Source organism: Bradyrhizobium sp. SZCCHNS2022 (assembly GCF_032377575.1).
GTDB classification, from domain to species: domain Bacteria; phylum Pseudomonadota; class Alphaproteobacteria; order Rhizobiales; family Xanthobacteraceae; genus Bradyrhizobium; species Bradyrhizobium aeschynomenes.
Map to the genome: position 1 here is coordinate 7,300,798 of NZ_JAUHHZ010000001.1, position 227,717 is coordinate 7,528,514.

Here is a 227,717-nt window from a genome sequence, read left to right on the forward strand (position 1 = left end):
ACGCTCGCCAACATCTATCTCGGCAAGATCACCAAGTGGGATGACGCCGCGATCAAGAAGCTGAACCCCAGCGTCAAGCTGCCGTCCGACGCGATCGCCGTGGTCCGCCGCTCCGACGGTTCGGGCACGACCTTCAACTTCACCTATTATCTCTCCGAGGCGAGCGCCGACTGGAAGAGCAAGATCGGCTTCAACACCGCGGTCGAGTGGCCGGTCGGTGTCGGCGCCAAGGGCAACGAAGGCGTGTCCGGCAATATCAGCCAGACCAAGAACGCGATCGGCTATGTCGAATACGCCTACGCCAAGCAGAACAAGCTGACCTACACCGGCATGATCAACAAGGCCGGCAAGACCGTGCAGCCGACCGTCGAGGCGTTCCAGGCCGCCGCGGCGAATGCCGACTGGGCCAAGGCTCCCGGCTACTATGTGATCCTCGCCAACCAGCCGGGCGACAAGTCCTGGCCGATGACGGCGGCGACCTTCATCCTGATGCACAAGGAGCCGACCGACAAGGCGGCCTCCGCCGAGGCGATCAAGTTCTTCAAGTGGTCGTTCGAGAAGGGCGGCAAGATGGCCGAGGATCTCGACTACATCCCGATGCCCGACAGCGTCGTAAAGCTGATCGAGAAGACCTGGTCGGCCGACATCAAGAGCTGATCTGAAAGCGCACTGCCCTCTCCCGGAAACGGGAGAGGGTTCGTCCAAGGTGATGATGGTGTCGAAGAAGCAGGGGGCGGACTTGGCTGAGATGGCCGTTGAGAGCGAGGTTGGCGATATCGCCGCTGCCGCAGGGCCCTATGACCGCGCCCGTGCGCTGAGCGCGTTCAAGCTCGGCGATGTCACCTTCTACTGGATCACCCGCCTGTCGGCGATCTCGGTGCTGCTGATCCTCGGCGGCATCATCATCTCCCTCGTCATCGGCGCCTGGCCGGCGATGAAGGAGTATGGCTTCCAGTTCCTGTTCACCAAGCGTTGGGCGCCTTCGGCCGATCCCCCGGTGCTCGGCGCGCTCGGCCCGATCTACGGCACGCTGGTGACCTCGTTCATCGCGATGCTGATCGCCATTCCCGTGGGCCTCGGTATCGCGATCTTCCTCACCGAGCTGTGCCCGCAATGGCTGCGCCGCCCGATCGGCCTGGCCATCGAGCTGCTCGCCGGCATTCCCTCGATCATCTACGGCATGTGGGGCTTCTTCGTGCTGGGCCCGTTCCTGGCCACCACGTTCCAGCCGTTCATGATCAGCCTCTGCGCCAACATCCCGGTGCTGCAGGACATCTTCGCAGGTCCGCCGTCCTATCTCAGCCTGTTCAACGCCTCGCTGATCCTGGCGATCATGGTGCTGCCTTTCATCACCTCGATCTCGGTCGACGTCTTCAAGACGGTTCCGCCGGTGCTGAAAGAAGCGGCCTACGGCGTCGGCTGCACCACGTGGGAAGTCGTCCGCAGCGTCGTCATCCCCTACACCCGCGTCGGCGTCATCGGCGGCGTGATGCTGGCGCTGGGCCGCGCGCTCGGCGAGACCATGGCGGTGACCTTCATCATCGGCAACTCGTTCCGGATCTCGTCGTCGATCTTCGCGCCGGGCACCACGATCTCGGCCGCGATCGCCTCCGAATTCCAGGAGAGCGACGGTCTGCACCAGTCGAGCCTGATCCTGCTCGGCCTGCTCCTGTTCGTCCTCACCTTCTTCGTGCTGGCGAGCGCCCGGCTGATGCTGGCGCGACTCGAAGCCAAGGCAGGAAAGTAAGCCATGTCGAGCGTCGACGCGTCCACCTTCGACACGCCGGTCAATCCGGTGAATCCGATCTACGCCCGCCGCCGCCGCCGCGACCTCATGGTCCGCGGCCTGTGCATCGCCGCCGCGGCGTTCGGCGTCACCTGGCTGGCGCTGATCCTGTTCACGCTGTTCTATAACGGCCTCGCCGGCCTCAGCCTGCAGGTCTTCACCGCCGACACGCCGCCGCCGGGCGCCAGCGAAGGCGGCCTGCGCAATGCCATCGTCGGCTCGATCATGATGACCGTGATCGGCGTCGGCATCGGTGCGCCGCTCGGCCTGTTCGCCGGCACCTACCTCGCCGAATACGGCCGCAATGACCGCCTGACCTCGGTGATCCGCTTCATCAACGACATCCTGCTGTCGGCACCGTCGATCATCATCGGCCTGTTCATCTACGGCGCGGTCGTGGTGCCGATGGGCGGCTTCTCGGCGATCGCCGGCGCGCTGGCGCTGGCCGTCATCGTGATCCCGGTCGTGCTCCGCACCACCGAGGACATGCTGCTGCTGGTACCCAACCCGCTGCGCGAGGCGGCCTCCGCGCTCGGCCTGCCGCGCTCGCTGGTGATCCGCCGCATCGCCTACCGCGCGGCGCGCTCCGGCCTCATCACCGGCGTGCTGCTGGCGACCGCCCGCGTCGCCGGCGAGACCGCGCCGCTGTTGTTTACCGCGCTGTCGAACCAGTTCTGGAGCCTCAACCTCTCCAAGACGATGGCGAACCTGCCCGTCACCATCAACAATTTCGTCCAGAGCCCGTATGCCTATTGGAAGCAGCTGGCCTGGAGCGGAGCCCTTCTCATCACTCTGGCCGTGCTCGCCCTGAACGTCGGTGCACGCATTCTCGGCGCCGAGAGGAAAACGAAATGACCGAACTGTCCGTCTCCGTCAGTCAGCCCAATCACGCGCTCCACGGCCAGCCGCTCCCCGAGGCGCCGGCCAAGGTGACCGCGCGCAACCTGAACTTCTATTACGGCGATCACCACGCGCTGAAGAACATCAACCTGACGCTGGGCACCAACCGGGTCACGGCGTTCATCGGCCCGTCCGGCTGCGGCAAGTCCACCCTGCTGCGCATCTTCAACCGGATGTACGACCTCTATCCGGGCCAGCGTGCCACCGGCCAGCTGATGCTGGACAACACCAACATCCTCGATCCCAAGCTCGATCTCAATCTGCTGCGCGCGCGGGTCGGCATGGTGTTCCAGAAGCCGACGCCGTTCCCGATGACGATCTACGAGAACATCGCCTTCGGCATCCGGCTCTATGAGAAGATCTCGAAGTCCGAGATGGACGACCGCGTCGAGAAGGCGCTGCGCGGCGGCGCGCTGTGGAACGAGGTCAAGGACAAGCTCAACGCCTCCGGCCTGTCGCTGTCCGGCGGCCAGCAGCAGCGCCTGTGCATCGCCCGCACCGTCGCCGTCCGGCCCGAGGTGATCCTGTTCGACGAGCCGTGCTCGGCGCTCGACCCGATCTCGACCGCCAAGGTCGAGGAGCTGATCCAGGAGCTCGCGGAGAACTATACGATCGCGATCGTGACCCATAACATGCAGCAGGCGGCGCGCGTCTCCGACAAGACCGCCTTCATGTATCTCGGCGAGCTGATCGAGTTCGACGAGACCAGCAAGATCTTCACCTCGCCGAGCGATCGGCGGACCCAGGACTACATCACCGGCCGGTTCGGCTGACGCCGACAGCATTCTTCAGGAGATCAACATGGCCAGTGAACATACCGCCAAGGCGTTCGACAGCGATCTGCAGGATCTCACCCGGCTGGTGTCGGAGATGGGCGGCCTCGCCGAGCGGCTGATCGTCGATTCCGTCGATGCGCTGGTGCGGCGCGACGTGGCGCTCGGCCAGAAGGTGGTCGCCGCCGACGCCGAGGTCGACAAGCTGCAGCGCATCATCGAGGAGCGCGCGGTGCTGACGATCGCCCGCCGTCAGCCGATGGCCGTCGATCTGCGCGAGATCGTCGGCGCCATGCGCGTCGCCACCGATCTGGAGCGGATCGGTGACCTCGCCAAGAACATCGGCAAGCGCGTCGCCGCGCTGGAGAGCGACTTCCATCCGCTCAAGCTGATCCGCGGCCTGGAGCACATGACCGACCTGGTGCAGTCGCAGGTCAAGACGGTGCTGGATGCCTATGCCGCGCATGATTTGCCGGCGGCGATGACGGTCTGGAAGGGCGACGAGGAGGTCGATGCGATCTGCACCTCGCTGTTCCGCGAGCTCCTCACTTATATGATGGAGGACCCGCGCAACATCTCGTTCTGCATCCACCTGATGTTCTGCGCCAAGAACATCGAGCGGATCGGCGACCACGCCACCAACATCGCTGAGACGGTTTTCTATATGATCGAGGGCCAGCAGATCATGGACAAGCGCCCGAAGGGCGACATGACCAGCTTCGCGACCACGATCCCCGGCAACTGAGAAAGACGATTTCGACATGGGCGCGCGAATTCTGGTGGTTGAGGACGAGGAGGCGCTGACGACGCTGCTGCGCTACAACCTCGAGGCCGAAGGCTACGAGGTCGAGACCGTGGCGCGCGGCGACGAGGCCGACACGCGGCTCAAGGAGCGCGTGCCCGATCTCGTCGTGCTCGACTGGATGCTGCCGGGCCTGTCCGGCATCGAGCTGTGCCGGCGGCTGCGGGCGCGGTCCGAGACCAAGCAGCTGCCGATCATCATGCTCACCGCGCGCGGCGAGGAGAGCGAGCGTGTGCGCGGGCTTGCGACCGGCGCCGACGACTACATCGTCAAGCCGTTCTCGGTGCCGGAGCTGCTCGCGCGCGTGAAGGGCCTGCTGCGGCGTGCGAGCCCGGAGCGGCTCGCGACCGTGCTGTCCTATGGCGACATCGAGCTCGACCGCGAGAAGCGCCGCGTCGCGCGCTCGGGCCGGCCGATCGACCTCGGCCCGACCGAATACCGTCTGCTCGAATTCTTCCTCGAGCATCCCGGCCGCGTGTTCAGCCGCGAGCAGTTGCTCGACAGCGTCTGGGGCCGCGACATCTATATCGACGAGCGCACCGTCGACGTGCACATCGGCCGTCTGCGCAAGCTGCTCAATCCGGGTCGCGAGCAGGATCCGATCCGCACCGTGCGCGGCGCGGGCTATGCGCTGGACGATCGGTTCGCCAAGAGCGAGCAGGCATAAGGAGCGGCAGGTGTGAGGGACGTGCAGGTGTGAGAGGCGAGCAGGCCGGATTAAGGACACCGCGGTCCGCTTTCCGCCACGCCGCCGCCGTCTTGATCGAGTGTGCTGAAGGGCCCGTGTTTTGGTTCCAGCGGACGCCCTTGCTCAAGACGATCATCACAAGTCTTGCCGTGCTGCTCGGCAGCCTGGCCGGTGCACCGGCCGCCGAGCTCGAAGACGCCGTCGCCGCCGCCGGAAACGGCCAGCATGACGTTGCGCTGCGCCGCCTGCTGCCGCTCGCCGCCAAGGGCGATGCGCGGGCGCAGTTCGACATCGGCTTCATGCACGCCTTCGGTTGGGGCCAGCCGCGCAATGCGGCCGAGGCGCTGGCCTGGTATCGCAAGGGGGCGGACCAGGGCCTCGCCGTCGCCCAGCACTATCTCGGCATCGCCTACGTCAACGGCGAGGGTGTCGCGAGCAACTACGGCGAAGCCGGCCGCTGGTTCAGCCGCGCTGCAGCCCAAGGCTTCGCCCAGTCGCAATACATGCTCGGTCTGATGATGCTCGACGGCCGCGGCGTGAGCCAGGACCTCGTGCAGGGCTATGCCTGGCTGGTGATGGCCGGCCGCAACGGCGTGCGCTCGGCCGGCCGCGACGTGCAGCGGGTCAAGCTGACCGAGGCGCAGCGCGTCCAGGCGCAGGCGATGATCGCGAGCTGGAAGCCGAGATTCGAATCGGCGGATGCCGGGGTGGCCAACCCGCGTCCCGAGCAGTTGCTCGGACTCGACCGGCACATCGGCGAGGTCGTGGACCCGACCTCCTGGCCGGCCTCGTCGATCGGCGTCGTCACCGTGGCGCAGTATTCGACCGGCGGCTGGTGTACCGGCACCTTGATCGCGCCGCGCGTCGTGCTCACCGCCGCGCATTGCGTGTTCAACGGGCTCGCGCAGGTCAATCCCGGCAACGTCCGCTTCCTGGCTGGCATGAACAGGGGCACACCGGCCGCCTCATCGATCGCCGAACGGCTGATCGTCGCGCCCGAGTTCGTTCCGACTCAGCACGACCGATGGTCGCTCGACCGCTCCCCGGCCGATTGGGCGCTGATCATCCTGAAGGACGCCCTGCCGTCGAAGCCGGTGGCGGTGAGGGCGCTGAGCCGTGAGGAGCTGGTCGCCGCAACCAGGGCCGGCACCATCTCCGAGATCGGCTATGGCCAGGAGCGGCGCTATTCGCCGACCGGCCAGCGCAATTGCAGCGCGGGGATGACCAAGGACGCCAAGCTGCTGACCGTGCATTGCCTGGCCAATTTCGGCTATTCGGGCTCGCCAATCATGGCCGAGATCGGCGGTGAGCCGGCCGTGGTCGGCATCTTCTCGGCGTTCCACGAGGAGACCCGGCTGATGTTCGCCGCGCCGGCAAGCCAGTTCGAGACGACCGTGCGGCGCGAGATCGCCGCGCAGAGCGCCTCGGCGCGGTGAGGGGAGAACGGCGGAGGCGGCAGCCACTGGTCAAGGTTTGTGCGTGACCGGATAGCGGGTTGCCAAGGGAGGGGGGCTGGTCTGGGAAGCACTGTCCCGCACGGCTGGATTCGAGATGATTCTCGCCGGTGGACACTGCTCTTGCCGAATGGCGCGGGTCTTGCTCTCCTGGTGAGTATGACAATTTTTCCGATTGATCATCCTCCCCCCGCCCGCCGGATCCCAGCCTGGTTCACGGGGGCGGGTGGCTCGACCGTCGCGCTGCTCGCCGGCCTCGTGCTGGCCAACGCGCTTGCCTGGGCGTGGGCCTTCGCCCTCTACGCCGACCGGCCCGCGATCGTCGGCACGGCGCTGCTGGCCTGGCTGCTCGGCCTCAGGCACGCGGTCGACGCGGACCACATTGCCGCCATCGACAACGTCGTGCGGAAGCTGGTTGAGGATGGCGACAAGCCGCGCGCTGCAGGACTCTACTTCGCCCTCGGCCATTCGAGCGTCGTGGTGATCGCGACCATCGTGGTGAGCCTCGTTGCCGGCGCTGACCTGTTGAGCGAGCAGAGTACGATCCGGGCAATCGGCGGAACGATCGGAACGTCGGTCTCGGCAGGCTTTCTGCTGCTGATCGCGGTCGTCAATCTGGTGCTGTTCGTGAAGCTCTGGCGCCGCGCGGCCCAGCCGAACGCCGGCGGCGCCGGGGGTGGCATCCTGATTCGCCTGTTGCGACCCGTGCTTCGCATCGTCTCCCGCGCCTGGCACATGTACCCGCTCGGCTTCCTGTTCGGGCTTGGCTTCGACACTGCCAGCGAAATCGGCCTGTTGAGCCTGTCGGCGACCGAGGCGGCGCGCGGCGCGAGCCTCGCTCATGTGCTGGTGTTCCCGGTGTTGTTCGCGGCGGCGATGGCCACCGTCGATACCGCCGACAGCATGCTGATGACGGGCGCCTATCGCTGGGCGCTGACCGATCCGGCCCGCAAGCGGCGCTATAATCTGGTGATCACGGGCGCGTCCGTTGCAATCGCGCTGGTGATCGGCGGCGTGGAGACCGTCACGCTGCTGGCGCCGCGGCTCGGGCTGGGGGCGATCGAGGTCGGCGACAGTCTTGGCGATCTCGGGATCGCTGCCATCGGTCTGTTCGGACTGATCTGGGCGGGATCCGCGTTGATCAGCCGCCACCGGCGCGGTTCCGGGGGCGCCCCGGGCGACGCGCTTGCCACCGTTCGCGTCGCAGCGCTAAATCCGACGGTGATGCCAAGCGGAGCGCACGGCGCAAGATAGGGCAGACCTCACGATGGCCGGCTCGGAGGCAATGACAAGGATGCTGTGGCTGCAGGGCGCAAGCTGCGGCGGCTGCACGATGTCGATCCTGGAGAGCGGCGCGTCAGGCTGGTTCGACGAGTTGCGTCAGTCCGGTATCGATCTGATCTGGCATCCTTCCGTCAGCGAGCAGACCGGCGACGAAGTCGTCGGAATGCTGGAGGCCATCCGGGACGGCCGTGAGCGGCTCGATCTGCTGGTCCTCGAGGGCTCGGTTGCACGCGGGCCTGATCTGACGGGCCGCTTCAACATGCTCGCCGGTACCAGCCGCTCGATCTATCACTGGCTGCTCGATCTGGCGCCGCTGGCCGACTACGTCGTCGCCGTCGGCAGCTGTGCGGCCTATGGCGGCATTCCCGCCGCCGGCATCAATCCGACGGACGCGGTCGGACTGCAGTTCGAGAGCAGCGACATCGGCGGCGCGCTGGGCGCCGGCTTCCGTTCCAGGCGCGGGCTGCCCGTCATCAACGTTGCCGGATGTGCGCCGCATCCGGGCTGGATCATGGAGAGCTTGCTGGCGCTCACCTCGGGCGATCTCACGGCAGATGGCCTCGACGCAGTCGGTCGGCCGACCTTCATCGCCAATCACCTCGCCCATCACGGCTGCTCGCGCAACGAGTTCTACGAGTTCAAGGCGAGCGCGGAAGTGATGTCGGAGCGCGGCTGCTTGATGGAGCATCTCGGCTGCCGTGCGACGCAGGCGGTCGGGGACTGCAATCAGCGCTCCTGGAACGGCGGCGGCTCCTGCACCAAGGGCGGCTATGCCTGCATCGCCTGCACGTCGCCCGGATTCGAGAGCGCGCAGAACTATCTGCAGACGGCCAAGCTCGCCGGCATCCCGGTCGGCCTTCCGACCGACATGCCGAAGGCCTGGTTCGTCGCGCTGGCGGCGCTGTCGAAATCGGCGACGCCACGCCGCGTGCGCGTCAACGCGACCGCCGATCATGTCGTGGTGCCGCCGAGCCGGCCCAGTGACAAGCGCAGATCATGACGCGGATCACGGTCGGCCCGTTCAACCGCGTCGAGGGTGACCTCGAGGTCAGGCTCGACATCGAGAGCGGCTGCGTCGCGCGCGCGGAGGTGACGGCGCCGCTCTACCGCGGCTTCGAGCAGATCCTCGAAGGACGTCCGCCCCTCGACGCGCTGGTGATCGCGCCGCGCATCTGCGGCATCTGCTCGGTCTCGCAGTCGATCGCCGCAGCCAACGCGCTGGGTCAGGCGATGGGCGTTGTGCCGGCGCCCAATGGCACCCTCGCGACCAACATCGCGCATGCGGCTGAGAACGCCGCCGATCATCTCACCCACTTCTACATCTTCTTCATGCCGGACTTCGCCCGCGGCGCCTATGCCGGGCACGCCTGGCACGACGCGGCGGCCGAGCGTTTCACCGCAACCAAGGGAGGCGCTGCGCGCGAGGCGTTGCCTGCGCGGGCGCGGCTGCTGGAGATCATGGGCGTAATCGCCGGAAAATGGCCGCACAGCCTCGCGTTCCAGCCCGGCGGCACGACGCGGGCGATCGAGCTCGGCGAGCGCGTCCGGCTCAACGCCATCGCCGCGTCGTTCCGCGCCTTTCTCGAACGCGTGGTGTTTGCCGATACGCTCGAGAACGTGCTGGCCTTGTCGACACCGGACGAGCTCGATCAGTGGCGGGACGGCCGCAGCGGTGACTTCGCGCAGTTCCTGCGCATCGCGGACGCGCTCGATCTCGCCAAGCTCGGCCGCGGTCCGGGGCTGCTGATGAGCTTCGGCGCCTATCACGACGCCGATCGCGCTCTTTTCCGGGCCGGCCTGCGCACGCGCGACGGCCAGATCGAAACCTTGCCGGCGGACCGGATCACGGAAGACGTGTCGCACGCCTGGATGCGCGAGACTTCGCTCGATCCGGCCGAGAGTCGCACGCTGCCGGACGCCGACAAGGCGGACGCCTACAGCTGGTGCAAGGCGCCGCGCCTGGCCGGCCAGCCGGTTGAAGTCGGTGCCCTCGCGCGACAGGCGGTCGATGGTCGGAAGCTGATCGCCGCGCTGCTCGCGGTGGACGGCAGCAACGTCCGCAACCGCGTGATCGCCCGGCTGATCGAGACGGCGCAGCTCGCGCTCTCGATCGAACGCTGGATCAAGGCGCTGCGCCTCAACGAGCCGTTCTGCGTGACCGGTGGCGAGGTGGTCGACGGCAGCTTCGTCGGGCTCGTGGAGGCCGCGCGCGGCAGCCTCGGCCATTGGCTTGCGGTGCGCTCCGGCCATATCGCGCGCTATCAGATCATCGCGCCGACGAGCTGGAACTTCTCGCCCCGCGATGCCGATGGTGTGGCCGGTCCGCTCGAACAGGCGCTGGTCGGAACGGAGGTCGGCGATGCCGGCGCGCGTGCCGTCAGCATCCAGCATGTCGTCAGATCGTTCGATCCCTGCATGGTGTGCACCGCGCATTGATCGTTGCCGACAGGCGGAAACAAGCTTGTCGGTGCAAAGCGCGTGATTTCCGATCGTTACGCAAGATCCGGCTCCGAACGGATCGTTGCGCCGCCAGGCCGAACCCAAGCGTCTGGAATCATTATGATTCAAATCCAGCAATGATGCTGGCCCGCATCTTGCTGTCCCCTTCCGCCAGATCGCGATCAGATGATCGCCAACGCGACAGCAGGGGGAGGACTCATGGGCGCGACGACCGAAACGTTTTACAGCGTCATCCGGCGGCAGGGCATCACGCGGCGCAGCTTCCACAAGTTCTGCAGTCTCACCGCGACAAGCCTCGGGCTCGGTCCGGTCGCGGCGAGCCGCATCGCCAATGCGCTGGAAACCAAGCCGCGCACGCCCGTGATCTGGATGCATGGGCTGGAATGCACATGCTGCTCGGAGAGCTTCATCCGCTCGGCGCATCCGCTGGTGAAGGATGCCGTGCTGTCGATGATCTCGCTCGACTATGACGACACGATCATGGCGGCCGCCGGCCATCAGGCCGAAGAGATCCTCGAAGAGACCCGCGCCAAGTACAAGGGGCAGTACATTCTCGCGGTCGAGGGCAATCCGCCGCTCAACGAAGGCGGCATGTTCTGCATCGACGGCGGCAAGCCGTTCGTCGAGAAGCTGAAGGTGATGGCCGAGGATGCGATGGCGATCATCGCCTGGGGCGCCTGCGCGTCCTGGGGCTGCGTACAGGCGGCGAAGCCGAATCCGACGCAGGCGACGCCGATCGACAAGGTCATCACCAACAAGCCGATCATCAAGGTGCCGGGCTGCCCGCCGATCGCGGAAGTCATGACCGGCGTCGTCACCTTCATCACCACCTTCGGCAAGCTGCCAGAACTCGACCGCCAGGGGCGGCCGAAGATGTTCTACTCGCAGCGCATCCACGACAAGTGCTATCGCCGGCCGCATTTCGATGCCGGCCAGTTCGTCGAGGAATGGGACGACGAGGCCGCGCGCAAGGGCTACTGCCTCTACAAGATGGGCTGCAAGGGCCCGACCACCTACAACGCCTGCTCGACGGTGCGCTGGAACGGCGGCGTGTCGTTCCCGATCCAGTCCGGCCACGGCTGCATCGGCTGCTCCGAGGACGGCTTCTGGGACAAGGGCTCGTTCTACGATCGCCTCACCAACATCAAGCAGTTCGGCATCGAGCGCAACGCCGACCAGGTCGGCATGGTGGCCGCAGGCACGGTGGGAGCTGCGGTCGCGGCGCATGCCGCCGTGACGGCGGTGAAGCGGCTCGCCGGCAAGCGAGACGACGCCAAGGACAGCGCAAAGCAAGATCATTAATTCAGTTCAGGGCAGGCAACGATGGGCATCCAGACTCCCAACGGCTTCAATCTCGACAATTCCGGCAAGCGCGTCGTCGTCGATCCGCTCACGCGCATCGAAGGCCATCTGCGCGTCGAGGTGAACGTCGACTCCAACAACGTGATCCGCAACGCGGTCTCGACCGGCACGATGTGGCGCGGCATCGAGACTATCCTGCGCAACCGCGATCCGCGCGACGCCTGGGCGTTCACCGAGCGGATCTGTGGCGTCTGCACCGGTACGCATGCGCTGACCTCGGTCCGCGCGGTCGAGAATGCGCTGGGGATCATGATCCCCGACAATGCCAACTCGATCCGCAACATCATGCAGCTGTGCCTGCAGGTGCACGACCATCTCGTGCATTTCTATCACCTGCATGCGCTCGACTGGGTCGACGTGATCTCGGCGCTGAAGGCCGACCCGAAGGCGACCTCGGCGCTCGCCCAGTCGATCTCCGACTGGCCGCTGTCCTCGCCCGGCTATTTCAAGGACTTGCAGATCCGGCTCACCAAGTTCGTCGAGTCCGGTCAGCTCGGCCCGTTCAAGAACGCCTATTGGGGCCACGCCGCCTACAAGCTGCCGCCGGAAGCCAATCTGATGGCGGTCGCGCACTATCTGGAGGCGCTCGACTTCCAGAAGGAGATCGTCAAGGTCCACACCATCTACGGCGGTAAGAACCCGCATCCGAACTGGCTGGTCGGAGGCGTTCCCTGCGCGATCAATGTCGACGGCACCGGCGCCGTCGGCGCCATCAACATGGAGCGCCTCAATCTCGTCTCGTCGATCATCGACCGCTGCATCGAGTTCACGCAGAAGGTCTACCTGCCCGACGTGGCGGCGATCGGCTCGTTCTACAAGGACTGGCTGTATGGCGGCGGACTGTCGGGCAAGAGCGTGATGTCCTATGGCGACATCCCCGAGAACGCCAACGACTATTCGGCCAAGAACCTCAAGCTGCCGCGCGGCGTGATCCTCAACGGCAATCTCAACGAGGTCATGCCGATCGACCACGGCGATCCCGAGCAGATCCAGGAGTTCGTCACGCACTCCTGGTACAAGTACCCCGATGAGACCAAGGGGCTGCATCCCTGGGACGGCATCACCGAGCCGAACTATCAGCTCGGTCCGAATGCCAAGGGCACCAAGACCGATATCAAGGAGCTCGACGAGGGCGGCAAGTATTCCTGGATCAAGGCGCCGCGCTGGCGCGGCAACGCGGTCGAGGTCGGGCCGCTGGCGCGCTACATCATCGGCTATGCGCAGAACAAGCCGGAATTCAAGGAGCCGACCGACAAGCTCCTCAAGACGCTGAATCTGCCGGTGACGGCGCTGTTCTCGACGCTCGGCCGCACCGCGGCGCGCGCGCTGGAATGCGAATGGGCGGCGAACCAGATGCGCTACTTCCAGGACAAGCTGGTGGCGCGCATCAAGGCCGGCGATTCCTCGACCGCCAATGTGGAGAAGTGGAAGCCGGAGAGCTGGCCCAAGGAGGCCAAGGGCTACGGTTTCACCGAGGCACCGCGCGGCGCGCTGGCGCACTGGATCAAGATCAAGGACACCAAGATCGACAACTACCAGTGCGTGGTGCCGACCACCTGGAACGGCTCTCCGCGCGATCCCAAGGGCAATATCGGCGCCTTCGAAGCGTCGCTGATGGATACGCCGATGGCGGATCCGGAGAAGCCGCTGGAGATCCTGCGGACGATCCATTCGTTCGATCCGTGCCTGGCCTGCTCGACTCACGTGATGAGCCCGGACGGCCAGGAAATGGCGACGGTCAAGGTCAGGTAGGGGAGAGGTGCGATGATGGATGCCGTTGCACGTCCAGCCGAGGCCGAGCCGAATCTGGCTGCGATCGCGGCCGATGCGGCCGGAGAGCACGCGATCGGCCGGCCCACCGTCTATGTGTACGAAGCCCCCGTGCGCATCTGCCACTGGGTGAATGCGTTCGCCATCATCGTGCTGATGGTGACCGGCTATCTGATCGGCACGCCGCTGCCGAGCGTGGAGGGCGAGGCGTCGGCGAGCTTCGTGATGGGGTACATCCGGTTCGCGCATTTCGCGGCCGGACAGGTGCTGGCGGTGTTCTTCCTCGCCCGCATCTTCTGGGCCTTCGTCGGCAATCATCACTCGCGGCAGATCTTCTACATTCCGGTGCATCGCAAGCAGTTCTGGAAGGAGGTGCTGCACGAGATCCGCTGGTATGCCTTCCTGGAGCGCGAGCCGAAGATGTATGTCGGCCACAATCCATTGGCGCAGACGGCGATGTTCACCGGCTTCACGCTGTTCGTCGCCTTCATGATCGTCACCGGCTTCGCGCTCTATTCGGAAGGCACCGGGATCGACAGCTGGCAGCACAAGCTGTTCGGTTGGGTGTTCGCGATCTGGCCGAACAGCCAGGACGTCCACACTTGGCACCACCTCGGGATGTGGGCGCTGGTGATGTTCGTGACGGTGCACGTCTATGCCGCGATCCGCGAGGACATCATGTCCCGCCAGAGCATCATCTCGTCGATGATCTCGGGCGAGCGGCAGTTCCGCGAGTAGTGGAGAAACACGAGATGGGCGACGACGCCAAGCGCGACCGCATCCTGGTGCTGGGGATCGGCAACATCCTGTGGGCGGACGAAGGCTTCGGCGTGCGGGTGGTGGAGGAATTCCACCGCCGCTACGCCGTGCCCGACAACGTCACGATCCTCGATGGCGGCACGCAGGGCCTTTATCTCGTCAACTATGTCGAGGAGGCCGACGGCCTGATCGTGTTCGACGCCATCGACTACGGCCTTGCGCCGGGCGAACTCAAGCTCGTCCGCGACGAGGAGGTGCCGCGTTTCACCGGCGCCAAGAAGATGAGCCTGCACCAGACCGGCTTCCAGGAGGTCCTGAGCGCGGCCGACCTGCTCGGCCGCTATCCGCGCCGTCTGGCGTTGATCGGCTGCCAGCCGCTCGACCTCGAGGACTGGGGCGGACCGCTCACCGCGCCGGTGCGCGCGCAGATCGCGCCCGCGATCGAGCTCGCTTGTACCGTCCTGGCCGAATGGGGCGCGCCTGCGGTGTTGCGGCCCGAGCCGCTGGCCGGCGACGCGCGACTGCTCGCCAACGATATCGACCACCAAAGCTATGAGATGCGGGCGGACCCGGCGGAGTGACCGGACGCCGCAGGGGAGCTTGCCATGTGCCTGGGCCTGCCGATGACGATCGTGGAAACCGATGGCGTCTCGGCGCTGTGCAGCTTCGACGGTGAGGAGCGGCGCGTCTCGGTGCTGCTGCTGTCGAACCCGCCCGTCGGGGCGAAGGTGCTGGTCTATCTCGACAACGCGGTTCGCCTGCTCGGCGACGAGGAGGCGCGGCTGATCGGCGAGGCGCTACGCGGCCTGCAGGCGGCCATGAAGGGTGAGAACTGCGACGACTTCTTTGCCGACCTGATCGGACGGGAGCCGCAGTTGCCGGAGCATCTACGGTAGCGCGATTGGCGCGCGTCGGACATCCGACAATCAGCTTTCCAGAAGAAATTAAGTTTCCGGCGCGTGGCTGGAAAGTAACTTTGCAATTTCCTTCTCACGTCTTAACATCGAGAATAAGCCCAATTAATTCAATGCGATGGCTTGCGTTCGGCCGTGGCGGCGTCTGGCACGTTGATTGCTAACCAGTCAGGTCACGCAACGATAACTGGCCAGGGAGACGTCGATGGAGATGCTGCAGCGCGATCCTGCACGCAGGCGAAGCGGGTTGCCGGAGGTCGATGCCGTCACGGTCGATGGTTTCCTCGACGACGCCCATCGTGCCGGGGCGGTTGGGGTGCTGCTCTCGGCCGGTGATCCCGCGCGATTTCCCGAAGCGCTCGACGTGGCCATCGTGCTGCCGGAGCTGGTCACGGCGTTTCAGGGTCGCCTGCGTGGCGCGGTCATCGCGCGCGATGCGGAGACGGAACTCGGAACGCGGTTCGGCGTGCGCGTGCAGCCGAGCCTGATCCTGTGTCGTGGGGCCGATACGCTCGGCGTGATCGCAAAGATCCAGGACTGGTCGGTCTATGTCGATCGCATCTCTCACCTCATCGATCGTCCCGCCGGGACGGCGGCGACCGTCGCCGTCAGCATCGTCCCAGCCCATCAGCCGTCGAGGAGTTGACCAATGAAGCCCGGATTCTGGATTGCTCCCGAAGGCGCCGAGCAGCCCGTCAGCGTGTTTCCGATCGGCGAGGAGGCGCTCGACAGTCAATACAAGGGACTGACGGCGTCGGGCGCGCTCGCCAAGCTTGCGACGCTGGACTCGGAGGCGCTGGCGCGGAGCTGTCCACGCGCCGTCGAGCTGCTGGCGACGATTGCGTCGGCGGTCGCAGCGCAGGTCGCCGATGCACCGACACGGCTGTTCCGGCTCGAAGGTCTCAACGATCTCGAGCGCCGGCTGATCGACGACGTGCTGGGCGAAGGCGAGGTGTCCGGCGTGGTGGCGCTGCCCGACGGTCAGCTCGCGCAGATCCAGGAGTCGGTGCTGGCGGGCGTCTGGCGGGTGCGGCTGGAGGCGGATGAGAGTCACGATTACATCGAGATCGGGGCCGTCCCCGAGATCGTCACGCGCGCGGCCGCCGATCTCACCGCTTCCGACGTCGTGATCGGGCCTGCGCCCGAGGGGACGATGAACGCGCTTCCGGTGCTCGCCGAGATTCGCGAGCGTGCGCTCTCCTGGCGGCCCGGGCAGCGCTCGCAGACCATCAACTTCACTTTGCTGCCGATGAGCCCGGCCGACATGGGCTTCCTGCAGGAGACGCTCGGAAACGGCCCGATCCAGCTGATGTCGCGCGGCTACGGCACCTGCCGTGTGCTGGCGACCGGCGTGCGCCATGTCTGGTCGGTGCAGTTCTTCAACGCGATGGACACGATCATTCTCGACACGCTCGAGGTCGGCGGCGTGCCGGTGGTCGCGCTCGCCGCGCCCGAGGATTTCGAGGATTCCGCCGAGCGTCTCAAGCAGATCATCGAGGCCTATTTCACATGAGCGGCTTCGAGAATTTCGGCGTTCGCAGCGATCTCGCCGACGACGTGCTGCTGGAGTGCGGCATCTGCTGGACGCGCTACGATCCGGCCGAGGGCGATGGCGTTGCGCAGATTCCGCCGGGCACGCCGTTCGCGGCGCTGCCGGACGACTGGCACTGCCCGAATTGCGACGCGCCGAAGGGCAAGTTCATGGCGGTCGAGTCATGAGCGCCGGTGCGGCCGGGCAGGGACCATGCGAGCTCACGCCGGCGGCGTGGGGCGAGCGACTCGTCGGCCTCTATCGTGAGATCGGCGCGCGCTCCATGCGCGAGCTGCCGATCTATCATGATGCGCTCGACGTCGAGGCCGTGGGCTTCACCAGCGTGCATGGACTGACGGTCGGCATCGTCGTCACGCCCTGGTTCATGAACGTGATCGTTCCGGTTTCAGAAGGCTCGGTCGGGGCATCCGTCACGCTGGAGCTGCCGGCCGGGCGCTTCGCGTTCACGATCGGCGAGGTGGCCGGCGTCGGCCGGATTGCAAGCTGCTCGCTGTTCTCGCCGATGTTCGAGTTCGAGGACATGGCCGCGGCCCGTGCCGCGGCGAAGGCCGCCATGGCGGCGCTGATGACGGCGCAGGATGATGGGCCGGATGCAGAGCGGGCCGTGACGACGTCGCGCGCGATCGATCGCCGCGCATTGCTGCGTGGCGCGCTCTCGGAGAGGCGTGCATGACGCTGAGCTTCCGCAACCGGATCGATGTGGTGCTGTCGGTCGCCGATCAACGGATCACGGGCGTCAACATCCAGCCGCGCACGCGGCCGCCATTGGGGCGGCTGTTCGCCGGCAAGCCAGCCGAGGCGTTGCTGGCAGCGCTGCCCCGTCTGTTCTCGCTATGCGCCACGGCGCATCAGGTCGCGCTGCTCTCGGCGATCGAAGCGGCGCGAGGCCAGCCGGTCGCGCCGCTGACGCGCCATCGCCGTATCAGGGCGGTGGTGGCCGAGCGCCTCGCCGAGTTGCTGCGCGGCCTGCTGCTCGGACCGCTGGCGCGCGATCGCGGCGCGCTGCAGCAGGCGCACGGGCTGCTGCAGGCCGTCACCTCGCTCCAAGGCGATGCCAAGCCAGGTGCAAGCGGGTCGTCTCGCGGCGACGTCTTGTCACAGATCAAGATGGGACTGGCGCAGCTCGGCGTAAGCTTGGCATCGGAGATCGTCGCTCCTGGAACTCCACTCGCAAAGCTGATGACGGCAGCCCGCATGGCCGCCGAGGACGGAGGATGGAGGCACATGCCGGCAGTGCACGGCGTCCTGTCGGCCGCCGACGATCGCGCCGTCGTCGCCGGGCTGATGGATCAGGGCTCCGCATTCGCGGAGACCCCCGAGCTCGATGGCCGCGTCCCCGAAACCGGCGTCTGGGCGCGGCGAGCGCCTGCGGCCCCGCTGCAGGCGGGCCCGGTCGAACGGCTCCTGGCCAGGATCGCTGAGATGGCCGCGCTCGCCCGCTGGATCGAGACAGGTGAAGCTGAGGACGACTCTGACGAGGGCCTCGTCATCGCTTACGCGCTGGGTCATCGCTGCGGCGCCGCTGCGGTCGAATGCACCCGCGGCCGTCTGCATCACGTGATCGAGCTGGATGCGCAAGGCGCGATCGCCCGGTTCGAGTATCTGGCGCCGACCGAATGGAATTTTCATCCGCGCGGCCCGGTCGCGAGCAGTCTGACCGGCGCCGTACTGCGCGGCGCCGCCGATCGCGACGCGGTCGATGCGATGATCGGTGCGTTCGATCCCTGTGTCGGCTATCACCTCACGACGCGGGAGACGGCGCATGCATGAGATGGCGCTGTGCGAGGGCATCGTCGAGATCGTCGAGGCGGAGGCGCGCAAGGGTGCGTTCTCCAAGGTGAAGACCGTGTGGCTGGAGATCGGCGCGCTCAGCCATGTCGCGCCGGAGGCGCTGCGCTTCTGTTTCGAGGCAGTCACCGCCAACACGATCGCGAAAGGCGCGGCGCTCGAGATCATCGAGCAGAAGGGCTCGGCCTGGTGCCTTGCCTGCTCGCGAAGCGTCGAGATCAGCCGGCGCTACGACGCCTGTCCTGAATGCGGCAGCCATCAGCTGCAAGTGACGGGCGGCGAGGATATGCGGGTCAAGGAGCTGGAGGTCGAGTGATGTGTACGGTGTGCGGTTGCAGTGACGGCAAATCGGCGATCGAAGCGGGTGATCATCATCACGATCACAGCGATCATCACCATCATCATGCTCATGATCATGATCACAGCCACGATCATGGCGGGCATCATCACGGTCATCACCATCACCATCACGACCACGATCATGGTCACCATCATCACCATGATGATCATGCGCATGACCATCCTCACATGCATGGCGCAGCCGATCACATCGACTGCGCGGCCAATCCGGCCGGGCAGGAGATTGCCGGCCTGTCCAGCGGCCGCATCATCCAGATCGAGCGCGACATTCTCGGCAAGAACGACCGGCTTGCGGCAGAGAACCGCGCGCGCTTCGCCGCGCAGGACGTGCTGGCGTTCAACCTCGTCTCCAGCCCCGGCGCGGGCAAGACCTCGCTGCTCGTTCGTGCCGTCACCGATCTCAAGCAGAGCCGCCCGGTCGCGGTGATCGAGGGCGACCAGCAGACCTCGAACGATGCCGAGCGCATCCGCGCGACAGGCGTGCCGGCGATTCAGATCAACACCGGCAAGGGCTGCCATCTCGATGCGGCGATGGTCGGCGAGGCCTATGGCCGGCTGCCGCCGCTGCGTGGCGGGCTGTTGTTCATCGAGAATGTCGGCAATCTCGTGTGCCCGGCCGCGTTCGATCTCGGCGAGGCCTGCAAGATCGTGGTGTTCTCGACCACGGAAGGTGAGGACAAGCCGCTCAAATATCCGGACATGTTCGCAGCATCAGCGCTGATGTTGATCAACAAGATCGATCTCGCGCCGGTGCTCGACTTCGACCTGGCGCAGACCATCGAATATGCCCGTCGCGTCAATCCCAGAATCGAGGTGCTGACGATCTCCGCCAAGACGGGTGAAGGCTTCTCCGCCTTCTATGCCTGGATCAGGAAGCAGGCCGATCGGATGCGGGCGAGCGCGCTGGGCGCGGTGCAGGGATGAGCGTCTCAGGCCGGACATCGGCGGCGGAACCTGGGCGCCTCCGGCTCCGCGTGCGCGGCGCCGTGCAGGGCGTGGGCTTTCGTCCCTATGTCCATGGCCTGGCCACGCGCCACCGGCTCGGCGGCTTCGTCGCCAACGATGCGGACGGCGTCGTCATCGAGGTCGAGGGCGACGGGGTCGCCGAGTTCGTCGAGGCTCTGCCGCGGCAGACACCGCCGCTGGCGCGCATCGACGACATCGCCGTCGAGCAGGTCGCGGCGCTGTCCAGCCGGGATTTCTGCATCGGCGCGAGCATCGGTGGCCGAGTGACGACGCGGATCGTGCCAGATGCCGCGACGTGCGAAGCTTGTCTTGGCGAACTGTTCGATCCCGGCAGCCGCTTCCATCTCTATCCTTTCGTCAACTGCACCCATTGCGGCCCGCGCTTCACCATCGCCGAGCGTCTGCCTTACGACCGCGCGACGACCGCGATGAAGCGTTTTCCACTGTGCGAGGCGTGCCGGGAGGACTACGAGAATCCCCTCGGTCGTCGCTTCCATGCCGAGGCGATCTCGTGCCCGTGCTGCGGGCCTCGCCTCAGCCACGGGATCGGCGAGATCGCTGCCGCGCTCGCTGCGGGCAGGATCGTCGCCATCAAGGGACTCGGCGGCTATCAGCTGCTCTGTGACGCGCGGGATGAGCAGGCGGTGCAGCGGCTGCGCGCGCGCAAGCAGCGCGACGGCAAGCCGTTTGCGGTGATGCTGGCCTCGGTCGATGCCGCAAGCGAGGTGGCCGAGATTGACCTCACTGAGCGGGCGCTGCTGGAGCAGGTCGCGCGCCCGATCGTGCTGTTGAAATCGCGCCATCGTCTGGCGCCGTCGGTCGCGCCTGGGCTCGCCAGGATCGGCGTGATGCTGCCGGTCGCACCGCTGCATCATTTGATCTTCCATGCGCTCCGCGCGCATGTCTGCGAGAGCGCTTGGACGCTGGTCTGCACCAGCGCCAATCCGAGCGGCGAGCCGCTGCTGACCGACAATGACGAGGCTCTGGCTGATCTGCGCGACATTGCGGACCTGATCGTCACGCATGATCGTGACATCGTCATCCGCGCCGACGATTCCGTCGTGGCGATCGTGGCCGGTGCTCCCAGCTTCATCCGGCGCGCCCGTGGCTATGTGCCCGAGCCGATCCGGCTGCCGCGCGCAGTGCCACCGATGCTCGCGGTCGGCGCTCACCTGAAGGCGACGGTGACCGTAACCCGCGGCGACGAGGCGTTTGTGTCGCAGCATCTCGGGGATCTCGATACGACGCAAGCGATCCGCTTCTTCGAGGAAACCGTGCAGCATCTCACCTCCATCCTGGACGTTGCGCCCATCGCCATCGCCCACGACATGCATCCGGACATGGCCTCGACCCGCTTCGCCCATGGCCGTGGTCTGCCCATGCTGTCTGTGCAGCATCACCATGCGCATGCCGCGTCCGTTATGGCCGAGCACGGGCTCACGGGACCCGCGCTCGCGCTGGTGCTCGATGGCTATGGCTATGGCAGCGATGGCGGCGCCTGGGGAGGCGAGTTGCTGTCGTGCGACGGCGCCGGATTCCGACGCCTCGGCCATCTCGCCCCGTTGAAGATGCCGGGCGGCGATCGTGCGGCGCGGGAGCCATGGCGGATGGCCGCGGCCGTGTTGCATGACCTCGACCGCGGAGCCGAGATCGCCATGCGTTTCGATGACCAGCCGCAGGCGCGCCACATGCCCATGCTGCTCGATCGCGCCGACGGGCCAGTCACGACCAGCGCCGGCCGGCTGTTCGATGCGGTCGCGGGACTGCTCGGTGTCAGCGCGGTCCAGAGCTACGAAGGCGAGGCTGCGATGAGGCTGGAGGCGCTGGTGCGCGAGGCGACGACGCTGGACCACGGCTGGACCATCGCCGATGGCGTGCTGTCGCTGCGGCCGCTGCTTGCGCATCTGATCTCAGATAGGCTCGACGTCGCCGAAGCCGCCGGGCTGTTTCACGGCACGTTGGCCGCGGCCTGTGTCGATTGGATCACGATGGCATCGCGCGCGACCGGCATCGGCACGCTGGTGCTGAGCGGAGGCTGCTTTCTCAACGCGCATCTGTCGGCGCAGATCGTCCGCGGCTGTCGCGCGGCCGGGGTCGATGCGCGGCTGCCGCGGCGGCTGCCGCCGAATGACGGCGGCCTGAGCCTGGGGCAGGCTTGGGCAGCCGGCCTGCAACTGCTCCGCAATGAAAATCTGTCTGGGGAGATCGTCTGATGTGCCTGGCCATTCCTGCCGAGGTGATCAAGCTGCTGCCTGACGACATGGCGATCGTGTCGATCGATGGCGTCAGCAAGGAGGTCTCGGTCGCGCTGATCGAGGAGATCGCGATCGGCGACTACGTCATTCTTCATGTCGGCCACGCGCTGACCAAGATCGATCCGGAGGAGGCACGCGAGACACTCGACCTGCTCCGGCAGATGGGCGCGGCGGTTGCGGAGGTGGCACCATGAAATACGCGGACGAATATCGCGACAAGGAGCTTGCCATTGGCCTCGCACGCGCCATCCACGCCAAGGCCGACCCGGCGCGCGCCTACCGCTTCATGGAGTTCTGTGGCGGTCACACCCATGCGATCGCGCGCTACGGCCTGGAAGACATGCTGCCAGCCAATGTGCGCATGATCCATGGTCCCGGCTGTCCGGTCTGCGTGCTGCCGGCGGGACGCATCGATATGGCGATCGCGCTCGCAGAGCGTCCCGAGGTCACCCTCTGTGTCTATGGCGACCTGATGCGCGTGCCCGGCTCGCGCGGCGCTTCACTGCTCAAGGCAAAGGCGCGCGGCGCCGACATTCGCATGGTCTACTCGACCCTGGATGCCATTGCGCTCGCCGAGCAGAACCCGAGCCGCCAGATCGTGTTCTTCGCCATCGGCTTCGAGACAACGACGCCGCCGACCGCGGTGATGATCCGGGCCGCCGAGAAGAAGAAGCTCACGAATTTCAGCGTGTTCTGCAACCACGTGCTGACGCCGCCGGCGATGCGCGCGATCCTCGACAGCGATACGCCGATCGAGATCGATGGGTTCGTGGGTCCGGCCCACGTCTCCACCGTGATCGGCACCGAGCCCTATGCGCCGTTCGCGCGCGACGATGCCAAGCCGGTGGTGATCGCGGGCTTCGAGCCGCTCGACATGATGCAGGCGATCCTGATGCTGATCGAGCAGGTCAATGACGGCCGCCACGAGGTCGAGAACCAGTATCGCCGCGCCGTCACCGGCAGCGGCAATCAGCGGGCGATCAGGGAAGTGGCCGAGATCTTCGAGCTGCGCGACGCCTTCGAGTGGCGCGGCCTCGGCAGCATCCCGTCGAGCGCCTTGAAGCTGCGGCCGGCCTTTGCGCATCTCGATGCAGAGCTGCGCTTCGCGATGGCCGAGCTAGTCGTCGCCGACAATCCAGCCTGCGAATGTCCCGCCATCCTGCGCGGACTGAAGAAGCCGGTCGACTGCAAGCTGTTCGGCACGGCGTGCACGCCGGAGACGCCGATCGGCTCCTGCATGGTGTCGTCGGAAGGCGCCTGCGCGGCGCATTGGACCTATGGCCGCTTCCGCGACCATCAGCGGAGGCTCGCCTCATGAGCATGCATCAGCGCCGGCTCGACCTGCGAAGCGGCTGTGTCGACCTCTCGCATGGCGCCGGCGGCCGCGCCATGGCGCAGCTGATTGCCGGCCTGTTCCACGAGGCGTTCGGCAACGAGTGGCTGGCGCGCGGCAACGACCAGTCCGCGTTCGACGTGGCAGCCGGCCGCATGGTGATGACCACGGACGGCTACGTCGTCTCGCCGTTGTTCTTCCCCGGCGGCAACATCGGCTCGCTGGCGGTGCATGGCACCGTCAACGACATCGCGATGGCCGGCGCGCGGCCGCTCTATCTCTCGGCAAGCTTCATCATCGAGGAAGGGTTTGCCTTCGCCGACCTGAAACGGATCGCGGATGCGATGGGCGAGGCGGCGCGTGAGGCGGGCATCGCCATCATCACCGGCGACACCAAGGTGGTCGAGCGCGGCAAGGCCGACGGCGTCTTCATCTCGACGGCCGGCGTCGGCGTGCTGCCGGAAGGGCTCGATCTGTCGGCGGACAAAGCGCGGCCCGGCGATCGCGTGCTGCTGTCGGGCAGCCTCGGCGACCATGGCGTCGCGATCATGTCGAAGCGGCAGAACCTGACCTTCGACACCGAGATCGTCTCCGACTCGGCCTCGCTCCATGATCTCGTCGCCGACATGGTGGCTGCCGGGGGCCAGGGCATCAGGCTGATGCGCGATCCGACGCGGGGCGGCCTTGCCGCGACGATGAACGAGATCGCTCAGCAGTCCAATCTCGGCTTCCGCCTGCAGGAGGAGGCCATCCCGGTAAAGCCGGCCGTGGCGGCCGCCTGCGAGTTGCTCGGCCTCGATCCGCTGCACGTCGCCAACGAGGGCAAGCTGGTTGCCGTGGTCGCCCCTGAGGTCGCCGATGCCGTGCTAGCTGCGATGAAGGGGCATCCGCTCGGACGTGATGCGGCCGACATCGGCGAAGCCGTTGCGGACGATCACCGCTTCGTCCAGATGGCAACGAGCTTCGGCGGCGGCCGCATCGTCGACTGGCTGTCGGGCGAGCAGCTGCCGCGGATCTGCTGAGACGCGTGATGGGCATTCAGGGAACGATACTGGTCGTAGATGACGAGATCCGGTCGCAGGAAGCGCTGCGGCGTGTCCTCAATCAGGATTTCGAGGTGCTGTGCGCGGGCAATACCGCGGACGCCGAGAAGCTGCTCGAAGGCGAGATCGTGCATGCGGTGATCTGCGACCAGCGGATGCCGCAGGAATCCGGCGTCAGCTTCTTGAAGCGCGTGCGCGAGCTATGGCCCGATCCTGTCAGGATGATCATCTCCGGCTATTCGGACTCCGAGGACATCATCGCCGGGCTCAACGAGGCCGGCATCTATCAGTACATCACGAAGCCCTGGCAGCCGGAGCGCCTGATCGACATCGTGCGCGAGGCCGTGCAGCTGTATCGGCTGCAGAAGGAAACCGAAACTGCGGGCGTCGACGTCAAGGCTACGCCCGAGCACATCAAGAAGGTCGTCTCGGTCAAGCGCGGCGCAGCTAAGAAGCTGTATGATTTCGACCGGATCGTGCACTCGGCGGCGAGCCCGATGCGCAATGTGATCGAGCTCGGCCGGCGCGCCGCCGACTACGACATCTCGGTGCTGATCACCGGCGAGTCGGGAACCGGCAAGGAGCTCCTCGCACGCGCGATTCACTACGGCTCCGCGCGCGCCAGCAAGGCGTTCGTCGTCGAGAACTGCGGTGCATTGCCGGACGAGCTGCTTGAAAGCGAGCTGTTCGGCTGCAAGAAGGGCGCCTTCACCGGCGCCTATCAGGATCGCATCGGCCTGTTCGAGGTGGCCGACGGCGGCACCATCTTTCTGGACGAGATCGGCGAGACGTCGCCGGCGTTTCAGGTCAAGCTCCTGCGTGTGCTGCAGGAGGGCGAGATCCGGCCGCTCGGCGCGCAGCGGGTGCGCAAGGTCGACGTCCGTGTGGTCGCGGCGACCAACCGCGATCTCGAAGCCGAGGTCGAGGCCGGCCGGTTCCGCCGCGACCTCTATTACCGGCTCGCTGCATTCCCGGTGCACATGCCGTCGCTGCGCGAGCGTCCGATGGACATTCCGCTGATCGCCGAGGGCGTGCTGGCTGCGGTGAAATCCTCGTTCAACCGGCCACATCTGCGCTTCGCGCCGCCGGCGCTGGAGGAGTTCTCCCGCTATCATTGGCCGGGCAATGTCCGCGAGCTGCAGAACGAGATCCAGCGCATGGCGGTGCTGGCCGATGCCGACGAGCTGCGCTGTCCGCCTTTTGCCGGCCGGCGCAACGGCCGCCGTGCCGCGCCCGCGTTGGCCAATGGCAAGCTCAACGGTTCGGGCAGCCTGAAGGACAGGGTCGAGGATCTGGAAAAGACCATCATCGTCCATTGTCTGGAGAAATATGATGGTAACATCAGTCGCGTCGCCAGCGAGCTCGGTCTGTCGAGGGTCGGCCTGCGCAACAAATTGTCGAGATACGATCTGAAGAAAAATGGCAAAGGCCACGCATTCTCCTGAGTCCGGCGCCGATACGCTGCTGAAGCTGATAGCCCGCAGCGGATCGCTCGAATTCGACAGCGAGCGCGAAGGCGTCTGGATCGAAGTCATCCGCAAGATGGATGAGGTCTATTCCGACCTGCTGCGCTACGAGGTCGATCTCGAGCACAAGAATGCCGAGCTCGAGGAAGCGCAGGCCTTCGTCACCAACGTCATCGAATCGGTTTCGGACATTCTTGTCGTCTGCGACGCCAGGGGCACGGTGCAGCAGGCCAACTCGGCGTTTCAGCGGACCTCGGGCCGCCTGTTGGCCGACATCGTCGGCCGCAACATGGCCGACATGATCGATTCCGAACATCGCGGCAAGCTCGCATTGCTGCTGACGCCCCGCAGCGGTGCCGAGGTGGTCGACGGAGAACTACGGTTCGCGTCGGCCGCCGGCAGCTCCGACCTGTTTGCGATCAACAGCTCGCCGCGGCTCGATCACCGAGGCCGCTTCATCGGCGTGGTGCTGACCGGCCGTCCGATCGGCGAGCTCCGCCGCGCCTATGAGGCCCTGCACAAGGCGCATCAGGAGCTGCAGCGCGCGCAACGGCAGCTGGTCGAGCAGGAGAAGATGGCGAGCCTCGGCCGGCTCGTCGCCGGGGTCGCCCACGAGCTGAACAATCCGATCAGCTTCGTCTACGGCAACATCCACACCCTGATGCGCTACCGGACCGCGCTGGTCGGCTATCTCGACGCGATCCACGAGCAGCCGGTCGCCGATGACGTCGCCGCGCTCCGCAACGATCTGCGGATCGATGCCATCCTCGAGGATTTCGGGCCGCTGATCGAGGGCACGCTGGAAGGCGCGGTGCGGATCAGCGAGATCGTCAAGAACCTGCGCCGGCTGTCCTTCTCCAAGCTCGGCGAGGTCGAGCGCGTCAACATCGAGCGGCTGATCAACACGGCCGTGCTGTGGGCCGGACGCACCAAGCAGCATCGGGTGGACATCCAGATCGAGGTCGAGCCGGATCTGTGGATCTCCGGCAATGAAGGCCAGTTGCATCAGGTGATCGTCAACCTGGTGGAGAACGCGATCGACGCGATGCGATCGACCGAGCTGCCGCGGCTCGTGGTCTCGGCGGCGCGCCAGGGCGGCGAGGTTCTCTTTCGGATCGCCGACAATGGTCCGGGCATCGACAAGGATCATCTGAGCCACATCTTCGAGCCGTTCTTCACGACCAAGCGTGTGGGCGAGGGCACAGGGCTCGGGCTGTGGATCAGCTACGGTATCGTTCGCGAGCATGGCGGCGAGCTGTCCGCGACCACCGAGCCGCAGGGCGGCGCCACGTTCTCTTTCGCGCTGCCGGCCGCTTGACCGTCTGCGCCTCGATCAGATCTCCTGATCCAGCTCGGCAGCGACCTGACCATAGTTGAGCAGCGCTACGAGCGTGGTGCCGCCGACGACGTTGCCGAGCAGGGTGGGAACGAAAAAGGCCCCGACATAGCCGCTCAATGAGGCCTGCCCCTCGAGAACGAGGAAGGCGCATTCGACCGATCCGGCGATGATGTGCGCGAACTGGCCGAGCGCCACCAGATAGGTCATCACCATCACGATCTGGGCGCGCGCCCCGCGCACGGCCGGCAGCAGCCACGCCATCAGCGCGATCAGCCAGCCTGCGAAGACGGCGCGCATGAAGGTGGTCGAGAACGGGCCTTCGACCGTGTGGCGGCTCAGCTCGGTGAACGCCTGGATGATCCGCGACTCGAACACATCGGTATACGCCAGCGCCGCCGCCGCCGCCCAGGTCCCTGCGATGTTGGCGATCAGCACGAGGCTCCAGAGCCGCGCCACCCGTCCCAGCGTCTTGAGGTCGCGATGGTGCAGCAGCGGCAGGATCGGCGTCAGCGTGTTCTCGGTGAACAATTGCTGGCGGCCGAGCACCACCACGAGAAAGCCTGCGGTGTAGCCAAGTGGAGCGAGCAGCCGCCGCGCCGCCTCGTCGGAGAGGAAGGCAAGGAATTCGCCCTGCACGATCAGCGAGAGACTCATCGACAGGCCGGCGGCGAGGCCAGACAGCAGAATGGCCCACCAGCGCCGTTCGAGCTCGCTCTCGCCCTCGGCGCGGATCGTCTCGTGGATCAGTGCGGCGTTGGGCCGGCTCTGCGCCTGAATCTCCCGCCTCTGCTGCTCCGAGACGCCCTCGATGTCGGCCGCCGGGCTGAAGGTCGGAGCGGTTGCCTTGCTGCGCACGTCGCGGGATCCGTCGGCTGGCGTGGCGGCTGCCAACGCTGACATGGAGATGCTGAGATCTCCCGTCGGCCTGAACGTGCGAGGAGGCGGCAAGGTTCCTGATGGTTGGCGCGACGGATGTGTCGCCGGCGCGGAGGCCGAGGTCAGGACACGGTGGCGACCGGCACCCGCTCGCGTTGCTTGGACAGCCGCGCCAGCAGCACCGTGGCGGTGCGCGTGATGTGCTGCCGGGCCAGGTCCTCGGCCTTCTGCGCGTCGCCCGCGATCACCGCGTTCAGGATTTCCTCGTGCTGATCCCAGATCCGGCGCGGGGTCTCGTCGCGCATCAGCACCTCGCCCATCAGCCGGCGCAGATGCAGCCAGTGCGGCTGGGTGGTGTCCTGGATCACGGAGTTGCCGGAGATCTCGTAGAGGAATTCGTGAAACTTCACGTCGGCCTCGATCAGCTTCTCGACCGAATGCTCGCGCTCCGCGCGCCGGCCTTCCTCGATCAGCTTCGGGCCTTCCTCGGCGGCACGCTCGGCGCCGCGGCTGGCCGCGAGTGCACAGGCGAGGCCTTCGGCGACAGCGCGGATTTCATAGAGGTTGCGGATGAAGTCGGTGTCGATCGGCGCGACCTCCAAACCCCGGCCCGGCGCGTCGCGTACAAATCCCTGATTGCGCAGCAGCAGCAGCGCCTGCTGCACCGGCTGCCGCGATACGCCGAGGTCGCGCGCCAGATCGTCCTGGATCAGGCGCGCGGATTCCGGCAGATCGCCGCCGACGATGTCGGACAGAATGCGCTGGTAGACGCGTTCGGTGAGGCTTGGCTGGGTCGTCAGCGGCGGCACGCGGCCTCCTGCACCTGATCCGGTGTTACGTCTGAGGATCGATACGAGGCGGGCGGGCGGCACATTGGAGCCGGGCCCGCGAACACCGTGCGATCCGTGACGGTCATAGCGAGAACTTCCGCGCCGAGAGCGTGCGCCGCTGCTTCGGCCGGCTCTCCTGCTGGATTTCGAGATGGCGGATGAACACGCGGGCGGCGCGCGAGATGTGCTCGCGACTCAGCCGTTCGGCGTCCGTGCTGCGGCCCGCGATGATCGCGGCGAGAATATCCTCGTGCTCGTCCCAGACCGTCTGGGACATGCCTTCCTCCTTCTGCAGCACGTCGGACATCACGCGCTTGAGGCATGGCCAATGCGGCGCCATGGTCTCGCCGATCAGCGTATTGCCGGACAACTCGCCGAGAAATTGGTGGAAGGCGATGTCGGTCTCGATCTTGCGGCTGACGAGACCGCTTCTGACCGCCTCATGGCCGGCGGCGATGTAGGCCGGGCCTTCAATCGCAGCGCGGTCGCTCGCGCGCTCGGCAGCGAGCCGCGCCGCAAGCCCTTCGAGCACGGCCCGCATCTCGTACAGATCCCGGACGAAGCCCGGATCGAGCGGCGCCACGATCAGGCCGCGGCCCGGTGCGCTCTGCACCAGCCCGCAGCCGCGCAACAGGATCAGGGCCTGCTGCACCGGCTGGCGCGACACGCCGTAGGCCTGCGCCAGATCGTCCTGGATCAGGCGGGAGCCGGAGGTGAGCACGCCGCTGACGATCTCGTCAGTGATCGCTTCGACGACCTGATCGACCAGGGAAGGGGCGGGGGGCACGATTCGCATGAGCCATCACATTGTGTCGGACATTAGCACGTCAAGCCGGAAATTCATTTGCGAGGAATTCGAATTCAGAGTACGAATTCAAAAATAAGGAGCCAAGCTAAAACGGCTTTCATATGATCGGGGAGGGCGTCCGTGTCGGATCAACCGGCTCGTTCGAAGCGCGACCAGAGCTGCTCGGCGTCCTCGGAGGGCAGCGTGCGCGCCGGCTCGAGGCCGGCATCAGCGTATGGATGGGTGGCGGCGCTCGGTGCCGCGTTCGTCGCGACGGCGCCTGCAGCTGCTGCGGCCGGAGAAGGTCTGACTCTCTCCGAAGCCTGGGTGCCTGCGACACCCGAGGTCGGTCGCGACATTCCGCTGCTGCTGACGATCAAGAATGAAACCACGGCGCCCGAAGCCTTGATGCGCGTGCGCTGCCCGATCGCGAATTTTTCCGAACGTCACACCGTCGATCGCGGCGAAGGCGCGCCGGCGATGCGCGCTATTCCCAACATTCCGATTCCCGTGGGCAGCACGCTGGTGCTGCTGCCGAGCGCCTATCACGTGATGCTGCTGCAGACGCGCGAGCCGCTGGAGCCCGGCAAGCGCTTCACCTGCACGATCGTGTTCCAGAAAGCGGGATCCATCGAAACGGAGGTCGAGGTCCGCAAGTCGCCCTGAAGCTTGTCTGAAGCTTGTTCTTCGCCTGCTGCCTCTCCGCTGCGCGCCGGCGGGGTGTCGTCCAACAAAATGCAAAAATCATCTTGGGAGAAGGAAATGATGAGGAAACACGTCAGGTCCACGTTACGGGCGATGCTGCTCGCCAGCGCAGCTTTCGCCTGCTTCCACCTCGCCTCTCCGGCGCAAGCCGCCGACGAGATGACGCCGGAGCGGCTGCTCAATGCCGACAAGGAAGCCGGCAACTGGCTGCATCATCACAAGAACTATTCGGGCACGCGGTTCTCGACGTTGAAGGAGATCAACAAGGACAACGTCAAGAATCTGAAGGTCGCCTGGACGATGCATCTCGGTGGCGTCGAGGGCGGCGGCATCTGGAGCCATGGCGGTCTCGAAGGCACGCCGATCGTCGAGAACGGCATGATCTATGTCACCGACGGTTGGGGCTCGGTCTACAAGATCGATGCGCGCGGCGGCAAAGGCCAGCTGGTGTGGAAGATGGATCCGAAGACGGATCACGACTGGGCCGGCGCCATCGCCTGCTGCGGTGTCGACAATCGCGGTGTCGCGCTGTGGGGCAATCTCGTCGTCTCGCACACGCTCGACGGCCGCCTGATCGCGACCAACAAGGAGACCGGACAGGTCGCGTGGCAGCGCCAGGTCGCCGATCCCGACAAGGGCGAGGTGATCACGGGCGCGCCGCTGATCGTGAAGAACATGGCAATTTCGGGCGTCGCAGGTGCCGAATACGGCATCCGCGGCTGGATCGCCGCGACCGATCTCGGCACGCAGAAGGAAGTCTGGCGTACCCATACCATTCCGGCGAAGGGCGAGCCCGGCAGCGAGACCTGGAAGGACAGCAACGATGCGGCTGCGGCCGGCGGCGGCTCGACCTGGGTGACCGGCACCTACGATCCGGCGACCGACACCATCATCTGGGGCGTCGGCAACCCCGGTCCGGACTGGGACAACGCCTATCGTCCGGGCGACAACCTCTACACCGACAGCTCGCTGGCGCTCGACGCCAATACCGGTAAGATCAAGTGGCACTACCAGCACACGCCGAACGATCCCTACGATTATGACAGTGTCGCCGAGAACGTGCTGGTCGACGTGCCCGCGCCGAACGGGCAGACCTTGAAGCTCGCGCTCGAGGCGGACCGCAACGGTTTTGCCTATGCGATCGACCGCACCAACGGCAAGTTCATCTGGGGCCTGCCGTTCGTCAAGAAGGTGACCTGGACCAAGGGGCTCGATCCGGAGACCGGCAAGCCGATCGAGTACGATCCCAAGAACCCGGTGCAGCGCTACAACGCAGCGGTGACGCCGCATCGCGAGAACAAGGTCGCGGACATCTGCCCCGGCAACATGGGCGGCAAGAACTGGCCGCCGACGTCCTACAATCCGGACCTCAAGCTCTGGTACATCCCGGTAATCGAGAGCTGCAACCGGATCACGGTCGAGGAAGCCACCAAGGACAAGCTGAAGCCGCGCGAGTTCTGGACCGGCGGCGGACCGAGCCAGCCGTTCAAGATCACGGGCAGCGTGACCGCGATCGACGTCACCACCGGCAAGATCGCCGGCAAGATGGAGACGCCGTTCCCGAACCTCGGCGGCATGCTGTCGACGCCTGACCTCGTGTTCACCGGCCAGCCCTCGGGCGAGGTGATGGCGCTCGATGCCAAGACCTTGCAGAAGCTGTGGGAGTTCAACACCGGCGGCGGCGTCAACGCGCCTCCGGTAACGTTCACCGTCGACGGCAAGCAGTATGTCGCGATCCTGGTCGGTCTCGGCGGCGCCTGGGACAAGTGGTTCATCGAAGCCACGCCCGAGCTGAAGAAGATCCAGCCCGGCTCGATGCTCTACGTCTTCGCGCTGTGACGTCGATTGCGGAGCGGAGGCCTTGCCTCCGCTCCGCCCCTTATTCCCTGTTCGACAAGAAGATCAGATGAAACTCAGTGCGATCACGTCCGGCGTGGCGTTGGCCTTCGTTCTCCTCTCAGGATCGCTCGCCTCGGCGCAATCAGCCGCACCTGCCGACCCGACCGACGCGGGCAAAGCGGTGTTCAAGCGCGCGAACTGCGTCGGCTGCCACAAATGGCACGGCAACGGCGGCGGCGGCTATGGCGGCGACGCGCTGTCGCTGCGCAAGACCGAGCTCGACCGCCAGCACATCATCGAGACCGTCACCTGCGGCCGGCCGGGAACGGGCATGCCGTATTTCGCGCGCGGCTCCTACGACACGGCGAAGTGCTACGATATGAGCCGTCAGGACGTCGGCGAGCGCATGCCGCCCGAGGGGGGCGTGTTCCTGCGCCCCAATGACATCGAGGCGGTTGCGGACTACGTGCTCGCGCACATCAAGGGGCGCGGCGAGCCCAGTTACGACGAATGCACGGCCTTCTTCGGCAATACATCGCGCGTCTGCGACATCTACAAGGCCAACGCCACCAGGCCTGCAAGCGAGCCACCGAAATGAAACGCTCAGTCTTCGCTGCGATTTTCGCGACGTTCCTGTCCGCTGTGGTGCATGCGGCCTCTGCGCAGGCGGTGCCGAGCTACGATCTGCGGGACATCACCGTTGGCATGCCGATCGGCGACCTGCCGAATGAAGGATATGTCAATCTGACCTGCGCCAAGGATCCGGACCGCAAGCTCAGCGCATGGTCGGCCTGGCGCGACTGTCCGGCCGACGAGCGGTCACGTCACGCGGTGCGCTTCGACTTCGATCCGGAGACCAGCCAGGACGGCACCAAGGTCGCGGGGCATCCGGTGCTGCTGACCGTCCTGGTCGACGACAAGGGGACCGTGACCGGCCTGACCATTGAAACCGATCCGAAGGCGCGACTCTATATCCGCAAGAAGGCCTTCCTGCTCGGCAATCAGGTGAAGTCGCGCTACGGCGCCGAAGGCTGGGACTGCAAGGAGCTGCAGCCGACTGCGGGCGAGCAGCCCGTGGGCGGCGTGTTCCTGCGCGAGGTCTGCAACAAGACGGTGCCCGGCCGGACGCTGACGGTGGAGCGCGAGCTGTTCCGCAAGCCGGATCAGGACATCAAGAGTTTCGTCGACCAGACACTGGTCCGGATCACGAAGCAGACGAACTAAGTCGACGCGTTCGAGCAGCGCCTGTTGGCCGCGGCTAAGAGTGTCACGGCTGACGTTGTCGCGTCTGGAGATTTGCCGAAGGAGGAGGGGGGGATGAGGGATCTCCTGAACTTTGGGCAGATGCTATCGGCGCACGCCCGCATGTCGCCGGAGCGAACCGGCGCCCGCGACCTCGAGCGGTCGATGAGCTTTTCGCTCTGGAACGAGCGCGCATGCCGGCTCGCCAATGCGCTGCTTGGCCTCGGCCTCGCCAAGGGCGACCGCGTCGCGATCCTCGCCTACAATTGCGTCGAGTGGTGCGAGATCTACGCGGCGACCGCCAAGGCCGGCCTCGTCGCGCTGCCGATCAATTTCCGTCTCACCGCGCCGGAGGTGCAGTTCATCGTTCAGAATGCGGAGGCTTCCGCCGTCATCGCGCAGGACGAACTCGTGGGCCTCGTCGAGGAGGTCCGCGGAGATCTCGGCATCGCCGACGATCGCTTCATCCACTTCGGCAGCAAGCCGCGCCCGGCCGGCTATCGGGGCTATGAGGACATCATCGCGGCCGCGTCATCGCGCGAGCCCGACCAGCAGGTCGCGCTGTCCGATCCCTGGACCCTGATGTACACCTCCGGCACGACCGGCAAGCCGAAGGGCGTGCTGCGCAGCCATCGCAGTGCCGTTCTGCTGTCGATGGTCACCGAGATCGAACTGAAGCTCAGCCGCAACGACGGCGCGCTGCTGGTGATGCCGATGTGCCATGCCAATTCGCTGAACTTCTTCTGCGCCTTCGGCTATATCGGCGGCGTCAATTCGATCTATTCGCGCAAGAGCTTCGATCCCGAGCACGCGGTGTCGACGCTCGCCGGCGGCGGCTCGACCTTCACGTCGCTGGTCCCCACGCACTACATCATGATGCTCGATCTGCCGCGCGTTGTCCGCGCGCAGCACGATTTCAGCGCGGTCACCAAGCTGATGATCTCCTCGGCACCGGCGCGCCCCGAAACGAAGCGCGAGGTCATGGAGATGTTCCCGAAATCGGGCCTCTACGAGCTCTATGGCGCCACCGAGACCGGCTGGGTCACCATGCTGCATCCGCATGAGCAGTTCACCAAGCTCGGCTCGGTGGGGCGCGAATGCGTCGGCGCCGCGCCGATCCGCATCCTCGACGAGGCCGGCACCGAGGTGCCGGACGGCGAGGCGGGCGAGCTCTATTCGTCCAACGCGCACACCTTCGACTGCTACTGGCGGCTGCCTGAGAAGACCGCTGAGGCGTTCCGCGGCGCCTATTGCTCGGTCGGTGACATGGCGCGCCGCGACGCCGACGGCTACATCCACCTCGCCGACCGCAAGAGCAACATGATCATCTCCGGCGGCGAGAACATCTATCCCTCCGAGGTCGAGGCGCTCGTCGGCGCGCATCCGAGTGTGAAGGACATCGCCGTGATCGGCCTGCCGGACGAGAAATGGGGCGAGCGTGTTCATGCCGTGATCGTGCCGCGCGACGGCATGACGGTGAAGGAGGGCGATCTGGCCGACTGGGCGAAGGAGCGCCTTGCCGGCTTCAAGCGGCCGCGCAGCTACGCCTTCATCACCGACAGCGAAATGCCGCGCAACGCCACCGGCAAGATCCTGCATCGCGAGCTGAAGAAGAGATTCTCGTAAGGTGAGTGGTGGCAATGCGCTGCGGTCTGGTAGATAGCTGCGATGCAGGCCGTTCTCAATTCCGCTCTTCCCATTTTCGCGCTGATCCTCACCGGATTTCTGTGCGGACGGTTCGGTGTGTTCGATCGCACCGCGACCGACAATCTCAACCGCTTCGCCGTCTATCTGGCGTTGCCGGCGCTGATCTTCACGGCGATGTCCAAGATCGGCGTCGAGCAGGTCAGCCAGTTCGGCTTCATCGGCGCGTTCTGCGGCGGCATCGCCGCGACGTTCGCGACCGGCTTCGTCATCAGCCGGCTGCGCGGCCGCCGCGTCGCGAATGCGAGCATCGAGGGGCTCGATGCCGGCTACAGCAATGTCGGCTTCATGGGCATCCCGATGTGCCTTTTGGTGTTCGGGCCCGACAGCGCGCCGGCCTCGATCATCGCGACGCTCTTCACGGCCTGTGTGCTGTTCCTGTTCGCGATCGTCGTCGTCGAGATGGACCTGCAGAAGGGCGCGACGCTCGGCGCCACCATCACCAAGGTCGCGCGCTCGCTGCTGACCAGCCCGTTGTTCATCGCGCCGGTTGCAGGACTCGGCGTCGGCCTCAGCGGCTTCGCGCTGCCGGCGCCGTTCATGAGCTTCACGACCCTGCTCGGCGGCGCGGCCTCGCCGGCCGCTTTGGTCTGCATCGGCCTGTTCCTGGCGCAGGAGCGCGTCGTCACGCACGATGCGACCTCGATCGCAATCCTCGTCTCGCTGAAGCTCGTGATGCAGCCCGCGGTCACTGCGCTGCTCGCTTTCCACGTCTTCGCAATGCCGCCGCTGTGGTCGCATTCAGCCGTCATTCTGAGCGCGCTGCCGATCGGCTCGGGGCCGTTCACGATCGCCAAGCTCTACGGTCTGGAGGCCGGCGTTACCTCGGGCTCGATCCTGGTCTCGCACATCTTCGCCGTTCTCACGGTCTCGCTGCTCGTGGCCTGGCTCGCGCCTGGCTGATCGCAATCTCATCCGGAGTAGTCCGATGAAAGTCTCCCCCGACAGTGCGGCCGACCTGATCGCCCGCCTGCTGAAGCGCCGTGGCGTCAACCGCGTGTTCGCGCTGTGCGGCGGCCACATCATGCCGATCTGGATGCGGCTCGACGCCGAGGGGATCCGCATCATCGACGTGCGCGACGAGCGCGCGGCCGTGCACATGGCGCAGGCGCATGCGGAGCTGACCGGCGAGCTCGGCGTCGCGCTGGTCACGGCGGGACCCGGCATGACCAACGCGATCACCGGCATCGCCAACGCCCACGTCTCGCGCGCGCCGGTGCTGGTGATGTCAGGCGGCAATCCTCGGCCGCAGGAGAATCGCGGAGGCCTGCAGGACATGGATCACACCCAGCTGGTGCGCTCGATCACGCGCTATGCCCGCACGGTGCGGGAGCCGTCGCTGGTGCTGCAGGAGCTCGACGAGGCGATCGCGCGCGCGTTCGGCGATGGCGGCGAGCCGGGGCCGGTGTTCATCGATTTCCCGGTGGATACGTTGCGCGGGATCGTGCCGAAGGCGCTGCAGCTCGAAGAGCATCTTGCGCCGAAGCCGCGCGCCGCGACGCGTCCTGATCCCGTCGAGATCAAGAAGGCCGTCGAATTGCTGTGGTCGGCGCGGCGCGTGCTCGTCATCTCCGGTCGCGGCGCGCGCGGCGCAGGTCCTGAGCTGCTCGGCCTGCTCGATCGTCTCGGCGCCGTCTATCTCGACACCGGCGAGAGCAGGGGGCTCGTACCCGACGATCACCCGTCGGTGGTCGGCGCGATGCGCGGCGCCGTGATGGGCGATGCCGATGTGATCATGACCGTCGGCCGCAAGCTCGACTTCCAGCTTGCCTATGGCTCGCCGGCCGTGTTCAAGGACGCCAAATTCGTGCGCATCAGCGACACCGCGAGCGAGCTGCGCGACAATCGCCGCGGCGCGGCCGAGATCCTGGCGTCACCGGCGGAGACGCTCCGCGCGATCGTGGCGCTCGCGGGCAATCGCGAATCGGCCGTCGATCGGCAATGGGCCGCTAAGTTGCGCGCTGCGCATCAGGAACGGGCCGCCAAGCTGAAGCAGAGCATGGCGACGGCGGCGCCCGGCTCGGACGGACGCTTGCATCCGAACCGGGTCTTGTCAGCGGTGCAGGAGGCGATCGGCCACGACGCCGTGGTCATCACCGACGGCGGTGATTTCCTCTCCTTCGCCCGTGTGGGCTTGAGCGCGCCGCTGATGCTCGATCCCGGCCCGTTCGGCTGCATCGGCATCGGCTTGCCCTATGGTATCGCCGCAAGTCTCGCTTATCCCGACAAACCGGTGGTCGTCGCGACCGGCGACGGCGCGTTCGGCTTCAACGCGATCGAGGTCGACACCGCCGTGCGCCACAAGGCGCCGTTGCTGATCGTCGTCGCCAACAACGGCGCCTGGCAGATCGAGGTGCACGACCAGATGGTGACGCATGGCAAGGTGGTCGGCACCAGGCTGCAATTCGCCGATCACGCCGCCATGGCGCGCGCGTTCGGCATGCATGCCGAGCGGGTCGAGACGGAGGAGCAGTTGGGGCCTGCGATCGAGCGCGCGCTGGCGAATCGTCCGGCGCTGCTCGACATGGTGGTGACGCCGGAGGCGGTGTCGTCGGATGCCAAGACGGGACTGGCGTGGGTGCCGGACCTGCAGCCGCTCGCGGCGTGGGACGAGGCGGAGCGGAAATGGCGGGAGAGTTGATCTGCACTTGATGTGCAACGCCGACTTCTAATCTCACCCCTCATGGTGAGGAGCGCCGAAGGCGCGTCTCGAACCATGAGGCCCGAGCTGTGGCCTCGCCCTTCGAGACGCCCGCCTCCGGCGGGCTCCTCAGGGTGAGGGGAGAGGCCGTTCCAAGCGGGCGACCGCGCAACTTGGAAAGAAGCTTTTGATCGTCTCGATCAGAACGCCGTGGCCGACAGCGCATCTCGAACCAAGAAGACCCGCTTCAGCTACATGAGTCGCCCCGCTTATTTCTGCTCCAACTGCCTCGGCGCACTCAGCCACAGCGCGAGCAGGGTGCACACCGCGCCCGACAGCAGGTAGCCGCCGGCCGACAGCAGGCCGAAATACGACGCCAGCAGCAGCGCCGCGAGTGGCGCAAAGCCTGCGCCGAACAGCCACGCCAAGTCGGCGGTCAGTGCTGACGCCGTGTAGCGATAGGTGCGGGCGAAGTTGGCGGCGATCGCGCCGGAGGACTGGCCGAACGACAGGCCGAGCAGGATGAAGCCGAGCACCATGTAGACGGTCTCGCCGACCGGACCGGCGTCGAGCAGCTGCGGCGCGAAGCCGGAGAACACGGCGATCGCGATGGCCGAGCCGATCAAGAGCGACTTGCGGCCGATGCGGTCGGCGAGCATGCCGGAGGCGATGATCGCGACCACGCCGAACACCGCGCCGACGGCTTCGATGACCAGGAAGCGCGCCGGCGTCTCCTTGGTGAACAGGAACACCCAGGACAGCGGAAACACCGTCACCATGTGGAACAGCGCAAAGCTTGCCAGCGGCGCGAAGGCACCGATCACGATGTTGCGGCCCTCGTGGCGGATGGTGTTGGCGACGCTGGCCGGCTGCAGTTCACGGGAGTGGAACAGCTCGTCATATTCGGGGGTCACCACCATGCGCAGCCGCGCGAACAGTGCGACGACGTTGATGGCGAAGGCGACGAAGAACGGATAGCGCCAGCCCCAGTCGAAGAAGTCCGCCGCCGAGAGATGGCCGACGAAGAAGGCGAACAGCGTGCTCGCGACGATCAGGCCGAGCGGCGCGCCGAGCTGCGGGATCATCGCATACCAGCCGCGCTGATGCTCCGGCGCGTTCATCGCGAGCAGCGAAGCGAGGCCGTCCCAGGCGCCGCCCCAGGCGAGGCCCTGGCCGATTCGCGCCAGCGCCAGCAGCCAGATCGCGCCGGCGCCGACGGTGTAGTAGCTCGGCAGGAAGGCGATCGCGACGGTCGAGGTGCCCAACAGGAACAGTGCGATGATCAGCTTGGCACTCTTGCCGTAGCGGCGGTCGATCGCCATGAAGATCACGCTGCCGAACGGGCGCGCGATGAAGGCGAGCGCGAACAGCGCGAAGGAATACAGCGTCTGCGTCAGCTCGTCGGCGAACGGGAAGACGAGCCGCGGAAACACGATCACGGACGCGATGGCGTAGACGAAGAAGTCGAAGAACTCCGACGTGCGGCCGATGATGACCCCGATCGCGATCTCGCCCGGGTTCGCCTCATGCCTGCGGGAGAGATCGGTCTCGCCGTCCATGGCCGCTGCCTGTGTCATCGCTGCTCGCAGTCCTCTCGCACTCTATCTAAGCCCGTAGATGTCTGGCCGGGCGGCGGTCCGGTATTGGACAAATTGTCCAATGTTGGGCGTGACGCGCTGTCGCTACGTGAGGCCTCGTTCAGAGATCCGCGCTTCGACGAGGTTAATCGTGCGTTACTGGAAGATATTGGCTCTGCTACCGCTGGGGCTTGCGCTCAGCGGCTGCAATCTGGTGGTGCTTTCGCCATCCGGTGATGTCGCCGCCCAGCAGCGCGATCTCGTGATCATCGCCACAGTTCTGATGCTGCTGATCGTGGTGCCGGTGATGGTGGCCACCGCCATGATCGCCTGGCGCTACCGCCAGTCCAACCAGTCCGCGACCTACACGCCGGACTGGGACCACTCGACCCAGCTCGAGCTGCTGATCTGGGCCGCGCCGCTGCTGATCATTATCTGCCTGGGCGCCGTGACCTGGATGGGCACGCATCTGCTCGATCCCTACCGTACGCTGGGCCGCATCTCGGCGGATCGCGCGGTGACGCCGCAGGACAAGCCGCTCGAGGTCAACGTCGTCGCGCTCGATTGGAAGTGGCTGTTCATCTATCCCGAATACGGCGTCGCCAGCCTCAACGAGCTCGCCGCGCCCGTGAACCGGCCGCTCGATTTCCGGATCACCTCGTCCTCGGTGATGAACTCGTTCTATATTCCGGCACTCGCCGGCCAGATCTATGCGATGCCGGGTATGCAGAGCCGCCTGCACGCCGTCATCAACAAGCCCGGTGTCTATCGCGGCTTCTCGGCGAACTACAGTGGCGCCGGCTTCTCCGGCATGCGCTTCGCTTTCCATGGCCTGTCGGATGCGGAGTTCGCGGGCTGGGTCGAGAAGGCCAAGGCCAGCGGCAATTCGCTGGGCAAGCCCGAATATCTGACCCTGGAGCGTCCGAGCGCCAACGAGCCGGTGCGGTACTATGCCTCCGTCGACAACGACCTGTTCCGCGCCATCCTCAACATGTGCGTCGAGACCGGCAAGATGTGCATGAGCGAGATGATGGCGATCGACGCCCGAGGCGGCATGGGCATGGCTGGTATCAGCAACACGCTGCCGCTCGCCTACGACAAGTTCGCCGGCCGCGGCGCCATATTCGGCGCCGAGCCGAGCTTCGTCGCCGGCGGCGTCTGCCTGCCGGGCGACCAGGTCACGCGCATGGCCGAGGACTCCTCGCCGACCGTCCTGGCGCCGCTCGACTGGACGCCGCTGCAGGGCCGCGGGCTGGAACGGCCCGGCCTGATGCGGCCGTCGAAGGCGTCGTTCATCCTGGGGCCGGCCCCCAAGAGCAATTCGTGAAGTCGGATTCGTGAGCGTCCATCATGTTTGATACAGCAGATATCACCAAGCTCATCTTCGGCCGGCTGACCCTGGAGTCGCTGCCGCTGCACGAGCCGATCATCATCGGCACCTTCGCGATGGTTGCGCTCGGAGGCGTCGCGCTGCTCGGCGCACTGACGTATTTCCGGCTCTGGGGCTATCTCTGGAAGGAATGGTTCACCACCGTCGACCACAAGCGCATCGGCATCATGTACATGGTGCTCGGCATCGTCATGCTGCTGCGCGGCTTTGCCGACGCCCTGATGATGCGCCTGCAGCAGGCGATCGCCTTCAACGGCTCCGAGGGCTACCTCAACTCGCACCACTATGATCAGGTGTTCACGGCCCACGGCGTGATCATGATCTTCTTCGTGGCGATGCCGCTGGTCACCGGCCTGATGAACTATGTCGTGCCGCTGCAGATCGGCGCCCGCGACGTGTCGTTTCCGTTCCTCAACAATTTCAGCTTCTGGATGACCACGGCCGGCGCCGTTCTGGTGATGTGCTCGCTGTTCGTCGGCGAGTTCGCGCGCACCGGCTGGCTCGCCTATCCGCCGCTGTCGAACCTGTCCTACAGTCCGGACGTCGGCGTCGACTATTATATCTGGGCGCTGCAGGTGGCCGGCGTCGGCACGCTGTTATCCGGCGTCAACCTGATCTGCACCATCGTCAAGATGCGGGCGCCCGGCATGACCATGATGAAGATGCCGGTGTTCACCTGGACCTCGCTGTGCACCAACGTGCTGATCGTCGCCTCCTTCCCGGTGCTGACGGCGGTGCTGGCGCTGCTGTCGCTCGACCGCTACGTCGGCACCAACTTCTTCACCAACGATTTCGGCGGCGATCCGATGATGTATGTCAACCTCATCTGGATCTGGGGCCATCCGGAGGTCTACATCCTCATCCTGCCGGCGTTCGGCATCTTCTCCGAGGTCACCTCGACCTTCTCGGGCAAGCGGCTGTTCGGCTACACCTCGATGGTCTACGCCACCGTCGTCATCACCATTCTGTCCTACCTGGTCTGGCTGCACCACTTCTTCACGATGGGCTCCGGCGCCAGCGTGAACTCGTTCTTCGGCATCACCACGATGATCATCTCGATCCCGACGGGCGCGAAGATGTTCAACTGGCTGTTCACGATGTATCGCGGCCGCATCCGCTTCGAGCTGCCGATGATGTGGACGGTGGCCTTCATGCTGACCTTCGTGATCGGCGGCATGACCGGCGTGCTGCTCGCGGTGCCGCCGGCCGACTTCGTGCTGCACAACAGCCTGTTCCTGGTCGCGCATTTCCACAACGTGATCATCGGCGGCGTGCTGTTCGGCCTGTTCGCCGGCATCGCCTACTGGTTCCCGAAGGCGTTCGGCTTCAAGCTCGATCCGTTCTGGGGCAAGATGTCGTTCTGGTTCTGGACCGTGGGCTTCTACTTCGCCTTCATGCCGCTCTACGTGCTCGGCCTGATGGGCGTGACGCGCCGCCTGCGCACCTTCGATGATCCGAGCCTGCAGATCTGGTTCATCATCGCCGGCATCGGCGCGTTCATGATCCTGTTGGGCATCGCCAGCTTCCTGATTCAGATCGCCGTCAGCGTCCTGCGCCGCGAGCAGCTCGTCGACACCACCGGCGATCCCTGGGATGCGCGCACCCTGGAGTGGGCGACGTCGTCGCCGCCGCCGGCCTACAATTTCGCCTTCACGCCCGTCATCCACGACAACGACGCGTGGTGGGACATGAAGCGCCGCGGCTACGTCCGTCCGCTCACAGGCTTCAAGGCGATCCATATGCCGAGCAACACCGGCACCGGCGTGATTCTGGCGGGCCTCAGCACCACCATGGCGTTCGGCCTGATCTGGTACATGTGGTGGATGGCGGCCGGCAGCTTCGTCGCGCTGCTGGCGGTCGCGATCGGCCACACCTTCAACTATCACCGCAGCTTCCACATTCCGGCCCAAGAGGTCGTGAGCGTCGAACGTGCCCGCACCGAGCTGCTCGCGGCAGGAGCCAAGTCATGACGATCGCAACAGGCACCATGAAGGCCGGCGAGCCGGTCTTCTACGTCGTCGACGAGCACGACCACCCGGAAGGCAGCAGCACGCAGCTCGGCTTCTGGATCTATCTGATGAGCGACTGCCTCATCTTCGCGATCCTGTTCGCCGTCTATGGCGTGCTCGGCGCCAAATATGCCGCCGGCCCGGCGCCGAAGGACCTGTTCGACCTGTCGCTGGTCGCAATCAACACCTCGTTCCTGCTGCTGTCGTCGCTGACCTACGGCTTCGCGATGCTGTCGATGCAGCAGAACCGCGTCGGCGCGATGCAGGGATGGCTGGTGATCACCGGTCTCTTCGGCCTCGCCTTCCTCGGCATCGAGCTGACCGAGTTCGCGCACATGATCCATGAGGGCGCGACGCCGCAGCGCAGCGCCTTCCTGTCGTCGTTCTTCACCCTGGTTGGAACGCACGGTCTGCACGTCACGTTCGGTCTGGTCTGGCTGCTCACCCTGATGGTGCAGGTCAAGCGCTTCGGCCTGATCGAGGCCAACCGGCGCCGGCTGGTCTGCCTCAGCATGTTCTGGCACTTCCTGGACGTGATCTGGATCGGTGTCTTCACCTTCGTCTATCTGATGGGAATGCTGCGATGAGCTCTGATGCCCACGCTCACGGTTCGGCCGACGACCATGCCGGCACGCGCTCCGGCCAGCTGATCGGTTTCGGCCTGTCCGTCGTCCTGACGGCGATCCCGTTCCTGCTCGTCATGACCGGCTCGTTCGACAGGCAGGTGACGGCGCTGATCATCATGGCGTTCGCGGCCGTACAGGTCGTGGTCCACATGATCTTCTTCCTGCACATGAACACCAAGGCCGAGGGCGGCTGGACGATGATGGCGCTGATCTTCACCATCATCATGGTGGTGATCGCGCTGTCGGGCTCGCTCTGGGTCATGCATCATCTGACCACCAACATGATGCCGGTGCACGAGATGGGCCAGACGCCGTGATGTCGAGCCCTGCCAATCGGGCAGGGGGACGAGAGACGCCGGGCGCGTGGCGGCCGGCGACGCTGGCGATCGGCGCCGCGTGGGTCGCCTGCGTCGCGATCCTGCTGGCGCTCGGTGTCTGGCAGGTCGAGCGCCGCGCCTGGAAGCTCGATCTGATCGACCGGGTCGAGCGCCGCGTGCATGCCGTGCCGGTGCCGGCGCCTTCTCCCGCACAGTGGCCAGCGATCAATCGTAGCGACGACGAATACAAGCGGGTGACGCTCAGCGGCCGCTTCCTCAACGACCAGGAGACGCTGGTCCAGGCGATCACGGTCGAGGGGCCCGGCTACTGGGTGGTGACGCCGCTGCAGACGGCCGACGGCCTCGTGCTGGTGAACCGCGGTTTCGTCCCCTCGGATCGCCGCGATCGCGCCAGCCGCGGCGCCGGGAACCCGGATGGTGCGGTCAGCGTGACCGGATTGCTGCGGATCTCGGAGCCCGGCGGCGGCTTCCTGCGCGACAATGATCCTCGGGCCAATCGCTGGTATTCACGTGACGTCGCGGCGATCGCGGCCGCGCGCGGCCTGCAGGACGTCGCTCCCTATTTCGTCGATGCCGACGCGACGCCCAATCCCGGTGGCTTCCCGATCGGTGGCCTGACCGTGATCGCGTTTCCGAACAACCATCTGGTTTACGCGCTGACGTGGTTTACATTGGCCCTGATGCTGGCCGGCGCCGGCGTGCAGCGGCTCCGCCGCGCGCGCGGCGAAGCCGGCGCGGCGGCAGCGCAGGATGCGGAATGGGATCATCGGCAGCAGGGCATGCGTGGACACGAGGCATCGCCATTGTGAGCGGACCGGTCCCGTCGACGCTTGCGCCAATCGCGGACGCCGCGCCATGAGGAACGAGGCGCCGAATCTGCCGATCGGAGCTGTCGCCGCGATCGGGATGCCCGAAATCCACGCTCCGCTGCCGACCAAGGACGCGACCAACCGCAAGAACATGGTCCTGCTGATCCAGCTGCGCTGGATCGCCGTGGTCGGCCAGATCGTCACCATCGCGTTCGTCACCTATTGGTTCGGCATCACGCTGCCACTGCTGCCCATGGCGGCGATCATCTGCGCGCTCGTGGTGCTGAACGTCGCCAGCCACATCTGGCTGCGGACGCGCGACGATGTCGCCAATCGCCATCTGCTGATCGCCTTGATGCTCGACGTCGTGGCGCTGACGTCCGAGCTCTATCTCACCGGCGGCGCGTCCAATCCATTCACCTGTCTCTATCTGCTCCAGGTGACGCTGGGCGCCGTGCTGCTCGATGCGCGCTCGTCCTGGTCGCTGGTGGCGCTCACCGTGCTCAGCTTCGTCTGGCTCACCATCGAGTACCGCCCGCTCGATCTCCCGCAGCATCACGTCAGCGACGCCTTCACACTGCACATCACCGGCATGTTCGTCGGCTTCGTGCTCGACGCCGTGCTGCTCGTCGTCTTCGTCACTCGCATCAACCGGAATCTGCGCGAGCGCGACGCCAAGCTCGCCGATCTGCGCCAGCATGCCGCCGAGCAGGATCACATCATTCGCATGGGCCTCCTGGCCTCGGGCGCCGCGCATGAGCTGGGCACGCCGCTCGCCTCGATCTCGGTGATCCTGAACGACTGGCGGCGCATGACCGCGATCTCGGCCGATCCGGCATTGGCGGAGGACTTCACCGAAATGGAAGCCGCGGTGCAGCGCTGCAAATCGATCGTCACCGACATCCTGGTGTCGGCCGGGCAGGCGCGCGGCGAAGGCTCGGCGCCGACGACGTTGAAGGCGTTCCTGACCACGCTGGTGGCGGAATGGAGCGCGGCGCGTTCGGCGCGCAACCTGATGGTCCGCAACGAGTTCGGCGCGGACCCCGCCATCGTCTCCGACGTCGCGCTGAAGCAGGCCATCGTCAACGTGCTCGACAACGCATTCGAAGTGTCGCGCGAATGGGTGGAACTCGTCGTCGAGCGCGATGGCGATCAGCTGCTGCTCAGCGTCAGCGATCGCGGACCCGGATTCGATCCGGCCATGCTCGGACAACTCGGGCGTCCCTACCAGTCGAGCAAGGGCCGCCCGGGCCGCGGCCTCGGGCTGTTCCTGGTGGTCAACGTGATCCGCAAGCTGGGCGGTAGCGTTTCTGCCTGGAACCACCGGGGACGCGGGGCAACCGTGCGGCTGTCGCTGCCGCTGTCGATGCTTGCGATTGGAGAGCCCAGTGGAGATTGAACGCTCTCTCCTCATCGTCGAGGACGACGACGGCTTTGCACGCACCCTGAAACGCTCCTTCGAGCGCCGCGGCTATGAGGCGGTGATCGCGGCCTCGCTCGAGCAGGTCGACGACATCCTGAAAGAGAAGACGTTCACCTATGCCGTCGTCGACCTCAAGCTCGGCGGCGCCTCCGGCCTCGTCTGTGTCGAGAAGCTGCATGCGCATGATCCGGAGATGCTGATCGTGGTGCTCACGGGCTTCGCCAGCATCGCCACGGCCGTCGAGGCCATCAAGCTCGGCGCCTGCCACTATCTCGCCAAGCCATCGAACACCGACGACATCGAGGAAGCCTTCCGCAAGGCCCAGGGCAACGCCCAGGTGGCGCTCGCGGAGCGCGCCACGTCGATCAAGACGCTCGAGTGGGAGCGCATCCATCAGACCCTGATCGATACCGACTTCAACATCTCCGAAGCCGCACGACGCCTCGGCATGCATCGCAGGACCCTGGCCCGCAAGCTGGAGAAGCGGCCGGTGAAGTAGGCCTCAATTCGGATCGCAGCTTCGATGCAATCCGACATTTGCCCGCAAGCAGGCAGCGCGACCTCTGCGGAAAGGGGAGCTGGCGAAGATCAACCCAGTCCCCACGCAGCCCATGGTGACAGATCGCGAAGCTCATCCTCGGATCCCCTGTTCCTCGGAAACGGAACCTTCGCGCCGTGTCGTGATTGCTGTGGTGTCACAGGGAGATCATCTTCAATGGCACGAACAGCACGCAAATACGCGAAGGGTGCGTCCAAGGACGTCGAGCGCGCGATGAAGAAGCGCAAGGCCGGAACGTTGAAGAGCGGTGGCTCGGGCCGCAAGGTCAAGAGCCGCAAGCAGGCGATCGCGATCGGCCTGTCGGAAGCGCGCCGCGAAGGCAAGAAGGTGCCGGCCAGGAAGAGCGCGAAGTCCTCGGCGAAGAAATCTGCCAAGAAATCTGCCAAGAAATCCTCGAAGAGTGCGAGCAAGACGAGCACGAAGAAGACCACCAAGAAAACGACAAAGAAGAAGTCGTCGAAGAAGAACTGATAGCGCTGATCAGCGCAACGCGCGCCGTGACGCGCAGTCGTCGCCCGATCCTCCGCTGTCGTCCCGGCGAACGCCGGGACCCAGAACCCCAGGGAGATGTGATGGGGCGGGATGTCCGACCAGTCTCGTCTCACCATACCCGCCGCGGAGTATGGATCCCGGCGTTCGTCGGGATGACGGCGGTGGGCGTGGGGGCTTGAGCTAGACGAGCCGTCTGTAGCCGGATGAGCGCAGCGACATCCAGGTTACGACTTCATCCGGCCTTGCGTTGCCGCGCCGCCGAGCGATGCGCCTTCTTTGCCGGACGGCGATGCGACGGCGCCCGCCGCGATGGTGAACGCGACGCCTTCTTGCCGCCCTTGCCCAGGCTCTGCTTCAGTGCGTCCATCAGGCTGACCACATTGCCGGACTTCTCCTCCGGCTCTGGCAGCTTGATCGGCTTGCCCGAGGCCTTGCGCTTGACCAGCGCCTTCAGCGCCGTCTCGTATTGATCCTTGAACTCCGAGGGATCGAAATGCGCGGCCTTGGTCTGCAGGATGTGGCCGGCGAGCTCGACCATGTCCTTTGTGATCTTCGGCGGCTTGATGTCGTCGAAGAACTCAGCTTCGTCGCGCAGCTCGTAAGGGAAGCGCAGCGTGGTGCCGAGCATGCCCTTGCCCATCGGCTCGATGGCGATGACGTGCTCGCGATGCGTCAGCACGATGCGCGCCAGCGCGACCCGGTCCTGGTCCTTCATGGCGTCGCGGATCACCGCGAAGGCGTCGACCGCTGCCTTGCCGTCGGGGGCGATGTAATAGGGATGATTGAGGTAGCGCTGGTCGATCTCCTCACGCGGCACGAAGCTGTCGATATCGATCGTATGGTTGCTCTCGATCTGGACCGCCTCCAGCTCCTCCGGCTCGATCTCGACATACTGCCCCTTGGACAGCTCGTAGCCGCGGCCCTTCTGCTCGCTCTCGACGATGTCGCCGGTCTCGGCATCGATCATCTGCTGCTTGAGCCGATTGCCGGTCTCGCGGTTGATCAGGTGGAAGCGCGTCTTCTCCACCGAAGTGGATGCCGGATAGAGCACGACAGGGCAGCTGACGAGCGAGAGTTTGAGCGAGCCTTTCCAATAGGCGCGGGGGGCCATCGGGATCTCCGTAAACGGTGAGGACAGCGTTGCAACGGATAAGTCGTCGTTGCGGTTCCGTGTGCCGCGGCTTGGAGCAGTTGCCCCGGATGCGCCGCCTATTTGTTACTCGTCATGCCCGGGCTTGTCCCGGGCATCCACGTCGACCCGCATCCGCCGACCGACGTGGATGGCCGGGACAAGCCCGGCCATGACGCCGTGAAAGGAGCGGGATGATCGGCTCTGCATAGCGAAAGGGGGCGTTACGATGGAGCATGCCCGTCGGGTTACTATGTCGCACCAACTATCCCTTGCCTCGTCGGGCAAATCAGATCGATCTTTCCGTGCATCCCGCCTCATGCAGAGGGCGTACGCGTCGTCACGATACGTGGAGTGCGGGAGGCGATGGACGAGACGGCAGCGTGCGCTTGATGCGCGGACGAGCGTTGTCTCTCGGACGTGAAGTCGCGTGGTCCTGGCGCCCCGATGCTGGCGTCAAGTCCGTAGCGCTGACGAGGCGCGCGGGCGACGGTGGCTACAAGCCGGACACCGGGGAGATCGCGAAGTAAGCGTTAACACCATCGCGCAGGGAAGGCCGGTTGATGGCCGTACCTGTGGTGACTGCCGCCTGCTTTTTTTCTGCAGGCGGGCCATGGGCCGCGGTCGGCACCCGGCCTTCCCTGCACCCTCTCGCGTCTGCGGAGGGCCGAATGCAGCAACACCCGGGCTCGTCGAGCGCCGGGAACGCGGAACTTTGCCCGGTGTTATCATGCAGATCGGCCGGTTCCACGACCTCGCCGGCTTTGCTACGCTACCGCTCAACGCGAGGGATCACCGTGGCGCTCAAGAAGCTTTCCACCTATCGCAAGAAACGCGACTTCGAGAAAACGGCAGAGCCGTCCGGCGATGCCAAGGTCGCCCGTGCCGAGCGGCCGCGCTTCGTCATTCAGAAGCATGACGCCACCCGGCTGCACTATGATCTCCGGCTCGAATTCGGCGGCGTCTTCAAGTCGTGGGCGGTGACCAAGGGGCCGTCGCTCGATCCGCACGACAAGCGGCTCGCGGTCGAGGTCGAGGACCATCCGCTGGATTACGGCGATTTCGAAGGCACGATTCCCGAAGGCGAATATGGCGGCGGCACCGTGATGCTGTGGGACCGCGGCACTTGGGAGAGCGAAGATCCTGAGCGCGGCTTCAAGAAGGGCGACCTGAAGTTCACGCTGGAGGGAGAGAAGCTGCATGGCAGCTGGGTTCTGGTGCGGATGCGCCACGATCGCACCGGCGGCAAGCGCACCAACTGGCTGCTGATCAAGCATCGTGATGAATTCGCCAGGGAAGGCAAGGCCAACGACATCCTCGCGGCCGACAAGTCGGTCGCGTCGGGACGTTCGATGGAGCAGATCGCGGCCGGCAAGGGCAAGGCGCCGAAGCCGTTCATGCTGGCCAAGACGCAGCGCATGAATGCTGACGCCGTGTGGCACTCCAACCGCAGCGACGGCGAAACGAAGTCGAAGGTCTCGACCAAGGCGTCATCGCCGAAAGCCGGGGCATCGAAGGGGAGCGGTGCCAAGGCTCGCGTTGCGAAGACGGCGGAGCCGCGGACCGTCGCGTCGCTGCCGGACTTCGTTCCGCCCGAGCTCTGCACGTCCGTCGCGGCGCCGCCCAGCGGCGAGGGCTGGGCGCACGAGATCAAGTTCGACGGCTATCGCGTGCAGATCAGGGTCGAGAACGGCAAGGCCACTTTGAAGACGCGCAAGGGCCTGGACTGGACTGCCAAGTTCGGTGCGATTGCGGAGGAGGCGGCCAGGCTGCCCGATGCGATCATCGACGGCGAGATCGTCGCGCTCGACAAGGACGGCAATCCGAACTTCTCGGCGCTGCAGGCGGCGATCTCGGCCGGGCAGACTGAGGAACTGATCTTTTTCGCCTTCGACCTGATGTTCGTCGACGAGTTCGACCTGCGCCGCCAGCCCCTGCGCGAGCGCAAGGCGCGACTGGCGAAGCTGTTGAAGGCCAACATCAAGGGCAAGACGCCGCGTATCCGCTATGTCGAGCACTTCGAGAGCGATGGCGAGGCGGTGCTGGAGTCCGCGCGCAAGCTGAACCTGGAGGGCATCGTCTCGAAGAAACTGGAATCGGCCTATCATTCCGGCCGCACCGAGAGCTGGACCAAGGCCAAGACGCGGCCGGGACACGAGGTCGTCATCGGCGGCTGGAAGACCACCAACGGCAAGTTTCGCTCGCTGATGGTCGGCGTCAACAAGGGCGATCATCTCGCTTATGTCGGCATCGTCGGCACCGGTTTCGGCCAGGACACGGTGAAGGAGATCATGCCGGCGTTGAAGGCGGCGGCGGCTGACAAGAGTCCGTTCAGCGGCAAGAACGCCCCGCGCAAGGCGCGTGAGGTGCATTGGCTCAAGCCGGAGCTCGTGGCGGAGATCGAATTCGCCGGCTTCACCGGCGACGGCAATGTCCGGCAGGCTTCGTTCAAGGGACTGCGCCAGGACAAGCCGGCGCGCGAGGTGGTTGCCGAGGAGCCGGTCGTGGCTACCAAGGTGACGAAGCCGGTGGCGCGTGCCGCGGCGACGGTCGCGACCGGCGGCACGACGGTGCACAAGACCCCCTCGCGGTCGAAGACCTCGGCCACTGTGATGGGCGTTGCGATCTCCAAGCCCGACAAGGCGCTGTGGCCGGACGCCGGCGACGGCGAGCCGGTGACGAAGCTCGACCTCGCCAACTATCTGGAGGCCGTCGGTGACTGGATGATCGAGCATCTGAAGGGCCGGCCATGCTCGATCGTGCGCGCGCCCGACGGCATCGGCGGCGAGCGGTTTTTCCAGCGGCACGGCATGCAGGGCATGTCGGACCTGCTCGAGCTGGTGAAGGTCTCCGGCGATCGCAAACCCTATCTGCAGATCGATCGCGTTGAGGGGCTCATCGCAGTGGCGCAAGTCGCAGCCGTCGAGCTGCATCCGTGGAATTGCGCGCCCGATGCCTACGACGTGCCGGGCCGGCTGGTGTTCGATCTCGATCCGGCGCCGAACGTCGCTTTCGAGGAGGTCATCGCCGCGGCCAAGGAGATGCGGCAGCGCCTGAAGACGCTCGGGCTGGAGAGCTTCTGCAAGACCACCGGCGGCAAGGGCCTGCATGTGGTCACGCCGCTGCTCCATGGCGCGCGCGACAAGGTGACGTGGCCGGAGGCGAAGGCGTTTGCCCAGGGCGTGTGCCAGTGGATGGCGAACGACAGTCCCGACGACTATCTGCTCAACATGTCGAAGAAGCTGCGCAAGGGGAAGATCTTCCTCGACTATCTGCGCAATGATCGCATGTCGACCGCCGTCGCGGTGTTGTCACCGCGGGCGCGTGACGGCGCGACGGTGTCGATGCCGATCACGTGGACGCAGGTGAAGAACGGACTCGATCCCAAGCGCTATACGATCCGAACGGTTCCGGCGCTGCTGGCCAAGACCAAGGCGTGGGATGGTTATGACGACGCGGCCGGAGCGATCAAGCCGGCGATCAAGAAGCTGACGGACAAGCTGTGAAAGGCTGTCAGCTGGTTCGGGCAGACATGGTCTTCGCCACATCTGCCCGAAGAGCATCGCAGGTGAATCAGATCCGCCCGAGCAGGACGAGGATCAGCACGATGACGATGATCAGGCCGAGACCACCGCCGCCGTAATAGCCGGTGCCGTAGAACGGGCCGCCGCCGATGCCGGAGAAGCCGCCGAGCAGCGCGATGATGAGAATGATGAGGATGATTGTTCCGATGGACATGTACTTTCCTCCAGGGCCCGGCAGCGGGGCGACAAATGGCTCTGCCTTCGTCGAGGAAACTGGTCGGAACTTCGAAAGTTCCGCGAGGGAAACAGGTAAAATACGGAGTGTATCTTTGCGGTCGTATCGATCGATGACTACATGAGGGCGGTTGTTAGTCAGGAGATCGCGATGTCAAGACCGCTTGTCGTTTCCATTCCGCATCGCCTCGGCAAGGACGAAGCCGTGCGGCGGCTGCAATCCGGCCTGAGCCGCGCCGCGAGCAGCCTGCCGGTCCTGAGCGTCGACGAGGAGCGGTGGGACGGCGACAAGATGATCTTTCGCGTTCGCGCGCTCGGCCAGGCGGCGTCGGGCCACGTCGACGTCGCCGACGACCATGTGCGTGTCGAGGTCACGCTGCCCTGGCTGTTGCAGCGTTTTGCCGAGGCGGCGCAGTCCGCCATTCGCAGCCGCGGCCAGCTGTTGTTGACGAAGAAGAGCTGATCAGCTCGGAGACGCGAGGGCTGGCGTTCGCCTGCCGCCGCGTTCGGGCGCACCGTCCACCCCGGCGGATATCAATGCGGCCGGCAGATGGGTGAAGAGCGCGGAGACAGGGAGCACGCTGTCTTGAACTTGGGGGGCCGCGTAGCCGGGAACCTGCACCGTAGCGTCGAATGCATCGGCGTGCGGCCAGACGCGGCCGCCGTCGGTGAACGGCGCAAAATTGCGGCCGACGACCACGATGGCAGCCTCGCGCCCGCGTCGGCGCGCGAAGGCGACGATGTGGTCGGCGTGCCGGCCCCTCACCTCGAGCGGCTCGTAGCTGCCGTCGGTGAACACGTCGGCGAGCTCGCTGCGCAGCTTCAGCAGATGCCGCGTCCATGCGAGCTTGATGCGGCCGTCAGGCCAATGCTCGACCAGATTGGTCCAGTTCGGGCTTTCATTGTCCCGCAATGCGCTCTCGCGCGCGGCAAAATCGACCGGACGGCGATTGTCGGGATCGACCATCGAGAGGTCCCAGAACTCGGTGCCCTGGTAGAAGTCGGGTACGCCGGGCATCGTCGCCTTGAGCGTGAGCTGCGTCAGCGAATTGAGCGCGCCGAGCAGGGCGATCCGCTTGGCGAACGTCTCCAGCGACTGCAGGAACTCGGACGAACGACCACGATCGAGACTGCCGTCGATGAAGCTGCGCAGACCGTTCTCATAAGCCTCGTTCGGATTGAGCCAGCTGGTCTCCTCCTTGCCCTCCCGCGCGGCCTTCAGCGCATAGGCCTGCAGCCGATCGACGAGGCCTTCACCGGTGCCGGCGGGCGGCCAGATGCCGACCAGGGTCTGGTACAGCATGTATTCGAAGGTGGCGGACGGCGCGCGCATGGTTCCGGCGGTGACGACGTTCGGCGCGTTCAGGGTCTTCCACCGCGCCACCGCGGAGGTCCAGTCATTGGGCAGCTCGGTGAGGGCCGCGAGCCGCATGCGGGCATCCTCGCCGCGCTTGGTGTCGTGCGTGGCGGTCGCCGTCATGCCGTGCGGCCAATGCCTGGCGCGCTGCCGCATGAGCGTGTGAAAGTCGCCGACCGGGAGCGCATGCGCGGCCGGATCGCCGCCGACCTCGTTGAGCGCGAGCAGCCGGTGGAAGCGGTAGAAGCCGGTGTCCTCGAGCGACTTCGCCATCATCGGCCCGGTGAACTGCTGCACCTTCAAGGCGAAGCGGCGCACGCGCGGGACGCTGTGGGTGGTGCTGCGGTCGCGCTTGATCAGATCCATCGTCAGCGCATCGCGCAGGAAGTCGAAGATCGAGCCGTCGGAGGCGAACCATTCGGCACGCGCCTGCGTGATGGCGTGATCGATCAGCTGGCGGTCGGCCTCGGTCGGGCCGGCCGTTGTGAGATAGGTCCGGTAGACCGGAAAGTGCAGCACGTACAGCTCGAGCGCCTGGCGCAGGCTGTCTTCCGAATAGTCGCGCGTGGAATAGTGACCATTGGCAATCCGCGCCAGGAGGCGCGTGAGCACGGTGAACTCGCTGGTCAGCAGCGTCTCCAGCACGCGACGCTTGGCTTCCTTGATCACAGGCGCGAGCTTCGGCGGCTTGTTGCTGATCTGGCGCCAGATCTCGTCCAAGGGCTCCAGACCTTTGCCGTCGATCAGGAGTTGGGTGATGACGTTCATCCACTCGTAGCCGGTGGTGCCATGCACGCCGGAGAAGCTCGGCAGCTTCTCGTGCTCGCAGAGAATCTTCTCGATGACGACGTAGAACGGCCCGGCCGCGGGCCCCCGGGCGTCACGGATCAGCCGCCGCAGGCGCTGAAAATATTGCGCGGGATCGCGCAGACCGTCGATATGGTCGAGCCGCAGACCCTGCAACTGACCATCCGCGACCAGCTTCTTGACCAGCCGGTGGATCGCCTCGAACGTTCCGGCGTCCTCGACGCGCAGGCCGGCCAGCGTGTTGACGTCGAAGAAGCGGCGGTAGTTGATGTCGCTGGACGCCAGCCGCCAATGCCCGAGCTTGTAGTGCTGCCGCTCCAGCAGATGGTGCAGGGCCAATGTCTGCGCGGGGCGGTCTTCGCCCGCTTTGTAGGCCGGAAGGCCGCGCGCGATGACGTCGGCGGCGCCGGGAATGGCCTTGAGCGCTGCCTTGAAGCTGGGCGCTTCCCTGCGGTTGGGATGGCGCAGGCCGGGGTAGCGCGAGGCGAGCTCCAGGATCGCCTTGCCGGCGTCGCCGCTTTCTTCACCGGCTTCCTTGACGATGATGCGCAACATTTCGCCATAGCGCTCGGGCGCGACCGGCAGCCGGTGCTCGAAGTACCAGCACGAGAACGAGCCTTCCTCCGGATCGTAGCGCAGCTCGATGTCGCCGTGCTCCAGCGCATGGCCGTAGGACGTGCCGATGATCGGCAGCAGCACGCCGCCGCGCGCGCGATACGGCAGTTGGTCCCAGTCGATGTCGAACGAGGCCGCATGCGGCGAGGCTTGGCCCCATTCGAGGACGTCCAGCCACCACGGATTATCGTCGAAGTGCACGCCGACATGGTTCGGCACGAAATCGAGGATCAGCCCGAGGTCGTGAGCCCTCAGCGCGGCGCTGAGCTTGGTGAAGCCGTCCTCGCCGCCGAGCTCCGGATTGAGCTTGGTGTGATCCGTGATGTCGTAGCCATGTGTCGAGCCCTTGCGCGCCGTCATGAACGGCGAGGCGTAGACATGGCTGATGCCGAGCGCCTTCAGATAAGGCACGACCCGCGCCGCTGCCTCGAAATTGAAGTCGGCGGTGAGCTGCAGGCGGTAGGTGGCGAGCGGGATGGCTGGAGGCATGGTTATCCTCCAATGCTCCAGAACACCGACCAGGGCGGCAGGCGATCTCCGGGCGTGCCGCCCCAGATCGGGCTGCCCGCGACGTTCGATGCCGCCGAGATGTCCTTATCGGAGACGTTGGCGAGCAGCCGGAGCGTGCTGCCGTCGCCCATCACCCAATGCGCGCTCAGGAGGCCGTCGTCGGTGACGTCGGCTTTGCCGAAGCTCGCGCCCGGCAACCGGGGCGCGACGTGCTTGTGTCGTGCGGCGAGGAGATCGCGCACCAGCGCCAGGCGCTCGCGGCCGGGCGAGGCGTTGCGCGCGTCCCAATCGATGATCGCGGACTTGAAGGTTTCAATGTCGAGCGGGTCGGGCACCTCGTCGCCATATTTGGCATACGCCCACTCATATTCCTTGCGCCGGCCCCTTCGCACGGCGTTCGCGAGATCGCCCTGGAAATCGCAGAAGAACGGGAACGGCTGCTTCGAACCCCATTCCTCGCCCATGTACAGCATCGGCACGGTCGGTGCGAGCAGGGTGACTGCCAGCGCAGCCGCGATCCCTTCCGGCGGCGCCAACGCTTCCAAGCGGTCGCCAAAAACGCGGTTGCCGATCTGGTCGTGGTTCTGCAGGAAATTCACGAACGCGCCGGGGGCCAGATGACCACTCGGCTCGCCCCGCGGAATGTCGCCCCAGAAGGCCGCCTGTTCGCCCTGATAGACGAATCCGGAGGCGAGCGCGCGAGCGAGGCCGCCGCGCGGCGATTGCTGGTAGTCGCCGTAATAACCACCCGTCTCGCCGGTCAGCATCACGTGCCAGACGTGGTGATAGTCGTCGTTCCATTGTGCGCGGAACTTGCCGCGGGGCGGATCTTCCGCCGCATCGAGCATGCTGGCGCGATTATCGCCGTTCTCCAGCACGAGATGGATGTGCCGTCCGGTCTGCTCGACCAGCTTGCCGACGGCGGCGCTGAGATCGTGCAGCATCGGAATCTCACCCTCGTTGGCGAGGATGTGATTGACGGCGTCGAAGCGCAGTCCGTCGAAGCGATAGTCGGTCAGCCAATGCAGCGCGTTTTCGATCGCAAACGCACGAACCTCGGGCCGCCGATAGTCGATGGCGCTGCCCCAGGGCGTGTGCGCATCGGTGAAGAAGGTCGGCGCATACAGGCCGATGTAGTTTCCTTCGGGGCCGAAATGATTGTAGACGACGTCGAGGAACACCATCAGGCCGCGCAGATGCGCCTCGTCGATCAGAGCGCGCAGATCATCGGGGCGGCCATAGACGTGGTCGGGCGCGTAGAGCAGCACTCCGTCATAGCCCCAGTTGCGCGAGCCGGCGAAGTCCGCCAACGGCATCAGCTCGAGCGCGGTGATACCGGTCTCGACGAGATGATCGAGCTTGTCGATCATCGCGCGGTAGGTGCCCTCCGTCGTGAAGGTGCCAACATGGCTTTCGAGGAACACGGCATCCTGCCACGGACGTCCGCGCCAGTTTCCGGAGCGCCAAGTATAGGAGCCGTGGTCGATGATTTCGCTCGGGCCGAAGACGTCTTCGGGTTGGAAATCCGAGCCGGGATCTGGAACGTCCAGTTCGTCGTCAATTCGGAACTTATACTGTGTACCGGCGCCGACGCCGGCGACCTCGAGCGAATACCAACCGCCATGCCCGCGCTGCATCTCATGCTTGCCATCGAGCACCAGATCGACGCGCTTGGCGGCGGGCGCCCACAGCCGGAACGTCGTGCCGTCCGGCGTGAGCCGGGGTCCGAATTGACGGGCGGTCATGACAGGCCCGCATACGCCAGCACGCAGCGGGGCGGGGCCTTGAGGTCCGTGCCGGATGCAAAATCGATCGGCTTCTGCTGGGCTTCCGTGGTGTTCAGGACCTGTTGCCACGTCTTGGTTTCGGCGAGCTTGGGCAATTTGAATCCGATCTCTTCGGGGGCCGCGTTCAGAACGATAAAGATCGGAGCCTGCTCCTGTTCCACCGGGCCGAGCACATAGGCGAGAAATCGACCATCCGGAAAGGTCCAGTCGGTTTGCGTCATCTCCTCCGCCGAAGGCGTCAGCCACAGCACGCCGAAGCTGCCGTCGGATCGGCGGCCGTCGAGCCAGCGGCGCGCGCGGATCTGGCCGAAGCGGCGGCGCAGATCGGTCATGTGCGCGATGAAACCCGTGAGATCGTCGCCCTCGCGGCCCATGCCGCTCCAGTCGACCCAGCCGACCTCGTTGTCCTGGCAATAGGCGTTGTTGTTGCCATGTTGCGAGTTGCCGACCTCGTCGCCCGCGAGCAGCAGCGGCAGGCCCTGCGCGAGGAACAGACAAGCGAGCTGGTTCTTGCGCGACTGCCGCCGCAACGCGGTGATCGTCGCGTCATCGGTCGGTCCTTCGTGGCCGAAATTGTTGCTGTGGTTGTCGTTGGAGCCGTCGCGATTGTCCTCGCCGTTCGCTTCGTTGTGCTTGCTGTTGTAGGCGAAGAGATCGGCGAGCGTGAAGCCGTCATGGACGGTGACATGGTTGACGCTGGCGCGCTGCGTGCGGCCGTCGTGATTGAAGATGTCGGACGAGCCGGTCATGCGGCTCGACACCTCGCCGATCAGGCTGCCTTCGCCGCTCCAGTAGCGGCGCATGGCGCTGCGATAGCGGTCGTTCCATTCCGACCATTGCGACGGGAAGGCGCCGACCTGATAGCCGCCGAGGCCGACGTCCCAGGGCTCGGCGACCAGCTTGACGCTCGCCAGCACCGGGTCCTGGCGGATCGCGGTGAGGAAGCCGCTGCGGCGGTCGAAGCCGTGCTTCTCACGGGCCAAGGTGGTGGCGAGGTCGAAGCGGAAGCCGTCGACATGGCAGACCTCGACCCAGTAGCGCAGCGAGTCCATCACCATCTGCAGCACGCGCGGATGCGTCAGGTTCACCGACGAGCCGCAGCCGGTGAAGTCGTCATAGAAGCGCGGATTGTCGGGCTTGAGCCAGTAGTAGGAGGCGTTGTCGATGCCGCGATAGCAAAGCGTCGGGCCGAGATGATTGCCTTCGGCGGTGTGGTTGTAGACCACATCCAGCATGACTTCGATGCCGGCATCGTGCAGCCGCGCCACTGTCGTTCGAAAGGCGTCGAGCGGATTGTCCTGCGCGTAGCGCTGCTCCGGCGCGAAGAACGAGATCGTGTTGTAGCCCCAGTAATTGACCAGCTTCTTCTCGACAAGCATGCGGTCATCGATGAAGGCGTGGATCGGAAGCAACTCGATCGTGGTGACGCCGAGCCGCTTGAGGTGCTTGATCATCGCGGGCGACGACAGCCCGCCATAGGTGCCGCGGAGGTTCGGCGGGACATCGTCGCGCCTGTTGGTCAGGCCCTTGACGTGGGCCTCGTAGATGATCGTGTCCTCCCACGGGATCTGCGGCCGCATCTCGCGGCGGCCCCAATTGAAGGTCTCGTCGATGACCACGGCCTTTGGCATGCCGCGCGCATTGTCGCGTCTGTCAAACGAAAGGTCTTCGCGCGGCGAGCCGGCGCGATAGGCGAAATGCGCGTCGCTCCAGACCAGCCGGCCAGCGAGCCGCTTGGCGTAGGGGTCGAGCAGCAGCTTGTTGGCGTTGAAACGATGGCCGCGCTCCGGCTCGTAAGGGCCGTAGACGCGGTAGCCATAGAGCTGCCCCGGCGAGACGTCGTTGAGATAGCCATGCCAGACGTCCTCGGTTCGCTCGGGCAACTCGATCCGCTCGATCTCGCGCCGGCCCTGGCTGTCGAACAGGCAGAGCTCGACCTTCTCGGCATTTGCGGAGAACAACGCAAAATTCGTCCCCCGTCCGTCCCAGGTGGCGCCGAGACGGGCGTGACTTCCTGCGGCCAGGCGCATGGAGTCAGCCTTCCGGGACGAGAAATACCGCTGCCATGGGCGGGAGGATGAGGTTGAGGTGCTGATCTTCAGAGGCATGGACCTGGCCGACATTGCCGACATTGCTGCCGCCATAATGCAGGGAATCGGAGTTGAATGCTTCCCTCCATTTGCCGCCGAACGGCACGCGGACCCGGTAATTGTAATACACGTTGGGCGAAAAGTTCACGACCACGACGCAGCGGGCGTGCTCATCGAAGCCTTTTCGTACCCAGGCGAAGACGTTGCGGTCGGAATCGTCGGCGATCAGCCATTCGAAGCCGTCCGGCTCGCAGTCCCGCTCATGCAGTGCGGGCACGTTGCGGTAGAGATGGTTGAGGTCGCGGATCAGGGCCTGGATGCCGGCATATTTGGCGTCGCCCAGAAGATGCCAGTCGAGCGAGGTGTCGTGATTCCATTCGCGCTCCTGGGCGAGCTCGCAGCCCATGAACAGCAGCTTCTTGCCGGGATGGCCGAACATGAAGCTGTAGTAGGCGCGCAGGTTCGCAAAACGCTGCCAGTCGTCGCCGGGCATCCGGCCGAGGATGGAGCGTTTGCCGTGCACGACCTCGTCATGCGACAGCGGCAGGATGAAGTTTTCCGAAAAGGCGTAGTGCAGCCCGAACAGGATCTCGCCGTGGTGATATTTGCGGTGAATCGGATCCTTGCTGATGTAGCGCAAGGTGTCGTGCATCCAGCCCATGTTCCATTTGTAGCCGAAGCCGAGGCCGCCCATGTCGACCGGGCGCGACACCTGCGGCCACGCCGTGGACTCCTCGGCAGCGGTGGTGGCCTGGGGGAAATGGCCGAACACGTCGATGTTGGTCCGGCGCAGAAACTCGATGGCTTCGAGATTCTCGCGGCCGCCGAACTTGTTGGGAATCCAGCCGCCGGAGGGACGGCTGTAGTCGAGATAGAGCATCGAGGCGACGGCGTCGACGCGCAGCCCGTCGATGCCGTAGCGCTCCAGCCAGAACAGCGCGTTCGAGCGCAGGAAATTGGCGACTTCGGTGCGGCCGTAATTGTAGATCAGCGTGCCCCAGTCGAGATGCCGGCCCTGCATCGGGTTGGCGTGCTCGTACAGCGCGGTGCCGTCGAAATGGCCGAGGCCGTGGGGATCGTCCGGGAAATGTCCCGGCACCCAGTCGAGCCACACCGCGAGGCCTTCGCGATGACAGGCATCGATCAGCGCGCAGAAATCCTCCGGGCTGCCGAAGCGACTCGTGGGCGCGTACAGGCCGGTCGGCTGATAGCCCCAGGAGCCGTCGAACGGATGCTCGTTGATCGGGAGAAATTCGATATGGGTGAAGCCCATGTCGCGCGCATAGGCCGGCAGTTGCTCGGCGAGCTCGCGATAGCTCAGCCACTGATTGTTGTCCTTGCGCCGCCAGGAGCCGAGATGCACCTCGTAGATCGAGACCGGCTTGCTCAGCTTGTTGATGTCGTGCGGGGCAGGCCGTGGCCGCGGCAGAGTGGTTTCGTCGACCACGATCGACGCCGTCTTCGGGCGCATCTCGGCCGCGAACGCCATCGGATCGGATTTCAGCGGCAGGTGCTCGCCCTGCGGGCCGATGATGTCGAACTTGTAGTGATCGCCGGCCCGGGCGCGCGGAATGAACAGCTCCCAATAGCCGTTGCCGCGTACGCGCATCGGGTGGCGCCGCGCGTTCCAGAAATTGAAATCGCCGACCACGCTGACGCGACGCGCATTGGGCGCGAGCACGATGAAGCCGACGCCGTCGACGCCATCCAGCAGCATCGGATGGGCACCGAGCTTGTCGTAGAGCCGCTCGTGATTGCCTTCACCGAGCAGATGCAGATCGAAATCGCTCAAGATCGGCAGGAAGCGGTAGGGGTCTTCGAGGTCGGTGACGGCATCGCCGAATGTCGCGCGCAGGCGATAGCGCTGCATCGACGACATCGTCCCCGTGAACAGGCCGGCGTCGTGGATGCGCGCCAGCGGCGCGATCTCGCCATGCTCGCCGACCACCTCCACCCGGGAGGCCTCGGGCAGGAACGCGCGGACGACGGTCCTGCCGTCGACATTGTGCTGACCGAGATAGCGAAACGGGTCGGCATGCCGGCCCTCGATGATCGCAAACGCCTCGGGAGAAAGATGGGTCATGAGGACTCGCTGGCAGGTGCTGACTCGGACAGAACGCGAAGCAGATTGCCCAGCGCGACGCGCAACCAGTCCGGCCGGTGAGCCAGATCATATTCCAGCGCTCCGAGGGCTTTTTCCAGCATGAAAAAGTTAAGGAGCGCCTCTGCGTCGCGCGGATCGTCCGGCCAGAGCCGTTGATGAGCCTTGACCTCGCGATAGCCGGCCAGAAATGCAGCGGTTGCCTGATCGCGCCACTCCGAGAGGGCGGCGGCAAGCCTGCCGTGATCATCGGGAGCGGCATTCAGGGCGCGGTCGAGCGCAACGCGAATCGAGCAGTCGATGGAGCGCAGAAAGCCGGCGATGTCCCGCGCCGGCGGCGCCTTGCGCCGACGCTCTTCGAGCGGCTGCTCCTCGTCACCATCAAAGTCGATGATGAAGATGTCGTCCTTGACGATCAGGACCTGGCCGATATGGAAGTCGCCATGGACGCGGATGTCCTGGCCGCCGACATGGTGGGCCAGCGCGCTCAGCCGCTCCGACAACTCGCCGCGGCGAGCGAGCACCTGGTCGGCCAGCCCACGTTCGGGATCCTTGAGCCGGTCGCGGCGCTCGCTCAGACTGCCGAACACCCGGCCGGCCTGGGCCCGCAGCCGATCGATCCAATGATCCAGGCTGTCGGCGGTGGTGGCCTCGGGGGCGAATTCGGCGATGTCGCTGCGTGAGGCCAGTGCGACATGAAGCTCTCCGAGCCGCCGCCCTGCCTGCATCACGTAGCGCAGATAAGGGGTCAGCTCCTCGCTCTGGCGTACGTCTCCACTCGCCGCGAAGACGCGCTGGTCGTCGATGTAGCGGTCGAGATAGGCGGCGCTGACGGTCCAGCCATCGCCCTGATTTTCGACAAAGCCGTGGACGCTGCCGACGGTACGCCGCTCGCCGTCCTGGATCACCTCGACGCTGCCGAGCAGCGGCGGCACGTTGGGGAAGCCGGCGGTCTCGGTGAGGAAGCGGCCGATATCGGTCTCGGGATGGGAGCCGGCTTCGAGCTCACGGTAGATCTTGATGAAGAATTCGTTGTTGACGACCGCCTTGCTGCTGCAGCGGTCGGTCTCGATGACGCGGATCTGCTCTGACTCGCGGATCGGCTTGTCGGGAAACTTCGAGGTCGGCCGGAATTCGAGGCGCAGTCCATTCTCTTCCACCGTCAGCGACTGCGCCAGATTGCGCAGCAGCAGCGCCAGGAAAATGGGGTTGTTGGCGGCATCCAGCAGCGTGCCCTCGCGGGCGCCCTGACGCACGGCGGCGAACGCCTGCGGGTTGTAGCGCTCGCGATCGAAACGGACCCAGTCGATCTGCATCGGCAGCAGATAGCGCAGATCGTCCTTGCGTCCGGCGGCCTTGAAGAAGATCAGCCAGGGCCGGTTGTCGCCGATGTCGCAGAACGGGATGGCCGATGTCAGCGTCGCCTCGATCGCCTCCGGCGCGCGCTCCGGATACCAGCGGGTCCGCGCGAGGTGACCAGGCAGCACGTCGCGCTCGAACAGGCTGCGCGTGCGCGCCAGCGACACCCAGGTCGATCCGAGCGGCACCACCAGCGTCTCGAACTCCGGCACCGCGCGCTGAACGACCGGCTCGGATTTCTCGCGCTCCTTGAGCTGGAACCAGTAGAAGCCGTAGGGCGCGAGCGTGATCATATAGGGAGGCTCGCCGATCGCGGGAAATCGCGAGCGGCCCAGCATCTCGATCGGCACGCGATCCTTGAATGCCGACAGATCGAGCTCGGTGGCCTGCGCCGAGCGCGACAGGTTGGCGACGCAGAGGATGACCTCGTCCTTGTATTGCCGGACATAGGCCAGCACGGAGCGGTTGGCGGGACGGATGAAGGTCATTGTGCCACGGCCGAAGGCCAGCGTCGACTTGCGCACCGAGATCAGCTTCTTGGTGGCGTTGAGCAGCGACGACAGGCTGCGCGATTGCGCCTCGACGTTGACGGCCTCGTAACCATAGACCGGGTCCATGATCATCGGCGCGTACAGCCGCGCCGGGTCGGCCCGCGAGAAGCCGCCGTTGCGATCCGGCGTCCATTGCATCGGCGTGCGCACGCCGTTGCGGTCGCCGAGATAGATGTTGTCGCCCATGCCGATCTCATCGCCATAATAGATGATCGGCGTGCCCGGGAACGACATCAAGAGCGAATTCATCAGCTCGATCTTGCGCCGGTCGTTGTCCATCAGTGGCGCCAGCCGCCGGCGGATGCCGACATTGATGCGCGCGCGCGGATCGTTGGCATAGGTCGACCACAGATAGTCGCGCTCGACGTCGGTCACCATTTCCAGGGTGAGCTCGTCATGGTTGCGCAGGAACAGCGCCCATTGGCAGCTCGCGGGAATGTCCGGCGTCTGGCGCAGGATGTCGGTGATGGGAAAACGATCCTCCTGCGCGATCGCCATGTAGATGCGCGGCATCAGCGGGAAGTGGTAGGCCATGTGGCACTCGTCGCCCTGGCCGAAATATTCCTGCACGTCCTCCGGCCATTGATTGGCCTCGGCGAGCAGCAGCTTGTCCTTGGCGTAATTGTCGAGCTCGACCCGCAGACGCTTGATGATCGCGTGCGTCTCGGGAAGGTTCTCGTTGTTGGTGCCGTCGCGCTCGCAGAGATAAGGAATGGCGTCGAGCCGGAAGCCGTCGACGCCGGCATCGAGCCAGCGCTTCATCACCTGGATGATGGCATTGACGACGCGCGGATTGTCGAAGTTCAAATCCGGCTGGTGCGAGAAGAAGCGGTGCCAGTAGAACTGGCCGGCTTCGGGGTCCCAGGTCCAGTTCGACTTCTCGGTGTCCGTGAAGATGATGCGCGTGCCCGGATATTTCTGGTCGGTGTCGCTCCAGACATACCAGTTGCGCGCGCTGGAGCCGGGCGGGCTGCGCCGTGCGCGCTTGAACCAATGGTGCTGGTCGGAGGTGTGGTTGACGACCAGCTCGGTGATCACGCGCAGGCCGCGCCGCTGCGCCTCCTGGATGAAGCGCTTGAACTCCTTCATCGTCCCGAAGTCGGGATTGATGCTGCCGTAGTCGGCGATATCGTAGCCGTCATCGCGGCCCGGCGAGGGATAGAACGGCAGCAGCCACAGCGCGGTGACGCCGAGATCCTGGAGATAATCGAGCTTCTCGGTGAGACCGGCGAAGTCGCCGATGCCGTCATGGTTGCTGTCGGCAAACGCCTTGACGTGCAACTGGTAGATGATCGCGTCCTTGTACCACAGGCCGTCGCCGTCGGTCTCGGTCTGAAGATTGGGGACATCCAGGGATGACATCAGATTCATGAGGCCCTCACCTAGGAGAGAGGATGAAAAATCGGCTGCGGTCGGAGGCGCGATGCGACGTGTCTCGGCTCCGACAGATGCGGCTCTCCTCAAAAGAGGGCAGAATAGGGGAGAAAGCGTCCCGGAGGGCGACGCTCTCGAACGTGTGCGTAAATTTGTTCACTGTGATGCCATTGACAAGAAATCGGTGTCCCGGTTCGCTAGGAATCGAGACGACTTCATACAAAGCTGCCGGCCCCGGATTTGTTCCCTGAGGAACGAGGGCACGGGCGGCGCGTTAGAGGTCTATCCTCTTGCTGTCCCACAATAATTTACCGACGTGCGTCCCCCGTACGTCCAGATCGCGTGCCGAATGGATCTCTACAGCGAAGCTCACAGTCTCGGAATCCTGACAGAATTCTATGATGGTCAGGGACAGCGCCGCGTCACCGACGAGGCGGCCCTCAAGATTATCGTCGAGGCCTTCCCCAGGCCGACGCCTCACCAGCTCCTGAGCGGCGCGATCGTGATTCGGTCTGCGCAGCCGGCCCGCAGCCGCCTCAGCGAGGCTGCCAAGCTGCCGGTCACCTGGGTCATCAAGCGTGGCGACGCCACGATTGCAGAGGGTGAGACGCGCGACGCCTTGGTCGAATGGCCTCAGGATCTGCCCGTGGGCAGCTATCGCCTGGAGCTCCTGGATGCGTCGTCATGCCGCGAGGAGCTGCCGCTGCTGGTCGCGCCCGACAAGGCGTTCTCGGGCGATTTCGACCGCGTCTGGCTCTTGGCGGTGCAGCTCTACGGCATCAGGTCACGCCGCAACTGGGGCATGGGGGATTTCACCGACCTCGCCGACCTCATCCAGCTATGTGCCGAGCTGGGCGCGGACGGCGTTGGCCTCAATCCGCTGCACGCGCTGTTCGACGACCGGCCCGGCGATTTCAGCCCCTACGCGCCGAACAGCCGGCTGTTTCTCAACGCCCTGTATATCGATGTCGAGCAGGCGCCCGGCTTTGCGAAGGGACCGGACGACAAGCAGCTCGAACCGCTCCGGCAAGCCGAGCTGGTCGATTACAAGGGCGTCGCGGCGCTGAAATGGCCGGCCTTGCGCGCGGCGTTCGACGTCTTCATGTCTGCGCCCGACAGCGCCGAAGTGGCGGAGTTCAAGACCTATCGCGCCGAGCGCGGCGACCTCTTGGCGCGCTTCACCTGTTTCGAGGTGCTGCGGCATCGCTTCGAGAAGCCGTGGTGGGAATGGCCCGAGGAATGGCGGCAGCCCGACGCTGCGCGTTGTGCTGCGCTGCTGAGCGGTCCAGACCGGCGCGAGGCCGACTTCGTGGCCTATGTGCAGTGGCTCGCCGAGCGCCAGTTGCGCCGTTGCAAGGATCTTGCCCATCGGTTGGGCATGAAGGTCGGCCTGTATCTCGATGTCGCCGTCGGCGTCCAATCCGACGGATTCGATGCCTGGAACGAGCAGGGCGCCATTTCGCGCACGCTGTCCGTTGGCGCGCCGCCTGATCCCTTGAACACGGTCGGTCAGAACTGGGGACTGGCGGGCTTCAATGCCCCAGGGCTCGAATTGAAGAACTTCGAGCCGTTTCGCGAGATGATCAGGGCCTCGATGCGTCACGCCGGCGCGATCAGGCTCGACCATGTGCTCGGCCTGAAGCGGCTCTATCTGGTGCCGCATGGTTTTCCGGCCAAGCAGGGCGCCTATGTCCAGATGCCGTTCGATGCGCTGCTCGCCGCCACCGCGATGGAGAGCGTCGCCAACCAGTGCATCGTCATCGGCGAGGATCTCGGCACCGTGCCGGAAGGGTTTCGCGAGCAGATGGCCGATTGGGGGCTGTGGTCCTACAAGGTCATGATCTTCGAGCGCGACGACAACGGGCGCTTCCGCGACGTCGACTCCTACCCGCCCAACGCCCTGGTCACTCTGAACACCCACGATCTCTCGACCTATGCCGGCTGGCGTTCGTTCGGCGACCTCAACACCAAGCGCGGTCTGGCCATCGATCCTGGCGAGAGCGATCAGGATCGCTGGCACGCGCTCGGTCTCTGGGACGAGGTGCTGCGCCACAATGGGATCATCGGCAACGACGTCCATTCCGCGATTGGATTCCTGTCGCGGACGCGGTCGCGGCTGCTGGCGGTCTCGCTCGAGGATCTGCTCGGCGTTGTCGATCAGCCCAACATTCCCGGGACGATCGACGAGCATCCCAACTGGCGCCGCAAGATGCCGATCGGCATCGAGGACATCTCAGGCGCCGCAAATGTCGCGGCGCTGAAGGCCGCGACCGCTGAACGGATCAGCCCGGCCGGCGTTTAAGCAGCGGGGTTCGGGCGGGGGCATTTGCACGCGGATGCCGGATGTCTTGCAGGATCGAAGATTATGCGCTGATCGGTGATTGCGAGACGGCGGCGCTGGTGAGCCGCAACGGATCGATCGACTGGCTGTGCTGGCCGGCGTTCGATTCCGACGCCTGCTTCGCGGCGCTGCTCGGCGATCACAACCATGGCCGCTGGCTCATCGCGCCCCAGGGCAAAGTGACCGCCAGCTCGCGCCGCTATCGTGGCGACAGCCTGATCCTGGAGACCCGGTTCGAGACCGCGGCAGGCACGGTCGAGCTGGTCGATTTCATGCCGCCGCGTGGCAGCGCTTCCGACATCGTCCGGCTGGTTCGCGGCATCAGCGGCAAGGTGGCCCTGCGGATGGACCTGATCATCCGCTTCGGCTTCGGCGTCGAGATCCCCTGGGTGAGGCGGTCGGAGGACCGCACCGCGCTGCTCGCCGTGTGCGGCCCTGACATGACGGTGCTGCACACGCCGGTCGAGACGCGCGGCGAGAACATGACGACGGTGGCGGAGTTCGAGGTCGCGGCCGGCGAGACCGTGCCGTTCGTTCTGACCTATGGTCCATCGCATCTGGCGCCTCCGAAAGCGATCGATCCGGAGCAGGCGCTCCGCGACACCGAAGCGTTCTGGCAGGACTGGTCGCACCGCTGCACCTATCGGGGAGACCATCGTGATCTCGTGATGCGTTCGCTCATCACGCTGAAGGCGCTGACCTACGGCCCGACCGGCGGCATCGTCGCGGCCCCCACCACATCGCTGCCGGAGAAGCTCGGCGGCTGGCGCAATTGGGACTATCGCTTCTGCTGGCTGCGCGACGCGACCTTCACGCTGCTGGCGCTGATGAACTCCGGCTACACCGAAGAGGCGCTGGCCTGGCACAATTGGCTGCTGCGGGCAGCGGCCGGCGCGCCGGCACATATGCAGATCATGTACGGCATCATGGGGCAGCGCCGGTTGACCGAGTGGGAAGCGGAATGGCTTCCGGGGTACGAAGGCGCCCAGCCGGTCCGGATCGGCAACGCAGCCCATGCGCAGCTTCAGCTCGACGTCTATGGCGAGCTGATCGACGCCTTTCACCAGGCACGCATGAGCAGGCTCAAGCTCGATGACGGCACCTGGGGCCTCGAATGCGCGGTGCTCGATCATCTCACCGACGTCTGGGACCAGCCCGACCATGGCATCTGGGAGCGTCGCGGCGACGGCCGTCACTACGTGTTCTCCAAGGTCATGACCTGGGTTGCGTTCGACCGCGCCATCAAGAGCGCCGAGCGCTTCCATCTGAAGGGGCCGCTCGAGCGCTGGCGACGTCTGCGCGAGACCATTCATCGCGACGTCTGCGAGAAGGGCTTCGATTCGGGGCTCGGCAGTTTCGTCGAATCCTACGGGTCTCGGCTGCTCGATGCCAGCCTGCTGCTGCTGCCGGCCGTCGGCTTCCTGCCGTGCTCCGATGCGCGGATTCGCGGCACCATCGCGGCGGTCGAGCGGCACCTGCTCCGCGATGGTTTCGTGCTGCGCCATGATCCGCGCGAGATGTCGTCGGAGGAGCAGCAGCCGATCGAAGGCGCCTTCCTGGCCTGCACGCTGTGGTTGGCCGATGCGCACGTGCTGACCGGCGAACTCGCGAAGGCCGAGATCCTGTTCCAGCGCGTGGTCGACATCGCCAATGACGTCGGACTGATTGCCGAGGAATATGACATCGAAGCGCGCCGGCAGACCGGCAATTTTCCTCAGGCATTGACACATATTGCGCTGATCAACACGGCGCAGAATCTCAGCGGTGCCAAGCGGGCGAGCGACAAGCCGGCCAAGCAGCGGTCGGAGTCATGAGCCCGGAGCCCGATTTCCGGGGCAGCTAACCTTGCGCGTTCTCGGCCAGGATCATCTCCATGGCGTTGGCGAAGCCTTCGTCCTGATTCGACGTGGTGATGCGCCTGGCTTTGCTCTTGACGTCGTCACTGGCATTGCCCATGGCGATCGAGAGGCCGCTGACATCGAACATCGCGACGTCGTTATGCATGTCGCCGATGGTCGCGACCTGGTCGAGCGGGATGCCGAGGTGCTGCGCCATCGCCGTGACGAACGTTCCCTTGTTGCGGCCGGGCGGGGTGATGTCGAGATAATAGCTCTGCGAGCGGACGGCAGTCGCCTCCGTCCCCAGCAGCTCGCGCATCTCGCTCTCGCAGCGGGCCAGCAGCTCGAAATCGCGGCTGGCGCCGACGATCTTGCAGGCGCTGGAGAGATAGGGAGTGAAATCATCGATGATGGTCGGGTCGGCGCGGATCGCGCGCTGCTCGTTGGGCACGTAGTCGCCGTCCGGATTGCGCGTCAGCCACGCATCGCTCGTGAACACCCAGATGTCGATGGCGCGCTGGTGCAGAAGATCGATGCAGCGCTCGGCGGCCCCGGCCGGAATGAGGCTCTGCTCCAGCGGCTGCATGTCGGGACCGATGATCGAGCTGCCGTTGAACGGGCCGACCGGCAGGTCGATCTGCAATGGCGCGATCAGGAATCCCATGCCGATCGCCGGCCGGCTGGATGTGATGGTGAAGGCGATGCCCGCCTCGCGGAGCTGGCGCGCCGCCTTTGCAGCCCGCTCGGTCAGCACCTTGTCCTTGGTCAGGAGCGTGCCGTCGACATCGGACACGACGAGAGCAATGTGGGTCATGAGACCTTCCAATCGCAGTCAGGCGCGGCCCTGACCGATGCGCAGTCGTTGCAGGATGCCGTCCACGATCGCCTCCACTGGGGCATCGACTGATACCGTGACGGGATGTTCGTCACCCCCCGGCGGCTCCAGCGTGGCGAACTGGCTGTCGAGCAGGCCGGTCGGCATGAAGTGACCCTTGCGGTGACGCATCCGGTCGGCGATCAGGTTCTGGCTGCCCTCGAGATAGACGATGCGGACGTCGTCCCGATTGCCGGCCAGGATATCGCGATAAACCTTCTTGAGGGCCGAGCACGCGATGATGATGCGTTCGCCGTTCGCGCGGCATCGTGCAATCTCATCGGCGATTGCCTGAAGCCACGGCCAGCGATCCTCGTCGGTGAGCGGGTGGCCCGCACTCATCTTGGCGACGTTGGCCGGCGGATGGAAGCTGTCACCGTCCTCGAAGCGCCACCCGAGGCGCTGCGCCAGAGCTTCGCCGATCGTGCTCTTGCCCGAGCCGGCCACGCCCATGATGATGAGCGCCTGCGGCAGCTCCGGCGGCGATCGATCCAATGAGGTCTCCGGCCACGCCGCGGCGTCGATCAGAAATGTCGTGTGATGGTCCGAGCGGGCGCGATGGGCGGGCAGGTTCTCGCCCGCCAGCACCCGCGTCAAGATCGCGCGCTTGTCCGGACCGGCCACTTCGAACAGCAAGGTTCGGCAGGAGCCGAGGGCAGGCAGGGTCAGACTGACCCTGGAAACGAACGGCGCTACGTTGGCCTTGTCGACGCCGACGACCCAGCGATCACTGACATTGACGGCCGGGAAGCCTGGAAACAGCGAGGCGACGTGGCCATCGGGGCCGATGCCGAGCAGCACCAGATCGAACAGCGGCCGTGCCGCATCGAGCTTGTCGGCGCCGTAGAACGCCATCAGCTCGCGCTCATAGGCATGCGCTGCAGCCTCGGGCGTGGCCGTGTCGGTCGGGATCGGATGAATGTTCGCTGGTGGTGCGCAGGCATCGAGGAACGCGTGGCGAGCCATCGTCATGTTGTGCAGCGGGTCGCCGGGGGGAACGAAGCGTTCGTCGCCGATGAACCAGTGCACGCGCGGCCATGGGATGCGCGCGCGGCAGGCGTCCGTCGCCAGCAGCTCGTAGAGCTGCTTCGGGCTGGACCCGCCGGCCAGGCAGACCGCGATCCGGCCGGGGTTGAGCGCGATCTGTGCGATGAGGCGATCGGCTGCCGCCTGCGCCATCGCCGCCTTGTCGGCGACGCGGACCAACGCGGGAGAGGCGGTCGCCATGGTTCAGGCCAGCTTTCGCCAGCTGCGGCCATCGCGCGCGAGCAGATCGGCGGCCGCCGTGGGGCCTTCGCTGCCGGCTTCATACGAATGCAGGCCGTCGCGGCCGGCCTTCTTCCAGGCCTCGATGAACGGCTCCACCGCCTTCCACCCGGCCTCGACGCTGTCGGCACGCTGGAACAGGATGTTGTCGCCGATCATGCAGTCATAGATCAGAGTCTCGTAGCCGGTGGCCGGCTCGGCCTGGAAATAGTCCTTGTAGTTGAACTTCATCTGCACACCGTCGGTACGGATGGTCGGCCCTGGAATCTTGGTGTTGAACTGCAATGTGATGCTCTGGGTCGGCTCGATGCCGATCACGAGATAGTTCTCCGCCAGCGTATCGATCGGCGTGCAGCTGAACATCGCGAACGGCGCCTGGCGGAACTTGATCGCGACCTCGGTGCGCTTGGCGCCGAGGGCCTTGCCGGTGCGGAGGTAGAACGGCACGCCGGCCCAGCGCCAATTGTCGATGGTGAGCTTCAGCGCCGCATAGGTTTCGGTGGGGCTATCGGGCCGAACATCCTTGGTCTTGCGGTAGTCGGACAGCTCGGTGCCGCCGATCTGGCCCGCCTTGTATTGGCCGCGGACGGAATTCAGCAGCGCTTCCTGTTCGGTGAGCGGCTGGATGGCCGAGAGCACCTCTGCCTTTTCGGAGCGGACGGTATGCGCATCGAAACGCGCAGGCGGCTCCATCGCCACCAGCGACAGCAGCTGAAACAGATGGTTCGGCACCATGTCGCGCAGCGCACCGGTCGCGTCATAGAAGCTGCCGCGCGTTCCCACCCCGAGCTTCTCCTCGACCGTGATCTGGACATGGTCGATGTGATGCCTGTTCCAGATCGGCTCGAACATGCCGTTCGCGAAGCGCAGCACCAGGATGTTCTGCACCGTCTCTTTGCCGAGGTAGTGATCGATGCGGTAGATCTGGTGCTCGGTCACGAGCTCCAGCAACTGGTCGTTCAGCTTCTTGGCCGAAGCGAGATCGGTGCCGAATGGCTTTTCGACTACGAGCCGGCGCCACGCCTTGCCGTCCTCCTTCAGCAACCCGACGCGTCCGAGCTGCTGGGCGATCGGCGCAAAGGCACTCGGCGGCGTCGCCAGATAGAACAGCCGGTTGCCATGCGTCTCACGCGCAGCCTCGAGCTTCTCGAGCCGCGCCTTCAGCTGATCGAAGCTGTCCGGCTCCTTCGGATCGGCCTCGACCGCGGTCACGCAGTGCAGCAGGCGCTGGGCGATCTCGTCCTCGACGGGGCGGGTCGCGTATTTGCGCAAGCCTTCCATCAGATTGTCGCGCAGCTGCTCGCTCGACATGCCCTTGCGCGCGATGCCGACGATGCAGAACCGATCCGGCAGCAGATGATTGGCGGCGAGATTGTAGAGCGACGGCAGGACGAGGCGGTGCGTGAGATCGCCGGTCACTCCGAAGATGACGAAGGCGCAGGCGTCGGGCTTCTGATGTTGCGGCTGGCGGGGATGTGTCACGCGCGGTCGGCCCTATTGTTATCCTTGGGCTTGACGATCTCGGGCGCGCTCTGGCGCGCGGGATCAGGATGCTGCTCCGGCTCCTTGTGGCCGCCGAAGCCCTCGCGCATGGCCGACAGGATCTTTTCCGCGAAAGTGTGCTCCTGGCGCGAGCGGAAGCGCGCAAACAAAGCGGCCGTCAGCACTTCCGCCGGCACGGCCTCATCGATCGCGGCATTGATGGTCCAGCGGCCCTCGCCGGAATCCTCGACATAGCCGGAGTACTTCTCGAGTGCCGGCTGACGCGCCAGTGCGCTCGCGGTGAGGTCGAGCAGCCAGGACGGAATGACGCTGCCCCGGCGCCAGACCTCGGCGATGTCGGCGAGATCGAAATCGAACCGGTGCGCTTCTGGCAGCACCTCGCTGTTGGCATTGCGCAGGATGTCGAAGCCTTCGGCGTAGGCCTGCATCAGACCATACTCGATGCCGTTGTGGATCATCTTGACGAAATGTCCGGCGCCGGTGGGGCCGGCGTGGATGTAGCCCTGCTCGACGCGCGGGTCGCGGCTATCACGACCCGGCGTGCGCGGAATATCGCCGATCCCCGGTGCGAGCGTCGCGAAGATCGGATCAAGCCGGTCTACGACGGCCTTGTCGCCTCCGATCATCATGCAGTAGCCGCGGTCGAGGCCCCAGACGCCGCCGGAGGTGCCGACATCGACATAGTGCAGCCCGCGCTCTCGGAGTGCCTTGCCGCGGCGGACGTCGTCCTGCCAAAAACTGTTGCCACCATCGATGATGACGTCATCAGCCGACATCAGCTTGGTCAGTTGTTCAACGGTGGCTTCCGTAATCTTGCCGGCCGGCAGCATGATCCAGGCGTGCCGCGGCGTGGCAAGCTTGCTGACGAACTCCTCCAGGCTCGCGGCGCCGGTCGCGCCTTCCGAGACAAGGGCCGCGACGGCCTTCGTGTCGCGATCATAGACGACGCAGGAATGTCCCGCGCGCATCAGGCGGCGCACGATGTTGCCGCCCATCCGCCCGAGACCGATCATTCCCAATTGCATGACGAGCCCTTCCTAGCTCAGCGCTTCGGTGAGCGCGCCGTCGAGCATCTTCAGGCCCGATTTCAGGTTGCCCTTGAGATGAACCCGCAGCGCCCGCCGGCCGCGCTCGGTGAGCACGTCGAAATCGCCGCGCGCCTGCGCCGCCTTGATGACTCCGAAGCTGGCCTTCTGACCGGGTATCGTCAGGTCCTGCCCCTCGTCGGCGGTGATCTGGAGAAACACACCGCTGTCCGGCCCGCCTTTGTAGGCTTGGCCGGTCGAATGCAGAAAGCGCGGGCCGAACTCGGCACATGTCGCGAGATGCTTGGTGTCTCGCAGCTTCACGCGCATCCGCTGCAGCGCCTCGGTGTTCGCGCCATTGTGCTCGATGTAGCCGAGCAGCGCGATGTAGTCGCCGTCGCCGGCGCGGCGGAGATGCGCCTTCAGCCAGGAGGCGAGGGTGCCGTCGGCGCCATGCTCGCGCAGGCTCTCGGCATTGTGCGCGTCGGTGTAGAGCTCGCAGCCCTTGATGGCGACGACGGGCTCTTCCGCGGGAAGCGCGCCGCTCTGCTCGAACGCGGCCGTCAGCTCCCGGGTCTTGATCTTGGCGGATTCGACGTCAGGCTGGTCGAACGGGTTGATGCCCAGCACGGCGCCGGCCACGGCAGTGGCGATCTCGAAGCGGAAGAACTCCTGCCCGAGCTGGTCGATCGATCCCATCACGATGCGCACGACGGGATGACCGGCGTCCTCCAGAGCGGCGAGCTTCGTCGCGTGACCGGGATCATCATCGCCCTCGACCTTGATGTCGATGAAGAAGCGGTCGTTGCCATAGACCTCGGGCGAGGCGATCGGCTCGCCGTCGATCGGGATCAGGCCCTTGCCTTCCTTGCCGGTGGACTCCGCGATCAGCTGCTCGGCCCAGGCGCCGAAATCGGCGACCTTGGGTGAGGCGAAAATGGTCACCTTGTCACGGCCATCGAGACCGGCGAGACCCATGGCGAGCCCGAGCTGCACGCCCGGATTCTGCAACGGCGGCACGTCGGGGCCGCAGGACCGCACCATCGACAGCGCCTGCGTGACCAGCTTGCGCACATCGATGCCGGCGGTTGCGGCCGGCACCAGGCCGAAGGGCGACAGCACCGAGTAGCGGCCGCCGATGCTCGGCTCGCCGTGGAAGATGCGCGCAAATCCCTGCGCCTTGGCCGCCTTCTCCAGCGACGAGCCGGGATCGGTGACGGCAATGAACCGATGGCCGGCCTTCTTGGCCCCGATCGCCTCGCTCACGCGGGCGAAGAAATAGTCCTTCATCGCGTTCGGCTCGGTGGTGCCGCCCGATTTCGAGGAGACGATGAACACCGTGTTCGCAACGTCGATCTTCTTCTCCATCGCGCGCACCTGGGCCGGGTCCGTGGAGTCGAGCACGTGCAGCCGGGGGAAGCCGGCCTTGCGCGGGAAGGTCTTGGCGAGCACCTCCGGACCGAGGCTGGAGCCGCCCATGCCGAGCACGACGGCGTCTGAGAATTTCTGTCCCTTCACGCGCTGGGCGTAGTCCTCGTAGTCGGCAAGGTCGGCCTTCTCGGCGCTGGTCAGCCAGCCCAGCCATTTGTGCTCGTCGCGGCCGGTCCAGACGCTTGCATCCTTGTGCCAGAGGCGGCGGATCTTGGCGGCCTTGCGCCAATCCTCGGTAGCGGCCTGCACTTTCTTCTCGAGGTCAGCAGCAACCACGATCGACTGCTGCCCAAGTCCGGCGCCCAAAACCACCGCGCGCTTATGTGCGACCGCGCCATACAGCTTGTCGGCGGCATCGGCGAACTGCTTGACGCCATCGACCACGAGGTCGGCGGTGATCTCGTCGAGCGAGATGCCGGTTTTCGCCAGCTCCTCGAGCGCCGCGTTCGCGGCGTCGACGTTCTCCTCCAGGCTGTCGCGCACCTCGCCGTGGTCGCGGAATGCGTCCAGCGTCGCTGGCGGCACGGTGTTGACGGTGTTGGGGCCGATCAACTCCTCGACATAGAGGACGTCCCTGTAATCCTTGTTCTTGGTGCCGGTGGAGGCCCACAGCAGGCGCTGCGGTTTGGCGCCCTTGGCCGCCAACCGCTCCCAGCGCTCGCCCGAGAACAGCCGCTTGTAATCCTGATAGGCCATCTTGGCGTTGGCGATGGCGATCTTGCCCTTCAGCGCGGCCAGCCGCTCCTTCTCGGTGGGGTCGTTCGCCTGGGCAATCTTCTCGTCGAGCTGCTTGTCGACGACGCTGTCGATGCGGCTGACGAAGAACGAGGCGACGCTCGCGACATGCGAGGGATCGCCGCCGTGGGCGACGTGAGCCTCCAAGCCGGCGAGATAGGCTTCGGCAACCTGCCGATAGACGTTTTGCGAGAACAGCAGCGTGATGTTGACGCTGATTCCCCTGGAGATCAGGTGCTGGATGGCCGGAAGGCAGGCGTCCGTCGCCGGCACTTTGATCATCAGATTTTCGCGGTCGACCGCCTTCCAGAGCTGCTCGGCTTCGGCAATCGTCCCCTCGGCGTCCATCGCCAGATAGGGCGAGACTTCGAGGCTGACGAATCCGTCATTGCCGTCGAAACTGTCATAAACCGGCCGGAGCACGTCGGCGGCGTTCTGGATGTCCTCGACCGCCACGGCTTCGAACAACTGCGTCGGTGAGCGGTCGCCGCCCTTCAACGCTTTGGCGATGGGCGTGTCATATTCGTCCGAACTGCCGATCGCCTTCTCGAAGATGGCGGGATTGGAGGTGACGCCCTTGACGCCGTCCTCCTCGATCAGCCGCTTCAGGTCACCCTTGGCGACGAAGCCGCGAGCGAGGAAGTCGAGCCAGACCGCCTGGCCATGTCGTTCGAGTTTCTTGACCGGATTCATGATGCCTATCTATGTGCTCTGGCTTGCTTTTTTGGGTTCCGGGCAGAACCGGCCCGGCCCCGGACGAAACTATGCGTCAGCCGTTCGGATAACGCCATTCATATTGGATTGATCCTCGTTGAATCCCAAGCGCTTCCTGCGGGCTTCCAAAGCCTTCCAGCGCGCCCGATCCCGTGCGAGCGCAGTCGAAGATTGCCCCGGCGGCAGCGCGGCGATGTCTTGGCTGAGACGGCTCCTGACTGGCCGGGCGATCGTGTCACGTGATTCGAACGGCTGGCGCCGTCGTCATCGGACAGGGCGCCGCCGAACGACGCTCATCCGTTCCATTTCGCTCAAATGAGAGATGATCGCACCATGGCTCCACTCGCCGATGCCCGCGCGAGCAGAGGCCGTCAATATGCGCGCGAATATGTTGGGCGGATGAAGGGGCGCGTCCTTGCAGAGCGAAAAGCAGCGCACATCTGTCTCAGTGAGATGCCTTCATCCTTGCCGGATAGCAGCGAGTGCGCGCTTAGATCACAGCATGACCACGCTGCTGGCCCTCCTTGCGAATGTCTCCGGTCGCATGTGACGCGCACACCACGCCACAATCGTTCCGGCGCGCGGTCGTTGCGGAGGAGAGCTTCGTTCATTTGTGGTTCACCTGCGTCGCCGACACTGCTTCGGGCGTGTCGGAGCTCCGCTTCACGTGGCTTCACAACAGCTTGTGCGGCGCAGGGAGACTACGGTGCCGGGGTATTGCGGATGTTGCGAAGCAGAGACAATGGGGTACAAATGAAGGGAGTCAGCCTGCTTTTGCCGAACTATTGAGCGAAGTGCATGTTGATAGGGCATATGCTGCATGCGCTTTGCGTTGCGAAAGAGGACCAAGAGGGTGCCCAATGGGGGCTAGCGCGCTTCACTCTGAATCGGTTCGAGATCAGTAGGAACGTACTTTGATCTCGGCCCGTTGCAGCGGTGCGGCGGAACCTACGTGGAGAGGGATCATGTACAACGATTCGTTGTTCAACGCGTTCGCGAGGTCGTTCGAGGCACGCAGCCAGACCGACATGTCGATGCAGGAATATCTTGAATCGTGTCGAACCGACCCGATGCGATACGCGAACGCCGCTGAGCGACTACTAGCTGCGATCGGTGAGCCTCAGATGATAGACACGGCCAAGGACCCACGCCTTGGCCGTATTTTTTTGAACCGGACGGTTCGCCTGTATCCGGCCTTTGCCGGCTTCTACGGCATGGAAGATACGATCGAGCGCATCGTCGGCTTCTTCCGCCATGCCGCGCAGGGGCTCGAAGAGCGCAAGCAGATCCTCTATCTGCTCGGACCCGTCGGCGGCGGCAAGTCGTCGCTCGCCGAGCGACTGAAGCAGTTGATGGAAACGCATCCGATCTACGTGCTCAAAGCCGGCGATGAGCTGAGCCCCGTGTTCGAATCGCCGCTCAGCCTGTTCGATCCCGACACGCTCGGTCCGATGCTCGAGGAGAAATACGGCATTCCCCGCCGCCGTCTGTCCGGCCTGATGAGCCCGTGGTGCTACAAGCGGCTGGAAGCCTTCGGCGGCGACATCTCGCAATTCCGCGTCGCCAAGATCCAGCCGTCGCGGCTGCGCCAGATCGGCATCGCCAAGACCGAGCCGGGTGACGAGAACAACCAGGACATCTCCTCGCTGGTCGGCAAGGTCGACATCCGCAAGCTCGAGACCTACGCGCAGAACGATCCGGATGCGTACAGCTATTCGGGCGGCCTCAACCGCGCCAACCAGGGCATTCTCGAATTCGTCGAAATGTTCAAGGCGCCGATCAAGATGCTGCACCCGCTGCTGACGGCGACGCAGGAAGGCAACTATATCGGCACCGAGAACATCGGTGCGATTCCCTATAATGGCGTGATCCTCGCCCACTCCAACGAGGCGGAGTGGCAGAGCTTCAAGACCAACAAGAACAACGAGGCCTTCATCGACCGCATCTGCGTCATCAAGGTGCCGTACTGCCTGCGCGTCACCGAGGAGCGAAAGATCTACGAGAAACTGATCCAGGGCTCCGAGCTCGCCACCGCCCCCTGCGCGCCGGCGACGCTGGAGACATTGGCTCGTTTCTCGGTCATGTCGCGGCTCCGCAAGCACGAAAACTCGACGCTCTATGCCAAGATGCGGATCTATGACGGCGAGAGCCTGAAGGAGTCCGATCCGAAGGCCCGCAGCGTCCAGGAATATCGCGATGCCGCCGGCGTCGACGAGGGCATGGACGGCATCTCGACCCGCTTTGCGTTCAAGGTGCTGGCCGCGACCTACAACCACGACACGTCGGAAGTCTCCGCCGACGCGGTTCACCTGATGTACGTGCTGGAGCAGTCGATCAAGCGCGAGCAGCTGCCGGAGGAGGTCGAGAAGCGCTATCTCGAGTTCATCAAGGCCGACCTCGCGCCGCGCTATGCCGAGTTCATCGGCCACGAGATCCAGAAGGCCTATCTGGAATCCTACTCCGATTATGGCCAGAACCTGTTCGATCGCTACGTCGACTATGCCGACGCCTGGATCGAGGATCAGGACTTCAAGGATCCCGATACGGGACAGCTGCTCAATCGCGAGCTGTTGAACCAGGAGCTGACCAAGATCGAGAAGCCGGCAGGGATCGCCAACCCGAAGGACTTCCGCAACGAGGTTGTCAAGTTCTCGCTGCGGTCCCGGGCCCAGAACGGCGGAAAAAATCCATCCTGGACCTCCTACGAAAAGATCCGCGAAGTGATCGAAAAGAGGATATTCTCGCAAGTCGAGGATCTGCTTCCGGTCATCTCGTTCGGCAGCAAGAAGGACGGCGAGACCGAGAAGAAGCACGACGACTTCGTCGCGCGCATGGTCGAACGCGGCTACACCGAGCGGCAGGTCCGCCGGCTGGTCGAATGGTACATGCGCGTGAAGCAGGCGGGTTGATCGTGGTCCGGCGCCGGTGTTCACTGCATGAGCTGCAGGCCATCGGACGAGCGCCGGCGCCCGGACTGCGGTCGATGCGGAACGGTCGGCGCTGAGCTGCAAGGCGAAGCGTCGAGCAGGCGGATGATGCTGATGCGGTGCCGGATCCGACACCGTATTGCGCATCGCGGCGGGGGAGAGCAGGAGTCGAAGCCGCTGCAGCAGGAGGCGTATGGAACGTGGTCATGCACATCATTGATCGGCGCCTGAATCCGGGCGGCAAAAGTCTGGAAAACCGCCAGCGATTTTTGCGCCGCGCCAAGGCCCTGGTTCAGGGAGCGGTCAAGAAGACCTCGCAGGACCGCGACATCAAGGACGTGCTGGAGGGCGGCGAGGTCTCGATCCCGCTCGACGGCATGGACGAGCCGCGCCTTCGCCGCGAGGGCGGCACCCGCGACATGGTGTTGCCGGGCAACAAGAAGTTCGTCGAGGGCGACATCCTGCCGCGCTCCGGTGACGGCAGCGGCCGCAAGTCGGGGCCGGGGCAGGGCGACAGCGAGGATGCGTTCCGCTTCGTGCTCAGCAAGGAAGAATTCGTCAACCTGTTTCTCGACGATCTCGAGCTGCCCGATCTCGCCAAGCGAAAGTTTGCCGAGGCCGAGAGCGAAGGGCTGGTGCGCGCGGGCTATTCGACATCGGGCTCACCGGCCAACATTTCGATCAGCCGTACGGTGACCCGCGCGCTCGCCCGCCGCGTCGCGCTGCGCCGGCCGCGGCCCGAGGCGATTGCCGAGCTCGAAGCCCAGATGGAGCAGGAGACCGACGAGGAGAAGAAGGCCGCGCTCGCGGCCGAGCTCGAAGCGTTGAAGGCGAAGGCCAAGCGCATTCCCTTCATCGATCCGATCGACATTCGCTATCGCCGCTTCGAGGCGGTGCCGAAGCCGATTGCGCAGGCGGTGATGTTCTGCCTGATGGACGTCTCCGGCTCGATGTCCGAGCACATGAAGGACCTCGCCAAGCGGTTCTACATGCTGCTCTACGTCTTCCTGACGCGGCGCTACCGCCATGTCGAGATCGTGTTCATCCGTCACACCGACCGCGCCGAGGAGGTCGATGAGCAGACCTTCTTCTACGGCCCGGCGTCCGGAGGCACCCTGGTGTCGAGCGCCCTGCAATGCATGCACGACATCGTCCGCTCGCGCTTCCGCCCGTCGGACTGGAACATCTATGCGGCGCAGGCCTCGGACGGCGACAACGCAACCTCGGATTCGGAGAACGTCGCGCGGCTCTTGACCGACAACATCCTGCCGGTCTCGCAGTTCTTCGCCTATCTCGAAGTCGGCGAATCCGGAACCTATTCGTTCGAGATGCCCGATTCGGCGCTGTGGTCGCTCTATGAGCGGCTGCGCGCCAATGGCGAGCCGTTGTCGATGCGCAAGGTGCGCGATCGCAGCGAGATCTTCCCGGTCTTTCACGATCTGTTTCAGCGTCGCGGCACGACGCAGGAGAGGGCCGCGTCATGAGTGGGCTTCTGTTCGAAGGCGCAGACTGGAACTTTCTCACTTTGCAGCGCATCCACGATGCCTGCGAGACCGTGGCGCACAAGGAGCTCGGGCTCGACACCTATCCCAACCAGATCGAGGTGATCACCGCCGAGCAGATGCTCGACGCGTATTCCTCGGTCGGCATGCCCCTGTTCTACAAGCACTGGTCGTTCGGCAAGCATTTCGCCTATCACGAGGCCTCGTACCGCAAGGGCCTGATGGGCCTCGCCTATGAGATCGTGATCAACTCCTCGCCGTGCATCTCCTACCTGATGGAGGAGAACACGGCGACGATGCAGACGCTGGTGATCGCGCACGCGGCGTTTGGCCACAACCACTTCTTCAAGAACAACTACCTGTTCAAGCAGTGGACCGATGCCGACGGCATCCTGGACTATCTCGACTTTGCCCGCGGCTACATCGCGCAATGCGAGGATCGGTTCGGCCGGCTGGCGGTCGAGCACACGCTCGATGCCGCGCATGCGCTGATGTCGCACGGCGTCGACCGCTATCCCGGCAAGAAGAAGCTCGACTTCCGCGAGGAGGAGAAGCGCGCCGGCAAGCGCCGGCTCTACGAAGAGGAGCAGTTCAACGATCTCTGGCGCACGGTGCCTACAGGGCCGGCCAAGACCAGCGCGGTGCTGAATGTCGAGCGCCGCCGCGCGCTGCTCGGCCTGCCGCAGGAGAATCTGCTCTATTTCCTGGAGAAATCAGCGCCGCGGCTGGCGCCCTGGCAGCGCGAATTGCTGCGCATCGTCCGCCACATCGCGCAGTATTTCTATCCCCAGGGCCAGACAAAGGTGATGAACGAGGGCACGGCGACCTACGTGCACTACCGTATCATGAGTCGCCTGCACCAGGAGGGGCGTCTCACCGACGGCAATTTCCTGGAATTCCTGCAGTCGCATACCAACGTCGTGTTCCAGCCGGAGTTCGACGATCCGCGCTTCTCCGGCTTCAATCCTTACGCGCTCGGCTTTGCGATCATGCAGGACATCGAGCGCATCGTGAAGGACCCGACCGAAGAGGATCGCGAGTGGTTTCCGGACATCGCCGGCACTGGCGACGAGATGGCGGTGCTGCGTGACGTCTGGGCCAATTATCGCGACGAAAGCTTCATCAGCCAGTTCCTGAGCCCGGCGCTGATCCGGCAGCTTCGGCTGTTCCATCTGCATGACGATCCGGCCGAGCGCGCCGGCATCCTGGTCGACGCCATCCATGATGAGCGCGGCTATCGCCGCATTCGCCGCGAACTGTCGAAGCAATATGACGTCGGCTACATCGATCCCAACATCGAGGTGGTCGACGTCGACCTCGCGGGCGACCGCCGCCTGATGCTGCGGCATACGGTGGTGAAGGGCGCGCAGCTCAGCGAGACCGACACCAAGCGCGTGCTGCAGCATCTCGCCGATCTCTGGAGCTATGACGTGTCGCTGGTCGAGGTCGACGCCGCCACCGACAAGGTGCTGAAGGAGTATGTGCTCAATCCCCGGATACAACCGGCGGCCGCGTAGCGCGGCCGCCATGCCCTGAGCGACGTCAGATTTCCGCGAAGATCTCCAGCAGGTTGCCGTCGGGATCCCTGAAGAACAGCGTCCGATGGCCGAAGGGCTGGTCCCTCGGCGGCTCGAGGAGCGCGACGCCCTTCGCGGTCAACTCGGCCGCGCAGCGGTCGACGTCGTCGCGTCCGACCTTGAAGGCGAGCTGAAGCGCCGCGCTTCCCGGCGGGGTCGGCTGGTCCGATCTCAGCCGCTGCGGCCGAGCGAGCGCGAGCGTGTTGGAGCCGACCTGGAATTCGATCCACCCCTGCGACAGTTCCCGGAGCAGCGGGAAGCCCAGGACCTCCTGGTAGAACTGCCGCATGACGTCCCAGTCGCGGGCGAGGATCACCGTGTAGTCGATGGCGCGAATGGCGCGAAATGCTGACGCCGTCTTTACATCATTGGTCATGATCTCTCCCTCCCGGCCGGCCCCAGCGAGCTTTTCCATCCCGCGTCGAGTGGCGCAAGGCTGATGAGCCCGCTATTGTGCCCGCCATGGGCCGGGTGGTTGCAGCCGGCCGTTGCGGACGATGATCAAGGCTCGGGCATAAGGCGCGTGGTTGGAGCAAAGGAGACGGCGGCAACGGATCGGCGGGACCGGTTCATTCCGATACGCAAGTCCGACGTCCTGGACGCCGTCATTTCGCATGGCGGCCTGGATGAGGCCCAGGCGGCCGACCTGCGCCATTTGGCGCACATGCTCGGCGCCATCCTGCACCACGAATATTTCGACGAGCTCGATCGGCTGCGCGACGTCTATTTCGACTTCGATCCCGAGGTCCCCGCCAGCCGCCATCGCACCGCCCAGGAGCTCGACACCGCCTATTGCAACCTCACCGACGAATTCGTCCGGGTGCTGGGCGAAGCCAATTTCATCGAGATCAGCCACGATGAGATCGAGCGCGCCTTCGCCGAGCACGCGCTTGTCAGGGTCAAGCTGAGGGCGCCGGTCTCCGACTTTCGCGCCGTCCGCATGTTCCGGCGGGGCACGCATCAAGAGACCATCGAGGTGCCCATGCTCTATGGCCTGCGGCGGCGCAAGCAGGACATCGAGGTCTATGACGACATCATCCTGATGGTCGCGACCCGGCCCGACGAGCCCACGAAGAAGAAGCGCAAGACCGCCGCCTGGCGCGGCCGCAACAAGATCCGCGGCGGGGCGGTGCTGTTCAAATATTTCCGCCACATCGCGCGCTTCGATCTCGAAGCGCTGCTGCCGAACGTCCGCGTCGTCATGGGCCTGCGCGAGCAGCTCACGCTCGGGGTGCCGGCGCTGGTCGGCGGCGTGCCGATCCTGCTCAAGCTGGCATCGACGCTTACGGTGCTGTTCATCGTCGCCGGCTTCTATCTCGGCCTCAGCGGCACCGTGCACGACAACGACACCGAGCAGGCGCTGGCGGCATTGTCCGGCCTGTTCGCGCTCGGCGCCTTCATCCTGCGGCAATGGGGCAATTTCCACCGCCAGTCGCTGATTCATCAGAAGCAGGTCACGGACAACATCTACTTCCGCAACGTCAACAACAATTCCGGCATCTTCAACTACCTGATCGGCGAGGCCGAGGACCAGGACTGGAAGGAGGCCGTGCTGGCCTATGGCGGGCTGCTGCTGGCATCGGTGCCGCTCAGCCGGGCGGCACTGGGGAGCCATGTCGAGGAATTATTGCAGCAGATGTTCGGACTGGGGCGGGCGTTCAATATCGATGAGGCGTTGATCAGGCTGCGCGAGTTCGGGCTCGTGAGTGGTGATGACGAGTCGCTGTCGGCGCTGCCGCTGCCGGAAGCGATCGCGCAGCTCGACCGCGTGTGGGCGAATGCGCTGCGGGCGTAGTCTCGCTCATCATGCGCAGCCTGCTGGTGAAGAACTTCGGCGGCTTGCTTCTCTTGCCCCAGCAAATGCTCTTCACCCTCACCCTGAGGAGCCCGCCGCAGGCGGGCGTCTCGAAGGGCGAGGCCACAGCTCGGGCCTCGCCCTTCGAGACGCGTCGCAAGGGCGACGCTCCTCACCGTGAGGGGGGCGCACCGAGGACGGCGCTGCACTTGCCCCCCGAGGATTGTGTTCACGCGGGGTGAGCAGCCAAGCGTGATGTGTCCAAGCAGGGCTTTCCTGTGCTAACGCAGGCTCGCATTGATCTTGTCGAGCACGCTCTGCCCCGGGCACAGATCCGCCGCCTCCAGCCGGTTCAACGGCCGCTCCACCGTGTTGAGGTGGCTGTGCAGGTCATCCGCTTCGGGATCGACATACAGCAGCCCGGTCACGATCTGCCCTTGCGCCGCATGCTTCTGCAGGAAGGTCATCGCGCCGAGCCGGTCGTGCGGATCGTAGTCGGCGTCGAGCTTGCGCAGCGCCAGGCGCGACCCGTCATGCTGCTCGACGATCTGCACCGTGCCGGGATCCTGGTCGATCTCGATCGGGTCGCGTCCGGTCAGCACGTCGAGCCGGTTGACGGCGTCATTGTGCTCGCGGACATAATCGAAGCTCTTGGTCGAGCCGGCGTGATTGTTGAAGGCGATGCACGGGCTGATCACGTCGATGAAGGCGGCGCCCTTGTGCCGGATCGCGCCTTCGATGATCGGCACCAGCTGCTTCTTGTCGCCGGAGAACGAGCGCGCGACGTAGGTCGCGCCCAGTTGCAGCGCGATGCCGACCAGGTCGATCGGGTTGTCCGTGTTGGTGACGCCCTTCTTCGACTTCGAGCCGCGGTCGGCGGTCGCTGAGAACTGGCCCTTGGTCAGGCCATAGACGCCGTTGTTCTCGACGATATAGGTCATGTTCACGCCGCGCCGGATCGCATGCGCGAACTGGCCGAAGCCGATCGAGGCGGAATCGCCGTCGCCGGAGACGCCGAGATAGATCAGCTCGCGGTTGGCGAGGTTGGCGCCGGTCAGCACCGAGGGCATGCGGCCGTGCACGGTGTTGAAGCCGTGCGAATTGCCGAGAAAATAGTCTGGCGTCTTCGACGAGCAGCCGATGCCGGAGATCTTGGCCACCCGATGCGGCTCGATCGACAGCTCGAAGCAGGCCTCGATGATCGACGCCGTGATCGAGTCGTGGCCGCAGCCGGCGCACAAGGTCGAGATCTTGCCTTCGTAGTCGCGATGGCTATAGCCGAGCTCGTTCTTCTTGATGCCCGGATGCTGGAATTTCGGCTTCGCGATGTAGGTCATGAGAGCACCGTGTCGCTCACGGCCGTCATGGCCGGGCTTGTCCCGGCCATCCACGTCGAGCCGGGAAGGAGATGGATGCCCGGGTCAAGCCCGGGCATGACGCGAGGAGAATGCGTGTAAACCATCACGACACCGCCTTGCGCAGCGGGGTGACCTTGATCTGGTCCTGGTGGGTGCCGATGGAGTCCGCGATGAAGCGGGCGGTGATCGGGGTGCCGTCATAGTGCAGGATCGGCACCAGACGGACCGGGTCGATGCCGTTTTCGGTGACAATCAGCTGCCGCAACTGCGCGTCGCGATTCTGCTCGACCACGTAGACGAAGTCGTGCTCGGCAACGAAGCTCGCCACGCTCGAATGGAACGGGAAGGCGCGGATGCGCAGCCGATCGAGCTGGTGCCCGCGCGCCTCCAGGAGTTCGGTCGCCTCGTCCATCGCCGGCGCGGTCGAGCCGAAATAGATCACGCCATACTTGGACGGCTTGGCCGCATTGGCCTGCAAGGGCCGCGGCACCATGTCCTGGGCCGTCTGGAACTTGCGCAGCAGGCGCTGCACGTTGTCGGCGTAGACGGCGCCTTCCTCCGAATAGCGCGCGTAGCGATCGCGCGAGGTGCCGCGGGTGAAATAGGAGCCCTTGGTCGGATGCGTGCCGGGAAGGGTGCGGAACGGGATGCCGTCGCCGTCGACGTCGAGGTAGCGGCCGAAATCGCGGCCTTCCTCGAGCATCTCGGCGGTCATCACCTTGCCGCGGTCATACTGCCTGGCGTCGTCCCATTTCAGCGGCCGGCACAGCCGCTGATTCATGCCGATGTCGAGGTCGAGCATCAGGAAGACGGTCGTCTGCAGCCGCTCGGCGAGATCGAACGCGGCGGCGGCGAACTCGAACGCCTCGGCCGGATCCTCGGGAAACAGCATGACGTGCTTGGTGTCGCCGTGCGAGGCATAGCCGCAGGCAATGAGATCGCACTGCTGCGTGCGGGTCGGCATGCCCGTCGAGGGGCCGGCGCGCTGCACGTTCATGATCACGGCCGGAATCTCGGCGAAGTAGGACAGGCCGATGAACTCGGTCATCAGCGACACGCCGGGGCCGGACGTGGTGGTGAAGGCGCGTGCGCCGTTCCAGGACGCGCCGACCACCATGCCGATCGAGGCCAGCTCGTCCTCGGCCTGCACGATGGCGTACTTGGCCTGGCCCGTTTCGGGATCATGCCGCAGCTTCTTGCAGTGATTGGTGAAGGCCTCGGCCACCGACGACGACGGCGTGATCGGGTACCACGCGCACACCGTTGCGCCGCCATAGACGGCGCCGAGAGCGGCGGCATTGTTGCCTTCGAGGAAGATGCGGTCGCCGACCTTGTCGGCCTTTTTGATGCGCAGTCCGATCGGGCATTTCAAATTCTGCAGCGCCCAGTCGCGGCCGAGATGCAGCGCGTGGACGTTGGAGGACAGGAGCTTCTCCTTGCCCTTGTACTGCTCGCCGATCAACTGCTCGATCAGCTTCGGATCCATCTCGAGCAGCGCCGAGAGGGCACCGAGATAGATGATGTTCTTGAACAGCTGGCGCTGGCGCGGATCCGAATAGGTCGAGTTGGTGATCGCGGTCAGCGGCACACCGATCACATTGACGTCGTCGCGGAACTTGGTCGACGGCATCGGCTTGGTCGAATCGTAGAACAGGTAGCCGCCCGGCACGATCCCGGCGACATCCTTGTCCCAGGTCTGCGGATTCATCGCCACCATCAAATCGGTGCCGCCGCCGCGGGCGCCGAGATAGCCTGCCTCGGTGACGCGCACCTCGTACCAGGTCGGCAGGCCCTGGATGTTGGACGGGAAGATGTTGCGCGGGGACACCGGCACGCCGTGACGGAGCACGGCGCGCGCGAACAGCTCGTTGGCGCTGGCCGAACCGGAGCCGTTGACGTTGGCGAAGCGGACGACGAAGTCGTTTACGCTGCTGAGCGGCGCTTGCTGGGACATGCGTTACCTGCGTGAGTCGTCTCGATGAAATATTTCTGCATGTCCCACGCACCGGTGGGGCAGCGTTCGGCGCACAGGCCGCAATGGAGGCAGACATCCTCGTCCTTCGCCATCACGCGCCCGGTCTTGAGATCCGATGACACGTAAAGATCCTGGTCGGGATGCAGCGACGGCGCCCTTAAGCGCGCGCGCAGATCGGCCTCCTCGCCATTCTCGGTGAAGGTGATGCAGTCCATCGGGCAGATGTCCGCGCAGGCGTCGCATTCGATGCACAGCGTGTTGGAAAACACCGTCTGCACGTCGCAGTTCAGGCAGCGATGCGCCTCGCCGAGCGCGAGCTTGACGTCGTAGCCGAGCTCGACCTCGGCGCGGATGTCCTTCAGCGCGACGACCTTGTCGCGATGCGGCACCTTGAAGCGCTTCTCCGGCGAGACGTCGTTGTCATAGCTCCACTCGTGGATGCCCATCTTCTGCGACGAGACATGCACCTCCGGCAGCGGCCGCTCGGTGATGTCCTCGCCGGAGAGTAACCGATGGATCGACAGCGCCGCCTCATGGCCCTGCGCGACCGCCCAGATGATGTTCTTCGGACCAAACGCCGCATCACCGCCGAAGAACACCTTGGGATTGGTCGAGACGAAGGTGGCCGGATCGACCACCGGCATATGCCATTTGTCGAATTCGATGCCGCAATCGGCCTCGATCCAGGGGAAGGCATTCTCCTGGCCGACGGCAACCAGCACGTCGTCGCATTCGAACGTCTGATCCGGTTCGCCCGACGGCACCAGCGAGCGCCGGCCCTTGTCGTCATACTCGGCCTTCACCTTCTGGAAGGTGACGCCGGTCAGCTTGCCATTGTCGTGCGTGAAGGCCACCGGAACGAGGTAGTTGAGGATCGGAATGTCCTCGTGCAGCGCGTCTTCCTTCTCCCAGGGTGACGCCTTCATCTCCTCGAAGCCGGAGCGGACGATGACCTTGACGTCCTCGCCGCCGAGCCGGCGCGCGGTGCGGCAGCAGTCCATCGCGGTGTTGCCGCCGCCGAGCACGATCACGCGCTTGCCGATCTTGTCGGTATGGCCGAACGACACGCTCGACAGCCAATCGATGCCGAGATGGATGTTCCCTGCGGCTTCCTTGCGGCCGGGAATGTTCAACTCGCGGCCGCGCGGCGCGCCGGAGCCGATGAACACGGCGTCGTAGTTGTCGGCGAGCAGCGTCTTGAGGCTGTCGATGCGATGGCCGGCTTTGTAGTCGACGCCGAGGCTGAGCACATAGCCCGTCTCTTCGTCGATCACGCTGTCCGGCAGACGAAACTTGGGAATCTGCGAGCGCATCATGCCGCCGGGCTTGGGATCGGCGTCGAACACGGTGCAGTGATAGCCGAGCGGCGCGAGATCACGCGCCACCGTCAGCGACGCCGGACCGCCGCCCACCAGCGCGATGCGCCGGCCGTTTTTCGGGGCAGGGCGCGGCATCCGCTGCTGCACGTCGTCCTTGAAGTCGGCGGCGACGCGCTTCAGGCGGCAGATCGCGACCGGGCTCTCCTCGACGCGACCGCGTCGGCAGGCGGGTTCGCAGGGGCGATCGCAGGTCCGTCCGAGGATGCCGGGAAAGACGTTCGACTTCCAATTGATCATGTAGGCGTCGCTATAGCGACCCTCGGCGATCAGGCGGATGTATTCGGGGACCGGCGTGTGTGCGGGACAAGCCCATTGGCAATCGACCACTTTGTGAAAGTAGTCGGGCGCCGAGATATCAGTCGCTCTCATTCCTACCCTGTCCGCGCGCCGAACCAGTCTCGCGCGGCCTTCCTGACGTGAGGACGACTGATTGTTCAGGATCAGCAGAGGATCGGTTGAGGTCCGAAGCAGGCCCTGGTCATCGCCCTTCTGTTTTTTGAATGGCTCAATTGAATAGTCTTATCAGACTAGAGCCATTCCAAGGCGCACACAAAGGCAAATTTGCAATGCTGCTCCCCATGCACAGTGGTGCGTCGCCGCATTGCAGGCGCGAAGCCGCCACGTGTGCGGTGCGGGATGATGCGGCGGCATTCAACTGTTCACGTTGTTGTCGACGCGAGAGGTCGTTCCGGGTCGAGATTTCGCCGTATCCACGGCTGTCATGCTCCGCGGAGGCGGAGCATCCAGTACTCCGCGGCAGAAGATATTGAGCCGAGGTATCACGGCGTACTGGATCGTCCGCCTTCGCGGACGATGACAGCTGGGGTTACCTGATCAATGTGTCAAGGACTCCGGTATCGCTCCTCCAATGGCGCGTCACGCCCGGGCATGACGTGTGGAGAGAGAGGGGCCCAAACTTAGTTCGCCGCAATATCAGCGCGGCTGAGATCCCACATCAGGCGATAGATGCCGGCGGAAATCTGCGTCGCCAACGGTCCATCGACAGCCGCGAAGCGCGTCGTCATCAGCGTCGCGATGGCGTGGCTGTCGGTGCCGTCGATCAGGATGAACCAGTCGGCGTCGCGTGAGCTTGCAGGGACACCAGCGGCGGGGCCGGACAGATCCGCATCGCCTTCCAGCAGATGCATCGAGATCACGCCCTTCAGCTCGCGCGGATCGAGCTCGATCTGCAGCGCGTCGCGCAGCGCGCCATCCTGTCCCGGCTTCGGCCGCAGCCGGATGATGCCGAGCACCGCGCCGCGGCCGGCGCCCTTCGAGATCGTGATGCGCGCAACGCTGCGGATCATGTTCTTGAAGCGCGCCATGACAGCCTTGGACCATTCCGTCGGCGCCTCGAGCCGCGCGCGATAGGGCGCGCTGTCGAGCACATCGATGGTCTCGGTCGAGTACAGGCAGAGATATTTGGGACTGCCCTGCTCGGCGACATAGCGTCGCGCCTCGATGAAGCCGGGGATCGCGACGCGCTCCTCGAGATGCTCGCTGTCATACCAGCGGTTGAAGTCGGCCTCGTGAGCGGCGTCGATGTTCATCGACGTCAACAGCATGCCTTTGCCGGCGATGGGCATCTCGAGGCTCCCTGAGCGTGTGGCTGATCCTCATCCTGAGGAGGCCGCCAAAGGCGACCGTCTCGAAGGATGAGGCCCGGATGTCACGGGCCTCATGCTTCGAGACGGCGCTGACGCGCCTCCTCAGCATGAGGGGAATGAGTGATGTGTTTAAGGCGCGATCGCGCGCGTCGCCAGATCGCAGATGGCTTTCATGACCGCATCGCGGATGCCGGGGTCATAAAGATTGTGACCTGCGGCTTCGACGACACGGATTTCGGCGTCGCGCCAGGCCTCGGCGAGCCGCGCGGAGGTTGAGGGCGGGCAGAGCAGGTCATAGCGCCCCTGCACGATGATTCCGGGAATGCCGGCGAGTTTTGTCGCATCGCGCAGCAACTGGTCCGGCGCCATGAAGCTGTCGTGAGAAAAATAGTGCGCCTCCATGAACGGCGTCGCGGGGAGCGCGCTGCCGGAGCGGATGGCGAGGCGGTCGAGATGGCTGCGCGCCGGCTTGATTTCCGAGAGCGCCCGCTCGGTGTCGTGCCAGGCGCGCGCGGCCGGGCCGTGGATGGCCGGATCGGGATCGAGGATGCGGCGGAAATAGGCTTCGCAGGGATTGGCGCGCTCGGTCTCCGGCAGCATCTCCAGGAAATCGCGGTGGAGCGTGGGATGGAAGCGAGCCAAGGTCTCGCCGAACGCCATCTCCACCTCGGCGCGGGTGCCGAGAAAGGTCGCGCGCAGCACCAAGCCCGTGACGCGATCCGGATGGGCCTGCGCATAGGCCAGCGCCAATGTCGCGCCCCACGAGCCGCCCGCGACGATCCACTTGTCGAAGCCGAACTTCACCCGGATCGCCTCCATGTCGGCGATCAGGTCGGGCAGGGTGTTGTTGTCGCGGCTGCGCGCGGGGCGCGAGCGGCCGGCGCCGCGCTGGTCGAACAGCACCGCATGGAAGCGCTCGGGGTCGAACAGGCGACGGTGGTCCGGCTGGCAGCCGGACCCGGGACCGCCGTGGAGATACACCGCGGGAATGCCGCCTGCGCGGCCACTGCTTTCGACATAGATCTGGTGGCCGCCGGAGACGTCGAGCCATTCCGAGGTCAGCGGCGCAAACGGATCGCTGCGGCGCGCGGCGGCGCGGCCGGCTTCGGCGTCAGGCATCGTTGCTCTCGGGCGTGCCGCCGGCGAAGTTGCGATACAGGAAGCGGTCCTGGCCGGAGGCCGCATCGCGCTCTGCCTGCTTGAAGATGCTCTCGTGCAGCGGCGACAGGGTGCAGGCCGGATCGGTATTGCCAGCGTCGCCGGTCAGCGCGAACGCCTGGCAGCGGCAGCCGCCGAAATCGATCTCGCGGAACTCGCAGGATTTGCACGGCTCCTTCATCCAGCCGGTGCCGCGATAGCGGTTGAAGGCCTCGGAGTTCTGCCAGATCCAGGCGATCGAGTTGTTCGAGCGCACCGACATGAAGTCGAGCCCGGTGATGCTCTCGGCGGCATGGCAGGGCAGCACCTTGCCCGAGGGCGAGATGTTGAAGAACTGGCGGCCCCAGCCGCCCATGCACTTCTTCGGCCGCAGCGCGTAATAGTCCGGCACGACGTAGTCGATCGTCAGCGTGCCCTTCAGCCGCTCGCGCGCCTCCTCGACCAGGCGGTCGGTTTCCTCGAGCTGCTGATAGGTCGGCATCAGGCTCGCGCGGTTCTTCAGCGCCCAGCCATAGTACTGAACGTTCGCGACCTCGAGCCGGTCGGCGTCGAGATCGACCGCCATCTGGATGATGTCCGGAAGCTGATGCAGGTTCTGCCGGTGCATGACGGCATTCACCGTCAGCGGAAGATCGAGCTCACGGGTCCAGCGCGCGACTTCGAGTTTCTTGGCGTGCCCGCCCTTGTAGCCGCCGACGCGGTCGGCCACGACGGGCTCGTTGCCCTGGAAGCTGATCTGAACGTGGCACAGCCCGGCATCGGCCAGCTCCTTCAGCCGCTCGCGCGTCAGCAGCACCGCCGAGGTGATGAGGTTGGTGTAGAGCCCGACATCGTTGGCGTGCTGCACCAGCTCGACGATGTCCTTGCGCGCGGTCGGCTCGCCGCCGGAGAAATGCACCTGCAGTACGCCGATCTCGGCGAGCTCGGACAGCACCTTCTTCCATTCGGCGGTCGTCAGCTCCTGTCCGGCGCGGTCGAGCTCCAGCGGGTTCGAGCAATACGGGCATTGCAGCGGACAGCGATGGGTCAGCTCGAGCAGCACGGCCAGCGGAATGCCGTAGGTCTCGGCGACGGAGCCGCGGCGTTCCAGCACGGCGAGGCCGTCATTGCTGTCGACTGGCGGTGATGTCTCGGTGAGATCGGTCATGACGTCGTCTCCCGAACCTCGGTGAGGAATCCCTTGTCGGCGAGATCCTGCAGCATCGCCACGACGTCCGTCGCGATGACGTCGCGCGGCGCGGCGTACTTCGCCGCGAGTTCGTCGATGATGTCAGCGACGCTGCGCGCGCCGTCGCACAGCTTGAGCACCTCGACTGCGATCTCATCCGGCGCCAGCACCCGCTCGGGGGCGAGGATCACCCAGACCTGCCGCGTCTCGTCATACTTCAGCTTGGTATGCCGCGGCAGCACCACACGGCTGATTTCGGTGACCTGGATGTGACGCGGGGCCATGGTGGGGGTCTCTACACGATAGCAGGTGCGTTTGATCCGATGCTGCGGCATCGGAAGTGCCCACCCTCCCCTGGAGGGGGAGGGTCGTTGCGCATCGCGCGCGATGCGCAACGGGGTGGGGTGATTTCTCCACGCGCACCGCGGCTGGCGGCTTCACCCCACCCCGCCTCGCGCTTCGCGCGAGCCGACCCTCCCCCTCCAGGGGAGGGTGGAACCGATGCTGTTGAGAGAGCCGCGACAACCACGCTCACCCCTCCTTCGGCACGAACGCGCCGGGCGGGATGTGGCCCTCGACATACGCGTGATACAGCGCGTCGAGCTGCACCCACAGCACGTTGGTCTTGAAGATCAGCGCATTGCACACCGCGGCGCGCTGCTCGGGCGTGGTCGCATGCTCCTTGACGTAATGCAGCGCGAAGTTGGCGTCGCGCGGCGCCTGGGTGAGCCGGCGCTTGAAGTAGCTCATGGTGTCGTTGTTGACGAAATTGTAGTGCTCCAGCATGCCCGAGATGCGCTCCTCGTGAATGCTCGGGGCGAACAGCTCGGTCAGCGACGAGGCGATTGCCTCCAGCGGCGAGCGGTCGCGGCAGAAATGCACATAGGCCTCCACCGCGAAGCGCGTCGCCGGCAGGATGCCTTCGGTGGATTCCACATAGGCCGTATCGAGGCCGAGGCCCTCGGTCAGCTTGATCCAGCGTTCGATGCCGCCCTCGCTGCCGACGTCGCCATCATGATCCTCGATGCGGTGCCGCCATTCCAGCCGCGTGGCGCGGTCGCGGAAGCGGGTCATCACCATCGCGTCCTTCAGCGGGATCGTCGACTGGTAGTAGTAGCGGTTCAGCGCCCAGGCCTGGACCTGGCCCTTGTTCAGCTTGCCGCCGTGCAGCAGCTTATGGAACGGGTGATGATTGTGATAGCGCGTCGCCCCGATGTGGCGCAGCGCGGCTTCCAGTTCGCTCGCATTGTTCAGCGTGACGCCGCGGCCGATCGACAGTGCCGTCATTCCGCTCAGATTGACCTCACTCACAGTACGATCTCCATCCCTTCAGCGGGGATTTCCCATCCCTCGCGTTCCAACGTTTGCCGCTCGGGTGAGGCGTGCAGCCACGCCGGATTGGAGTTGTTGATGTGCAGGAAGATCTTCCTGCCGATCCCGAGGTCCGCCAGCTGCTTGATCGCGCCGCTTTCTCCGGACATCGCGATATGTCCCATGCTCTGCCCGGTCTTGTTGCCGAGTCCGGCCTGGATCATCTCGTCGTCGCGCCACACCGTGCCGTCGAACAGCACCAGCGGCGCGCCTTTCAATCTCGTTTTCAAGTCAAAGTCGACGTCGGCACAGGCGGCGATGACGTAGGCATATTGTCCGCTGTCGACGTCCTCGATCCTCAGGCCGAGCGTGTCGCCCGCCGAGGAGCTGCCGCCGGGATGCTGCTTGTCGCGCAGATACCAGGCGCTGGTGCCGGATACCGCGAAGGCGGTGATCTCCAGTCCCGACGGCGCGCCATCCTGCAGCAAGGGGCGGAATGGAACGTCGATCACGATCGGCACGCGCTTGACGTTCTCCTCCTTCAGCACGTCGAAGATGTTGTTGGAGCGGAGGATCGCAAGCACCTTGGGGTGCGCATGGATCGAAAAAGGCGAACTCTCGCGCATCGACAGCAGCCCCGTGACCGCATCGATCTCGCCATTGGTCAGGATCACGCCGGCGATCGGGCTGTGGCGCAGCGCGCCCGGCTTCGGATGCAGCTGCGGCGCGTTGGTCACCTGCTGGCGCAGGTCTGGCGAGGCGTTGATCAGGAACCAGTTGGCACCGTCGGCGCTGACCGCGACCGAGGCCTGGCTATTGCGGATCTCGGGATGGCCGGTGCGCGCGGCGCGGCACACGGCGCAGCCGCAATTCCATTGCGGGACTCCGCCGCCCGCGGCGGCGCCCAGGACGACGAGGCGAAGCATGAGCCGTCTCCTGGAATTCAGCTGTGGTGACGCACGCGATTACCAGCGGCAGCACGACCGGCCGTCAGGACGACTGGCAGGTCGAGGAAGGTGACGAGGGTGGGACATCGGATCTGCGCAAGCGTCCTGCGCATGGGCCGGCACACACGCGATCGCTGATCCCCACCCTCAAGCGTCGACGTCCTGATCGGCGAGACCGGGACGTCACACCCGCGAATTATTTGCGAGCGGCGCAGGCATACATGTTGATTTCCATGCCGACCGGCACTTCAACGATCTTCGGTGCTTTCCAGGCCATTGTCCTCTCCTTCAAGACGGGACGGTTATCGTCCTCAGCATTAAACTACCGTGCTACGAAAAGTTCGCCAGTGGAATCTTTTTGTTTGAGCCTCTCAGGCCTGCTTATTGCAGTGCAAAGTCGCAAGCGCGAATTGCTGTCGTTTTCGCCGGATTGAGCCGCGAAAACAACGAATTCGTGATCGATGGCTTCGCAACGCCGTCCTGTTCCGCCATTAGCCTTGGGTGGAATGGGCTGGATAAAGCAGTTGTGAGACGTTCGAGACTTCAAAATCCCAGCGTGTGACCCCATTGGAAGCTGACGATGCCTAGATATTTCTTCAACACACGGATCGGCGAGGAACTGGTCTCCGACACCGACGGCGAAGTGCTGCGCAACCCCGATCGCGCCTGGGAAGTGGCGCGCGACATGATCAAGGAATTGCTGCGCACCGAAGGTGGCAACGCAGCGTTGATGACGGCGGTCATCGAAGTCACCGACGAGGATGGCGAGATCGTGCTGGAGTTTCCGTTCTCCGAGGCGATCTTCAGCATGCCCGCGCAATCGATGACGCGCCATTGAGCGCGCGTAGGCGCGGCGCGGTTGCTCGGTCGGCGTTGCCGCGGATCGAACGGGCGGGGCTGGGCCGCCGCGACGGTTGATGGCCCGTCGGGCTCAGACCGAATGCCGGGGACGCACGAGATCGCCGCGCGTGCTCGCGATCCCCATCTCGAAGCTGTCGGCGATGCGCCGCGCCCGGATGATGAAGAGCTCCGCGAGCTCCGGCGCGAACAGGTCCTTGGCCGTCGCTTCGAACAATCCCAGCCAGCGGTCAAAATGCGCGCCCTGCAGGTCCAGCAACAGATGCGGCCGCATCGGTGCGCCGCTGTAGCGGCCGGTCTTCAGGAACATCGACGACCAGAAATCGCTGATCTTGCCGATATGCTCGTCCCAATCCTCGACCGTGCGGTTGAAGATCGGGCCGATCAGTTCGTCCTCGCGCGCACGGCCGTAGAAGGTCTCGACCATGAGTCGGATCGCGGCGTCGTCGAGTTCCGGATGTTGAACCGCAAGGGGATGGCGGTCGGGCTGGGCGGCAGGCATGGTCATGGCGTTGGATATAGGCACTCGCAGCGCGGATGGAAACGCTGGAGCCATCCGGGCCTCATGGTTCGAGACGCCCGCCTCCGGCGGGCTCCTCACCATGAGGGGAGGCATCACAACGCGGAAGAATTCCTTCCGCACCCTCAGCCCCTCATCCTGAGGAGCCCGCCGGAGGCGGGCGTCTCGAAGGATGGCCGCAACAGCGGTGTTGCAGCCCGCCGCTCACGGCAGGCTGACGAATTCCACCCAGTTCGGCTTCTTGCCGACGGCGTAGGACTTCACCTTCTCCAGCGCGCCACTCGTGGCATCGATCCGATACACCGTCATGCCGTTCGACACCTCGCCGACGGCGGCGAGAGTGCGCCCTGTGGGGTCGATGGCGAAGCCGCGCGGCTGGGTCTCGGTCGGCACGCTGCCGATCAGAGTCAGCTTCCCACTTGCCGGATCGACCTTGAAGCCGGCCAGCGTGTTCGAGCCGCGCTCGGAGGCGTACAGGAACTTGCCATCCGGTGTTGCATGAAGATCGGCCGCCCAGGGCTTGCCGGTGAAGCCCGGCGGCAGGGTGGTGATGCGCTGCTGCTCGCTCCACGTGCCGTTGTCCGCGTCATAGGCATAGACGGCGAGATCGGCGTTGAGCTCGTGCAGAAGGTAGATGAACTTGCCGTTCGGGTGGAAGATGAAGTGGCGAGGACCGGACTTCTCCGGCGTCTTCACCGTCAGCGCGTCCTTGGCCGTCAGCGTGCCCGTTGCCGCATCGAAGGCGAAGCCGAGCACCTGGTCGGAGCCGAGATTGGTCGCGAACACGAAGCGGTTGTCGGGCGAGGGAAGCACGGCGTGCGCGTTCAGTCCGGTCGGGATCACCTGGCTCGGTGCTCCGACCACGCCATTCGCCTGCAGCGGATTCACCGCCACCTTGTTGCCGCCATAGGAGGCGCTGAACAGCACCTTGCCGGTGCGGTCGAAGGCGATGTTGGCCATGCTGTCGGCGAGCGGTCCGTTGCCGATGTGGGTGAGCTGGCCCGTCTTGCCGTCGATCGCGAAGCTCTCCGCCTGGAAAGGCTGCGAGCGGACGCCGGCGACCAGCACGCGTCTGTCCGGGCTGACGGCGAGCGGGGTCGACGGGCCCGGCTTCTCGACGCCTGCGAACGCCGCCGTCTGCACCAGGGTCATCTCGCCGGTCGTTGCATCGAACTTGAACACGCTGATGTCGTTGCTGTCGGCATTGCCGACATAGGCGTAGGTCTCGGCAGAGACCGCGCGCGGCGCAAGCGTGGCCGCGGCGGCGAGGACGAATGTTGCGGCCATGATGGTGCCCGATCTGATCATGTGTTGTTTCCCCCTTTGTGATGTTGTTGGTTGAGGTCTTAAAGTCGTTTGTCAGGCTTGACCAAGCCTGTTTCCGGATCGATCGATGCAGGACGGGTATTGATCGCGGGGCACCTTGCACCGCATTCCGCGCGCTCAGCTTGTTTCTCCGTCATGGCCGGGCTTGACCCGGGCATCCACGTCCATCCACGGGTGCCGAACGACGTGGATGGCCGGGACAAGCCCGGCCATGACGAGGAGGAAAGGGCGGGGCGCAACAAGACCCATGCACTTTGTTGCATAGGCCTATCAGGAGGGCCGCGCCCAGACCGCTTTCTCCGTTCTGTCCGCCGCGCTAAGAACGCGGGACCATCACGGAGCTCCTCATGACCGATCTCTGGCGCCTGCCGGCTGCCGACCTTGCCGCCCTCATCAAGTCGAAACAGGTGTCCGCGCGCGACGCCGCGACCTCCGCGCTGGCGCGGCTCGATGCGGTCAACCCGGCGATCAACGCCGTGATCGACCATCGGCCCGAGGACGTGCTGCAGCAGGCCGACGCCATCGACGCCCGGCTGGCGCGCGGCGAGGATCCCGGGCCGCTCGCCGGCGTGCCGGTGACGATCAAGGTCAATGTCGATCAGACCGGCTACGCCACCACCAACGGCCTCAATTTGCAGAAGGACGCGATCGCGTCCGCGCACAATCCGGTGGTCAACAATTTCGTCAAGGCCGGCGCCGTGCTGCTCGGCCGCACCAATACGCCTGCGGTGTCCTATCGCTGGTTCACCAGCAACCTCATCCACGGCCACACCAAGAACCCGCGCGACCCCGGCATTACGCCGGGCGGCTCCTCGGGCGGCGCCGGCTCGGCCACTGCCGCCGGCATCGGCCACATCGGCCACGGCACGGATATCGCTGGCTCGGTCCGCTATCCCGCCTATGCCTGCGGCATCCACGGCCTGCGCCCGACCGTCGGCCGCATCCCCGCCTTCAACACCTGTCTGCCGGAGCGCCCGATCGGCCCGCAGATCAGCGCCGTCTCCGGCCCGCTGGCGCGCACGGTCAACGACGTCAGGATCGCGCTGGCGGTGATGTCGGCGCGCGACGTGCGGGATGTCTGGTGGATGCCGGTGCCGCTCGAGGGACCCCCCTTGCCGAAGCGCGTCACGCTCTGCGTCAACCCCGATGGCCTGAACCCGGTCCCCGAGGTGGTCGCCGCGCTGCGCGATGCCGCCAAGCGCTTGGAAGCCGCCGGCTGGACCGTCGAGGAGATCCAGGACACGCCGCCGATGCAGGAGGCCGCGCTGCTGCAGACCCGGCTCTGGCTCGGCGACGGCTACGAGGCCCAGCTCGCGGCGGCAGAGAAGGAGGGCGACCCCGGCGCGCTCGCCTGCCTGCGCGGCAACCGCGACAAGGTGCATCCGTTCGACCTCTCAGCGACGCTCGCACGCCGCGCCGCGCTGACCCGGCAGTGGCTCCTGTTCATGGAGCAGCATCCGCTGCTGCTGCTGCCGGTCTCCGGCATGCTGCCGTTCGCCGACCAGCTCGACCGCAAGGACGAGGAATCCTTCAAGCAGGTCTGGCACGCCCAGCTGACGCAGATCGCGATTCCGTTCTTCGGCCTGCCGGGCCTCGTGGTGTCGACCGGCATGGTCGGCCGCGTCCCCGTCGGCGTGCAGCTCGTCGGCCAGCGCTTTCGCGAGGACATGTGCCTTGCCGCGGGCGAGGCGATCGAGGCCGGCGGCACGCCTCCGTCGCCGATCGATCCGGTGCTGGGCTGATGGCTGGCATCTACGATTTCACCGCGACCTCGCTGAAGGGCGAGGAAGTGCCGTTGAAGCGGTTCGAAGGCCAGGTGCTGCTGATCGTCAACACCGCCAGCGCCTGCGGTTTCACGCCGCAATACCGCGGCCTGGAAGCGCTGCACCGCGCCTACGCCGACAGGGGCTTTGCCGTGCTCGGTTTTCCCTGTAACCAGTTCGGCGCCCAGGAGCCCGGCACGGCCGAGGAGATCGGCGCGTTCTGTGCCGGCAAGTACGACGTCACCTTCCCGCTGTTTGCGAAGATCGACGTCAACGGCGCCGACGCGCACCCGCTGTACCGGTTCCTGAAGGGCGAGAAGACGGGCCTGTTGGGCTCGGCGATCAAATGGAATTTCACCAAATTCCTGGTCGATCGCACCGGCCACGTGGTGTCGCGCCATGCGCCGACCACCACGCCCGAGGCGTTGAAGAAAGAGATCGAGGCACTGCTGTGAGCGACAACGAGACCTTCACCTTCCCCGACCGCCTCTCGGTCGATCCGAAGAGCCCCTATTACAACGCGGAGATCCTGTCGCGCGACGTCGGCATCCGCTTCAAGGGCGCCGAGAAGACCAATGTCGAGGAATACTGCATCAGCGAAGGCTGGATCCGCGTCGCCGCCGGCACCGCCAAGGACCGCCACGGCAACCCGCTGACGATCAAGGTGCATGGCCCGGTGGAGCCGTATTTCAAGGATTGAGCGGCGGGGGGCCCGTCGCGGCCGTATATGTCGCCCGCTAGATCCACCCGCGTCTGGCCACCGCGTTGAGGGCAAATCGCCAACCCAGACCTCGTCATGCCCGGGCTTGTCCCGCCTGCGCGGCCGAAGCCGCTTCGGTGCGCAGGCGGGACAAGCCCGGCCATGACGGCGCTTGGGGCGGACAGTGCATCATCACACTCCGCTGTCATCGTCCGCGAAGGCGGACGATCCAGTATTCCAGAGACGGCAGTGATCAATCGAGGAGCCGCGGCGTACTGGATTCCCCGCCTTCGCGGGGAATGACACTGAGGTTGAGGGGGAGCGTCGGTCTCACGGACAGGAAGCCAATGCGTGGGGGCGGGGGTCTAAGGCGCTCAAGAAATTCTTGAGCGTCGCTCAAAATAATTCTTGAACGCCGCTCACGTTCCGCTACACTCACACTTATCCGCCCCGCCGCCGGCATCGGCCCGCGACGCGCAACGCGAGCAGCGTTTGCGCGACCGGACCCGCACGCCCCTCTGGCGGACCATCTGAGGAAACGACCATGTCCTACTCCGAAACCGACCTCCGCGCCGCGTCGAACGCCGGCGCCATCAGCCCCGACGAGCTGCAGCGCCTGCTGGCCTATCTCCACCAGCGCGCTCCATCCATCGACACCCCCCGCGCCAAATTCGATGCTGCGCATCTGCTCTGGTACGCCGGCGCGCTGATCGTGATCGGCGCCATGGGCCTGTTCTCGACAGTGGCGTTCTCGCAAATGGGCGGCCGCGCCCTGACCGCCTGCGCGCTGGTCTACGCCTTAGCCTTCGGCTTCGCCGGCGACCACCTCTGGCGGCGCGACTTGCGCGTCCCCGGCGGCCTGCTGATCGCCATCGCCGTCTCGATGGCGCCGCTCGCCGTCTACGGCCTCCAGGCCGAGTTCGGCTGGTGGGGCAGGTTCGGCAAGCCCGGCACGGTCCATGACTTCTACGTCTGGATCAAGGGCAGCTGGCTGTTCATGGAAATCGCGACCGTCGTCGCCGGCTGCATCGCGCTGCGCTTCTACCGCGTGCCCTTCATCGTCGCGATCATCTCGGTGGCGTTGTGGTTCATGTCGATGGATCTGACGCCCTGGATCTTCAACGTCAGCCATTTCGACTGGGAGATGCGCCGCATCGTCTCGATCTGGTTCGGCTTCGGCATCCTCAGCGTCGCCTGGATCGTCGACTACACCAGCCGCAGCCGCGACTTCGGCTTCTGGCTGCATCTGTTCGGCCTGATGGCCTTCTGGGGCGGCATCAGCGCCACCGAAGGCGCCACCGAGTTCGGCAAGGCGATCTACTGCCTGATGAATGTCGGCCTGCTTGCCGTGGCCGTCATCATCGTCCGTCGCGCCTACGCCGTGTTCGGCGCCATCGGCATCACGATGTATCTCGGCCATCTCGCCGAAATCGTCTTCAAGGACTCGCTGCTCTTCCCCTTCGCGCTGTCGCTGATCGGCGTCGCGGTGGTGGCCGCGGGGCTGGCGTATCATAGGAAGCAGCGGGTGATCGCGGACTGGCTGGCGGCCAATCTGCCGGCGGCGGTGCTGCGGCTGCGGCCGCAGGGCGGACTGGCTTGAAGCGTGCCGGTCCAGCCGTCATGCCCTTCATCCGTCCTCTCCCTGAGGTTCTCGAAAGCAAGGCGAGCTGGTTCGTCGCGCTGTTGTGGTTCATGATCCTCCCGGCCGCGTTCTATGCGCTTGCGGTCGGCATGGTGTCGAGCAAATGGGCGACACACAATCCCTTGCACCAGGACGTCCCCCTCGCGACCACCAGGATCTTTTTGGCCTGGGCGGTGCCGGCCTTCGGTCTGGTCGTCGCGCTCGCGGCCTCGATCGCGCATGCCGCCGGGAGGGGCTTCGCCGCGGCGCTGATCGGGATCTCCTCCTGGCTTGTGGTCGTCATCGGCGGTCCGATCTGCGTCGCACTGACGCCGCGAGGACCTCAGTCGTACGACCGGGTCGTGGCTGGACAGCACTTCCTGATCCCCTGGCGCTATCGGCCGGTCGTCGACTTCGTCATCCCCAACGGCTTCGGCTTCACCGCTCATGTGTGCCTGCAAATCCCTCAACTCGGCGTTTATGACGCGGATTGCGGGAGCGCAGCAGCCAAGGTAACGGTTGCTCCCGGCAGGGGGTCCGAGAATCAGAACGGCCTCAACACTTGCGGGACTTACATCTGCCAGCGCCGCCTCGTTGTGCAAGGCTTTGTCATCGACTACGACACGACCACGCCCGATGATGACCCGGACAAGAATGCGCCGAACTCGGCATCTGACGTCTCGAGCTGGAGCGATACAGACCGCAATCTGGCGGCACTGGTGATGAGCTGGAAAGTCGATATGTCGGCTGCGATGACAGAGCAGAAATAGCTCTTCACGACCGCCGCGTCGTTTGAGCCGCGAGCAAGGTGGCGAGCATGAAACGACATGCTTCATCCTCGGTGGAGAATTGCCGGACGCTCACTTAGTGGCCGCGCTGATAGTAATGGAAGGTCCAGAATGACCCGTCTCGCTCCAGCCTGTATTCCAACTCACCGGCCCCGATGCGGTGAGTGCCGCTGAATGCAAGACACGAAGACGCGCGCTTCATGCGAGGAACCACAACCTGCCGGAAGATTCGCATTCGGATAGTGAGCGGTATTATCACTTCAGGTCGGACCATGTCTGGAAAGACATGGAGTGGATCGATCTCGTGCCCCGTCGAACCATAGTCGCCGCCTCCTTGGAGGAGATCGCCTCAATATCCTGCGCGTCGGATTTGAGATCGAAAGCCATCACGATTTCATTCGTGTGGTTGGCTATTTCAAGCATGTGGTGGCCTAGAGCTCGCCCCCAATTCCGACGCGACGCGCGGAAGACCGCGATGGCTTGGTTGGCGCGGCTGCGATTTCGGTGGGTCTCGGCGACAGCCCATGAAGCTCCTTCGAGGAGGTAAGCCGTCATGAGCTGGCTGAAATACGCTTTCGCTGCTCTCATGGGTTGTGTGACAACCGCAATCTTGTCATTCCCTCCCGGCCATTGCATGGTTGCATTGAGAGATGCGTTCCCTCCGCGCGCGCAGGCTGACCGCAACACGTGATCGAACATGGGGGCAACGCCGGGTCATGCTCTATCAGACGCTGACACTGATCCACATCATCAGCGCTACGGTTCTGTTCGGTGGCGGCGTCTTCGCCGGCGTGCTCGGGACCATTATCTATGGTTCTCACAAGACCAGATGGATCGCGGAATTCGGGCCTCCTATCGTCAAGGTCGAACTCTATATGACCGTCCTCGCGGCGCTCACTCAGGTGGTCACGGGATTTTGGATGGCCTCGATCGCGGACTACCCGCTTTCGAGCGGCTGGCTCGGTTGGGCCTTGATGCTGCTGTGCATCGCGGGCGTCTGCTGGATCTTCGGCGTGTGGCTGCAGCATCGCATGGTCGACCTTTCGAGCAAGGCTGTTGAGACGAACTCGGGATTGCCTGCCGAATATCACAAGCTGTTCAAGGTCTGGACCTTCCTGGGCCTGCCTTCAACGACGGCCATGATCGGCATCTTCTATCTGATGGTGTTCAAGCCGGGCTGATCGCTTTCGGCGGTGGTTCTCGCGATCGCTTGGATCACGCACAGATCGAGAGTGGTACCGTTAATTCAATCGGTGACAGGGCAATTCGGTGACCGCTGCGGCGGCAACGAATGACGCTCGTATCGCTTTGCGCATCGCAAAGCCTGCGGCCTCATCCCTGGAGGCAAGATTTGTCGTATCCGTCTGTCGGGATCTGCCAGTCTGTATCGTCCTTCGAGCACAACTCCTGCACGTCTGCAGCGAGCCGTCAAATCGAGCCAAGGAGCAATGGTCATGCGGATCACCGTCGAAACCACCGTCGCAGCCCCGATCGATCAGGTCTGGCGCGCCTATACGACGCCGGCAGACATCGTGAAGTGGAACGCTGCGTCGGACGACTGGCATACGACCAAGGCCACGGTCGATCTGCGGGAGGGCGGAGATTTCTCGTCGCGGATGGAGGCCAAGGACGGCAGCATGGGTTTTGACTTCGCCGGGACCTACACGAAGATCGTCGAGCACAAGCTGATCGCCTACGTCTTCGGCGACCGGAAAGCGGACGTCCATTTCGAGACCGGTTCGAACGGCGTTCTCGTCCGCGTTGTCTTCGATCCTGAAACGACGCACCCGGTCGAGATGCAACAGCAAGGCTGGCAGGCCATTCTCGACAATTTCAAACGGCACGTGGAGGCGAAGGCGTCCTGAGTGTGCCGGGCGCACGGCGTCCCGATAGGGCGTCGTGAGCGGCCTGAATCTTCGCTCTTGACAAATTCCGAAAATCAGCAATACTGCCCGCATCCTGCCTCATCGCGGAGGGGCGTACGCGTCGTCACGAACGTCGGGGCAGGATGCGGTGGCCGCAGCGGCGACGGTGGACGACCGGCGTTCTTGCGGACGGAGAAGTCGTGTGGTCCTGGCCTCTCGACGCTGAGGTCAAGTCTGCGTTGTTGCTTGGCGGCACGCGCGGGCGATGGGGGCAAAAGAGCCCGATCCCCAGGGAGAGCACGAAGGACACCGTTCCAACCATCGCGCAGGGAAGGCCGGAATGCACCGGTCGTACCTGTGGTTCCTGCCCCGTGCATTTTCTCACGCACGGGGGCCATGGGTTGCGGCCAGCACCCGGTCTTCCCTGCGCCCTCTGTCTTTGATCGGAGGGACCTGCCGATGCAGCACTCGGGCGTCACGCGCCGCGAGGCTGCGGTCGCACGTCCTTCGAGCTGTTTGAGATGTGAAAGCGGTCCAACCTCATCGTCGTCCCGGCGAACGCCGGGACCCATACGCCGCGGCGGATGTAGCTTGCCAAGGTCTAACGGCTCGCCTGCCTCAAACGACGCCCTGTGGTTATGGATCCCGGCGTTCGCCGGGATGACGGCGGTAGTTGTGGCGTGAGTGCAGAACCCCATGGGCGCTATTGCGAGTCACAACCCTGGCCGTTTTGCTCCGCTGTCGTCCCGGGCAAGCCGTGACGCGCGGCATGGCGCCGACCCGGGACCCATACGCCGCGGCGGTCGTGGCGTGGCGGGGTCTAACGACGGGTCTGCCTCGAACGAGGTCCTGTGGTTGTGGATCCCGGCGTTCGCCGGGATGACACTGACTTTGTAGCGGGGGCGTTCCGTCTCGTGAGCGCCCAACTACGACGACAACCGCATATCCAGCAGCCGCCGGCCTTCGCCGCGCAGCAGCTTCTTCACCGCGCTCGACGCCACCACTTCGCCCTCGTTCGCATACGCCTCGTGGTTCTTCTCGATATCCTCGAGCCGGTACAGGTAGTTCACCATCACCGTCGCCGACTCGCGCTGGCCCTTGGCGGAGAGGTCGCCGAGCCAGTTGATGCGCTCGAGCCGGGCGCCGTTGCCGAGGTGGAAGCGGGCGACGGGGTCGATCAGCTTGCCCTTCGACGTGCGCGCCTTGAGGAAGTAGTGCGCGGCGAGCGGCTCGATCACGGTGCGCAGCTCCGCGGTGATCGAGGCGTCCTCGACCCAGCGCGGCTCGTTGAGCAGCTTCAGCACGTTGCGATCCTCTTCGGTCGCATCCTCGGTCGATTTCAGCCAGCCCATGAAGCCCGGCACCGGCGACAAGGTCACGAAGGTGTCGAGCTTCGGCAACTCGCGGCGGAGCTCCTCGACCACCTGCTTGATCAGGAAGTTGCCGAACGAGATGCCGCCGAGGCCGCGCTGGGTGTTGGAGATCGAGTAGAACACCGCAGTGCGGGCGCGATCGGCGGGCACCGGCGCGCGATCCACCGCGAGGAGCGGCGCGATGGCGCCGGGGATGGTCTCGGTCAGCGCGATCTCGACGAAGATCAGCGGCGCGTCGGGCATCGCCGGATGGAAGAAGGCGTAGCAGCGGCGATCGACCGGATCGATGCGGCGGCGCAGATCGTCCCAGTCGTGGATCTCGTGCACCGCCTCGTAGCGGATGATCTGCTCGAGGATGTTCGCCGGCGTCGACCAGTCGATCTTGCGCAGCACCAGAAACCCCCTGTTGAACCACGAACTCAAGAGATGCACGATGTCGCGATCGAGCGCGGCGAGTTCCGGATTGGACTTCAGCAGATCCAGCAGATCGGTGCGCATCGCGACCAGCTCGGGCGTGCCGCCCGGCGCGCGGTTGAGGCGGCGGATCAGCTCCTGCCGCCGCGGCTCCGAGGCGAAATGCAGCGCGCTCGCGCCTTCGTCCGACGGCGCCGCGCGCCATGCCTCGATCGCCTTGGTGAGCCTGGCATTGTCAGGACCGAAATCGTGAACCAGGGAGGTGAAGAACGCCTTGCGGCCGTCGGCGTCGAGATCGTGATAGCCGTCGAGCACGTCGCGGGCCATCGCGGTGCCCGAAGCTTCGCCGGCACCGGACACCAGCGCCTCGCAGAGCTCGGCGAGGCTGGCGGCATCGTGCTTGTCGACCGCGGGCGTGCCGCCGCGCAGCAGTGTCCGGCCGCGCTCGGAAATGGTGGTGATCAGGTCAGTAAAAAAGGCGTTGGCCATCTGGTCTCAGTCGAATCCCGCAAAGCGTCAGGCTGTGATGTTACATGGATTTATGGCAAAGGTAGCGACATTCAAACATAACAAATCGTCAACGCCGCCGTCGCTGTCCGCATGCGCGGTAGCGCCGTCATTCCCTCGCGCCGGCGAATTCGGTCGGTGTGCGGCCGGTCACCTGCCGGAAGGCGTACGAGAACGCCGGTACGCTGGCGTAGCCGAGATCGGCCGCGAGCTGCTTGACCGAGAGATGACGGTCGGTCGACAGCCGCTCGATCGCCGCCGCGATGCGGGCGCGCTGGCACCACGCCTTGAAGCTCAGCCGCGTCTCCGCCGCGAACAGCCGCGACAGCGTGCGGGCCGAGCTGCCGACGGCGCTCGCGAGAGTCGCGAGATCCTGCTCGCTCGCGGGCGAGGCGAGCACGAGCAGCGCGGCGCGCCGCGCGCGCGGGTCCTGCGGCAGGGGAATGAAGGTCGAGGAATCCTCGGCGCGGCGGAGTTCGAGCAGGGCCAAGCGCACCAGCAGGGCGGTGCGCTCGGGCCCGCCGGTGGCGTCGAACAGCGCGAGGATCGCCTGATGCAGCAGCGGCGAGACCTGCACCACGAATTCGCGGTCGAGCCTGAGACCGCGCGCCTCGCGTGCGAGCCAGTCGAGTTCGAAATACAGCGTGCGCATCTGGCTGTCGGCCAGCATGTCGATGGCATGCGCATGCCGCGCCGGCACCCACACCGCGCGGTCCGGCGGCACCAGCCAGCGGCCCTGCGGCGTCGTCACCTGCATGGTGCCGGCGGAGGCGTAGATCAGCTGCGACTCCCGGTGCATGTGCGGATCGAGCCGGGCGCCCTTGAGGTAGCTGCGCGCGATCAGGTGCACGCCGGGCTCGGTCGTCACCCGGTCGGCGCCGAGCGGCTTCAATGGCGTGTCCACGATGGTCATTGGCGGCTTCTCGTTGGGGCGAGCCAGTATAACCGATTTGTCCGGGAATCGAGGAACCGCCATGAATAGCCCCCGCCGCGTCATCGGCTTCGTCAACGCGGCCCATTTCATCGACCACTATGCGATGCTGATCTTCGCGGCTGCAGTCATCATCATGGGCCCCGCGCTCGGCATGGCCTATGCGGACCTGTTGCCCTATGCGACGCCGGGCTTCATCGCCTTCGGCGCCGGCGCGCTGGTGACGGGCTGGCTCGGCGACCGCTGGAGCCGGCGGCACATGATGCTGGTGTTCTATCTCGGCATCGGCCTGTCGATGATCTCGGTCGGCTTGGTGCAGACGCCGTGGCAGCTCGGTGCCGCGCTGTTCGCGATCGGCCTGTTTGCGTCGATCTATCATCCGGTGGGAACCGCGATGCTGGTGTCCTATGCCGACCGGCTCGGCCGCGACATGGGGCTGAACGGCGTCTTCGGCAATCTCGGCGTCGCCTCCTCGGCGCTGGTGACGGGTGTGGTGGGGCAGTATCTCGGCTGGCGCTTCGCCTTCATCGTGCCCGGCGTGATCACGATCGGCATCGGCTTGGCCTTCGCGATGCTGGTCGCGCATGAAGATCGTCGCGGCTCGAAGCAGGCGGCGGCGCAGGCCCGCGTGGCGCGCGAGCAGATGTGGCGCGTGGTGCTGGCGCTGCTCCTGGTGGTGATCGCGATCTCCACGACGTTCAACGCGATCACCGTGGCGCTGCCCAAGCTGTTCGCCGAGCGGCTGGCGGGGCTGACGCAGAGCCCGGCGCTGCTCGGAGTGATCGCGGCCGGTGTCTACGTGTTCGGCGCGATGACGCAGTACACGATCGGGCGCTTGCTCGATCGCCACACACTGAAGGCGGTCGCGCTGCCGCTGTCGCTGGTTCTGGCACCGCTGCTCTATCTCGCGGCCGATGCCCGCGACTGGGCGCTGATCCTGGCCTCGATCGGCATCGTCATGGGCGCATTCGGCCAGGTCACCGTCAACGACGCCATGGTCGGCAAGTACACCGCGGAGGAGTGGCGCTCGCGAGCCTATGCCGTGCGCTATTTCGTCGGCTTCACCGCGGCCGGCGCCTCGGTCGGCCTGGTCGCCTGGCTGTACGAGCGCGGCGGCTTCGTCACCATGCTGCAGGCCTTCGCCGCGCTGGCCCTGGTCGCAATCATCGCCGCGCTGATCCTGCCTCCGGAGCTCCCAGTGGCGCGGCCGGCATTGCGGGAGGTGCCCGCCGAATGATGGTTCACTCCGCCGGCTGCGCGATCACCGGCTTGGCCTTGCGCGCCGCGCGCCAGTTCTCGAAGCGCTGCACCACGACGAAGAACGCCGGCACGAACAAGACGGCGAGGCAGGTCGAGGCCAGCATGCCGGAGAACACGGTGATGCCGATCGACTTGCGTGCGCTGGCGCCGGCCCCGGTCGCGAGCACCAGCGGCACGACGCCGAGGATGAAGGCGAACGAGGTCATCAGGATCGGCCGGAACCGCGACCGCGCCGCCTCGATCGCGGCTTCCATGAGCGGCTTGCCGTCGCGGCCGTGCAGCTCCAGCCCGACCTCGACGATCAGGATCGCGTTCTTCGCCGACAGCGCGATCAGGAGGATGAGGCCGATCTGGACATACAGATTGTTGTCGATCTTCAGCGCGGTCAGGACCGCCATCGGCCCGAGCAGCGACAGCGGCACGGCGAGGATGACCGAGACCGGGGCGTACCAGCTTTCATATTGGCCGGCGAGCACGAGATAGACCAGGAGGAGGGCGAGCGCGAAGGCGAGATAGATCTGATTGGAGACGACCTTCTCCTGATACGACATCGCGGTCCATTCGTAGCCCGCGCCCGGCGGCAGGGTCTTCGCCGCGATCTCCTCCATCAGCTTCAGCGACTGGCCGGAGGAATAGCCCTGCGCGGGCAGGCCGACGATCGCCGCGGAGGGATAGAGGTTGTAGAGGCTGATCAGCGACGGCCCGACCGAGGGCTTCACCGTCGCGACCGTGCCGAGCGGGATCATGTCGCCCGACTGGTTGCGGACCATCAGGCTCTCGATCTGCCGCGGCGTCAGCCGCGCCGCGGAATCGGCCTGGACATAGACCTGGAACACGCGGCCGAATTTGTTGAACTGGTTGACGTAGGAGGCACCGAGATAGGACGACAAGGCCGAGAACACCTGGTCGGTGGTGACGTGCAGGGTCTGGGTCTTGACCCGGTCGATCTCGATGTCGAACTGCGGCACCATCGCGCGGAACGGCGACTGCACGCGCTGCAGCGCGCTCTGGCTCTGGGCGCTGGCGACGATCGCGGAGGTCATCGCCTGCAGCTTGGCATAGTCGCTGTTGCCGTCGCGCAGCTCGACCTGCATGGCAAAGCCTGCGGCATTGCCGATGCCTTGAATGGGCGGCGGTGGCAGCACGAGACTGCGGGCCTCGATGACTTCGGCGAGCTTGTCGTTGAGGCCGTAGACGAGCGAGCGCAAATCCTCGCCCTTGCCGCGCGCCTCCCAATCCCTGAGGATGATGTAGGCGACCCCTGCATTGGCGAGACTGGCGCTGTTGTCGAGCGCGGAGATGCCGGCGATGGTGATGACCTGGGCGACGCCGGGCGTGGCCTTTGCAATGGCGCCGACCTTGTCGAGGGCCTGCTGCGTCCGCTCCAGCGAGGCGCCGTCGGGCAGCTGCACGGCGGCGATCAGGTAGCCCTGGTCCTCGATCGGCAGGAAACCGGTCGGCACGCGCGACAGCCCGTAGCCGCCGGCCGCGATCAGGACCAGCGCGACGACGACGGACGCGGTGCTGTGCCTGACGAGGCGCCCGATGAGATTTGTGTAGCGCCGCTCCAGCCGGGCATAGAGATTGTTGAAGACGCGGTAGAGGATGTTGCGCTGCTCCAGCGGCACCGGCGGCCGCAGCCACAGCGCGCACTGCGTCGGCTTCAAGGTCGCGGCGTTGATCGCCGAGAGCAGGGCGGTGGCGGCGATCACCAGCGCGAACTGCGCATAGATGCGGCCCGTCAGTCCGGGCAGGAAGGCGGCCGGGAGGAACACGGCGATCAGCACCAGCGTGATGCCGACGATCGGTCCGAACAGCTGGTCCATGGCGCGGATCGCCGCGTCGTGGCCGGTCATGCCGCGCTCGATGTTGTGCGCGGCGCCCTCGACCACGACGATGGCATCGTCGACCACGATGCCGATCGCCAGCACAATCGCGAACAAGGTCGACAAATTGATCGTGAAACCGAGCGCGGCCATCGCCGCGAAGGCGCCGATGATGGTCACCGGCACGGTCGTGGTCGGCACCAGCATCGCGCGCCAGTCCTGCAGGAAGATCAGGATGACGATCAGCACCAGCACTCCGGCTTCGATCAGCGTCTTGTAGACCTCGTGGATCGAGGCATTGACGAACTTGGTGGTGTCGAACGGCGTGTCGTACTGGATGCCTTGCGGGAACGTCTTCGACAGCTGCGCCATCCTGGCCTCGACCGCCTTCTCCACCTCCAGCGCGTTGGCGCCGGGCGACTGGAACACGCCGATGCCGACGGCAGGCTGGCCGTTGAGCGAGAACATCTGGCCATAGGTCTGCGCGCCCAGCTCGACCGAGCCGACGTCGCGCACGCGCGTGACGTCGCCATTGCTGCCGGTCTTGACGATGATGTCCTCGAACTCCCTGGTCTCATCGAGGCGGCCTGCGACGTTCAGCGTGTACTGGAACGCCTGGCCGGAGGGCGCGGGAGGCGCGCCGATCTGGCCGGCGGCGACCTGCTGGCTCTGCTGCTGGATCGCCTGGATCACGTCCTGCGGCACGAGGTTGCGCACCTGCAGCTTGCTCGGATCGAGCCAGATCCGCATCGAATACTGCCCCGCGCCGAACACGGTGACATTGCCGACGCCGGGCAGGCGCGCCAGCTCGTCCTTCAGGTTGATGGTCGCGTAGTTACTCAGATAGAGGCTGTCGTACTTGGCCTCAGGCGAGGTCAGCGTGACGAACAAGAGGATCGACGTCGACCGCTTCTGCACCGTGACGCCCTGGTTCTGCACCGCCTGCGGCAGCTGCGCCAGTGCGCTGGAGACGCGGTTCTGGACCAGCACCTGCGCGAAGTTCAGATCGGTGCCGATCTTGAACGTCACCGTCAGCGAATAGCTGCCGTCCGCGCCGCTGTAGGACTGCATGTACAGCATGCCGTCGACGCCGTTGACCTGCTGCTCGATCGGCAGCGCGACGGTGTCGGCTACGGTCTTGGCGCTGGCGCCGGGATAGCGCGTCGTGACCTGCACGGTCGGCGGCACCACCTCGGGATATTGCGCGATCGCGAGGTTGAACAGCGCGACGGCACCGATCAGCATCATCAGGATCGCGATGACGTTGGAGAGGACCGGGCGCTCGATGAAGAACTTGGAGATCACGGCCGGCCCTCATTTGCTCGCGGAGACCGGCTCGATCGCCTTCAACTGCGGATCGACCTTCTGCCCGGGAATGGCGCGCAGCAGGCCCGCGACGACAACGCGGTCGTCGGCCTTGAGGCCGCCATCGATCACGCGCAGGCCGCCGTCGAGCGGTCCCACTTTCACCTTGCGCTGTTCGACCAAATTGTCGCCGTTCACAACGAGCACGTAGCGCCCGCTCTGGTCGCTGCCGAGCGCGGAGTCGGGCACCAGCAGCGCGTCATTGGCGCGATCCACGGGAATGCGGATGCGCACGAAATAGCCGGGCAGCAGCACATGGTCGGGATTCGGCACGACCCCGCGCACGGCCAGCGTGCCGGTCGATGCATTGACGGTCGGCGCGGCGTAGTCGAGCTTGCCCTGGTGCGGATAGCCGCTCTCCGTCTGCAGGCCCAGCTCGATCGGGAACTGCTTGAGATCCGTCGCCTTCATGCCGCGGCGCCGCGCCTCGGCGCGGATGCGCAGCACGTCCTGCTCGTTGACGGTGAAGTTCACATAGACCGGGTCGAGCGCGACGATGGTCGCGAGCTGGGTCGGCGACGCCACCCCGACGAGTTCGCCGACCGAGACCTGGTGCGCGCTGACGACGCCGTCGAATGGCGCGGTCACTTTCGTATAGCCATAGTTGACCTTGGCGATCTTGGTGTTGACCTGCGCCTGCTGCAGATTGGCCTGGGCGTTGTCGCGGGCCGATGTCGAATTGTCGAGCGCGACCTGCGAGGCGGCCTGGCGCGCGACGAGATCGGTCTGCCGCTTGTAGTCGGCCTCGGCCTGCTTGAACGAGGCCTGCGCACCGGCCTCGGCCGCCTGCGCCTGGTCGAGCTTGAGCTTGTAGGTCTCCGGCTCGATCGTGAACAGCGTCGTGCCCTCCTTGACGGTGTCGCCGTCCTTGTAGTCGATCGACTGCAGGAAGCCCTGGACGCGGGCGACGAGATCGACGCTCTTGACCGGCGCCGTGTTGCCGGTGGCCTCCAGATAGCGCGTCACGGTGCGCTGCACCGGTTGAGCCACCTCGACCTTTGGCGGAGGCGGCGGCTGGTAGCTGTTCTGCTCGCAGCCGGCGAGCAGCAGCGCCGCCGAACTGATGAGAAGTGCGACGGATCCGGCTCGCGGCACGGACGTCGTGGGCAGCTTCGGGGCTGCGGATGCCGTGGGAGTTTGTCGAGACGACGTGGGTCGATCCGGGCAGGTCGGCGCCATTCCGCTTTCCATATGCAATGACTGCGAACAATGTCGACGTCGAGAAACAACAAGAATGTTGGTCGCCTGAATAACAACAATCGTTCAGCGGAGGAACTGCAATGCGCAGTCGCAGCACGAAGAAATCTGCGCGCCATGCCGATCCACCCAATTTTTCCCACTTGCCAACTGCCGATCGGCGGCGCAGCGTTGCGTCATCATTTCTTCGGGCGCCGCTGGATGACGAGAGGTCGGCCGGCGGTGCCGAATTTGCGTGCGAACACATACTCACGAGCTCCAATCGAACGCCATGCACGCCGCCGCGCTGGCGACGACGGATTGACGCTCAAGACCATTGAGGATCGGCCCATGATCAATCGCTTCAGATGGATGCTCGCTCTCGGCATGGCGGCCGCGACCGGGTTTGTTGCAACGCAGGCGCTGGCGCAGACCGACGCCCAGCGCAATGCGATCAAATCGGCCTGCCGGTCGGACTACATGTCGAAATGCGCCAGCGTGCCGCCTGGCGGCGCTGCGGCGTTTCAGTGTCTGCAGAAGAACATGGCGAGCCTGTCGTCGTCCTGTCAGACGGCGGTGAAGGCGCTCGAGCCGGCGGCCGAAGCGAAGCCTGCGGCGGACGCGAAGCCCGCCGCCGAGGCGAAGCCGGCACCGCAGCCTGCCGCGAGCAAGCCGGCCGCAGCCGAAGCGAGCCAGCCGGCTGCAGCCGAAGCGAGCCAGCCGGCCGAGCCGCCGAAAACGGCCGCGCTGCCGGCGCCCGCAGCGCCCGCGCAGGCTGCAACGGCTAAATCAGAGCCGGCCAAGCCGGCAACGGCTGCGAAGCCAAGCGAAGCCCAGGTGGCGGCGATCCGCAGCGCCTGCAGTGGGGACTATCGCAAGGTCTGCAGCAGCGTGCCTCCCGGCGGCTCGGCGGCGCTGCAATGTCTGGAGCAGAACAAGGCCAAGGTATCCGCCTCCTGCGCCCAGGCGATCGCGGGCGCCGGCGGGGCTCCGGCGGCGAAAAGCGTCGCCGTGGCGGCTGCTCCCACGGCCCCGGCTGCTGCCACGCCGGCGCCGGCGGCACCCGCCATGGTGTTGCGGCCGCTGCGGCCGCTGGAGGAGTTGCGCATCGTCCGGGCTGCCTGCGGTTCGGATGCGCGCGCCTATTGCAGCGGGATCGAGCCCGGCGGCGGCCGGATCGCGCAATGTCTCGCGGCCAATGCGGGATCGCTGTCGCCGAGCTGCAAGGGCATGCTCGCGCAGTTCGCCGCTAGTCGGTAACCAGATGGGTGCTGGGGGAGTGCCGCAAGGACGGGCACGAGCTCGCAGCTGTTTCGATCCACCCAAATTGTCACAGTTGTCAGGCGGCGGCGCGCTCGGCAAAGTTCTAACAGGGTGGATATTTTACTAACCAATGATGATCAGGAGTTCGACATGCGCGCCATTCTTTCACGTATCGTTCTTTCCACCCTGTGCGGCCTTTTCGTCCTGGCATTGATGCCCTTCGTGTCGATGTCGGACGCCAACGCCGTTGTCTGCGCACGCGGCGTCGTCCGTGCCGGCTGTGCCGGCGCGGCCGGCGCCGTGGTCGTCCGTAAGCCGCCGGTGGCTGCTGCGACGACGGCCTGCCGAACGGTGCTGGTCAACGGCGTCTGGGTGCGCCGCTGCGTTTAAGGCGCACTTAATAAGTATTTGGTATCGCCTTATTTGAATCGACAATTGCGGCGCGCAAGTTTTACGCGCCGCATGCTGCTTTGCATAAGCAAGGTAAGCTGTATTTAACGGGCTCCCGGCAAGGTGCGGTCTGGATTCACTTGCATCGGATGGGAGAGGGCCATGGCGTTCTGGCGCTGGCTGCGTGATGCAGCCCTGGCAGCTGCGGTAGTCACGGTTATCGGCAACACTGCATTCGCAGCCGGCCTGAAAGAAGAAATCGCGTCGACCGGCAAGCTCCGGGTCGCCATCGCCGTCGGCCCTGCGGGCGGCGCATTCTGGTGCGTCAAGTCCGACAGCGGCTATGCCGGCGTGCCGGTCGAACTCGGAAAGGCCATGGCGGCGCAGATCGGTGTGCCCGTCGAGTTCGTCGAGCATCCGAACTCCAATGCCATCACGGATGACGCGGGGAAGGGCATCTGGGATGTGGCGTTCATGCCGAAGGATTCCGAGCGCGAGACCAAGGTCTCGTTCGGACCGGTTTACGACTCGGTCGAGACCACGTTCATCATCCGCGCCGGTCTCGATATTCCCAACATGGCGTCGCTCGACCAGGCCGGCCATGAGATCGCGGCCATCAACGATACCACGGTGCTGCGTGGGGCCAAGGCGTTCCTGAAGAAGGCGACCGTGACCGGCTTCAAGTCCTACGAGGAGGTCTACGCCCTGCTGTCGGCCGGGGAGATCGATGCGCTGGCGCTCGCGCGTGATCAATTGACCCTCATTGCCAAGCAGGTCCCCGGCACCAAGGTGCTGGCCGAGACCTTCAAGAAGACGGACAGCGCCGTCGCGGTGCCGCAGAAGCGGCCGCAATCGCTGGCTTTCGTGACGAAGTTCATGACCGAAGCCAAGGCCAACGGTACGCTCAAGAAGGCGTACGGCGCCAACAATCTCAGCGAGTCGACGCTGCTCACGCAGTGAGCCCGTCCGCCGCCGTCAACTCCGCCCATGAAACTCTCCCTGCGCGTCGTGCGAGGGAGAGTTTTTCGTTGTGCCGTCGATGCGATCGGATCAGTTCGGAGACCTTCTGACGATCGGATCGAGTCCGCTCTCGGCGATCGTCTTGCGCGCATCCGGTGAGCCCAGGAAATGGATCAGCGCCTTGCCGGCCTCCGGCTCCTTCGCTGCCATGGCGATACCGGCCGAGAACACCGTGATCTTCTGCAGCCCGGCCGGCAGCGGCCCGACGATGTCGATGCCGTGCACCGGCTTGAGCTCGCTGATCTGCTGGAAGCCGATCTCGGCCTCGCCCATGGCCACGATCTCGCCGACGGGAGTTGCCGGAATCATCCGCGCCTTGCCCTTCATCTCCTCCTTGATGCCGAGCTTGTCGAACATCTCGGTCGAGACGTAGACGCCGCTGGCGCTGTCCGAATAGGCAATCGTCTTGGCGGCGATCAGCATGCGCTTCACGGCGTCGGCGTTCGAGATGTCCGGATGCGGCGTGCCCGACTTCACCGCAATGCCGATCGGCGAGTTGGCTAGATCGGCACGGCTGTCGGGCATCACCTTGCCCTTGGTGGTGAGATCGCTCAGCGCATAGCCGACCATGATCAGCACATCGGCCGGCTCGCCGCGCTCGAGGCGAACCGGGATCGCATTCGCCGTCGTTCCCATCGACGGGCCGTAGGCGATCGTGACCTTGTGGCCCGAACGCCGCTCGAACTCCGGCACGAGCGACTTGAACGCAGCCGTCATGCCGCCGGAGATCATCACATGGATCTCCGCTGCGTGGACTGAGGTGGTCAGGAGGACGGCGGCCGAGACCGCAAGGCCGATGGTGCGCAGACGGGCGGTGATTGTCATGGCAGGCTCCGAGGCGGACCGCTGAAGGCGGAGGGCGCCCTGGATAGCGTGACCGTGCAGCGAAGGCCAGCCTTGGACTCAGCTTTGGACTCAGCCTTGGACCCGGCGACGCCTCTTCGACACGGCGGATGCGAGCGCCATTGGAGCCCGATTTCGCACTGTCATTGGCCACGCTTGCGGCGCCGCTGTGTTTGCAGTGCGGCGCGCGCCCACGCCGCCTTCGCACGTCAACTCGCCTGGTAGGTCGGCGCGGATGCCAGGAAGCGGCCATATGCGTCCGCATCTGGCGGCGTGAACATCTCGGCCAATGGATGTCTCTTCCGCCTTGTCGCGCCGATGTCAGCGAGCAGTTCGTCGAAATGCTTGAAGTGATAGGGTGCGACGCACAAGCCGCCATAGACGGCTGCGGCCGGGCGCTCGACCCGCTTGAAGTGCAGCATCATCTCGATGTTGTCTCGCATGTCGCGCTCGCTCGGCTGATGCGCGAGCTGCTTGTCGGCGTAGCGAACCAGCCAGTGCGCTGCCATGTCGGCGCAGAGCACGGTGCAGAAGCTGGAGTTGAAGCCGACGAAGCCCATGTCGGGAAGATCCGGATTGGCGATCAGCCGATACAGCCGGTATTGCCCGTCGGGATCGATCAGCTTGGCGCGATCAGCCTCGGAGAGAAAGGGAACGCCGAGCTTGTAGCCGATGGCGAGCACGGCGACGTCGGCCTGAATCCGTTCACCGCTGCTGGCGACGATCGTGTTCGGCTCGTAGTGATCGAACGTGCCGATCACCGCCTTGATCCGGCCGTCGGCGACCATCGGGAAGAAGTCGGGCGTTGCGATCGGGACCGAGCAGTTCACGCCGTCCTCGATGCGCTCCTTGGGCACCATGTTGCAAGTGGCCAGCTTGAGCTGCGCCTTGAGCAGGCTCTCAAGGCCGCGCCAATTGGCCCACACGAGAGGCTTGGCGAGACGGTGGGCGAGGCGCGCCAGCGGGCCGATGCCCCAACTCGCGAACATCTGCTCCTGCGCGCGAATGTAGAGGATGCGCTTGAAGTTGATGAGACCGCCGATGAAATAGGGAATGCGCCACACCGGCTCGCGAAACACGATGGTCACCGAGCGCGCGCCCGAGCGCACGGCGTTGACGGCGATGTCGGTGGCCGATTTCGATCCGCCGAGCACGACGACGTTGCGGTCCTTGACCATGCCCGGGTCATTGTACTTCGACGAGTGCAGGACGACGCCGCCGGCGGCCGTGAACTGATCCTCGCCGGGAAGCGACAGCGTCTGCGGCTCGTTGAACTGTCCGGTGCAGACGGCCACGAAATCGAAATCCTCACGGCCCGCATGATCGCCCGTCTTCAGATCGAGGGTCCAGCCCGGCTTGCCGTCCGCACGCCGCTGCATCGACAGAACGGTGGTGTTCAGCCGCATCAACCGCGTGAGGTCGTGGCTCCTCGCGTAGTCGGCCAGATAGGCGTAGACCTGCGGTCCCTTCGGCCACTCCGGATAGCTGTCGGGCATGGCCCTGTCGGTGTAGCGATAGAGTTCCTTCGGGCTCTGCGTCTGCACATCGGGGTAGGACCGCGCCGGCTCCCAGACGCCGCCGAGATCGGCGCTACGCTCCACGATGGCGACATTGTGGCCGCGCGCCGTGAATGCCTTGGCTGCAGCGAGGCCGGAGACTCCGGCGCCGATCACGCAGACGTTTTTTCGAGTGATCATGGGACCTCCTGTTGTCGAGCAAAAGCCGCGTGCGGCCAGCCGCGACCGGCCGCGCTGCAAGAGCTCGCTGAAGACGTGATGATGACGAAGGCCGCCCGGCGCGACCGCAGCATGCGACGATGGACAGGGCCAGCATCGAAGACCCGGCGAGACCGCTCTCGCCGTTCAGAAGTCGTTCAAGCCAAGCACCCGCTCATCCCGCAGGGCGTGCAGGGCCGATCGCGCTCACCGCGCGCCGCATTGCAATGATGAGCTTGTGCGTCCGGCGTCGTCGCGCCTAGTCGTTGGCCTCAGGCGGGAGGAAATTGACTTCGTGTTCGGCAGAGATCCGCACCACCTCGGCCGGGTCGGCAAGATTGTCCAGCATGTTGAACAACGCCTCCAGCTTCTGCATCGGCGAGACCCAGAACAGCGCCCGTGCAGGCTTGTCCGATTTGTTGAAGTAGCCATGCGGAATGCCGCGCGGCATGCGCACGAGATCGCCGGCATGCGCCTTCACCCAGGCGCCGTCGAGCTTGAGGTCGAGCACGCCCTCCTGCACCAGGATGAACTCGTCCTGGGTGGGATGAACGTGCACCGGCACGAACTGGCCGGGATCGCTGTTGGTCTCGAAGGCGAAGGTGGAGTCGGTGACGGCCTTGGGGAAGTAGAGCTGACCCAGGATGTTCCAGGTCTTGCCGGCATAGCCGGTGCCGGCGCGCGTGATGCCTTTTTCCAGTGTGGTCATGGCGGATCTCCTTGCTGCACACGAGGCGAGGATCGAGCAGGTCGCGACGACAAGTCTATCCAGAAAACGAATCCCTCGACGCCAGATGCTAATTATTATAGGTTTCAAATGATTTCGACGGACGATGTGAGCCATGACTGCCGATGCAGCCATCGATCGTAGTTGGAAGCTGCCCGCAGCGCCGCGGCTGGCGGCCTATGGTCGTGTTGCAACGCACGATGTCGATGAAGCCGCTGAACAAATAGGACGCATCTTCTGTCCGCACGGGTTGCAGCCGAAGGCCGAGACTGCGCGCGATTTCCTCGCGCTGCATAATTGTGCGGCATTCGATGGCTTCTCCATCAACTATGTCACCTATGGCGGCGTCGTCACCATCGATCCCGGCTGCCTCGATCGCTTCTTCCTGGTTCAGCTCCCATTCGCAGGGGCAGCAAGCATCCGCACGGCCGCGCGCGAAATTGCAACGGGTCCGGATTGTGCAGCCTCCTTGCTGTCGCCGACATTGCCGACGCGCATGGTGTGGGACAATTGCGCGCAGCTGATCCTGCTGCTGAACCGCGATCTTGTGGAGCAGCGCGCTGCGGCGCTGTCCGGGCGTGCGGTGCAGCCGGTCGAGTTCGAGCCCGCGATCGCGCTGTCGACGCTTCACGGTTCGCGCCTGCGGGCCCACATGCTCGCGCTCACGGACCTCGCCGAGGGCCTGGGAGGAGAGCGCAGGCGGCCCGCCGCGATGGCCGCCAATTGGCGAGAGACGCTATTGGACATTCTGCTCGAGCACCCGAGCAACGGGCTGTCGGAGGCGATCAGACGTCATTCCGGCCGGATCGAGACGCTGCCGGGCGCTGTGCGCAGGGCTCGCGATCTGCTCGATACGCAGGCCGCCGAGCCGCTCGATCTGTCCCAACTCGCCGCCGCGGCGGGCATCGGCATCCGTGCGCTGCAAGGCGGCTTCCGCCGTCATTTCGGCATGTCGATCTCCGACATGCTGCTCGACATCCGGCTCGCCCGGTTGAACGCGCAACTGATGACGGCGGCGCCCGAGGCACGGATCATCGATCTCGCCTTCGAACTCGGCTTCACCCATCTCGGCCGGATGGCGGGCGCCTATCGCGACAAGTTCGGCGAGACGCCGTCAGCGACGCTGCAACGGGCGCAGCGCCGTCGCGGTCGGCTCACGAATTGACGTGCACGAAATCCCGCAGCAGCGGGTAGATCTCGTTATTCCACTTCTTGCCGCTGAACACGCCGTAATGGCCGACGCCGGCCTGCATGTGATGCACGCGGCGATAGGCCCGCACATTGGTGCAGATGTCCTGCGCAGCGAGCGTCTGGCCGATCGAGCAGATGTCGTCGCGCTCGCCTTCGACGGTCATCAGGCCGATCCGCCGCACGGCCTTCGGATCGACCGGCCGGCCGCGGTGCATCAGTTTGCCCTGCGGCAGCAGATGCTCCTGAAACACGTCGCGCACGGTCTCGATGTAGAACTCGGCCGGCAGGTCCATGACCGCGAAATACTCGTCGTAGAACGTCTTGATGGTCTCGGCCTTCTCGACCTCGCCCTTGGCGAGATGGTTGGCGAGATCCATGTGCTGCTTGACGTGGCGTTCGAGATTCATCGACACGAAGGCCGTCAGCTGCACGAAGCCCGGATACACTTTGCGGAAGGCGCCCGTGCACTGAAAGGGCACGTAGTGGATCAGATTGTTCTCGAACCAATCGATCGGCTTGCTCTTGGCGAACTCGTTGACCTTGGTCGGCTGCAGCCTGGTGTCGATCGGTCCAGCCATCAGGGTCAAGGTCGCCGGCCGTGAGGGGTGGTTGTCCTCGCACATCACCGCGGTGGCTGCGAGCGCGGACACCGACGGCTGGCAGATCGCGACCATGTGCGGACGCGGACCGAGCTGGCCGAGGAAGGTGATGAGATGATCGGTGTAATCTTCCAGTCCGAAGCGGCCGTGATCGCGCGGGATGTCGCGCGGATTGTGCCAGTCGGTGATGTAGACGTCATGGTCCTGCAGCAGCGTCTTCACCGTGCCGCGCAACAGCGTTGCGAAATGGCCCGACATCGGCGCCACCAGCAGGACCTTGGGCTGGTCCGCCGCGCCGTCCTTCTTGAAGTGCAGCAGTGAGCCGAACGGCGTCTTGAACGTCACCTCCTCGGTGACGCCAAGCTCGCGGTTGCCGACCATCACGCTGTCGATCCCATAGGCCGGCCGCGCATAGGTCAGCGCCGAGCGCGAGATCAGCTCGAGGGCCGCCGACAGCCGCCGCATGGCGCGGCTGGAGAGCCCCGACGGGATCAGGTTGAGATAGCGCAATGCGGCCGCGGCGCCCTGGCGCCAGGGCTCGGTCAGGTCCATGTGATTCTGGTAGGCTTGGTACAGCAGCGCCATTTGGTCCCGTCCGTCACTCCAAAGTCATGCATGCAATATCGAAGCCAGAGGCGGGGAGTCTTGCCTCAAAAACTGGCATGTCGCTTGCTGCGTGAAATCATTGGAGTATCCGGCTCCGGACCCGATCCTGAGCCGGCGGGGCAGCCGCACGTCGGACGGCGGCCGAATGACAAGCGACAAAGAGGGCAGGGCGATATGGCCAAAGCGACGTTGACCATCAGCAGCAAGAACTACTCGTCATGGTCGCTGCGCGGCTGGCTGCTCGCCAGGTTTGCCGGGCTCGATTTCGACGAGGTGATCGTCGGGCCCGACGATGCCTCCGCACGGGCCGAGATCCTGCTGCTGTCGTCGTCGATCCTGGTGCCGTGCCTGCGGCACGATGGAGCGACGGTCTGGGATACGCTCGCGATCGGGGAATATCTCAACGAGACGTTCCCGGACGCCGGCCTGTTGCCCGCCGAGCGCATCCAGCGCGCGCATTGCCGCTCGATTTCGGGGGAAATTCATTCCGGCTTCACCACCTTGCGGGCCTCGCTCCCGGTCAATCTCAAGGGGCATTTCCCCGGCTTCAAGGTGTGGACCCGTGCCCAGGCCGACATTGATCGCATCTGGGCGATCTGGCGCGACTGCCTGGACAAGTCGGGCGGCCCATTCCTGTTCGGTCAGCGCGGCATGGCGGATGCGATGTACGCACCGGTGGTGACGCGCTTCGTCACCTATGACGTGAAGCTCGAGCCGCAGCTGAAGGCCTATGCCGATCTGGTCATGGCAATGCCGGAGATGCGCGAATGGATCGAGGCGGCCAAGGCCGAGCCGGAGGAGATCGAGGAGCTCGAGGTGGAGTATTAGCAACGGTGCGGGTTCGCGCGGCCGCGTGACTGCATCGCAACGGCTCAGGGGAGCGGCAGGCGCTGCCCAATTTGAAGCCGCATGGCAGCCTCTCATGCTCTATCCCCGCGTGGCCTTGCGCGTCGTCACGCGCGCGGCCGGCGTCAAAAATCGGTTGTTAACAATCAGTTCGGATTGCGACGACGGTTCTGGCGGCCTGATTCGTGCGCTGCCCGCAGGGCGTGGCGCGGTTTTCGCATAGCAAAACGAGCTTTCGAGCGTGGTGGCCGCTGTGGCCGATCGATGGGCCGCAACGGTTGCCGATGCCGCGATCAACCGGTGGAGGCCGTCATGAACCAGCATGCTGTGGTGACCAAGTTCTCGCACGTGAAGCCCGAGGACACCGACTACAAAGGCGGTGGCTTGCGCGACTTCTTCCTCTATCGCGATCTCGGGATTGCCGACGCCACCGGCGGACAGGTGATCTGCCACCTCGTCAAGGCCAATCCCGATTGTCCGCCGGTCGACGGCACCGGCTGGCACCGGCACGATTGCGACTTCCAGATCGTCATCATGATGAAGGGCTGGGCGCGCTTCATGTATGAGGACAAGCCGACCTTGGTGAAGGCCGGCGACGTGGTGCATCAGCGCCCGGGGATCACGCACTATCTCTACGACTATTCTCCTGACATGGAATATATGGAGATCGTCAGCCCGGCCGATTTCAAGACGGTCGAGATGCCGCCGGCGACCGACAAGGTGCCGCCCGTAACGCCCTGGACGTGAGCAGGCCTGCGCCCACAACCGTTCGGCCCAGCCGTTAACTCCCTGCCATCCGGTCGCCGTCCGCGGCCGGATGCACCGTCTCAGGATCTCGTGGGTGACCGGCCGCGAGGCCGATATGTAGCCGTGAACGGGCGGCGTACCTGGCGCGCAGTCCGATTCGGACGCGATTCGTTCAGGGCGCGTTCCAGAGATTAAGGCGGCAACCCAGCACCGTCACGTTTTGAAACAACGTCGGCTCCGATGCGGCGGTGGTCCGCTGTGACCTTGCAGCACGCGACGCTAGGACGACTCGTCCCGCGCCGGTACACAGCGGGCGAGGGGGAAATCGATCATGACACTGACCACATTGGCCTGGCTCGCATTGGCCGCCTATGGCGCGCACATCCTCGAGGAATACACCTTCGATTGGCGAAACTGGGCGCGTGCGGTGATGAAGCTGCCGGTCGAGTGGAGCGATTTCTACGTGACCAACGCCCTCGTCGTCGTGCTCGGCGCGGTGCAGGCAGAGCTCGCGGCGACATGGCCCCTGGCACCGCTCGCCTATGCCGCGCTGATGATCATCAACGCGGTGTTCTTTCACGTGCTGCCATTCGTGCGGAGCGGCGGCCGATTCTCTCCGGGCCTGGCGACGGCGCTGGTGCTGTTCTGTCCCGTCGCGATCGCAATGTGGCGGCGGGCGTGGAGTGACGGAGTGATCGATGGCGCGACGGCGGTTGCTGCAATCGTGGCCGGCGCGCTGCTAATGGCCTATCCCGTCGTCATGCTCAATCTGCGTTCAAAACCATATTTTCGGCAAGACCGGCCCTGAGCGGAACTCAGGGCCCGGTGTGATCAATAAGACGAAGCGCGATCAGCAACGAAGCTCGCCTGCATGCGCCGCCCGTTGCGCTCGTCGAAACGCGCGCGCGGAAAGCGCCAGCCGATGACGGTGGCTTCGAGCGCGCCGCCGGATTCCTTGTTGTGCCATTTGCCATCAATGTAGAAACAGGGGAACGGCAGCTGATAGGTGCCGCTGTGATCCTCGCACAGCACCTCGACCGTCTGTCCGGGCGGCGGCTCACCGCTGCCGTCGAATTGCGCCAGCCGTTTTTCGCGCGTAGCCATTCTGTCCATCTCCCTAAAAACGGGTCCCGGCCCGAACTTCAATGCGCGATTGAGGTCTCAGTATGGTATCATTCTGGAAACAGCATCAGTTCCACGCAAAATCATGTGTTTGGCAAGCCAATGAGAAAATTGTGATGCGAATCATCGTTGCCGCACGAATCCTGTTTGCCGTGAGTGTGCTCGCAATGTGCATGGGCTCTGCCGGACATGCGCAGGATATTCCCGGCATCGAGATCTGCACCGCCGAAAAAGCGATGGACCGGCGGACATCATGTCTGCAGAGCAACATCGACTTCCTGCAGAAGACGATGACCAAGCAGTCGCTCGATCAGCAGCAGAAGCTCGATGCGGCCAATCGGCAGATCCAGGCGTTGAAGGCGGCCTTGATATCGCAGCAAGGTGCGATCGACGAGCTGAAGAAGAAGGCCGATGCGTCGGCAAAGCCCGCGGGCAAATAGCAGGCATCTGCCGGTTCGACAGCAACAATTGTCAAGCGCCGCGGGCGCCGGTCGTGCACGATCGGCTGCTTCGTCCGGAGAGATGAGTGTCCAACAACCCGGCCCAGAAGGCGCTCTGGTATATCGAGAGTCATCTGTCGGCGCCGATGTCGCTCGACGACATCGCCGGCATTGCCGGCGTGTCGCGCTTCCACATCGTGCGTGCCTTCGCGGCCGCGACCGGCGTATCGGTGATGCGCTATGTCCGGCTGCGCCGTCTCAGCGAGGCGGCACGGGCCTTGGCCGGCGGCGCGCCCGACATTCTCGGTCTGGCGCTGGAAGCGGACTACGGCTCCCACGAAGCATTCACGCGCGCGTTCCGCGATCAGTTCGGCGTCACGCCGGAAGCGGTCCGCGCCCATGCACGCCTCGATGGCCTCGCATTGCAGGAGCCGATCCTCATGGACCAGACACCGCTCGATGATCTCGCCGCGCCGCGCTTCGTCACCGCCGAGCCGCTGCTTGTCGCCGGCCTTGGCGACCGCTTCACGTTCGAAAACGGCGCTGGCATTCCGGCGCTGTGGCGCCGCTTCAATGAGATCACGCAAGAGGTTCCGGCGCGGCGCGGCGCGGTGGCTTACGGTGTCTGCTGCAACGGCGACGATGCCGGCAATTTCGACTATGTCGCGGGCGTCGAGGTGGCCGATTTTTCCGACCTGCCGCGGACGTTCAGCCGCGTGCGGGTTCCGGCCGCGACGTTCGCCGTGTTCACCCATGCCGGCCACATCTCGTCGATCCGCCGCACCGTGCATACGATCTGGAATCGCTGGCTGCCGCAGTCGGGCTATGAGGTCGCCGACGCGCCGAACTTCGAGCGCTACGATCAGCGCTTCGACCCGCTCACCGGCGATGGCGGACTGGAAATCTGGCTGCCGGTGATCCGCTGAACCGGCGCGCCAAACGCCGCTCACTTGCGTCGACACGCTGCAAGCGTCTTTCGCAGCAGGGCTGCTCTGCGGTCCCGCGGCCGGCCGCTTGCTTGGCAAGCCGGGCCGGCTTTGCGATAACCTTCCGCATAACAACAATGCGCCGCATCGCGGCAGACAAGCGGGAGGCCGTCAGATGTCCAACATGCGCGTGCTCGCCACCGATCTGGAATTTCCGGAAGGGCCCGTCGTGATGCCCGACGGCTCGGTGGTGCTGGTCGAGATCCGCGGCAAGCGCCTGACGCGGGTGTTTCCGGACGGCCGCAAGGAGATCGTCGCGCAGATTCCGGGCGGGCCGAATGGCGCTGCGCTCGGGCCCGACGGCAAGATCTACATCTGCAACAATGGCGGCTTCTCCTGGATTCCGACCGGCAAGATGATCATGCCGGGCCCCCAGCCCGCGGATTATCTCGGCGGCTCGATCCAAACAGTCGATCTGCAGAGCGGCAAGGTCGAGACCGTCGTGAGCCGCTGCGGCGAGCATGAGCTGCGCGGGCCGAACGACCTCGTGTTCGACCGTCAGGGCGGCCTGTGGTTCTCCGACCTCGGCAAGCGCCGAGCCCGCGACATGGATGTCGGTGCGTTCTATTATCTCAGGCCCGGCATGACCGAGATCGTCGAGGCCGTGCACGGCATCCTGCCGGCCAACGGCATCGGCCTGTCGCCGGATGAGAAGACCGTCTACATCGCGGAGACGCCGACCGCGCGGCTCTGGGCCTATGACGTGCCGGAGCCCGGCACGGTGAAGCCGCGCGACGTGATCTATCGCGGCGAGCGCGGCCGGCCGATCTGCGGCCTCGGCGGTTACCAGATGTTCGATTCGCTCGCGGTGGAGGCCAACGGCAATGTCTGCGTGGCAACGCTGGTGTCCGGCTGCATCAGCGTCATCGCGCCGGATGGCACCCTGGTCGAGCAGGTCCCGACCGGCGACCGCGTCACGACCAACATCGCCTTCGGCGGTCCCGAATTGAAGACCGCCTACATCACGCTCTCCGGCAAGGGCGAGCTGGTGGCGATGGACTGGCCGCGGCCGGGCCTGCCGCTGAATTTTCTGAACAAGTGACGCGTCGCGTGATAGTGCCGTCATTGCGAGCGAAGCGCTTCGCATCCTCCGTCGTTCCGGGGCGATGCGAAGCATCGAACCCGGAATCTCGAGATGCCGGGTTCGCTTGTTTCACTCGCGCCCCGGAATGACGGAGTCTTTGATGCCCTTTCTCGAACCGGTCACCCTCCGCGGCACGCACGCCAGCCTCGTGCCGCTCTCGCAGGACCACCACGACGCGCTGGTCGAGGCCGTCCGCGACGGCGAATTGTGGAACCTGTGGTACACCGCAGTTCCGAAACCCGAGACCATGGCCAAGGAGATCGAGCGCCGGCTTGGCCTGTTCGCCGCCGGCAGCATGCTGCCGTTCACGGTGCTCGACGCCGATGGCAAGGTCGCCGGCATGACCACCTACATGAACGTCGATGCCGCCAACCGCCGCGTCGAGATCGGCTCGACCTGGTACGCGAAGCGGGTGCAGCGCAGCGCGCTCAACACGCAGTGCAAGCGGCTGTTGCTGGCGCAGGCCTTCGAGGCGATGGATTGCATCGCCGTCGAGTTTCGCACGCATTTCTTCAACCACCAGAGCCGCCGCGCCATCGAGCGGCTCGGCGCCAAGCAGGACGGCATCCTGCGCAGCCACCAGATCGCGCCGAACGGCACGCTGCGGGATACCGTCGTCTACAGCATCACTGCGGCCGAATGGCCGACGGTGCGGGCGCATCTCGACTACCAGTTGAATGACAAGCCGCGCTGATCGCGCTATGGCCGCCTGGCCGCGTCATGCGGCAGGCATGACGAGACCGGGACGACAGACGAGATGGATAATTTCGACTATGTGATCGTGGGCGCCGGCTCGGCCGGCTGCGTGATCGCCAACCGCCTCAGCGAGGACCCCTCGGTCAGCGTCTGCGTGCTGGAGGCGGGCCCGCGCGACTGGCACCCCTACATCCATCTGCCGGCCGGCTTCATCAAGACCTTCTACATGAAGAGCATCAACTGGGGCTACCAGCAGGAGCCGGGGCCCTACACCGCCGGCCGCAGCATCTATGCGCCGCGCGGCAAGACCCTCGGCGGCTCCTCATCGATCAACGGCCATGTCTACAATCGCGGCCAGAGCCAGGATTTCGACACCTGGGCGCAGATGGGCAATCGCGGCTGGAGCTATTCCGACGTGCTGCCGCACTTTCGGCGCATGGAGAAGCGCATCGGCGCCGGCGACGAGCAGTATCGCGGCCGCGACGGCAGCCTCGAAGTCACCACCATGGAGTGGAAGGACACGCTGTGCGAGGCCTTCATGGACGGCGCGGTCTCGCTCGGCATCCCGCGCAATCCCGACTACAACGGCGCCATCCAGGAGGGCGTGTCCTACGTCCAGCGCACCATCCAGAACGGCCGCCGCGTGTCGTCGGCGACCGCGTTCCTCAAGCCCGCCAGCAAGCGGCCGAACGTCGAGATCCGCACCCACGCCCATGCCACCGGCATCATGCTCGAAGGCAAGCGCGCGGTCGGCGTGCGCTACAGCCGCGGCGGACGCGGCGGCGTGCCGGTCGAAGTGCGCGCGCGCAAAGAGGTGATCCTGTCCGGCGGCGCCTACAACTCGCCGCAGCTGCTGCAGCTCTCCGGCATCGGCGCGCCCGAGCTGTTGCAGGAGCACGGCATCGAGGTGCGCCATGCGCTGCGCAGCGTCGGCGAGGGCTTGCAGGATCACTACGCGCCGCGCACGGTCGCGCGCGTCAAGAACATCAAGACCATCAACGAGCTCGCGCGCGGCCTCAATCTGTGGGGCGAGGCGCTGAAATGGGCGGTGACGCGCAAGGGCATCCTGTCGCTGTCGCCGACCATGGTCTATTGCTTCTGGCATTCCGGCGAGACCGCGGAGAGCTCCGACCTGCAGCTCACCTTCACGCCCGCGAGCTACAAGGAGGGCGTGCAGGGCCAGCTCGAGGACGAACCCGGCATGACGGTCGCGTCCTGGCAGCAGCGCCCGGAGAGCCGCGGCTACGTCCGCATCCGCTCCGCCGACCCGTTCGCGCCGCCGCTGATCCAGACCAACTATCTCACCGCCGAGCTCGACCGCCGCGTCATCGTCGCCGGCATGAAGCTGGCGCGCCGGCTCTTGGCCTCGGGCCCCCTCGCGCCGTACTACGCCTATGAGGATTTCCCGGGCCCGAAGGTGAACAGCGACGACGAGTTCCTCGCCGCCGCCATCCAGCGCGCCACGACGACGTTCCATCCCGGCTGCACCTGCCGCATGGGCCCGGCCGATTCCACCTGGGCCACCGTCGACGACCAGCTCCGCGTCCACGGCCTCCAGGGCCTCCGCGTCGCCGACGCCTCGATCATGCCGCGCATGATCTCCGCCAACCTCAACGCCGCGACCTTGATGATCGGCGACAAGGCGGCGGATTTGATTCTGGGCAAGGCGAACGCGGGGGAGCGGCTGTCGGCGTAAGGCGGCGGACGCTCAGCTCAGCGGCAGTTCTATCGGGTGCTTTTCTGCCAGCGGGATACGAGCGCTCACGAAGTACGCGGTGCGCTCCCTCTCCCCGTTCTTACGGGGAGAGGGAGGGGGTGAGGGGCAGCGACACGGGTGGTGCTGCTGAGGCCCGACTCATGAGTCCGATAGAGCGAATATGTAGCTTCGTATGTGCCATGCCCCTCACCCGGATTGCTGCGCAATCCGACCTCTCCCCGCAAAGAGCGGGGAGAGGTTTGCACCGCCTGTTTGGAGAGAAGCTGCGCCCACCCGGGTAAAGGCCAGCACCTACTTCACCAGCCTGAACCTCCCGCCCTCGACCTTGATCAGGAACGCCGAGCGCTCGTCATAGCCGTTGTGGTCGGTTGGGCTCATGTTGGAGAGGCCGTTATTGAGGTAGACGTCCTTGCCGCGCTCCAGTTCGTCGCGCAGCGCGGCGCGGAATTCCGGCGTGCCTGGCTTGGCCGCCTTCAGCGCGCCGGGAATGGCGCCCTTGAGCAGGGTCGCGGTGTCCCACAGATGCGCGGCAAAAATGTTGGGCTTGTCGCCATTGGCGGCCTGATAGGCGGAGACGAACGCATCGTTGGCGCGGCGGAACGGGTCCTCGGGCGCGAGATCTTCGGCGATCGAGAACGCCTCGCCGGCGAAGATCGCGCCCTCGACATTCTCCTTGCCGAGCTTGATGAACTCCTGCGTCGCGACGCCATGGGTCTGGAAGATCTTGCCGGCATAGCCGCGCTCGCGCAGCGCCTGCTGCGGCAGCACCGCAGGCGTGCCGGCCGAGGCGATGAACACCGCGTCCGGGTTGGTCGCGATCACCTTCAGGGCCTGGCCGGCGGCGCTGGTGTCGCCGCGCGCATAGACCTCGTGCGTGGTCACGGTGATGCCGAGCTTCGGCGCCAGCTTGCTCACCTCCTGATAGTAGCCCTCGCCATAGCCGTCGGAGACGCCGATGAAGCCCAGCGTCTTGACGCCGCTCTTCGCGATGTATTTCAGCATCGCCGCCGCCATGATGTCGTCATTGGGCACGACCTTGAACGCCCATTTGCGCTTGTCGTCCATCGGTTGCACGATCGCCGTGGACGCCGCCAGCGACAGCAGCGGCGTGCGTGACTCCAGCGCGACGTCCAGCATCGGCATGGTGACCGGCGTCAGCGACGAGCCGATGATGACGTCGACGCCGTCCTGGATGACGAGGCGGCGCGCGTTCTGCAGGCCCTTCACGCTGTCGGACTCGTCGTCGAGCGCGATGTAGATGATCTTCTCGCCGCCGATCTCCTTCGGCAGCGCGGCGACCGCCTTGATCTGCGGCTGGCCGAGCGCCGAGCCGGGGCCGGTTGCGGACACCACGATACCGACCTTGATGTCGGCCCGCGCCGGCGCGCCGAGCGCCAGCATGGCAGCCATCCCGAGCGCAGTGAGTACGGCTCTCATCGCGATATCCTCCCCGTGAGCGTGCCCGGCGCGTTGATCGGCCGCGACTTCAGCCGCCAAACCTAGCCGCGCCGCGGCCGCGCGTCTGTCCCCGTGGTTGGTGACGCCGGGCGGCCTTTCAGGCAATGGCCGTTGCTGCTAGGCTGGAGCAAACGAGAGGTCGGGGAGAACACCATGGAGGCTATGACGCCGGGGGGCGATGCGACGGGCGCTGTCAGCGCCATGGTGCTCGCCATCGGCCAGCAATCGTTTCCAGAGGTCTTGATCGAGAGGCTGCGCGCCATCGCCGGTGTCGGCCATTGCATGGTGTTCACCTTCGAGAACCAGCACTCGGCGCGCTGCCTGCTCAGCACCGGCAACATCGCGATCGGCCCCGACCTCGGCGCCGCCTATTCGCAGCATTTCCACACCGCCGATCCGAACCGCGAGGCGATCTTCGGCCAGCGCGCGCAGGCCCGTCACATCCTGCTGCCCAACTTCGCACGCCGCATGTATCCGCGGGGCTATCGCAAGCTGTTCTTCGAGGATTCCGAGATCGTCGACAAGGCGGCGACCGCGATCTGGGTCGGCGATCACTGTACCTATGTGAATTTCTATCGCACGGCGGCGCAGGGCGGCTTCGCCCCCGACGAGCGGCAGCGCATCACGGCAGTCGCCCCGCTCGTCGCGGCCATCGTCGCGCGGCACTGCCAGGCGCATGCGGCCGCAACGGACCCGGCCGACAAGCTCGCCTCACTCTTTGCGAGCGGCGGCCCGCTGTCGGTGTTGACGCCGCGCGAGAAGGATGTCTGCCGGCGCATCCTCGAAGGCTTCACCTCGGAGGCGATCGCCGGTGATCTCGGCATCGCGTTGAACTCTGTCTTCACGTATCGCAAGCGCGCCTATGAGAAGCTCGGCATCGCCTCGCAGAACGAGCTGTTCGCGATCGCGCTGCGGCTGATGGCGGCGCCAAAGCCGCTGAACTGAGCGCGCCGCAGGCTGTCACCCATCATCGGGACAGACGCCGCCCGCGCGTGCAGCTAGCATGCGGCGTCCGACCGGAGGCCGAATGTGAGCACCGCACCCCATTTCGATATCGATCCGGCCGCGTTCTGGGCCGATCCCTATCCGGCGCTGGCGCGGATGCGCAAGGAGGCGCCGATCGCCTTCGTGCCGCAACTCGGCAGCACGCTGCTGTGCCGGCGCGACGACATCTTCGTCTCCGAGAAGCAGATCGAGGTGTTCAGCTCGCACCAGCCACAGGGGTTGATGAACCGGCTGATGGGCCACAACATGATGCGCAAGGACGGCGCCGCGCATATGGCCGAGCGCCAGGCGATCGCGCCAGCGGTGTCGCCGCGTGCGGTGCGCGTGCACTGGCTGGCGCAGTTCCAGGCTCAGGCCGACCGGTTGACCGACGCGCTCGATCCGGCGGCGGATGTCGATCTCGTCCGCGATTTCGCGCTGCCGTTCTCGGCCGAATGCCTGAAGCTGATCACCGGCCTCACCAACATGCGCTTCCAGGACATGAACGCGTGGTCGCAGGCGATGATCGACGGCATCGCCAACTACACCGGCGATCCCCAGGTCGAGGCGCGCTGCAACGCCGCCACCTCAGGCATCGACGCCGCGATCGACGACATGCTGCCGGTGCTGGAAAAGACCCCGAACCAGAGCCTGCTCGGCGTCATGCTGGCCGTGGGCATGCCGATGGAGAGCATCCGCGCCAACATCAAGCTCGCGATCTCCGGCGGCCAGAACGAGCCGCGCGATGCGATCGCCGGCACGGTGTGGGCGCTGCTGACGCATCCGGAGCAGCTTGCGCTCGCCATGAATGGCGAGGTGCGCTGGCTGCAGGTGTTCGAGGAATTCGCCCGCTGGATCTCGCCGATCGGCATGTCGCCCCGGCGCATCGCCAAGCCCTGGAGGATCCGCGACGTCGCCTTCGAACCGGAGGAGCGCGTGTTCCTGATGTTCGGCTCGGCCAACCGCGACGAGGCGCATTTCGCCGAGCCCGACCGCTTCGACATCCGGCGCGACGTCTCCAAGAGCATCGCCTTCGGCGCCGGCCCGCATTTCTGCGCCGGAGCCTGGGCGTCGCGCGCGATGATCGCCGACGTCGCCTTGCCGACGCTGTTCGCGCGGCTCGAGAACCTGCGGCTGCGCGATACCGAGCCGGTGCGCATCGGCGGCTGGGCCTTTCGCGGCCTGCTCAATCTGCCGGTGACCTGGGACGCGACGCAGGGGTGATCCTCGCCGCCGTCCCGGCGGGAAACGGCCCGCTCAGGCAGCTTACGCCCTGCCTGCTGCGATCGCCTGCGCCTCTGCGGCTGCGCGCTGCATGCTGGACGACATTTCGCCGGTGACCGTGCTCTGCTCCTCGACAGCAGCGGCGGTCGAGGTGACGTATTCGCTGACGTTCTGAATCTCGACCTTGATCGCGTTCAGCGCATTCACGACCTCGCTGGAAATCCCGTTCAGTCCGGCGATCTCGGCCCCGATCTTGTCGGTGGCGGACTTCGCCTGCGTGGCGAGATTCTTGACCTCCGACGCGACCACGGCAAAGCCGCGGCCGGCATCGCCGGCCCGCGCCGATTCGATGGTGGCATTGAGCGCCAGCAGGTTGATCTGCCCGGTGATGTTGCCGATCAGTTCGACGATGCCGCTCATCGCCTGTGTCGCCTCGCTGAGGCGCTTGGCCTGCGAATCGGCGGAGGCCACCCGGTCGGCCGCGCCCATTGCCGTCTCGCGCGACTTCGTCATGGCCTCGGAAATCTCGCGCACCGAGGCGTTCAACTCCTCGGCACCCGCGGCGACGGACTCCATCATGCCGCGGACGCGCTCATTGCCCATTCGCGTCAGCACCTGCCTGGTGACGTCGGTGGCGTATTTCACGACCTTGAATGGCTTGCCGTTGAGGTCGAGGATCGGATTGTAGGAGGCCTGAATCCAGACCTCGCGACCGCCCTTTCCGATCCGCTTGTATTCCGCGGCCTGATATTCTCCGCGGTTCAGGGCGGCCCAGAAGTTGCGATAGGCCGTACTGTCGCGCTCCGACGGATCGACGAACATCGAATGATGGCGGCCCTTGATCTCGGACAGCGTATAGCCGAGCGCCTGCAGGAAATTGTCGTTGGCGTTGATGACGGTGCCGTCCAGTTCGAACTCGATCACGGCCTGCGATTTGCTGATGGCGGCGATCTGTCCGGCGAGATCGGCATTCCGAAGCTTCTGGGCGGTCACGTCGGTGGCGAACTTGACGACCTTGAAGGGCTTTCCGTTCTGATCGAACACCGGATTATAGGACGCCTGGATCCATACCTCTTTGCCGCCCTTTCCGATCCGCTTGTATTCCGCGGCCTGGTATTCGCCGCGATTCAGGGCAGCCCAGAACTCGCGGTAGGCCGCGCTGTCGCGCTCCTCCGGCGGAACGAACATGCTATGATGTTTGCCCTGGACTTCCGGCAGGCTGTAGCCCAGCGCATTCAGGAAATTATCGTTGGCGGTGACGATGGTGCCATCCAGGTTGAATTCGATCACGGCCTGTGATCGGCCGATGGCCGCGACCTGAGCGCTGTAGTCGAGGTTCTGCAGCCGCACGCTGGCGTCGGACCACTCGACGACCGTTCCTGCGCGCGATCCATCCGGATTTTTCAAGGGCTGCGCGACCAGATCGAACGTCCACTTGCCGATCTTGATGGTGGCGCGGTGTTCGGAGGTGAGGGCCTGCAGCATGCGTCGCTGGTGGCTCGGATCCTTGTGGAAGACGTCGATGTTGGTGCCGATGAGTGCGTCGACACGGAAGTGCGGCAACTGCGTCTTGAGATCGGCCTCGGCCCCGCGCAACAGCTCCATCACCGCGTCGTTCATGTAGACGATGTTGAGCTTGTCGTCAGCGACCATCACCCTTGCGGTGATCGCGTTTGCGGCCAGGGCGGCCATGGCTGCGGCGTTGTTCTTGCGGCCAAACATGATGGTCTCCTGTGATGGAAGTCACGTCAGCGATGAGCAGGTGATCAAGATCACGCGATGGTTGCCATGATCCGGAGACGGCGCCGGCTGCGATCGTCCTGAACTCGATGACTCCCGTAGAATTCCGGGGTTCTGTTCAATCTAACAGGTCTTCAGTAAGATTCGGTTAGGCGGCAATCTGCAGCGATTGTTCTGATTGTGCAGGAACCGCCGCGTCGCGTCCGCCCGGATGGATCGAGTGTCGCAGGGCCGGCTTGCCTTAGGTCAATTTCGAGATTGTCCTTGCAGCTATGCTCCATGACGATTGGATGCTATCGGCTTGGACATGCCAGGGAAGGAAATTGCCGAAATCATCGCGTTGCCGAGGGTGTTTCTGGATAGCCTCGGCATCGGCATCTCGATCGTCGACAGTTCGACGGGACATATCCTGTTTGCGAATGCCGAATGCTGCCGGATCCTCGGATACCCGCTGGAGCAGCTCAGGACCGGCGAACTGACCTTCATCGATCTGACCCATCCGGAGGATCGGGAGGGCAACCGGCTGCAGCACGACAAGCTGGTTACAGGCGAGGTCGCGAGCTATCAGCTCGACAAGCGCTACCTTCGTCAGGACGGAAGCGTCGTGTGGGGACGCGTGATCGTCAACCCGATCAGAGACGCCAGCGGCTGCATGAAATGGTTCTGCGCCGTGGTCGAGGACATCACGGCGACCAAGATCCTGGAGCAACAGCTTGCAGCCGCGGAGAAGCTTGCTGGGCTGTCGACCTTCAACCTGATCGTCGACACGGACGATTCCAAGGAAGAGTTTCCGTCGGCGCCGTCATCGTCGGTGCGCGACATGTTGTGCCGCGTGCATCCGGAGGATCGAAACGGGCTCGAGCAGGCGATCGGTCGCGCGATCATGAAGCGAACCGGCTACACGCGCGACTACCGGGTTCTGACCAAAGATGGTGCGATGCGCTGGGTCCGCGGCATGGCGACCTCCGTCTACAGCCCGTCCGACGGACGAACCCGCCTCGTCGGCGCGACGATTGACGTCACCACCGATCATCTCGGTGGCGAGAACCACATGCCCGAGTCCATTCGCAAGATCCTGGATCACATCGAGACGAACTGGGATCAGAAGATCTCGATCGAGCAGCTTGCGGCGCGCTACGGCGTCAGCCCCCGCACGGTCTACCAGTACTTTGCGAAGAACGGCATGTCCCTGGCCGAGAAGATCAAGCTGACACGCATGCAACATGCGCGCCGCATGCTGTACGATGCGAAAGCAGGGGATACGGTGACTTCGATCGCCTTGCGATGCTGCTTCAGCAATCCGGGGCATTTCGCCAGGGAGTATCGAAAGATCTATGGTGAGACGCCATCGGAAAGCCTGAGGCAGGCGTCATTGCGGCCGGCGTCGCACGACGATCCGGCCGTTGCTCCATCGATCCGTTAGGCGCCAGCCGGCCTTCACGAGGCCACGTCCGGAGGAGCACTGGTCGGATGTGCCCGACGGGCAATCCTCGCATGCGCGCCATGCGCCGATTGCCCGTCGTGTTAGTTTGTCGCGGACCGATCCCTTGCGTCGTCGGGCAAATCAGGTCGATTGTTCCGGCCAACCCGCCTCGTGCAGAGGGACGTACGCGTCGTCACGAACGTTGAGGTGGGCTGCGATGGACGTGACGGCTGCGCCAGACGAGCGTAGTCGGCACGGACGGCGAAGTCGTGTGGTCCTGGCCTCTCGACGCTGAGGTCAAGTCTGCGTTGTTGCTTATGGGCACGCGCGGGCGATGGGGGCAAGAAAGCCGATCCCCAGGGAGAGCACGAAGGACACCGTAAAGCCATCGCGCGGGGAAGGCCGGGTCTGTCCGGCTGTACCTGTGGTACCTGCCGCCTGCATTCTTTTGAGCAGGCGGGCCACGGGCCTCAGCCGAGGTCCGGCCTTCCTCGCGCCCTCTCATTGTTCAAGAGGGACAAGACGGATGCATCACCCGGGCTTTGTGGGCCGCGGGAAGGCGATGCTTTGTCCCAATGCCTGCCATGTGATGGAAGGCGCCGACCAGGATCTCCACTGTCGTCCCGGCCTTGCGCCGGGACCCATAACCCCAGGGTGATGTTTGAGGCACGGCGGTGGATACAGCTCTCCCAGCCACGACCGACTGTGGCTATGGGTCCCGGCGCAAGGCCGGGACGACACCGAATGCGACGCCCGAGCCGGGCAAACGAGACATCGATCGACGCCGCCGTCGCGGCTAGCCTACGCTTCCAGCGCCGTCCTGATCATGCGCGCGAGATCGGCGCTGACATATGGCTTCGCGAGCAGCAGCACGTCGGCATCGAGGCGGCCGTGATGCACGATCGCATTCTCGGTGTAGCCCGACGTGTACAGCACCTTCAGGCCTGGACGCCGCCGCTCGGCCTCGATGGCGAGCTGACGGCCGTTCATGCCGCCGGGAATGATGACGTCGGTGAACAACAGGTCGATGCGCTCCTTCGCGTCGATCAGCGCGAGGCCTTCCGCGGCGTTGCTCGCGGCGAGCGTGCGATAGCCGAGCCGGCGCACCTGGGCGACGACGTAGTCGCGCACCAGCGCGTCGTCCTCGACGATCAGGATGGTTTCGTCCGCGCGCGCCATCGCCGGCCGCGTCGTGTCCGCGACGACCGCCTCCGGCGCGCTGGTGGCACGCGGCAGATACAGCTTCACCGTGGTGCCGTGACCTTGCTCGCTGTAGATCTTGACGTGGCCGTTGGACTGCTTGACGAAGCCATAGACCATGCTCAGCCCGAGGCCCGAGCCCTTGCCGACGTCCTTGGTGGTGAAGAACGGCTCGAACACCTTGTCGATCAACTGGGCCGCAATGCCCTCGCCGGTGTCGCTGACCGCGATCAGGACATAGCTGCCGGGTTTGGCTTCGCGGTTCAATTGCGCATAGTCGTCGTCGAGCGTGACGTTCTTGGTCTCCAGCGTGAGCTTGCCGCCGTCGGGCATGGCGTCGCGCGCATTGAGCGCGAGGTTGAGGATCGCGGTCGAGAGCTGGCTCGGATCGATCAGCGCCGGCGCGCTGTCGTGGCTGAGCATCGATTCGATCTCGATCTGCTCGCCCAGCGTCGGCCGCAGCAGGCGCGCCGCGTCGACCACGAGCGCGTTGATGTCGGTGGCGCGCGGCTGCAGCGGCTGGCGGCGCGAGAAGGCGAGGAGGTGCCGGGTCAGGTCGGCGCCGCGCTCGGCTGCGGCGCTGATCATGCTGGCGATGCCGGCGAGCTGCGGCTTGTCCTTGACTGCATCGGCGAGGATCTCGATCGTGCCGGTGATGACCGTCAGGATGTTGTTGAAGTCGTGCGCGACGCCGCCGGTGAGTTGGCCGATCGCCTCCATCTTCTGCGCCTGGCGGACCTGGGCCTCGTTCGCTTCGATCTCCTGGAACCGCTGCACCATCGCCTCGGCGGCGCGGCGCTGCCGGATCTCTTCTTCCAATCGTTCGTAGGCCTTCTGCAGCACGATGCGCGTCGGCAGCACCAGGATCTGGCGCAGCATCCTGACCATGGCCACGATGACCACGACCGAGATCACGGCGAGAAGCGCATAGACGAGGCTCTCGACTCTCGCGTCCGACATCCAGAGATCGAGGATCGCGAGCAGACGCGTCAGGCCGAACAGCGCCACGAACACCCCGAGCGCAGCCAGGACGCCGCGGAACATGACCTCCTTCCAGCGCCGCCACAGGTACAGAGCGATGACGGTGGAGATCGTGAAGAAGGCGCACGCGATGATCGCGTTGGACACGACATACAGCCAGAACCATCCCGGCGCCTCCGGCAGGCCGGCCGCTTGCACCGTCAATGTCGGCATTTGCAAACCATCCTCAACAATGCACCGCGTTGGCCCCGAGGCCAGCCCGGCCTCTGGTCGTCTCAAACCGAAAGGATCATTCAGCTTTTCACCTCCGGCGCAAGGGCAATGGCGCCTCGGCGGAATGCCGTTCCCGGGGCTGCTGTCAAACCCGTGCCACACATCCTTAACCGCCCGGTCACGCGGCTGTTAACGCCGCCACCTAAGCCGCTCGACACCGTCATCACCTGTGGAGTGAACGAGATGTCGAACACGATCGCGCACAACCGGCGCGAGTTCTTGCGCCTGCTCGGAGCCTCGGCTGCAACCGCAGCTCTCAGTCAGAGCATCGAGCGCGCGCATGCCATTCCCGCTTTCCATCGGCATGGCAGCATCAAGGACGTCGAGCACATCGTGGTGCTGATGCAGGAGAACCGCGCTTTCGATCATTACTTCGGCGCGATGCGCGGCGTGCGCGGCTTCAACGACCCGCGCGCCGTGAAGCTGCCGAACGGCAATCCGGTCTGGCAGCAGCCGAACGGCACCGGATCGGTGATGCCGTTCCGCGTCGACAACGCCGGTCAGGTCTATGTCGAGGACGTGGCGCACGGCTGGAACGACGGCCAGAAGGCCTGGAACAACGGCAACTACGACAAGTGGATCGCCAACAAGGGCACCACGACGATGACCTGCATGAACCGGCAGGACCTGCCCTGGCACTACGCGCTCGCCGATGCGTTCACGGTGTGCGACCAGTACTTCTGCTCGGTCATGGGGCCGACTGATCCCAACCGCTATTATCTGTGGACCGGCTGGGACGGCAATGACGGCAAGAATGGCGGCCCGGTCATCACCAATGCCGAGGCCGGCTACGACTGGACCACGTTCCCGGAGCGGCTGGAGAAGGCCGGCATCTCCTGGAAGGTCTATCAGGATATCGGCGTCGGCCTCACCGCGGCTGGCTACTGGGGCTGGACCGAGAATCCGTGGATCGGCAATTACGGCGACAACTCGCTGTTGTACTTCCACCAGTACCAGAATTCACAGCCGGGCAGCCCGCTATACGAGAAGGCGCTACGCGGCAGCAACATCGCCAAGGGCGGCACCTTCGACAACCTGTTCGACGGGCTTCGCAACGACGTCCGCAACGGCACGCTGCCGCAGGTGTCGTGGATCGCAGCCCCGGAGGCGTTCAGCGAGCATCCGAACTGGCTGCCCGGACCAGGCGCCTGGTACATTTCCAAGGTGCTCGACATCCTGACGTCGAATCCGGAGCTGTGGAGCAAGACCGCGCTGATCATCAACTACGACGAAGGCGGCGGCTTCTTCGACCACGTCGTCGGTCCGTATCCGGCGATGTCGCAGGCCTGGGGCCAGTCGACCGTCGACGTCAGCACGGACCTCTTCGCCGGCGATGGCAGCCACTTGGCCGGTCCCTACGGTCTCGGCGTGCGCGTGCCGATGCTGGTGGTGTCGCCGTGGTCGCGCGGCGGCTTCGTGTGCTCCGAAGTGTTCGACCACACCTCGGTGATCCGCTTCATCGAGCGCCGCTTCCATCACAAGGCGCCGGATCTGTTCGAGACCAACATCCCGGCGTGGCGGCGCGCGGTGTGCGGCGATCTCACCTCGGCGTTCAACTTCACCTCGCCGAACGAAGGCATGGCGCCGCTGCCGAGCACGGCCGGCTACAAGCCGCCGGTGGCCGACATCACTTCGGGCGCGCGCTTCGACGACTATCATCCGGTGCCGCCGGCCAAGCAGGTGTTGCCGCAGCAGGAGCCCGGGATTCGCCCGGCACGCGCGCTGCCGTATGACCTCCGCGTCGACGGCGATGCGGATGCGGCGCGCAAAAAGTTCGGGATCCGCTTCGTCAATCCGGGGCAGGCGGGCGTCTGCTTCCACGTCCGCTCCGGCAACACCGCGACCGGACCGTGGAGCTACACGGTCGAAGCGGGCAAGTCGCTGAACGGCGTGTGGGACCTCGCCGCCAGCGCCGGCCAGTATGATCTGTCGGTGTACGGCCCGAACGGCTTCTACCGGCACTTCAAGGGCGGCGTCGTCTCGACGTCGGCGCTGGTCGACGTCGACACCGTTCACATGTGCGACTGGGACGAGGGAGACGATGCCCGCAGCCTCGCGGTGGCGCTCACCAACAAGGGCGCGAGCTGCGTGGTGACGCTGACCGACAACTACACGGGACGCAGCGATCGGCATCGCCTGCAGCGCGGCCAGCGCCTGGAGACCAAGGTGCGGCTGCGCCAGACCCATGGCTGGTACGACCTGACGGTGACGGCGGACAGCGACGCCAATTTCAACTGGCAGCTCGCGGGCCACGTCGAGAACGGCCGGCCCAGCATCAGCGATCCGGCGATGGGCAAGATCGCCGCGAGCTGATCGCGGACAATATGAACGCGATGCGCCCGGAGCGATCCGGGCGCATCGTCAGGACGAAGAGGTGACGAGCGACTGATCGGCGTCGTCGGCGTTGGGATCACCGGGCGCGGTGGCCCAGGCGAGTTCGACCAGGGTGACGATGCGGCGGCCGGCGCCGTCGAGCTGGCAGACGATCAGGCCCTGGTCCTCGATATAGGTCAGCAGCCGCTGCGCCCGGCGCAGCGAGTGCGAGCCGTAGGCGCGCGCGATCGCGGCATCGCTCGGGCAGGGACGGCCGTCCTTGGCGGCGCGGGCGAGCATCATGAACACGCCCTGCATGTCCTCAGGGAGCAGCGAGGCGCGCAAGGTGACGTCCTGCCAGCCGGCATCGTCGGACGCCGCGTCGTTGCCGAGCCCGGCGCGGGCGCGGGTGAGCATGCGGCGGAATTCGTTGAGGTCGGGCACCGCCGTGCCCAGCCCCTCGATGCGGCAGCGGACGACGAACTCCTGGTAGAGCACGCCGACGGCGCGGAAGCCGGCGTCGGGCTCGGCCAGCACGGCGCGCAGCACGCGCTCGACGCGGGCGCGGCGCTCGGCGAGCTCCTCTTCGCTCACCTCGGGCGGCGGCGGCTCGGGACGAAACTCCAACGCGGCGGACTTGGCCGCCATGAGCTGGTCGAGCAGCTCGGGCTGCGGCTTGCGCTGCGGCCGCGGGTTGGTCTCGGGCGGCGGCGCGGCAAGGATGACCGAGCGGGCGTCCTCGAGCGAGGCCTCCGGCAGCGGCATCAGCCGCGGCGTCGCATTGCGCGGCTTGGTGTCGGTCGGACCGATGCGCAGGCCCAGCGGCCGGCGCGACAACGCGGGTCCCAGTGCCATGAACTGGCCGCGCTCGAGGTCGCGGAAGGCCTCCGCCTGGCGGCGCTCCATGCCGAGCAGGTCGGCGGCGCGCGCCATGTCGATGTCGAGGAAGGTGCGGCCCATCAGAAAGTTCGAGGCCTCGGCCGCGACGTTCTTGGCGAGCTTCGCCAACCTTTGTGTCGCGATCACCCCCGCCAGCCCGCGCTTGCGGCCGCGGCACATCAGATTGGTCATGGCGCCGAGCGAGGCCTTGCGGGCCTCGTCCGAGACTTCGCCGGCGACGGCCGGGGCGAACAGCTGGGCTTCGTCGACCACGACCAGCATCGGATACCAATGGTCGCGCGAGATCTCGAACAGGCCGTTGAGAAACGCCGCTGCGCGGCGCATCTGGTTCTCGGCGTCGAGACCTTCGAGATTGAGCACCGTGGAAACGCGGTGGATGCGGGCCCGCTCGCCGGCGACCTGCAGGGCCCGCTCGGTGTGGTCCTCGGCCTCGATGACGAGATGGCCGAATCGCTCGGCGAGCGTGACGAAGTCGCCCTCGGGGTCGATGATGGTCTGCTGCACCCAGGGCGCGCTCTGCTCCAGCAGCCGCCGCAACAGATGCGACTTGCCGGAGCCGGAATTGCCCTGCACGAGCAGCCGCGTCGCCAGGAGTTCTTCGAGGTCGAGCGCTGCAGGCGATCCCGCCGCCGTCTGCCCCATCTCGATTGCAACGGTCATGTGCCCCGACTCAAACGCGCTTCCCGCAGAGGCTGGCGCTTAACAAGCCCGGACCGATGCGTCGAGCCTTCGTGCGGGCTTGTCCCAGATTCACCATCGGCTGTGGATGATTTCTGCAGGGAACTTCGAGGCTGCGGCGGGTCGGTCGAAGCCGCGGTCGACAGGAAACGCCCGGCGCTTGGCGCATGCTCAGGTTTCACGATACGATGCCGAAAAAAGGGGCAGCAAGTGAACGAGCATTCGGACGCCGTGCGCGCGGACACGCAGATGCTCGCGCCCCAGGCCGACGTCGTGCAGGGCGCCGATGCGATGGCGCGACTGCGCGCCAGCGAGGAGCGTTTCCGCGCCTTCGTGACCGCGAGCTTCGATGTCGTCTATTGCATGAGCCCGGACTGGAGCGAGATGCGCTTTCTCCGAGGCAAGGATTTCATTGCCGATACGACGACCCCGAGCCGGCGCTGGCTCGCGAAGTACATCCCTTCCGAAGACCAGCCGCAGGTGCTGGACGCCGTCGGCAGGGCCATTGCGACGAAGAGCGTGTTCGAGCTGGAGCACCGTGTCATCAGGGTCGACGGTACGCTCGGCTGGGCGCATTCGCGTGCCGTTCCCATGCTCGACGGCAACGGCGAGATCGTCGAGTGGTTCGGAGCGGCGCGCGACGTCACCGAGCAGAAGCTGGCCGAGCACGAGTTGCGCAAGAGCGAGGAGAGGCTGCGGAGTGCGGTCGAGGTCGGGCGGCTCGGCCTGTGGGACTGGAACGTCGCAACCGGCGAGGTCTACTGGTCGGACGAGCACTTCCGCCTGGAAGGCTATGGTGTCGGAGAGGTGAACCCGAGCTACGAGGCCTGGACGGCGCGTATTCATCCGGAGGATCGTGCCGGGACCGAGGCAGCGCTGCGCCGGGCGATGGAGGCCGGCGAGGAATATGTCCGCGAATTTCGCGTCGTGCATCCGGACGGTTCAATCCGCTATTTGTATGGTCGCGGGCGCTTCTTCTACGACGCCGCCGAACAGCCGATCCGCATGACCGGCGCGATGCTCGATGTCACCGAGCGGCGGGAGTGGGAGGAGCGGCAGAAGGTGCTGGTGGCCGAGCTGCAGCATCGCACGCGCAACCTGTTGGGCGTGGTCCGCTCGATGGCCGACAAGACGGCGCGCGCCAGCACCGATCTGGCCGATTTCCGCGCCCGCTACCGGGATCGGCTGGATACGCTGTCGCGCGTGCAGGGGCTCTTGTCGCGCCTGAACGAGCATGACCGGGTCACCTTCGACGACCTGATCCGCAGCGAGCTGTCCGCGGTTGCCGGCGTCTCCGAGCGCGTGGAGCTCGCCGGCCCATCGGGTGTACGGCTGCGGTCGTCGACGGTGCAGACGCTCGCCATGGCGCTGCATGAGCTCGCCACCAACGCGCTCAAATACGGTGCGCTGGGGCAACCGTCCGGTCGTCTCACGGTAACCTGGTCGCTCGAGCGTCATGGGGCGGAAGACAAGCCCTGGCTGCATATCGATTGGCGGGAGAGCGGCGTCGACATGCCGCCGCCCGGCGCGGAACCCGCCGGTACGGGGCAGGGGAGGGAGCTGATCGAGCAGGCCCTGCCGTATCAGCTCAGCGCCAAGACGTCGTACAATCTCGCGCCTGATGGCGTCTGCTGCACGATTTCGATTCCCGTCTCACTCACCACGCTGGAGCTCGATGAGCATGCCTGAACGCTCGCTGCGCGACCGCCATATCCTCGTCGTCGAGGACGAATACATGCTGGCCGACGAGCTGCGTTGCGCTCTCGGCGACGCCGGCGGCACGGTGCTCGGTCCGGTCGGAACCGTTCCCGATGCGCTCGCCTTGATCAGGCGCGAGGGACGGATCGAAGGCGCCGTCCTCGACGTCAATCTGCGCGGCGAGATGGCGTTTCCGGTGGCGGATCTGCTGGTCGCACGCGGCGTGCCCTTCGTGTTCACGACGGGCTATGACGAATCCATCATCCCGGAGCGCTTCTCGCACATCCTGCGTTGCGAGAAGCCGATTGCCGTCGATGGCATCGTAGGCGTGCTCGGGCGCATGGTCGTCGGGCGTTGAGCGCGGCCGCGGCATGTGGCTGATCCCGCCAAGCCGCAACGTCTCACACCTCGCGGCGGCTGAGGAAGGCGAGTCGCTCGAACAGATGCACGTCCTGCTCGTTCTTGAGCAGGGCGCCGTGCAGCGGCGGGATCAGCTTGCGCGGATCGCGCTCACGGAGCTGCTCGGGGCCGATGTCCTCGTTGAGCAGCAGCTTGAGCCAGTCGAGCAGCTCCGAGGTCGACGGCTTCTTCTTCAGGCCGGGCACGTCGCGCACCTCGAAGAAGATCCGCAGGGCTTCCTCGACCAGCCGCTTCTTGATGTTGGGGAAGTGCACGTCGACGATGCGGCCCATCGTGTCGGCATCGGGGAACTTGATGTAGTGGAAGAAGCAGCGGCGCAGGAACGCGTCCGGCAGCTCCTTCTCGTTGTTCGAGGTGATGATGACGATCGGGCGCAGCTTCGCCTTGATGGTCTCGTTGGTCTCGTAGACGTGGAATTCCATCCGGTCGAGCTCGAGCAGCAGGTCGTTCGGAAACTCGATGTCGGCCTTGTCGATCTCGTCGATCAGCAGCACCGGACGCTGCTCGGCCGTGAAGGCCTCCCACAGCTTGCCGCGCTTGATGTAGTTCTTGATGTCGGAGACTCTGGAATCGCCGAGCTGGCTGTCGCGCAGGCGGGAGACGGCGTCGTATTCGTAGAGGCCCTGCTGCGCCTTGGTGGTCGACTTGATGTGCCAGGTCAGCAGCGGCGCGTTGACGGCTTTCGCGACCTCCTCGGCCAGCACGGTCTTGCCGGTCCCGGGCTCGCCCTTCACCAGGAGCGGGCGTTCGAGCACGATCGCCGCGTTGACGGCCACCTTCAGATCATCGGTGGCGACGTAGTCCTGGGTGCCGGTAAATTTCATCGCGCCTCGCTTGTCGATCGAACTTGTGTTGAGTGGCTACGCAGCGGCGACCGCCGCTGCGGCTTTGAGATGATGGCTGCCATTGGAAGGGGAAATAATCAAGCGCGCCGGATCACGGCCAGGATCACGAGCACGATGACGGCACCGATCGTGGCGTCCAGGATCGCGCCCAGCGTGCCGCTGGCCAGCGCGATGTGCAGCGCCGGCAGGACGTAGCTTGCGACCAGCGCGCCGATGATACCGACAACAATGTTGCCGATCAGGCCAAAACCGGCGCCGCGAACGATCAGGCCGGCCAGCCAGCCAGCAATGGCGCCAATGATGATGGCGACGATAAGACTCATAGGAAGCCCCCATTCAGAACTCTGTTCCATGGATTGTAGAGCAAAAAGGCGGCCGGTCCAGTATGCCCGGTTCCGACAGGCCTTGACGGGCGGAGAGGGGCGGGCAATCTAATGGGCATGTTCCTGCAATTCTTCACAGCACTGCGCGACGCGCAGGTCCCGGTCTCCTTGCGTGAATATCTCACGCTGATGGAGGCGATCGATGCCGATCTCGCCGAGCATTCGGTCGAGAACTTCTACTATCTGTCGCGCACGGCGCTGGTGAAGGACGAGCGCAATCTCGACAAGTTCGATCGCGTGTTCGGCACCGTGTTCAAGGGATTGGAAAATCTCCTGGATGCGATGGAGAAGGCCGAGATCCCCGTGGAATGGCTGCGGAAGCTCGCCGAGAAGTATCTGACCGAGGAAGAGAAGAAAGAGATCGAGGCCATGGGCTGGGACAAGCTCATGGAGACCTTGAAGAAGCGGCTGGAAGAGCAGAAGGGCCGGCACCAGGGCGGCAGCAAGTGGATCGGCACCGCCGGCACCTCGCCTTTCGGCGCCTATGGCTACAATCCCGAAGGCGTCCGGATCGGACAGGAGAAGAACCGCAACAATCGCGCCGTGAAGGTGTGGGACCGTCGCGAGTTCAAGGATCTCGACGGCAATGTTGAGCTCGGCATCCGCAACATCAAGGTGGCGCTGCGCCGCCTGCGCAAGTTCGCCCGCACCGGCGCGCCGGACGAGCTCGATCTGGACACCACGATCCGCGAGACCGCCAATCACGGCTATCTCGACGTGCACATGCGGCCCGAGCGGCGCAATGCGGTGAAGGTGCTGGTGTTCTTCGACATCGGCGGCTCGATGGACTCGCACGTCGCCCAGGTCGAGGAATTGTTCTCGGCCGCCAAGAGCGAATTCAAGCACATGGAATATTTCTACTTCCACAACTGCCTCTATGAAGGCGTGTGGAAGCAGAACAAGCGGCGCTTCACCGATCGCACGCCGACCTGGGACGTGCTTCACAAATATCCGCACGACTACAAGGTCGTGTTCGTCGGCGACGCGTCGATGTCGCCTTACGAGATCATGGTGCCCGGCGGCTCGGTCGAGCATGTCAACGAGGAGCCGGGCTCGGTCTGGCTCGACCGCGTGATCCGCACCTATCCGCATACGGTGTGGCTCAACCCGGTGGCGCAGAAGCACTGGGACTATTCCGAATCCACCACCATTATCCGCCGCCTCTTCTCCGAGCGCATGTATCCGATCACGATCGAGGGTCTGGAAGCGGCGATGAAGGAGCTGGTGCGCTAGAACGGTCCGTCATTCCGGGGCGGTCGCGACAGCGACCGAACCCGGAATCCAGAGGTTGTCGTATCAGTTCTGGATTCCGGGTTCGGTCCTGCGGACCGCCCCGGAATGACGGCGAATGTGACGGCGTGCCAGATGCCAAGAGGACGCGCCAGAAGGAAACGAGAGAATGCCCCAGACCATCACCCGCGGCATCAAGGCGCTGCTCGACGAAGCCAATGCCGAGATCGAGACGCTCTCGGCGGCTGACGCGATCGAGGCGGCCAAGCGCGAGGATGTCGTGATCGTCGACATCCGCGACCCGCGCGAGATCGAGCGCGAGGGCAGGATTCCCGGCGCATTCTCCTGCACCCGCGGCATGCTGGAGTTCTGGATCGATCCGCAGAGCCCCTACGCCAAGCCGATCTTTCAGGCGGACAAGAGGTTCATCTTCCACTGCGCCGGCGGCCTGCGCTCGGCGCTCGCCGCCAAGACGGCGCAGGACATGGGCCTGACACCGGTCGCCCATATCGGCGGCGGCTTCGCCGCCTGGCGCGAGGCCGGCGGACCGGTCGAAGCGTGGGCGCCGAAGAAGAAGGATTGAACCTGATCGTCACACGCAGGCTTGACCCGCGTGTCCATCGCTTGAAGAAGATGGACCGCCGGGCCAAAGCCGGCGATGAGGCAATGAAGCGATCCTGGAGCCAGGCCATGACCACCCCAAACGACCCTCTCGTCTCGACGGACTGGCTCGCGGCGCATCTCGGCGACCCCAAGATCAAGGTGGTCGACGCGACGTTCAAGATGCCCGGCGTGCTGCCGCTGCCGAAGGATGACTACCTGAAGGCGCACATTCCCGGCGCCGTGTTCTTCGACGTCGACGAGGTCTCGGATCATTCCAACCCGCTGCCGCACATGTATCCGAGCGCCGAGCAGTTCGGCCGCGATGCCGCCCGGCTCGGCATCAGCAATGGCGATACGGTGGTGGTCTATGATTCAGGCGGCTGGGTCGCCGCGCCCCGCGCCTGGTGGATGTTCCTGTCGTTCGGCCACAAAGACATTCGCGTGCTCGATGGCGGCCTGAAGAAGTGGACCGCCGAGGGGCGGCCGGTCGACGGCGGCCAGGTGACGCCGGCGCTCGGCAGCTATGGCGCGAGCTTCGACGCCGCGCGCGTGCGCAGGATCGAGCAGATGGTCGCGAATCTCGCCGGCAATGCCGAGCAGGTGATCGACGCGCGGCAGGCGCCGCGCTTCGCCGGCGAGGTGGCGGAGCCCCGGCCCGGCCTGCGGTCCGGCCACATCCCCGGCAGCCGCAACCTGCCTTACGCGGAGCTGTTCGACGCCGCGACCGGCCTGATGAAGCCGCTCGAGGAACTGCGCAAGGCGTTCGGTGCAGTCGGGGTCGATCTGGCAAAGCCGATCGTGACCTCCTGCGGCTCCGGCGTGTCGGCAGCCGTGCTGACGCTGGCGCTCTATCGCCTCGGCATCCGCGACACCGCGCTGTACGACGGCTCCTGGTCGGAATGGGGTGTCGAAAACGGCCCGCCGGTGGCGACGGGCGCCGCTTGAGCGGTTAGCGCGTCCGCGGCCCGGCCGCCTGCGGCCCAACGGCCTGCGGTTGACCGAACGGCTGCTGTCCGAACGGATCAGGGAAAGCCTGCTGCTGCTGTTGAGCGGCAGCGGCCTGTCGCGCCGAGCGGACCCGCTGCGCGATGCGGCGCTGCTTGGCCCGGCGCGCGGCGACCTGCTTCTCGCGGGCCAGACGCTTCTTGAGAATGCTCCGGCGCAACTGCACGCTCGCGATCTTCACCGAGGCACGGTGCTCGCCGGCGGCGGGCCGCTCCTGATGGGCCGGCTGTTCGGCGAGCGCAGCAAGCTTGGCCGCGATCGGATCGAGCACGGCGGCCGCCGGCGCGGACGGGATCGGAGCCGCGGTCGTCATCGTCGGATCGGCGCTGGCGAGGACCTGGGCGGCGGCTGCGACGGGAACGATCGCGGCGTCGCTCGAGACGGTCGCTGCTGATGCGGCGGCAGGTTGGGGAGTGGTGTCCATCCTGGGCCTGTCGGAGGCCTTGTCGATGGCAACGACGACCGAAGCAGTCAGCTCCGAAGCGGTGCGCTCCGGCTTACCGCCGTCGGTCCGCTCGTTCGGTTCAACTGTCACACTCTTGATCGCAGCGGAGACCGAGGCGGTGTCGACCGTCTCCGCAGGGAGCGATGGCGTCGGCAATGCGGGCGGTTCGGCCGCGACCGTCGCCTCGATCTTCTCCGTGACCGGAGCTGCAGCCGCCGGCGGGCTCGACGGCTCGGCCGCTGTCGCCGAAGGCGCATCGGTTGCGCTCAACGGCGGCGCGACGGGTTGCGCCGGGCTCGGCTCGACCCGCAGCACGGCCAGAACCGGCGTCGGCTCGGCCGGCGGCAGGAAGGCCGTGAAGCCGGAGGCCTGAGTCGAGCGCCAGGACGAGTTGCTGGCGAACTGCTCATGGGCGGCGCGCAACAGGGCTGCAGCGCCCATGCCGAAGATGGTGAGAGAGATCGAACAGAGGATCGCGGCGACGAGGAAACGAAAGCCGGGAAGCATTGACGGGAACTCTCGTCACGGCAGCGGGGCTGCCGAGACCTTCGAGCCAGTAGGGAACGCGGTGATCACAGGGAATGGCAGGGTTCACGACGGGGCCGGCTTCTGCCGTGCATCGCGAATCAGGCTGAGGTCAGAATACCGAAAGCGTTCCCGCTCGCTCGTCAAATCGCGGCGGAGATGCGGCTCGCGGCGGCTCTGCTGCACTTTTTCGGCGGCGTGAGACTTCCGTGCAACGACGGGGACATGATCACAAATTGCCGAAGTCGGACCGCTCCGGCCGGAATTGTCTTGAATGCGCCGCTATCTTCGGCCATTTGGCACAGCAAAGGTCCCAATCGGCGGCTTGGGGATATTGCAAGGGCAATGATGATCAGACACATCCTGACGGTTTGCGCGGTCGCGGCAGCGGGCGTGACGGCAACCTCGTTTGCCGAGGCACAGCAGGTCTATCAGACCGCGCCGGGCGCGTATTCACCGCAGCCCACGCCCTATCCGGCCGATGTGCGCGGACAGGCCCCTGATTTCGACGCGCTCGACGACGAGGATGCGCCGGGCAACTCGGCGGCTCTTCCGCCTCCTGGGCCGGTGATGTCGCCCGATGATCCCCGCTACGGCCGTCCCGCTGGCGCCCCGGTCTATGGCGCGGCGCCGACCGGCCCGGTGATGTCACCGGACGATCCGCGTTATGGCCGCCCGGCAAGTGCGCCGCCGGTGATTTACGCTGATCGGCCGGCCTCCGGTCAGCAGGCTTACGGCACCTATGGCAATGGTGCGCCCGGTGGCGACGCCGGTGCGCCGCGTCCGCCAGGCGTGGTGAGTGGCGCTACCAGCGTGCCGGGCACCGCGCAGGCGCCGGCCGGCGACCGCCCGATGACCGTCGCAGCGCTGCCGCCGGAAGAGCAGCCCGATGCCGCGCCGGCTCCGCTGCCGGCCAACCTGCGCCGCCAGGAGGTCGACTTCGTCACCAAGGAGCCGCCCGGAACCATCGTCGTCGATACGCCCAACACCTATCTCTATCTCGTGCTCGGGAACGGCCGGGCGATGCGCTACGGCGTCCGCGTCGGCCGCGAAGGCTTCACCTGGACCGGCGTGCAGAAGATCACCAAGAAGACCGAGTGGCCGGACTGGTACCCGCCGAGCGAGATGATCGAGCGCCAGCCCTATCTGCCACGCTTCATGGCCGGCGGGCCGGGCAACCCGCTGGGTGCCCGCGCGATGTATCTCGGCTCGACCGTCTACCGCATCCACGGCACCAACCAGCCGTCGACGATCGGTAAGTTCGTCTCGTCGGGCTGCATCGGCATGCTGAACGACGACGTCGCCGACCTGTTCGAACGCGTCAAGGTCGGCACCCGCGTCGTGGTCATGCCGGGCGGAGCACCTCCCGGCTCGAGCAAGAACATGGCGGCGGCGGGCCCAGCCGTGCCGGCGCAGCAGCAGGTCCAGATTCCGGTTCAGGCCCAGGCGACGGGTAGCCAGCCGACGACGGTGCAGCCGTTGCCGCCGCCGGTCACGATCCGCTGAATCGGGCTTTGATCAATTGAAACACCCTCCTCGCGGAGGGTGTTTTGCTTTGGGCTGTTGCGCGGGTCAGGCCAGCCGTCGCGGAGGTTCCGCGCCGCCGAGCCAGGCTGCGATGCAATCGACCATCTGGCTGTAGTGGGCGCGAAAGCTCTCCTCGGTGACGTAGCCGAGATGCGGCGTCAGCACGACGTTGTCGAGCCCGCGCAGCGGGTGGACGACCGGCAGCGGCTCGACCGTGAACACGTCGAGGCCGGCGCCGGCGATGCGCTTCCCGCGCAGGGCCTGCAGCAGCGCCACCTCATCCACGATGGGGGCCCGCGAAGTGTTGACGAGATAGGCCGAAGGCTTCATCCGCGCGATGTCGGCGGCGCCGACCAGCCCGCGCGAACGGTCGCTGAGCACGACATGGATGGTGATGATGTCCGCGGTCGCAAACAGCTCCTCTTTGGTCGCGTAGCCGACGCCGGCCTCCTTGCAGCGCTCCGGCGTCAGGTTGGGGCTCCAGGCGATCACGTCCATGCCGAACGCCTTGGCGAGCCCCGCAACCTTGCTGCCGAGCTTGCCGAGCCCGATCACGCCCAGCGTCCTGCCCTCGATCTCGATGCCGCCCAGCGCCTGCCAGGGCTGGCCGGCGTGCATCCGGGCGTTCTCCTGGCCGATCCTGCGGGTCAGTTCCAGGATCAGGCCCATGGTGAGAGGTGCGGTCGGATCCCGACCATATTGCGTGCCGCAGACCACGATGCCCCGGGCCTTCGCGGCCTCGGTATCGATCGCAGCGTTGCGCATGCCCGAGGTGATCAGGAGCTTCAGCTTCGGCAGCCGCTCGATCAGGGTGCGCGGCAACGGTGTCCGCTCACGCATCGCGCAGACGATGTCGACATCGGCCAGTGCGGCGGCGGCCGCATCCTCGCCGGCGAACGGATGGGTGAAGGCGGTGACGTCCACCTTGTCGGCCAGACGCGGCCAATCGGCCAGTGACAGCGCCGTATCGTAATAGTCATCGAGGATTGCACAGCGCAGCCGCGTCATCGGCAAAGGTCCATTCGTCGGGAGAGGGCGTCATTCGAGCAACGCCGTCGGGAATGGAGCCATGCTTGCGCGCAAAGTGCCGGCGGCGCAAGGCGCGGTCTCAGTCACCAGGGCAAGGCGCCAGGGGCGGGTGCAGGCGAGCGGTCAGTCGAGGTCGGCCTTCAGACGGAACGCGGCGTCGTTGCCGTATTTGGCCCGCCAGGCCGGTCCCGGGCCGCGCATGTAATGCAGTTCCGGCCGGTAGGGATGGAAGGCACGCGCAACGAATTCGCGCCAGAAGCCTCGGATGTCCTCGACGAGGCCGGATCGGTTCGGGCGTTCTGCCGCTGCAGCGGACAGGGAGACTGACGAAAGGGTTGCCATGACGGGCTCTCGCTGTTGTCGGCTGGGCTTGTCGCCGCTTGGGCGCGCGGTTCTTGCGTGCCGAGACCGAGTGTCCCGCTGAATTAATTAAAAGACGGTTGCAATTGTCGTGACCGGCCGCACACATCGTGTCGGATCCGTAATCGTCCGTGAGGCGGCAGGCCCACGCCGACCACCATGCGTCGGGCTTCTCCCGGCATTTGTTCCGGCCGGGACCGGCTCGCCGGTTGCCCTTTGGGGACCGCGCGGTTACATCAGCGACAACCATTTTCCGAAAATTCAGGCAGGTTCGAGGGACACGCGATGGCGCGCCAGTTCGTCTATTTCATGCAGGGTCTGTCCAAGACCTATCCGACCCGCAAGGTGCTCGATAACATCCATCTGTCGTTCTACCCGGATGCCAAGATCGGCGTGCTCGGCGTCAACGGCTCGGGCAAATCGACCCTGCTCAAGATCATGGCGGGGATCGACAAGGACTATACCGGCGAGGCCTGGGTCGCAGAGGGCGCCCGCGTCGGCTATCTCGAGCAGGAGCCGCAACTCGATCCGAAGCTCACCGTGCGCGAGAACGTCATGCTCGGCGTCGCCAAGCAGAAGGCGATCCTCGATCGCTACAACGAGCTGGCGATGAACTACTCCGAGGAGACCGCCGACGAGATGACCAAGCTGCAGGACGAGATCGAGGCGCAAGGCCTGTGGGATCTCGACAGCAAGGTCGACCAGGCGATGGATGCGCTGCGCTGCCCGCCCGACGATGCCGACGTCACCAAGCTGTCCGGCGGCGAGCGCCGTCGCGTCGCCTTGTGCAAGCTGCTGCTCGACCAGCCCGAACTGCTGCTGCTGGACGAGCCGACCAACCATCTCGACGCCGAATCGGTGTCCTGGCTCGAAGGTCATCTGCGCAATTATCCCGGCGCGATCCTGATCGTCACCCACGACCGCTACTTCCTCGACAACGTCACCAGCTGGATCCTGGAGCTCGATCGCGGCCGTGGCATTCCCTACGAGGGCAATTACTCGTCCTGGCTGCAGCAGAAGCAGAAGCGGCTGGAGCAGGAGGGCCGCGAGGACGCCGCGCATCAGCGCACTCTGGCGCGCGAGCAGGAGTGGATCGCGGCCTCGCCGAAGGCCCGCCAGGCCAAGTCCAAGGCGCGCTACCAGCGCTATGAGGAGCTGCTGAAGAAGGCCAGCGAGAAGCAGACCCAGACCGCGCAGATCATCATTCCCGTGGCCGAGCGGCTCGGCCAGAACGTCGTCGACTTCGAGGGGCTGTCCAAGAGCTTCGGCGACCGCCTCCTGATCGACAATCTCACCTTCAAGCTGCCGCCGGGCGGCATCGTCGGCGTGATCGGCCCGAACGGCGCCGGCAAGACCACGCTGTTCCGCATGATCACCGGGCAGGAGAAGCCGGACGCCGGAACCATCACCGTCGGCGAGACCGTGCATCTCGGCTATGTCGACCAGTCGCGCGACGCGCTCGACGGCAACAAGACGGTGTGGGAGGAGATCTCCGGCGGCAACGAGCTGATCCTGCTCGGCAAGAAGGAGGTGAACTCGCGCGGTTACTGCTCGGCGTTCAACTTCAAGGGCGCGGATCAGCAGAAGAAGGTCGGCGCGCTCTCGGGCGGTGAGCGCAACCGCGTGCATCTCGCCAAGATGCTGAAGTCGGGCGCCAACGTGCTGCTGCTCGACGAGCCGACCAACGATCTCGACGTCGACACGCTGCGCGCGCTCGAAGAGGCGCTGGAGGATTTCGCCGGCTGCGCCGTCATCATCAGCCATGATCGCTGGTTCCTCGATCGTATCGCGACCCACATGCTGGCCTTCGAAGGCGACAGCCATGTCGAATGGTTCGAGGGCAACTTCCAGGACTACGAGAAGGACAAGATGCGCCGGCTCGGCCAGGACAGCGTGATCCCGCACCGGGTCAAGTACAAGAAGCTGACGCGCTGACGGGCGGCATCACTCGGCGCGGCGCGGTCTCGCTTGCGGGACAATGCGCCGCGCCCCGCCTGCGGCCAGTTGTCGCTTCCCTGTGCGACATGATTGCGTAGATGGTAGGTTCCGCAATCGAATCTGGTCACGAGAAATCCCGACATGTCCTCTCCCGACGCCACCCTGTCCTCCAAGGGCGGAGCGCTGCGCCCCATTCCGATGCTGATTTTCGGCTCGCGCTGGCTGCAGTTGCCGCTCTACGTCGGATTGATCATCGCGCAGGGTGTCTATGTGGTGCTGTTCCTCAAGGAGCTCTGGCACCTGTTCGCGCATGCCTTCGACTTCTCCGAGCAGCAGATCATGCTCGCCGTGCTTGGCCTGATCGACGTCGTCATGATCTCGAACCTGCTCGTGATGGTGATCGTCGGCGGTTACGAGACCTTCGTGTCGCGGCTCAATCTGCAGGGCCATCCCGACGAGCCGGAATGGCTCAGCCACGTCAATGCCAGCGTGCTGAAGATCAAGCTGGCGATGGCGATCATCGGCATCTCGTCGATCCACCTGCTGCGCACCTTCATCGAGGCCGGCGCGCTGTCGTCGGGCAAGTCGACCTACACCGAGACCGGCGTGATGTGGCAGACCATCATCCACACGGTCTTCATCCTCTCGGCGATCGGCATCGCCATGGTCGACAAATTGTCGAATGCCGCGATCGAGGAGGCGAAGCAGGCCGCGGGACATTGAGGAGGGGAGCGCGAGTGGGCTGTTCACATTCTGTTCGCGGCGTGGTAGGCTCATGCCATGACCGAGGTGGAAAACATCGTCCTTGAACATCTGCGTCTGATCCGCGGGACGCTTGACTTGCTTCGCGAGGATGTCCGCGAGGTGAAGCTGCGCGTCGGTGGACTTGAACGCGAAGTTGCTCACGTTCACGTTGAGCTTGGCCAGGTTCACGTTCGGATCGCTGAGCTTTCGGAGCGCGTTGATCGTGTTGCGGGACGTTTGGAGCGTGTGGAGAAGCGCCTTGAATTGACAGAAGCTTAGGCGGACGCCGCAGTGTTGTTGCGCACGCTCTTGGCTTTGCTTCTCCTCGCATTTTCATCGTTCCTATCGATCGCGTACGCCGCCGACGCCGCCTTCACCCAATTCGTCGCCTCGCTCTGGCCCGAGGCCAAGGAGCAGGGCGTCTCGCGTGCGACGTTCGATGCCGAGACGCGCGAGCTCGAGCCCGACTACAAGCTCCCCGACCTGCTGCTGCCAGGCCGCCCGGCAACAGGCGCTCCGGCACAGGCCGAGTTCGTGCAGGTGCCGGCCGACTACATCAAGGAAGCCTCGATCGCGCGGCTCGCCGCGTATGGCCAGAAGCTGATCCAGCAATATCGTCCGGCGCTCGCCGAGATCGAGCGCCGCTTTGGCGTTCCCGGCCCGGTTGTGCTCGCGATCTGGGGCCGCGAGACCGATTTCGGCCGCTACGCGCTGCCCTATGATGCGCTGCGGGTGCTGGCCACCCAGGCCTATGTCGGCCGGCGCAAGGAGCAGTATCGCACCGAGTTCGTCATGGCGCTGAAGATGCTCAGCGACGGCGTGGTCTCGCGCCGCGATCTCAGGGCATCATGGGGCGGCGCGGTCGGCCTGACGCAGTTCCTCCCGTCGGAATACTACAAGCACGGCGTCGATCTCGATGGCGACGGCAAGGTCGATCTCTGGCACTCGGTGCCGGACGCGCTGGGCTCGACCGCGCAGCAGCTTGCCAACAAGGGTTGGCAGCGCGGCGTGCGCTGGGCCTACGAGGTCAAGCCGCCGGCGACTGTGGACTGCGCGATCGGCGTGCCGGAGGTGAAGAAGCCGATCGGCGAATGGCTCCGCGCCGGCTTCGTGCCGGTGCGAGGCCAGCGGCTCAGCGCCGCCGAGCAGCAGCAGCCCGCCTCGCTGCTGCAGCCTGAGGGCATCTATGGTCCGGCGTTCCTGACCACGGCGAACTACTTCGTCATCAAGGAATACAATTTCTCCGATCTCTACGTGCTGTTCGTCGGCCACCTGGCGGACCGCATGACGAGCCCGGCCGCGTTCGCGACACCGTGGGCGGCATCAAAGCAGCTTCGGAGCAAAGACGTCGAGGCGATGCAGAAGGGCCTGACACGACTTGGCCTCTACGCCGACAAGCTCGACGGCAAGGCCGGCATGCAGACCCGTGCCGCGCTCGGCGCATTCCAGAAGAGGGCGGGCCTGAAGGTGGACTGCTGGCCCAGCGAGGCTGTGCTGCAAGCGATCAACGCCGCGCGTTGACGCGCGTCGGTCGAGACGGCAACGACGACTCCGGGAAATGGCGGCGGCAAACAAAAAGCCCGGCCTTGAGGCCGGGCTTGATGCATTCTGACGTGGCCTCAGATCAGTAGCAGACGCGTACCGGGCGGGACACCCAGCCATAGCCGTCCCAATAGCGCTCACGGCGCCACACGCACGGCGGCGGGCCCGGCGGGGGGGCTTCGACATAGACCGGTCCGCCATAGGCCGGACGGCTGGAGGCAATCGCGCCGCCGATCAGGGCGCCGCCGATCAGGCCGGCAGCCACGCCGGCGCCAACGTCGCCAGCCTTCGCAGCCGGTGCGGTGACGCTCAGCGAACCTGCGATTGTCGCAACCGCGAGAACCGCGGTCAGGATCTTCTTCATGTTCCGAGATCTCCTGGAGGAAGCGCCCAAGCAGGCGCCGGGTGGTGAATTCTACGCACGATCGAGGGCCGTCAGTGTCGCGAGAAAACACGACAATCCGTCAACCCTTCGTAAACTCTGTCTGGCCTCATGCGACCGAAAAACGGTTTTTTGTGGCCAGAAGCGGCGGCCGTATTCGAAATTCCGGTGCAGGGTCAGAGAATTAATGAAGGTGAACGATCACTCGCACACCCGCACGCGGCGAATCCGCCAGCCATAACCGTCCCAGAACCGCTGACGCTGCCAGTAGCAGGCGTAACCCGGATCGGAGACGTAGGCCGGGCCACCATAATAGGAGTAGCCGGGTCCGTAGGAGTAACCGGGCGAATAGGAGTAGCCCGGCCCGTAATAATAGGGATTGCTGCCCGCGGCGATGGCGCCACCAATGAGGGCGCCACCGAGCAGACCGGCAGCGACGCCGGCGGCGACACGACCGTTGCGCGCTTCGGCAGGAGCGGGGGCCAGCGCTGCGGTCGACAGCGTCGCGACGGCGGCCAGGGCCGCAAGAGTCTTCTTCATGACCTTAACCTCTCTCACTCCAGGTCGGCGGATCGCGCATCAGGCGATACGGCAGGTTCACATATCCCGCTTGAATGATCAATGAACGGGCGCGTCCCATTGGACGACCCATGTCGAGGATACGTTCAATGCTGCATTGCACAAAATGCATTGACCTGGAGCAGGCATGCCCAGTGCTTTGATCATCGCGGTCGCGATCTGCCTGGCCGCGGGCGCCTGCTACGTGCTGCTGGTCGTGGTGGATTGGAAGGGTCGGCGGAGGGCCGCCGATACGACAGGGGCGGACTCGGGTGGTTCGTGGCCCTGGGAATCAGGCGCCGCTTCCGGCTGGTTCAACAATACCGCAACCGACGCCATGGGAAATCCGATCGATGGCGGCGGCTCCGACGGCGGTGGCGACGGGGGCGGAGGCGACGGCGGCGGAGGCGATTGAGGTGTCTCGGCGCAGCGAGTTTGATCTGCGACAAGGTCGCATTCTTAGATCCGGTCTAAGTCTACTATCAGATTGGAATAGCTTCAAAAGCGCCGTTTTCCCTTTGCGCGGGTAGGTGCGGATGACTATCGATAGCTGACCGAAGACGATTGGCCGGTTTCTCATGATTGTTTGTTCCTGCAACGTCATCAGCGATCACGACATCCGCAAGGCGGTGACCTCCGCCGACGAATTGCCGCGCAGCCCGAAGCAGGTCTATGGCTGCCTCGGCTGCAGCGCGGAATGCGGTCGCTGTGCGCGCACCATCAAGACCATCATCGACGAGGCGTTGGGGCCCTGTGCGCGCAATTGCCAGGCCGGCTGCCAGCATGCCCATGCCCACGGTCATTCCTCCGTCCAGGTGGTAGAGGACGACCTCCAAAGCCGCTTTGCGCTGGCTGCCTGCTGAAGCGCGCTTCTGCCTTCGATATCGCCTGTTTCGCCCCAAAAATGCACATGAACGGGGTCGTCTCCGCACTTCGAACCTGTTATTGAGCGCCTGCGGCCTCTAACTTTTTCGGAGCTTATCCATGCAGGGCGACCCCAAGGTCATCGAATATCTCAACAAGGGATTGCGCAGCGAACTGACTGCCATCAACCAGTATTGGCTGCACTATCGCCTGCTGAACAACTGGGGCCTTCTGGAGATGGCCAAGGTCTGGCGCAAGGAATCCATCGAGGAGATGGAGCACGCCGACAAGTTCACCGATCGCATCCTGTTCCTCGACGGTTTCCCGAACATGCAGGTGCTCGATCCCTTGCGCATCGGCCAGAACGTCAAGGAGATCATCGAATGCGATCTCGCCGCCGAGATCGGCGCGCGGACGCTCTACCAGGAAGCCGCAACCTATTGCCACGGCGTCAAGGACTACGTGTCGCGCGACCTGTTCGAGCAGCTGATGAAGGACGAGGAGCACCACATCGATTTCCTCGAGACCCAGCTCGATCTGATCGGCCGCATCGGTCTGGAACTCTATACGCAGAAGCACGTCGGCGGCCTCGAGAGCGAGCATTGATGCTCGCCGCCCGGCGGCATTCCCCATCGCAACAGGTTGGTTCAAGGCTGGTCTCGCAGGCCTTGAATCGACCCTGCAGGCCGATTTGAGAGCTCGGCGGGCTCAGTCGATGATCCCGAAAGCCGTCACGGGCATGACCCAATAGACGAGCTTGGTTCCTCCGAAAGCGCTCCTGAGCCGCTCCAGCAGCCGCTCGCAATCCGCTTCCTGCAGCACGATCCGCACCACGATCTCATCAGCATGACCCTTGACCCGCTCTGCGGCGCTGCGCAGCCGCACGCGCGCGCCATGTCCGGCTGCGTCCGAGGCGGTGAATCCCGTGACGAGGTCCGTCTGCTCGGTGATGTAGTCGAACAGCTCCTCGCGCAGCTCACACGGCGCGATCAGCGTCAGGCACGCCGCTTGGCCCGTCATGTCGCTTCCTTCGTTGCCGCGCCGTAGCGGCGGTACAGGATCGGCAGCAGGATCAGGGTCAGCAGCGTCGATGACAGCAGGCCGCCGATCACGACGATCGCGAGGGGGCGCTGAACCTCAGAACCTGGACCGGACGCAAACAGCAGGGGAATCAGTCCCAGTGCAGTGATGCTGGCCGTCATCAGCACCGGACGCAGCCTGCGCCGCGCGCCCTCGACGACGATGCGCTGCTCGGACAGTCCGTGACTTCGGAGCTGATTGAAATGCGATACCAGCACGACACCGTTCAAGACGGCAATCCCGAGCAGGGCGATGAAGCCGACAGAAGCGGGGACAGAGAGATATTCTCCCGTCGACACCAGCGCGAACACCCCGCCGATCAAGGCGAAGGGAATGTTGACCAGCACCAGCAGCGCCTGGCGAACGGAGCCGAACGTCGTGAACAGCAGCACGAAGATCAGGCCGATCGCCACCGGCACCACGATCGAAAGCCGCGCGGCGGCGCGCTGCTGGTTCTCGAACTGTCCGCCCCAGGTCATCCGGTACCCGGCGGGGAGCTGCAGCTCGGCTGCGACCTTCTGCTGGGCGGCCTGAACGAAGCCCACCATGTCGCGGCCGCGGACGTTGCTGCGTACCACGCTCATGCGATTGCCGTCCTCTCGGTCGATCTTCACCGGACCGTCGACGCGCTGGATGCGCGCGACCTGCGACAGGGCCACGTGCTGTCCGGCCGCCAGCGTCAGCGGCAGCATCGCGAGCAGGGTCGGGGCCTCACGCGTCGTCTCGCTGCCGCGGACCAGGATCGGTGTCCGTCGTCCCGTCTCCAGCGCGGTGCCGATCGTACGTCCCTCGATCTGGGTCCGAAGCGACGTGGCGATGGAATCGACCGTGAGACCAAGGCGGCCTGCTTCCAGCCGGTTGACCGTGACCGTGTAGTACTGCGCGCCCTCGTTCAAGGTCGTGTAAACGTCCTCGGCGCCGTCGACGCTCGACAGGAGCGCTGAAAGCTTGGCCGCGATGTCGTTGAGCCGTGCGATATCGGGCCCGAAGATCTTGACGGCGACGTCGCCCCGGACGCCGCTGATCATCTCCTGGACGCGCATGTCGATGGGCTGGGTGAAGCTCAGCGAGATGCCGGGAAAGGCGGTCAGCACGTCGCGAAGTTGCTGCAGCAGGGCTTCGCGGCTGGGGGTTTGCCGCTGGTCCGCCGGCTTGAGCACCAGGAACGTGTCGGTCTGGTTGGGACCCATGGGGTCGAGACCGAGCTCGTCCGAGCCGGTGCGCGCGATGATGCCGGCGATGTCGGGCACCTTCATCAAGGCCGCCTGCAGCCGCGCATTGATGGCAACGGATTCATCGAGATTGACCGACGGCAGCGTTTCCACGCTCACGATGATGTCGCCCTCGTCCATCGTCGGCATGAAGGTCTTGCCGAGCTGGGTGTAGCCGTAGCCGGCGGCGACGAGGCTGAGCATGGCGGCGAGGATGACCTTGCGCTCGTTGCCCAGCGCCCAGTCGAGCGCGGGTGCGTAGACGCGCTGCGCGGCCCGGATCAGCAGCGGATCTTCGTGGGAGGCCGATTTGAGCACGAACGACGTCGCGACGGGTATCACGGTGAGCGCCAGCAGCAGCGACGCCGCCAGCGCGAAGATGATGGCCAGTGCGACGGGGATGAAGAGCTTACCTTCGAGCCCCTGCAGCGTCAGCAGCGGCACGAATACGATGATGATGATCAGGACCCCGGAGGCCACCGGCTGCAGCACCTCGCACACCGAGCGATAGATGATGTGGATCAGTGGCGTCGTCCTGTCGGGATCGTGCTTGCCGAGATTGCCGACGATGTTCTCGACTACGACCACCAGCGCATCGATCAGCATTCCGATCGCGATCGCGAGTCCGCCCAGGCTCATCAGGTTGGCGGACATGCCGACCGCGCGCATCACCAGCAGCGCGATCATGATCGCCAGCGGCAGGCTGAGCGCGATCACCAGCGAGGCGCGCCAATTGCCGAGGAAGAGCAACAGCAGCACCACGACCAGCACCGTCGCCTCGCCGAGCGCCCGCACCACCGTGCCGACGGCGCGGTTGACCAGCCGGCTGCGGTCGTAAAACACGTTGATCGTGACGCTGGCGGGCAACGATGGTTTCAGCTCGTCGAGCCGTGTCCGGACGTCGCGCACCAGCTGGCCGGCATTGGCGCCGCGCAGCCCGAGCACCAGTCCTTCGACGGTCTCGCCCTTGCCGTCGGCGGTGACGGCGCCGTAGCGGGTCAGGGCCCCGATCCTCACCCGTGCGACATCGCTGACGCGGATCGGGATGCCGTCGCGGGTGTCGACGACGATCGCCCTGATGTCGTCGATCCCGCGGATGCTGCCTTCGATCCGCACCAGGGCGCTGTCCTCGCCCTGGTTCACGCGGCCGGCGCCGTCGTTGCGGCTGTTGGCCTCGATCGCCTTGCGGAACAGATCAAAGGAGATGCCGCGGGCCGCCAGCGCATCGTTGCGCGGAACGATCTCGAACGCGCGGACGTGGCCGCCCAGGGCATTGACGTCGGCGACGCCCGGCACGGTGCGCAGCGCCGGCCGGATCACCCAATCCAGCAGGCTGCGACGCTCGGCGAGCGACAGCTCGGGGCTGTCGATCGTGAACATGAACATCTCGCCGAGCGGGCTGGTGATCGGCGCCAGGCCGCCGCTCACGCCTTCGGGCAAGTCGCGCGAGATGTTCGACAGCCGCTCCGATACCTGGTTACGCGCCCAGTAGATGTCGGTGCCGTCCTCGAAATCGACGGTGATGTCGGCCAGGGCGTATTTGGTGGTGGAGCGCAGGATCTTCTTGTTCGGCAGCCCGAGCAGCTCGAGTTCGATCGGCACGGTGATGCGCTGCTCGACCTCCTCGGGCGTGAGGCCCGGCGCCTTCATGATGACCTTGACCTGCACCGGCGAGACATCCGGGAAGGCGTCGATCGGCAGGCTCGGCAGGAAGACGGCCGCAGCACCGATCAACAGCATCACACTGAGAACGACGAACAGCCGCTGCGACAACGCGAAGGCGACGAGTCGCTGCAGCCTCATTGCCCGAGCCGCGAGAGAATGCCGCGCAACGCGGAGATGCCGCCGACCGCCACCTCGTCCTGCTCCGTGACCGGGCCGGACACGACGACGTGGTCCTGATCTTCGGCGAGCAGCGTGACCGGAACCTGGCGGAACCCGCCGGCGATCGCGACGAAGATCGAGGCCTGATCGCCGCGGCGGACCAGACCGCTATAGGGAATCTCCCAGGCGCTCTCGCCGGCGGAGATGAAGCCGATGCGTGCTGCGGCGGTCTGCCCGGAATGCAGCTCGCCATTGTTGGGGATCTCGGCGCGCACGAGGATCGTCTGGGTGGCCGCGTCGGTCGTTTCCGATACCAGGATGACGCGACCTGGTGTCGCGTAGCCGTCGATGTCGACACGTGCGCCGGCCTTGATGGCACCGATGTTGGTGGCAGGAATGGCGATCTCGGCCCAGAGGGGCGACAGCCGTGCGAGCTTCACCAGCGGGGCGGCCTGCTCCATGCGCTGGCCTGGCGACACCACGATGTCGACCACCGATGCGGCTTGCGGCGCGTTGACCGTCAGCGTCGCGCTGATCGCGGCCTCATTGGTCAGGCGCGTGATGGCCTCGTCGGAAAGGCCGCTGAGATGCAGCATCTGCCGCCGCTCTGCGACCACGATGCTGGCCTGGCGCGCCTCCGTCTGGCTGGACTCCAGGACGCGCTGCGGGATCGCCTTGCCTTCGAACAGGTCGGCGTTGCGCTTCAGCTGCTGGACGGCGAGAACCTCCTGCGCGAGGGCATGCAGATAGTCACGCTGCAGCGACACGTAGCTCGGGCTCTCCAGCGTCAGCAGCGGCTGTCCGGCAGTGACGCGGTCGCCCCGCGCCACCGCCAGATTGGTGACCATGCCGGAGACCGGAGCGCTCACGACCCACAATTGCGGAGTCGGGATCACGATCTGGGCCGGATAGGGCAAGGTCCTGTCGGTCCGGCTCGAGATGGGGTGGGTGACGCGGATGCCGAGGTTCTGCGCCTGGGCCGGCGTGAGCTTCACATCCTCGGCGGACGCCGCGCACGGCAGCGCGCCGGAGCCGAGCAGCAGAAGCGTGCCGGTCCAGAGAGCAGCGAAGCTGTGACGTGCACTGCGAGCGGGCTCTGGCATGACCGAGATCGGTTCCAGCTTCGGAGAATGACGCATTCATACCTAATTTCTGCCGCGTGGGTGGCCGTTGACCTGCATCAAACCCCGTACTCACGACTTCCGGCGCGCATCCTTACCCGGCTCCAGCTGACGCCTCGCTGACACATTCAGGCGAAACAGTGGCTTTTTCAGAGCTGCTCGCGCCACCGGGCGTCGGTCACGTCCTGCGGTTCGGGTGCACCGAGGCTGGTCTGATCGTGGATGATCTCGCTGATGCTCGGCATCGCCGAGCGTGGCACCTGCGCCTCCTGCGACCATAGTTTGGAGCGCATGATCGCCTTGCCGCAATGGAAGTAGATCTCCTGAACGGTAATCACGAGCACGGAGCGCGGCGGCTTGCCGAACTCCTCGAGCCTCGCGAGCAGGTCGGGATCGGTCGACAGCGATGCCGTGCCGCCGACGCGCAGCGTCTCGTTGATTCCGGGCACGAAGAAGATCAATTGCACCTGGCCCGAGCCGTCCGCCACGTTGCGGAGGCTGTCGAGTCGGTTGTTGCCGGGGCGATCCGGCATCAGCAGCCGCCGATCGCCGTCGATCTGGACGAATCCCGGATGCCCGCCGCGCGGCGAGGCATCGACGCTGCCGTCGCTGCCCGATGTCGCCATCACGCAGAACGGCGACAGCATGATGAACTTGCGGCTGTGAGCATCGAACCCCGGGCGCACCTTGGCGATCACCCGCTCGTTCGGTTTCGGATAGATCGCCGCAAGATCGGCATCGGCTGGGTCGCTCACGGCTCTTTCTCCTGTTCACATCATCTCGCCGTCACGCATCGTGGCGCCAGGGCCAGTCGATCACCGCTGCGCTGTAGAGCGCCCACCAGACCAGCACCGGCTGAAATGCCAGGCGCGGACCATGATACAGCCAGCTGCTGCCGAGATAGGGCAGGTCGATGCCCTCGATCGCATGCTTGACGTTTGCCGGCCAGACGCACACGGCATAGGCGGCAAGCCCGATCCCCGCCCAGCGCCGCAGCGGCCTCGTCACCAGTGCCGCCGCGCCGGCGAGCTCGCAAAGTCCGGTGAGCAGGATGACCTGCGGGGCAAACGGAACGACCGACGGCGTGATCCGCAGGAACGGCTCGGGGGTAACGAGATGCGCGACCCCCGCTGCGGTGTAGAACGCCGCCATCAGCCAGCGCATGACCGCGCGGGTCCCGTCGTCACGCAACGGCTCCGTCATGGCCACATCCCCACAACCGACCTCGCAGCGCCCAGCTCAGACGGCATCGGCGGGCACGAAGCAGCTGATGATGATGTCGCCGCGGTGATGAACATACCATACCACCGCCTCGCCGATCGGATTGCCGCGGTCGCGGATGATGGCGCGCTCCGGCACCGCCATCCAGCGCCCCTCGATCGGCACCCAATAGGTGCCGTCCCGCACGTCATAGATCGTTCGGTGGCCGTCGGAAACGTCGCAGCAGGGCACGCCGTTGGGGGCGATCACGCTCTTGAACCAGGCCCTGATATCGGGCGGCACGTTCTCGAACTGGCCGTTGTCGATGGCGAGCGCGCCGCTTGCGCAGGCCAGGGAGCCCATCAGAACAGCGGCCAGCATCGCCTTGCACATTCGTCCGTCCCTTCTCCGAGCTCAGGTGCCCCGCTGCGGCGCCGTGGCGAGCAGCTCGCGCAGCGGCTCCACATAGAATTTCGCGTTGCCGGTGGTGAGATGGCCGCGCGTTTCGGGCGAGGTCGGGATCAGCAGGACCTTGCCGTTGGCCACGCGCTTCATCGCCTCGGCGGTGACGCCCGTCTCCGGCGGATTGCGCTCGTCGTCGGCCGAGTTGATCAGCATGACCGTGGCCTTGATCTTGTCGAGATCGGCCGCCGGATTGTAGTCGTGCGAGGACTCCCACTGATAGATGAAGTCGTTGGCGTCGGTGGGGATCGGCGTGGCCAGCCGCTCCTCGACCATCTTGTCGGCCTTGGCCGCGGTCGGCGCCGCCAGCTGATAGGCGACGGTGCCGCCGGCGGTGGCCGTGCCATACGCCGTGACGGCGTATTTCATCATGCGCGGCTGCGCCGTGTAGTTGCCGCCATTGTAGTCGGGATCGTTGCGGATCGTCTCCAGCATGATCCGGCGCAGCATCCAGTTCCGGGCCGCCATCTCGGTCGGCTGCGAGGCCATCGGCACCGCGACATCCATGAAGTCCGGGTAGCGCGTCGCCCACACCCAGCTATGCATCCCGCCCATCGAATTGCCGATCACGAGGCGGACGTGCTTGATGCCGAGACCCTCGGTCAGCAGCCGGTGCTGCGCGTCGACCATGTCGGCGTAGTCGTAGGCGGGAAACCTGGTCTTCAGCCCGTCGGACGGCTTCGACGATTTGCCGTGGCCGATGCTGTCGGGGATGATGATGTAGTACTTGGTCGCATCGAGCGGCTGGTCCTTGCCGAACAATTCGCCCGCAAACGGCGCCCCCAGCATGCTGGCGCCCGAGCCGCCGGTGCCATGCAGCACCAGGACCGGCTGGCCGGTGGGCTCGCCGACGGTCGTGTAGTGCAGCTTCAGCTCGGGCAGCGTTTCGCCGGTGTGAAACTTGAAATCCTTGACGACGAAGTCGCCCTGCTTCGGCGCGGGGTAGTCGGCGGCGCGGGCCGGCGCGCAAAAAACCACGGCGGCGGCAAAGACGGCGGCAAGCGGTCGGAGCATGTGTTTCCCCTGCAAATGCGCGGCTCTTTGCGGCCGCGTCGGGGGCATGATAGCACGGTCTTCGACCTGGTTCAGCACCGGATTGGTCCCGTCATGTGCCGCAACATCAAGACGCTGTTCAATTTCGAGCCGCCGGCGACGGAGGCCGAGATTCAGGCCTCCGCACTGCAGTTCGTGCGCAAGCTCTCCGGCTTCAACGCCCCGTCGCAGGCCAACGAGGCCGCCTTCGCACGTGCGGTCGAGGACGTCGCCGAGGCGGCGCGGCGGCTTTTGACCTCGCTGCACACCCAGGCGCCGCCCAGGGATCGCGAGATCGAGGCGGCCAAGGCGCGCGAACGGTCCGCGATCAGATTCGGCAAGGGTTGAGACCGCAGCTTGCGTACGCTGTCGCGGCAGCGCTCAGAACCCGTCGTCGTCGCCGTGGTCTTCGCCTTGGTCGTCGCCGGCATGCTTGCCGTGCTTCTTCTTCTTTTTCTTGTGCTTCTTCTTTTTCTTCTTCTTCGGCACGTCGATCGCGCGCGGATCGTCGTCCTCGAACGCCTCTTCCAGCGCCTCGTCATGCTCGGTCGATGCGAAGATGTCGCGCACCGCGATCAATTGCGCGTCGCGCTCCTGCGCCTCGCGATCCCTGTTGCGCTTGTAATCGTCATAGGCCGCGAAGATCTGCTCCAGCCAGGGCATCAGCTGATCGATCGTCGGCAGCGTGCCGGGCTCGCCCTGTGGCCCCTGCGGTCCGGCCGGTCCCTGCGGCCCCGGCTTGCCGGGCGGTCCGGCCTCGCCGCGCGGACCTTGCGGTCCCGGCTTGCCCTGCGCGCCGGGCTTGCCGTCGGGACCGGGCTTGCCGCGCTGCCCATCCGGCCCGCGCCGTCCGGGCTGGCCTTGCGGGCCACGTGGACCCACGGGGCCCTGCAGGCCGCGTCCGGCCGGATTCTTTGCCACTACCGCAACTCCGCTACACACCCCTGATTCGCGGCGAAGCCTAACAGAGCCGCGACGAGGCCAGCAATTGCAGCAGGGCTGCGAGGCCGATTGATCAACATCAATCGGCGCCGCATCCTGATGAGTTCCACGCGATGGGATGTCGCGTGGCCGCCATTGGTTCAGGCCGAATAGGCCGGCACCGCGATGCCGTCGGCCGTGTAGATGCGGATCTTGTTCCGCAAGGTACGCACGGGCATGCCGAGCAGTCGTGCGGCATGGGTGCGGTTGCCGTTGCAGCGCGCCAGGGTCTGAACGATGAGCTCGCGCTCGATCTCGGACAAGGGCGTGCCGATCAACAGCGGCAGAACCTCCGCGGCGGAGCGCGACGGTGGCATGGCAAGTGGAACGAGCGAGGGACTTGCGGAATCGGCTGACAACTCTTGCGACATAACTCCTCCCGATCAACGCCCGCGCCTGAACTCGAGAGAGCGACGCGAAAACATCGAGACCAACTGAACACCCAGCCCGTAAATCACCGTGGTCGGACAAGGTTAACGGGGCCTTAACACCGGCCGCGGGCCATGGCGCTGCGGCCAAATACCCCGAAATCGCCTTGGTTTCGCTGATGTCTCGGCCCAATTCGCCGCCGACGCGCCGCACTGGCCCCGGCCTCGCCGCGCGGAGCGGGCCGGACGAGGATCGGCTCTGCATGTCGATCGCGCCGTGCCGCCCGGGCTCCATTGCCGTCCCGCGAGGGCGGCATTTCCGACACACTGGCGGCGCGGCATGCGCGCCGCCGCGCAAAGGGCTAAATTCGGCCCGATCGATTCGCTTGGTGGGGCATCATCGGCATGCGTGGCCATCGGATGACCTCAAGTTCACGCAGTCCACATTCACTTCGCTGGAGACTTCATCCATGAAAATTGCATCCTTGCTTCGCGGCCTGTTGGTGGCATTGACGGCCGCCACTGGCGCCATTCTGCCGGCCACGGCGCACGCGGATGGCGGCTTCATCACGCTGACCATCTACAAGGCGGGATGGATCATCGGCGGCTCCGGCGGCAGCGGCGTGCTGAACTTCCACGGCCGCGCCTATCCGCTGTCGACCGGCGGGCTCGACTGGGGCCTCGTCTTCGGCGGCTCGCGCACGGTGCTGCGCGGCCGCGTCAGCAACATCTGGCGTCCGTCGGATGTCGAGGGCGTCTACGGCGCTGCCGGCGCCGGCCTTGCGGTCGGCCGCGGCGTGCGCGGCATCGTGCTGACCAACCAGAAGGGCGCCGTGCTCGAGCTGTCGGGCGAGCAGATCGGCCTGCTGGCCAATGTCGACCTGTCGGGACTGGCGATCACGATCAGGTAGTCGCGGCTTGGGTGAGGTGCCTGACATCAGCAACGGCGCCGCAACTAACAACCGGTGTCGTCGCCCGGTCAAGCCGGGCGATGACAGTCGTGATGGTCGCGAGCATCCGCCCTTGTCGTGCATCTTGCTCCCGGCCATTCCACCTTCCATGACACAGCGTTCTCGCCGCACATCGTGCGCGAGGGATGCATCGCGAGAGCCCCATCGAAATTCGAGAGGGGCAGGGAAGGCCGGGAGCTCGCCGCTCCCATGGTCCGCGTGCAACAGATAAGCACGCGGCAGAACCACAGGTTCGGCAAGGGCATCCCGGCCTTCCCTGCGCGCATGGTCTGACGGCTTATACGTGGTCTCCCTGGTGCGCCGGCTTGTTGGCCACCATGGCATGCGCCCAGCTTTCGCAAGAGCGCCTGCGTGATACCAGCGTCGGGGTATCAGGACATCACGACTTCGCCGTACGTGACGGCCGGCGCTCGTCCGGCGCAGCCCTCACGTCCACCGCGGCCCACCTCCACGTATCGTGACGACGCGTACGTCCCTCTGCACGAGGCGGGTTGCGCGAGAACATCGTCCTGATTTGCCCGACATGACAAGAGCTGATGGCTGCGACAAACCAACACGACGGGCAGTTTGCGCATGGGGCGTATGCGACGATTGCCCGTCGGGCGGGGTAGGAAAGATGCAATCATCCGCATTGTTCTCGTCGGTTTCAGCTCATCGCTGTCGCAATGATCAAGATGTTTGCTCGTCATCGCCCTCGGCATCAGGCGACACTCGCTCGCATCACCCCTGACCGACATGCACCGCCAGCTCCCGCCACGGCTGCACCGTCCACGCCCCCGATGCCGCCCCGGAGGGTGATGCGAGCACGAACGCGGTCGGGAAATCCGCATGCTCCGTCTGCCGCCCAAGCACGATCGCGCTCGTCGGCCTGCCGTAGAACAGGCTGGCAGCCTTCTTGCTGGTGAAGGCGATCGTCGCCGGCCGGTGCTGCCGGATCTTCGCCGCAAAGCCCGCGACGTCGACGCCCGCCTTCAGCGCGACATGGTCCATCCCGGCGCCCAGCTTGCACAGATCGGTGAAGCCGATGCCGAGCGACAGCAGCGCCGGAAACTCCGCCGGCTTATACAGCCGCGGCGTCAGTCCGACGTCATGCAGCGTGCGCCAGAAGCGGTTGCCGGGATGCGCGTAGTAATGGCCGGTCGCGGCCGAGCGCTCGCTGGCGGCGGTGCCGACGAAGACGAGGCGCAGGCCAGGCTGGAGCTGGTCGGGCAGGCGGTCCATCGCGCGCTTGTCGCATTGTTGCACGGTCTGCAACAAGCCATTGATGCCGCGCGGCGTTGTTGATCGGGCGGCCTCGGCTTAGACCATGCGTCACAGCAACGGGAGCACCTGATGTCGCAACGCCGCCTCTACCACTTCGCCTTGTCGGGCCATGCGCATCGCGCGCGGCTGATGCTGAGCCTGCTCGCGCTGCCGTGCGAGCTCATCGACGTCGACCTCAAGGGCGGCGCGCACAAGCGGCCGGATTTCCTCGCGCTCAATGCGTTCGGCCAGGTGCCGGTGCTGGTCGACGGCGACGCCGTGATCCCCGACTCGAATGCGATCCTGGTCTATCTCGCCGGCCGCTACGACAGCTCCGGCCGCTGGTGGCCGCGTGATCCCGTGGGGCAGGCGCAGGTGCAGCGCTGGCTGTCGGCGGCCGCCGGTCCGCTGGCCTTCGGTCCCGCGGCGGCGCGGGTGGCGACATTGTTCGGGGCCCCGCTCGACATGGCCCGGGCACACCAGATCGCCAACAACCTGTTCGCGGTGATGGAGCGCGAGCTCAGCGTTCGCCCATTCCTCACCGGCACGACGCCGACCATCGCCGACGTCGCGCTCTACAGCTACACCGCGCACGCGCCCGAGGGCGGCGTGTCATTGACGCCCTATCCCAACGTCGAGGCATGGCTGGCGCGCATCGCCGCTCTGCCCGGCTTCGTGCCGATGCAGCCGAGCGCGGTCACCGCGGCCTGACCGCCAGGCGCGAGCGCGCGCGAACGCCGCTTACAGGAAGCAGCGGCGCTCGTCGCGCAGCTTGAGCTGGATGTTGGTGGCCTCGACGAAGGTCGGCACCGGCTTGGAGACGATCTTGTAGGTCGACGGCCATTCCACCGGCTTCGACTGCAGATCGGTGTTCCAGATCTGGCAGATGCCGGTGTTGTCCCAGCGGATCACGTAGTAGCCGCTCTTGAGGGCAGGCGCGGCGAGGGCCGGCGCAGCGAACGAGGCGGCCGCAACCGCAGCGGCAACGGTGAGAGAGGTCAAGCGACGCATCGTCAATCTCCTGAAACGAACCAAACAAAGCACCCATGGCTGCACGCCGCGGTCCTTGCGACCGGGCGGCGGCAACCAGGGCGAAGTGGTGCGACAAAAGCGCTGCCAAGGCAAGGCGCCAGGATCAGCCGTTCACAGCGATGTCAGTGATCTCAGTGGGCGATGTCGTGCTCAGGCGGCGGGCGCAGCTTTGCTGCTCGTGTCTACAGCGTGCACCGTCCCTGTCGGCGCAGCTTGACCTGCAGCGTGACGGCGTCGTTGAAGGTCGGCACGGAACGGCTGATGACCTGGTAGCGTGACGGCCATTGGATCGGCCTGAACGTGAACGCCTCGCTCCAGACCTGGCAGACGCCGGTGTTGTCCCAGCGAAGGATGTAGTAGCCGGCTTGTGCGGGGGCGGCGGCAACCAGCGCCGCAACTGCGCAAGCGCCCGCGAGAGCGATTGTGGTGAAACGAGACATCGTGAAAACTCCGGCAACAAACAGGCCCCAGCCGTCGGGCGCCTTGTCGCGGCGGTGTCGTTCGTTTTGAAGGCATTGACGGCCGCGTGATGCGGCAAATGCGCGCGCCGCGCTCAGCGCCCGGCCATCGAGCGGTGGCGTGCGGGAGTGCTGGCCCCGTCGGGCTGCGAGGCCTGACGCGAGGCGAAGCCGAGGTCCGGATTGCCGATCGGCTCGGGCCTGAACCTTGAAGCCCCGACCGGCACCGGAACGGCGGTCGTGTTCGGGGGGATTGCCGCCCGTGCCGGCGCGGCTTGCGACTTGCGCCGCAGGAAGTGCCGCTCCAGCAGGGCGTAGGACAACGTGGCGGCGATGATCGACAGCGGCAATCCGACCAGCAGCCGCAGCGGCCACCACAGCCCGTAGCTGTCGAGGAAGTTGAGGATCGGCAGGTGCCAGAGATAGATGCCGTAGAAGATCCGGCCGAGGAAGATCGCGACCGGCATCTCGAAGATGCGGTGGAGGATCGTGCCATGGCTGCGCGCCAGCATGGTCAGCACGAGGATGCCGGGGAGCACGCCGCACACCATGCTGCCGAACAGATAATAGTTCATGCTTGGCCCGTCCGCCGCCCAGAACACGAACGTGACCGTGCCCCAATAGAGCAGCAGCGGCCATGCCAGCTTCGGCCAGAGCCGGTCGAGCCTAGGGTGGGCGCCCTGCGGCACCAGCCGGAGCACGATGGCCATCGCGCAGCCCGCCATCAGCGCGTCGGCGCGGGTGTCGAACGCGGTGTAGAGCCGCCGCCACTCCGCGCCGCCGAGCACCAGCGATACGCGCCACGCCCAGATCGCGGCCGCGATGGCGCCGATCGCGCCGACCAGCCGCCAGGTCACGCCGAAGCGTTTCACCAGCAACGCGAAGGTCAGCGGCCACAGCAGGTAGAACTGCTCCTCGGTCGACAAGGTCCAGGTGTGGCCGATGTCCTCGATCGTCTTGGGATCGAACACGTACCAATAGTTGGAAATATAGCCGAGCGCGATCGCAGCGCGCTCCAGCGCCGGCAGGAACGGCGGCCGCAGCAGCCAGGTGAACAGCAGATAGGCGCTGAGCATCAGCAGCAGCGGCGGCACGATCCGCGCGAAGCGCCGGGCATAGAATTGGCGGAAGCGGATCTGGCCGTGCTTGTCGATGTCCCGCAGCAGCAGCCCGGTGATGTAATAGGCGCTGGCGACGAAGAACAGGTCGATATAGAGCACCGCGCCCGGCACCAGCGTATGCGACACATGCGCCGTCACCACCCCCAGGGTCATCAGCCCGCGCATGCCGTCATGCGAGGGCACGTAGCCGAGCGGATAGACCTGCGCCCGGAAGGCATCGCGGATGGCGTCACGGAGCGACACGGCGGCATCGCGCAGGAGACCGGGAAGGGCGTGGATCGGCCAAAGATAAAACATTAATTGGGAGATTTTCGGATATAATGTTTCGGATTATTTTATAATATTTAAAAATTAAATGTGGCGCAAGAGGAGAAATAGAGCCGCGTGGGGCGGGACGACGCAGGGTTGCAGCGGGAGTGGGCAGACGTGCGCAGTTTTGGGCGGCCCCTAAGCCACGCAATGGTCCGCCACGGGACGCGCGCTGTCAGGCGGACAAAGCCGTAGGCGCAGGCGGCAGCGTGCTCACCAGCGAGCCGCAAGCGCCGCAGTCAGATAGAGGCTCAAAAATGCTGCCGAGCGCAACGCTGCCCGATACAGGGCCCTCGCCCCCAAGGCGAAGCAAAGCTTCGCCAGGGCGGGAGAGGGCGTGTACGGCCTCTCAGCACCCTCGGTTGGGTGAGGGGTCTCTCTCCGCGAGCGCGACTCGCCGAAGCATACCCCTCACCCAACCGAGCCCGCCGCGCTGTCCTACATGCCCTCTCCCACAAGGGGCGAGGGCGCAGTCACGCGCACCGCGCAAGTAGCTAGAGGCAGCAGTTAGCCTGTGCCACTCCGCTACACCTTCCCCACCGCCGCAACCCCCTCGATCTCGATCAGCATCTTCGGATCAGGCAACGCCACGACCACGCACGTCGTCCGCGCCGGATACGGCGCCGGCCCGAACGCCGCGGCATAGAGCCGGTTCATCGCCGCCACATCGGCCGCGCGCGTCAGCAGCACGTTGACCTTGACGAGATCGCGAAAGCCGGCGCCGCCCTCGGTCAGCACCCGCGTGAAGTTGGTCACGACATTGGCGAACTGCGCCTCGAACTCATCAGGCAGGTTGCCGTCGGCATCGAAGCCGGGAATGCCGGAGATGAAGAGGAGATCGCCGACACGGGTGCCGAAGGAGAGCGGCGGGACTTTGATGTGATGGTAGAATGTAGTTGTCCCCGACGCGGTGACATAGTGGTCAGTTTTGGGCAACAATCTAATGGCGATGTGCTTATATTGCGTCCGGGAGCTTCGTAATCTTGGTCAGGGAATAGCTGTTAGCGGGGGGGCGCTGTGGCCGACAAAGGTATTGAATCTTATGATGTGTTCATTAGTCATGCGAGTGAGGACAAAGCCGCTTTTGTTAAGCCTCTTGCGGATTTCCTCAAAGAAGTGGGAGCCGCTGTCTGGTATGATGAATTTACATTGAGCGTTGGAGATAGTCTCTCAAGATCGATAGATAGAGGTCTCGCTAAAAGTCGATTCGGTGTAGTCGTTCTTTCGAGGGCGTTTCTAGGTAAGCGTTGGCCAGAATATGAGTTGCGTGGATTGGTTGCAAAAGAGATGGAGGCCGACAAGGTAATTCTACCGGTCTGGTTGGGGGTGTCAAAGGCGGATATCCTGGCTTTTAGTCCACCACTTGCAGATAAGCTTGCAATCTCTGCCACGGGTCTGTCGGTAGAATCAGTCGGGGACAAGCTATTGCAGGTGATTAGACCAGATCTTTCCGAGAGGATTCATCGGCGTTTGGCTGAGGTGAACTTGCTAACTACTGCGAGAAAGCAGAGGGTTGATCCAAAAAAATTGAAGCCATCTCCTTTTCGGCATCTTCGTCTATCAAGCGAATTGTTATCCCGTGTGCGGTTGATAAGAGCTGCTCTCCTTGAGGTTCACCCGTTGTCTATGGAGGCTTGGATTGATGGATTTAGGCGAGACACAAATCCCGATCGGGAGATCGCAATATGGGAGCGAATAGCTTCCACATATCTCGAATGCGCACATTCGAGCGCGCCATCCGAGCGGCAGAAAATTTTTGAAGAAGTCTTCAGTTTAATTGGATTAGGGATCAAACAAGGTGTTTCGGAGGAGATTATTCATCGGTGTTCGAGTGATCGACCGATCGAGGGCAGCGAAGTTGAGAGATACCCAGCTGAAGTCTTTCAGTCGGATGATGCCGAGCTGTCTATTTCAGAAAATTTGGTAGCTGATGTGGTTCGGCAAGATACCGTAGAACGGCTACGTCTTGACGAGTTAAAGACTCTCGTCGCAGTCAATAGTGCGGTTCGTGTTGATGTGAGTGAACTGTCACAAAGCGGAGTGAGAGAGCTCTTGGCGGGCTGTGACGTCATACTGGGTGAAGATCGGAATACTGGTGTTCATGCAGTGTTTTACGGCAAAGAGGTCTTTGAGGCTTTTGCAAAACGTAAAGAGCCTGGTTTAGTGTTCCCGAGACCCGTGATGATCATTTCATACGACAACAGTTCTGACGAGCTAGAGCAGATCGCCGCTCTAGTTCAGTATACTAAAGGCGCTTGCTGCTACAGTGTGGCTACCAGAAAAAGATCGATGCGTACGGAGGCGAAGAAAGGTTTGGTTGCATTGAAGCGGAAAGCGAGTCGGTCAACTAAATCGAGTAGTGACTGAGCGGAGCGGTTGCTCCAAGAGAAATGTGGACTGATGTGGATCGAACATTGCTAATCAAAGCCGGGCTTTGGCCCGGCTTTGCTGGATGGCCGGGTCGAGCCCGGCCATGACGATCGAGAGAGTGGGGCAGGGCGCCTCACAACGCCTTATTGCTCTCCTTCACCTTCTCCGCATCCAGATACACACTCCCGCCCATTTCCTTGAACTTGGCGCTCATCTGGGCCATGCCGTCTTCGATGGTGCCGCTGATGGTCATGCCGACCGTCGCGGGATCATTGAGCGTCGCCGCGTAGTCGCGGACGTCCTGGGTGATCTTCATCGAGCAGAATTTTGGGCCGCACATCGAGCAGAAATGCGCGACCTTGTGGGCTTCCTTCGGCAGCGTCTCGTCGTGGAAGCTCTTGGCGGTGTCCGGGTCGAGGCCGAGGTTGAACTGGTCGGTCCAGCGGAACTCGAAGCGGGCGCGCGACAGCGCGTCGTCGCGCAGTTGAGCTGCGGGATTGCCCTTGGCGAGATCGGCGGCGTGGGCGGCGATCTTGTAGGTGATGACGCCGGTCTTGACGTCGTTGCGATCGGGCAGGCCGAGATGTTCCTTCGGCGTGACGTAGCACAGCATCGCGCAGCCGAACCAGCCGATCATGGCGGCACCGATGCCCGAGGTGATGTGGTCGTAGCCCGGCGCGATGTCGGTGGTCAGCGGCCCGAGCGTGTAGAACGGCGCCTCGCCGCACTCCTTGAGCTGCTTGTCCATGTTGATCTTGATCTTGTGCATCGGCACGTGGCCGGGGCCCTCGATCATGACCTGGCAGCCCTTGTCCCAGGCGATCCTGGTGAGCTCGCCCAGGGTCTCCAGCTCGGCGAACTGGGCGCGGTCGTTGGCGTCGGCGATCGAGCCGGGGCGCAGGCCGTCGCCGAGGGAGAACGAGACGTCATACTTGCGCATGATGTCGCAGATCTCCTCGAAATGGGTGTAGAGGAAGCTCTCCTTGTGATGCGCGAGGCACCACTTGGCCATGATCGAGCCGCCGCGGCTGACGATGCCGGTGACGCGCGACGCGGTGAGGTGGATGTATTGCAGCCGCACGCCGGCGTGGATGGTGAAGTAGTCGACGCCCTGCTCGCACTGCTCGATCAGCGTGTCCTTGTAGAGCTCCCAGGTCAGCGCGACCGGATCGCCGTTGCACTTCTCCAGCGCCTGGTAGATCGGCACGGTGCCGATCGGCACCGGCGAGTTGCGCAGGATCCATTCCCGCGTCGTGTGGATGTTGCGGCCGGTGGAAAGGTCCATCACGGTGTCGGCGCCCCAGCGGATCGCCCACACCATCTTGTCCACTTCCTCTTCGACCGACGACGTCACCGCCGAGTTGCCGATATTGGCGTTGATCTTGGTGAGGAAGTTGCGGCCGATGATCATCGGCTCCAGCTCGGCGTGGTTGATGTTGCAGGGGATGATGGCGCGGCCGCGCGCGATCTCGTCGCGGACGAATTCCGGGGTGATGAAGGCGGGCACGGCGGCGCCGAAGCTTTCGCCGTCGGCGAGCGCGGCCTCGGCGCGCTCGAGCTGGACCTTGCGGCCGAGATTCTCGCGCTCGGCGACGTAGATCATCTCCTTGGTGACGATGCCGGCGCGGGCGAATTCGAGCTGGGTGATCTTGTGGCCGTCGAGGCCGCGCAGCGGCTTGTGATGCGCGGTGAACGCCTTCGCCGCCTTGTCGGCGCCGACATTGCCGTTGTCCTCCGGCTTGATGTCGCGGCCGACATATTCCTCGACGCCGCCGCGCTCCTTGACCCAGGCGGTGCGGTTGCGCGGCAGGCCGGCGTTGACGTCGATCGTCACGGTGGGATCGGTGTAGGGGCCGGAGGTGTCGTAGACCGGCAGGTTCGGCTCGCTGGCCGCCTCCGACAGGATGATCTCGCGCAGCGGCACGCGCAGATCGGGTGCGGCGTCGGGCGTCGCGTAGATCTTGCGCGACGACGGCAGCGGGCCGGTGGTGACGGCGGGCAGGGTGGTGTCGGGATTGGAGCGGATGTTCATGGGATCCTCCTTCTCAATTGTTGTTGTCGGAGTGAATGGGGGACGTCATTGCGAGGAGCGCGAGCGACGAAGCAATCCAGGGCAGCACGCGCGGCCCTGGATTGCGTCGCTTCGCTCGCAATGACGGTGGAGAGAGTGGCGGTGCATATCGGCCCGTCGCTCAAGTCGAGCCGAGATGATTTGGCGCCGTGAGGGACGCAGGCTGTTCAGGCTCCCTCCCCCCTTGTGGCGGAGGGGCGGGGAGGGGGGTAAGCCACACCCACCGACCCCGGAGCTACCCCCCTCCCTGGCCCTCCCCCACAAGGGGGGAGGGAACGACCTCGTTTGGGGAGGGAGCGGCGTCCAATCACTCTCGGACGCATTCGCAAAAGCGGTGCGCATCACGCAGGCTCCTTGGTGGCATCGAGCCAGGCGCGGACGCGGGCGTCCGGATCTGCATTCTGGGTGACATCACTGACCACCGCGATCGAATCGGCGCCGGCGGCAAAAATCTCCGCGGCCTGCTCCAGCTTGATGCCGCCGATGGCGACCAGCGGGATGGTGCCGACGCGCTGCTTCCACACGCTGATCTTCGCAATGCCCTGCGGCGCGAAGCGCATCGCCTTCAAGGTGGTCGGGAAGATCGGGCCGAGCGCGACGTAGTCGGGCTCGGCGGCGAGCGCGGTCTCCAGCTCGGCGTCGTCATGCGTGGACAGGCCGAGCGTCAGGCCGGCGTCCTTGATCGCCTTGACGTCGGCCTCCGCCAGATCCTCCTGGCCGAGATGCACGTGCTCGGCGCCGGCGACGACAGCGGCGCGCCAGTAGTCGTTGACGATCAGCTTCGTCGCCGTGCCCTTGGTGATTTCAAGCGCATCGGTGACGATCTGCAGCGCCTGGCCGTCGTCGAGATTCTTCGCGCGCAATTGCACGGTGCCGACGCCAAGTTTCGTCAGGCGCTCGACCCAGGCGAGGCTGTCGACGACGGGATAGAAGCGATCAGGATACGGCATGCCAGAACGGTGTCCCAACGACAGGGGTGGAGGGCGAGGCGAAATCGCGGGCGTCCATCAGCCCGGCCTCGTAGGCGGTGCGGCCGGATTCGACGCCGAGCCTGAAGGCGCGCGCCATCGCGACCGGGTCGGCCGCCTTGGCGATCGCGGTGTTGAGCAGCACGGCGTCGTAGCCGAGCTCCAGCGCCTCGGCGGCATGCGACGGCGCACCGAGGCCGGCGTCGACGACCAGCGTGATATCCGGCAGGCGGTCGCGCAAAAGCTTCAGCGCATCGCGGTTGGTGATACCTTTGGCGCTGCCGATCGGCGCGGCCCAGGGCATCACCACCTTGCAGCCGGCATCGACCAGGCGCGTGGCCACCGTGAGGTCCTCGGTGCAATAGGGGAAGACCTCGAAGCCGTCCTTGATCAGGATGGTGGCGGCCTCGACCAGACCGACGACGTCGGGCTGAAGCGTGTCGTTGTCGCCGATGACCTCGAGCTTGATCCAGGACGTGCCGAACAATTCGCGTGCGAGCTTCGCGGTGGTGACCGCCTCGCGCACGCTGCGGCAGCCGGCGGTGTTCGGCAGCACCGTCACGTTCAGCGCGTTGATCAGCTTCCAGAACGCATCGCCGGTCTTGCCGCCGGCGGCCTCGCGCCGCAGCGACACCGTGACGATCTCGGCGCCGGAGGCGCGGATCGCGTCCTGCATGATCGCGGGTGACGGATACAGCGCGGTGCCGATGAGGAGGCGGGAGGTGACGGTCTTGTCGTAGAATTTCAGCATGGGAAAGCTCTCTCCCCGAATGACACTGTCATCCCCGCGAAAGCGGGGAGCCAGTATTCCAGAGGCAGTGCGGTTGAGCCGAGCGGCCGCGGTGTACTGGATCGCCCGGTCAAGCCGGGCGATGACAGCTGTGGGTGGTGCGCGGTCTTGCCCCCCACGTCGTCCCGGCGAACGCCGGGACCCAGACCGCGTGATCTCACATTGAGGCACACGGGGAGAGATTGAGCGCCATCACGGCCGACGGTGGCTATGGGTCCCGGCGTTCGCCGGGACGACGGCGGTGTGGGGAGCGCGAGCGCGTGCTCCATGAGCATCATCACCCTCCCTGCCGGGGCGTGATGATCTCGATCTCGTCGCCGGCCTTGAGCGCGGTCTCGGACCAGCGGCTTTTCGGCACGACGTCGTAGTTCAGCGCGATGGCGAAATGGGTGCCCTCGTAGTCGAGCTCGGACAGCAGCGCGGCGACGGAGGTCGCGGCGATGTCGCGGGCCTCGCCATTGACGGTCACGCGCATCGCATCACCTCATTGTCGATCTGGCCATGCGCGACGTAGTTCAAGGTCGCCTGCGCCAGCGCCGGCGCGATCAGGAAGCCGTGGCGATAGAGGCCGTTGACGCGGATCTCGCGCTCGCTTGCGATCGTGATGCGCGGCAGGTTGTCGGGATAGGCCGGGCGCAGCCCCGAGCCGAATTCGAGGATGCGCGCCTCGCCGAATGCGGGATGCACGGAGTACGCGGCGCCCAGCAGCTCCAGCGCCGAGCGCAAGGAGACGCCGGTGTCCTCGGCCTCGAGCGAGGTCGCCCCCAACATGAACAGATTGTCCTCGCGCGGGATCAGATACAGCGGAAAGCGCGGATGCATCAGCCGCACGGGGCGTGCGAGGCTCACCTCGGAGGTCTCGATCAGGATCATCTCGCCCTTGACGCCGCGCAGCTCCGGCTCGGCGTCGCGCGCCTCCAAGCCGCGGCAGTCGATGACCAGGCCGTCGAGATCGCCAGCCTTGACGTCGCTGTTGAACAGCACGCGGCCGCCGGCCTCGACGATGCGCTGATGCAGCTTCGGCAGCACGCGGCGCGGCTCGACATGGCCCTCGGCCGGATAGAACAGACCCTCGCGGAAGCGGCCCTCCAGCGACGGCTCCAGCTCCGCGAGTCCGGCCGCATCGAGCCGCCGATAGCCCGAGGTGCGGCGGGCGAAGCGGTCATAATCGGCACGGTCGCGGGCATGCGCGATCACCAGCGAGCCGTTGAACGGCGTCTCCGGCATCTCGCGCCGCCAGATGTCGAGCGAGGCCAGGCCGAGGCGACTGATGACGGGCTCGGAGATCTCGCTCTCGCAATAGGGCGCGAGCATGCCGCCGGCCCAATGGCTGGTGGACAGCATCAGCGCGGCGTCGCTGCGCTCGTGCAGCGTGACGTCGCGGCCGGCGCGCGCCAGCAGCAAGGCTTGCCAGGCACCCGCGATGCCGGCACCGATGATGGATACGGGGAAATCCCCGCGCGTGGGCGTCTGCTGCATCCCTGTCCCTTCGCCGGCATGACCCGGATCAGGTTCAAAGGGTCACCGCATCACGTGCGGTATCTCAGCTCCCCCTCGGAGCTCCCCTCGGAACGCGCTTAAAATAGACCGATACGGCCCCGTGTCAACGGAGTGTCACGGAAAGACGGTCGGGACCGGTGAGGAACCAAATGCGATCAGTGCGCCCGGGCGTGGCGGCCGGTTGCAATCTTCGGCGTGATGTCGAGCGGGGCGCTGACCCGCTCGGAGCGGCCGGCGGGCCGGGCGTCGGCGACGCGCTGCCGCTTGGCCTCCTCGTAATAGCCCTTGGCGAAATAGGCCACGGCGCGATCGTGGTCGCCGCGGGCGGCGCGATAGGCGCCGGCGAGGTAGCGCACGCCATAGGTGAGGTTGGTGTTGGGATCGTGCAGGCCCTGGGCGTCGCCGGTGTAGCCGAGGCCGCGCGCAGTGCCGAGCTTGATCTGCATCAGGCCGATGCAGCCGCAGCGCCCGACCAGGTTCGGCTGGTACTTGCTCTCGCGCACGATCACGCGATGAATCAGCGCCTCGGGAATGTTGTTGGCAGCCGCGTGCACGGCGACCAGCGCATCGATATGCGGATGGCCGGTGTTCATGGGCTTGGGCTTGGCGTCGGCCGCCTTGCGCTCGCTGTCGCGCGGCTCGGCGGCGGGCGCTTCAACCGGAACGGCATCGGCCTCTGCCGGTGCTGCGGCAATGGCATCCATCGGGCGGGAGCTGTCGGCGCCGCTCACGGCCTCGATCGCCTCGACCTCACGCGCGGCCTTGGTCACGGCGCTGCGCGCCGCCAGTTCCTTGATTCCCTCGGAGCGGACATGCGCCAGCTTGATCTTGCCGGACCTCGCCTTGGTGTCCGATGCCGCGCTCGCATCCTCGGCCGCCATGACGGACGGCAGGTGACCAGCCATCGTGAAGCCCGCGATGCAGGCCGTCAGCACGAGTCGTTTCATGTGTCAGGATCCCCCGGGAACCATGCGCATGCCAAGCAGCCCCCCGGCACGCATTTACACTTTACGCACCGTAATTGGTGCGAACGCCGGGCGATAATGTGGCGGAATTGGGGCGAAGCGTCCGTGCAGTCTGGTGGAAATGCCGGTTTGCCTGTGTCCGCTGCCGCCCTCTGCGGGCGATCATTGCGCGACCCTCAGCCGGCCTTGTCGGCGAACCGAGCCGAAGCTCTCCACCCGGTGGTGATTCGTTGAGGATGACGGCTTCGGCAGCGATCTGAATCTGGCTCGGTTCGCCGCTCGTCGACCGCGGGATGTCCATCCCATCTCCGTGAGGTCGGATGTCGCGCGGCATCCGGGCGCGTGCAAATCGGCCGGCACGCCGCTATGATGATGTTGTTAGTTCGACAGCATGCCTGACTCATTCGCGACATGAACAGAGAGGGAGCGCGTCATGGCCTTGAAGGCAACCGACATTCATTCGCGCGACGTCGATGCGATGCAGTCCACCGTCCGCGTCGTGGACCTGCCGCGCAACAATCCTTGTGCCCAATGCGGCGAGCCGATCGCGCTGCCGTCCTGGGTCGAGAAGGATGGCCGTCGCACCGCCTATCTCTGGCACTGCCGCCTCTGCGACTACCGTTACGAGACGATCGCGTTCTACGCGGAGGCCGTCGATGAGGACGGCGCGCTGGCGGCGTAGCGGGGGACGTGCGGGACGTCCGCAGCGAACCCGATGGATCGGATTTTATCGATCGACCCGACCTGTTGACCACGATGACGGTCTGCTCCCTCTTCCCGCCGGAACGGGGAGGGAGCAGACCGTGGTCGCGGTGACGGGTTCACATCGATCTCAATGTCACAAATGAGCACTGCCGTGTCGCACCGGGGCCGCTTGTCGCGGCGCGCGACGAAATCGTAGTTCCGTGGGAACGCCAACTGCCTGCTGCAGTTCTCTCGTCACCATTCACTGAGAGGAGACACCACATGGTGATGAAGACTGTTGCGGCCGGCCTTGCCGGTTCCCTGCTGCTCGCGACCGCCGCCTTTGCTGCGGAGAGCACCACCACGACCACCAGCACCACGACCTCGGCCAGCACGACCGCAGCGTCCTATCAGGGCGACTGGCGCAGCTCGAAGCTGGTCGGCGTGAAGGTGTACAACAACAACAACGAGAACGTCGGCTCGATCGATGATCTGCTCGTCGACAAGAGCGGCGCGGTCAAGGGCGTCGTGATCGGCGTCGGCGGCTTCCTCGGCATGGGCGAGCACCTCGTCGCCGTCTCGTTCGACCAGATCAAGTTCTCGGACCAGCCGGTGCAGTCGACCACTGCCGCCAACGCTCCGGCGTCCGGCACGACCTCGGCGACCACTCCGCCGGCCTCCACCACGACGACCGGCGCCGCCACCGGCACCTCTTCCTCCTCGTCGATGAGCTCGTCGAAGAGCCGCTGGTACCCCGACCACGCGATGATCAACTCGACCAAGGATCAGCTGAAGGCGATGCCCGAGTTCAAGTACTCGGAGTAACCTGCGTCATCGACGTATAGCCGACCTTTCACGCGGCGCGCCCGGATCGATCCGGGCGCGTTCGCGCGTCACGCTGCAGGACGCAGCGTGGTCTGGCTGAGCGGCAGCTCGATGCGCGCGATCAGCCCGCACGGCTTGCGGTCGTGCAGTGACAGCTCTCCGCCGTGGGCCAGTGCGATCGCCTTCGCGATCGAGAGCCCGAGCCCAAAGCCGGTTGCCTCGTCCATGTTGCGGGCGTCGTCGCCGCGCACGAACGGCTCCAGCATGTCGGACTTGCGGGCATCGGCGATGCCCGGCCCATCATCCTCGACATCGATCCTCAGGCGCTTGCCGGACACCGTCAGCCGGACGATGACCTCCTTGCCGTATTTGGTGGCGTTTTCGACCAGGTTGGTGACCGAGCGCATCACGTCGTCGGGCCGCACGGTCGCCATCGCACGCGTCGGCCCGACATAGCTGACGTTGTGACCGACGTCGGCGAACTGGTCGGTGACGAGTTGCAGGATGCTGGCGATATCGACCAGGGTCATCGGCTCGAGCTTGCGGCCGTTGCGCAGGAATGACAGCACCGAGCCCAGCATCGTATGCATCTGATCGAGATCGGCCAGCATGCGGCTGCGCTGCAACTCGTCCTCGACGAACTCGCAGCGCAGCCGCATGCGGGTCAGCGGCGTGCGCAGGTCGTGGCTGATGGCCGCGAGCATCTTGGTGCGGTCGTTGATCAGCGCGGTGATGCGCTGGTGCATCCGGTTCAGCGCCCGCGCCAGGGCGCGGATCTCCTCCGGTCCGCGCTCGGGCAAGGCCGGCGCATCGCCGTCGAGGCTGAAGGTCTCCGCGGCCTTGGCAAAGCCGGAGAGTGGCGAGGTCAGCGCGCGCGCCGCCCACAGGCCCAGCAGCGTGGTGCTGATCAGAGCGAACATGATCGTCGTCAGCCACGGGGCTCCCCAGAACGGCGGACGGCGCGGCGGGGCCGTCATCTTGGCCGAAACCATGGAACTGTCGGGCAGGGCGAAGATGATGCGATTGTCGCCGGATCGCTGTGGCATGAAGACGCGATAGCCCGGCCCAAGACCGCGAAAGCCGCCGACATTCGCCCGAGCGTCGAGATTGCTGCGGGGGGGCGGATCCTGCTCCTCGGTGCGCGGTCCGGCGTCCGGCGAGGGCCCGGAATGCGGCCTGATGTCGAATTCGGGATAGGCGCGGGCGATGTCCTCCATCAGTCGCGGTCGCTCGGCCGCCGGCGCGCGGCCGATGACGTGGACGACGGTCGCGAGCTGGAACGGTCCCGCTTCGACCCCGCCCTCGGGCTGGTCGGCGCGATGGATCAGGAACGCGGCGGTGATGATGGCGTGCAGCGCCACGATCGAAATGGCCACCAGGGCGGTGATCTGGCCGCGGATTCCCTTCAGGCTGAAAAAGCCGAACGACATCATGACACCGCTATCCGTGCCCGGCCGATCAATGGCTCTGCGGCGCGGTCACCACTTCGACGACGGGCGTGAACATGTAGCCGCCGGAGCGCACGGTCTTGATCATCGTCGCCTCCTGCGGATCGGGCTCGATCTTGCGGCGGATGCGGCTGACCAGGACGTCGATCGAGCGCTCGAACGAGCCGGCGCTGCGGCCCTGCGTCAGGTCGAGCAGGCTGTCGCGCGACAGCACCCGGCCCGGCCGTTCGCAGAAGGTGCGGAGCAGATCGAACTCGGCGCTGGTCATGGCGACGCGGGCGCCCTCGGGATTGCGCAGCTCGCGCAGGCGGAAGTCGATCTTCCAGCCGAGGAAGCTCAGCGCGGTCGCGCCTTCGGTGGCGCTCGCGGTCATCGCCGCCGCCTGCCGGCGCAGCACCGCATTGATGCGGGCGAGCAGCTCGCGCGGATTGAACGGCTTCGGCAGATAGTCGTCGGCGCCCATTTCGAGGCCGAGGATGCGGTCGACGTCCTCGCCGCGCGCGGTTAGCATGATGATCGGCACCTGCGATTCCGCGCGCAGCTTGCGGCACAAGGTCAGGCCGTCCTCGCCGGGCAGCATCACATCGAGGATCAAGAGGTCGATGCGATGATCCCCCATGATCCGGGTCATCTCGCGGCCGTCGGTCGCGGTCGTCACGTTGCAGGAATTGTTGCGCAGATATTTCGCGATCAGCGTTCGCGTCTCGCGGTCGTCCTCGACGACAAGGATGTGTGGTTGTGTCTGGGCCATACCGACAAGTGACCTAGAATCGCGGCGTTTTGCGAAGTTTTTTGTTACGGAATGTTTCATGGCGGCAGCGTCGGGCAAGGACTGGAAGCCGTCCAGAGCGGTGTTACGGCTTCCCGGTGGGCGCGTCGAGCCTGGTGCTGCCGGAGCGGTGCTACGGTAGTTCGGCTGCACCAGACTACCAAGCCATGCTGCAGTTTGCGCATGGATCGGACCAGCGGCGTCAAAGTCCCGGCAGTGAATTGACGCGAACCGACAGCGTGCCTTCCGCCGTCGCGATCACGCGCAGCGTGCTGGCGTCGAAGGCGATGTCGGTCAGGGCCAGATTGTTGACGTCGGTATCGACCCGGATGCCGTTCTCGTTCTTTTGCAGCTCGGCGATCGCGTTTGCGATCTTCTCCCGGACATTGTCGGCGAACGGCTTGAGATCGACCACCGATCGTTCCAGCAGGGCGCGTTGCAGATGCGGAACCGCGGCACGCGCGGCGGCGCCGAGCAGGCCGAAGGCGGCATCCGATTCGACGGCGAGCTGCAGGTCGGAGAGGCGCAGGATCTGCTGCGCCTGATCCACCATCGGGCGGCCCCAGATGTGCACGGTCGCGTCGGCGCCGAAGCCGAAGAAGCTTTCCTTCTCCTTGCCCTTGACCTGCAGCGAGATCAGCAGCCGGTTCCCCGAGGGGACGACGGTCGCATGCTTGACCGTCACCGCGACCGGGCCGGAGCCATCCTCCGGGAAGGTGCGTCCGGCGAGCTGCGAATCGACGAGCTTGTTGAGCTCGGTGAAGGGCACGTCGATCGGAACGGCGATGTTGATGCCGCCGGCCGTCGGCGGAATGATCGTGATCTTTTCGGGGAACGGGCACACCGGCTTGGTCTCCGCCGCGGTCACCCTGGTTTCCGCCTCGATCCCCATCGTGATGCTGGCGGCATTGGCATCGATCACGGGCTGCGCGGCGAGCGCCCGCGTCGGCTTCACCTCCAGCCAGACGGCCGGCAATCCCGGAGCGGTGCCCTGGAGCGGCACCGAACGGCAGGCGCGCGCCCATTGCGCCTGGGCGTTGCGCCTGATCGTCGGGTCCTTGCGGATCCGCTCGCTGAGCGCGTTGAGCTGGTCATTGACGGTCTTGTCGATCACCGGCTTCATCTGAGCGGGCACGTTGACCCGGGCGCCGGCGACCGTGAGCGCGGTGTCGCCGAGACTGACCTGGGCCGAGAAGTTCGGCTCGACGTACCAGGATGCGGCCAGGCGCGGCCGCATCGCGATCAGGACATTGCCCTTGATGTCGGCGGTGGCATTCAGGTTCTTGATGTTGATGCCGCCGATCTGCTTGGCCGCATCGGAGCCGAGCAGGCCGCCGATGGCGTCGCCGAGCGCGCCGGTCGCCTTCGCCGACAGCGCGCCGGTGACGTTGAGCCGGCCCGACAGCGGCGTGGCCAGCGACAGCGTGTCCTGGCTGCCGGTCGCGGCGATGGCGCCGCGCGTGACGGTCCAGCCGATGTCGGCGTTCTGCAGCACTTGGGCGACGGGATTGTCGGCCTTGCCGGAGAAGTTGCGCGGCGTGGCCTTTTCGGCGGCGTCACGAACCGCGGCGAGCGAGATCGAGACCGGCGCCATGATGATCGAGTTGCGCGTCGCCGGCGGCAGTGGCGGCAGCGCGGCGAGCTGTGGGGCCGGCGTGCTCCCCGAGAACAGAAACACTTCCGCGACGATGATGCCAATCAGCACGATGGCGGCGAGGCCCGCGGCGCCGATTAGGATCAACCGCAGCCGCGGCGGCGAGCGCGGCGGCCGCCGCTGCGTTTTCGGAGCGAGCGGATGAGGCCTGCTCTGCCAATCCGGTCGCGGCGTCGGAAGGTTCATGTCGGATCCACGGACTCCAGCTGCCACGACGCCGGTTGAAGCCGGTAGCGGGCGAGATCGCGGTTAATGCGAGATTGCCGAGCTTACAGGGCCGGAGGGAGGCGCGCCAGGGCGGCCAATGCAGCAGGCAGCCATCAATCAGCCGCGATGGTGAATGGAGCAGGGCGCGCGCAAAGAAGTGACCGCCGGGGCTGTGCCGCGGCGGTCCAGTCAGGGAGGATCGGGAAATGGGAAGGTGAAAGGCTCAGCGCGTGACGCGGCCGAGATCGGCGCGGCGCTCCATCGGCAGCACGATCACCTTGGCGCCGACATTGACGCGCGAATACAGGTCGATGACGTCCTGATTGGTCAGGCGGATGCAGCCCGACGACACATGCGTGCCGATCGTCTCGGGCGCGTTGGTGCCGTGGATGCGATAGACCGTGCCGCCGAGATACATCGCGCGGGCGCCGAGCGGATTGCCGGGGCCGCCGGCCATGTGACGCGGCAGATAGGGCTGGCGGGCGATCATCTCCGGCGGCGGCGTCCAGTCCGGCCATTCGGCCTTCTTCGTGACCGATTGCACGCCGGACCAGGTGAAGCCGTCGCGGCCGACACCGATGCCGTAGCGCATGGCCTGGCCGTTGCCGAGCACGTAGTACAAGTACTTGTTAGGCGTGTCGATCACGATCGTGCCCGGTGCTTCACGGGTCGTGTAGCTCACGACCTGGCGGCGCAACCGCGCCGGCAACTCATAGGCGCTGGCCTCGTCCTCGCGCGGATTGATCGTCTGCGGCGCCAACCCGGGCGGCTCGTAGCTCGCGACCGGCGGCAGCAGGAACGGGAACGGCAGCGGTGCCGGGGGCGCGGCCTTCGCCGGGGCTGCGGCCGCGAAGACGCAGGCGACGAGCGCGCCGAGAAGAAATTTGGATTGCGAACGGACTGTGCCTGACGCGAACATGGACGTCCCCTGTTTGAATGCTCTCGCCGCCATCGTCTCCGCCGGCGGATCTGAAATCAGTTGCCTGTCATCATGCTTGGCGCTTCGAGCGGCGCCTCGATGCTGCAACTCATAGGGGAGAAAAGTTTCGGTGCGTTTGCGCGCCCGGTGCAAAACGGTTTCGTGGCTTTAACCGATTGTTTCATGACGGTTTCGCGACAGACCCGTGCCGGGTTCGGCGATCAGACGCTGCGAAAATGGCGGATGACGGCAAAAACAGCCTTCGACAGTTCGATGACGTCACACGCCTGAAATAACAATGTCGGAATTTGCGGCCGTTCAGAATCGCTGCAACTTTCCGGATCGCCTTATGCGGATCTTAATCGCAACCGACGCCTGGCACCCGCAGGTCAATGGCGTGGTGCGCACCTTGACATCGCTGTCGCGCGCAGCCGCAGGCCTCGGCGCCGACATCACCTTCCTGACGCCGGAAGGCTTTCCGTCCTTCGCCGTGCCGACCTATCCGGGGCTGCGGCTCGCGGTGACCAATGGCCGCGAGATCGCCCGCCGGATCGAGGCGGCGGCGCCGGATGCGATTCATATCGCCACCGAAGGCACCATCGGCTGGGCGGTGCGCCGCTACTGCCTGCGTCATGGCTTGCCATTCACGACATCCTACACGACGCGCTTTCCGGAGTACGTCTCCGTGCGCACCGGCATTCCCGATGCCGTAGGCTATTGGGTGATGCGCCGCTTCCACGACGCCGCCGCGATGACCATGGTCGCGACGAATTCGCTGAAGCAGGACCTCGCGTCGCGCGGCTTCAAGCGGCTCGGCTTCTGGACACGGGGCGTCGATACCAAGCTGTTCAATCCGGACGCGCCGGCCGCGCTGGATCTGCCGCGTCCGGTGTTCATGACCGTCGGCCGCGTCGCCGTCGAGAAGAATCTGGAAGCCTTCCTGTCGCTCGACCTGCCGGGGTCGAAGGTGGTGATCGGCAATGGCCCGCAGAAGGCGGAGCTGGAGCGTCGCTTTCCGGCGGCGCATTTTCTGGGCGAGAAGACCGGCCCGGATCTGACCGCGCACATGGCGGCCGCCGACGTCTTCGTGTTTCCGAGCCTGACCGATACGTTCGGCGTCGTGCAGCTGGAATCGCTCGCCTGCGGGACGCCGGTTGCGGCCTTCCCCGTGACCGGTCCGCTCGACGTCATTGCCGATCATCCGATCGGCGCGATCGACTGGGATCTGCGCGCGGCGTGCATGAAGGCGCTGACGATGTCGCGGGAAACCTGCCGCGCGTTTGCGCTCGACCGCTCCTGGGAGAACAGCGCGCGCCAGTTCATCGGCAATCTTGCGGTGCTGCAGCCGTCGCGCGTCGTGCGTCCGACGCCGGTGCTGGCCGGGCAGAGCGCAGTGCGCGGTTGAACCTTGCGTCACCCCCATCCATTCCAAACGTAGTGAGATGTTACGATGGCAGAAACGATGAAGCTCGACGGTGCGCGGGAGCTCGACTTCGACCGCGAGCAGGTCGAGCAGGCCTATGACCGCTGGGCGCCGGTCTACGACCTCGTGTTCGGCGGCGTGTTCGAGAAAGGCCGCAAGGCTGCGATCTCAGCCACCAACAAGCTCGGCGGCCGCGTGCTCGAGGTCGGCGTCGGCACCGGCATCTCGCTGCCGCTCTATGCACCGCATGTGCGCGTGTTCGGCACCGACATCTCCGAGGCGATGCTCGGCAAGGCGATGCGCCGCGTCGCCGACCAGCGGCTGAAGAATGTCGAGGGGCTCGCGGTCATGGATGCCGAGAATCTCGATTTCCCTGATGATTCCTTCGACGTGGTGATGGCGCAATATGTCGTCACTGCCGTGCCGAACCCGGAGGTCGCGCTCGACGAGTTCGCCCGCGTGCTGCGTCCGGGCGGCGAGCTGATCATCCTCACCCGCGTCAGTGCCGATGACGGCATGCGCCGGGTGATCGAGCAGGCCTTGCAGCCGGTGGTGCGCCGCCTCGGCTTCCGCACGGCCGAGTTCGGCTGGTCGCGCTACATGCGCTGGCTCGCGGGCGCGCAGCGCATGGAGCTGATCGAGCGCCGGCTGATCCCGCCGCTCGGCCATTTCTCGCTGGTCCGCTTCCGAAAGATGGAGCCCGCCGCCGCGGCCTGATGCCGCGGCGAGGTTTCCGGCAGTCTCTCAAGTTCCGCCTTCGTGTGTCCGGTGATGTGACAAGTCGATGTTGTCACATCGCCTACATCGAATCCCCGTACACGCCTTGCAACTCAGTCCTCGGAGCAACCATGATCAAGCACTTCCTGGAGCAGCTGCGCATCCAGCGCTGGGACGACCATCGCTACTATCACCACAGCCGCATCAATCAGAGCCTGCACTTCGTCAGCGCGGTCAGCTTCATGATCGCCTATGTGATGATGGTGTTCGATCCCTTGATCTCGGCGCTGATCGGCTGGCTGGTGTCGATGACCTCGCGCCAGGCGGGGCACTTCTTCTTCGAGCCGAAGGGCTACGACCACGTCAACCAGGCGACGCACGAGCACAAGGAGGAGATCAAGGTCGGCTACAATCTGCAGCGCAAGGTCGTGCTGATGTCGATCTGGGCCGCCGCGCCGGTCGTCCTCTATCTGCAGCCGTCGTTCTTCGGTTTCCTCACGCCCTGGACGTCGGCGACGGATTTCGCCCGCGAGACCGCCAAGCTGTGGCTCGTGATCGGCATCGGCGGCCTGCTGTTCCGCACCATCCACCTGTTCTTCATCCGCGACGTCGAGACCGGCCTCGTCTGGATGACGAAGATCATCACCGACCCGTTCAACGACTTCATGCTGTACCGCAAGGCCCCGATCGCACTGCTGCGCGGCGAGCTGATCGATCCCGGTCTGGATCTGATGGGCGAAGGCCTCGAGGAGCAGCACGCCTGAGCTGGTCTGAAGTCTGAAATGTCGCGGTGCCCGGGCTGGTCCCGGGCATCGGTGTTTGTGGGGGATTGTGCAGTGGAATCGAGCGAGCGCGCAGCCACGCGGCCCATCTCACCCTCCCCTGGAGGGGGAGGGTCGACGCGTGCGAAGCGCGCGTCGGGGTGGGGTGATCTCACCGCAGGCACTGAACTGCGTGGAGGGATCACCCCACCCCGCCTTACGTGCCGCTGCGCGCCCCGTAAGGCGACCCTCCCCCTCCAGGGGAGGGTTATCGCATATGGCGATCGATGTTTTGCGCCCATCTCCCTCCGCGTCGTCATGGCCGGGCTTGTCCCGGCCATCCACGTCGTCCAGCATGCTGAGAACGACGTGGATGCCCGGGACGGAGCCCGGGCATGACGATGTGGAGACGGTTTCGCGACACACTCAGATTGACCATATGCGATAGCCCTGCCCTCCAGGGGAGGGTGGCCGTTACCTCAGCGCCCAACCATGGCGCCGAGCATTTCCTTCAGGATCCGGCGCTTGATCGCCTTGTTGGTCAGCGTGCCGTCGTTCCACCACCAGCCGTCCTGCCGCATCTTTTCGGCTGCGGCGACGAAGCGCTTCGTCACCTCCGCGAAATCGGCGTCGGTGTAGTTCAGGCTGAAGATGAAGCGGCCGGTGCCGACCCAGCTCAGGGCGAGGCCCTCGGCGCGCAGATAATATTGCAGCATCCAATTGTAGCGCGACGGCACGGTGTACTCGACCAGCCAGATCGACTGCATGTTGGACACCCGCACCGGCAGGTCCTTGGCGGCGAGCTCCGCATTGAGCTGCGCGGCACGGCCGTTCCAGGTGTCGTCGAGGCCGTCATAGATGGCGCGGAAGTTCGGGCTGTCGAGCCGGCTCAGGAACTCGTCCATCGCCGTCATCACGTAAGGGTGCGAATTGAAGGTGCCGCGCGCGAAGCAGATGTCGGCCGGGCGGTCGTCGCGGAAGCGGCGCATCAGCTCCTTCTTGCCGCAGACCACGCCGATCGGCAGGCCGCCGCCGAGGCTCTTGCCGTAGGTCACCATGTCGGCGGTGATGCCGAAGTATTCCTGGGCGCCGCCCGGCGCGAGGCGGAAGCCGAGGAAGACCTCGTCGAACAAGAGCACGATCCCGCTGGTGGTGCAGACCTCGCGCAGCTGCTTCAACCAGGCGGTGTAGGCTGCGCGGTCGTAGTTGCCCTTGCGGGAGGAATCGACCAGCGCCGAATCGCCCGGCGCATTGCCGTTCGGATGCAGCGCCTGCAGCGGGTTGACCAGCACGCAGGCGATGTCGCGCCGCGTGCGCAGCACGTGCAAGGTCCGCTCGGACATCTCGGCCAAAGTGTAGGTCTCGTGCGGCGCGATCGGATTGCCGACGCCGGGCTGCACGTCGCCCCACCAGCCGTGATAGGCGCCGGCGAAGCGCACCAGATGGCTGCGGCCGGTGTGGTAGCGGGCGAGCCGCACCGCCTGCATGACCGCCTCGGTGCCGGACATGTGAAACGAGACCTCGTCCATGCCGGACAGCTCGGTCAGCCGCTTCACGTTGTCGGCGACGACCGGATGATACAGGCCGAGCACCGGGCCGAGCGCCTGCGCGCGCCGCTCGGCAGCGGCGATGCACTCCTTGTAGAAGTCGTAGCCGAAGATGTTGACGCCGTAGGAGCCGGTGAGGTCGTAGAACTGGTTGCCGTCGAGATCGGTGATGGTCACGCCGGACGACGACTGCATGAACGAGCCGGCGCCGAGCTGCTCCTTGACCAGCTTGCTGTACTGGAACGGCACCCGGTAGGCCTGCGTGAACTGCAGATCGGAGATGCGGCTCGCGGCCTCCGCCGTCAGCGCGCGGCTCTTGGCGAACTTCTCCTGAAACAGCGCGCCGAGCCGGAAGAAGCCGTCCTGGCGCCGGGTCGCGACGTCAGGCGGGGCGCCGTCGGAGCGGAAGAACTCGTCGATGTCGAACTCGTAGCGCGGGATCAGCTTGGAGATCCGGCGGGACATCTTGGAATGGCCGGCCAGCGAGCGGTGCTTGGCGCGCGACAGTTCGATGCGGGCCTTGACCTTCGGGGCGACGGCTGCCGTCACGGCAGCGCCAACGGCGAGCGATACATAAGGAATCGAGGTTTCCATCATGTCCAAAAGCGCTAACCCCACCTGCTGACAGATTCATGACAGTCAAAAACCTGATCGCCTCCGTCACCCAACAGGAAGACCTCAACTTCCTGCTCACCAACCGCGTGCCGCGGGCGGCGCTGACCCGCTTCATGGGCTGGTTCTCCAAGCTCGAGAATCCGCTCATCCGCGATGCCTCGATCGCGCTGTGGAAGCTGTTCTCCGATCTCGACCTGTCCGAGGCCAAGGAGAGCCACTTCAAGAGCCTGCATGCCTGCTTCACGCGCGAGCTGAAGCCGGGCTTGAGGCCGTTCGATCCCGATCCCGCGGTTGTGACCACGCCGTCCGACGGGATCATCGGCGCGCACGGCAGGATCCGCGACGGCGAGATGTATCAGATCAAGGGGGCACCTTATTCTCTGAAGGAACTGGTCGCCGATCCCGCCGTGGTCGAGACCCATCGCAACGGCAGCTTCGTGACGATCCGGCTGACGTCGAGCATGTATCACCGCTTCCATGCGCCGGCCGACATGACGCTCGAGCATGTCAGCCTGATCCATGGCGACGTCTGGAACGTCAATCCGATTGCGCTGAAGCGCGTCGAGCGGCTGTTCTGTAAGAACGAGCGCGCGGTGATCCGCACCCATCTTGCGACAGGCGAGCCATTCACCATCGTCCCGGTCGCCGCGATCCTGGTCGCGAGCATCCGCCTGCATGCGCTCGACCGCGTATTGAACGCGCAGACCGAACGGCCGCTCGCCTACAGCTGTAACGATCATGTGCGCAAGGGCGACGAGCTCGGCTGGTTCGAGCACGGCTCGACCATCATCCTGCTCGCGCCCGGCGACTTCACGTTCTGTCCCGAGATCACGGAGGGCGCGCGCATCCGCGCCGGCCAGCCACTGTGGCGCAGGCGCGTCGCCGCCGGCTGAATGTGACATCGGCACCATCGGCATCTCGATTTCGCCGTTGCGCGTGCCCATGTCATGGCGTTGAACTGGCGAATCAACGGGCTGCAACCCCGTGGTGTGGGAGAGCTGATGGCGAGAGCGCCGATCATGGCGGCAGGCGGCATCGTGCTGCGGCGGGAGCAACCGCCGCGGATCGCGGTCGTGCGCCTGCGCAAGCGCGACGAATGGGTGCTGCCGAAGGGCAAGCTCGACGACGGCGAGACGCCGCGCGATGCGGCCAAGCGCGAGGTGCTGGAGGAGACCGGTCACAAGGTGACGGTGCATGAATTCCTCGGCACGCTGGTCCACGACACCGGCACGCGCTCCAAGGTCGTGCACTACTGGCGGATGGAAGCGACCGGCACGCAGACGCAGCCGTTGATGGACGACGTCCGCGCCGTCGACTGGCTGACGCTCGATGCCGCGGTCGAGCGGCTGTCGCGCGATCACGAGAGGACGTTCCTGGAAACGGTCGGGCCCTATGCGTTGGCCGGCCTGATCCGCAAGGCCAAGGCCAAGCCGGCGCTGGAGCCCAAGGCGGCAGTCGAAAAGGCAGCGATCGAAACGGCCGCAGACCACAAGCCGGTCATCGAAGAAGCACCCGTCGAAAAGGCCAGGGCCGAAAAGTCCGCAGCGTCCAAGCGCCGCCGTAGCCGCGTGGCGCAGCCGGTGTCGTCGGAGCCGCCGGCGGTGCTGCCTGCTACGGTCGACTCGCCGGCGGCGATCCCGGAGATCGCAGGCGAGCCCGCGCTCGATGCAACGTCCCAGCTGGATCGCTCGGAGTCCGGTGCTTCCGAGGTGCCCGCGCCGGTGTCGGAGGCGGAGCCCGTGGTCGCGCCGCCAACGGAGCGCGTGCCGGCTGATCTCGAACGCATCGAGGCCGTGGCGGCCGCGATCAAATCCCTCGTCCCCGCGCCCTCGGAGCCGGCCGCCGAGGGCAGCCGTCAGAGCGAGGCCACGCCGCATTCCGACGCGCCGCATCCCGATTTGGAGGCCGAGCTGCAGGACGGCGCCACAGCCGCCACCGACGCGCCGGATGGCGGTGGCCGGCGCAGTCTGGCGCAGAAGATGCGGGCCTGGCTCGGCCGCGCCGCCTGAGCCTTATTTGACATCGATGGATACGGGCAGGCGGCGGGCCTCCCACGCAACTTGGCAGTGGCCGCTGTCCGCCGCCCGAAAATTGCTGAGAACCAATCGCGCCATCGCGGGTTGATGCGGGTCCGTCAACGGAGACCCCGCATGAGCCCGTCGCGCGAGAGTGCCGCATCCCTGAGCAGACCTGACCCGCTGTCCGTCACGCTGCAGATCAATGGCGAAAGCCGCACCCTGTCGGTGGCGCCCTGGACCACGCTGCTCGACCTCCTGCGCAATCATCTCGATCTCACCGGCACCAAGAAGGGCTGCGATCACGGTCAATGCGGCGCCTGCACGGTGCTGATCGATGGCCGCCGCGCGCTCTCGTGCCTGACGCTGGCGGTGATGAAGGACGGCGCGGAGATCACCACCATCGAGGGCCTGGCCAAGGGCGACGAGCTGCATCCGCTGCAGCAGGCCTTCATCGATCACGATGCCTTTCAATGCGGCTATTGCACGCCGGGCCAGATCTGCTCGGCCGCCGGCCTGATCGCCGAGGGAAGGGCGAAGACGAGAGAGGAGATCCGCGAGCTGATGAGCGGCAACATCTGCCGTTGCGGCGCCTATCAGAACATCGTCGGCGCGATCGAGCAGGCGATGGGAGGCGGCCGATGAACAATTTTGACTACGCGCGCGCGACCGATGTCGCCGAGGCTGTGAAGCTGAAGACGGCGACGCCCGACGCGAAATTCATCGCCGGCGGCACCAACCTGATCGACCTGATGAAGTATCACGTCGAGCAGCCGCGCCGGCTGATCGACATCAGCCGCCTGCCGCTGACCGCCGTGGAGGAAACCAGCGCAGGCGGCGTGAGGATCGGCGCGCTCGTGCCGAACAGCACGCTGGCCTATCACCCGCTCATCGAGAGCCGCTACCCGTTGCTGGCCAGCGCCATCCTCGCCGGCGCCTCGGCGCAGCTGCGCAACATGGCCTCGACCGGCGGCAACCTGCTGCAGCGGACGCGCTGCGCCTACTTCTATGACGTCGCGACGCCCTGCAACAAGCGGGCGCCCGGCGCGGGCTGCTCTGCGGCCGGCGGCCTCAACCGCAATCATGCGATTCTCGGCGCCAGCGCCGATTGCATCGCGACGCATCCTTCTGACATGTGCGTGGCGCTGGCCGCGCTGAATGCGACCGTGCAGGTGACGGGTGCGCAGGGCGAGCGCGCGATTGCCTTTGCCGATTTCCATCGCCTGCCCGGCGATCGTCCCGATCTCGACAACACGCTGCGGGCCGACGAGATCATCCTGGCCGTCGAGCTGCCGCCGCAAGGCTTCGGGGCCCATCACAGCTATCTCAAGATCCGCGATCGTCTGTCTTACGCCTTTGCGCTCGTCTCGGTCGCGGCTGCGCTGGAGCTCGATGGCGGCCGCATCGGCGAGGCGCGTATGGCGCTCGGCGGAGTCGCGCACAAGCCGTGGCGCAACGAGGCCGCAGAAAACGCGCTGCGCGGGCAGGCCCCCGGGCACGAGGCGTTCGGCCGCGCCGCGGACATCCTGCTCAAGGATGCCAGCGGCTTCGCCCACAACGCTTTCAAGATCCCGCTCGCGCGCCGCGCCATCATCCGCACGCTGGCGCAGGCCGCTGATGGCACGCCGCAGGTTCAATCCACCAAGTCCATCCGGTGATCTCATGACAGCTCACATCGGCACTGCCACCTCCCGCGTCGACGGTCGCGCCAAGGTCACCGGCGCCGCCAAATATGCGGCCGAGTTCGCCGCGCCGGATCTCGCCTTCGGCGTCGTTGTCAGCGCCACCATTCCGAAAGGTCGGATCGTCAGCATCGACGCCAGTCGCGCGCGTGCGGTCGCGGGCGTCATCGACGTGCTCACTCATGCCAACCGGGTCCGAATGGCGGACAAGGATGAGGCCTATCGCGACGAGGTCGCGCCCGAGGACGGCGCCCCGTATCGGCCGCTCTACGACGACAGGGTGCATTTCAATTTCCAGCCGGTGGCGCTCGTCGTCGCCGAGGACGAGGACACGGCACGTTTCGCCGCGACGCTCGTCGACATCAGGTATCACACGGAGGAGTTCGCGACGGATCTCCATGCCCGGCGCGAGCAGGCCTACAAGGTTGACAAGCCGGTGAAACCGCGCGGCGACGCGACGAAGGCGCTCGCCGGCGCGCCCGTGCGCCACGATGCCGATTATGGCGTGCCGATCGAGTACCATAATCCGATGGAGCTCTACGGCTCCACCGTGCTGTGGCGCGAGGGCGGCAAGCTCGTGGTCTACGACAAGACCCAGGGCGTGCAGAACGTGCAGCGCTATGTCTGCGGCGTGTTCGAGCTGAAGGAGGGCGATGTCCAGGTCATGTCGCCGTTCGTCGGCGGCGCCTTCGGCTCCGGGCTGCGCCCGCAATATCAGGTGGTGCTGGCCGCGATGGCGGCGCTCAAGCTGAAGCGGGCGGTGCGCGTGGTGCTCAGCCGCGCCCAGATGTACGGCCTGTGCTATCGCCCGGCGACGATCGAGCGTTTGGCGCTCGGGGCCCGCGAGGACGGCACGCTGGCCGCGCTGACGCACGAGGCGATCGCGATGACCTCGCAGCACGAGGCGTTCTCGCGCAACGACATCGGCTGGGGCGAGGTGCTCTACGCGTCGGCCAATTCGCGCGCGACGCATCGGCTGGCCAAGCTCGACGTGCCGACGCCCGGCGACATGCGCGCCCCCGGCGCGGCCAGCGGTGTCTATGGGCTGGAATGCGCGATGGACGAGCTTGCCGTCGCGCTCAAGATGGATCCGTTGGAACTGCGGCTGCGCTGCTATTCGGATCGCGATCAGGACAAGGACCTGCCGTTCTCGAGCAAGCGGTTGAAGGAGTGCTATCAGCAGGGCGCCGATGCGTTCGGCTGGTCGAAGCGCAGTCCCGAGCCTCGCTCGATGCGGGACGGCCGCGAACTCGTCGGCTGGGGCATGGCGAGCGGTGCCTGGGAAGCGATGCAGATGCCGTTCGCCACCCGCATCGTGATGACGGCCAATGGTCACGTGGAGGTCGCGAGCGCGACCTCCGACATCGGCACCGGCACCTACACCATCATGGCGCAGGTCGCCGCCGAGATGCTCGGCGTGCCGATCGACAGCATCACCGTGAAGCTCGGCGATTCGACCTTGCCGAAGGCGCCGGTCGAGGGCGGCTCGTGGACGGCCGCCTCGATCTCGCACGCCATCGTCAATGCGGCCGACGACATTCGCGCCGAGTTGTTGACGATTGCGCAGACCATGCTGGATTCCCCGCTGCAGGGGCTGACGGCCGATGAGGTGACGTTGGCCGATGGCGCCATCGTCGCGATCGCCGATCGCGGCCGCTCGGTGGCGATGTCGGACGTCATGCGCCACGGCGGCAAGGACCGCATCGAGAAGGAGCGCGGCTCGGATTTCGAGGACGACGACAAGCACGCCCACAACACCCACTCGGCTGTTTTCGCCGAAGTGAAGATTGATGAGGAGCTCGGCGTCATCAGGGTGACACGCATCGTCAGCGCCGTCGCCGCTGGCCGCATCCTCAACACCAAGACCGCATCGAGCCAGATCATGGGCGGCGTGGTCATGGGCATCGGCATGGCCCTGCACGAGGAGGCGCAGATCGATCACCGCTTCGGCCGCATCATGAACGCCAACATCGCCGAGTATCACATGCCGGTGAACGCCGACATTCACGACATCCAGGTGATCTTCGTCGACGAGGAGGATCGCATCATCAACAAGATGGGCATCAAGGGCGTCGGCGAGATCGGCATCGTCGGCGTACCCGCCGCGATTGCGAATGCGGTCTATCACGCCACCGGCAAGCGCGTGCGCGACCTGCCGATCACGCTGGACAAGCTGCCGGGGTGAGGAGCATCGCGCGAGTTCGCGCATATGTTTCCACGTCGTCATGGCCGGCTTGTCCCGCCGGCGCGGCCGAAAGCCGCTTCGGCGCGGCGAAGGCCCGGCCATCCACGTCGTCCTGCGCACTCGGAACCACGTGGATGCCCGGGTCAAGCCCGGGCATGACGGAGTGAGTAACAAATCGGCCTATCTGCAGACAATTTCGTAGTCCAACACCGGCGATGGGTGCCGATGGAACAGGGGTCTCGGGCCTTTGGCGGCACCTGGCTGGCGGACTGTCCTGGCGGTTGCGGGCATCGCCGCAATCACCAGCGGATTCTGAAACCCTCGATCGTAACCCGACCAATCCTGCCGCACTCTCTCCTTGGTTCGCGGTGTGCGGTGACATCTCTCCACCATTCCGCCCCATGCTGTCCGGATTGTCGGGAGACAAGCATGCGGCGCCGAAGCCGGCGCACATCGGTCAGCGTGAGGCGATCCGGGCATGGTCGACATCGAGCGTTTGGTCAGGTCGCGCAGGTCTCTGTCGCTTTCGCATCTTGCTGGACTGTGCGCGGCGCTCGGTCTCACCGGATGCGCCTCGGCGCCGATCACCCAGAGCGGCGCGCTGAAGTCCTATCAATCCTTGGCGGAGTCGAACGGCGTGCTCGCCAAGTCGGTGCTCAACGTCAACAAGGACAACGTGCTGGCGGCTTCGACGGTGCGCATCATGCCGACGACGTTCGCAGGCGATGTCGGCTCGGTGCTCAGCGAACCGCAGCAAAGATTGGTGACGAATGCCGTCGATCGCGCGCTGTGCCTCAATTTGAGTGAGCGCTTCACCGTGGTGGCGCCGAACGAGCGCGCCGATCTCACGACGCGCACCTTCATCACGCAGGCGGCCGCGACCGACCCGGTCGCGGCCGGCGCCTCGAAGGTCGTCTCCGCCGTGCCCGGCGCACTCGGCGTTCCCGTGCCGGTGCCGCGTCTGCCGATCGGGCTCGGCAGTCTCACCCTCGAAGCCGAGGCCGTCGACCGCAGGGGGCGACAGCAGGCCGCGATGGTGTGGGCGCGGGGAGCCAACTCGTTCACCAACTCGCCGGTGATCTCGCAGGCCGGCGACGCCTACGACCTCGCCGGCTCGTTCAGCGCCGATTTCGGTCAGCTGCTGGTGACCGGCGAGACGCCGTTCGGCAAGCCGCCTAAGATCCCCTCGATCGAGCGCATCGGCGCCGCGCTCGGCGGCAAGCCGAAGAACGCCGCCTGCGAGGCGTATGGGAGAGATCCAGGCCTCATCGGCATGGTCGCCAACCGCCTCGGCGCCCCGCCGGAATGGGTCGACAAGGGCGCGGTGACGCAGGACGCGCAGGCCAGCACGCAGATGGCGGCGAAGCGGTAGGCAGTCGCGGAAGTAGATCGTCAGAAGTTGTCGGAGCTAACAGAGGACAGAGCAGCATTGTCCCCGAGCGACGCTGCGCTCCCTCTCCCCGTGAAGAACGGGGAGAGGGAGCGCACTGCCGCTGCTGCGCGCACTTGCCCCGCGCTGCTATTCAGTATCCATGCCCTACGAACTACTCCCTTGCCAGCGCCGTGGCCGGATCGAGCCGGGAGGCGCCGCGGGCCGGCATGTAGCCGAATCCGATGCCGATGGCCATCGAGATCACGGCCGAGCCGACCATCGCGAGCGGCGAGTAGATCAATTGGAAACCGAGATCGAGCGCGTTGAAGATGGTGCCGAAGCCGACGGCGAGCGAGAGCCCCAGCGCGCCGCCGAGCAGGCAGACCAGCACGGCCTCGATCAGGAACTGCATCAGGATGTCGCTGCGCCGGGCGCCCACCGCCATGCGCACGCCGATCTCGCCGACGCGCTCGGACACCGACACCAGCATGATGTTCATGACGCCGATGCCGCCGACCAGCAGCGAGATCACGGCGATGGCCGCGACCAGCAGCGTCAGCACCCACGTCGTGCTCTCGACGGTCTTGCGGATGTCGTCGGTGTTGAGGACGAAGAAGTCCTTGGCGTTGTGCCGCGCCGTCAGGAGGGCCGTCGCGGCGCGCTCGGCCTCCGCCATCGGCGTTGTCTCGTCGACGCGGACGCTGATGCTGCGCAGGACCTGGTTGCCGATGAAGCGGGCCTGCACGGTGGTGTAGGGCAGATAGACGATCGGCGTCGAGCTGGAGCCGAACCCGGCCTGCTGCTGCTTGGTGACGCCGACGATCCGGCACGGCACCTTGCCGATCAGGATCACGCTGCCGAGCGGGCTGATGTCGGCGTCGGGGAACAGCGCCTTGCGCGCATTGTCGTCGATCACGGCATCCTGGGCATAGGACCTGACGGTGTCGGCATCGAGATAGCTGCCCTCGGCGAGCTCGGTGTTCTTGACGCGGAAATACTGCTCGCCGACGCCCGACACCTGGGCGCTGACCTCGATGGCGCCGTAGCGCAGCGTGCTGGTGGTCGAGACCGTCGGCGAGATTGCGTCGACATAGGGCTGCTGCGCCATCACCCTGGCGTCCGCCAGCACCAGCGTCCTGATCTTGCTCGACTTGGTGTCGCCGAAATCCTTGCCGGGAAAGAACTCCAGCGTGTTGGTGCCGAGCCGGTTGATGTCCTTGAGCACCCGCGCCTGCGAGCCGCTGCCGAGCGCCAGCACCAGAACGACCGAGGCGACGCCGATGATGATGCCGAGCATCGTGAGGAAGGCGCGCAGCCGGTGCGCATTCATCGCCAGCAGCGCCATCCGGGTCGCCTCGCGGAAGCGATCGAGATGAGCGTGCCACCATGCGCGGGTTTGTTGCTGGGGCATCGCGGGCGCGTCCCCAACCGCGCCACTGGGCGCACGCGCATTGAGCCGGTCGGACAGCACGCGCCCGTCCTCGATCTCGATGATCCGCCGGGCGCGCTGCGCCACCCCTGCATCATGGGTGACGATGATCACGGTGCGGCCCGACGCGCTGATCTCCTCGAGGATGCGGAGCACCTCCTCGCCGCTGGCGCGGTCGAGCGCGCCGGTCGGCTCGTCCGCGAGGATCACGTCCGGATCGTTGACGAGGGCGCGCGCGATCGACACCCGCTGCTGCTGGCCGCCGGACAACTGTCCGGGCCGGTGATCGGTGCGGCTGCCCATGCCGAGACGCTGCAGCAGCGCCGCGGCCTTGCTGCGGCGTGCGGCCGGGCCGAGGCCGGCATAGACGGCTGGAACTTCGGCGTTCTCGGCCGCCGTCAACTCGCCGAGCAGATGATAGCGCTGGAAGATGAAGCCGAAATGCTCGCGCCTCAGCGCTGCGAGCTCGTCGGGATCGAGCGAGCCCATCTCCCGGCCCGCAATCCGGTAGCTGCCGGATGTCGGACGGTCCAGGCAGCCGAGAATGTTCATCAGCGTCGATTTCCCGGACCCGGACTGGCCGATGATCGCAACCATCTCGCCGCGGGCAATCTGAAGGTCGACGCCGCGCAGCGCATGAACGGTGCCCTCGCCGGATGCATAGCGCCGGCCGACGTTCTGCAGGTCGATCAGCACCTCGGCCATCACATGCCTCCGGCCGAGGGCGGCGGCATCACGGTCTGCTTCGGTCCCTGGTCCGGGGCGGTGATGACCACGCGCTCGCCGGCGCGCAGGCCGGACGTCACCTCGGCCCTGATCTTGTTGTTCAGGCCGATGCGCACCGTCCGCCGGTCGAGCGCGCCCGCGCCGTCGAGCACGCGGATCGTATGGCTGCCGTCGGGATTGGGGTTGCCGAGCGCCGACGCGGGGATCGTCAGCACGTTGCGGGCCTCGCCGAGCAGGATATGGACCTCGGCGGTCATGTAGGTCATCAGCCGTCCGTCGGGATTGGCGACGTTGAAGACGCCATTGTAGTAGATCGCCGAGGAGGTGGAGCTCGACGACGAGCTGCTGCTGCTCGATGTCGTGGTCGAGGTCGAGGAGAAGCTCGAATCGCTCTTGATCGATTCCGGCGCCGGCTCGATGGTTCCGAGCTTGGCCTCGTAGCGATGATCGGGATCGCCGAGAATGGTGAAGTAGATGTTCTGACCCGGCTTCACCCTGACGACGTCGGCCTCGGAGATCTCGACTCGCACGGTCATCGTGTGGACCTGGCCGAGCACGACGATGGTCGGCGCCGATTGCACCGCGTTCACGGTCTGGCCCTGCTGGGTGGCGATCGACAGCACGGTGCCGTCGATCGGCGCGGTGATCCTTGTGTAGCCGAGGTTCACGCGTGCCGTCTCGATCGCGACCTCGGCCTCGACGATCTGCGCGTCGAGCTGCGCGATCTGCGCCTGGGTCTGCTTCACGGTGGCTTCGGCGCTGTCATAGTCGGCGCGCGACGAAGCCTTCTGCGCCAGCGTCGCCTGTTGCCTGGCGAGATTGGCTTCCGCGAGCGCCAGGGTGGCGAGCTTCTCCTCGCGCTGGGCGCGCACATTGCGCAAGGATGCCTCGTTGGTGCGGAGCGTATTCTGCTGCGTGAGCGAGTCGATCTCGCCGATCAGGTCTCCCGCCTTGACCTCCTGGCCAAGCCGGACGTTGAGCGCGACGAGACGGCCGGAGGCCTGGGCGCCGACGGCAACCAGCTTGACCGGCTTCAACGTGCCGGTCGCGAGCACGGTCTGCTCGATGTCGCCGATCGTGACCGGCGCGGTGACGAGATCAGCGTTCGGGTTGCGCTTGAGCTTCATCACTGCGGCGCCGCCGGCGGCCAGCGCGACCAGCAGTCCGATGATGAACAGCGTCCGGCGGCGCTGTCGCTTGGGCGGCTGCGGCGGGACCGGGGTGTCGGTCTCGATCGGGCGGCGAATCGGGGAGAGCGGCGCATTCATGGCATCACTTCGGGTTCACGCGAGGAGTCACTTCGGCGCGATGGCTTGCGCCAGATGCGGACCGGTGTTGTCGTCGACGACGATGGGCGCGGAGCTGTCCAAGGCGCCGGTCCAGCCGCCGCCGAGCGCCTTGGCCAGCGCCACGTAGTTCTTCGCCAGCGTGGCGCGGCTGGCGAGCAGGCTGTCCTCGGCGGTGAATTGCGAGCGCTCGGCGTCGAGCACGTCAAGGAAGGTGCTGGATCCGGTCTGGTACAGCGCGCGCGACAGCTTGGCGGCCTCGCCATAGCGGCGCGCCGATTCCGACAGGCTGCGGATGCGGATGCGCTCCTGGGCGAGACTGACGATGGCGTTCTCGACATCCTCGAGCGCGGTCAGCACCGCGCTCTGCCAGGCGACGTGATACTCGTCGCGCTGGGCCTGCGCGATCTCGACCGCCGCCTGCAGCTTGCCGCCGTTGAAGATCGGCAGCGACACGCTCGGGCCGATCGACCAGCCGATGGTCGAGCTCTTGCCGAGATCGCCGAGCTTGAGCGCCGTGGTCGAGACCGAGCCCGTGAGGCTGACGTTCGGATAGAGCGCGGCCGTGGCTTGTCCGATCTTGGCGGTATATTGCGCGAGCTGCCGCTCGGCCTTGCGCACATCGGGCCGCATCACCAGCACGTCGGCCGGAATGCCCTTCGGCAGCGGCAGCCGCGGCGAGGGGATCGCCGTGGCGCGCGCCAGCCGCAGGCTGAGCGCGGTCGGGTCGCGGCCGAGCAGCACGCCGAGCCGGTGCACCGCCTGCTGATAGCTGCTCTCATAGGTCGGGATGGTCGCTTCCGTGCTGGCGGCGAGCGCGCTCGCCTTGGCGGTATCGACGGCCGAGGCCGAGCCGGCGTTCTGCTTGCGCTCGGTCAGCGCGGCGGTCTCGCGCTGCGAGGCGGCGGTGCGCCTGGCCAGCGCCACCCGGGCCTGATAGGCCCGCGCGTCGATGTAGTTGGAGGCGACATCGCCGATCAAGGTGAGCAAGGTCGCGCGCAGATCGTCCTCGGCGGCGTCGATGCCGTAGCCGGCGGCTTCGACGGCGCGGCGATTGGCACCGAACAAATCGAGCTCCCAGCTGGAGTCGAAGCCGGCCTGGAACTGGCTGTATGTCGTTGGGGCGATCGCGATGCCGCTCGCGGAGGTGCCCGCGCTGCGGGTCTCGGTCGCCGAGCCCGTGCCGCTCACGCTCGGAAACAGCGCGCCTACCGCCTGGCGCTGCGTGGCGCGCGCCTCGCGGATGCGCGCCTTGGCAGCCGCGACGTCGAGATTGCCGCCGACGGCCTCGCCGACCAGCTGATCGAGCAGGGCGTCGCCGAAGCCGCGCCACCAATGCGCGAGCCGCAGCGTCTGCGCCGGCTGGTGGCGGTCGCTGCTCCAGCTCTGCGGCGTGCCGAAATCCGGCTTGACGTAGTCCGGGCCGACGGCGCAACCGGTGAGCAGCGGGGTGGCGAGGCAGAAGGCAAGCAGGATGGGCTTCACGGGATTGATGCGATCGCGGTTCGGAAGCGGGCCGTGCCGGCCGATTGGCCACGCCGCAGGACTTCCCTGTTGATGTCGTCTGATGGCAGGGACGGTAGGCGGGATGCCGATTGCGCAGGATTAAGTCGCGTGAAGAAATGTTTCCGCCTTAACAATACAGCTTGATTTCGCCACGATCCGACGCGGCTTCGGGCTGTTCATTTCGGCCAAAATCGACCATGTTCCGCGCATGATGTCGTCACACAATACCGCCGTGGCAGCAGACGCGAACATACCGGCAGCCGCGCGCATCCTCTGCGTCGAGGACGATCGCGAGATCGCGGCACTGCTCACCGAGCTGCTGCAGGAGCACGGCTTCGCGCCGCGCTTCGTCGCCTCGGCGGCGGCGATGAACGACGTCCTGCAGCGCGAGCAGGTCGATCTCATCATGCTCGACCTGATGCTGCCGGACGAGGACGGCATGAGCATCTGCCGCCGCCTGCGCCAGATCTCGACCGTGCCGATCATCATGGTGACGGCGAAGGGCGAGGACATCGACCGCATCCTCGGCCTCGAGCTCGGCGCCGACGACTACGTCGTCAAGCCGTTCAATCCGCGCGAGCTGGTGGCGCGCATCCGCGCGCTGCTGCGCCGCTCGCAGCTGCATCCCGCCGTCATCGCCGCGCGGCAGGCGGCGATGAGCTTCGACGGCTGGCGCATCGAGCCGGCGACGCGCACGCTGTTCGATCCCGACCGCGTCAAGATCACCCTGACCAGCGCCGAGTTCGACATCCTGCTGACGTTCTGCCGCAATGCCGGCCGCGTGCTGTCGCGCGAGCAACTGATCGAGCAGGCGCATGGCGGCCAGGCCGGACCGGTCGAGCGCAGCATCGACGTCCATATCAGCCGCATCCGCCAGAAGATCGAGCCGGGCGCCAGGAGCTGGAGCATGATCAAGACCGTGCGCCTCGGCGGCTATGTCTTCACGCCAAAGGTCGAGACCATCGATGAAGCCTGACAGCAAGACGTGCCCGCGGCTCGGCCTCACCACCCAGATCGTGACCTTGGCGTCGCTGTCGTTGCTGTTCGGCATGGTCGTGATGATCGCCGCAGCGCTGCTGTTTCTCGATCCGCCGGACGAGCAGGAATCCCCGGCCTACGGCATCGCCCGCGTCGCCGAGGCCGTGCATTTCGTGCGCGCCGCGAACGACCCCGTGGCTGTCGAGAGCAGCCTGTCGAGCCTGCGCAGCTCCGGCATCCAGGTCGAGCTGGTGCCGCTGACCGCGCTCACGCTGCTGGCCAAGCCGGTGCGCAACGTGCCCTTGACCTCGAAGCTCGCCCGCCGTCAGCTCGCCGTGTTGCGCGACATCACCATGCTGCACGGCGTCGGCTATGGCGCGGCGCCGCCGACCCAGATCATCGTCCAGGTCGACGGCGAGCGCGCGCTGGTGTTCGACGACGTGCCCCGGCTGGACCTCTGGCCGATGGTGGTCAAGCCGACGATGGTGTTCCTGTTCCTGATCCTGATCCTCGGCGTGCTGCTGTCGATCTATGCAGCGCGGGCGATCATCCGGCCACTCTCGGAGATGGCGCGCGCAGCGGCCGCGTTCGGCCGCTCGCCGGGCGCGCAGGAACCGCTCGGCCGGCGCGGTCCGAAGGAGATCGTGCAGGTCGCCGACGCACTGAACGACATGCAGGCGCGCATCCGCGCGCTGCTCGACGACCGCACGCGGATGCTGGCCGCGATCAGCCACGACCTGCGCACGCCGCTGACGCGGCTGCGGCTGCGCTCGGAGCGCATCGGGCAGGCCGACATGCGCAGCGCGATGCTGCGCGACATCGATCAGGTCAGCCGCATGCTCGACGAGACGCTCGACTATCTGCGCGACGACACCAAGGCGGAGCAGCCGGCGCGGATCGAGCTGTCGAGCCTGCTCGAGACCATCTGCTGCGACTTCGCCGATGTCGGCCACGCCGTCAGCTTCGAAGGGCCGCAGCGCCTGGTCTGCGAGGGCCGGCCGCGAGCGCTGTCGCGCGCCGTCACCAACGTGGTCGAGAATGCGGTCAAGCACGGCAGCGAGGTCATCGTCAGCCTGTCGGCGGTGGCCGACGGCATGATCGCCATCGAGATCGCCGATGACGGCCCGGGCATTCCCCAGGCGCTGCAGGCGCGGGCGCTGGAGCCGTTCGTCAAGCTCGACCAGGCCCGCTCCGCCGGCGGCTTCGGCTTGGGCCTGTCGATCGCGCAGGAGATCATGAAGAAGCACGACGGCGGCATCGCCTTGATGCCGAACACGCCGCGCGGCCTGCGGGTCCGCCTGTCGCTGCCGCTGCGTGCGATGGTGCCGGCGGCTGCGGCGATCCCGGCCAAGGTGGCGTGAGCCGCGCGCCGATCGAGAAGGGCCCCGCCGGTGCTTGATCCCGGCAGGGCCCCGGCGTCGCTGACGTCGAGGGACGGCGTCAGCTCACGCGTTTCCAGGTCTGGCCGCCGCAGAACAGGCCGCCGAAGGCGCAACCCTGGACCCGCAGCGTGTTCGGGTTCTTGAGCACCACGGTCGAGTCGTAGTTGCCGCCGCCGTCGGGATCATGGATGCGGCCGACCCATTTGCTGTCCTTCGGCTTCATGTTGATCAGGATCTTCTCGCGCGTCTTCTCGGCATAGCCGCAGATGTTGGGACCGCACGGCTCGATCACGACATTGCCTTTGCCGCCCTCGGTGGCCCACAGGCCGAGCGGCGAGTTCGGGTCCGCGGCCGGTGCGGGCTGAGCGGCCGGTGCGGCGGCGACGGTGGTCGGCACGGGCGCAGGGGCCGGCGCCGCGGCGACTGGCGGCGGCGCTGCCACCGTCGCGGTCGAGGTGACGGGCGCCGGCGGCACCGGCATCTGCACCGTTGCGGAAGGCGCGACCGGAGCAGGGGCGGCCGGCGCCGGCGGCGCGACGGCCGGCGCCGTTGCGACGGAGGCTGGCGCGTTGACGACGGGGGAAGACGCCACCGGGGCTGTCGCCGCCGGCGCTGCTGCGGCGGGGGCCGATGTCGCCGGCGCATCGTCATCGTCGAGCTTGGATTTCAACCCGCTGAGATCGATGCCGGACACCTGCAGGCAGGACAGCGACTGGCAGTTGCGCGGTACGGTGACGCGGATCTTGCGGCCGTCGAAATCGAACGCGATCGAGCTGCCGGCCTGCGCGGCGCTGCTGGCGATCAGAATGGCGGCTGCGGCCAGAAACACGGTCTTCATGGATGGAGCTCCCTCGGGCGGCGTCGTGAACCTGAGGGAACTCTTAAGGGGGCTGGAACCCACCGGTCTGTGATGCAGGTCACCGTCGCGTCTGCGCCGATCGGGCGACGCGGCCGGTCACGCGCGCGTCGAGCGCTGCGGCTTCTAGACCAGCCCGATCACGATTGCGCCAACGAAGGCAAACGCAGCATACGCGACCATCGTGCTCAACCGACCAGCAGGGGTCATGACACGGCTCCCGTTCTCAGCGTTTTTCGGACTGCGGCGGAGATTAACATGTCCGCATCGGCAGAAAAGACAGCGCCGCTGCCGCTTGCGCCGGTTTCGATCAGCTCGCGAGCCGCGATGGTTTCCGCACCGTCAACGGACGGCATTGACAGCTCCTTAAGCAAATTGCCGCAAACCTCTGCAGATGACGCGCGGAGTTCGTTTGTATCTCGTCGGCTCCATCGTCCTTGTCTCGCTTGCGGGTTGCGGCCGTGGATTCTTCCAGGAGCGCGAGCCGTGGCGGGCCGAGGCCGAGATCGCCTGCCTGAAATCAGGGGCCGTGAAGGAGAGCGCGGACATCGTCCGCATCGATCCGATCTCCGGCCCGGGCATGTGCGGCGCCGACTATCCGCTCAAGGTCGCGGCGCTCGGCGAAGCCACCGCGAGCTACGGCTTTGCCGACGAGAGCCTGCGTCCTCCGGCAACGATCGGCGGCCAGCCGCGCTGGCCGATCAACCGGTCGGCGCCGAGCTACTCACCGCCCACCACCTATCAGCCTTCAGCAGCGCCACCGCAGAGCTATCCGTCGTCGACCTATTCGTCGTCCAGCGTGGCGCCGCGCGCGCCATCCTATGGCGCACCCGCCGGTGCGCCGCTGCAGCTCGAGCCGCCGGCCGGCGAGGATGATGTCAACCTGCCGCCCGACGGCTCCTATCCCGCGTCGCCCTATCGCACGCAGCCTTCCGCTCCCCGATCGGCCTATCCGCAGCAGCCGGAGGCGCCGCCGCGGCTGGGACCGTCGCGCGATCCGGTCGGCACGGTCGGCCCCGTCGCGGTCAAGCCGACCGCGACGCTCGCCTGTCCGATCGTCTCGGCGCTGGACCGCTGGATCGCGGAGTCGGTGCAGCCGGCGGCGCAGCGCTGGTTCGGCACCAAGGTCGTCGAGATCAAGCAGATCTCGGCCTATTCCTGCCGGGGCATGAACGGCAATCCCAGCGCACATATTTCCGAGCATGCGTTCGGCAACGCGCTCGACATCTCCGCCTTCATGCTCGCCGATGGCCGCCGCATCACCGTCAAGGACGGCTGGATCGGGTTGCCGGAGGAGCAGGGCTTTCTGCGCGACATCCAGGGCGGGGCGTGCCAGCAGTTCACCACGGTGCTGGCGCCGGGCTCGAACGTCTATCACTACGACCACATCCATGTGGACCTGATGCGCCGCGCCAGCCGCCGCCTGATCTGCCAGCCGGCGGCGCAGTCCGGCGAGGCGGTGGCGGCGCGCGCCCAGCAGCGTCGCTACGGCTACGGCCAGCGTGAGCCTGACGTGACCAGCTCGATCCCCTCGCGCAAGCAGGCCAAGTCGATCGGCCAGCTGATCAACGAGGAAGACGAATTCCGGGATTATTGAGAACGAGGCGAATGGCGGGCGGCGAATCGGGAACGTTCGATTCGCTGCTCGCTATTCGCTCGCACGGCTGTGTGCGGCTGTGGATTTCTCGCCCCGGTAAGCGCCCTTGCGCGCCATCTGTCCCGCTGCGGAACGCAAATGCAGTCGGAGCGCGCGGCGCGTTAGGATTCTCTTCACCAGCTTCGCCGTCCGCCATTGGCCGACACTAGACCTGCCACAGTCGCCAGGAACAAGGCGCGCGGGGTCCTGGTTGCAGGCGGGATTGGGAGTGGCGGAGATGGCATTGTATCGCATCAGGGCGATTGGCTCGGGCTTCGAGGTCGGCACCGAGGAGCAGCCGGTTCTGCTGTGCCGCTCGCTGAAGATCGCGCGCCGCGCCGTCGCCGACGCGCAGCGGCTGGAGCGGATGCCGCCGAGGCCAATCCCGTGGCGCACTCCGCCGGAGCGGGCGATGGCCGCCGATGGCGCCGATGCCGCGCGCACCGATGAACTCGAGTTCGAGATTCCGGTCGTGCCGGATGGCCCGCCTTTGTGCTGCTGACTAACAGGCGCGGAAGCGGCAGAACTGGAACTGCTGCAGCGAGTCCCACGGCGTGCGGTGCGCCTCGGTGCAGCTGTCTTCCAGCCTGAAGGCCGGGCCGAGCGCTGCGGCAAGGCTCGCGGCGTCGTAGCGCACCACCGGAAGCCCACTGCACCTCTCGGGACCCTCGGCTGCGAAAGTGCCGATGATGACGGCGCCGCCGGGCACGACGGCCATGCGCAGCCGATCGACATAGGCCGCGCGATCCCCAGGGCTCGTGAGGAAGTGGAAGGCGGCGCGGTCGTGCCAGACGTCGTAGCGTGCCTCCGGCATCCAGGTGGTCACGTCCGAGGCGATCCATTCAACGTCTGCCGCTGCCGTGCCGATCCGGCTGCGCGCCGTCGCCAGCGCCGCCTCGGAAATGTCGAGCACGGTGAGCGCGCGATAGCCTGCCGCGTGCAAGGCATCGACCAGTCGCGAGGCGCCGCCGCCGATATCGATGATCCGCGATGTAAGCGCCGCGCCGGCGTCCCGGATCAACCGCAGCGACGTTGCCGGGTCGTCCTGGTACCAGCTGACCTCGGTCTCGGCCTTGGTGGTGTAGACGGTCTGCCAATGGGCGATGCGGTCGGTCATGGGACGGCTGTTCGGTATAGAGGACGGCGACTTAACGTAGCACGAGACGAGATCGTCATACGATATGGATGCCCTGCTCATCGGGATCGAGCTGTTGCCCAGGCGGCGGTGAACTCCCCTCCCCGCAAGGGGGACGGGCGCCGACCGCCGTCGTGGCGATAGCGGCGCGCCTCAGAACGTCCCCGCCACCGTCACCCGGAATGTCAGCGGCTCGATCGGGTGCAGCACGCGGTCCATCACGCCGGTCTGGCAGACCTGTGCCGGCACGCCCGTCGGCGCACTGCCGTAGCAATCCTTGTAGAGCTGATCGGTCGGCAGCAGCGAGCCATAACCATACGAGATCTGGTTGGCCTTGGTGTTGAGCAGGTTCAGCACGTCGAGCTGGATGCGCCAGCCATTGGCGTCGCGGAAGCCGATGCGGCCGTTGAAGACGCTGGTGGCGGTCGAGCGGAAGTAGTCGTCCTCGGTCAGCGGCGTCGATCCGAGATAGCGCCAGCGCAAGGACCCGAACCAGCCGGTCTTCTCGCCCAGCGTGATGCCGGCCGAGGCGATCATCGACGGCGCGTTGGGGATGTAATTGCCGGGCGCGTTGCCGCGCAGCACCTCGGCCGTCGCGCCGGCCAGAACGAGGTCATTGTAGGCGTTGGCCTGGTCGGTGTTGTCGCCGACGAATCGCGCATGCGTCATCGCAAGGTCGGCGTCGATGTCGATCCACGGTAGCGGGCGATAATGGTTGGTGAATTCGAAGCCGTAACGCCGGCTCGGCCGGCTCGCTTCGGTATTTCCCGCATCGCCGGAGAACAGGATTTCGGAGTCCTGGTTCAGCATGAACAGGCTGAGCGATGAGTCGAGCCCCGGGATGATGCGCGTGCGCACGCCCACTTCGGCGCCTTTGGTCCGGACCAGCAGCGGAGAGGAGTCGACCCGGTTGCCTGGCGCGGTCGGATCGTCCGTGGTCGTCGCGCCGCGGGCGTCGTTGCTGTGCATGCCGTAGCCGGCGCCGAGGAAGAACTCGGTCTGATGGAACGGCCCGAGCACCATGCGGAACTTCGGACTGCCGAGGCCGGCGGAGGCGTCGCCGGTGTTGTTGCCATTGTAGAGCGAATAGACGTGGGTTTGGTAATAGTCGCCGCGATAGCCGACGGTCGTGCGCAGCCAGTCGGTCCAGCGTACCGTGTTCTCGACATAGAGCCCGACGCTGCCTTCGCCGACCTTGTCGTTGCGCACATAGCTCAGATAGTCGCGCTGCTTTGTGTAGCTCAGCGCCAGCGCGATGTCGTCATAGCGCGTCTGGACGCCGAACGTCGTCTCCATCGGCCGCCCGGCAAAGCTGCCGTTCAAGGTGCGCGACGCATTGGCGCCGAGCATCAGCCGGTCGTCGTGCTGGTGAAACTGATCGCCATTGTCGGGATCGCGCAGTGCGTAGGTGAAGTTGTTGTAGAGATCGAGCTGGCTCTTCACCACATAGGCGTTGGCCTTCCACGAGCTGGCCTCGTCCGTCCCCGCGATGCGGCCCGACAAGGCGAAGCGGCTGGTCTTGCCGCCGTCGGTCGGATCGAATGCGTCGTAGCGGCCGAGATCGCCCGAGGTGATCGCGCGCTCCGGCACCTGGTCGGTCGACGTCCAGCGGTTCGCATAGGCCATGCCGGTGATCGAGAGACCGTCGGTCGCCGTGCCCTGCGAGTAGCGCATCAGGCCGTTGATCTTCTTGGCGTCGTCCGGCGTGGTCCAGGGGCCGTCATAGCGGCTGGCTTCGCCCGCGATCAGCAGGTGGCCATCGCCGACATGCACCGAGTCCATGCCGAAGAAACGGCGATAGCCGAAGCTGCCGGCCGTCATCTGCGCGATCGCCTTGGGTACGCTGTCGATCAGGCCGATATGGACGCTTCCCACCGAGGCGAAGTCGCCTTCGTCGGCGAAGTAGGGGCCCTTGCGGACGTCGACCCGGCCGATCGTCTCCGGCATCAGCCAGTTCAGATCGGCATAGCCCTGGCCATGGGCATGGGTGCGCATGTTGACCGGCACGCCGTCGACGAACAGCGCGAGGTCGGTGCCGTGATCGAGATTGTAGCCGCGCAGAAAATACTGGTTGGCTTTGCCTTCGCCGGAATGCTGCGTGACGATCAGGCCTGGCACGGCTTCCAGCACCTCGCCGGGACGCGTCGCCGGGCGGGCGTTGATCTCCTCGCCGGTAATCACTGTCTCGCTCGCCATGTCCTGCGGGCGCGCCGCGCCTGAGCCGACACTGGGCGCTCCGGAAGGCGCCGAGGTCGCTGCAGCTGTCGCTGCCGGCGTTGCGCCGGAGCGCGGGCGTGCCGCACCCTGTTTCGGCTGTTGCGCCGCGCGTCGCGCCTGCGGCTTGGCGGTTCGCTTGGGGGCGTCGACATCGACGGTTGGCAATTCGGCGGGGGCACGTTCCGGATGGGCCTCCGCCTGCTGCGCCAATGCCGCCATCAGCACCCCAACACTCGCTCCACGCCACCGCATCGTCGCCACGCGCCTCGATCTCACCATCGGGCGTGCATCGTCGTTGGCCGCGAGCCCTCATTGGCCGGCGGCACGCTCGCTTGGATCGCCCCACTGTCGAGTGTTAAAGAACGCTAAGGTGACACCGGTATGATGTCAACGCGTAAACATCATACTCCGATGACACTGTTGCCGCCGGGAGACGATGCATGCAGCGCCTGACGATCACCATTGACGACGACCTGCTCGCGGAGGTTGACGCCTTCATGGCGAGGCGCGGCTACGACAATCGCTCGGAGGCGTTTCGCGACCTGCTTCGCAGCGGGCTCGAGAGCGCCGACAATGCCGGCACCGACAGCCGTGCCTGCATTGCGACGCTGAGCTACGTCTACGACCACGCCGCGCGCGAACTGCCGAAGCGGCTGACGCAGGAGGCGCATGATCACTCCGGCCTCGCCCAGGCCACCCTGCACGTTCACATCGACCAGGAGAGCTGCCTCGAAGTCACCGTGCTCAAGGGCGAGCGGGCGGAGGTCAAGGCCTTCGCCGACCACGTCATCGCCGAGCGCGGCGTCCGCCACGGTCACGTGGCGATGATGCCGATCGAGGCGGCGCATGGCCACGGGCATGCGCACAGCCATTCGCATAGTCACAGCAGCAGCCACAGCCATTCGCATTCCCACACGACCAAGAGCGGGAAGAAGTAGACGCCTCCTGGCCGCCACACACTCGGCCGTCATGCCCGCGGAGGCGGGCATCCAGTACGCCGCGGCCCGTCGGCGCTATCGCAACCGTCTCGGCGTACTGGATCGCCCGGTCAAGCCGGGCGATGACCGTTGAGGTCGAGGCGCAGACCTTGCCCACTCACGTCATTGCGAGGCGCCTTGCGCCAACGCAGGGTAGGGTGGGCAAAGGCGCGTCTGCGTTGCTCATGAGGTAGGTATCGCGCCGTGCCCGCCGCAACGCGGTTAGCATTCAGATTTGGCAGGGACGTATGTCAACCTGATCACGTCCTCTCCAATGCGATCGCTGGCCACGAGTCGGAGCCGCGGCTGTGGGCCAACGAAGAATGGCCGGCCGTGACCAAGCACGACGGGATGAAGGAAGAGTTGGTACTCATCGATCAGCCCAAGCCTGGTCAGGCTCGCCGCCAGCTTCGGCCCGCCGACCTCGATCTCGCCGACGAGATCGGCCTTCAGCTTTCGTACGGCATCGACATCGTCGCCGATCAACGTCGCATTCGGCCCCACCGATTCAAGCGAACGCGACACCACCCATTTCGGCATGGCCCGCCACGCTTCCGCGAACGCGCGCAGATCGCCGCCCATCGCCGAGTCACCCTGCTCCCAATCGTTCCCATCCCAATAGCGCATCACCTCGTAGAGGCCGCGCCCATAGATGCTGCCGGCGGTTTTGCGCGTCTGCTCGATGAAGTATTTGAACATCACCGGATCAGGCGCGAACGCCTCGTGGTCGTGGTCGACGTAGCCGTCCAACGACGTGTTCATTCCGAATACGAGCTTGGCCATGGCGAACGATATCACAGGGCGTAACGCGTACAAGCAATTGCCGCCACTCGCGCAGCTGCAGCCATTGGCCATCGCGGACCATCGGTCGGCCGCAGCGGAACGGGTGTCTCTGCCCAGACGCCGCACCTCGTGCCGACGCAGGCCGAGGCGTTGGAGCTGACGCTTCCCGCCTCGAGACGCTGCCTGAACCCGATTGCGCGCCGCTACGACTACGGGTGCAAGACGCCGAGAGCGTTGGCAGCGGAAAGACGCTCCCCGACGAGGGCGTCACACAGGAGGACAGCCATGCGTATCATGACCGTGCTGATTCTGGCCCTAGCCTTTGCAGTGACGACCTTGGCAGTGACGACCTTGCATTCCGGGCCGGCAGCTGCTCAGTCCGGCCCGCCGAAGAGATCGGCTTCGACACGCCCGCCGGTTCCTTGCGATTGCAGCAATTGCAGCGCCCAGCACTGTGTTGGTGGTGGCGGCGGCATATTGATATTAGGCGGCATGATGGGCGTTTCGAGCAGCCGCCCAGCAGGTCCACATCAGCAGTATCGCCGGCGCTGAGCTCAGTCGAGCTGAACGGAAACACCGGTCGTGAGGAAGAGGCCTTTTCGGACCTCTACGCTCCGGCCGTGGGCGCGGGCGGCGTTGCATCGTCCACCTCGTTGCGAGCGCACTTGCGCTGAGGCAACCCAGATATGCGGCGCTGCCGCGGGATCGCTTCGCTCGCGCGACGCCGCGCTGCGGCGGCCGCGCGCGAAAAACCGCGTGCGCGCAGAATCCAATTTCGTTCGTCCGATCAGACTGATTTGCCCTGTCCAGTCCTCCGGCGAAAAATATTCCTGTTTCTTTTTTTCGGAAATCGTGTTTGTCTGTCGCCATCCCGTCTCGATCGGCAAGGGGCGTTTCGCGATCGTCACGAACGTGGGAGGCGGGGAGCGGTGGCCTGTCGGGAGCGCAGCGCGCTTATCGCGAGCGGACGAACGTTTCCGGCAGGACGATGAAGTCGTATGGTCCTGGCGCCCCGACGCTGGCGCTAAGTCGTTCGGTGATGATCCGGACGACGACGGTGGCTACAAGCCCGGACACCGGGGAGAGTACGTATAAGTCGTAAGCCCATCGCGCAGGGAAGGCCGGGTGTTCTCGGCCAGACCTGTGGTACCTGCCGCCTGCATTTTTTTGAGCAGGCGGGCCACGGGCGCGGCCAGCGCCCGGCCTTCCCTGCACCCTCTGATCAAGACGAGGGTGATCCGATTGCAGAGCTCGGGCGTCATCCGCCGCGAGAAGGTGAGCGCATGTCCGATCGTGACGAGATCGTTGCCGCGCCGGCGGGCGTGCGTATCAGTCCGTCAGTTCTTCACGCCGTAGTGGTCCAGGAACATGCCCACGGCGCTGCCGATGACCTTGTGAACGCGGTCGGGCGAGGGGGCCGGCTCGGCCTGGAAGATGAAGGGCAGGAAGAGCGTGGCCTGGCACATCTGCTGAAACTGCGAGGCCGCCAGATGACAGTCGTCGATGGCGAGTTCGCCAGCTTCGACGCGGGCCTGCAGATAGGCCGCCAGCCGGCTGATCGTGCCATTGAGCACGCATTCGTAGTAGCGGCGGCCGACGTCCGGCATGCGTTCGGCGATCGCCATCACGGTGCGGATCGCCGATCCGCCGCCCGGCCGGCACACCACCGCGATCCAGGCCTTGCCGAACTCGCCGAGAACCGTCGCGGCATCGCGATCCGGATCGAAGCTGAAATTCGAGGCGCCGCGATGCACGCTCTCCTCTTCGACGATGGCCTCGAACAGGCGGAATTTGTCGGCGAAGTAGACGTAGAGCGTCCCCTTCGAGACGCCGGCGGCACGCGCGATCTCGCCCATGCTGGCGCCATCGAAACCCATGTCCATGAAGACCTTGCGAGCACCTTCGAGGATCTGACGCCGTTTCGAGGAATCCTCGTCCTGCGTCACCTGGGTAGTGTTGTCGGCAGCATCAATCATTGGTTTAGGCTGTTCCCGAAGATTTGGCCGGCGCCAACGTCACACAAGCATCTGCGCGGATATGTTGCGGTAGCGAAGATATAAATTGACCGAACGGTTCGGTCAATGATAGAAGTGAATTGACCGAACGGTTCGGTCGGATTTTTTTGCGGGGCCGGGGCGGCTCCGTTGTCATGGGTGGGAGTGGCTGATGGCTGCTGCGAGAGAACAGGCTGTGCGGGCACGCCGTCCGGAATCGGAGGATGCGCCGGGTCAGGGGACACGCGAGGCGATCCGCACGCATGACGCTGCTCCGCGCAAGCCGGCCGATGCAAAGGCCGTCGAGCCGAAGGCCGACGTGACCACCGAAGCTCCACTCGATCTGCCGGCGGCGGCCCCGGCCGGAGAGAAGCCGCAGGCCGCGCCGGCTGCCCCGCCCAAATCCGGCAAGCGCAAGCGTGTGCTCGCCGGCATCGGCCTGCTGCTGGCGCTCGCCGTCGCTGGCTACGCCACGCATTATTTCTTGGTCGGCCGCTTCATGGTCTCGACCGACGACTCCTATGTCCGCGCCAACAACACCATGCTCGGCGCGCGCGTCTCCGGCCACATCCAGGAGATCGTGCCGCGCGACAATTCGGCGGTGCGCAAGGGCGACGTGATCTTCCGCATCGACGACGGCGACTACAAGATCGCGGTCGACGCCGCGCGCAGCAAGATCGCCACCCAGGAGGCGACCATCGCGCGCATCGGCCGTCAGGTCGCCGCGCAGCAGAGCGCGGTGGAGCAGGCGCAGGCCAATCTGACCTCCTCCGAGGCGGCGATGAAGCGCGCCGGGCTCGACTATGAGCGCCAGCAGGCGCTGAGCAGCAAGGGCTTCGCCTCGCACGCCACCTTCGAGCAGTCGGAGGCCGCGCGCGACCAGGGCTTGGCCGCCGTGCGCGCCGCCCGCGCCGCGTTCGATGCCGCGCGCGACAATGTCGAGGTCACCAAGGCGCAGCAGACGGAGGCAGTGGCGCAGCTCGCCGAGCTCAAGACCTCGCTCGCCAAGGCCGAGCGCGATCTGGAATTCGCCACCGTGCGCGCGCCGGTCGACGGCACGTTCTCCAACCGTCTCGTCAACACCGGCGACTTCGTCGCGGTCGGCCAGCGGCTCGGCAACGTCGTGCCGCTCGACGACGTCTTCATCGATGCGAACTTCAAGGAAACCCAGCTCAAGCGCATCCGTCCGGGCCAGCCCGTGACGATCAAGGTCGATGCCTATGGCGCGCGCGGCTTCAAGGGCGTGGTCGACAGCATCTCGCCGGCATCAGGCTCGGTGTTCACGCTGCTGCCGCCCGACAACGCCACCGGCAATTTCACCAAGATCGTGCAGCGCCTGCCGGTCCGCATCCGCGTGCCGAAGGAAGTGGCGCGGCAGAACCTGCTGCGCGCCGGCATGTCGGTCTACGTGACGGTCGACACCACCGACGGCGCCAAGGATGCCGACAACGACGCCGACCTCGACGCACCGGCGACGGTGCAGGGGAAGTAGTTAGCTGATTGGACGTTAAGGCTGCAGATATATCGATTCTGCAGTCGACGTTGAACGAAGATGCGTCGGCATCGACAGTGAGCTCCCTCCCCCCTTGTGGGGGAGGGTTGGGGAGGGGGGTACTCCGGGCGAGACCGCCGTTGGGGACCCCCACCCCCGACCCCTCCCCGCCTAGCGAAGCTTCGCTTCGCGCGGGGGGAGGGGAGCGCACCATTTTTCGCGGCGCGGTCCTTGACCCAAGCGGACTAATTAGACCATGGCCACCGCCACCACAGCCAATCCCACCATGAGCGCGCCCGCGGCGCCGTCGGATCGCATTGCGCCGCGGCGGCTGTTTGCGTTCCTGATCATGGTGTTCGGCATGTTCATGGCGATCCTGGACATCCAGATCGTCTCGGCCTCGCTGAGCGAGATCCAGGCCGGGCTGTCGGCCAGCTCCAGCGAAGTCTCGTGGGTGCAGACCGCCTATCTGATCGCCGAGGTCATCGCGATCCCGTTGTCCGGATTCCTGTCGCGCGCGCTCGGCACGCGGCTGCTGTTCGCGATCTCGGCGGCCGGCTTCACGATCTCGAGCTTCCTGTGCGGCTTCGCCTCCTCGATCGAGCAGATGATCCTGTGGCGCGCGCTGCAGGGCTTCCTCGGCGCCGGCATGATCCCGACCGTGTTCGCCTCGGCCTACACGGTGTTTCCGCGCAGCAAGTTCCACATCGTCGGCCCGATCATCGGCCTGGTCGCGACGCTGGCCCCGACCGTGGGCCCGACGGTCGGCGGCTACATCACCGATGCGATGTCGTGGCACTGGCTGTTCTTCGTCAACATCGTGCCGGGCGTCATCATCACGGCAGGCGTGCTGGCGCTGGTCGATTTCGACCAGCCGAACTTTGCGCTGCTCGACCGCTTCGACTGGTGGGGCCTGTTGTTCATGGCCGGCTTCCTCGGCTCGCTCGAATACGTGCTGGAGGAGGGGCCGCTGCATGAGTGGCTGCAGGACACGTCGGTCGCGGTCTGCGCCGCGGTCTGCGCGGTCTCGGCGGTCTGCTTCTTCTGGCGCGTGCTCACGGCCGAGGAGCCGATCGTCGATCTCAGCGCCTTCGGCGACCGCAATTTCGCGGTCGGCTGCCTGCTGCAGTTCTGCATCGGCATCGGCCTCTACGGCCTGACCTACATCTATCCGCGCTATCTCGCCGAAGTGCGCGGCTACAGCGCGCTGATGATCGGCGAGACGATGTTCGTCTCCGGCGTCACCATGTTCCTGATGGCGCCGGTGGTCGGCCGCCTGATGGTGAAGATCGACATGCGCCTGATCATCGCCTTCGGCCTCGTCATCTTCGCGATCGGCTCCTATCAGATGACCGGCATCACCCGCGACTATGACTTCTGGGAGCTGTTCGTGCCGCAGGTGCTGCGCGGCGTCGGCATGATGTGCGCGATGGTCCCGACCAACAACATCGCGCTCGGCACCTTGGCGCCGGAGCGCGTCAAGAACGCGTCCGGCCTGTTCAACCTGATGCGCAATCTCGGCGGCGCCGTCGGCCTCGCCGTGATCAACCAGGTGCTGAACGATCGCACCGATCTGCACATCTCCCGCCTGCACGAGCGCGTGAACTGGGGCAACGCGACCGCGGTCGAGACGCTCAACATGCTGCAGCAGAAGCTGCAGGGCATGGGCGACTCGGCGCTGATGGCGATGAAGCAGCTGACGCAGATCGTGCATCGCCAGGCCGTGGTGATGGGCTATGGCGACGCGTTCTTCATGCTGACCTGCTTCTACATCGCGCTCAGCTTCATGGTGATGCTGCTCAACAAGCCGAGCTCGCCGATGGCCGGCGGCGGCGACGCACATTGACGTGAGCGGCCCGCGCGAGGAGCGCGGGTTGCCAAATCATAACAGCGATGGTATGGAACACGAATTGCCGCTCGAACCGGGGAGATCTGCATGACCACATCGCATCTGCAGACCGCATGCACCCGGTCGATGCTCGCGCTTTCGACCCTCGTGCTCTCGACGCCCGCGCGGTCGATGCCGGTCCTGGTGTTCCGCCGCTCGCATTGAGCGCCGCCACTTCACTTCCCAACGCCTGATAGTTCATTCGCAGACCGCGCGCAGTGTCGCGTCTGCCTCATTTGGAGCCGGCCCGTCGCCCGCGAGCGCGGCCGGATGATGCCATGACCATCAACGTCTCCGGCCTGAAGGCCGACAAGCGTCCCGCCGCCATCCGCGTCGTGATCCCGTTCGTCACCCGCCACTGGCTGAAGCAGCCGCGCATGACGCTCGGCATCGCCGTGGCCTTGCTCGGCGCCACCGCCGCCGACCTGTTCATGCCGCTGTTCTCCGGCAAACTCGTCGATGCCCTGACGCTCGGTCCATCAAATGCCGATGCCCGTCACAGCGCGCTGGTGGCGTTCGCCGCCATCGTCGCGCTCGGCTTCGCCTCGATCGTGCTGCGATTGTCCGGCCTGCAACTGATCGTGCCGTTCACCCTGCGCATCATGTCCGACGTGGCGCGCGAGGCCTTCGTGCGCGTGCAGCGCTTCTCCACCGACTGGCACGCCAACAGCTTCGCCGGCTCCACGGTGCGCAAGATCACCAGGGGCATGTGGGCGCTCGACCTCTACAACGACACCATCCTGCTGGCCCTGCTGCCGTCGCTGTCGGTGCTGCTCGGCTCGATGGTGCTGCTCGGCCTGCATTGGGGCGCGCTGGGCGGCGTCATCGCGGTGGGCGCCGTGCTGTACGTCGCGATGACGGTCGTGTTCTCGACCCGCTACATCGCGCCGGCCGCGCGAATTTCCAATGCCTGGGACACCAAGGTCGGCGGAACGCTCGCGGATGCGCTGAGCTGCAACGCGGTGGTGAAGTCGTTCGGGGCGGAGGCCCGCGAGGACGGTCGGCTGATGCGCGTCGTCAACCGCTGGTCCCGGCGCGTCAACCGCACCTGGCTGCGCTACAACACGACCGCCGCCGTGCAGCTCGGCGTGCTGCTGTGCCTGCGCTCGTCAGTGATCGGCGGCGCCGTGCTGCTGTGGATGGCGGGCAGGGCCTCACCGGGCGACGTCACCTATGTGCTGACGAGCTACTACGTGATCCACGCGTATCTGCGCGATGTCGGCATGCACATCAACAACCTGCAGCGTGCGGTCAACGACATGGACGAACTGGTGGCGATCCATGGCGAGCCGATCGGCATCGTCGATGCCGCGGGAGCCAAGGCGATGACGGTGACCGGCGGACACATCGTGTTCGATGCCGTGACGTTCCACTATGGCGGCCATCGCGTTCCGCTCTACGACCGGCTGTCGGTCGACATCCGGCCGGGCGAGCGCATTGGCCTCGTCGGGCGCTCCGGTTCCGGCAAGACGACCTTCGTCAAGCTGGTGCAGCGGCTGTACGACGTGAGCGGCGGGAGGATCCTGATCGACGGGCAGGACATTGCGCAAGCGAAACAGGATTCGCTGCGCAGCCAGATCGCGATCGTGCAGCAGGAGCCGATCCTGTTCCACCGCTCGCTCGCCGAGAACATCGCCTATGGTCGCCCCGGCGCCAGCCAGGCCGAGATCGAGCACGCGGCGCGGCTCGCCAACGCGCATGAGTTCATCATGCGGCTGCCCAAGGGCTATGGCACGCTCGTCGGCGAGCGCGGCGTCAAGCTCTCGGGCGGCGAGCGGCAGCGGGTGGCGCTGGCGCGGGCGTTCCTGGCGGATGCGCGCGTGCTGATTCTGGATGAGGCGACCTCGAGCCTCGACTCGGAGTCGGAGGCACTGATCCAGGAGGCGATGGAGCGGCTGATGAAGGGCCGGACGGCGATCGTGATCGCGCATCGGCTGGCAACCGTGCGCAGCCTCGACCGCATCCTGGTGTTCGACCGCGGCCGCATCGTCGAGCAGGGCAATCACGCCACGCTGGTCGGCCGGCCCGGTGGTCTCTACCGCGGCCTGTTCGAGCGCCAGGCCACCGAGTTCGGCCAGCTCTCGGCTGCGGGCTAAAATGGTGAGGGGCCCGGCGCCATCTGCGCCGAGCCCCTCATGAACATATCAGCCGGCCTGTAAGCCGGGTTCTGTAGGGCACCGCCACACTTGCGCATGACGATACGTGACGGCCATTCCTCTGGGATCGCGCTTGCGCGAGACCTCGGGCAACCTACCCGGACGGCGAGCCTGACATCGCTCCCGCGGACGTCATCGTCGAAACGATTGTCTCCGCGTGGCCGTCCCTATTCGGTTTTGCTCCCGGTGGGGTTTACCATGCCGGTTCCGTTGCCGGCCCCGCGGTGCGCTCTTACCGCACCTTTTCACCCTTACTGCCTCCCTTGCGGGAGGAAGCGGTTCGTTCTCTGTGGCACTGTCCCTGGGGTCGCCCCCGCCGGACGTTATCCGGCACCGCATGTCGATGGAGCCCGGACTTTCCTCCCCGGCGGCCTTTCGGCACCTGCCGGAGCGGCCGTCCGGCCGACTGATGCGCTGTGAATGGGGCTTTGCCGCGGGCGCGTCAAGCCGTCGCCGCGCGGTCAAAAAATATTATCCTGCGCGTGTCGTTCCGCGTCGACGCCGTTCGACTGGATGTCGGCGATCCAGCCGAAGAGAGGAGCAAGTCCGATGCAGTACCTGTTGATGATCTACCTGAACGAGGTCGAATACGCGAAGATGGAGAAGGAAGCCGAAGGCAAGATGCTCGCGGAGTATCAGGCCTTCACCCAATCGATCATCTCGACCGGCAATTACAAGGGCGGTGACCGGCTGCAGCCGACCTCGACCTCCACGACCGTCCGGGTGCGCGACGGCAAGATCCTCACCACCGACGGACCCTTTGCCGAGACGCGCGAGCAGCTCGGCGGCTACTACATGATCGAGGCCAAGAACATCGATGAGGCGATCGGCATTGCCGCGCGCATTCCCGGCGCGCGCCTCGGCTCGATCGAGGTCAGGCCGGTCTGGCAGTACAATCATTGACGCCAGCGCGACGGCCAGACGGGATGACGCCAGATCCAATCGAGAATGTGTTCCGCGACGAAGTGGGCCGCGCCCTCGCGACCCTGATCCGGCTCGTCGGCGATTTCGATCTGGCCGAGGACGCGTTGCAGGATGCGTTCGCCGCTGCGCTGATCACCTGGCGGGGGTCAGAGGCCCCCGCCAATCCGCGGGCCTGGCTGGTGAACGTCGCGCGCAACAAGGTCATCGATCGCATCCGGCGGCAGCGCAGCTTCCGCGACAAGGAACAGGAGATCATCCATGCGATCGAGCGCGACGCTCTCCAAGACGAGGACACGGCGCGGTCCGATCTCGATGACGACATGCTGCGGCTGATCTTCACCTGTTGCCATCCGGCCTTCGCGCCGGAGGTGCAGGTTGCGCTGACGCTGCGCACGGTGTGCGGCCTCACCACGGCGGAAGTCGCCCGCGCCTTCCTCACCAGCGAGGACGCAATGGCGCAGCGCCTGGTGCGCGCCAAGCAGAAGATCCGTCTCGCCGGCATCCCTTATGAGGTGCCCGGTCGCGACGCCCTCGATGAGCGCATGCGCGGCGTGTTGACGGTCATCTATCTCGTATTCACCGAAGGCTATCTCGCGACCTCCGGCTCCGCGTTGATCCGACACGATCTGGCGCGCGAGGCCATCCGGCTCGGCCGTCTCGTGCGGGACCTGATGCCGGAGGCCGCCGACATCTCGGGTCTGCTCGCTTTGATGCTGCTGCACGACGCGCGGCGCGCCGGGCGCACCGATGCCTCGGGCGACATCGTCCTGCTCGAGGACCAGGATCGCTCCACGTGGAATCGCGCGCAGATCGGCGAAGGCTTGGCCCTGGTCGAACGCGCGCTGGCCGTGAAAGGACGACCGCAGCCTTATACGGTGCAAGCGGCGATCGCCGCGCTCCATGCGCAGGCGTCGAGCTACGAGCACACGGACTGGCGGCAGATCGTCGGTCTCTACGAGGTGCTTTTGCGAATTGCGCCATCGCCGGTGATCGAGCTCAATCATGCAGCGGCAGTCTCGATGGTCGACGGCCCGGCGCGCGCGCTTGCGCTGGTCGACTCGCTGGCGGCGCGCGGCGGCCTGAAACAGTATGATCTGCTGCCGGCCGTGCGCGCCGATCTGTTGCGGCGGCTCGGACAGCGCGACGAGGCGCGCGTGGCCTATTATGAGGCGAGCGATGCGACGCAGCTCGTACCGCTGAAGCGTCTCTACGCGCGCCGGCTCGCCGAGCTCGACGCTGAGACGTGATCGCTCACGCTCGCGGCGGCGGCTCGTCCGCCGGCAGACTCGTCAGCAGGGCATGCAGCGTCCACAAGGTTGAGCGGTCGGCGATGCCGTCGACCTTCTCGGGACGGAAGTGCCGTTGAAACGCGGTCACGACCTCCATCGTGAGACCATCGAACTTGCCGGTGATCGGCACGCCGTAGCCGTACTTGGCGAGCGCCTTCTGCAAGCCCTTGACGTCATCGCCAATGCTGCCGAGCTTCAGCGTCTCGCCCTTGGTGATCGCCGCCGGCTGCACCCAATGGCCGACTCCGGAATTGGCGAGGGAGTGCCAGGGGAACTTCTCGCCCGGATCCTTCTTGCGCGACGGGGCGACGTCGGAATGGCCGAGCACGCGATGCGCGGGCACGTTGCGGCGGAGCATGATGCCGCGGCACAATGCGATCACGGCGGCGATCTGCCGTGGCGGAAAGTCCGGGTAGCCCCAGTCATGGCCGCGATTGACGATCTCGATGCCGATCGAGCAGGAGTTGATGTCCTCCTCGCCGCCCCAGGACGACAGCCCCGCATGCCAGGCACGCAGCGCCTCGGGCACGCATTGGACGATGCGGCCGTCCTCGAGCACGATGTAGTGCGCCGACACCTCGGTGCCGGCGGTGCACAGTTTGGTGATCGCGCCCTCGACGTCCGGCATGCCGGTGTAGTGGAGGATGACCATGTCCGGCTGGCGGCCGCCCTTGCGCTCGCCGAAGTTCGCCGACGGGATCACGTCGGATGCGATCGACGAATCCGGCGTGAACATCGGCAGGTCTGAAACGCCCTTGGGGATCGGCAGCGCACGGGGACGCTTCGATTCCGGCTTGTCGGTGGAATTTGGCATGAACGACTCGAAGCGGGCGGCAAGGGCAATGGCTCAAATCGAATATGGGCAGGCACTACTCTTTTACATGTCCCAGCCGCAATCGAAATCGCATGCCGGCCCGTCATATTGATCCGACCGTTGCGCAAACGCGCCGAGAATCATCGAGGGTCCGTCGAGCGAGCTCGGCTCGCAGGGCAATCGCTTCTTCCGCGCTCGCGCTGTCGGCCCGGTCCAAGTGCCTCATATCCGCCACAGACCGTCAACGGTTTGTTAACGCTAAACGCCGTTACTAAGTGGTGAAGAGCCGAGCCGGCTTTCGAGACGGCAAGCCGCCATATGCAAGGTCCTGCACGGGATATTACCGTACCGAGTGCTGCCGGGGGCATCCGGCAGCACTTGGTCGCTGATCAACGGGGGAATGCCCCGGCACGGAGTTCGCGTGCTGGGGGCCGGGCATTTGTGGGGCTGACCGTCGGCCGTTCTGGGCGATGGTTGGGCGAATTGACGGGGCGCGAGGATCGAAGGCGCGATGGGCTCGCAGCCAAGCATAGTCAGTCCGGATCGGCGGATTTCCTGTGGGGAAGCCGCGTGAGCACGGCTGACCAGCGCCACGTCCCGGTGCTCGGCCCTGAAGCGGTCGAGATGCTTTCACCGCGCGCCGGCGGAACCTATGTCGATGCGACCTTCGGCGCAGGCGGCTACACGCGTTTGATCCTGGCCACGCCGGGAACACGGGTGATCGGGATCGACCGCGACAGCACCGCGATTGCCGGCGGTGCCGATCTCCTCACCGAGGCAGGCGGCCGTCTCACGCTGGTGGAGAACCGTTTCTCTGCACTGGCCGACATCTGCTCTGCGCAAGGTCTCGGCCATGTCGATGGCATCGTGATGGATGTCGGCGTGTCATCGATGCAGCTCGATTCCGCCGCGCGCGGCTTTTCGTTTCGGTTCGATGGCCCGCTCGACATGCGCATGGGAGGGCAGGGGCCGACCGCCGCCGATATCGTGGCGCAGGCCTCCGAGCGCGATCTGGCCGACGTCATCTACATCTTCGGCGAAGAACGCCACTCCCGTGCGGTGGCCCGCGCCATCGTCGCCGCGCGGAAAGAGCAGCCGATCACCACGACGCGGCAACTCGCCGATCTCGTCGCGCGGGTCGTCAGGTCGAAGCCGGGCGACATCCATCCGGCCACCCGGACGTTCCAGGCGCTGCGTATCCTCGTCAATGAGGAGCTCGACGAACTCGAACAGGCGCTGTCGGCAGCAGAGCGCATCCTTGCGCCGGGCGGCCGTCTCGCGGTCGTCTCGTTCCATTCGCTCGAGGACCGCATCGTCAAGACCTTCCTCGCCGAGCGCAGCAAGACCGGCGGCGGCTCGCGCCATCTGCCGGAGATCGCGCAGGAGGCGCCGAGCTTCCAGTTGCTCAACCGAAAACCGGTCGTGGCGGACGAGGCCGAGACCGAGGCCAATCCGCGCGCGCGCTCCGCCAAGCTGCGCGGCGCCGAGCGCACGGCTGCGCCGACACATGTCGCAGCGAAGTCCTCTCCATGGCCGCGTCTGGCCGCTGTCCTGCGGGGAGGCTGACCGATGCGCCTCCTCCATCTGGTCGTGATCTGCTCGCTGATCTTCGCGGCCGCTTATGTCTACCGCATCAAGATGGAATCGACCGCGCGCGTCGAACGCGTGCTGCAACTCCGCGCCGAGATTCGCGAGCAGCGCGAGGCCATCGCTCTCCTGCGTTCGGAATGGGCCAAACTCGATGCGCCGCTCCGGTTGCAGGGCCTGGTCGAGCGGCATCTGCCGCTGAAGCCGCTCAACGCCACGCAGTACGACAGCCTCAAGAATCTCCCGGAGCGGCCGCCGCGGTTTACGCGCCCGGACAATCCGGATCCGATCGGATCGATGATCGATGCCATCGACGCGATCAATGAAGAGCCCCCCGTGACCGGATCGGTGCGTCGCCCGGAGGATCAGCAATGACCGATCAGCTTCGGCCCCAGGTCAAGTCACAGGAACCCTGGCGCCAGCGCTTGGTACGCAC

The 227,717-nt window shown here is 65.7% G+C and carries 204 protein-coding genes, 1 other RNA gene and 1 riboswitch (2 of these 206 only partly in view); of the genes, 118 read left to right on the plus strand and 87 right to left on the minus strand.

Going from position 1 to position 227,717, the window contains the following annotated elements:
* The 28 genes from pstS to QXZ94_RS32735 all read left to right on the plus strand — a co-directional run.
* A protein-coding gene (gene pstS, locus QXZ94_RS32600) for a phosphate ABC transporter substrate-binding protein PstS (RefSeq protein WP_315725377.1) crosses the window boundary here: on the plus strand, positions 1–657 show its 3' portion. 354 nt of this gene lie to the left of the window's left edge; 657 of the gene's 1,011 nt are visible here — the last part of the coding sequence; its start codon lies beyond the left edge, outside the window; its stop codon occupies positions 655–657.
* 91 nt (positions 658–748) lie between these two features.
* Entirely contained in the window at positions 749–1,747 is a 999-nt protein-coding gene (pstC, locus tag QXZ94_RS32605) for a phosphate ABC transporter permease subunit PstC (protein ID WP_315726675.1), read from the plus strand.
* A gap of 3 nt (positions 1,748–1,750) precedes the next feature.
* Positions 1,751–2,641 carry a phosphate ABC transporter permease PstA gene (gene pstA / locus QXZ94_RS32610; protein WP_315725379.1) on the plus strand — a complete coding sequence of 297 codons (891 nt, stop codon included), beginning with the start codon at positions 1,751–1,753 and terminating at the stop codon, positions 2,639–2,641.
* Positions 2,638–3,459 carry a phosphate ABC transporter ATP-binding protein PstB gene (pstB, locus tag QXZ94_RS32615; protein WP_315725382.1) on the plus strand — a complete coding sequence of 274 codons (822 nt, stop codon included), beginning with the start codon at positions 2,638–2,640 and terminating at the stop codon, positions 3,457–3,459. Before pstA ends, pstB begins: the two co-directional genes overlap by 4 nt.
* 28 nt (positions 3,460–3,487) lie before the next feature.
* A complete protein-coding gene (gene phoU / locus QXZ94_RS32620) occupies positions 3,488–4,204 on the plus strand; it encodes a phosphate signaling complex protein PhoU (protein ID WP_006614177.1) in 717 nt (238 codons plus the stop codon).
* 16 nt (positions 4,205–4,220) lie between these two features.
* On the plus strand, positions 4,221–4,928 hold the full coding sequence (gene phoB, locus QXZ94_RS32625; RefSeq protein WP_009028046.1) for a phosphate regulon transcriptional regulator PhoB: 708 nt from the start codon (positions 4,221–4,223) through the stop codon (positions 4,926–4,928).
* Positions 4,929–5,068: 140 nt separating this feature from the next.
* The gene (locus QXZ94_RS32630) at positions 5,069–6,385 is read left to right on the plus strand and encodes a trypsin-like serine protease (protein ID WP_315726677.1); all 1,317 of its coding nucleotides are present in this window, start codon (positions 5,069–5,071) and stop codon (positions 6,383–6,385) included.
* A gap of 177 nt (positions 6,386–6,562) precedes the next feature.
* Positions 6,563–7,657, plus strand: coding sequence for a HoxN/HupN/NixA family nickel/cobalt transporter (locus QXZ94_RS32635; protein ID WP_315726679.1), 1,095 nt, complete (start codon positions 6,563–6,565; stop codon positions 7,655–7,657).
* A gap of 13 nt (positions 7,658–7,670) precedes the next feature.
* Positions 7,671–8,687, plus strand: coding sequence for a HupU protein (locus tag QXZ94_RS32640; RefSeq protein ID WP_315725386.1), 1,017 nt, complete (start codon positions 7,671–7,673; stop codon positions 8,685–8,687).
* Positions 8,684–10,123 carry a nickel-dependent hydrogenase large subunit gene (locus tag QXZ94_RS32645; RefSeq protein ID WP_315725387.1) on the plus strand — a complete coding sequence of 480 codons (1,440 nt, stop codon included), beginning with the start codon at positions 8,684–8,686 and terminating at the stop codon, positions 10,121–10,123. Before QXZ94_RS32640 ends, QXZ94_RS32645 begins: the two co-directional genes overlap by 4 nt.
* 222 nt (positions 10,124–10,345) lie before the next feature.
* Positions 10,346–11,449 (plus strand): hydrogenase small subunit, encoded by a 1,104-nt coding sequence (locus QXZ94_RS32650; protein ID WP_315725389.1) that lies wholly within the window; start codon positions 10,346–10,348, stop codon positions 11,447–11,449.
* Positions 11,450–11,470: 21 nt separating this feature from the next.
* Positions 11,471–13,261 (plus strand): nickel-dependent hydrogenase large subunit, encoded by a 1,791-nt coding sequence (locus tag QXZ94_RS32655; protein WP_315725391.1) that lies wholly within the window; start codon positions 11,471–11,473, stop codon positions 13,259–13,261.
* A gap of 12 nt (positions 13,262–13,273) precedes the next feature.
* Complete coding sequence (gene cybH / locus QXZ94_RS32660) at positions 13,274–14,017, plus strand: Ni/Fe-hydrogenase, b-type cytochrome subunit (RefSeq protein WP_315725393.1); 744 nt, start codon at positions 13,274–13,276, stop codon at positions 14,015–14,017.
* A 14-nt stretch (positions 14,018–14,031) separates the two neighbouring features.
* Positions 14,032–14,619 (plus strand): HyaD/HybD family hydrogenase maturation endopeptidase, encoded by a 588-nt coding sequence (locus QXZ94_RS32665; RefSeq protein WP_315725395.1) that lies wholly within the window; start codon positions 14,032–14,034, stop codon positions 14,617–14,619.
* A 24-nt stretch (positions 14,620–14,643) separates the two neighbouring features.
* Positions 14,644–14,934: a HypC/HybG/HupF family hydrogenase formation chaperone gene (locus tag QXZ94_RS32670; RefSeq protein ID WP_315725397.1), complete on the plus strand. Its 291-nt coding sequence runs from the start codon at positions 14,644–14,646 to the stop codon at positions 14,932–14,934.
* A 223-nt stretch (positions 14,935–15,157) separates the two neighbouring features.
* Positions 15,158–15,598, plus strand: a complete 441-nt coding sequence (locus tag QXZ94_RS32675) for a hydrogenase accessory protein (RefSeq protein ID WP_315725399.1) — start codon at positions 15,158–15,160, stop codon at positions 15,596–15,598.
* 3 nt (positions 15,599–15,601) lie between these two features.
* The gene (locus tag QXZ94_RS32680) at positions 15,602–16,465 is read left to right on the plus strand and encodes a hydrogenase expression/formation protein (RefSeq protein ID WP_315725401.1); all 864 of its coding nucleotides are present in this window, start codon (positions 15,602–15,604) and stop codon (positions 16,463–16,465) included.
* The gene (locus tag QXZ94_RS32685) at positions 16,462–16,671 is read left to right on the plus strand and encodes a rubredoxin (RefSeq protein WP_172111249.1); all 210 of its coding nucleotides are present in this window, start codon (positions 16,462–16,464) and stop codon (positions 16,669–16,671) included. Before QXZ94_RS32680 ends, QXZ94_RS32685 begins: the two co-directional genes overlap by 4 nt.
* The gene (gene hybE, locus QXZ94_RS32690) at positions 16,668–17,177 is read left to right on the plus strand and encodes a [NiFe]-hydrogenase assembly chaperone HybE (RefSeq protein WP_315725404.1); all 510 of its coding nucleotides are present in this window, start codon (positions 16,668–16,670) and stop codon (positions 17,175–17,177) included. The genes QXZ94_RS32685 and hybE overlap by 4 nt, the downstream gene beginning before the upstream one ends.
* Positions 17,174–18,274: a nickel-dependent hydrogenase large subunit gene (locus tag QXZ94_RS32695; RefSeq protein ID WP_315725406.1), complete on the plus strand. Its 1,101-nt coding sequence runs from the start codon at positions 17,174–17,176 to the stop codon at positions 18,272–18,274. The genes hybE and QXZ94_RS32695 overlap by 4 nt, the downstream gene beginning before the upstream one ends.
* A complete protein-coding gene (gene hypA, locus QXZ94_RS32700; RefSeq protein ID WP_315725408.1) occupies positions 18,267–18,608 on the plus strand; it encodes a hydrogenase maturation nickel metallochaperone HypA in 342 nt (113 codons plus the stop codon). Before QXZ94_RS32695 ends, hypA begins: the two co-directional genes overlap by 8 nt.
* On the plus strand, positions 18,608–19,576 hold the full coding sequence (hypB, locus tag QXZ94_RS32705; RefSeq protein ID WP_315725410.1) for a hydrogenase nickel incorporation protein HypB: 969 nt from the start codon (positions 18,608–18,610) through the stop codon (positions 19,574–19,576). The genes hypA and hypB overlap by 1 nt, the downstream gene beginning before the upstream one ends.
* Positions 19,573–21,831, plus strand: coding sequence for a carbamoyltransferase HypF (hypF, locus tag QXZ94_RS32710; RefSeq protein WP_315725412.1), 2,259 nt, complete (start codon positions 19,573–19,575; stop codon positions 21,829–21,831). The genes hypB and hypF overlap by 4 nt, the downstream gene beginning before the upstream one ends.
* Entirely contained in the window at positions 21,831–22,067 is a 237-nt protein-coding gene (locus QXZ94_RS32715; protein ID WP_172111243.1) for a HypC/HybG/HupF family hydrogenase formation chaperone, read from the plus strand. The genes hypF and QXZ94_RS32715 overlap by 1 nt, the downstream gene beginning before the upstream one ends.
* Positions 22,064–23,191: a hydrogenase formation protein HypD gene (hypD, locus tag QXZ94_RS32720; protein ID WP_315725414.1), complete on the plus strand. Its 1,128-nt coding sequence runs from the start codon at positions 22,064–22,066 to the stop codon at positions 23,189–23,191. Before QXZ94_RS32715 ends, hypD begins: the two co-directional genes overlap by 4 nt.
* Entirely contained in the window at positions 23,188–24,228 is a 1,041-nt protein-coding gene (gene hypE, locus QXZ94_RS32725; RefSeq protein ID WP_315725416.1) for a hydrogenase expression/formation protein HypE, read from the plus strand. The genes hypD and hypE overlap by 4 nt, the downstream gene beginning before the upstream one ends.
* Before the next feature lie 8 nt (positions 24,229–24,236).
* Entirely contained in the window at positions 24,237–25,694 is a 1,458-nt protein-coding gene (locus QXZ94_RS32730) for a sigma-54 dependent transcriptional regulator (protein WP_315725418.1), read from the plus strand.
* A complete protein-coding gene (locus tag QXZ94_RS32735) occupies positions 25,669–27,033 on the plus strand; it encodes a sensor histidine kinase (protein WP_315725420.1) in 1,365 nt (454 codons plus the stop codon). The genes QXZ94_RS32730 and QXZ94_RS32735 overlap by 26 nt, the downstream gene beginning before the upstream one ends.
* A gap of 15 nt (positions 27,034–27,048) precedes the next feature.
* Here the strand turns inward: QXZ94_RS32735 and QXZ94_RS32740 are convergent, their stop codons facing one another.
* The 3 genes from QXZ94_RS32740 to QXZ94_RS32750 form a co-directional block, all read right to left on the minus strand.
* The gene (locus tag QXZ94_RS32740; RefSeq protein WP_315726681.1) at positions 27,049–27,909 is read right to left on the minus strand and encodes a formate/nitrite transporter family protein; all 861 of its coding nucleotides are present in this window, start codon (positions 27,907–27,909) and stop codon (positions 27,049–27,051) included.
* A 143-nt stretch (positions 27,910–28,052) separates the two neighbouring features.
* Positions 28,053–28,739 (minus strand): GntR family transcriptional regulator, encoded by a 687-nt coding sequence (locus tag QXZ94_RS32745; protein WP_315725422.1) that lies wholly within the window; start codon positions 28,737–28,739, stop codon positions 28,053–28,055.
* A gap of 103 nt (positions 28,740–28,842) precedes the next feature.
* On the minus strand, positions 28,843–29,556 hold the full coding sequence (locus QXZ94_RS32750) for a GntR family transcriptional regulator (protein ID WP_315725424.1): 714 nt from the start codon (positions 29,554–29,556) through the stop codon (positions 28,843–28,845).
* A 132-nt stretch (positions 29,557–29,688) separates the two neighbouring features.
* Between QXZ94_RS32750 and QXZ94_RS32755 the strand changes: the two genes are divergently transcribed.
* The 7 genes from QXZ94_RS32755 (at position 29,689) to QXZ94_RS32785 (ending at position 37,678) form a co-directional block, all read left to right on the plus strand.
* A complete protein-coding gene (locus QXZ94_RS32755) occupies positions 29,689–30,213 on the plus strand; it encodes a copper chaperone PCu(A)C (protein ID WP_315725426.1) in 525 nt (174 codons plus the stop codon).
* 99 nt (positions 30,214–30,312) lie between these two features.
* Entirely contained in the window at positions 30,313–32,091 is a 1,779-nt protein-coding gene (locus QXZ94_RS32760; RefSeq protein WP_315726683.1) for a PQQ-dependent dehydrogenase, methanol/ethanol family, read from the plus strand.
* Positions 32,092–32,191: 100 nt separating this feature from the next.
* Complete coding sequence (locus QXZ94_RS32765) at positions 32,192–32,689, plus strand: c-type cytochrome (RefSeq protein ID WP_315726685.1); 498 nt, start codon at positions 32,192–32,194, stop codon at positions 32,687–32,689.
* Positions 32,686–33,315 carry a hypothetical protein gene (locus tag QXZ94_RS32770; RefSeq protein WP_315725428.1) on the plus strand — a complete coding sequence of 210 codons (630 nt, stop codon included), beginning with the start codon at positions 32,686–32,688 and terminating at the stop codon, positions 33,313–33,315. Before QXZ94_RS32765 ends, QXZ94_RS32770 begins: the two co-directional genes overlap by 4 nt.
* Before the next feature lie 93 nt (positions 33,316–33,408).
* The gene (locus tag QXZ94_RS32775; protein ID WP_315725430.1) at positions 33,409–34,959 is read left to right on the plus strand and encodes an AMP-binding protein; all 1,551 of its coding nucleotides are present in this window, start codon (positions 33,409–33,411) and stop codon (positions 34,957–34,959) included.
* 42 nt (positions 34,960–35,001) lie between these two features.
* Complete coding sequence (locus QXZ94_RS32780; protein WP_315725432.1) at positions 35,002–35,940, plus strand: AEC family transporter; 939 nt, start codon at positions 35,002–35,004, stop codon at positions 35,938–35,940.
* A gap of 25 nt (positions 35,941–35,965) precedes the next feature.
* Complete coding sequence (locus QXZ94_RS32785) at positions 35,966–37,678, plus strand: thiamine pyrophosphate-binding protein (protein ID WP_315725434.1); 1,713 nt, start codon at positions 35,966–35,968, stop codon at positions 37,676–37,678.
* Positions 37,679–37,947: 269 nt separating this feature from the next.
* Here the strand turns inward: QXZ94_RS32785 and QXZ94_RS32790 are convergent, their stop codons facing one another.
* Complete coding sequence (locus QXZ94_RS32790; protein ID WP_315725436.1) at positions 37,948–39,255, minus strand: MFS transporter; 1,308 nt, start codon at positions 39,253–39,255, stop codon at positions 37,948–37,950.
* A 151-nt stretch (positions 39,256–39,406) separates the two neighbouring features.
* On the opposite strand from QXZ94_RS32790, the gene cyoA reads away from it, so the two are divergent.
* The 8 genes from cyoA to QXZ94_RS32830 all read left to right on the plus strand — a co-directional run bounded on the left by cyoA (position 39,407) and on the right by QXZ94_RS32830 (position 46,880).
* Positions 39,407–40,582, plus strand: coding sequence for a ubiquinol oxidase subunit II (cyoA, locus tag QXZ94_RS32795; protein WP_315725439.1), 1,176 nt, complete (start codon positions 39,407–39,409; stop codon positions 40,580–40,582).
* 23 nt (positions 40,583–40,605) lie between these two features.
* Positions 40,606–42,615 (plus strand): cytochrome o ubiquinol oxidase subunit I, encoded by a 2,010-nt coding sequence (gene cyoB / locus QXZ94_RS32800; protein WP_315725441.1) that lies wholly within the window; start codon positions 40,606–40,608, stop codon positions 42,613–42,615.
* Complete coding sequence (gene cyoC / locus QXZ94_RS32805) at positions 42,612–43,241, plus strand: cytochrome o ubiquinol oxidase subunit III (RefSeq protein ID WP_315725443.1); 630 nt, start codon at positions 42,612–42,614, stop codon at positions 43,239–43,241. Before cyoB ends, cyoC begins: the two co-directional genes overlap by 4 nt.
* Positions 43,238–43,597, plus strand: a complete 360-nt coding sequence (gene cyoD, locus QXZ94_RS32810) for a cytochrome o ubiquinol oxidase subunit IV (RefSeq protein WP_315725445.1) — start codon at positions 43,238–43,240, stop codon at positions 43,595–43,597. The genes cyoC and cyoD overlap by 4 nt, the downstream gene beginning before the upstream one ends.
* Positions 43,597–44,427 carry an SURF1 family protein gene (locus QXZ94_RS32815; RefSeq protein WP_315725447.1) on the plus strand — a complete coding sequence of 277 codons (831 nt, stop codon included), beginning with the start codon at positions 43,597–43,599 and terminating at the stop codon, positions 44,425–44,427. Before cyoD ends, QXZ94_RS32815 begins: the two co-directional genes overlap by 1 nt.
* 46 nt (positions 44,428–44,473) lie before the next feature.
* Positions 44,474–45,826 (plus strand): ATP-binding protein, encoded by a 1,353-nt coding sequence (locus QXZ94_RS32820; RefSeq protein WP_315725449.1) that lies wholly within the window; start codon positions 44,474–44,476, stop codon positions 45,824–45,826.
* On the plus strand, positions 45,816–46,349 hold the full coding sequence (locus QXZ94_RS32825; RefSeq protein WP_315725451.1) for a response regulator transcription factor: 534 nt from the start codon (positions 45,816–45,818) through the stop codon (positions 46,347–46,349). The genes QXZ94_RS32820 and QXZ94_RS32825 overlap by 11 nt, the downstream gene beginning before the upstream one ends.
* Positions 46,350–46,565: 216 nt before the next feature.
* Positions 46,566–46,880: a DUF6496 domain-containing protein gene (locus tag QXZ94_RS32830; protein WP_315725453.1), complete on the plus strand. Its 315-nt coding sequence runs from the start codon at positions 46,566–46,568 to the stop codon at positions 46,878–46,880.
* Positions 46,881–47,133: 253 nt separating this feature from the next.
* Here QXZ94_RS32830 and QXZ94_RS32835 read toward each other — a convergent pair whose 3' ends face one another.
* Positions 47,134–48,012: a Ku protein gene (locus QXZ94_RS32835; RefSeq protein ID WP_315725455.1), complete on the minus strand. Its 879-nt coding sequence runs from the start codon at positions 48,010–48,012 to the stop codon at positions 47,134–47,136.
* A gap of 815 nt (positions 48,013–48,827) precedes the next feature.
* On the opposite strand from QXZ94_RS32835, the gene ligD reads away from it, so the two are divergent.
* Complete coding sequence (gene ligD / locus QXZ94_RS32840) at positions 48,828–51,536, plus strand: DNA ligase D (RefSeq protein ID WP_315725457.1); 2,709 nt, start codon at positions 48,828–48,830, stop codon at positions 51,534–51,536.
* 67 nt (positions 51,537–51,603) lie between these two features.
* Here ligD and QXZ94_RS32845 read toward each other — a convergent pair whose 3' ends face one another.
* Complete coding sequence (locus QXZ94_RS32845) at positions 51,604–51,768, minus strand: DUF3309 family protein (RefSeq protein WP_006614022.1); 165 nt, start codon at positions 51,766–51,768, stop codon at positions 51,604–51,606.
* 171 nt (positions 51,769–51,939) lie between these two features.
* Here QXZ94_RS32845 and QXZ94_RS32850 point away from each other — a divergent pair, with 171 nt between their 5' ends.
* Positions 51,940–52,251: a polyhydroxyalkanoic acid system family protein gene (locus QXZ94_RS32850; RefSeq protein ID WP_172111217.1), complete on the plus strand. Its 312-nt coding sequence runs from the start codon at positions 51,940–51,942 to the stop codon at positions 52,249–52,251.
* On the opposite strand, the gene treY is transcribed toward QXZ94_RS32850, so the two are convergent.
* The 5 genes from treY to treS are packed head-to-tail and all read right to left on the minus strand — an operon-like array spanning position 52,252 to position 64,336.
* On the minus strand, positions 52,252–55,056 hold the full coding sequence (gene treY, locus QXZ94_RS32855) for a malto-oligosyltrehalose synthase (RefSeq protein WP_315725460.1): 2,805 nt from the start codon (positions 55,054–55,056) through the stop codon (positions 52,252–52,254). It abuts the gene before it with no gap.
* A 2-nt stretch (positions 55,057–55,058) separates the two neighbouring features.
* Positions 55,059–56,822, minus strand: coding sequence for a malto-oligosyltrehalose trehalohydrolase (gene treZ, locus QXZ94_RS32860; RefSeq protein ID WP_315725462.1), 1,764 nt, complete (start codon positions 56,820–56,822; stop codon positions 55,059–55,061).
* Positions 56,819–58,894 (minus strand): glycogen debranching protein GlgX, encoded by a 2,076-nt coding sequence (gene glgX, locus QXZ94_RS32865; protein ID WP_315725464.1) that lies wholly within the window; start codon positions 58,892–58,894, stop codon positions 56,819–56,821. Before glgX ends, treZ begins: the two co-directional genes overlap by 4 nt.
* Before the next feature lie 4 nt (positions 58,895–58,898).
* Positions 58,899–61,037: a 1,4-alpha-glucan branching protein GlgB gene (gene glgB, locus QXZ94_RS32870; protein ID WP_315725466.1), complete on the minus strand. Its 2,139-nt coding sequence runs from the start codon at positions 61,035–61,037 to the stop codon at positions 58,899–58,901.
* Positions 61,034–64,336, minus strand: a complete 3,303-nt coding sequence (gene treS / locus QXZ94_RS32875) for a maltose alpha-D-glucosyltransferase (RefSeq protein ID WP_315725468.1) — start codon at positions 64,334–64,336, stop codon at positions 61,034–61,036. The genes glgB and treS overlap by 4 nt, the downstream gene beginning before the upstream one ends.
* A 352-nt stretch (positions 64,337–64,688) precedes the next feature.
* Between treS and malQ the strand changes: the two genes are divergently transcribed.
* Complete coding sequence (gene malQ, locus QXZ94_RS32880) at positions 64,689–66,641, plus strand: 4-alpha-glucanotransferase (protein ID WP_315725470.1); 1,953 nt, start codon at positions 64,689–64,691, stop codon at positions 66,639–66,641.
* Between the two features lie 41 nt (positions 66,642–66,682).
* Complete coding sequence (locus tag QXZ94_RS32885) at positions 66,683–68,494, plus strand: glycoside hydrolase family 15 protein (protein WP_315725472.1); 1,812 nt, start codon at positions 66,683–66,685, stop codon at positions 68,492–68,494.
* Between the two features lie 25 nt (positions 68,495–68,519).
* Here QXZ94_RS32885 and QXZ94_RS32890 read toward each other — a convergent pair whose 3' ends face one another.
* From QXZ94_RS32890 to QXZ94_RS32910, 5 genes are read right to left on the minus strand one after another with little or no spacing between them, the layout of a single operon-like run.
* Complete coding sequence (locus QXZ94_RS32890) at positions 68,520–69,332, minus strand: HAD family hydrolase (protein WP_315725474.1); 813 nt, start codon at positions 69,330–69,332, stop codon at positions 68,520–68,522.
* Between the two features lie 18 nt (positions 69,333–69,350).
* Entirely contained in the window at positions 69,351–70,619 is a 1,269-nt protein-coding gene (gene pgl, locus QXZ94_RS32895; RefSeq protein ID WP_315725476.1) for a 6-phosphogluconolactonase, read from the minus strand.
* A gap of 3 nt (positions 70,620–70,622) precedes the next feature.
* Positions 70,623–72,140 carry a glucose-6-phosphate dehydrogenase gene (zwf, locus tag QXZ94_RS32900; RefSeq protein ID WP_315725478.1) on the minus strand — a complete coding sequence of 506 codons (1,518 nt, stop codon included), beginning with the start codon at positions 72,138–72,140 and terminating at the stop codon, positions 70,623–70,625.
* Positions 72,137–73,186, minus strand: coding sequence for a phosphogluconate dehydrogenase (NAD(+)-dependent, decarboxylating) (gnd, locus tag QXZ94_RS32905; protein ID WP_315725480.1), 1,050 nt, complete (start codon positions 73,184–73,186; stop codon positions 72,137–72,139). Before gnd ends, zwf begins: the two co-directional genes overlap by 4 nt.
* A gap of 12 nt (positions 73,187–73,198) precedes the next feature.
* A complete protein-coding gene (locus tag QXZ94_RS32910; RefSeq protein ID WP_315725482.1) occupies positions 73,199–76,045 on the minus strand; it encodes a bifunctional transaldolase/phosoglucose isomerase in 2,847 nt (948 codons plus the stop codon).
* 986 nt (positions 76,046–77,031) lie between these two features.
* On the opposite strand from QXZ94_RS32910, the gene QXZ94_RS32915 reads away from it, so the two are divergent.
* From QXZ94_RS32915 to QXZ94_RS32925, 3 genes are all read left to right on the plus strand, one after another.
* A complete protein-coding gene (locus tag QXZ94_RS32915) occupies positions 77,032–78,975 on the plus strand; it encodes a PrkA family serine protein kinase (RefSeq protein WP_172111194.1) in 1,944 nt (647 codons plus the stop codon).
* Between the two features lie 224 nt (positions 78,976–79,199).
* Complete coding sequence (locus QXZ94_RS32920) at positions 79,200–80,477, plus strand: YeaH/YhbH family protein (protein ID WP_315725485.1); 1,278 nt, start codon at positions 79,200–79,202, stop codon at positions 80,475–80,477.
* Positions 80,474–82,012 (plus strand): SpoVR family protein, encoded by a 1,539-nt coding sequence (locus QXZ94_RS32925; RefSeq protein WP_172111191.1) that lies wholly within the window; start codon positions 80,474–80,476, stop codon positions 82,010–82,012. Before QXZ94_RS32920 ends, QXZ94_RS32925 begins: the two co-directional genes overlap by 4 nt.
* Before the next feature lie 25 nt (positions 82,013–82,037).
* On the opposite strand, the gene QXZ94_RS32930 is transcribed toward QXZ94_RS32925, so the two are convergent.
* On the minus strand, positions 82,038–82,448 hold the full coding sequence (locus tag QXZ94_RS32930) for a VOC family protein (RefSeq protein ID WP_315725488.1): 411 nt from the start codon (positions 82,446–82,448) through the stop codon (positions 82,038–82,040).
* A 147-nt stretch (positions 82,449–82,595) separates the two neighbouring features.
* Between QXZ94_RS32930 and QXZ94_RS32935 the strand changes: the two genes are divergently transcribed.
* Entirely contained in the window at positions 82,596–83,867 is a 1,272-nt protein-coding gene (locus QXZ94_RS32935) for a TMEM143 family protein (RefSeq protein WP_315725490.1), read from the plus strand.
* Between the two features lie 281 nt (positions 83,868–84,148).
* On the opposite strand, the gene QXZ94_RS32940 is transcribed toward QXZ94_RS32935, so the two are convergent.
* The 10 genes from QXZ94_RS32940 to pqqA all read right to left on the minus strand — a co-directional run bounded on the left by QXZ94_RS32940 (position 84,149) and on the right by pqqA (position 95,047).
* Positions 84,149–85,204 (minus strand): 2-oxoacid:ferredoxin oxidoreductase subunit beta, encoded by a 1,056-nt coding sequence (locus QXZ94_RS32940; RefSeq protein WP_315725492.1) that lies wholly within the window; start codon positions 85,202–85,204, stop codon positions 84,149–84,151.
* A gap of 124 nt (positions 85,205–85,328) precedes the next feature.
* Positions 85,329–87,179, minus strand: a complete 1,851-nt coding sequence (locus tag QXZ94_RS32945; protein WP_315725494.1) for a 2-oxoacid:acceptor oxidoreductase subunit alpha — start codon at positions 87,177–87,179, stop codon at positions 85,329–85,331.
* Positions 87,149–88,948 (minus strand): FAD-dependent oxidoreductase, encoded by a 1,800-nt coding sequence (locus tag QXZ94_RS32950; RefSeq protein WP_315725496.1) that lies wholly within the window; start codon positions 88,946–88,948, stop codon positions 87,149–87,151. The genes QXZ94_RS32945 and QXZ94_RS32950 overlap by 31 nt, the downstream gene beginning before the upstream one ends.
* Positions 88,949–89,496: 548 nt before the next feature.
* The gene (locus tag QXZ94_RS32955; protein ID WP_315725498.1) at positions 89,497–90,165 is read right to left on the minus strand and encodes a DUF4286 family protein; all 669 of its coding nucleotides are present in this window, start codon (positions 90,163–90,165) and stop codon (positions 89,497–89,499) included.
* A gap of 150 nt (positions 90,166–90,315) precedes the next feature.
* Positions 90,316–91,305: a prolyl aminopeptidase gene (pip, locus tag QXZ94_RS32960; RefSeq protein WP_315725500.1), complete on the minus strand. Its 990-nt coding sequence runs from the start codon at positions 91,303–91,305 to the stop codon at positions 90,316–90,318.
* Positions 91,298–92,491 (minus strand): pyrroloquinoline quinone biosynthesis protein PqqE, encoded by a 1,194-nt coding sequence (gene pqqE / locus QXZ94_RS32965; protein ID WP_315725502.1) that lies wholly within the window; start codon positions 92,489–92,491, stop codon positions 91,298–91,300. Before pqqE ends, pip begins: the two co-directional genes overlap by 8 nt.
* Positions 92,488–92,796: a pyrroloquinoline quinone biosynthesis peptide chaperone PqqD gene (gene pqqD, locus QXZ94_RS32970; RefSeq protein ID WP_315725504.1), complete on the minus strand. Its 309-nt coding sequence runs from the start codon at positions 92,794–92,796 to the stop codon at positions 92,488–92,490. Before pqqD ends, pqqE begins: the two co-directional genes overlap by 4 nt.
* A 247-nt stretch (positions 92,797–93,043) precedes the next feature.
* Positions 93,044–93,799, minus strand: coding sequence for a pyrroloquinoline-quinone synthase PqqC (gene pqqC / locus QXZ94_RS32975; RefSeq protein WP_210261728.1), 756 nt, complete (start codon positions 93,797–93,799; stop codon positions 93,044–93,046).
* 20 nt (positions 93,800–93,819) lie between these two features.
* Positions 93,820–94,749, minus strand: a complete 930-nt coding sequence (gene pqqB, locus QXZ94_RS32980; protein ID WP_315725508.1) for a pyrroloquinoline quinone biosynthesis protein PqqB — start codon at positions 94,747–94,749, stop codon at positions 93,820–93,822.
* A 217-nt stretch (positions 94,750–94,966) separates the two neighbouring features.
* Positions 94,967–95,047 carry a pyrroloquinoline quinone precursor peptide PqqA gene (pqqA, locus tag QXZ94_RS32985; RefSeq protein WP_012029362.1) on the minus strand — a complete coding sequence of 27 codons (81 nt, stop codon included), beginning with the start codon at positions 95,045–95,047 and terminating at the stop codon, positions 94,967–94,969.
* Positions 95,048–95,350: 303 nt separating this feature from the next.
* Between pqqA and QXZ94_RS32990 the strand changes: the two genes are divergently transcribed.
* On the plus strand, positions 95,351–95,608 hold the full coding sequence (locus QXZ94_RS32990; RefSeq protein ID WP_315725511.1) for a DUF6894 family protein: 258 nt from the start codon (positions 95,351–95,353) through the stop codon (positions 95,606–95,608).
* A gap of 93 nt (positions 95,609–95,701) precedes the next feature.
* Here QXZ94_RS32990 and QXZ94_RS32995 read toward each other — a convergent pair whose 3' ends face one another.
* Positions 95,702–96,136, minus strand: a complete 435-nt coding sequence (locus QXZ94_RS32995; RefSeq protein WP_315725513.1) for a group III truncated hemoglobin — start codon at positions 96,134–96,136, stop codon at positions 95,702–95,704.
* 216 nt (positions 96,137–96,352) lie between these two features.
* Positions 96,353–97,456 carry a lactonase family protein gene (locus tag QXZ94_RS33000; protein ID WP_315725515.1) on the minus strand — a complete coding sequence of 368 codons (1,104 nt, stop codon included), beginning with the start codon at positions 97,454–97,456 and terminating at the stop codon, positions 96,353–96,355.
* Between the two features lie 365 nt (positions 97,457–97,821).
* Between QXZ94_RS33000 and QXZ94_RS33005 the strand changes: the two genes are divergently transcribed.
* The 5 genes from QXZ94_RS33005 to QXZ94_RS33025 all read left to right on the plus strand — a co-directional run bounded on the left by QXZ94_RS33005 (position 97,822) and on the right by QXZ94_RS33025 (position 102,328).
* Entirely contained in the window at positions 97,822–99,216 is a 1,395-nt protein-coding gene (locus QXZ94_RS33005; RefSeq protein WP_315725517.1) for an amidase family protein, read from the plus strand.
* On the plus strand, positions 99,216–99,692 hold the full coding sequence (locus QXZ94_RS33010) for a glutathione peroxidase (protein WP_315725519.1): 477 nt from the start codon (positions 99,216–99,218) through the stop codon (positions 99,690–99,692). The genes QXZ94_RS33005 and QXZ94_RS33010 overlap by 1 nt, the downstream gene beginning before the upstream one ends.
* Entirely contained in the window at positions 99,689–99,937 is a 249-nt protein-coding gene (locus QXZ94_RS33015) for a DUF3297 family protein (RefSeq protein WP_006614234.1), read from the plus strand. Before QXZ94_RS33010 ends, QXZ94_RS33015 begins: the two co-directional genes overlap by 4 nt.
* Before the next feature lie 544 nt (positions 99,938–100,481).
* Positions 100,482–101,537: a hypothetical protein gene (locus QXZ94_RS33020; protein ID WP_315725521.1), complete on the plus strand. Its 1,056-nt coding sequence runs from the start codon at positions 100,482–100,484 to the stop codon at positions 101,535–101,537.
* Positions 101,534–102,328 carry a hypothetical protein gene (locus QXZ94_RS33025; RefSeq protein WP_315725523.1) on the plus strand — a complete coding sequence of 265 codons (795 nt, stop codon included), beginning with the start codon at positions 101,534–101,536 and terminating at the stop codon, positions 102,326–102,328. Before QXZ94_RS33020 ends, QXZ94_RS33025 begins: the two co-directional genes overlap by 4 nt.
* Before the next feature lie 273 nt (positions 102,329–102,601).
* Here the strand turns inward: QXZ94_RS33025 and QXZ94_RS33030 are convergent, their stop codons facing one another.
* A complete protein-coding gene (locus tag QXZ94_RS33030; protein ID WP_315725525.1) occupies positions 102,602–103,045 on the minus strand; it encodes a hypothetical protein in 444 nt (147 codons plus the stop codon).
* Positions 103,046–103,062: 17 nt separating this feature from the next.
* On the opposite strand from QXZ94_RS33030, the gene QXZ94_RS33035 reads away from it, so the two are divergent.
* Together QXZ94_RS33035 and QXZ94_RS33040 are read left to right on the plus strand one after the other, a co-directional pair.
* The gene (locus QXZ94_RS33035) at positions 103,063–103,527 is read left to right on the plus strand and encodes a DUF2269 domain-containing protein (protein WP_315725527.1); all 465 of its coding nucleotides are present in this window, start codon (positions 103,063–103,065) and stop codon (positions 103,525–103,527) included.
* Between the two features lie 273 nt (positions 103,528–103,800).
* Entirely contained in the window at positions 103,801–104,211 is a 411-nt protein-coding gene (locus tag QXZ94_RS33040) for an SRPBCC family protein (RefSeq protein ID WP_315725530.1), read from the plus strand.
* Between the two features lie 926 nt (positions 104,212–105,137).
* Here QXZ94_RS33040 and QXZ94_RS33045 read toward each other — a convergent pair.
* Entirely contained in the window at positions 105,138–106,487 is a 1,350-nt protein-coding gene (locus QXZ94_RS33045; protein ID WP_315725532.1) for a malonyl-CoA decarboxylase, read from the minus strand.
* A 127-nt stretch (positions 106,488–106,614) separates the two neighbouring features.
* A complete protein-coding gene (locus QXZ94_RS33050; RefSeq protein WP_315725533.1) occupies positions 106,615–107,418 on the minus strand; it encodes a helix-turn-helix transcriptional regulator in 804 nt (267 codons plus the stop codon).
* Between the two features lie 61 nt (positions 107,419–107,479).
* Here QXZ94_RS33050 and QXZ94_RS33055 point away from each other — a divergent pair, with 61 nt between their 5' ends.
* Positions 107,480–108,673, plus strand: a complete 1,194-nt coding sequence (locus tag QXZ94_RS33055; RefSeq protein WP_315725535.1) for an MFS transporter — start codon at positions 107,480–107,482, stop codon at positions 108,671–108,673.
* Positions 108,674–108,677: 4 nt separating this feature from the next.
* On the opposite strand, the gene QXZ94_RS33060 is transcribed toward QXZ94_RS33055, so the two are convergent.
* Positions 108,678–111,827, minus strand: a complete 3,150-nt coding sequence (locus QXZ94_RS33060) for a multidrug efflux RND transporter permease subunit (protein WP_315725537.1) — start codon at positions 111,825–111,827, stop codon at positions 108,678–108,680.
* Between the two features lie 9 nt (positions 111,828–111,836).
* Positions 111,837–112,982 (minus strand): efflux RND transporter periplasmic adaptor subunit, encoded by a 1,146-nt coding sequence (locus QXZ94_RS33065; RefSeq protein WP_315725539.1) that lies wholly within the window; start codon positions 112,980–112,982, stop codon positions 111,837–111,839.
* A gap of 432 nt (positions 112,983–113,414) precedes the next feature.
* On the opposite strand from QXZ94_RS33065, the gene QXZ94_RS33070 reads away from it, so the two are divergent.
* From QXZ94_RS33070 to QXZ94_RS33080, 3 genes are all read left to right on the plus strand, one after another.
* On the plus strand, positions 113,415–114,323 hold the full coding sequence (locus tag QXZ94_RS33070; protein ID WP_315725541.1) for a hypothetical protein: 909 nt from the start codon (positions 113,415–113,417) through the stop codon (positions 114,321–114,323).
* A gap of 153 nt (positions 114,324–114,476) precedes the next feature.
* Positions 114,477–114,716 carry a hypothetical protein gene (locus tag QXZ94_RS33075; RefSeq protein WP_172111152.1) on the plus strand — a complete coding sequence of 80 codons (240 nt, stop codon included), beginning with the start codon at positions 114,477–114,479 and terminating at the stop codon, positions 114,714–114,716.
* A gap of 162 nt (positions 114,717–114,878) precedes the next feature.
* Entirely contained in the window at positions 114,879–115,676 is a 798-nt protein-coding gene (locus QXZ94_RS33080) for a transporter substrate-binding domain-containing protein (RefSeq protein WP_172111151.1), read from the plus strand.
* A 90-nt stretch (positions 115,677–115,766) separates the two neighbouring features.
* Here the strand turns inward: QXZ94_RS33080 and QXZ94_RS33085 are convergent, their stop codons facing one another.
* The 3 genes from QXZ94_RS33085 to QXZ94_RS33095 form a co-directional block, all read right to left on the minus strand.
* Entirely contained in the window at positions 115,767–116,561 is a 795-nt protein-coding gene (locus QXZ94_RS33085; protein WP_315725547.1) for an extracellular solute-binding protein, read from the minus strand.
* A gap of 227 nt (positions 116,562–116,788) precedes the next feature.
* Positions 116,789–118,276: an NAD(P)/FAD-dependent oxidoreductase gene (locus QXZ94_RS33090; protein WP_315725549.1), complete on the minus strand. Its 1,488-nt coding sequence runs from the start codon at positions 118,274–118,276 to the stop codon at positions 116,789–116,791.
* A gap of 277 nt (positions 118,277–118,553) precedes the next feature.
* Positions 118,554–119,003, minus strand: coding sequence for a cupin domain-containing protein (locus QXZ94_RS33095; RefSeq protein ID WP_315725551.1), 450 nt, complete (start codon positions 119,001–119,003; stop codon positions 118,554–118,556).
* Positions 119,004–119,136: 133 nt separating this feature from the next.
* Here QXZ94_RS33095 and QXZ94_RS33100 point away from each other — a divergent pair, with 133 nt between their 5' ends.
* Entirely contained in the window at positions 119,137–120,186 is a 1,050-nt protein-coding gene (locus QXZ94_RS33100; RefSeq protein WP_315725554.1) for an AraC family transcriptional regulator, read from the plus strand.
* Here the strand turns inward: QXZ94_RS33100 and QXZ94_RS33105 are convergent.
* A complete protein-coding gene (locus QXZ94_RS33105; RefSeq protein WP_315725556.1) occupies positions 120,176–121,396 on the minus strand; it encodes a polyhydroxyalkanoate depolymerase in 1,221 nt (406 codons plus the stop codon). The genes QXZ94_RS33100 and QXZ94_RS33105 overlap by 11 nt on opposite strands.
* Before the next feature lie 195 nt (positions 121,397–121,591).
* Here QXZ94_RS33105 and QXZ94_RS33110 point away from each other — a divergent pair, with 195 nt between their 5' ends.
* The 3 genes from QXZ94_RS33110 (at position 121,592) to QXZ94_RS33120 (ending at position 123,818) form a co-directional block, all read left to right on the plus strand.
* Positions 121,592–122,245: a glutathione S-transferase family protein gene (locus QXZ94_RS33110; protein ID WP_315725557.1), complete on the plus strand. Its 654-nt coding sequence runs from the start codon at positions 121,592–121,594 to the stop codon at positions 122,243–122,245.
* A 330-nt stretch (positions 122,246–122,575) separates the two neighbouring features.
* Positions 122,576–123,010 (plus strand): cupin domain-containing protein, encoded by a 435-nt coding sequence (locus QXZ94_RS33115; RefSeq protein ID WP_315725558.1) that lies wholly within the window; start codon positions 122,576–122,578, stop codon positions 123,008–123,010.
* Positions 123,011–123,341: 331 nt separating this feature from the next.
* Positions 123,342–123,818, plus strand: a complete 477-nt coding sequence (locus QXZ94_RS33120; RefSeq protein WP_315725559.1) for an HXXEE domain-containing protein — start codon at positions 123,342–123,344, stop codon at positions 123,816–123,818.
* A gap of 23 nt (positions 123,819–123,841) precedes the next feature.
* Here QXZ94_RS33120 and QXZ94_RS33125 read toward each other — a convergent pair whose 3' ends face one another.
* Positions 123,842–124,114, minus strand: a complete 273-nt coding sequence (locus tag QXZ94_RS33125) for a hypothetical protein (RefSeq protein ID WP_172111136.1) — start codon at positions 124,112–124,114, stop codon at positions 123,842–123,844.
* A 134-nt stretch (positions 124,115–124,248) separates the two neighbouring features.
* Between QXZ94_RS33125 and QXZ94_RS33130 the strand changes: the two genes are divergently transcribed.
* From QXZ94_RS33130 to QXZ94_RS33150, 5 genes are all read left to right on the plus strand, one after another.
* Entirely contained in the window at positions 124,249–124,572 is a 324-nt protein-coding gene (locus QXZ94_RS33130; RefSeq protein ID WP_409998814.1) for a hypothetical protein, read from the plus strand.
* A gap of 86 nt (positions 124,573–124,658) precedes the next feature.
* The gene (locus QXZ94_RS33135; protein ID WP_315725560.1) at positions 124,659–125,498 is read left to right on the plus strand and encodes an AraC family transcriptional regulator; all 840 of its coding nucleotides are present in this window, start codon (positions 124,659–124,661) and stop codon (positions 125,496–125,498) included.
* 175 nt (positions 125,499–125,673) lie between these two features.
* A complete protein-coding gene (locus tag QXZ94_RS33140) occupies positions 125,674–126,600 on the plus strand; it encodes an SMP-30/gluconolactonase/LRE family protein (RefSeq protein ID WP_315725562.1) in 927 nt (308 codons plus the stop codon).
* A 142-nt stretch (positions 126,601–126,742) separates the two neighbouring features.
* Complete coding sequence (locus tag QXZ94_RS33145; RefSeq protein WP_315725564.1) at positions 126,743–127,336, plus strand: GNAT family protein; 594 nt, start codon at positions 126,743–126,745, stop codon at positions 127,334–127,336.
* A gap of 63 nt (positions 127,337–127,399) precedes the next feature.
* Positions 127,400–129,034 carry a GMC family oxidoreductase gene (locus QXZ94_RS33150; RefSeq protein WP_315725566.1) on the plus strand — a complete coding sequence of 545 codons (1,635 nt, stop codon included), beginning with the start codon at positions 127,400–127,402 and terminating at the stop codon, positions 129,032–129,034.
* Positions 129,035–129,346: 312 nt separating this feature from the next.
* Here QXZ94_RS33150 and QXZ94_RS33155 read toward each other — a convergent pair whose 3' ends face one another.
* Positions 129,347–130,492 (minus strand): ABC transporter substrate-binding protein, encoded by a 1,146-nt coding sequence (locus QXZ94_RS33155; RefSeq protein WP_315725568.1) that lies wholly within the window; start codon positions 130,490–130,492, stop codon positions 129,347–129,349.
* Positions 130,493–130,666: 174 nt separating this feature from the next.
* On the opposite strand from QXZ94_RS33155, the gene QXZ94_RS33160 reads away from it, so the two are divergent.
* On the plus strand, positions 130,667–131,458 hold the full coding sequence (locus QXZ94_RS33160; RefSeq protein ID WP_315725571.1) for a helix-turn-helix transcriptional regulator: 792 nt from the start codon (positions 130,667–130,669) through the stop codon (positions 131,456–131,458).
* An 84-nt stretch (positions 131,459–131,542) separates the two neighbouring features.
* Entirely contained in the window at positions 131,543–132,721 is a 1,179-nt protein-coding gene (locus QXZ94_RS33165) for a cytochrome P450 (protein ID WP_315725573.1), read from the plus strand.
* A 42-nt stretch (positions 132,722–132,763) separates the two neighbouring features.
* Here the strand turns inward: QXZ94_RS33165 and QXZ94_RS33170 are convergent, their stop codons facing one another.
* Positions 132,764–134,443, minus strand: a complete 1,680-nt coding sequence (locus tag QXZ94_RS33170) for a PAS domain-containing methyl-accepting chemotaxis protein (RefSeq protein WP_315725575.1) — start codon at positions 134,441–134,443, stop codon at positions 132,764–132,766.
* A gap of 325 nt (positions 134,444–134,768) precedes the next feature.
* Between QXZ94_RS33170 and QXZ94_RS33175 the strand changes: the two genes are divergently transcribed.
* On the plus strand, positions 134,769–135,884 hold the full coding sequence (locus tag QXZ94_RS33175) for a helix-turn-helix transcriptional regulator (RefSeq protein WP_315726689.1): 1,116 nt from the start codon (positions 134,769–134,771) through the stop codon (positions 135,882–135,884).
* Between the two features lie 801 nt (positions 135,885–136,685).
* On the opposite strand, the gene QXZ94_RS33180 is transcribed toward QXZ94_RS33175, so the two are convergent.
* A complete protein-coding gene (locus QXZ94_RS33180; RefSeq protein WP_409998781.1) occupies positions 136,686–138,278 on the minus strand; it encodes an ATP-binding protein in 1,593 nt (530 codons plus the stop codon).
* 243 nt (positions 138,279–138,521) lie between these two features.
* Between QXZ94_RS33180 and QXZ94_RS33185 the strand changes: the two genes are divergently transcribed.
* Positions 138,522–140,651, plus strand: coding sequence for a phosphocholine-specific phospholipase C (locus QXZ94_RS33185; RefSeq protein ID WP_315725577.1), 2,130 nt, complete (start codon positions 138,522–138,524; stop codon positions 140,649–140,651).
* Between the two features lie 48 nt (positions 140,652–140,699).
* On the opposite strand, the gene QXZ94_RS33190 is transcribed toward QXZ94_RS33185, so the two are convergent.
* Positions 140,700–142,211 (minus strand): ATP-binding protein, encoded by a 1,512-nt coding sequence (locus QXZ94_RS33190; protein WP_315725579.1) that lies wholly within the window; start codon positions 142,209–142,211, stop codon positions 140,700–140,702.
* 228 nt (positions 142,212–142,439) lie between these two features.
* On the opposite strand from QXZ94_RS33190, the gene QXZ94_RS33195 reads away from it, so the two are divergent.
* Positions 142,440–143,918, plus strand: a complete 1,479-nt coding sequence (locus QXZ94_RS33195) for a sensor histidine kinase (RefSeq protein WP_315725581.1) — start codon at positions 142,440–142,442, stop codon at positions 143,916–143,918.
* The gene (locus QXZ94_RS33200; protein ID WP_315725583.1) at positions 143,911–144,285 is read left to right on the plus strand and encodes a response regulator; all 375 of its coding nucleotides are present in this window, start codon (positions 143,911–143,913) and stop codon (positions 144,283–144,285) included. Before QXZ94_RS33195 ends, QXZ94_RS33200 begins: the two co-directional genes overlap by 8 nt.
* Before the next feature lie 43 nt (positions 144,286–144,328).
* On the opposite strand, the gene QXZ94_RS33205 is transcribed toward QXZ94_RS33200, so the two are convergent.
* Together QXZ94_RS33205 and QXZ94_RS33210 are read right to left on the minus strand one after the other, a co-directional pair.
* Positions 144,329–145,171, minus strand: a complete 843-nt coding sequence (locus QXZ94_RS33205) for an AAA family ATPase (protein WP_008964954.1) — start codon at positions 145,169–145,171, stop codon at positions 144,329–144,331.
* Between the two features lie 98 nt (positions 145,172–145,269).
* Entirely contained in the window at positions 145,270–145,515 is a 246-nt protein-coding gene (locus QXZ94_RS33210) for a GlsB/YeaQ/YmgE family stress response membrane protein (RefSeq protein ID WP_172111121.1), read from the minus strand.
* 117 nt (positions 145,516–145,632) lie between these two features.
* Between QXZ94_RS33210 and QXZ94_RS33215 the strand changes: the two genes are divergently transcribed.
* The 3 genes from QXZ94_RS33215 to sseA all read left to right on the plus strand — a co-directional run bounded on the left by QXZ94_RS33215 (position 145,633) and on the right by sseA (position 148,353).
* On the plus strand, positions 145,633–146,808 hold the full coding sequence (locus QXZ94_RS33215; protein WP_315726693.1) for a VWA domain-containing protein: 1,176 nt from the start codon (positions 145,633–145,635) through the stop codon (positions 146,806–146,808).
* Between the two features lie 166 nt (positions 146,809–146,974).
* Positions 146,975–147,388, plus strand: a complete 414-nt coding sequence (locus QXZ94_RS33220) for a rhodanese-like domain-containing protein (protein WP_172111120.1) — start codon at positions 146,975–146,977, stop codon at positions 147,386–147,388.
* 107 nt (positions 147,389–147,495) lie between these two features.
* Positions 147,496–148,353, plus strand: a complete 858-nt coding sequence (sseA, locus tag QXZ94_RS33225) for a 3-mercaptopyruvate sulfurtransferase (RefSeq protein WP_315725588.1) — start codon at positions 147,496–147,498, stop codon at positions 148,351–148,353.
* A 4-nt stretch (positions 148,354–148,357) separates the two neighbouring features.
* Here sseA and QXZ94_RS33230 read toward each other — a convergent pair whose 3' ends face one another.
* Positions 148,358–149,365, minus strand: a complete 1,008-nt coding sequence (locus QXZ94_RS33230) for a hypothetical protein (protein WP_315725590.1) — start codon at positions 149,363–149,365, stop codon at positions 148,358–148,360.
* Positions 149,366–149,728: 363 nt separating this feature from the next.
* Here QXZ94_RS33230 and QXZ94_RS33235 point away from each other — a divergent pair, with 363 nt between their 5' ends.
* Positions 149,729–150,889 (plus strand): L,D-transpeptidase, encoded by a 1,161-nt coding sequence (locus QXZ94_RS33235; RefSeq protein WP_315725592.1) that lies wholly within the window; start codon positions 149,729–149,731, stop codon positions 150,887–150,889.
* Positions 150,890–150,955: 66 nt separating this feature from the next.
* Here QXZ94_RS33235 and QXZ94_RS33240 read toward each other — a convergent pair whose 3' ends face one another.
* A complete protein-coding gene (locus tag QXZ94_RS33240) occupies positions 150,956–151,918 on the minus strand; it encodes a D-2-hydroxyacid dehydrogenase family protein (RefSeq protein WP_315725594.1) in 963 nt (320 codons plus the stop codon).
* A 144-nt stretch (positions 151,919–152,062) separates the two neighbouring features.
* Positions 152,063–152,281, minus strand: coding sequence for a hypothetical protein (locus QXZ94_RS33245; protein WP_172131644.1), 219 nt, complete (start codon positions 152,279–152,281; stop codon positions 152,063–152,065).
* A gap of 303 nt (positions 152,282–152,584) precedes the next feature.
* Between QXZ94_RS33245 and ettA the strand changes: the two genes are divergently transcribed.
* The 4 genes from ettA (at position 152,585) to QXZ94_RS33265 (ending at position 156,502) form a co-directional block, all read left to right on the plus strand.
* A complete protein-coding gene (gene ettA, locus QXZ94_RS33250; RefSeq protein ID WP_172131645.1) occupies positions 152,585–154,234 on the plus strand; it encodes an energy-dependent translational throttle protein EttA in 1,650 nt (549 codons plus the stop codon).
* A 144-nt stretch (positions 154,235–154,378) separates the two neighbouring features.
* Entirely contained in the window at positions 154,379–154,960 is a 582-nt protein-coding gene (locus QXZ94_RS33255; RefSeq protein WP_172111113.1) for a TIGR00645 family protein, read from the plus strand.
* 57 nt (positions 154,961–155,017) lie between these two features.
* Positions 155,018–155,260 carry a hypothetical protein gene (locus QXZ94_RS33260; RefSeq protein ID WP_315725598.1) on the plus strand — a complete coding sequence of 81 codons (243 nt, stop codon included), beginning with the start codon at positions 155,018–155,020 and terminating at the stop codon, positions 155,258–155,260.
* Between the two features lie 30 nt (positions 155,261–155,290).
* Positions 155,291–156,502 (plus strand): lytic murein transglycosylase, encoded by a 1,212-nt coding sequence (locus tag QXZ94_RS33265; protein WP_315725600.1) that lies wholly within the window; start codon positions 155,291–155,293, stop codon positions 156,500–156,502.
* A gap of 103 nt (positions 156,503–156,605) precedes the next feature.
* Here QXZ94_RS33265 and QXZ94_RS33270 read toward each other — a convergent pair whose 3' ends face one another.
* Entirely contained in the window at positions 156,606–156,887 is a 282-nt protein-coding gene (locus tag QXZ94_RS33270; protein ID WP_008964967.1) for a hypothetical protein, read from the minus strand.
* A gap of 219 nt (positions 156,888–157,106) precedes the next feature.
* The gene (locus tag QXZ94_RS33275) at positions 157,107–157,445 is read right to left on the minus strand and encodes a hypothetical protein (protein ID WP_172111111.1); all 339 of its coding nucleotides are present in this window, start codon (positions 157,443–157,445) and stop codon (positions 157,107–157,109) included.
* Positions 157,446–157,611: 166 nt separating this feature from the next.
* Between QXZ94_RS33275 and QXZ94_RS33280 the strand changes: the two genes are divergently transcribed.
* The 3 genes from QXZ94_RS33280 to bfr all read left to right on the plus strand — a co-directional run bounded on the left by QXZ94_RS33280 (position 157,612) and on the right by bfr (position 158,933).
* Positions 157,612–157,878 carry a hypothetical protein gene (locus QXZ94_RS33280; RefSeq protein ID WP_315725605.1) on the plus strand — a complete coding sequence of 89 codons (267 nt, stop codon included), beginning with the start codon at positions 157,612–157,614 and terminating at the stop codon, positions 157,876–157,878.
* Between the two features lie 163 nt (positions 157,879–158,041).
* The gene (locus QXZ94_RS33285) at positions 158,042–158,326 is read left to right on the plus strand and encodes a bacterioferritin-associated ferredoxin (protein ID WP_315725607.1); all 285 of its coding nucleotides are present in this window, start codon (positions 158,042–158,044) and stop codon (positions 158,324–158,326) included.
* Between the two features lie 121 nt (positions 158,327–158,447).
* Positions 158,448–158,933 (plus strand): bacterioferritin, encoded by a 486-nt coding sequence (bfr, locus tag QXZ94_RS33290; protein WP_006615586.1) that lies wholly within the window; start codon positions 158,448–158,450, stop codon positions 158,931–158,933.
* Positions 158,934–159,035: 102 nt separating this feature from the next.
* Here the strand turns inward: bfr and QXZ94_RS33295 are convergent, their stop codons facing one another.
* From QXZ94_RS33295 to QXZ94_RS33325, 7 genes are all read right to left on the minus strand, one after another.
* On the minus strand, positions 159,036–159,347 hold the full coding sequence (locus QXZ94_RS33295) for a DUF3240 family protein (protein WP_172111108.1): 312 nt from the start codon (positions 159,345–159,347) through the stop codon (positions 159,036–159,038).
* Complete coding sequence (locus QXZ94_RS33300; protein ID WP_315725610.1) at positions 159,344–162,421, minus strand: CusA/CzcA family heavy metal efflux RND transporter; 3,078 nt, start codon at positions 162,419–162,421, stop codon at positions 159,344–159,346. Before QXZ94_RS33300 ends, QXZ94_RS33295 begins: the two co-directional genes overlap by 4 nt.
* The gene (locus QXZ94_RS33305) at positions 162,418–163,545 is read right to left on the minus strand and encodes an efflux RND transporter periplasmic adaptor subunit (RefSeq protein ID WP_315725613.1); all 1,128 of its coding nucleotides are present in this window, start codon (positions 163,543–163,545) and stop codon (positions 162,418–162,420) included. Before QXZ94_RS33305 ends, QXZ94_RS33300 begins: the two co-directional genes overlap by 4 nt.
* Positions 163,546–163,712: 167 nt before the next feature.
* Positions 163,713–164,318 carry a pyridoxamine 5'-phosphate oxidase family protein gene (locus QXZ94_RS33310; RefSeq protein WP_315725615.1) on the minus strand — a complete coding sequence of 202 codons (606 nt, stop codon included), beginning with the start codon at positions 164,316–164,318 and terminating at the stop codon, positions 163,713–163,715.
* Positions 164,319–164,349: 31 nt separating this feature from the next.
* The gene (locus QXZ94_RS33315; protein WP_315725617.1) at positions 164,350–164,766 is read right to left on the minus strand and encodes a DoxX family protein; all 417 of its coding nucleotides are present in this window, start codon (positions 164,764–164,766) and stop codon (positions 164,350–164,352) included.
* Between the two features lie 36 nt (positions 164,767–164,802).
* Positions 164,803–165,156: a hypothetical protein gene (locus tag QXZ94_RS33320; RefSeq protein ID WP_409998782.1), complete on the minus strand. Its 354-nt coding sequence runs from the start codon at positions 165,154–165,156 to the stop codon at positions 164,803–164,805.
* A 21-nt stretch (positions 165,157–165,177) separates the two neighbouring features.
* Positions 165,178–166,239 (minus strand): alpha/beta fold hydrolase, encoded by a 1,062-nt coding sequence (locus QXZ94_RS33325; protein ID WP_315725620.1) that lies wholly within the window; start codon positions 166,237–166,239, stop codon positions 165,178–165,180.
* A gap of 93 nt (positions 166,240–166,332) precedes the next feature.
* Here QXZ94_RS33325 and QXZ94_RS33330 point away from each other — a divergent pair, with 93 nt between their 5' ends.
* Complete coding sequence (locus QXZ94_RS33330) at positions 166,333–166,605, plus strand: DUF2277 domain-containing protein (RefSeq protein WP_315725622.1); 273 nt, start codon at positions 166,333–166,335, stop codon at positions 166,603–166,605.
* A 33-nt stretch (positions 166,606–166,638) separates the two neighbouring features.
* Here QXZ94_RS33330 and QXZ94_RS33335 read toward each other — a convergent pair whose 3' ends face one another.
* Together QXZ94_RS33335 and QXZ94_RS33340 are read right to left on the minus strand one after the other, a co-directional pair.
* Positions 166,639–167,178 (minus strand): collagen-like protein, encoded by a 540-nt coding sequence (locus QXZ94_RS33335; RefSeq protein ID WP_315725624.1) that lies wholly within the window; start codon positions 167,176–167,178, stop codon positions 166,639–166,641.
* Between the two features lie 161 nt (positions 167,179–167,339).
* Positions 167,340–167,609, minus strand: coding sequence for a helix-turn-helix domain-containing protein (locus QXZ94_RS33340; RefSeq protein WP_172179567.1), 270 nt, complete (start codon positions 167,607–167,609; stop codon positions 167,340–167,342).
* A gap of 467 nt (positions 167,610–168,076) precedes the next feature.
* Between QXZ94_RS33340 and QXZ94_RS33345 the strand changes: the two genes are divergently transcribed.
* Positions 168,077–168,517 carry a hypothetical protein gene (locus QXZ94_RS33345; protein ID WP_172111098.1) on the plus strand — a complete coding sequence of 147 codons (441 nt, stop codon included), beginning with the start codon at positions 168,077–168,079 and terminating at the stop codon, positions 168,515–168,517.
* Between the two features lie 780 nt (positions 168,518–169,297).
* On the opposite strand, the gene QXZ94_RS33350 is transcribed toward QXZ94_RS33345, so the two are convergent.
* A complete protein-coding gene (locus QXZ94_RS33350) occupies positions 169,298–169,798 on the minus strand; it encodes a mismatch-specific DNA-glycosylase (RefSeq protein WP_315725626.1) in 501 nt (166 codons plus the stop codon).
* A 111-nt stretch (positions 169,799–169,909) separates the two neighbouring features.
* Here QXZ94_RS33350 and QXZ94_RS33355 point away from each other — a divergent pair, with 111 nt between their 5' ends.
* Complete coding sequence (locus QXZ94_RS33355) at positions 169,910–170,530, plus strand: glutathione S-transferase (protein WP_315725628.1); 621 nt, start codon at positions 169,910–169,912, stop codon at positions 170,528–170,530.
* A 30-nt stretch (positions 170,531–170,560) separates the two neighbouring features.
* Here the strand turns inward: QXZ94_RS33355 and QXZ94_RS33360 are convergent, their stop codons facing one another.
* From QXZ94_RS33360 to QXZ94_RS33375, 4 genes are all read right to left on the minus strand, one after another.
* The gene (locus QXZ94_RS33360) at positions 170,561–170,830 is read right to left on the minus strand and encodes a hypothetical protein (protein ID WP_315725630.1); all 270 of its coding nucleotides are present in this window, start codon (positions 170,828–170,830) and stop codon (positions 170,561–170,563) included.
* Positions 170,831–171,033: 203 nt separating this feature from the next.
* Complete coding sequence (locus QXZ94_RS33365) at positions 171,034–171,291, minus strand: hypothetical protein (protein ID WP_315725632.1); 258 nt, start codon at positions 171,289–171,291, stop codon at positions 171,034–171,036.
* 113 nt (positions 171,292–171,404) lie between these two features.
* Positions 171,405–172,673, minus strand: a complete 1,269-nt coding sequence (locus QXZ94_RS33370) for an acyltransferase (RefSeq protein ID WP_315725634.1) — start codon at positions 172,671–172,673, stop codon at positions 171,405–171,407.
* A 591-nt stretch (positions 172,674–173,264) separates the two neighbouring features.
* A complete protein-coding gene (locus QXZ94_RS33375) occupies positions 173,265–173,675 on the minus strand; it encodes a RidA family protein (RefSeq protein ID WP_315725636.1) in 411 nt (136 codons plus the stop codon).
* Between the two features lie 81 nt (positions 173,676–173,756).
* On the opposite strand from QXZ94_RS33375, the gene QXZ94_RS33380 reads away from it, so the two are divergent.
* Positions 173,757–175,106, plus strand: coding sequence for a toll/interleukin-1 receptor domain-containing protein (locus tag QXZ94_RS33380; protein WP_315725638.1), 1,350 nt, complete (start codon positions 173,757–173,759; stop codon positions 175,104–175,106).
* Between the two features lie 136 nt (positions 175,107–175,242).
* Here the strand turns inward: QXZ94_RS33380 and thiC are convergent, their stop codons facing one another.
* The 6 genes from thiC to QXZ94_RS33410 all read right to left on the minus strand — a co-directional run bounded on the left by thiC (position 175,243) and on the right by QXZ94_RS33410 (position 181,385).
* A complete protein-coding gene (gene thiC / locus QXZ94_RS33385; protein ID WP_315725640.1) occupies positions 175,243–177,141 on the minus strand; it encodes a phosphomethylpyrimidine synthase ThiC in 1,899 nt (632 codons plus the stop codon).
* A 380-nt stretch (positions 177,142–177,521) separates the two neighbouring features.
* The gene (locus QXZ94_RS33390) at positions 177,522–178,130 is read right to left on the minus strand and encodes a thiamine phosphate synthase (RefSeq protein ID WP_315725642.1); all 609 of its coding nucleotides are present in this window, start codon (positions 178,128–178,130) and stop codon (positions 177,522–177,524) included.
* Positions 178,117–178,899 (minus strand): thiazole synthase, encoded by a 783-nt coding sequence (locus QXZ94_RS33395; RefSeq protein WP_315725644.1) that lies wholly within the window; start codon positions 178,897–178,899, stop codon positions 178,117–178,119. Before QXZ94_RS33395 ends, QXZ94_RS33390 begins: the two co-directional genes overlap by 14 nt.
* Positions 178,900–179,215: 316 nt before the next feature.
* Positions 179,216–179,413 (minus strand): sulfur carrier protein ThiS, encoded by a 198-nt coding sequence (gene thiS, locus QXZ94_RS33400; RefSeq protein WP_315725646.1) that lies wholly within the window; start codon positions 179,411–179,413, stop codon positions 179,216–179,218.
* The gene (locus QXZ94_RS33405) at positions 179,404–180,417 is read right to left on the minus strand and encodes an FAD-dependent oxidoreductase (protein WP_315725648.1); all 1,014 of its coding nucleotides are present in this window, start codon (positions 180,415–180,417) and stop codon (positions 179,404–179,406) included. Before QXZ94_RS33405 ends, thiS begins: the two co-directional genes overlap by 10 nt.
* Positions 180,405–180,515: riboswitch (TPP riboswitch) on the minus strand. (Overlaps the previous gene by 13 nt.)
* Positions 180,516–180,593: 78 nt before the next feature.
* Entirely contained in the window at positions 180,594–181,385 is a 792-nt protein-coding gene (locus tag QXZ94_RS33410; protein ID WP_315725650.1) for a lytic transglycosylase domain-containing protein, read from the minus strand.
* 451 nt (positions 181,386–181,836) lie between these two features.
* Here QXZ94_RS33410 and QXZ94_RS33415 point away from each other — a divergent pair, with 451 nt between their 5' ends.
* Positions 181,837–182,085, plus strand: coding sequence for a hypothetical protein (locus QXZ94_RS33415; RefSeq protein WP_315725652.1), 249 nt, complete (start codon positions 181,837–181,839; stop codon positions 182,083–182,085).
* 284 nt (positions 182,086–182,369) lie between these two features.
* A complete protein-coding gene (locus QXZ94_RS33420; RefSeq protein ID WP_172111083.1) occupies positions 182,370–182,912 on the plus strand; it encodes a PRC-barrel domain-containing protein in 543 nt (180 codons plus the stop codon).
* 68 nt (positions 182,913–182,980) lie between these two features.
* Here the strand turns inward: QXZ94_RS33420 and QXZ94_RS33425 are convergent, their stop codons facing one another.
* The 4 genes from QXZ94_RS33425 to QXZ94_RS33440 all read right to left on the minus strand — a co-directional run bounded on the left by QXZ94_RS33425 (position 182,981) and on the right by QXZ94_RS33440 (position 187,909).
* Positions 182,981–184,345 (minus strand): ATP-binding protein, encoded by a 1,365-nt coding sequence (locus QXZ94_RS33425; protein WP_315725655.1) that lies wholly within the window; start codon positions 184,343–184,345, stop codon positions 182,981–182,983.
* A gap of 25 nt (positions 184,346–184,370) precedes the next feature.
* On the minus strand, positions 184,371–185,111 hold the full coding sequence (locus QXZ94_RS33430) for a response regulator (protein WP_172111081.1): 741 nt from the start codon (positions 185,109–185,111) through the stop codon (positions 184,371–184,373).
* A gap of 220 nt (positions 185,112–185,331) precedes the next feature.
* Positions 185,332–186,969, minus strand: a complete 1,638-nt coding sequence (locus tag QXZ94_RS33435) for a DUF4403 family protein (RefSeq protein ID WP_315725658.1) — start codon at positions 186,967–186,969, stop codon at positions 185,332–185,334.
* A 244-nt stretch (positions 186,970–187,213) separates the two neighbouring features.
* On the minus strand, positions 187,214–187,909 hold the full coding sequence (locus QXZ94_RS33440; protein WP_315725660.1) for a L,D-transpeptidase: 696 nt from the start codon (positions 187,907–187,909) through the stop codon (positions 187,214–187,216).
* Positions 187,910–187,969: 60 nt separating this feature from the next.
* On the opposite strand from QXZ94_RS33440, the gene QXZ94_RS33445 reads away from it, so the two are divergent.
* The 4 genes from QXZ94_RS33445 to QXZ94_RS33460 all read left to right on the plus strand — a co-directional run bounded on the left by QXZ94_RS33445 (position 187,970) and on the right by QXZ94_RS33460 (position 190,813).
* Positions 187,970–188,200: a hypothetical protein gene (locus tag QXZ94_RS33445; protein ID WP_315725662.1), complete on the plus strand. Its 231-nt coding sequence runs from the start codon at positions 187,970–187,972 to the stop codon at positions 188,198–188,200.
* Positions 188,201–188,258: 58 nt separating this feature from the next.
* On the plus strand, positions 188,259–189,314 hold the full coding sequence (locus tag QXZ94_RS33450) for a glycosyltransferase family 1 protein (RefSeq protein WP_315725664.1): 1,056 nt from the start codon (positions 188,259–188,261) through the stop codon (positions 189,312–189,314).
* Between the two features lie 45 nt (positions 189,315–189,359).
* On the plus strand, positions 189,360–190,049 hold the full coding sequence (locus QXZ94_RS33455; protein WP_315725666.1) for a class I SAM-dependent methyltransferase: 690 nt from the start codon (positions 189,360–189,362) through the stop codon (positions 190,047–190,049).
* Positions 190,050–190,180: 131 nt separating this feature from the next.
* Complete coding sequence (locus tag QXZ94_RS33460) at positions 190,181–190,813, plus strand: hypothetical protein (RefSeq protein ID WP_315725668.1); 633 nt, start codon at positions 190,181–190,183, stop codon at positions 190,811–190,813.
* 476 nt (positions 190,814–191,289) lie between these two features.
* On the opposite strand, the gene QXZ94_RS33465 is transcribed toward QXZ94_RS33460, so the two are convergent.
* The gene (locus tag QXZ94_RS33465) at positions 191,290–192,951 is read right to left on the minus strand and encodes an aminotransferase class III-fold pyridoxal phosphate-dependent enzyme (RefSeq protein ID WP_315726697.1); all 1,662 of its coding nucleotides are present in this window, start codon (positions 192,949–192,951) and stop codon (positions 191,290–191,292) included.
* 38 nt (positions 192,952–192,989) lie between these two features.
* Here QXZ94_RS33465 and asd point away from each other — a divergent pair, with 38 nt between their 5' ends.
* The 6 genes from asd to QXZ94_RS33495 all read left to right on the plus strand — a co-directional run bounded on the left by asd (position 192,990) and on the right by QXZ94_RS33495 (position 200,226).
* Positions 192,990–193,865: an archaetidylserine decarboxylase gene (gene asd / locus QXZ94_RS33470; protein WP_315725670.1), complete on the plus strand. Its 876-nt coding sequence runs from the start codon at positions 192,990–192,992 to the stop codon at positions 193,863–193,865.
* Positions 193,866–193,973: 108 nt separating this feature from the next.
* Entirely contained in the window at positions 193,974–194,981 is a 1,008-nt protein-coding gene (locus QXZ94_RS33475) for an NUDIX hydrolase (protein ID WP_315725672.1), read from the plus strand.
* Positions 194,982–195,122: 141 nt separating this feature from the next.
* Positions 195,123–195,632, plus strand: a complete 510-nt coding sequence (locus QXZ94_RS33480; RefSeq protein WP_315725674.1) for a (2Fe-2S)-binding protein — start codon at positions 195,123–195,125, stop codon at positions 195,630–195,632.
* Positions 195,629–196,645: a xanthine dehydrogenase family protein subunit M gene (locus QXZ94_RS33485; protein WP_315725676.1), complete on the plus strand. Its 1,017-nt coding sequence runs from the start codon at positions 195,629–195,631 to the stop codon at positions 196,643–196,645. Before QXZ94_RS33480 ends, QXZ94_RS33485 begins: the two co-directional genes overlap by 4 nt.
* A gap of 4 nt (positions 196,646–196,649) precedes the next feature.
* On the plus strand, positions 196,650–198,854 hold the full coding sequence (locus QXZ94_RS33490) for a xanthine dehydrogenase family protein molybdopterin-binding subunit (RefSeq protein ID WP_315725678.1): 2,205 nt from the start codon (positions 196,650–196,652) through the stop codon (positions 198,852–198,854).
* Positions 198,855–199,332: 478 nt separating this feature from the next.
* Positions 199,333–200,226: a DUF3313 domain-containing protein gene (locus QXZ94_RS33495; protein ID WP_315725679.1), complete on the plus strand. Its 894-nt coding sequence runs from the start codon at positions 199,333–199,335 to the stop codon at positions 200,224–200,226.
* A 172-nt stretch (positions 200,227–200,398) separates the two neighbouring features.
* Here QXZ94_RS33495 and QXZ94_RS33500 read toward each other — a convergent pair whose 3' ends face one another.
* The 3 genes from QXZ94_RS33500 to QXZ94_RS33510 are packed head-to-tail and all read right to left on the minus strand — an operon-like array spanning position 200,399 to position 205,152.
* Positions 200,399–202,360, minus strand: a complete 1,962-nt coding sequence (locus QXZ94_RS33500) for a MacB family efflux pump subunit (RefSeq protein ID WP_315725681.1) — start codon at positions 202,358–202,360, stop codon at positions 200,399–200,401.
* Positions 202,360–203,649, minus strand: coding sequence for an efflux RND transporter periplasmic adaptor subunit (locus QXZ94_RS33505; protein ID WP_315725683.1), 1,290 nt, complete (start codon positions 203,647–203,649; stop codon positions 202,360–202,362). The genes QXZ94_RS33500 and QXZ94_RS33505 overlap by 1 nt, the downstream gene beginning before the upstream one ends.
* A gap of 27 nt (positions 203,650–203,676) precedes the next feature.
* Positions 203,677–205,152, minus strand: coding sequence for an efflux transporter outer membrane subunit (locus tag QXZ94_RS33510; protein ID WP_315725685.1), 1,476 nt, complete (start codon positions 205,150–205,152; stop codon positions 203,677–203,679).
* 229 nt (positions 205,153–205,381) lie between these two features.
* Here QXZ94_RS33510 and QXZ94_RS33515 point away from each other — a divergent pair, with 229 nt between their 5' ends.
* Together QXZ94_RS33515 and QXZ94_RS33520 are read left to right on the plus strand one after the other, a co-directional pair.
* Positions 205,382–206,149, plus strand: a complete 768-nt coding sequence (locus tag QXZ94_RS33515; protein ID WP_315725687.1) for a response regulator — start codon at positions 205,382–205,384, stop codon at positions 206,147–206,149.
* Entirely contained in the window at positions 206,139–207,512 is a 1,374-nt protein-coding gene (locus tag QXZ94_RS33520) for an ATP-binding protein (protein ID WP_315725689.1), read from the plus strand. Before QXZ94_RS33515 ends, QXZ94_RS33520 begins: the two co-directional genes overlap by 11 nt.
* A 79-nt stretch (positions 207,513–207,591) precedes the next feature.
* Here QXZ94_RS33520 and QXZ94_RS33525 read toward each other — a convergent pair whose 3' ends face one another.
* On the minus strand, positions 207,592–208,371 hold the full coding sequence (locus tag QXZ94_RS33525) for a DUF2147 domain-containing protein (RefSeq protein WP_315725691.1): 780 nt from the start codon (positions 208,369–208,371) through the stop codon (positions 207,592–207,594).
* Between the two features lie 224 nt (positions 208,372–208,595).
* The gene (locus QXZ94_RS33530; protein ID WP_315725693.1) at positions 208,596–208,745 is read right to left on the minus strand and encodes a hypothetical protein; all 150 of its coding nucleotides are present in this window, start codon (positions 208,743–208,745) and stop codon (positions 208,596–208,598) included.
* A 38-nt stretch (positions 208,746–208,783) separates the two neighbouring features.
* On the opposite strand from QXZ94_RS33530, the gene QXZ94_RS33535 reads away from it, so the two are divergent.
* Together QXZ94_RS33535 and QXZ94_RS33540 are read left to right on the plus strand one after the other, a co-directional pair.
* Complete coding sequence (locus QXZ94_RS33535; protein ID WP_315725695.1) at positions 208,784–209,986, plus strand: extensin family protein; 1,203 nt, start codon at positions 208,784–208,786, stop codon at positions 209,984–209,986.
* 277 nt (positions 209,987–210,263) lie between these two features.
* Positions 210,264–210,527, plus strand: a complete 264-nt coding sequence (locus QXZ94_RS33540) for a hypothetical protein (protein WP_315725697.1) — start codon at positions 210,264–210,266, stop codon at positions 210,525–210,527.
* Here the strand turns inward: QXZ94_RS33540 and QXZ94_RS33545 are convergent, their stop codons facing one another.
* Positions 210,528–211,142 carry a class I SAM-dependent methyltransferase gene (locus tag QXZ94_RS33545; RefSeq protein ID WP_315725699.1) on the minus strand — a complete coding sequence of 205 codons (615 nt, stop codon included), beginning with the start codon at positions 211,140–211,142 and terminating at the stop codon, positions 210,528–210,530.
* 171 nt (positions 211,143–211,313) lie between these two features.
* Positions 211,314–213,596, minus strand: coding sequence for a TonB-dependent receptor (locus QXZ94_RS33550; protein WP_409998783.1), 2,283 nt, complete (start codon positions 213,594–213,596; stop codon positions 211,314–211,316).
* A gap of 221 nt (positions 213,597–213,817) precedes the next feature.
* Here QXZ94_RS33550 and nikR point away from each other — a divergent pair, with 221 nt between their 5' ends.
* On the plus strand, positions 213,818–214,315 hold the full coding sequence (gene nikR / locus QXZ94_RS33555) for a nickel-responsive transcriptional regulator NikR (protein WP_315725703.1): 498 nt from the start codon (positions 213,818–213,820) through the stop codon (positions 214,313–214,315).
* 261 nt (positions 214,316–214,576) lie between these two features.
* Here the strand turns inward: nikR and QXZ94_RS33560 are convergent, their stop codons facing one another.
* From QXZ94_RS33560 to QXZ94_RS33570, 3 genes are all read right to left on the minus strand, one after another.
* Positions 214,577–215,137, minus strand: coding sequence for a dihydrofolate reductase family protein (locus tag QXZ94_RS33560; RefSeq protein ID WP_315726700.1), 561 nt, complete (start codon positions 215,135–215,137; stop codon positions 214,577–214,579).
* A 554-nt stretch (positions 215,138–215,691) separates the two neighbouring features.
* The gene (locus QXZ94_RS33565) at positions 215,692–216,024 is read right to left on the minus strand and encodes a hypothetical protein (RefSeq protein ID WP_315725705.1); all 333 of its coding nucleotides are present in this window, start codon (positions 216,022–216,024) and stop codon (positions 215,692–215,694) included.
* A 450-nt stretch (positions 216,025–216,474) separates the two neighbouring features.
* Complete coding sequence (locus QXZ94_RS33570) at positions 216,475–217,113, minus strand: TetR/AcrR family transcriptional regulator (protein WP_315725707.1); 639 nt, start codon at positions 217,111–217,113, stop codon at positions 216,475–216,477.
* Positions 217,114–217,303: 190 nt separating this feature from the next.
* Between QXZ94_RS33570 and QXZ94_RS33575 the strand changes: the two genes are divergently transcribed.
* From QXZ94_RS33575 to QXZ94_RS33585, 3 genes are all read left to right on the plus strand, one after another.
* Positions 217,304–218,623 (plus strand): HlyD family secretion protein, encoded by a 1,320-nt coding sequence (locus QXZ94_RS33575; RefSeq protein ID WP_315725709.1) that lies wholly within the window; start codon positions 217,304–217,306, stop codon positions 218,621–218,623.
* Between the two features lie 256 nt (positions 218,624–218,879).
* Complete coding sequence (locus tag QXZ94_RS33580) at positions 218,880–220,469, plus strand: DHA2 family efflux MFS transporter permease subunit (protein WP_315725711.1); 1,590 nt, start codon at positions 218,880–218,882, stop codon at positions 220,467–220,469.
* A gap of 320 nt (positions 220,470–220,789) precedes the next feature.
* A complete protein-coding gene (locus tag QXZ94_RS33585; protein WP_315725713.1) occupies positions 220,790–222,607 on the plus strand; it encodes an ABC transporter ATP-binding protein in 1,818 nt (605 codons plus the stop codon).
* Positions 222,608–222,651: 44 nt separating this feature from the next.
* On the opposite strand, the gene rnpB is transcribed toward QXZ94_RS33585, so the two are convergent.
* Positions 222,652–223,077, minus strand: an RNA gene (gene rnpB, locus QXZ94_RS33590) — RNase P RNA component class A.
* A gap of 139 nt (positions 223,078–223,216) precedes the next feature.
* Here rnpB and QXZ94_RS33595 point away from each other — a divergent pair.
* The gene (locus tag QXZ94_RS33595) at positions 223,217–223,570 is read left to right on the plus strand and encodes a YciI family protein (RefSeq protein ID WP_172111052.1); all 354 of its coding nucleotides are present in this window, start codon (positions 223,217–223,219) and stop codon (positions 223,568–223,570) included.
* A 23-nt stretch (positions 223,571–223,593) separates the two neighbouring features.
* Entirely contained in the window at positions 223,594–224,838 is a 1,245-nt protein-coding gene (locus tag QXZ94_RS33600; RefSeq protein WP_315725716.1) for an RNA polymerase sigma factor, read from the plus strand.
* A gap of 4 nt (positions 224,839–224,842) precedes the next feature.
* Here the strand turns inward: QXZ94_RS33600 and QXZ94_RS33605 are convergent, their stop codons facing one another.
* Positions 224,843–225,694 carry an N-acetylmuramoyl-L-alanine amidase gene (locus QXZ94_RS33605; protein WP_172179602.1) on the minus strand — a complete coding sequence of 284 codons (852 nt, stop codon included), beginning with the start codon at positions 225,692–225,694 and terminating at the stop codon, positions 224,843–224,845.
* 570 nt (positions 225,695–226,264) lie between these two features.
* Between QXZ94_RS33605 and rsmH the strand changes: the two genes are divergently transcribed.
* The 3 genes in view from rsmH to QXZ94_RS33620 are tightly spaced (at most 3 nt apart) and all read left to right on the plus strand, a layout consistent with a single transcriptional unit that may run on beyond the window.
* Positions 226,265–227,260, plus strand: a complete 996-nt coding sequence (gene rsmH / locus QXZ94_RS33610; protein WP_315725719.1) for a 16S rRNA (cytosine(1402)-N(4))-methyltransferase RsmH — start codon at positions 226,265–226,267, stop codon at positions 227,258–227,260.
* Positions 227,261–227,263: 3 nt separating this feature from the next.
* Positions 227,264–227,656, plus strand: coding sequence for a hypothetical protein (locus tag QXZ94_RS33615; protein ID WP_172111048.1), 393 nt, complete (start codon positions 227,264–227,266; stop codon positions 227,654–227,656).
* Positions 227,653–227,717, plus strand: the 5' end (the start) of a protein-coding gene (locus QXZ94_RS33620; RefSeq protein WP_315725721.1) for a penicillin-binding protein 2. The gene runs 1,684 nt beyond the window's last position; only the first 65 of its 1,749 coding nucleotides appear in the window; it begins with the start codon at positions 227,653–227,655; the stop codon falls past the right edge of the window. The genes QXZ94_RS33615 and QXZ94_RS33620 overlap by 4 nt, the downstream gene beginning before the upstream one ends.

Bases quoted from the DNA above. Each gene is read 5' to 3' on its own strand.
- pstC (WP_315726675.1), top strand. From the start codon at position 749: ATGGCCGTTGAGAGCGAGGTTGGCGATATCGCCGCTGCCGCAGGGCCC.
- pstA (WP_315725379.1), top strand. From the start codon at position 1,751: ATGTCGAGCGTCGACGCGTCCACCTTCGACACGCCGGTCAATCCGGTG.
- pstB (WP_315725382.1), top strand. From the start codon at position 2,638: ATGACCGAACTGTCCGTCTCCGTCAGTCAGCCCAATCACGCGCTCCAC.
- phoU (WP_006614177.1), top strand. From the start codon at position 3,488: ATGGCCAGTGAACATACCGCCAAGGCGTTCGACAGCGATCTGCAGGAT.
- phoB (WP_009028046.1), top strand. From the start codon at position 4,221: ATGGGCGCGCGAATTCTGGTGGTTGAGGACGAGGAGGCGCTGACGACG.
- QXZ94_RS32635 (WP_315726679.1), top strand. From the start codon at position 6,563: ATGACAATTTTTCCGATTGATCATCCTCCCCCCGCCCGCCGGATCCCA.
- QXZ94_RS32640 (WP_315725386.1), top strand. From the start codon at position 7,671: ATGGCCGGCTCGGAGGCAATGACAAGGATGCTGTGGCTGCAGGGCGCA.
- QXZ94_RS32645 (WP_315725387.1), top strand. From the start codon at position 8,684: ATGACGCGGATCACGGTCGGCCCGTTCAACCGCGTCGAGGGTGACCTC.
- QXZ94_RS32650 (WP_315725389.1), top strand. From the start codon at position 10,346: ATGGGCGCGACGACCGAAACGTTTTACAGCGTCATCCGGCGGCAGGGC.
- QXZ94_RS32655 (WP_315725391.1), top strand. From the start codon at position 11,471: ATGGGCATCCAGACTCCCAACGGCTTCAATCTCGACAATTCCGGCAAG.
- cybH (WP_315725393.1), top strand. From the start codon at position 13,274: ATGATGGATGCCGTTGCACGTCCAGCCGAGGCCGAGCCGAATCTGGCT.
- QXZ94_RS32665 (WP_315725395.1), top strand. From the start codon at position 14,032: ATGGGCGACGACGCCAAGCGCGACCGCATCCTGGTGCTGGGGATCGGC.
- QXZ94_RS32670 (WP_315725397.1), top strand. From the start codon at position 14,644: ATGTGCCTGGGCCTGCCGATGACGATCGTGGAAACCGATGGCGTCTCG.
- QXZ94_RS32675 (WP_315725399.1), top strand. From the start codon at position 15,158: ATGGAGATGCTGCAGCGCGATCCTGCACGCAGGCGAAGCGGGTTGCCG.
- QXZ94_RS32680 (WP_315725401.1), top strand. From the start codon at position 15,602: ATGAAGCCCGGATTCTGGATTGCTCCCGAAGGCGCCGAGCAGCCCGTC.
- QXZ94_RS32685 (WP_172111249.1), top strand. From the start codon at position 16,462: ATGAGCGGCTTCGAGAATTTCGGCGTTCGCAGCGATCTCGCCGACGAC.
- hybE (WP_315725404.1), top strand. From the start codon at position 16,668: ATGAGCGCCGGTGCGGCCGGGCAGGGACCATGCGAGCTCACGCCGGCG.
- QXZ94_RS32695 (WP_315725406.1), top strand. From the start codon at position 17,174: ATGACGCTGAGCTTCCGCAACCGGATCGATGTGGTGCTGTCGGTCGCC.
- hypA (WP_315725408.1), top strand. From the start codon at position 18,267: ATGCATGAGATGGCGCTGTGCGAGGGCATCGTCGAGATCGTCGAGGCG.
- hypB (WP_315725410.1), top strand. From the start codon at position 18,608: ATGTGTACGGTGTGCGGTTGCAGTGACGGCAAATCGGCGATCGAAGCG.
- hypF (WP_315725412.1), top strand. From the start codon at position 19,573: ATGAGCGTCTCAGGCCGGACATCGGCGGCGGAACCTGGGCGCCTCCGG.
- QXZ94_RS32715 (WP_172111243.1), top strand. From the start codon at position 21,831: ATGTGCCTGGCCATTCCTGCCGAGGTGATCAAGCTGCTGCCTGACGAC.
- hypD (WP_315725414.1), top strand. From the start codon at position 22,064: ATGAAATACGCGGACGAATATCGCGACAAGGAGCTTGCCATTGGCCTC.
- hypE (WP_315725416.1), top strand. From the start codon at position 23,188: ATGAGCATGCATCAGCGCCGGCTCGACCTGCGAAGCGGCTGTGTCGAC.
- QXZ94_RS32730 (WP_315725418.1), top strand. From the start codon at position 24,237: ATGGGCATTCAGGGAACGATACTGGTCGTAGATGACGAGATCCGGTCG.
- QXZ94_RS32735 (WP_315725420.1), top strand. From the start codon at position 25,669: ATGGCAAAGGCCACGCATTCTCCTGAGTCCGGCGCCGATACGCTGCTG.
- QXZ94_RS32750 (WP_315725424.1), bottom strand. From the start codon at position 29,556: ATGCGAATCGTGCCCCCCGCCCCTTCCCTGGTCGATCAGGTCGTCGAA.
- QXZ94_RS32760 (WP_315726683.1), top strand. From the start codon at position 30,313: ATGAGGAAACACGTCAGGTCCACGTTACGGGCGATGCTGCTCGCCAGC.
- QXZ94_RS32770 (WP_315725428.1), top strand. From the start codon at position 32,686: ATGAAACGCTCAGTCTTCGCTGCGATTTTCGCGACGTTCCTGTCCGCT.
- QXZ94_RS32775 (WP_315725430.1), top strand. From the start codon at position 33,409: ATGAGGGATCTCCTGAACTTTGGGCAGATGCTATCGGCGCACGCCCGC.
- QXZ94_RS32780 (WP_315725432.1), top strand. From the start codon at position 35,002: ATGCAGGCCGTTCTCAATTCCGCTCTTCCCATTTTCGCGCTGATCCTC.
- QXZ94_RS32785 (WP_315725434.1), top strand. From the start codon at position 35,966: ATGAAAGTCTCCCCCGACAGTGCGGCCGACCTGATCGCCCGCCTGCTG.
- QXZ94_RS32790 (WP_315725436.1), bottom strand. From the start codon at position 39,255: ATGACACAGGCAGCGGCCATGGACGGCGAGACCGATCTCTCCCGCAGG.
- cyoB (WP_315725441.1), top strand. From the start codon at position 40,606: ATGTTTGATACAGCAGATATCACCAAGCTCATCTTCGGCCGGCTGACC.
- cyoC (WP_315725443.1), top strand. From the start codon at position 42,612: ATGACGATCGCAACAGGCACCATGAAGGCCGGCGAGCCGGTCTTCTAC.
- cyoD (WP_315725445.1), top strand. From the start codon at position 43,238: ATGAGCTCTGATGCCCACGCTCACGGTTCGGCCGACGACCATGCCGGC.
- QXZ94_RS32815 (WP_315725447.1), top strand. From the start codon at position 43,597: ATGTCGAGCCCTGCCAATCGGGCAGGGGGACGAGAGACGCCGGGCGCG.
- QXZ94_RS32820 (WP_315725449.1), top strand. From the start codon at position 44,474: ATGAGGAACGAGGCGCCGAATCTGCCGATCGGAGCTGTCGCCGCGATC.
- QXZ94_RS32830 (WP_315725453.1), top strand. From the start codon at position 46,566: ATGGCACGAACAGCACGCAAATACGCGAAGGGTGCGTCCAAGGACGTC.
- QXZ94_RS32835 (WP_315725455.1), bottom strand. From the start codon at position 48,012: ATGGCCCCCCGCGCCTATTGGAAAGGCTCGCTCAAACTCTCGCTCGTC.
- QXZ94_RS32845 (WP_006614022.1), bottom strand. From the start codon at position 51,768: ATGTCCATCGGAACAATCATCCTCATCATTCTCATCATCGCGCTGCTC.
- QXZ94_RS32850 (WP_172111217.1), top strand. From the start codon at position 51,940: ATGTCAAGACCGCTTGTCGTTTCCATTCCGCATCGCCTCGGCAAGGAC.
- treY (WP_315725460.1), bottom strand. From the start codon at position 55,056: ATGCCTCCAGCCATCCCGCTCGCCACCTACCGCCTGCAGCTCACCGCC.
- treZ (WP_315725462.1), bottom strand. From the start codon at position 56,822: ATGACCGCCCGTCAATTCGGACCCCGGCTCACGCCGGACGGCACGACG.
- glgX (WP_315725464.1), bottom strand. From the start codon at position 58,894: ATGCGCCTGGCCGCAGGAAGTCACGCCCGTCTCGGCGCCACCTGGGAC.
- glgB (WP_315725466.1), bottom strand. From the start codon at position 61,037: ATGACCCATCTTTCTCCCGAGGCGTTTGCGATCATCGAGGGCCGGCAT.
- treS (WP_315725468.1), bottom strand. From the start codon at position 64,336: ATGAATCTGATGTCATCCCTGGATGTCCCCAATCTTCAGACCGAGACC.
- malQ (WP_315725470.1), top strand. From the start codon at position 64,689: ATGGATCTCTACAGCGAAGCTCACAGTCTCGGAATCCTGACAGAATTC.
- QXZ94_RS32885 (WP_315725472.1), top strand. From the start codon at position 66,683: ATGTCTTGCAGGATCGAAGATTATGCGCTGATCGGTGATTGCGAGACG.
- QXZ94_RS32890 (WP_315725474.1), bottom strand. From the start codon at position 69,332: ATGACCCACATTGCTCTCGTCGTGTCCGATGTCGACGGCACGCTCCTG.
- pgl (WP_315725476.1), bottom strand. From the start codon at position 70,619: ATGGCGACCGCCTCTCCCGCGTTGGTCCGCGTCGCCGACAAGGCGGCG.
- gnd (WP_315725480.1), bottom strand. From the start codon at position 73,186: ATGCAATTGGGAATGATCGGTCTCGGGCGGATGGGCGGCAACATCGTG.
- QXZ94_RS32910 (WP_315725482.1), bottom strand. From the start codon at position 76,045: ATGAATCCGGTCAAGAAACTCGAACGACATGGCCAGGCGGTCTGGCTC.
- QXZ94_RS32915 (WP_172111194.1), top strand. From the start codon at position 77,032: ATGTACAACGATTCGTTGTTCAACGCGTTCGCGAGGTCGTTCGAGGCA.
- QXZ94_RS32920 (WP_315725485.1), top strand. From the start codon at position 79,200: ATGCACATCATTGATCGGCGCCTGAATCCGGGCGGCAAAAGTCTGGAA.
- QXZ94_RS32925 (WP_172111191.1), top strand. From the start codon at position 80,474: ATGAGTGGGCTTCTGTTCGAAGGCGCAGACTGGAACTTTCTCACTTTG.
- QXZ94_RS32930 (WP_315725488.1), bottom strand. From the start codon at position 82,448: ATGACCAATGATGTAAAGACGGCGTCAGCATTTCGCGCCATTCGCGCC.
- QXZ94_RS32940 (WP_315725492.1), bottom strand. From the start codon at position 85,204: ATGACCTACATCGCGAAGCCGAAATTCCAGCATCCGGGCATCAAGAAG.
- QXZ94_RS32945 (WP_315725494.1), bottom strand. From the start codon at position 87,179: ATGTCCCAGCAAGCGCCGCTCAGCAGCGTAAACGACTTCGTCGTCCGC.
- QXZ94_RS32950 (WP_315725496.1), bottom strand. From the start codon at position 88,948: ATGAGAGCGACTGATATCTCGGCGCCCGACTACTTTCACAAAGTGGTC.
- QXZ94_RS32955 (WP_315725498.1), bottom strand. From the start codon at position 90,165: ATGCCCATCGCCGGCAAAGGCATGCTGTTGACGTCGATGAACATCGAC.
- pip (WP_315725500.1), bottom strand. From the start codon at position 91,305: ATGCCTGACGCCGAAGCCGGCCGCGCCGCCGCGCGCCGCAGCGATCCG.
- pqqE (WP_315725502.1), bottom strand. From the start codon at position 92,491: ATGACCGATCTCACCGAGACATCACCGCCAGTCGACAGCAATGACGGC.
- pqqD (WP_315725504.1), bottom strand. From the start codon at position 92,796: ATGGCCCCGCGTCACATCCAGGTCACCGAAATCAGCCGTGTGGTGCTG.
- pqqC (WP_210261728.1), bottom strand. From the start codon at position 93,799: ATGACGGCACTGTCGATCGGCCGCGGCGTCACGCTGAACAATGCGAGC.
- pqqB (WP_315725508.1), bottom strand. From the start codon at position 94,749: ATGCTTCGCCTCGTCGTCCTGGGCGCCGCCGCGGGCGGCGGAGTCCCG.
- pqqA (WP_012029362.1), bottom strand. From the start codon at position 95,047: ATGGCCTGGAAAGCACCGAAGATCGTTGAAGTGCCGGTCGGCATGGAA.
- QXZ94_RS32990 (WP_315725511.1), top strand. From the start codon at position 95,351: ATGCCTAGATATTTCTTCAACACACGGATCGGCGAGGAACTGGTCTCC.
- QXZ94_RS32995 (WP_315725513.1), bottom strand. From the start codon at position 96,136: ATGACCATGCCTGCCGCCCAGCCCGACCGCCATCCCCTTGCGGTTCAA.
- QXZ94_RS33000 (WP_315725515.1), bottom strand. From the start codon at position 97,456: ATGATCAGATCGGGCACCATCATGGCCGCAACATTCGTCCTCGCCGCC.
- QXZ94_RS33005 (WP_315725517.1), top strand. From the start codon at position 97,822: ATGACCGATCTCTGGCGCCTGCCGGCTGCCGACCTTGCCGCCCTCATC.
- QXZ94_RS33010 (WP_315725519.1), top strand. From the start codon at position 99,216: ATGGCTGGCATCTACGATTTCACCGCGACCTCGCTGAAGGGCGAGGAA.
- QXZ94_RS33020 (WP_315725521.1), top strand. From the start codon at position 100,482: ATGTCCTACTCCGAAACCGACCTCCGCGCCGCGTCGAACGCCGGCGCC.
- QXZ94_RS33030 (WP_315725525.1), bottom strand. From the start codon at position 103,045: ATGTTCGATCACGTGTTGCGGTCAGCCTGCGCGCGCGGAGGGAACGCA.
- QXZ94_RS33035 (WP_315725527.1), top strand. From the start codon at position 103,063: ATGCTCTATCAGACGCTGACACTGATCCACATCATCAGCGCTACGGTT.
- QXZ94_RS33040 (WP_315725530.1), top strand. From the start codon at position 103,801: ATGCGGATCACCGTCGAAACCACCGTCGCAGCCCCGATCGATCAGGTC.
- QXZ94_RS33045 (WP_315725532.1), bottom strand. From the start codon at position 106,487: ATGGCCAACGCCTTTTTTACTGACCTGATCACCACCATTTCCGAGCGC.
- QXZ94_RS33050 (WP_315725533.1), bottom strand. From the start codon at position 107,418: ATGACCATCGTGGACACGCCATTGAAGCCGCTCGGCGCCGACCGGGTG.
- QXZ94_RS33055 (WP_315725535.1), top strand. From the start codon at position 107,480: ATGAATAGCCCCCGCCGCGTCATCGGCTTCGTCAACGCGGCCCATTTC.
- QXZ94_RS33070 (WP_315725541.1), top strand. From the start codon at position 113,415: ATGATCAATCGCTTCAGATGGATGCTCGCTCTCGGCATGGCGGCCGCG.
- QXZ94_RS33075 (WP_172111152.1), top strand. From the start codon at position 114,477: ATGCGCGCCATTCTTTCACGTATCGTTCTTTCCACCCTGTGCGGCCTT.
- QXZ94_RS33080 (WP_172111151.1), top strand. From the start codon at position 114,879: ATGGCGTTCTGGCGCTGGCTGCGTGATGCAGCCCTGGCAGCTGCGGTA.
- QXZ94_RS33085 (WP_315725547.1), bottom strand. From the start codon at position 116,561: ATGACAATCACCGCCCGTCTGCGCACCATCGGCCTTGCGGTCTCGGCC.
- QXZ94_RS33090 (WP_315725549.1), bottom strand. From the start codon at position 118,276: ATGATCACTCGAAAAAACGTCTGCGTGATCGGCGCCGGAGTCTCCGGC.
- QXZ94_RS33095 (WP_315725551.1), bottom strand. From the start codon at position 119,003: ATGACCACACTGGAAAAAGGCATCACGCGCGCCGGCACCGGCTATGCC.
- QXZ94_RS33100 (WP_315725554.1), top strand. From the start codon at position 119,137: ATGACTGCCGATGCAGCCATCGATCGTAGTTGGAAGCTGCCCGCAGCG.
- QXZ94_RS33105 (WP_315725556.1), bottom strand. From the start codon at position 121,396: ATGGCGCTGCTGTACCAAGCCTACCAGAATCACATGGACCTGACCGAG.
- QXZ94_RS33110 (WP_315725557.1), top strand. From the start codon at position 121,592: ATGGCCAAAGCGACGTTGACCATCAGCAGCAAGAACTACTCGTCATGG.
- QXZ94_RS33115 (WP_315725558.1), top strand. From the start codon at position 122,576: ATGAACCAGCATGCTGTGGTGACCAAGTTCTCGCACGTGAAGCCCGAG.
- QXZ94_RS33120 (WP_315725559.1), top strand. From the start codon at position 123,342: ATGACACTGACCACATTGGCCTGGCTCGCATTGGCCGCCTATGGCGCG.
- QXZ94_RS33125 (WP_172111136.1), bottom strand. From the start codon at position 124,114: ATGGCTACGCGCGAAAAACGGCTGGCGCAATTCGACGGCAGCGGTGAG.
- QXZ94_RS33130 (WP_409998814.1), top strand. From the start codon at position 124,249: ATGCGAATCATCGTTGCCGCACGAATCCTGTTTGCCGTGAGTGTGCTC.
- QXZ94_RS33140 (WP_315725562.1), top strand. From the start codon at position 125,674: ATGTCCAACATGCGCGTGCTCGCCACCGATCTGGAATTTCCGGAAGGG.
- QXZ94_RS33145 (WP_315725564.1), top strand. From the start codon at position 126,743: ATGCCCTTTCTCGAACCGGTCACCCTCCGCGGCACGCACGCCAGCCTC.
- QXZ94_RS33150 (WP_315725566.1), top strand. From the start codon at position 127,400: ATGGATAATTTCGACTATGTGATCGTGGGCGCCGGCTCGGCCGGCTGC.
- QXZ94_RS33155 (WP_315725568.1), bottom strand. From the start codon at position 130,492: ATGAGAGCCGTACTCACTGCGCTCGGGATGGCTGCCATGCTGGCGCTC.
- QXZ94_RS33160 (WP_315725571.1), top strand. From the start codon at position 130,667: ATGGAGGCTATGACGCCGGGGGGCGATGCGACGGGCGCTGTCAGCGCC.
- QXZ94_RS33170 (WP_315725575.1), bottom strand. From the start codon at position 134,443: ATGTTTGGCCGCAAGAACAACGCCGCAGCCATGGCCGCCCTGGCCGCA.
- QXZ94_RS33175 (WP_315726689.1), top strand. From the start codon at position 134,769: ATGCCAGGGAAGGAAATTGCCGAAATCATCGCGTTGCCGAGGGTGTTT.
- QXZ94_RS33180 (WP_409998781.1), bottom strand. From the start codon at position 138,278: ATGCCGACATTGACGGTGCAAGCGGCCGGCCTGCCGGAGGCGCCGGGA.
- QXZ94_RS33185 (WP_315725577.1), top strand. From the start codon at position 138,522: ATGTCGAACACGATCGCGCACAACCGGCGCGAGTTCTTGCGCCTGCTC.
- QXZ94_RS33190 (WP_315725579.1), bottom strand. From the start codon at position 142,211: ATGACCGTTGCAATCGAGATGGGGCAGACGGCGGCGGGATCGCCTGCA.
- QXZ94_RS33200 (WP_315725583.1), top strand. From the start codon at position 143,911: ATGCCTGAACGCTCGCTGCGCGACCGCCATATCCTCGTCGTCGAGGAC.
- QXZ94_RS33205 (WP_008964954.1), bottom strand. From the start codon at position 145,171: ATGAAATTTACCGGCACCCAGGACTACGTCGCCACCGATGATCTGAAG.
- QXZ94_RS33210 (WP_172111121.1), bottom strand. From the start codon at position 145,515: ATGAGTCTTATCGTCGCCATCATCATTGGCGCCATTGCTGGCTGGCTG.
- QXZ94_RS33215 (WP_315726693.1), top strand. From the start codon at position 145,633: ATGTTCCTGCAATTCTTCACAGCACTGCGCGACGCGCAGGTCCCGGTC.
- QXZ94_RS33220 (WP_172111120.1), top strand. From the start codon at position 146,975: ATGCCCCAGACCATCACCCGCGGCATCAAGGCGCTGCTCGACGAAGCC.
- sseA (WP_315725588.1), top strand. From the start codon at position 147,496: ATGACCACCCCAAACGACCCTCTCGTCTCGACGGACTGGCTCGCGGCG.
- QXZ94_RS33230 (WP_315725590.1), bottom strand. From the start codon at position 149,365: ATGCTTCCCGGCTTTCGTTTCCTCGTCGCCGCGATCCTCTGTTCGATC.
- QXZ94_RS33235 (WP_315725592.1), top strand. From the start codon at position 149,729: ATGATGATCAGACACATCCTGACGGTTTGCGCGGTCGCGGCAGCGGGC.
- QXZ94_RS33240 (WP_315725594.1), bottom strand. From the start codon at position 151,918: ATGACGCGGCTGCGCTGTGCAATCCTCGATGACTATTACGATACGGCG.
- QXZ94_RS33245 (WP_172131644.1), bottom strand. From the start codon at position 152,281: ATGGCAACCCTTTCGTCAGTCTCCCTGTCCGCTGCAGCGGCAGAACGC.
- ettA (WP_172131645.1), top strand. From the start codon at position 152,585: ATGGCGCGCCAGTTCGTCTATTTCATGCAGGGTCTGTCCAAGACCTAT.
- QXZ94_RS33255 (WP_172111113.1), top strand. From the start codon at position 154,379: ATGTCCTCTCCCGACGCCACCCTGTCCTCCAAGGGCGGAGCGCTGCGC.
- QXZ94_RS33260 (WP_315725598.1), top strand. From the start codon at position 155,018: ATGACCGAGGTGGAAAACATCGTCCTTGAACATCTGCGTCTGATCCGC.
- QXZ94_RS33270 (WP_008964967.1), bottom strand. From the start codon at position 156,887: ATGAAGAAGATCCTGACCGCGGTTCTCGCGGTTGCGACAATCGCAGGT.
- QXZ94_RS33275 (WP_172111111.1), bottom strand. From the start codon at position 157,445: ATGAAGAAGACTCTTGCGGCCCTGGCCGCCGTCGCGACGCTGTCGACC.
- QXZ94_RS33280 (WP_315725605.1), top strand. From the start codon at position 157,612: ATGCCCAGTGCTTTGATCATCGCGGTCGCGATCTGCCTGGCCGCGGGC.
- QXZ94_RS33285 (WP_315725607.1), top strand. From the start codon at position 158,042: ATGATTGTTTGTTCCTGCAACGTCATCAGCGATCACGACATCCGCAAG.
- bfr (WP_006615586.1), top strand. From the start codon at position 158,448: ATGCAGGGCGACCCCAAGGTCATCGAATATCTCAACAAGGGATTGCGC.
- QXZ94_RS33295 (WP_172111108.1), bottom strand. From the start codon at position 159,347: ATGACGGGCCAAGCGGCGTGCCTGACGCTGATCGCGCCGTGTGAGCTG.
- QXZ94_RS33300 (WP_315725610.1), bottom strand. From the start codon at position 162,421: ATGAGGCTGCAGCGACTCGTCGCCTTCGCGTTGTCGCAGCGGCTGTTC.
- QXZ94_RS33305 (WP_315725613.1), bottom strand. From the start codon at position 163,545: ATGCCAGAGCCCGCTCGCAGTGCACGTCACAGCTTCGCTGCTCTCTGG.
- QXZ94_RS33315 (WP_315725617.1), bottom strand. From the start codon at position 164,766: ATGACGGAGCCGTTGCGTGACGACGGGACCCGCGCGGTCATGCGCTGG.
- QXZ94_RS33320 (WP_409998782.1), bottom strand. From the start codon at position 165,156: ATGTGCAAGGCGATGCTGGCCGCTGTTCTGATGGGCTCCCTGGCCTGC.
- QXZ94_RS33325 (WP_315725620.1), bottom strand. From the start codon at position 166,239: ATGCTCCGACCGCTTGCCGCCGTCTTTGCCGCCGCCGTGGTTTTTTGC.
- QXZ94_RS33330 (WP_315725622.1), top strand. From the start codon at position 166,333: ATGTGCCGCAACATCAAGACGCTGTTCAATTTCGAGCCGCCGGCGACG.
- QXZ94_RS33340 (WP_172179567.1), bottom strand. From the start codon at position 167,609: ATGTCGCAAGAGTTGTCAGCCGATTCCGCAAGTCCCTCGCTCGTTCCA.
- QXZ94_RS33345 (WP_172111098.1), top strand. From the start codon at position 168,077: ATGAAAATTGCATCCTTGCTTCGCGGCCTGTTGGTGGCATTGACGGCC.
- QXZ94_RS33350 (WP_315725626.1), bottom strand. From the start codon at position 169,798: ATGGACCGCCTGCCCGACCAGCTCCAGCCTGGCCTGCGCCTCGTCTTC.
- QXZ94_RS33355 (WP_315725628.1), top strand. From the start codon at position 169,910: ATGTCGCAACGCCGCCTCTACCACTTCGCCTTGTCGGGCCATGCGCAT.
- QXZ94_RS33360 (WP_315725630.1), bottom strand. From the start codon at position 170,830: ATGCGTCGCTTGACCTCTCTCACCGTTGCCGCTGCGGTTGCGGCCGCC.
- QXZ94_RS33365 (WP_315725632.1), bottom strand. From the start codon at position 171,291: ATGTCTCGTTTCACCACAATCGCTCTCGCGGGCGCTTGCGCAGTTGCG.
- thiC (WP_315725640.1), bottom strand. From the start codon at position 177,141: ATGAACATCCGCTCCAATCCCGACACCACCCTGCCCGCCGTCACCACC.
- QXZ94_RS33390 (WP_315725642.1), bottom strand. From the start codon at position 178,130: ATGCCGTATCCTGATCGCTTCTATCCCGTCGTCGACAGCCTCGCCTGG.
- QXZ94_RS33395 (WP_315725644.1), bottom strand. From the start codon at position 178,899: ATGCTGAAATTCTACGACAAGACCGTCACCTCCCGCCTCCTCATCGGC.
- thiS (WP_315725646.1), bottom strand. From the start codon at position 179,413: ATGCGCGTGACCGTCAATGGCGAGGCCCGCGACATCGCCGCGACCTCC.
- QXZ94_RS33405 (WP_315725648.1), bottom strand. From the start codon at position 180,417: ATGCAGCAGACGCCCACGCGCGGGGATTTCCCCGTATCCATCATCGGT.
- QXZ94_RS33410 (WP_315725650.1), bottom strand. From the start codon at position 181,385: ATGAAACGACTCGTGCTGACGGCCTGCATCGCGGGCTTCACGATGGCT.
- QXZ94_RS33415 (WP_315725652.1), top strand. From the start codon at position 181,837: ATGGCCTTGAAGGCAACCGACATTCATTCGCGCGACGTCGATGCGATG.
- QXZ94_RS33420 (WP_172111083.1), top strand. From the start codon at position 182,370: ATGGTGATGAAGACTGTTGCGGCCGGCCTTGCCGGTTCCCTGCTGCTC.
- QXZ94_RS33425 (WP_315725655.1), bottom strand. From the start codon at position 184,345: ATGATGTCGTTCGGCTTTTTCAGCCTGAAGGGAATCCGCGGCCAGATC.
- QXZ94_RS33430 (WP_172111081.1), bottom strand. From the start codon at position 185,111: ATGGCCCAGACACAACCACACATCCTTGTCGTCGAGGACGACCGCGAG.
- QXZ94_RS33435 (WP_315725658.1), bottom strand. From the start codon at position 186,969: ATGAACCTTCCGACGCCGCGACCGGATTGGCAGAGCAGGCCTCATCCG.
- QXZ94_RS33440 (WP_315725660.1), bottom strand. From the start codon at position 187,909: ATGTTCGCGTCAGGCACAGTCCGTTCGCAATCCAAATTTCTTCTCGGC.
- QXZ94_RS33450 (WP_315725664.1), top strand. From the start codon at position 188,259: ATGCGGATCTTAATCGCAACCGACGCCTGGCACCCGCAGGTCAATGGC.
- QXZ94_RS33455 (WP_315725666.1), top strand. From the start codon at position 189,360: ATGGCAGAAACGATGAAGCTCGACGGTGCGCGGGAGCTCGACTTCGAC.
- QXZ94_RS33460 (WP_315725668.1), top strand. From the start codon at position 190,181: ATGATCAAGCACTTCCTGGAGCAGCTGCGCATCCAGCGCTGGGACGAC.
- QXZ94_RS33465 (WP_315726697.1), bottom strand. From the start codon at position 192,951: ATGGAAACCTCGATTCCTTATGTATCGCTCGCCGTTGGCGCTGCCGTG.
- asd (WP_315725670.1), top strand. From the start codon at position 192,990: ATGACAGTCAAAAACCTGATCGCCTCCGTCACCCAACAGGAAGACCTC.
- QXZ94_RS33475 (WP_315725672.1), top strand. From the start codon at position 193,974: ATGGCGAGAGCGCCGATCATGGCGGCAGGCGGCATCGTGCTGCGGCGG.
- QXZ94_RS33480 (WP_315725674.1), top strand. From the start codon at position 195,123: ATGAGCCCGTCGCGCGAGAGTGCCGCATCCCTGAGCAGACCTGACCCG.
- QXZ94_RS33485 (WP_315725676.1), top strand. From the start codon at position 195,629: ATGAACAATTTTGACTACGCGCGCGCGACCGATGTCGCCGAGGCTGTG.
- QXZ94_RS33490 (WP_315725678.1), top strand. From the start codon at position 196,650: ATGACAGCTCACATCGGCACTGCCACCTCCCGCGTCGACGGTCGCGCC.
- QXZ94_RS33495 (WP_315725679.1), top strand. From the start codon at position 199,333: ATGGTCGACATCGAGCGTTTGGTCAGGTCGCGCAGGTCTCTGTCGCTT.
- QXZ94_RS33500 (WP_315725681.1), bottom strand. From the start codon at position 202,360: ATGGCCGAGGTGCTGATCGACCTGCAGAACGTCGGCCGGCGCTATGCA.
- QXZ94_RS33505 (WP_315725683.1), bottom strand. From the start codon at position 203,649: ATGAATGCGCCGCTCTCCCCGATTCGCCGCCCGATCGAGACCGACACC.
- QXZ94_RS33515 (WP_315725687.1), top strand. From the start codon at position 205,382: ATGATGTCGTCACACAATACCGCCGTGGCAGCAGACGCGAACATACCG.
- QXZ94_RS33520 (WP_315725689.1), top strand. From the start codon at position 206,139: ATGAAGCCTGACAGCAAGACGTGCCCGCGGCTCGGCCTCACCACCCAG.
- QXZ94_RS33525 (WP_315725691.1), bottom strand. From the start codon at position 208,371: ATGAAGACCGTGTTTCTGGCCGCAGCCGCCATTCTGATCGCCAGCAGC.
- QXZ94_RS33530 (WP_315725693.1), bottom strand. From the start codon at position 208,745: ATGCCGTCCGTTGACGGTGCGGAAACCATCGCGGCTCGCGAGCTGATC.
- QXZ94_RS33535 (WP_315725695.1), top strand. From the start codon at position 208,784: ATGACGCGCGGAGTTCGTTTGTATCTCGTCGGCTCCATCGTCCTTGTC.
- QXZ94_RS33540 (WP_315725697.1), top strand. From the start codon at position 210,264: ATGGCATTGTATCGCATCAGGGCGATTGGCTCGGGCTTCGAGGTCGGC.
- QXZ94_RS33545 (WP_315725699.1), bottom strand. From the start codon at position 211,142: ATGACCGACCGCATCGCCCATTGGCAGACCGTCTACACCACCAAGGCC.
- QXZ94_RS33550 (WP_409998783.1), bottom strand. From the start codon at position 213,596: ATGGCGGCATTGGCGCAGCAGGCGGAGGCCCATCCGGAACGTGCCCCC.
- nikR (WP_315725703.1), top strand. From the start codon at position 213,818: ATGCAGCGCCTGACGATCACCATTGACGACGACCTGCTCGCGGAGGTT.
- QXZ94_RS33560 (WP_315726700.1), bottom strand. From the start codon at position 215,137: ATGGCCAAGCTCGTATTCGGAATGAACACGTCGTTGGACGGCTACGTC.
- QXZ94_RS33570 (WP_315725707.1), bottom strand. From the start codon at position 217,113: ATGATTGATGCTGCCGACAACACTACCCAGGTGACGCAGGACGAGGAT.
- QXZ94_RS33575 (WP_315725709.1), top strand. From the start codon at position 217,304: ATGGCTGCTGCGAGAGAACAGGCTGTGCGGGCACGCCGTCCGGAATCG.
- QXZ94_RS33580 (WP_315725711.1), top strand. From the start codon at position 218,880: ATGGCCACCGCCACCACAGCCAATCCCACCATGAGCGCGCCCGCGGCG.
- QXZ94_RS33585 (WP_315725713.1), top strand. From the start codon at position 220,790: ATGACCATCAACGTCTCCGGCCTGAAGGCCGACAAGCGTCCCGCCGCC.
- QXZ94_RS33595 (WP_172111052.1), top strand. From the start codon at position 223,217: ATGCAGTACCTGTTGATGATCTACCTGAACGAGGTCGAATACGCGAAG.
- QXZ94_RS33600 (WP_315725716.1), top strand. From the start codon at position 223,594: ATGACGCCAGATCCAATCGAGAATGTGTTCCGCGACGAAGTGGGCCGC.
- QXZ94_RS33605 (WP_172179602.1), bottom strand. From the start codon at position 225,694: ATGCCAAATTCCACCGACAAGCCGGAATCGAAGCGTCCCCGTGCGCTG.
- QXZ94_RS33615 (WP_172111048.1), top strand. From the start codon at position 227,264: ATGCGCCTCCTCCATCTGGTCGTGATCTGCTCGCTGATCTTCGCGGCC.